202 protein-coding genes, 6 tRNA genes, 7 pseudogenes and 1 riboswitch (2 of these 216 cut by a window edge) are annotated in these 230,686 nt (G+C 38.9%); of the genes and pseudogenes, 121 read left to right on the top strand and 94 right to left on the bottom strand.

Going from position 1 to position 230,686, the window contains the following annotated elements:
* Together hflD and purB are read left to right on the top strand one after the other, a co-directional pair.
* On the top strand, positions 1-446 hold the 3' portion of the coding sequence (hflD, locus tag VSAL_RS11530; protein WP_012550712.1) for a high frequency lysogenization protein HflD. 172 nt of this gene lie to the left of the window's left edge; only the last 446 of its 618 coding nucleotides appear in the window; its start codon lies beyond the left edge, outside the window; the stop codon is at positions 444-446.
* A gap of 70 nt (positions 447-516) precedes the next feature.
* Positions 517-1,887 carry an adenylosuccinate lyase gene (gene purB, locus VSAL_RS11525; RefSeq protein ID WP_012550711.1) on the top strand — a complete coding sequence of 457 codons (1,371 nt, stop codon included), beginning with the start codon at positions 517-519 and terminating at the stop codon, positions 1,885-1,887.
* 115 nt (positions 1,888-2,002) lie between these two features.
* On the opposite strand, the gene VSAL_RS11520 is transcribed toward purB, so the two are convergent.
* Complete coding sequence (locus VSAL_RS11520; protein ID WP_012550710.1) at positions 2,003-2,431, bottom strand: hypothetical protein; 429 nt, start codon at positions 2,429-2,431, stop codon at positions 2,003-2,005.
* A 233-nt stretch (positions 2,432-2,664) separates the two neighbouring features.
* On the opposite strand from VSAL_RS11520, the gene VSAL_RS11515 reads away from it, so the two are divergent.
* From VSAL_RS11515 to VSAL_RS11495, 5 genes are all read left to right on the top strand, one after another.
* Complete coding sequence (locus VSAL_RS11515; RefSeq protein ID WP_012550709.1) at positions 2,665-4,758, top strand: methyl-accepting chemotaxis protein; 2,094 nt, start codon at positions 2,665-2,667, stop codon at positions 4,756-4,758.
* A 332-nt stretch (positions 4,759-5,090) separates the two neighbouring features.
* Positions 5,091-6,068 carry a tripartite tricarboxylate transporter substrate binding protein gene (locus tag VSAL_RS11510; RefSeq protein WP_044583303.1) on the top strand — a complete coding sequence of 326 codons (978 nt, stop codon included), beginning with the start codon at positions 5,091-5,093 and terminating at the stop codon, positions 6,066-6,068.
* Positions 6,069-6,203: 135 nt separating this feature from the next.
* Complete coding sequence (locus tag VSAL_RS11505; protein WP_012550707.1) at positions 6,204-6,704, top strand: tripartite tricarboxylate transporter TctB family protein; 501 nt, start codon at positions 6,204-6,206, stop codon at positions 6,702-6,704.
* A 16-nt stretch (positions 6,705-6,720) separates the two neighbouring features.
* Positions 6,721-8,247, top strand: a complete 1,527-nt coding sequence (locus VSAL_RS11500; protein ID WP_012550706.1) for a tripartite tricarboxylate transporter permease — start codon at positions 6,721-6,723, stop codon at positions 8,245-8,247.
* Positions 8,248-8,517: 270 nt separating this feature from the next.
* Positions 8,518-9,714, top strand: a complete 1,197-nt coding sequence (locus VSAL_RS11495) for a DEAD/DEAH box helicase (RefSeq protein WP_012550705.1) — start codon at positions 8,518-8,520, stop codon at positions 9,712-9,714.
* A 96-nt stretch (positions 9,715-9,810) separates the two neighbouring features.
* On the opposite strand, the gene VSAL_RS11490 is transcribed toward VSAL_RS11495, so the two are convergent.
* The 4 genes and pseudogenes from VSAL_RS11490 to VSAL_RS11475 all read right to left on the bottom strand — a co-directional run bounded on the left by VSAL_RS11490 (position 9,811) and on the right by VSAL_RS11475 (position 13,527).
* Positions 9,811-10,692, bottom strand: coding sequence for a patatin-like phospholipase family protein (locus VSAL_RS11490; protein ID WP_012550704.1), 882 nt, complete (start codon positions 10,690-10,692; stop codon positions 9,811-9,813).
* Positions 10,693-10,734: 42 nt separating this feature from the next.
* Positions 10,735-11,205, bottom strand: a complete 471-nt coding sequence (ybaK, locus tag VSAL_RS11485) for a Cys-tRNA(Pro) deacylase (protein WP_012550703.1) — start codon at positions 11,203-11,205, stop codon at positions 10,735-10,737.
* 10 nt (positions 11,206-11,215) lie between these two features.
* Positions 11,216-11,890 (bottom strand): response regulator, encoded by a 675-nt coding sequence (locus tag VSAL_RS11480; protein ID WP_012550702.1) that lies wholly within the window; start codon positions 11,888-11,890, stop codon positions 11,216-11,218.
* Positions 11,891-11,916: 26 nt separating this feature from the next.
* Positions 11,917-13,527 (bottom strand): annotated as a pseudogene (locus tag VSAL_RS11475) (ATP-binding protein).
* 219 nt (positions 13,528-13,746) lie between these two features.
* Between VSAL_RS11475 and VSAL_RS11470 the strand changes: the two are divergent.
* Positions 13,747-15,411 (top strand): formate--tetrahydrofolate ligase, encoded by a 1,665-nt coding sequence (locus VSAL_RS11470; RefSeq protein ID WP_012550701.1) that lies wholly within the window; start codon positions 13,747-13,749, stop codon positions 15,409-15,411.
* A 103-nt stretch (positions 15,412-15,514) separates the two neighbouring features.
* A complete protein-coding gene (locus VSAL_RS11465) occupies positions 15,515-16,015 on the top strand; it encodes a YfbU family protein (protein ID WP_012550700.1) in 501 nt (166 codons plus the stop codon).
* 196 nt (positions 16,016-16,211) lie between these two features.
* Here the strand turns inward: VSAL_RS11465 and VSAL_RS11460 are convergent, their stop codons facing one another.
* Positions 16,212-17,270: a porin gene (locus VSAL_RS11460; protein ID WP_012550699.1), complete on the bottom strand. Its 1,059-nt coding sequence runs from the start codon at positions 17,268-17,270 to the stop codon at positions 16,212-16,214.
* A gap of 498 nt (positions 17,271-17,768) precedes the next feature.
* Between VSAL_RS11460 and rlmA the strand changes: the two genes are divergently transcribed.
* The 6 genes from rlmA to VSAL_RS11430 all read left to right on the top strand — a co-directional run bounded on the left by rlmA (position 17,769) and on the right by VSAL_RS11430 (position 21,748).
* Positions 17,769-18,578 (top strand): 23S rRNA (guanine(745)-N(1))-methyltransferase, encoded by an 810-nt coding sequence (rlmA, locus tag VSAL_RS11455; protein WP_012550698.1) that lies wholly within the window; start codon positions 17,769-17,771, stop codon positions 18,576-18,578.
* A gap of 244 nt (positions 18,579-18,822) precedes the next feature.
* On the top strand, positions 18,823-19,140 hold the full coding sequence (locus VSAL_RS11450; RefSeq protein WP_197535565.1) for a hypothetical protein: 318 nt from the start codon (positions 18,823-18,825) through the stop codon (positions 19,138-19,140).
* A 48-nt stretch (positions 19,141-19,188) separates the two neighbouring features.
* Positions 19,189-19,503 (top strand): IS66 family insertion sequence element accessory protein TnpA, encoded by a 315-nt coding sequence (gene tnpA / locus VSAL_RS11445; protein ID WP_012548925.1) that lies wholly within the window; start codon positions 19,189-19,191, stop codon positions 19,501-19,503.
* Positions 19,500-19,847: an IS66 family insertion sequence element accessory protein TnpB gene (tnpB, locus tag VSAL_RS11440; RefSeq protein WP_012548924.1), complete on the top strand. Its 348-nt coding sequence runs from the start codon at positions 19,500-19,502 to the stop codon at positions 19,845-19,847. Before tnpA (VSAL_RS11445) ends, tnpB (VSAL_RS11440) begins: the two co-directional genes overlap by 4 nt.
* Before the next feature lie 71 nt (positions 19,848-19,918).
* Positions 19,919-21,406 carry an IS66-like element ISVsa2 family transposase gene (locus VSAL_RS11435; protein WP_012549088.1) on the top strand — a complete coding sequence of 496 codons (1,488 nt, stop codon included), beginning with the start codon at positions 19,919-19,921 and terminating at the stop codon, positions 21,404-21,406.
* 114 nt (positions 21,407-21,520) lie between these two features.
* Entirely contained in the window at positions 21,521-21,748 is a 228-nt protein-coding gene (locus VSAL_RS11430; protein ID WP_197535564.1) for a hypothetical protein, read from the top strand.
* Here the strand turns inward: VSAL_RS11430 and clcA are convergent.
* Entirely contained in the window at positions 21,745-23,145 is a 1,401-nt protein-coding gene (clcA, locus tag VSAL_RS11425; RefSeq protein ID WP_012550697.1) for a H(+)/Cl(-) exchange transporter ClcA, read from the bottom strand. The two genes, VSAL_RS11430 and clcA, sit on opposite strands and share 4 nt — an antisense overlap.
* Before the next feature lie 452 nt (positions 23,146-23,597).
* On the bottom strand, positions 23,598-24,539 hold the full coding sequence (gene lpxM, locus VSAL_RS11420) for a lauroyl-Kdo(2)-lipid IV(A) myristoyltransferase (RefSeq protein WP_012550696.1): 942 nt from the start codon (positions 24,537-24,539) through the stop codon (positions 23,598-23,600).
* A gap of 77 nt (positions 24,540-24,616) precedes the next feature.
* On the opposite strand from lpxM, the gene VSAL_RS11415 reads away from it, so the two are divergent.
* On the top strand, positions 24,617-25,042 hold the full coding sequence (locus VSAL_RS11415; RefSeq protein WP_012550695.1) for an HIT domain-containing protein: 426 nt from the start codon (positions 24,617-24,619) through the stop codon (positions 25,040-25,042).
* Positions 25,043-25,091: 49 nt separating this feature from the next.
* On the opposite strand, the gene VSAL_RS11410 is transcribed toward VSAL_RS11415, so the two are convergent.
* From VSAL_RS11410 to VSAL_RS11400, 3 genes are all read right to left on the bottom strand, one after another.
* Entirely contained in the window at positions 25,092-26,225 is a 1,134-nt protein-coding gene (locus tag VSAL_RS11410) for a GGDEF domain-containing protein (protein WP_012550694.1), read from the bottom strand.
* A gap of 106 nt (positions 26,226-26,331) precedes the next feature.
* The gene (locus tag VSAL_RS11405) at positions 26,332-26,589 is read right to left on the bottom strand and encodes a YfcL family protein (RefSeq protein WP_012550693.1); all 258 of its coding nucleotides are present in this window, start codon (positions 26,587-26,589) and stop codon (positions 26,332-26,334) included.
* Between the two features lie 7 nt (positions 26,590-26,596).
* Entirely contained in the window at positions 26,597-27,127 is a 531-nt protein-coding gene (locus tag VSAL_RS11400) for an elongation factor P hydroxylase (RefSeq protein WP_012550692.1), read from the bottom strand.
* 188 nt (positions 27,128-27,315) lie between these two features.
* Between VSAL_RS11400 and VSAL_RS11395 the strand changes: the two genes are divergently transcribed.
* A complete protein-coding gene (locus tag VSAL_RS11395) occupies positions 27,316-27,822 on the top strand; it encodes an MgtC/SapB family protein (RefSeq protein ID WP_012550691.1) in 507 nt (168 codons plus the stop codon).
* Between the two features lie 132 nt (positions 27,823-27,954).
* A complete protein-coding gene (locus VSAL_RS11390; protein WP_012550690.1) occupies positions 27,955-28,596 on the top strand; it encodes a trimeric intracellular cation channel family protein in 642 nt (213 codons plus the stop codon).
* A 187-nt stretch (positions 28,597-28,783) separates the two neighbouring features.
* Here the strand turns inward: VSAL_RS11390 and aroC are convergent, their stop codons facing one another.
* Positions 28,784-29,869 carry a chorismate synthase gene (aroC, locus tag VSAL_RS11385; RefSeq protein WP_012550689.1) on the bottom strand — a complete coding sequence of 362 codons (1,086 nt, stop codon included), beginning with the start codon at positions 29,867-29,869 and terminating at the stop codon, positions 28,784-28,786.
* A gap of 401 nt (positions 29,870-30,270) precedes the next feature.
* Positions 30,271-31,203: a 50S ribosomal protein L3 N(5)-glutamine methyltransferase gene (gene prmB, locus VSAL_RS11380; protein WP_044583302.1), complete on the bottom strand. Its 933-nt coding sequence runs from the start codon at positions 31,201-31,203 to the stop codon at positions 30,271-30,273.
* 51 nt (positions 31,204-31,254) lie between these two features.
* Here prmB and smrB point away from each other — a divergent pair, with 51 nt between their 5' ends.
* Positions 31,255-31,788 (top strand): endonuclease SmrB, encoded by a 534-nt coding sequence (gene smrB / locus VSAL_RS11375; protein ID WP_012550687.1) that lies wholly within the window; start codon positions 31,255-31,257, stop codon positions 31,786-31,788.
* 44 nt (positions 31,789-31,832) lie between these two features.
* Here the strand turns inward: smrB and sixA are convergent, their stop codons facing one another.
* Positions 31,833-32,303 (bottom strand): phosphohistidine phosphatase SixA, encoded by a 471-nt coding sequence (gene sixA, locus VSAL_RS11370; protein ID WP_012550686.1) that lies wholly within the window; start codon positions 32,301-32,303, stop codon positions 31,833-31,835.
* A 154-nt stretch (positions 32,304-32,457) separates the two neighbouring features.
* Here sixA and VSAL_RS11365 point away from each other — a divergent pair, with 154 nt between their 5' ends.
* Positions 32,458-35,190, top strand: a complete 2,733-nt coding sequence (locus VSAL_RS11365; protein ID WP_044583301.1) for an insulinase family protein — start codon at positions 32,458-32,460, stop codon at positions 35,188-35,190.
* A 12-nt stretch (positions 35,191-35,202) separates the two neighbouring features.
* On the opposite strand, the gene VSAL_RS11360 is transcribed toward VSAL_RS11365, so the two are convergent.
* The 4 genes and pseudogenes from VSAL_RS11360 to nhaC all read right to left on the bottom strand — a co-directional run bounded on the left by VSAL_RS11360 (position 35,203) and on the right by nhaC (position 38,893).
* Complete coding sequence (locus tag VSAL_RS11360) at positions 35,203-36,690, bottom strand: IS66-like element ISVsa2 family transposase (RefSeq protein ID WP_012549008.1); 1,488 nt, start codon at positions 36,688-36,690, stop codon at positions 35,203-35,205.
* A 71-nt stretch (positions 36,691-36,761) separates the two neighbouring features.
* Complete coding sequence (gene tnpB, locus VSAL_RS11355; protein ID WP_012548924.1) at positions 36,762-37,109, bottom strand: IS66 family insertion sequence element accessory protein TnpB; 348 nt, start codon at positions 37,107-37,109, stop codon at positions 36,762-36,764.
* Positions 37,106-37,420, bottom strand: a complete 315-nt coding sequence (gene tnpA, locus VSAL_RS11350) for an IS66 family insertion sequence element accessory protein TnpA (protein WP_012548925.1) — start codon at positions 37,418-37,420, stop codon at positions 37,106-37,108. The genes tnpB (VSAL_RS11355) and tnpA (VSAL_RS11350) overlap by 4 nt, the downstream gene beginning before the upstream one ends.
* A gap of 77 nt (positions 37,421-37,497) precedes the next feature.
* A pseudogene (gene nhaC, locus VSAL_RS11345) lies at positions 37,498-38,893 on the bottom strand (Na+/H+ antiporter NhaC).
* A 620-nt stretch (positions 38,894-39,513) separates the two neighbouring features.
* Between nhaC and asd the strand changes: the two are divergent.
* Positions 39,514-40,629, top strand: a complete 1,116-nt coding sequence (gene asd / locus VSAL_RS11340) for an aspartate-semialdehyde dehydrogenase (RefSeq protein ID WP_012550685.1) — start codon at positions 39,514-39,516, stop codon at positions 40,627-40,629.
* A gap of 82 nt (positions 40,630-40,711) precedes the next feature.
* On the opposite strand, the gene ansA is transcribed toward asd, so the two are convergent.
* Both ansA and sppA read right to left on the bottom strand, forming a co-directional pair.
* Positions 40,712-41,725, bottom strand: coding sequence for an asparaginase (gene ansA / locus VSAL_RS11335; protein ID WP_012550684.1), 1,014 nt, complete (start codon positions 41,723-41,725; stop codon positions 40,712-40,714).
* A 92-nt stretch (positions 41,726-41,817) separates the two neighbouring features.
* Positions 41,818-43,671, bottom strand: coding sequence for a signal peptide peptidase SppA (gene sppA / locus VSAL_RS11330; protein ID WP_012550683.1), 1,854 nt, complete (start codon positions 43,669-43,671; stop codon positions 41,818-41,820).
* Positions 43,672-43,899: 228 nt separating this feature from the next.
* Between sppA and VSAL_RS11325 the strand changes: the two genes are divergently transcribed.
* The 4 genes from VSAL_RS11325 (at position 43,900) to VSAL_RS11310 (ending at position 50,437) form a co-directional block, all read left to right on the top strand.
* A complete protein-coding gene (locus tag VSAL_RS11325) occupies positions 43,900-45,903 on the top strand; it encodes an NADPH-dependent 2,4-dienoyl-CoA reductase (protein WP_012550682.1) in 2,004 nt (667 codons plus the stop codon).
* A gap of 86 nt (positions 45,904-45,989) precedes the next feature.
* A complete protein-coding gene (locus tag VSAL_RS11320; protein ID WP_012550681.1) occupies positions 45,990-47,933 on the top strand; it encodes a DNA topoisomerase III in 1,944 nt (647 codons plus the stop codon).
* An 83-nt stretch (positions 47,934-48,016) separates the two neighbouring features.
* On the top strand, positions 48,017-48,844 hold the full coding sequence (locus tag VSAL_RS11315; protein ID WP_012550680.1) for a DUF5718 family protein: 828 nt from the start codon (positions 48,017-48,019) through the stop codon (positions 48,842-48,844).
* A gap of 120 nt (positions 48,845-48,964) precedes the next feature.
* On the top strand, positions 48,965-50,437 hold the full coding sequence (locus VSAL_RS11310) for a sensor domain-containing diguanylate cyclase (protein WP_012550679.1): 1,473 nt from the start codon (positions 48,965-48,967) through the stop codon (positions 50,435-50,437).
* A 19-nt stretch (positions 50,438-50,456) separates the two neighbouring features.
* On the opposite strand, the gene dusC is transcribed toward VSAL_RS11310, so the two are convergent.
* Both dusC and VSAL_RS11300 read right to left on the bottom strand, forming a co-directional pair.
* Positions 50,457-51,404 carry a tRNA dihydrouridine(16) synthase DusC gene (gene dusC, locus VSAL_RS11305; RefSeq protein ID WP_012550678.1) on the bottom strand — a complete coding sequence of 316 codons (948 nt, stop codon included), beginning with the start codon at positions 51,402-51,404 and terminating at the stop codon, positions 50,457-50,459.
* Between the two features lie 51 nt (positions 51,405-51,455).
* Complete coding sequence (locus tag VSAL_RS11300; RefSeq protein ID WP_012550677.1) at positions 51,456-52,016, bottom strand: type II secretion system protein; 561 nt, start codon at positions 52,014-52,016, stop codon at positions 51,456-51,458.
* Positions 52,017-52,117: 101 nt separating this feature from the next.
* Here VSAL_RS11300 and VSAL_RS11295 point away from each other — a divergent pair, with 101 nt between their 5' ends.
* Positions 52,118-52,732 (top strand): SEC-C metal-binding domain-containing protein, encoded by a 615-nt coding sequence (locus VSAL_RS11295; protein ID WP_012550676.1) that lies wholly within the window; start codon positions 52,118-52,120, stop codon positions 52,730-52,732.
* Between the two features lie 89 nt (positions 52,733-52,821).
* On the opposite strand, the gene dsbB is transcribed toward VSAL_RS11295, so the two are convergent.
* Both dsbB and nhaB read right to left on the bottom strand, forming a co-directional pair.
* Complete coding sequence (dsbB, locus tag VSAL_RS11290) at positions 52,822-53,337, bottom strand: disulfide bond formation protein DsbB (RefSeq protein WP_012550675.1); 516 nt, start codon at positions 53,335-53,337, stop codon at positions 52,822-52,824.
* A 74-nt stretch (positions 53,338-53,411) separates the two neighbouring features.
* Entirely contained in the window at positions 53,412-55,007 is a 1,596-nt protein-coding gene (gene nhaB, locus VSAL_RS11285) for a Na(+)/H(+) antiporter NhaB (protein WP_012550674.1), read from the bottom strand.
* A gap of 447 nt (positions 55,008-55,454) precedes the next feature.
* Between nhaB and fadR the strand changes: the two genes are divergently transcribed.
* A complete protein-coding gene (gene fadR, locus VSAL_RS11280; protein ID WP_012550673.1) occupies positions 55,455-56,297 on the top strand; it encodes a fatty acid metabolism transcriptional regulator FadR in 843 nt (280 codons plus the stop codon).
* Positions 56,298-56,570: 273 nt separating this feature from the next.
* Complete coding sequence (locus VSAL_RS11275) at positions 56,571-57,323, top strand: MipA/OmpV family protein (protein ID WP_012550672.1); 753 nt, start codon at positions 56,571-56,573, stop codon at positions 57,321-57,323.
* Between the two features lie 78 nt (positions 57,324-57,401).
* Here VSAL_RS11275 and VSAL_RS11270 read toward each other — a convergent pair whose 3' ends face one another.
* On the bottom strand, positions 57,402-57,815 hold the full coding sequence (locus VSAL_RS11270) for an H-NS family histone-like protein (RefSeq protein WP_012550671.1): 414 nt from the start codon (positions 57,813-57,815) through the stop codon (positions 57,402-57,404).
* 241 nt (positions 57,816-58,056) lie between these two features.
* Positions 58,057-58,240, top strand: a riboswitch (Lysine riboswitch).
* Between the two features lie 84 nt (positions 58,241-58,324).
* Between VSAL_RS11270 and VSAL_RS11265 the strand changes: the two genes are divergently transcribed.
* The 13 genes from VSAL_RS11265 to nspC all read left to right on the top strand — a co-directional run bounded on the left by VSAL_RS11265 (position 58,325) and on the right by nspC (position 73,198).
* The gene (locus VSAL_RS11265) at positions 58,325-59,911 is read left to right on the top strand and encodes a Na+/H+ antiporter NhaC family protein (protein WP_012550670.1); all 1,587 of its coding nucleotides are present in this window, start codon (positions 58,325-58,327) and stop codon (positions 59,909-59,911) included.
* 111 nt (positions 59,912-60,022) lie between these two features.
* Positions 60,023-60,799 (top strand): nucleotidyltransferase domain-containing protein, encoded by a 777-nt coding sequence (locus VSAL_RS11260; protein WP_012550669.1) that lies wholly within the window; start codon positions 60,023-60,025, stop codon positions 60,797-60,799.
* A gap of 3 nt (positions 60,800-60,802) precedes the next feature.
* Positions 60,803-63,172 carry a DNA polymerase II gene (locus VSAL_RS11255; protein WP_012550668.1) on the top strand — a complete coding sequence of 790 codons (2,370 nt, stop codon included), beginning with the start codon at positions 60,803-60,805 and terminating at the stop codon, positions 63,170-63,172.
* A 185-nt stretch (positions 63,173-63,357) separates the two neighbouring features.
* Positions 63,358-64,002, top strand: coding sequence for a UvrY/SirA/GacA family response regulator transcription factor (gene uvrY, locus VSAL_RS11250; protein ID WP_012550667.1), 645 nt, complete (start codon positions 63,358-63,360; stop codon positions 64,000-64,002).
* Complete coding sequence (uvrC, locus tag VSAL_RS11245) at positions 64,002-65,828, top strand: excinuclease ABC subunit UvrC (protein ID WP_012550666.1); 1,827 nt, start codon at positions 64,002-64,004, stop codon at positions 65,826-65,828. The genes uvrY and uvrC overlap by 1 nt, the downstream gene beginning before the upstream one ends.
* Positions 65,829-65,872: 44 nt before the next feature.
* Positions 65,873-66,427 (top strand): CDP-diacylglycerol--glycerol-3-phosphate 3-phosphatidyltransferase, encoded by a 555-nt coding sequence (gene pgsA / locus VSAL_RS11240; RefSeq protein WP_012550665.1) that lies wholly within the window; start codon positions 65,873-65,875, stop codon positions 66,425-66,427.
* A 317-nt stretch (positions 66,428-66,744) separates the two neighbouring features.
* A tRNA-Cys gene (locus VSAL_RS11235) sits at positions 66,745-66,818 on the top strand.
* Positions 66,819-66,821: 3 nt separating this feature from the next.
* A tRNA-Gly gene (locus VSAL_RS11230) sits at positions 66,822-66,897 on the top strand.
* Between the two features lie 108 nt (positions 66,898-67,005).
* Positions 67,006-67,092 (top strand) — tRNA-Leu (locus VSAL_RS11225).
* A gap of 34 nt (positions 67,093-67,126) precedes the next feature.
* Positions 67,127-67,202, top strand: a tRNA-Gly gene (locus tag VSAL_RS11220).
* 625 nt (positions 67,203-67,827) lie between these two features.
* Positions 67,828-70,731: a pyridoxal phosphate-dependent class III aminotransferase gene (locus VSAL_RS11215; RefSeq protein ID WP_012550664.1), complete on the top strand. Its 2,904-nt coding sequence runs from the start codon at positions 67,828-67,830 to the stop codon at positions 70,729-70,731.
* A gap of 2 nt (positions 70,732-70,733) precedes the next feature.
* Entirely contained in the window at positions 70,734-71,978 is a 1,245-nt protein-coding gene (locus tag VSAL_RS11210) for a carboxynorspermidine synthase (RefSeq protein ID WP_012550663.1), read from the top strand.
* 74 nt (positions 71,979-72,052) lie between these two features.
* Entirely contained in the window at positions 72,053-73,198 is a 1,146-nt protein-coding gene (nspC, locus tag VSAL_RS11205; protein WP_012550662.1) for a carboxynorspermidine decarboxylase, read from the top strand.
* Between the two features lie 66 nt (positions 73,199-73,264).
* On the opposite strand, the gene yccS is transcribed toward nspC, so the two are convergent.
* Positions 73,265-75,439, bottom strand: coding sequence for a YccS family putative transporter (gene yccS / locus VSAL_RS11200; protein WP_085941863.1), 2,175 nt, complete (start codon positions 75,437-75,439; stop codon positions 73,265-73,267).
* Positions 75,440-75,634: 195 nt separating this feature from the next.
* On the opposite strand from yccS, the gene helD reads away from it, so the two are divergent.
* Positions 75,635-77,698, top strand: a complete 2,064-nt coding sequence (gene helD, locus VSAL_RS11195; protein WP_012550660.1) for a DNA helicase IV — start codon at positions 75,635-75,637, stop codon at positions 77,696-77,698.
* Between the two features lie 91 nt (positions 77,699-77,789).
* Here helD and VSAL_RS11190 read toward each other — a convergent pair whose 3' ends face one another.
* Positions 77,790-78,245, bottom strand: a complete 456-nt coding sequence (locus VSAL_RS11190; protein ID WP_012550659.1) for a methylglyoxal synthase — start codon at positions 78,243-78,245, stop codon at positions 77,790-77,792.
* Between the two features lie 64 nt (positions 78,246-78,309).
* Positions 78,310-79,305 carry a TMAO reductase system periplasmic protein TorT gene (torT, locus tag VSAL_RS11185; protein ID WP_012550658.1) on the bottom strand — a complete coding sequence of 332 codons (996 nt, stop codon included), beginning with the start codon at positions 79,303-79,305 and terminating at the stop codon, positions 78,310-78,312.
* A 74-nt stretch (positions 79,306-79,379) separates the two neighbouring features.
* Here torT and torS point away from each other — a divergent pair, with 74 nt between their 5' ends.
* Both torS and VSAL_RS11175 read left to right on the top strand, forming a co-directional pair.
* Positions 79,380-82,256, top strand: a complete 2,877-nt coding sequence (gene torS, locus VSAL_RS11180) for a TMAO reductase system sensor histidine kinase/response regulator TorS (RefSeq protein ID WP_012550657.1) — start codon at positions 79,380-79,382, stop codon at positions 82,254-82,256.
* 127 nt (positions 82,257-82,383) lie between these two features.
* A complete protein-coding gene (locus VSAL_RS11175; protein ID WP_012550656.1) occupies positions 82,384-84,024 on the top strand; it encodes a methyl-accepting chemotaxis protein in 1,641 nt (546 codons plus the stop codon).
* Between the two features lie 101 nt (positions 84,025-84,125).
* On the opposite strand, the gene VSAL_RS11170 is transcribed toward VSAL_RS11175, so the two are convergent.
* Positions 84,126-84,752: a YccT family protein gene (locus VSAL_RS11170; RefSeq protein WP_012550655.1), complete on the bottom strand. Its 627-nt coding sequence runs from the start codon at positions 84,750-84,752 to the stop codon at positions 84,126-84,128.
* 76 nt (positions 84,753-84,828) lie between these two features.
* Complete coding sequence (locus VSAL_RS11165) at positions 84,829-85,419, bottom strand: porin family protein (RefSeq protein ID WP_012550654.1); 591 nt, start codon at positions 85,417-85,419, stop codon at positions 84,829-84,831.
* A gap of 569 nt (positions 85,420-85,988) precedes the next feature.
* Between VSAL_RS11165 and VSAL_RS11160 the strand changes: the two genes are divergently transcribed.
* The 4 genes from VSAL_RS11160 to VSAL_RS11145 all read left to right on the top strand — a co-directional run bounded on the left by VSAL_RS11160 (position 85,989) and on the right by VSAL_RS11145 (position 87,461).
* The gene (locus tag VSAL_RS11160; RefSeq protein ID WP_012550652.1) at positions 85,989-86,381 is read left to right on the top strand and encodes a M15 family metallopeptidase domain-containing protein; all 393 of its coding nucleotides are present in this window, start codon (positions 85,989-85,991) and stop codon (positions 86,379-86,381) included.
* A gap of 7 nt (positions 86,382-86,388) precedes the next feature.
* Positions 86,389-86,652 (top strand): hypothetical protein, encoded by a 264-nt coding sequence (locus tag VSAL_RS11155; protein ID WP_012550651.1) that lies wholly within the window; start codon positions 86,389-86,391, stop codon positions 86,650-86,652.
* A 132-nt stretch (positions 86,653-86,784) separates the two neighbouring features.
* Positions 86,785-87,135 (top strand): hypothetical protein, encoded by a 351-nt coding sequence (locus VSAL_RS11150; RefSeq protein WP_012550650.1) that lies wholly within the window; start codon positions 86,785-86,787, stop codon positions 87,133-87,135.
* Positions 87,136-87,266: 131 nt separating this feature from the next.
* Positions 87,267-87,461 (top strand): bacteriocin immunity protein, encoded by a 195-nt coding sequence (locus VSAL_RS11145; protein ID WP_044583299.1) that lies wholly within the window; start codon positions 87,267-87,269, stop codon positions 87,459-87,461.
* Between the two features lie 36 nt (positions 87,462-87,497).
* Here VSAL_RS11145 and VSAL_RS11140 read toward each other — a convergent pair whose 3' ends face one another.
* The 5 genes from VSAL_RS11140 to VSAL_RS11120 all read right to left on the bottom strand — a co-directional run bounded on the left by VSAL_RS11140 (position 87,498) and on the right by VSAL_RS11120 (position 91,486).
* Positions 87,498-87,815, bottom strand: coding sequence for a phage portal family protein (locus tag VSAL_RS11140; protein WP_044583298.1), 318 nt, complete (start codon positions 87,813-87,815; stop codon positions 87,498-87,500).
* Positions 87,816-87,978: 163 nt separating this feature from the next.
* Positions 87,979-88,728: a phosphate ABC transporter ATP-binding protein PstB gene (gene pstB, locus VSAL_RS11135; protein ID WP_012550649.1), complete on the bottom strand. Its 750-nt coding sequence runs from the start codon at positions 88,726-88,728 to the stop codon at positions 87,979-87,981.
* 74 nt (positions 88,729-88,802) lie between these two features.
* On the bottom strand, positions 88,803-89,657 hold the full coding sequence (gene pstA / locus VSAL_RS11130; protein ID WP_012550648.1) for a phosphate ABC transporter permease PstA: 855 nt from the start codon (positions 89,655-89,657) through the stop codon (positions 88,803-88,805).
* Between the two features lie 4 nt (positions 89,658-89,661).
* The gene (gene pstC, locus VSAL_RS11125; protein ID WP_012550647.1) at positions 89,662-90,588 is read right to left on the bottom strand and encodes a phosphate ABC transporter permease subunit PstC; all 927 of its coding nucleotides are present in this window, start codon (positions 90,586-90,588) and stop codon (positions 89,662-89,664) included.
* A gap of 76 nt (positions 90,589-90,664) precedes the next feature.
* Positions 90,665-91,486, bottom strand: a complete 822-nt coding sequence (locus tag VSAL_RS11120; RefSeq protein WP_012550646.1) for a phosphate ABC transporter substrate-binding protein — start codon at positions 91,484-91,486, stop codon at positions 90,665-90,667.
* Positions 91,487-91,828: 342 nt separating this feature from the next.
* Between VSAL_RS11120 and VSAL_RS11115 the strand changes: the two genes are divergently transcribed.
* The 4 genes from VSAL_RS11115 (at position 91,829) to VSAL_RS11100 (ending at position 95,724) form a co-directional block, all read left to right on the top strand.
* Positions 91,829-93,451: a methyl-accepting chemotaxis protein gene (locus tag VSAL_RS11115; RefSeq protein ID WP_044583297.1), complete on the top strand. Its 1,623-nt coding sequence runs from the start codon at positions 91,829-91,831 to the stop codon at positions 93,449-93,451.
* 55 nt (positions 93,452-93,506) lie between these two features.
* The gene (gene tnpA / locus VSAL_RS11110; protein WP_012548925.1) at positions 93,507-93,821 is read left to right on the top strand and encodes an IS66 family insertion sequence element accessory protein TnpA; all 315 of its coding nucleotides are present in this window, start codon (positions 93,507-93,509) and stop codon (positions 93,819-93,821) included.
* Entirely contained in the window at positions 93,818-94,165 is a 348-nt protein-coding gene (gene tnpB, locus VSAL_RS11105; RefSeq protein WP_012548924.1) for an IS66 family insertion sequence element accessory protein TnpB, read from the top strand. Before tnpA (VSAL_RS11110) ends, tnpB (VSAL_RS11105) begins: the two co-directional genes overlap by 4 nt.
* Before the next feature lie 71 nt (positions 94,166-94,236).
* Positions 94,237-95,724, top strand: coding sequence for an IS66-like element ISVsa2 family transposase (locus VSAL_RS11100; protein WP_012550645.1), 1,488 nt, complete (start codon positions 94,237-94,239; stop codon positions 95,722-95,724).
* Between the two features lie 142 nt (positions 95,725-95,866).
* On the opposite strand, the gene pta is transcribed toward VSAL_RS11100, so the two are convergent.
* Both pta and VSAL_RS11090 read right to left on the bottom strand, forming a co-directional pair.
* Positions 95,867-98,038 (bottom strand): phosphate acetyltransferase, encoded by a 2,172-nt coding sequence (pta, locus tag VSAL_RS11095; RefSeq protein ID WP_012550644.1) that lies wholly within the window; start codon positions 98,036-98,038, stop codon positions 95,867-95,869.
* A 99-nt stretch (positions 98,039-98,137) separates the two neighbouring features.
* The gene (locus VSAL_RS11090) at positions 98,138-99,334 is read right to left on the bottom strand and encodes an acetate kinase (RefSeq protein WP_012550643.1); all 1,197 of its coding nucleotides are present in this window, start codon (positions 99,332-99,334) and stop codon (positions 98,138-98,140) included.
* A gap of 315 nt (positions 99,335-99,649) precedes the next feature.
* Between VSAL_RS11090 and yfbV the strand changes: the two genes are divergently transcribed.
* A complete protein-coding gene (gene yfbV, locus VSAL_RS11085; protein ID WP_012550642.1) occupies positions 99,650-100,099 on the top strand; it encodes a terminus macrodomain insulation protein YfbV in 450 nt (149 codons plus the stop codon).
* Between the two features lie 78 nt (positions 100,100-100,177).
* On the opposite strand, the gene argS is transcribed toward yfbV, so the two are convergent.
* Positions 100,178-101,911 (bottom strand): arginine--tRNA ligase, encoded by a 1,734-nt coding sequence (gene argS / locus VSAL_RS11080; protein ID WP_012550641.1) that lies wholly within the window; start codon positions 101,909-101,911, stop codon positions 100,178-100,180.
* A 184-nt stretch (positions 101,912-102,095) separates the two neighbouring features.
* On the opposite strand from argS, the gene VSAL_RS11075 reads away from it, so the two are divergent.
* Positions 102,096-102,692, top strand: coding sequence for a VOC family protein (locus VSAL_RS11075; RefSeq protein WP_012550640.1), 597 nt, complete (start codon positions 102,096-102,098; stop codon positions 102,690-102,692).
* An 85-nt stretch (positions 102,693-102,777) separates the two neighbouring features.
* On the opposite strand, the gene VSAL_RS11070 is transcribed toward VSAL_RS11075, so the two are convergent.
* The 3 genes from VSAL_RS11070 to VSAL_RS11060 all read right to left on the bottom strand — a co-directional run bounded on the left by VSAL_RS11070 (position 102,778) and on the right by VSAL_RS11060 (position 105,847).
* Positions 102,778-104,019, bottom strand: a complete 1,242-nt coding sequence (locus tag VSAL_RS11070) for an NAD(P)/FAD-dependent oxidoreductase (RefSeq protein ID WP_012550639.1) — start codon at positions 104,017-104,019, stop codon at positions 102,778-102,780.
* An 80-nt stretch (positions 104,020-104,099) separates the two neighbouring features.
* Positions 104,100-105,179 carry a methyltransferase gene (locus VSAL_RS11065; RefSeq protein WP_407921288.1) on the bottom strand — a complete coding sequence of 360 codons (1,080 nt, stop codon included), beginning with the start codon at positions 105,177-105,179 and terminating at the stop codon, positions 104,100-104,102.
* Between the two features lie 92 nt (positions 105,180-105,271).
* Positions 105,272-105,847 (bottom strand): hypothetical protein, encoded by a 576-nt coding sequence (locus VSAL_RS11060; RefSeq protein ID WP_012550637.1) that lies wholly within the window; start codon positions 105,845-105,847, stop codon positions 105,272-105,274.
* Positions 105,848-105,976: 129 nt separating this feature from the next.
* On the opposite strand from VSAL_RS11060, the gene VSAL_RS11055 reads away from it, so the two are divergent.
* The 20 genes and pseudogenes from VSAL_RS11055 to tnpC all read left to right on the top strand — a co-directional run bounded on the left by VSAL_RS11055 (position 105,977) and on the right by tnpC (position 123,529).
* The gene (locus VSAL_RS11055; protein ID WP_012550636.1) at positions 105,977-106,708 is read left to right on the top strand and encodes a beta-ketoacyl synthase chain length factor; all 732 of its coding nucleotides are present in this window, start codon (positions 105,977-105,979) and stop codon (positions 106,706-106,708) included.
* Between the two features lies 1 nt (position 106,709).
* The gene (locus tag VSAL_RS11050; protein ID WP_012550635.1) at positions 106,710-107,507 is read left to right on the top strand and encodes a lysophospholipid acyltransferase family protein; all 798 of its coding nucleotides are present in this window, start codon (positions 106,710-106,712) and stop codon (positions 107,505-107,507) included.
* Positions 107,508-107,514: 7 nt separating this feature from the next.
* The gene (locus tag VSAL_RS11045) at positions 107,515-107,772 is read left to right on the top strand and encodes a phosphopantetheine-binding protein (RefSeq protein ID WP_012550634.1); all 258 of its coding nucleotides are present in this window, start codon (positions 107,515-107,517) and stop codon (positions 107,770-107,772) included.
* 8 nt (positions 107,773-107,780) lie between these two features.
* A complete protein-coding gene (locus VSAL_RS11040; RefSeq protein ID WP_012550633.1) occupies positions 107,781-108,032 on the top strand; it encodes an acyl carrier protein in 252 nt (83 codons plus the stop codon).
* Positions 108,032-108,592: a COG4648 family protein gene (locus VSAL_RS11035; RefSeq protein ID WP_012550632.1), complete on the top strand. Its 561-nt coding sequence runs from the start codon at positions 108,032-108,034 to the stop codon at positions 108,590-108,592. The genes VSAL_RS11040 and VSAL_RS11035 overlap by 1 nt, the downstream gene beginning before the upstream one ends.
* A complete protein-coding gene (locus VSAL_RS11030; protein ID WP_012550631.1) occupies positions 108,589-109,962 on the top strand; it encodes an AMP-binding protein in 1,374 nt (457 codons plus the stop codon). Before VSAL_RS11035 ends, VSAL_RS11030 begins: the two co-directional genes overlap by 4 nt.
* An 11-nt stretch (positions 109,963-109,973) precedes the next feature.
* A complete protein-coding gene (locus VSAL_RS11025) occupies positions 109,974-110,348 on the top strand; it encodes an ApeI family dehydratase (protein WP_012550630.1) in 375 nt (124 codons plus the stop codon).
* 2 nt (positions 110,349-110,350) lie between these two features.
* Positions 110,351-112,042, top strand: coding sequence for a glycosyltransferase family 2 protein (locus tag VSAL_RS11020; RefSeq protein WP_012550629.1), 1,692 nt, complete (start codon positions 110,351-110,353; stop codon positions 112,040-112,042).
* Positions 112,032-113,567, top strand: coding sequence for an HAL/PAL/TAL family ammonia-lyase (locus VSAL_RS11015; RefSeq protein WP_012550628.1), 1,536 nt, complete (start codon positions 112,032-112,034; stop codon positions 113,565-113,567). The genes VSAL_RS11020 and VSAL_RS11015 overlap by 11 nt, the downstream gene beginning before the upstream one ends.
* Positions 113,567-114,025, top strand: coding sequence for an acyl-CoA thioesterase (locus VSAL_RS11010; protein ID WP_012550627.1), 459 nt, complete (start codon positions 113,567-113,569; stop codon positions 114,023-114,025). Before VSAL_RS11015 ends, VSAL_RS11010 begins: the two co-directional genes overlap by 1 nt.
* A 4-nt stretch (positions 114,026-114,029) precedes the next feature.
* Positions 114,030-114,638 carry a LolA family protein gene (locus VSAL_RS11005; protein WP_231850845.1) on the top strand — a complete coding sequence of 203 codons (609 nt, stop codon included), beginning with the start codon at positions 114,030-114,032 and terminating at the stop codon, positions 114,636-114,638.
* A gap of 19 nt (positions 114,639-114,657) precedes the next feature.
* Positions 114,658-116,979: an MMPL family transporter gene (locus VSAL_RS11000; protein WP_231850844.1), complete on the top strand. Its 2,322-nt coding sequence runs from the start codon at positions 114,658-114,660 to the stop codon at positions 116,977-116,979.
* Between the two features lie 10 nt (positions 116,980-116,989).
* The gene (locus tag VSAL_RS10995; protein WP_012550624.1) at positions 116,990-117,619 is read left to right on the top strand and encodes a DUF3261 domain-containing protein; all 630 of its coding nucleotides are present in this window, start codon (positions 116,990-116,992) and stop codon (positions 117,617-117,619) included.
* Positions 117,612-118,817, top strand: a complete 1,206-nt coding sequence (locus VSAL_RS10990) for a beta-ketoacyl-[acyl-carrier-protein] synthase family protein (protein ID WP_012550623.1) — start codon at positions 117,612-117,614, stop codon at positions 118,815-118,817. The genes VSAL_RS10995 and VSAL_RS10990 overlap by 8 nt, the downstream gene beginning before the upstream one ends.
* Entirely contained in the window at positions 118,814-119,275 is a 462-nt protein-coding gene (locus tag VSAL_RS10985; protein ID WP_012550622.1) for a hotdog family protein, read from the top strand. Before VSAL_RS10990 ends, VSAL_RS10985 begins: the two co-directional genes overlap by 4 nt.
* Positions 119,276-119,286: 11 nt before the next feature.
* On the top strand, positions 119,287-120,012 hold the full coding sequence (locus VSAL_RS10980) for a 3-ketoacyl-ACP reductase FabG2 (protein WP_012550621.1): 726 nt from the start codon (positions 119,287-119,289) through the stop codon (positions 120,010-120,012).
* Positions 120,009-121,265, top strand: a complete 1,257-nt coding sequence (locus VSAL_RS10975; RefSeq protein WP_044583296.1) for a beta-ketoacyl-ACP synthase — start codon at positions 120,009-120,011, stop codon at positions 121,263-121,265. The genes VSAL_RS10980 and VSAL_RS10975 overlap by 4 nt, the downstream gene beginning before the upstream one ends.
* Before the next feature lie 55 nt (positions 121,266-121,320).
* Entirely contained in the window at positions 121,321-121,635 is a 315-nt protein-coding gene (tnpA, locus tag VSAL_RS10970) for an IS66 family insertion sequence element accessory protein TnpA (RefSeq protein WP_012548925.1), read from the top strand.
* A complete protein-coding gene (tnpB, locus tag VSAL_RS10965) occupies positions 121,632-121,979 on the top strand; it encodes an IS66 family insertion sequence element accessory protein TnpB (RefSeq protein ID WP_012548924.1) in 348 nt (115 codons plus the stop codon). The genes tnpA (VSAL_RS10970) and tnpB (VSAL_RS10965) overlap by 4 nt, the downstream gene beginning before the upstream one ends.
* A 71-nt stretch (positions 121,980-122,050) precedes the next feature.
* Positions 122,051-123,529, top strand: a pseudogene (tnpC, locus tag VSAL_RS10960) (IS66 family transposase).
* 161 nt (positions 123,530-123,690) lie between these two features.
* Here the strand turns inward: tnpC and VSAL_RS10955 are convergent.
* Both VSAL_RS10955 and rplY read right to left on the bottom strand, forming a co-directional pair.
* Positions 123,691-124,134: an META domain-containing protein gene (locus tag VSAL_RS10955; protein ID WP_012550620.1), complete on the bottom strand. Its 444-nt coding sequence runs from the start codon at positions 124,132-124,134 to the stop codon at positions 123,691-123,693.
* Positions 124,135-124,440: 306 nt separating this feature from the next.
* Complete coding sequence (rplY, locus tag VSAL_RS10950; RefSeq protein WP_012550619.1) at positions 124,441-124,719, bottom strand: 50S ribosomal protein L25; 279 nt, start codon at positions 124,717-124,719, stop codon at positions 124,441-124,443.
* 225 nt (positions 124,720-124,944) lie between these two features.
* Here rplY and VSAL_RS10945 point away from each other — a divergent pair, with 225 nt between their 5' ends.
* Positions 124,945-125,370, top strand: coding sequence for a cytochrome c (locus VSAL_RS10945; protein ID WP_231850843.1), 426 nt, complete (start codon positions 124,945-124,947; stop codon positions 125,368-125,370).
* Positions 125,371-125,388: 18 nt separating this feature from the next.
* On the opposite strand, the gene VSAL_RS10940 is transcribed toward VSAL_RS10945, so the two are convergent.
* A complete protein-coding gene (locus VSAL_RS10940; protein WP_012550617.1) occupies positions 125,389-127,113 on the bottom strand; it encodes a DEAD/DEAH box helicase in 1,725 nt (574 codons plus the stop codon).
* Between the two features lie 319 nt (positions 127,114-127,432).
* Between VSAL_RS10940 and VSAL_RS10935 the strand changes: the two genes are divergently transcribed.
* Positions 127,433-128,965: a phospholipase D family protein gene (locus tag VSAL_RS10935; RefSeq protein ID WP_012550616.1), complete on the top strand. Its 1,533-nt coding sequence runs from the start codon at positions 127,433-127,435 to the stop codon at positions 128,963-128,965.
* Positions 128,966-129,023: 58 nt separating this feature from the next.
* Here the strand turns inward: VSAL_RS10935 and VSAL_RS10930 are convergent, their stop codons facing one another.
* A complete protein-coding gene (locus tag VSAL_RS10930; RefSeq protein WP_012550615.1) occupies positions 129,024-129,830 on the bottom strand; it encodes an AraC family transcriptional regulator in 807 nt (268 codons plus the stop codon).
* Positions 129,831-129,970: 140 nt separating this feature from the next.
* Between VSAL_RS10930 and VSAL_RS10925 the strand changes: the two genes are divergently transcribed.
* From VSAL_RS10925 to VSAL_RS10910, 4 genes are read left to right on the top strand one after another with little or no spacing between them, the layout of a single operon-like run.
* Positions 129,971-130,711 (top strand): type 1 glutamine amidotransferase, encoded by a 741-nt coding sequence (locus VSAL_RS10925; protein WP_012550614.1) that lies wholly within the window; start codon positions 129,971-129,973, stop codon positions 130,709-130,711.
* Between the two features lie 4 nt (positions 130,712-130,715).
* The gene (gene serC, locus VSAL_RS10920; RefSeq protein ID WP_012550613.1) at positions 130,716-131,801 is read left to right on the top strand and encodes a 3-phosphoserine/phosphohydroxythreonine transaminase; all 1,086 of its coding nucleotides are present in this window, start codon (positions 130,716-130,718) and stop codon (positions 131,799-131,801) included.
* A gap of 12 nt (positions 131,802-131,813) precedes the next feature.
* Positions 131,814-132,056, top strand: coding sequence for a hypothetical protein (locus tag VSAL_RS10915; RefSeq protein ID WP_012550612.1), 243 nt, complete (start codon positions 131,814-131,816; stop codon positions 132,054-132,056).
* 59 nt (positions 132,057-132,115) lie between these two features.
* Positions 132,116-132,802 (top strand): MOSC domain-containing protein, encoded by a 687-nt coding sequence (locus VSAL_RS10910; RefSeq protein ID WP_012550611.1) that lies wholly within the window; start codon positions 132,116-132,118, stop codon positions 132,800-132,802.
* Between the two features lie 294 nt (positions 132,803-133,096).
* On the opposite strand, the gene VSAL_RS10905 is transcribed toward VSAL_RS10910, so the two are convergent.
* Positions 133,097-134,185 carry a methyl-accepting chemotaxis protein gene (locus VSAL_RS10905; protein WP_012550610.1) on the bottom strand — a complete coding sequence of 363 codons (1,089 nt, stop codon included), beginning with the start codon at positions 134,183-134,185 and terminating at the stop codon, positions 133,097-133,099.
* Positions 134,186-134,502: 317 nt separating this feature from the next.
* Positions 134,503-135,159 (bottom strand): CatA-like O-acetyltransferase, encoded by a 657-nt coding sequence (locus VSAL_RS10900; protein WP_012550609.1) that lies wholly within the window; start codon positions 135,157-135,159, stop codon positions 134,503-134,505.
* Between the two features lie 230 nt (positions 135,160-135,389).
* Here VSAL_RS10900 and VSAL_RS10895 point away from each other — a divergent pair, with 230 nt between their 5' ends.
* Both VSAL_RS10895 and VSAL_RS10890 read left to right on the top strand, forming a co-directional pair.
* Positions 135,390-135,884 carry a YcxB family protein gene (locus VSAL_RS10895; RefSeq protein WP_012550608.1) on the top strand — a complete coding sequence of 165 codons (495 nt, stop codon included), beginning with the start codon at positions 135,390-135,392 and terminating at the stop codon, positions 135,882-135,884.
* Positions 135,885-136,179: 295 nt separating this feature from the next.
* Entirely contained in the window at positions 136,180-136,485 is a 306-nt protein-coding gene (locus VSAL_RS10890) for a hypothetical protein (RefSeq protein ID WP_012550607.1), read from the top strand.
* Positions 136,486-136,629: 144 nt separating this feature from the next.
* Here VSAL_RS10890 and VSAL_RS10885 read toward each other — a convergent pair whose 3' ends face one another.
* Positions 136,630-136,968 carry a hypothetical protein gene (locus VSAL_RS10885; protein WP_012550606.1) on the bottom strand — a complete coding sequence of 113 codons (339 nt, stop codon included), beginning with the start codon at positions 136,966-136,968 and terminating at the stop codon, positions 136,630-136,632.
* Between the two features lie 323 nt (positions 136,969-137,291).
* Here VSAL_RS10885 and VSAL_RS10880 point away from each other — a divergent pair, with 323 nt between their 5' ends.
* Positions 137,292-138,173, top strand: a complete 882-nt coding sequence (locus tag VSAL_RS10880; RefSeq protein ID WP_012548944.1) for an IS982-like element ISVsa6 family transposase — start codon at positions 137,292-137,294, stop codon at positions 138,171-138,173.
* An 8-nt stretch (positions 138,174-138,181) separates the two neighbouring features.
* Here VSAL_RS10880 and VSAL_RS10875 read toward each other — a convergent pair whose 3' ends face one another.
* Positions 138,182-138,784 carry an ABC transporter transmembrane domain-containing protein gene (locus VSAL_RS10875; RefSeq protein ID WP_231850842.1) on the bottom strand — a complete coding sequence of 201 codons (603 nt, stop codon included), beginning with the start codon at positions 138,782-138,784 and terminating at the stop codon, positions 138,182-138,184.
* A 135-nt stretch (positions 138,785-138,919) separates the two neighbouring features.
* On the opposite strand from VSAL_RS10875, the gene VSAL_RS10870 reads away from it, so the two are divergent.
* Positions 138,920-141,442 (top strand): HD-GYP domain-containing protein, encoded by a 2,523-nt coding sequence (locus tag VSAL_RS10870; RefSeq protein WP_012550605.1) that lies wholly within the window; start codon positions 138,920-138,922, stop codon positions 141,440-141,442.
* A gap of 60 nt (positions 141,443-141,502) precedes the next feature.
* Here VSAL_RS10870 and VSAL_RS10865 read toward each other — a convergent pair whose 3' ends face one another.
* From VSAL_RS10865 to ydiJ, 5 genes are all read right to left on the bottom strand, one after another.
* Complete coding sequence (locus VSAL_RS10865) at positions 141,503-143,824, bottom strand: zinc/cadmium/mercury/lead-transporting ATPase (protein ID WP_012550604.1); 2,322 nt, start codon at positions 143,822-143,824, stop codon at positions 141,503-141,505.
* Between the two features lie 198 nt (positions 143,825-144,022).
* Positions 144,023-145,267, bottom strand: a complete 1,245-nt coding sequence (gene ltrA / locus VSAL_RS10860) for a group II intron reverse transcriptase/maturase (protein WP_044583295.1) — start codon at positions 145,265-145,267, stop codon at positions 144,023-144,025.
* 865 nt (positions 145,268-146,132) lie between these two features.
* The gene (locus VSAL_RS10855; RefSeq protein ID WP_023603473.1) at positions 146,133-146,549 is read right to left on the bottom strand and encodes a CBS domain-containing protein; all 417 of its coding nucleotides are present in this window, start codon (positions 146,547-146,549) and stop codon (positions 146,133-146,135) included.
* A gap of 131 nt (positions 146,550-146,680) precedes the next feature.
* Positions 146,681-148,273: a hypothetical protein gene (locus VSAL_RS10850; protein ID WP_012550600.1), complete on the bottom strand. Its 1,593-nt coding sequence runs from the start codon at positions 148,271-148,273 to the stop codon at positions 146,681-146,683.
* Positions 148,274-148,441: 168 nt separating this feature from the next.
* Positions 148,442-151,474, bottom strand: a complete 3,033-nt coding sequence (gene ydiJ, locus VSAL_RS10845; protein ID WP_012550599.1) for a D-2-hydroxyglutarate dehydrogenase YdiJ — start codon at positions 151,472-151,474, stop codon at positions 148,442-148,444.
* A 280-nt stretch (positions 151,475-151,754) separates the two neighbouring features.
* Here ydiJ and VSAL_RS10840 point away from each other — a divergent pair, with 280 nt between their 5' ends.
* Positions 151,755-152,450, top strand: coding sequence for a DUF3334 family protein (locus VSAL_RS10840; protein ID WP_012550598.1), 696 nt, complete (start codon positions 151,755-151,757; stop codon positions 152,448-152,450).
* A 230-nt stretch (positions 152,451-152,680) separates the two neighbouring features.
* Positions 152,681-153,370 (top strand): DUF2786 domain-containing protein, encoded by a 690-nt coding sequence (locus VSAL_RS10835; protein ID WP_012550597.1) that lies wholly within the window; start codon positions 152,681-152,683, stop codon positions 153,368-153,370.
* Between the two features lie 131 nt (positions 153,371-153,501).
* Here VSAL_RS10835 and VSAL_RS10830 read toward each other — a convergent pair whose 3' ends face one another.
* Together VSAL_RS10830 and VSAL_RS10825 are read right to left on the bottom strand one after the other, a co-directional pair.
* Positions 153,502-154,188, bottom strand: coding sequence for a UTRA domain-containing protein (locus VSAL_RS10830; RefSeq protein WP_012550596.1), 687 nt, complete (start codon positions 154,186-154,188; stop codon positions 153,502-153,504).
* A gap of 27 nt (positions 154,189-154,215) precedes the next feature.
* A complete protein-coding gene (locus VSAL_RS10825) occupies positions 154,216-155,157 on the bottom strand; it encodes a precorrin-2 dehydrogenase/sirohydrochlorin ferrochelatase family protein (protein ID WP_012550595.1) in 942 nt (313 codons plus the stop codon).
* A gap of 391 nt (positions 155,158-155,548) precedes the next feature.
* Here VSAL_RS10825 and VSAL_RS10820 point away from each other — a divergent pair, with 391 nt between their 5' ends.
* The 5 genes from VSAL_RS10820 to VSAL_RS10800 all read left to right on the top strand — a co-directional run bounded on the left by VSAL_RS10820 (position 155,549) and on the right by VSAL_RS10800 (position 160,564).
* Positions 155,549-156,577: an amino acid ABC transporter substrate-binding protein gene (locus tag VSAL_RS10820; protein ID WP_012550594.1), complete on the top strand. Its 1,029-nt coding sequence runs from the start codon at positions 155,549-155,551 to the stop codon at positions 156,575-156,577.
* 88 nt (positions 156,578-156,665) lie between these two features.
* Positions 156,666-157,787, top strand: a complete 1,122-nt coding sequence (locus tag VSAL_RS10815; RefSeq protein ID WP_012550593.1) for an amino acid ABC transporter permease — start codon at positions 156,666-156,668, stop codon at positions 157,785-157,787.
* 2 nt (positions 157,788-157,789) lie between these two features.
* Entirely contained in the window at positions 157,790-158,887 is a 1,098-nt protein-coding gene (locus tag VSAL_RS10810) for an amino acid ABC transporter permease (RefSeq protein WP_012550592.1), read from the top strand.
* Positions 158,888-158,911: 24 nt separating this feature from the next.
* On the top strand, positions 158,912-159,661 hold the full coding sequence (locus VSAL_RS10805; protein WP_012550591.1) for an amino acid ABC transporter ATP-binding protein: 750 nt from the start codon (positions 158,912-158,914) through the stop codon (positions 159,659-159,661).
* Between the two features lie 240 nt (positions 159,662-159,901).
* Entirely contained in the window at positions 159,902-160,564 is a 663-nt protein-coding gene (locus VSAL_RS10800) for a Bax inhibitor-1 family protein (RefSeq protein ID WP_012550590.1), read from the top strand.
* A gap of 275 nt (positions 160,565-160,839) precedes the next feature.
* Here VSAL_RS10800 and VSAL_RS10795 read toward each other — a convergent pair whose 3' ends face one another.
* Complete coding sequence (locus VSAL_RS10795) at positions 160,840-161,637, bottom strand: tetratricopeptide repeat protein (RefSeq protein WP_231850840.1); 798 nt, start codon at positions 161,635-161,637, stop codon at positions 160,840-160,842.
* A 157-nt stretch (positions 161,638-161,794) separates the two neighbouring features.
* Between VSAL_RS10795 and VSAL_RS10790 the strand changes: the two genes are divergently transcribed.
* From VSAL_RS10790 to VSAL_RS10775, 4 genes are all read left to right on the top strand, one after another.
* Positions 161,795-162,676, top strand: a complete 882-nt coding sequence (locus tag VSAL_RS10790; protein ID WP_012548944.1) for an IS982-like element ISVsa6 family transposase — start codon at positions 161,795-161,797, stop codon at positions 162,674-162,676.
* Positions 162,677-162,943: 267 nt separating this feature from the next.
* Positions 162,944-165,295, top strand: coding sequence for an ATP-binding protein (locus tag VSAL_RS10785; protein WP_044583294.1), 2,352 nt, complete (start codon positions 162,944-162,946; stop codon positions 165,293-165,295).
* A 1-nt stretch (position 165,296) separates the two neighbouring features.
* A complete protein-coding gene (locus VSAL_RS10780; RefSeq protein WP_012550588.1) occupies positions 165,297-166,172 on the top strand; it encodes a mechanosensitive ion channel family protein in 876 nt (291 codons plus the stop codon).
* Between the two features lie 149 nt (positions 166,173-166,321).
* A complete protein-coding gene (locus VSAL_RS10775; protein ID WP_012550587.1) occupies positions 166,322-167,011 on the top strand; it encodes a tetratricopeptide repeat protein in 690 nt (229 codons plus the stop codon).
* Positions 167,012-167,066: 55 nt separating this feature from the next.
* Here the strand turns inward: VSAL_RS10775 and VSAL_RS10770 are convergent, their stop codons facing one another.
* The 3 genes from VSAL_RS10770 to VSAL_RS10760 all read right to left on the bottom strand — a co-directional run bounded on the left by VSAL_RS10770 (position 167,067) and on the right by VSAL_RS10760 (position 169,770).
* Complete coding sequence (locus VSAL_RS10770; protein ID WP_012550586.1) at positions 167,067-168,524, bottom strand: bifunctional NUDIX hydrolase/phosphatase PAP2 family protein; 1,458 nt, start codon at positions 168,522-168,524, stop codon at positions 167,067-167,069.
* 8 nt (positions 168,525-168,532) lie between these two features.
* Positions 168,533-169,015 carry a GNAT family N-acetyltransferase gene (locus VSAL_RS10765; protein WP_023603484.1) on the bottom strand — a complete coding sequence of 161 codons (483 nt, stop codon included), beginning with the start codon at positions 169,013-169,015 and terminating at the stop codon, positions 168,533-168,535.
* 122 nt (positions 169,016-169,137) lie between these two features.
* Entirely contained in the window at positions 169,138-169,770 is a 633-nt protein-coding gene (locus VSAL_RS10760; protein WP_231850839.1) for an outer membrane protein transport protein, read from the bottom strand.
* Between the two features lie 128 nt (positions 169,771-169,898).
* Here VSAL_RS10760 and tnpA (VSAL_RS10755) point away from each other — a divergent pair, with 128 nt between their 5' ends.
* The 3 genes from tnpA (VSAL_RS10755) to VSAL_RS10745 all read left to right on the top strand — a co-directional run bounded on the left by tnpA (VSAL_RS10755) (position 169,899) and on the right by VSAL_RS10745 (position 172,116).
* Positions 169,899-170,213, top strand: coding sequence for an IS66 family insertion sequence element accessory protein TnpA (gene tnpA / locus VSAL_RS10755; RefSeq protein ID WP_012548925.1), 315 nt, complete (start codon positions 169,899-169,901; stop codon positions 170,211-170,213).
* Complete coding sequence (gene tnpB, locus VSAL_RS10750; protein WP_012548924.1) at positions 170,210-170,557, top strand: IS66 family insertion sequence element accessory protein TnpB; 348 nt, start codon at positions 170,210-170,212, stop codon at positions 170,555-170,557. The genes tnpA (VSAL_RS10755) and tnpB (VSAL_RS10750) overlap by 4 nt, the downstream gene beginning before the upstream one ends.
* A gap of 71 nt (positions 170,558-170,628) precedes the next feature.
* On the top strand, positions 170,629-172,116 hold the full coding sequence (locus VSAL_RS10745) for an IS66-like element ISVsa2 family transposase (RefSeq protein ID WP_012549008.1): 1,488 nt from the start codon (positions 170,629-170,631) through the stop codon (positions 172,114-172,116).
* A gap of 77 nt (positions 172,117-172,193) precedes the next feature.
* On the opposite strand, the gene serC (VSAL_RS10740) is transcribed toward VSAL_RS10745, so the two are convergent.
* Positions 172,194-173,276, bottom strand: a complete 1,083-nt coding sequence (gene serC / locus VSAL_RS10740) for a 3-phosphoserine/phosphohydroxythreonine transaminase (RefSeq protein WP_012550584.1) — start codon at positions 173,274-173,276, stop codon at positions 172,194-172,196.
* 189 nt (positions 173,277-173,465) lie between these two features.
* On the bottom strand, positions 173,466-174,767 hold the full coding sequence (locus tag VSAL_RS10735) for a DUF945 family protein (RefSeq protein ID WP_012550583.1): 1,302 nt from the start codon (positions 174,765-174,767) through the stop codon (positions 173,466-173,468).
* 305 nt (positions 174,768-175,072) lie between these two features.
* Here VSAL_RS10735 and VSAL_RS10730 point away from each other — a divergent pair, with 305 nt between their 5' ends.
* Together VSAL_RS10730 and VSAL_RS22850 are read left to right on the top strand one after the other, a co-directional pair.
* Positions 175,073-175,624 carry a hypothetical protein gene (locus tag VSAL_RS10730; protein WP_012550582.1) on the top strand — a complete coding sequence of 184 codons (552 nt, stop codon included), beginning with the start codon at positions 175,073-175,075 and terminating at the stop codon, positions 175,622-175,624.
* A gap of 233 nt (positions 175,625-175,857) precedes the next feature.
* Positions 175,858-176,864, top strand: a protein-coding gene (locus tag VSAL_RS22850) for an IS630-like element ISVsa8 family transposase (protein WP_085941784.1) whose coding sequence is annotated in 2 segments (ribosomal slippage) — positions 175,858-176,236 and positions 176,236-176,864 — 1,008 coding nt in all. Because the reading frame shifts where the segments join, the coding sequence is not laid out codon by codon here.
* Here the strand turns inward: VSAL_RS22850 and VSAL_RS10715 are convergent.
* A complete protein-coding gene (locus VSAL_RS10715; protein WP_269447607.1) occupies positions 176,831-177,181 on the bottom strand; it encodes a TfoX/Sxy family protein in 351 nt (116 codons plus the stop codon). The two genes, VSAL_RS22850 and VSAL_RS10715, sit on opposite strands and share 34 nt — an antisense overlap.
* Positions 177,182-177,619: 438 nt before the next feature.
* On the opposite strand from VSAL_RS10715, the gene VSAL_RS10710 reads away from it, so the two are divergent.
* The 7 genes and pseudogenes from VSAL_RS10710 to VSAL_RS10680 all read left to right on the top strand — a co-directional run bounded on the left by VSAL_RS10710 (position 177,620) and on the right by VSAL_RS10680 (position 185,524).
* Positions 177,620-178,546, top strand: coding sequence for an HDOD domain-containing protein (locus VSAL_RS10710; protein ID WP_012550581.1), 927 nt, complete (start codon positions 177,620-177,622; stop codon positions 178,544-178,546).
* Positions 178,547-178,635: 89 nt separating this feature from the next.
* A pseudogene (locus VSAL_RS10705) lies at positions 178,636-179,527 on the top strand (lysine exporter LysO family protein).
* Positions 179,528-179,640: 113 nt separating this feature from the next.
* Positions 179,641-180,153: a hypothetical protein gene (locus tag VSAL_RS10700; RefSeq protein ID WP_012550579.1), complete on the top strand. Its 513-nt coding sequence runs from the start codon at positions 179,641-179,643 to the stop codon at positions 180,151-180,153.
* Positions 180,154-180,331: 178 nt separating this feature from the next.
* Positions 180,332-181,975 carry a pyridoxal-dependent aspartate 1-decarboxylase PanP gene (gene panP, locus VSAL_RS10695; protein ID WP_012550578.1) on the top strand — a complete coding sequence of 548 codons (1,644 nt, stop codon included), beginning with the start codon at positions 180,332-180,334 and terminating at the stop codon, positions 181,973-181,975.
* A gap of 351 nt (positions 181,976-182,326) precedes the next feature.
* The gene (locus VSAL_RS10690; protein WP_012550577.1) at positions 182,327-183,181 is read left to right on the top strand and encodes a MurR/RpiR family transcriptional regulator; all 855 of its coding nucleotides are present in this window, start codon (positions 182,327-182,329) and stop codon (positions 183,179-183,181) included.
* A gap of 251 nt (positions 183,182-183,432) precedes the next feature.
* A complete protein-coding gene (locus tag VSAL_RS10685) occupies positions 183,433-183,696 on the top strand; it encodes a GrxA family glutaredoxin (RefSeq protein WP_012550576.1) in 264 nt (87 codons plus the stop codon).
* A gap of 145 nt (positions 183,697-183,841) precedes the next feature.
* Positions 183,842-185,524: an aspartate:alanine antiporter gene (locus VSAL_RS10680; RefSeq protein ID WP_012550575.1), complete on the top strand. Its 1,683-nt coding sequence runs from the start codon at positions 183,842-183,844 to the stop codon at positions 185,522-185,524.
* Positions 185,525-185,667: 143 nt separating this feature from the next.
* Here VSAL_RS10680 and fabV read toward each other — a convergent pair whose 3' ends face one another.
* On the bottom strand, positions 185,668-186,870 hold the full coding sequence (gene fabV, locus VSAL_RS10675) for an enoyl-ACP reductase FabV (RefSeq protein WP_012550574.1): 1,203 nt from the start codon (positions 186,868-186,870) through the stop codon (positions 185,668-185,670).
* 616 nt (positions 186,871-187,486) lie between these two features.
* Here fabV and VSAL_RS10670 point away from each other — a divergent pair.
* Positions 187,487-188,794 (top strand): IS4 family transposase, encoded by a 1,308-nt coding sequence (locus VSAL_RS10670; protein WP_012549425.1) that lies wholly within the window; start codon positions 187,487-187,489, stop codon positions 188,792-188,794.
* Positions 188,795-188,851: 57 nt separating this feature from the next.
* On the opposite strand, the gene nhaA is transcribed toward VSAL_RS10670, so the two are convergent.
* The 5 genes from nhaA to VSAL_RS10645 form a co-directional block, all read right to left on the bottom strand.
* Positions 188,852-190,000 (bottom strand): Na+/H+ antiporter NhaA, encoded by a 1,149-nt coding sequence (gene nhaA, locus VSAL_RS10665; RefSeq protein WP_012550573.1) that lies wholly within the window; start codon positions 189,998-190,000, stop codon positions 188,852-188,854.
* Between the two features lie 156 nt (positions 190,001-190,156).
* Positions 190,157-191,278, bottom strand: coding sequence for a lipocalin-like domain-containing protein (locus VSAL_RS10660; RefSeq protein ID WP_012550572.1), 1,122 nt, complete (start codon positions 191,276-191,278; stop codon positions 190,157-190,159).
* Complete coding sequence (locus VSAL_RS10655; RefSeq protein ID WP_012550571.1) at positions 191,278-193,731, bottom strand: ABC transporter permease; 2,454 nt, start codon at positions 193,729-193,731, stop codon at positions 191,278-191,280. The genes VSAL_RS10660 and VSAL_RS10655 overlap by 1 nt, the downstream gene beginning before the upstream one ends.
* Positions 193,712-194,383 (bottom strand): ABC transporter ATP-binding protein, encoded by a 672-nt coding sequence (locus VSAL_RS10650; RefSeq protein WP_012550570.1) that lies wholly within the window; start codon positions 194,381-194,383, stop codon positions 193,712-193,714. Before VSAL_RS10650 ends, VSAL_RS10655 begins: the two co-directional genes overlap by 20 nt.
* 114 nt (positions 194,384-194,497) lie before the next feature.
* Positions 194,498-195,877, bottom strand: a complete 1,380-nt coding sequence (locus VSAL_RS10645) for an MATE family efflux transporter (protein ID WP_012550569.1) — start codon at positions 195,875-195,877, stop codon at positions 194,498-194,500.
* 147 nt (positions 195,878-196,024) lie between these two features.
* Here VSAL_RS10645 and VSAL_RS10640 point away from each other — a divergent pair.
* Positions 196,025-197,438, top strand: a pseudogene (locus VSAL_RS10640) (DUF2867 domain-containing protein).
* 72 nt (positions 197,439-197,510) lie between these two features.
* On the opposite strand, the gene VSAL_RS10635 reads toward VSAL_RS10640, so the two are convergent.
* From VSAL_RS10635 to VSAL_RS10610, 6 genes and pseudogenes are all read right to left on the bottom strand, one after another.
* On the bottom strand, positions 197,511-198,200 hold the full coding sequence (locus VSAL_RS10635) for a DUF2913 family protein (protein ID WP_012550568.1): 690 nt from the start codon (positions 198,198-198,200) through the stop codon (positions 197,511-197,513).
* Positions 198,201-199,406 carry a Bcr/CflA family multidrug efflux MFS transporter gene (locus VSAL_RS10630; protein WP_012550567.1) on the bottom strand — a complete coding sequence of 402 codons (1,206 nt, stop codon included), beginning with the start codon at positions 199,404-199,406 and terminating at the stop codon, positions 198,201-198,203.
* Between the two features lie 166 nt (positions 199,407-199,572).
* Positions 199,573-200,277 (bottom strand): 16S rRNA pseudouridine(516) synthase RsuA, encoded by a 705-nt coding sequence (gene rsuA, locus VSAL_RS10625; protein ID WP_012550566.1) that lies wholly within the window; start codon positions 200,275-200,277, stop codon positions 199,573-199,575.
* A gap of 69 nt (positions 200,278-200,346) precedes the next feature.
* A complete protein-coding gene (locus tag VSAL_RS10620; protein WP_012550565.1) occupies positions 200,347-201,951 on the bottom strand; it encodes a DHA2 family efflux MFS transporter permease subunit in 1,605 nt (534 codons plus the stop codon).
* A gap of 2 nt (positions 201,952-201,953) precedes the next feature.
* Positions 201,954-202,703, bottom strand: a pseudogene (locus tag VSAL_RS10615) (HlyD family secretion protein); the annotation flags it as partial.
* Between the two features lie 27 nt (positions 202,704-202,730).
* Positions 202,731-203,612 (bottom strand): IS982-like element ISVsa6 family transposase, encoded by an 882-nt coding sequence (locus tag VSAL_RS10610; RefSeq protein ID WP_012548944.1) that lies wholly within the window; start codon positions 203,610-203,612, stop codon positions 202,731-202,733.
* Between the two features lie 111 nt (positions 203,613-203,723).
* Here VSAL_RS10610 and VSAL_RS10605 point away from each other — a divergent pair, with 111 nt between their 5' ends.
* The 7 genes and pseudogenes from VSAL_RS10605 to VSAL_RS10580 all read left to right on the top strand — a co-directional run bounded on the left by VSAL_RS10605 (position 203,724) and on the right by VSAL_RS10580 (position 209,956).
* Entirely contained in the window at positions 203,724-204,749 is a 1,026-nt protein-coding gene (locus VSAL_RS10605) for an ATP-binding cassette domain-containing protein (protein WP_231850838.1), read from the top strand.
* Positions 204,749-205,615, top strand: a complete 867-nt coding sequence (locus VSAL_RS23900) for an ABC transporter transmembrane domain-containing protein (RefSeq protein ID WP_231850837.1) — start codon at positions 204,749-204,751, stop codon at positions 205,613-205,615. Before VSAL_RS10605 ends, VSAL_RS23900 begins: the two co-directional genes overlap by 1 nt.
* A 23-nt stretch (positions 205,616-205,638) precedes the next feature.
* On the top strand, positions 205,639-206,811 hold the full coding sequence (locus VSAL_RS23895; RefSeq protein WP_231850919.1) for an ATP-binding cassette domain-containing protein: 1,173 nt from the start codon (positions 205,639-205,641) through the stop codon (positions 206,809-206,811).
* Positions 206,808-207,662 (top strand): putative HlyD family type I secretion protein, encoded by an 855-nt coding sequence (locus tag VSAL_RS10595; protein ID WP_044583470.1) that lies wholly within the window; start codon positions 206,808-206,810, stop codon positions 207,660-207,662. Before VSAL_RS23895 ends, VSAL_RS10595 begins: the two co-directional genes overlap by 4 nt.
* Before the next feature lie 77 nt (positions 207,663-207,739).
* Positions 207,740-208,054, top strand: coding sequence for an IS66 family insertion sequence element accessory protein TnpA (gene tnpA, locus VSAL_RS10590; protein WP_012548925.1), 315 nt, complete (start codon positions 207,740-207,742; stop codon positions 208,052-208,054).
* Positions 208,051-208,398, top strand: coding sequence for an IS66 family insertion sequence element accessory protein TnpB (gene tnpB, locus VSAL_RS10585; protein WP_012548924.1), 348 nt, complete (start codon positions 208,051-208,053; stop codon positions 208,396-208,398). The genes tnpA (VSAL_RS10590) and tnpB (VSAL_RS10585) overlap by 4 nt, the downstream gene beginning before the upstream one ends.
* Before the next feature lie 71 nt (positions 208,399-208,469).
* Positions 208,470-209,956 (top strand): annotated as a pseudogene (locus tag VSAL_RS10580) (IS66-like element ISVsa2 family transposase).
* On the opposite strand, the gene VSAL_RS10575 reads toward VSAL_RS10580, so the two are convergent.
* Positions 209,874-210,683, bottom strand: a complete 810-nt coding sequence (locus VSAL_RS10575) for an outer membrane protein transport protein (RefSeq protein WP_231850836.1) — start codon at positions 210,681-210,683, stop codon at positions 209,874-209,876. The pseudogene VSAL_RS10580 and the gene VSAL_RS10575 sit on opposite strands and share 83 nt — an antisense overlap.
* Before the next feature lie 310 nt (positions 210,684-210,993).
* Between VSAL_RS10575 and VSAL_RS10570 the strand changes: the two genes are divergently transcribed.
* On the top strand, positions 210,994-211,755 hold the full coding sequence (locus VSAL_RS10570) for a phosphatase PAP2 family protein (protein ID WP_012550564.1): 762 nt from the start codon (positions 210,994-210,996) through the stop codon (positions 211,753-211,755).
* On the opposite strand, the gene VSAL_RS10565 is transcribed toward VSAL_RS10570, so the two are convergent.
* On the bottom strand, positions 211,752-212,633 hold the full coding sequence (locus VSAL_RS10565; protein WP_012550563.1) for a LysR family transcriptional regulator: 882 nt from the start codon (positions 212,631-212,633) through the stop codon (positions 211,752-211,754). The two genes, VSAL_RS10570 and VSAL_RS10565, sit on opposite strands and share 4 nt — an antisense overlap.
* Before the next feature lie 327 nt (positions 212,634-212,960).
* Between VSAL_RS10565 and VSAL_RS10560 the strand changes: the two genes are divergently transcribed.
* Positions 212,961-214,262 (top strand): anaerobic C4-dicarboxylate transporter, encoded by a 1,302-nt coding sequence (locus VSAL_RS10560; RefSeq protein ID WP_012550562.1) that lies wholly within the window; start codon positions 212,961-212,963, stop codon positions 214,260-214,262.
* Positions 214,263-214,296: 34 nt separating this feature from the next.
* Positions 214,297-215,010 carry a cysteate racemase gene (gene cuyB / locus VSAL_RS10555; RefSeq protein WP_012550561.1) on the top strand — a complete coding sequence of 238 codons (714 nt, stop codon included), beginning with the start codon at positions 214,297-214,299 and terminating at the stop codon, positions 215,008-215,010.
* Between the two features lie 2 nt (positions 215,011-215,012).
* On the opposite strand, the gene nrfF is transcribed toward cuyB, so the two are convergent.
* The 6 genes from nrfF to nrfB form a co-directional block, all read right to left on the bottom strand.
* Positions 215,013-215,468 (bottom strand): heme lyase NrfEFG subunit NrfF, encoded by a 456-nt coding sequence (nrfF, locus tag VSAL_RS10550; RefSeq protein WP_012550560.1) that lies wholly within the window; start codon positions 215,466-215,468, stop codon positions 215,013-215,015.
* Positions 215,468-215,995 carry a DsbE family thiol:disulfide interchange protein gene (locus tag VSAL_RS10545; protein ID WP_012550559.1) on the bottom strand — a complete coding sequence of 176 codons (528 nt, stop codon included), beginning with the start codon at positions 215,993-215,995 and terminating at the stop codon, positions 215,468-215,470. Before VSAL_RS10545 ends, nrfF begins: the two co-directional genes overlap by 1 nt.
* Entirely contained in the window at positions 215,992-217,878 is a 1,887-nt protein-coding gene (locus VSAL_RS10540; RefSeq protein WP_012550558.1) for a heme lyase CcmF/NrfE family subunit, read from the bottom strand. The genes VSAL_RS10545 and VSAL_RS10540 overlap by 4 nt, the downstream gene beginning before the upstream one ends.
* A gap of 73 nt (positions 217,879-217,951) precedes the next feature.
* On the bottom strand, positions 217,952-218,908 hold the full coding sequence (gene nrfD, locus VSAL_RS10535) for a cytochrome c nitrite reductase subunit NrfD (protein ID WP_012550557.1): 957 nt from the start codon (positions 218,906-218,908) through the stop codon (positions 217,952-217,954).
* A gap of 1 nt (position 218,909) precedes the next feature.
* Complete coding sequence (gene nrfC / locus VSAL_RS10530; protein WP_012550556.1) at positions 218,910-219,596, bottom strand: cytochrome c nitrite reductase Fe-S protein; 687 nt, start codon at positions 219,594-219,596, stop codon at positions 218,910-218,912.
* Position 219,597: 1 nt separating this feature from the next.
* On the bottom strand, positions 219,598-220,191 hold the full coding sequence (nrfB, locus tag VSAL_RS10525; RefSeq protein WP_012550555.1) for a cytochrome c nitrite reductase pentaheme subunit: 594 nt from the start codon (positions 220,189-220,191) through the stop codon (positions 219,598-219,600).
* Positions 220,192-220,683: 492 nt separating this feature from the next.
* Between nrfB and nrfA the strand changes: the two genes are divergently transcribed.
* Entirely contained in the window at positions 220,684-222,120 is a 1,437-nt protein-coding gene (nrfA, locus tag VSAL_RS10520) for an ammonia-forming nitrite reductase cytochrome c552 subunit (RefSeq protein WP_012550554.1), read from the top strand.
* A 100-nt stretch (positions 222,121-222,220) separates the two neighbouring features.
* Here nrfA and VSAL_RS10515 read toward each other — a convergent pair whose 3' ends face one another.
* From VSAL_RS10515 to VSAL_RS10495, 5 genes are all read right to left on the bottom strand, one after another.
* Entirely contained in the window at positions 222,221-222,865 is a 645-nt protein-coding gene (locus VSAL_RS10515; RefSeq protein WP_012550553.1) for a formate-dependent nitrite reductase complex NrfG subunit, read from the bottom strand.
* 137 nt (positions 222,866-223,002) lie between these two features.
* Entirely contained in the window at positions 223,003-223,776 is a 774-nt protein-coding gene (locus VSAL_RS10510; protein ID WP_012550552.1) for a phospholipase A, read from the bottom strand.
* An 84-nt stretch (positions 223,777-223,860) separates the two neighbouring features.
* Entirely contained in the window at positions 223,861-224,682 is an 822-nt protein-coding gene (locus tag VSAL_RS10505) for a hypothetical protein (protein ID WP_049940388.1), read from the bottom strand.
* 3 nt (positions 224,683-224,685) lie between these two features.
* Positions 224,686-225,567, bottom strand: a complete 882-nt coding sequence (locus tag VSAL_RS10500) for an IS982-like element ISVsa6 family transposase (protein ID WP_012548944.1) — start codon at positions 225,565-225,567, stop codon at positions 224,686-224,688.
* 93 nt (positions 225,568-225,660) lie between these two features.
* A complete protein-coding gene (locus VSAL_RS10495) occupies positions 225,661-226,209 on the bottom strand; it encodes a MipA/OmpV family protein (RefSeq protein ID WP_231850834.1) in 549 nt (182 codons plus the stop codon).
* Between the two features lie 124 nt (positions 226,210-226,333).
* On the opposite strand from VSAL_RS10495, the gene VSAL_RS10490 reads away from it, so the two are divergent.
* Positions 226,334-226,687 (top strand): VC1380 family protein, encoded by a 354-nt coding sequence (locus tag VSAL_RS10490; protein WP_012550551.1) that lies wholly within the window; start codon positions 226,334-226,336, stop codon positions 226,685-226,687.
* A 74-nt stretch (positions 226,688-226,761) separates the two neighbouring features.
* Here VSAL_RS10490 and VSAL_RS10485 read toward each other — a convergent pair whose 3' ends face one another.
* The 6 genes from VSAL_RS10485 to rluF all read right to left on the bottom strand — a co-directional run.
* Positions 226,762-227,601, bottom strand: coding sequence for an energy-coupling factor transporter transmembrane component T family protein (locus VSAL_RS10485; RefSeq protein WP_012550550.1), 840 nt, complete (start codon positions 227,599-227,601; stop codon positions 226,762-226,764).
* A complete protein-coding gene (locus tag VSAL_RS10480; RefSeq protein ID WP_012550549.1) occupies positions 227,591-229,300 on the bottom strand; it encodes an ABC transporter ATP-binding protein in 1,710 nt (569 codons plus the stop codon). Before VSAL_RS10480 ends, VSAL_RS10485 begins: the two co-directional genes overlap by 11 nt.
* A 3-nt stretch (positions 229,301-229,303) precedes the next feature.
* A complete protein-coding gene (locus VSAL_RS10475; RefSeq protein ID WP_012550548.1) occupies positions 229,304-229,855 on the bottom strand; it encodes an ECF-type riboflavin transporter substrate-binding protein in 552 nt (183 codons plus the stop codon).
* A 185-nt stretch (positions 229,856-230,040) separates the two neighbouring features.
* Positions 230,041-230,127, bottom strand: a tRNA-Leu gene (locus tag VSAL_RS10470).
* 105 nt (positions 230,128-230,232) lie between these two features.
* Positions 230,233-230,306, bottom strand: a tRNA-Cys gene (locus tag VSAL_RS10465).
* 127 nt (positions 230,307-230,433) lie between these two features.
* A protein-coding gene (rluF, locus tag VSAL_RS10460) for a 23S rRNA pseudouridine(2604) synthase RluF (RefSeq protein WP_012550547.1) crosses the window boundary here: on the bottom strand, positions 230,434-230,686 show its 3' end. Its footprint extends 692 nt past the window's final position; 253 of the gene's 945 nt are visible here — the last part of the coding sequence; its start codon lies off the right edge, out of view; it ends in the stop codon at positions 230,434-230,436.

Genomic DNA, 230,686 nt, shown 5'->3' with positions numbered 1-230,686 from the left:
AAGCCAACTTACGTGTTGGCTTAGAATGCCTTGTACGAGATTTTGATAACACACCAACAGGCAGCGAATTAACTCGCTACCTGATCAGTTTAATGGCACTAGAGCGCAAACTTGCAGGTCATCGTGATGGCATGAGTAAGCTTGGTGAACGCATCAGTACCATTGAACGCCAATTAGACCATTTTGATATTCATAACGAACAAATGCTCAGTAACATTGCGAGTATTTATTTGGATGTTATCAGCCCTATGGGCCCTCGTATCCAAGTTACGGGCACACCATCTATCTTGCAACAATCAATGACTCAACATAAAGTTCGCGCATTACTGCTATCAGGTATTCGCTCTGCGGTACTTTGGCGTCAAGTAGGCGGAAAGCGTCGTCATTTGATTTTTGGTCGTAAAAAAATGGTCGAACAAGCAAAAATTATATTAGCTCGAATTTAAAAAATTAAAGCCTACTTGACTATCAGGTAGGCTTTATCCTTTAACCTTTATAGATATCTAGGAGATTCACATGGAATTGTCAGCATTAACTGCTGTTTCACCTGTAGACGGTCGCTACGGAAGTAAAACAATTTCTCTACGCAGCATCTTTAGTGAGTATGGCTTACTGAAATACCGTACTGTTGTTGAAGTTCGTTGGCTTCAAAAATTAGCAGCTACGCAATCGATTGCGGAAGTGGCTACATTAAGCGCAGAAGCGAATCAATTCTTAGATAACATCGCTGCAAACTTCAGCGAAGAAGACGCTATGCGTATCAAGGACATTGAACGCACAACAAACCACGATGTTAAAGCCGTTGAATATTTCCTAAAAGAGAAAGTCGCAGAGCTTCCAGAGCTTCACGCTATCAACGAATTTATTCACTTTGCTTGTACTTCAGAAGACATAAACAATACGTCTCACGCTCTTATGCTTAAAGAAGCACGTGACACGATCGTTCTTCCTGAAATCCGTAACGTTATCGATGCAATTAAAGCATTAGCGAACGAGTACCGTGATATTCCTCTTCTTTCTCGTACACACGGTCAGCCAGCTTCACCTTCTACAATGGGTAAAGAAATGGCGAATGTTGCGTACCGTATGGAACGTCAATACAAACAAATCGAAAACGTTGAGATCCTAGCGAAAATCAACGGTGCTGTTGGTAACTACAACGCTCACCTTTCAGCTTACCCAGATGTTGATTGGCACAAATTCAGTGAAGAATTCATCACTGAATCTCTAGGCGTTAACTGGAATCCGTACACAACTCAAATCGAACCGCATGACTACATTGCAGAGCTATTTGATGCGATTGCACGTTTCAACACAATCCTTCTTGATTTTGACCGTGACGTTTGGGGCTACATTGCTCTTGGTCACTTCAAACAAAAAACGATTGCAGGCGAAATCGGCTCTTCAACTATGCCGCATAAAGTTAACCCAATCGATTTTGAAAACTCTGAAGGTAACCTAGGTCTTGCTAACGCTATCTTTAATCACCTATCTCAAAAACTGCCTGTATCTCGCTGGCAGCGTGACCTAACTGACTCTACGGTTCTTCGTAATCTAGGTGTTGGTTGTGGTTACGCAATCATTGCATACACGTCGACTCTAAAAGGCATTAGCAAATTAGAAATCAATCGTGCAGCACTTGAAGCTGAGCTAGATAAAAACTGGGAAGTTCTTGCAGAACCGGTTCAAACAGTAATGCGTCGTTACGGCATCGAAAAGCCATACGAAAAACTAAAAGAGCTAACTCGCGGTAAACGCATTGATGGTGAAGGCATGCGTTCATTCATCGACAGCTTAGAAATCCCTGCAGACGAAAAAGTTCGTTTAAAAGAGATGACGCCAGCAAACTACATTGGTCAAGCTATCGAGCTAGCTGACAAGCTTTAATCTTTACGGTTATTTATTAACCTAACAGATTTATAAGCACTAAAGAGCCCCGTATCAAACGCCTTTAAAGAGCGATTGTTACAGGGCTTTTTTATTTAGTATTACTCATTCAAGATTACATTACGCACTCTGTCATATCTTGTGCACGTTCGACGCCTTTCTCAATTAAGCTTTCAGCATTTTCATTTGAAATTGTTGCCATTACTTTATCAACCACATTTTCTGCTGTTGATTCTGATGATGCCGCCACTAAACAGCTATACGCATTCGAAATGTGCGCTTTCACTTCAACCAATGCTTCTGGATTGCTGTAATCGGCATTCAACGCCTCATCAACCGATGTTGCAAATGCTTTTGCTGATATAGCTGCATCACCAAATTCATCAATATTAAGATCACTTAAATTAATTAATTCTAATTTTGTTTGAGCCATGTCTACTGCTTTATTTGCCGCATTTTGTGCTTTATCAATGGCTTCACTTGCGTCATTGCAACCCACTAAAACAACCGAAAATAATAAAGGTAACAATAGTTTTTTGTTCATTTTTTATCTCACTATAAAATTGCCAATATAACCAAAACAGAGTAACAGAAAATTAATTAAATGAGATGGTTAGCGTGTATCTAAGTATGAACCGCGGAGTATAAATGAATATCCGTGAACTCAATGTGAACACCGGTGTAAATTTTATTCATTCAATTCAGTTATTTTAGCTAATGAATATTCACTCCAAGTCGATAAGTAATTCTATAAAATCATTTTAGTTCTGAGGGATTATGTTTAAATCAATAAAAACACGTATCGCGGTAAGTGCCGGACTTGCCATCTTTATAACATTAAGCACCGCCATGTTTTTTACTACCGTATCTTATAACGGAGTAAATAAAGAAATAACAAAACATGTCTCTGACCAACTCGCTGAAAATATTGATTATAAATTACTGTCTATTGCGAATCAGCAAAGTGCGGAACTCAATGGTCAATTTTCCCCAGTGATCAGTAACTTAAAACAACTAAAATCATTGCTAGAACTGTCAAACCAACACCAAGCAGACGCAAGTCTTCTTATTGAGCAGTTCATCTCATCATTAAAAATACAAAATGACAGTGTATTTGCAGGTTACATGGTGTGGGAAGACGCTAATTTTACTAAAGATGAATCGGTTCTTACTCAAAAAGCATTAAATAAAGAAGGCGTTCTATCTCCATTCTTCTCTCCGACCAATTCAGGCTTTGAAGCCATTGGAATGGACCGCTTTAAAAACACCGCGTTAAACAACAATGGTGAACGTACTGATGAATGGCATTTAGCGCCTTTTGAAACGGGTAAAAGCTTTGTAATGGAACCTTACTATTACAACGTAAGAGGAAATGAAGAGCTTATTACGACGATCAGTTTGCCGTTACGACATAACAATAAGATTGTTGGTTCTCTTGGTTTTGACTGGTCAATAAAAAGCTTCCAAGCAATAAGTCAAAAATCAGCAAAAGCAACAGGAATGCCTGATGCGATTGTCTCTATCGCCTCATGGGACGGACGATTACTATCTTTCAGTAAAGATGGAAGTTTAGTCGGTCAAAAAGTAGCAGATGAATTTGCACGTAATTGGGGATCGATTCAGCAAGAAGCGAAAAATAATAAGTCATTCTTAAAAGACATCGGCCATTTGAAAATTGCTGTCTCTACCATTAATACAGGGGCAAAACCGTGGATAGTCATGGTGTCGATTCCTTCTGAAATTTTGAAAAAAGAAATTACCGATTTCAATGTGTTCAGCACTGAATTAGGAAGCGAAGCACTTTCTAATGGTTTATTAAGTGGCGTCATCTCTTCAATTGTTGGTATTTTTATTATTTTCCTTCTGGCAAAAAATATTGGTTCAACACTGTCTAATCTCACGACTCGCTTTGAAAACATAGCTCAAGGTGATGGCGATTTAACACAGCGCATTGAGATAGACTCTAAAGACGAAATTGGCCAGTTAGCTTTTTGGTTTAATACTTTTGTAGAGAAAATTCAACTCACTCTTCATAACGCCAAGAACACCGCTGAATTGGTGTCTCAATCATCAATGAACACCATGTCTGAAACTGAAAAATCACAAATTAAGCTGCAAAATCAAGTGAATGAAGTGACCCAATTAGCAACGGCGATTAATGAAATGAGTGCAACGGCTCAAGAAGTTGCGTCTTCTGCTTTGCAAGCGGCAACCGCTGCAAACCAAATTCAAACAAGCAGTGAAGATGGTCAAAAAATAATGAATAACGCCGCCTCTTCAGTAGAAGAGTTAGCCGCATTCATCAATGAAGCTCAATCACAAGTCGTTAGCTTAGCCGCATCAAGCAATGATATTCAAAAAATTCTAACGGAAATCGGCAGCATTGCTGAGCAAACAAATTTATTGGCTCTGAATGCCGCGATTGAAGCAGCTCGTGCTGGTGAGCAAGGCCGTGGATTTGCAGTCGTCGCTGATGAGGTGCGTAACCTTGCAAGTCGTACGCAAAGCTCAACTCAAGAAATCAACAGCATGCTTGTAATATTGCAGCAAAATACACAAGGCATTGTCACCGTAATGGACAGTAGCCAGAAACAAGCGCTAGCAACCAAAGAAGACACATTAATTGCACAACAAAACTTAATTGAAATAAGTAATGCAATCCTTGTGGCAAATGACATGAACAATCAAATTGCTTCTGCCGCTGAAGAGCAAAGCTCGGTTTCTGAAGAGATAAATCGCAATGTAACCAGCATTAATGAAGCCGCTGATGAGGTTCTTGCTGATATGCATACCTCACTCAATGATACGGCAGAACTAACAAGAGAAAGTCATGAATTAGCACAAAGGCTGAGTGAGTTTAAAACTCAATAAGCCCATCCAACAAAGCCACATGACTCTCCCTCGGTTGTGTGGCTTTCATCTCTTGACCTATTAATCCTCTTCCCCTCCTCTCTATCTCTATCTCTATCTCCCATGAACTTTATGAACAAAACGTCCTTTATGTCCTAAATAACCATTATTTTCTCTAACTGTTCATCTCGGAAAAAAAGAAATAACATTTTCGCAACAAACAAAGAAAAAGCAGTAAATATATAGAACGATGGCAACCCAAAGAGGTTGCAATACCAATCAGGATAAAAAGTTAAACAGAGAAAACGTTTATTTGGGTTGGTATCCATTACTATCATAAGGACATGCTATTCATGCTTACTTCATTTAAAAAACAGATCTCAGCTTCCATTATTGCCGCCACGTTTGCTCTTTCAGGATCTGCATTTGCAGCAGACCTTGAAAAAATACACTTTATTATTCCTGGTGGTGCCGGAGGCGGTTGGGATATGACCGCTCGTGGTACGGGTGATGTACTATTAAAATCAAACCTGATTGAGCAGGCCTCTTATCAAAACCTTTCTGGCGGTGGCGGTGGTAAAGCCATTGCTCACCTTATCGAGACGGCCAATCGTCAAACAGACACCTTAATGGTGAACTCAACGCCTATCGTGATCCGATCGTTAAGTGGTATTTTCCCACAATCATTCCGAGATCTCACGCCGATTGCCGCCACTATCGCCGATTACGGTGCTATCGTGGTAAATAAAGAGTCAAAATACACCAGTTGGGATCAAGTCGTTGCTGATTTTAAGACAGACCCTCGCTCAGTAAAAATTGCAGGCGGTTCAGCTCGCGGCAGTATGGATCATCTTGTCATAGCGGCCGCATTTAAAGGGGAAGGGTTTGATCCAAGAAAGGTACGCTACATCGCTTATGATGCCGGCGGAAAAGCCATGGCCGCTCTACTTTCTGGCGAAACGCCTCTTCTATCAACGGGTTTAGGTGAAGTTCTAGAAATGTCGAAAAGCGGTCAAGTCCGTATTCTTGCGATTACCGCCCCTAAACGTTTAGAAAGCGCACCAAACATTCCAACACTGACCGAATACGGTAATGATACGGTTTTTGCTAACTGGCGTGGCTTCTTTGCCGCACCCGGCACACCTCAAGCAAAAATTGATGAATATACCGAAGTCTTTAGCAAGATGTATGAAACAGAACAATGGGCCGTTGTTAGAGATCGTAATGGTTGGATTGATAACTTCAAAGCAGATAAAGAATTCTATGCCTTTCTTGAGAACCAAGAAAAGATCATGGGTGACCTAATGCCTGAACTTGGCTTTTTAAAATAACCTTTCAGTGGCCTTGGACAGTTAATGACTCCCCCGGATATGGCTCATTAATCCTGCTTGTAACCTAGGAGTTTTACCCTATAAGAGGTTCCTTGCTCTGTACTTTCAGGCCGCTTTTTTATTTCTTTTCACCGAATGAATTCATGGAGAGAGCTCATGTCGTACTCTAGATCTTCTCTATTATGCAGAGATCGCGTTGGCGCGATTATCTTCTTATTAGTTTGCCTTTGTTATGGTTACCAAACCAGTTTAATCGCTCTTTTCCCTGGCGATGAATACGAACCTTTCACAGCAAGAACCTTACCTTACATGCTCACATTCGCAGGTATTATCTTATCATTACTATTAATTATCTCCGCTCAACCCGATGAAAAAAGTGGCGCTGTTTTAGGATTTAATTGGAAGCTACTTTGTGGGTTTTTGATCCTGATGGTGCTGTATGGCATTGGTCTAACTTGGCTTGGATTTGTGCTAGCAACCAGCTTGTTCTTATTAGCCGGATTCTACTTATTAGGCGAACGACGTAAACCTATTTTATTTGGGGCTTCGTTTCCTTTTGTTACTGGATTCTGGCTACTTCTTACCAAAGGTTTAGATATCTATCTTGAACCTGGTTATCTTTTTCTTGCTTGGTAAACCCTAGGACTTAATTATGTTAGATGGAATTTTAGCAGGCTTATCCACCGCAATAATGCCAACCAATTTAATGATGGTAATGATCGGCTGTTTTGTCGGTACCTTTATTGGAATGTTACCGGGACTTGGGCCAATTTCAGCCATTGCACTCATGATCCCAATCAGCTACGGATTAGACCCTGCATCAGGCATGATCTTAATGGCTGGTGTCTATTATGGTGCGGTTTTTGGTGGCTCAACCTCCTCAATCCTTATCAATGCACCGGGTTGTTCATCAACTGTTGTCACCGCCTTTGATGGCTATCCGATGGCACAAAAAGGTCAAGCAGGTAAAGCCCTTGCGCTAGCCGCTTACTCCTCTTTTACGGGTGGCACTCTGTCAGCCATTATGCTGCTCATTGCAGCGCCTGCTTTAGCAAAAGTATCATTAAGCTTTCAATCCTCCGACTACTTTGCCTTAATGCTGGTTGGCCTTTCTGCTGTTGCTGCATTCGCAGGTAATGGGCAAGTAATAAAAGCATGGATGATGACAATATTAGGCTTGATGCTTTCGACCGTTGGGATTGATAAAGGCATTGGGGTTGAACGATTCACCTTTGGCTTAACGGATTTAATGGACGGGTTCAGTTTCCTATTACTTGCTATGGCAACCTTTGCTTTAGGTGAAACGTTAATGGGGATTTTGAAACCAGAACAAGACACTCGTGGCGATGAACAGCATAAAATGTCCGATCTTGGCAGCATGAAAATAACGAAAGAAGAATTCAAAGAAGTCGCCCCGGTTGCCATTCGATCGTCTATCTTAGGCTTCTTTACAGGCGTATTACCCGGTGCGGGTGCAACTATTGCTGCATTCTTAAGCTATGGCATGGAGCGAAATTTAGCACCAAAAGATAAACGAGATGAATTTGGTAAAGGCAGTATTCGCGGGTTGGTTGCTCCAGAATCAGCAAACAATGCGGCATCTAGCGGGTCATTTGTTCCACTATTAACCCTTGGCATTCCAGGTTCAGGCACAACGGCAATTATGCTTGGCGCCTTAATTGCCTATGGCATTCAACCCGGTCCAAGATTGTTTGTTGATCATCCTGATATCTTTTGGTCAGTCATCATTTCTATGTACTTCGGTAATATCGTATTAGTAATTCTAAATTTACCGCTCATTCCCTACATTTCGAAACTATTAGCCGTACCAAAAACCGTGCTCCTACCAATGGTATTATTCTTCTCTATTACTGGTGTTTATTTAGTTTCTTTTAATACCGTTGATGTTTTTATCATGATCTTTATTTCGATGGTTGCGATTGCACTTCGGCTTGCCAATTTTCCTCTCGCCCCCTTATTGCTCGGTTTTATATTAGGCGGGATGATGGAAGAGAATCTACGCCGATCTTTAATGCTCAGTGATGGAGAACTTAGCTTTCTATGGGAACGACCAATCACCTTTAGTTTCACCGTTATTGCTGTTTTGGTTGTGCTGTGTCCGATACTCATCAGTTTACTAAAAAAGATCCGTATCAAAAAAACATCTATTAGCAACTAATCACCCATAAAGTACTGGCTGCGATTATCAGTACTTTAGAGCATTTACGGTTCAATCTTATTTGGGTTGTTCTCAGCGGTATTGGCTCTCTGATCTTATTTCAGCATGTCTTTTGTATTTGCTAATGCATAACAACGTAATATAAAGCCATATCAAAAATAAGTATGGCTTTCTCTTCCTCTCTTCATGCTACAATCCTCTCCTAATTTGCTCTCTGTTTATCGCTTTTGCTTTAAACTGTTTTTATTCTTCATATACCTGAGATTTCACATGCCATTTTCTAACCTTGGATTAAGTAATCCAATTTTAAAAGCCATTAATGAACTAGGCTACAAAGCCCCAACGCCAATTCAAGAAAAGGCGATTCCTGTTGCTCTAACAGGAAAAAACCTGATCGCAGCGGCACAAACTGGTACAGGTAAAACCGCAAGTTTTGTATTACCAATCTTGCAAATGTTAAGTGAAGAACAAACGAAAGTTCGAGCAAAACGTATTCGTGCATTGATCTTAACGCCAACACGCGAACTTGCCGTTCAAGTTGAAGATAACATCAGTAAGTACAGCAAACATTTAGATCTTACGTCACTCGCTATGTATGGTGGTGTTGATTATAAAGAGCAGAAACAACGCTTAATTGAAGGGGTTGATATTCTGGTTGCAACGCCTGGTCGTTTGCTTGATATGTACACTCAACGTGCGGTACATTTTGACGAAATTGATATTCTCGTACTCGACGAAGCCGATAGAATGCTAGACATGGGCTTTATCGAAGACATCAATAAAATTATTGAACGTTTACCGTTAGAACGCCAAAACTTATTGTTCTCAGCAACCCTGTCAGAACAAGTTCGTGCATTGGCAAGAACAGCAATCAATAATCCAATTGAAATTACCATTGAGCGTAACAGTAACGCTGAGCCTAAAATTGACCAATGGTTAATTACGGTTGATAAAGACAAAAAATCGGCGCTAATCAGTCACCTAATTAAAGAAAACGATTGGGATCAAGCGTTGATCTTCATCGAAACAAAACACGGTGCAGCGAAACTGGTAGGTCAACTTGAAAAACGCGGCATTACCGCTGAAGCGTTCCACAGTGGTCGTAGCCAAGATGCTCGCTCAAAAGTATTGAATGACTTTAAAGAAGGTCGTTTGAAGTATTTAGTCGCGACAGGGATTGCGGCTCGTGGTATTGATATCGATGAATTGACTCGAGTCATTAACTACGACTTACCGTTCCCTGCTGAAGATTATGTTCACCGTATTGGCCGTACAGGCCGTGCTGGTTCATCTGGTGAAGCGATTTCATTTGTATCTCGAGATGATTTTAAGAACTTGTGTATGATTGAAAAACGTCTGGGTCACTTAATTGTCCGTAAAGAAATTGAAGGATTCGTCCCTAATAAAGACGTACCAATTTCAATTTTGAACTTTAAACCGACAAGAAAACCAGCACCAAAATTTTAAGTACTATTTCTGTGTAACTCATTTATTCACTTAATGAGCGACAAAAAAACGCCCATTTCTATCATAAAGAAATGGGCGTTTTTTTATTCAAATTACCTACAACAAATGCTTTAGTACTTCTTCTGTTTTTTGATAGCCTAAATCGATCATTTCCGCAGTACGTTCAAACTCAAAAGTACCACACGCATCACGTGCTATTTCCACCGTAATATCGGGCGGATAAGCGGCTAACTTCTGTCTCGCTATCGTACTTTGCATTGCATCAAACGCTTGATTTGCGATGTCATACATACCTAAATCAATTCTTGATGTTTTCGCTGTTAATGACCCAAAATAATCACTCACTTTACGATGAAAAGACATATCGTCTTCAGATTCCGCCTCAGATATATCTATTTGTTTATCGGCAAAGTCGTCAATTTGATGTGTCATTTCACCCGCAAGATTCACCGCTAATGTAATATCAGAATGATCACCAAACGTCGGGGCAATAGGGACAGGGTTTAATACCCCACCATCAATTAACGTTCTGCCATTGAGTTCAATTGGCATTAAATACAGAGGCAATGAAATTGAAGCCCGCATTGCTTGAAGAAGCGGCCCTTTTTGTAACCACACTTCTTTTTCATTACTGATGTCTGCCGCAACTGCCGTGTATGGGATAGACAAATCTTCAATATTTAAGTCCCCTAAAAGATGACCCAGACGATTCATCACTTTATCGCCTTTTATTAAGCCGCCCTTACCCCAATTAAAATCCATTAGAGAAACAATATCTAACTTTGTCACTGTTCGCATCCACGCTTCAAACTCATCGAGTTTTCCTGCAGCATAGAAGCCACCAATAACCGTACCAATCGAGCAACCAGAAACAGAAACAATAGTAAAATCATGTTCCTCTAACCAACGGATCACGCCAATATGAGCAAGACCTCTTGCACCACCACTGCCTAATACTAAAGAAACTGTTTTACCCATTACACTCTTCCTTTATGAGGTTAATTCTGTATCAGTAACGTCTTATTCTGACGTAATATCGGCAAATTGAGCGACCAATGTATGTTGTAAATCTTGTGGCGACAATCCAATATCAAGTCCTCTTTTTCCACCACTCACGTACATGGTTTTAAATTCTTCAGCACTGATATCAATCACCGTTTTCAAACGCTTCTTTTGACCAAGAGGACTCACTCCTCCCATCACATAACCACTGCTTTTTTGTACTAATGCTGGATCCGCCATTTTGGCTTTTTTGCCTTTAACGGCTTTAGCAATTAATTTCATGCTTAATTGCTTTGCCACTGGAATAATGCCAACAACCAGATCTTTTTCATCCACTTGTACAACCAGCGTTTTAAACACCTCTTCATGAGGTAAACCCAACTTTTCAGCCGCTTCAAGTCCATAAGCTTGCGCTTTAGAATCATGATGATACTCAAGCACCTGATGATCTATTTTTAATTTCTTTAATAATTTTGTTGCTGGGGTCATGTTGCCCTCTTTAATGCTTAAAGTAAGTTCTCTCTGGTCGCCCCACACTGCCATAAGACAGATCAGCACTCAACTCTCCAGAGCTAATCAAATATTCGAGATAACGACGCGCTGTTGTTCTGCTTGCGCCAAAGAGTTCCCCCGCCTGATCTGCGGTTAATTTAGTTTTACTCTCAAAAAGACGTCGTACCTTTTCTAAAGTTACTCCATCAATTCCTTTTGGTAAACGAGTAACTTGCGATGCGACCCCAGAATGTAGCATCGCATCCACCATTGATTGATCAATATCAAGCCGAGCAGTCAGTTGTTTCTTTTGGCTCAAATACTTATTTATGGACTCTTCTAATCGGCTAAAGATGACCGGTTTTAGCAAATAATCAATCACACCACCACGCATGGCTTCTTGTAATGTATTTACGTCTCTGTCTGCGGTAATTAAAATGACGTCTGGGGAGTTTTCTTTTTGGCGTAGCTCACGCAAAATATCCAACCCATTACCATCAGGTAAATAAATATCGAGTAACACCATATCTGGGTTCAACACATCAAACAAGGTATCGGCTTCTTCTTTACTTGCGGCAATACCGATCACCTCAACCGCGTCTATTTTATCTAAATTACGACGATGTATTTCCGCAATAGCAATGTCATCTTCGACAATAACGATGGTTACTTTACTGCTCACTCAATATCCTTATTTCATTCTTTTTATCATGACGACTTTTTAAGCCATTCTTTTGGTAAATAGATGGTCATCACTGTACCTACATCCGTTTCACTGTGTACCGTAAACTCACCTCGATAGTGATCAACAAGTTGCTGAATTAAATGCAGTCCAACACCTCTTCCCTGATCTGATTTGGTAGAAATACCTCTTTTAGTCAGTTGCTTTAACGTTAGCGATTCTGGTAACCCACAGCCTCTATCTTCCACCTCAATGATCAACTCTTGACCAAAATCAGTCACACTCACTACGATGGGATATGTGCTCTGCTTTGCCACACTTAACGTAGCATCAAAGGCATTATCGATAAGGTTACCAATAATCGTGACCAAATCTTCTGCACGAATATGCTCAGGTAATAAGCCTAACTGTGTCCCTTCTTCTATTTCGAGTTGTAAACCAAGCTCTCTTGCTCGTTCACTTTTTCCTAAAAGCACCCCCGCAATCATTGGCTCTGAAATACTCTCTCTTAAGAATTAAATTAACTTTTGATAGCGAAGGCTTTCTTGACCAATTATCTGTTGAACTTCTTCAATGCGACCAAGTTGAATTAACCCACTAATGGTATTTAATTTATTACGGTGTTCGTGCGTTTGTGAACGCAGTAAATCTGCGTATTGCTTCACTTGAGACAGCTGAATCGTTAACTCACTGATTTCGTCTTTACGCCTAAAACTCGATACCGCGCCAATGACTTCGCCATCCATTTGAATCAATTCACGGTTCGCTATTACCGCTTGTCCGTTCAACAATAATTCGATGTCATGCTCTGATTTATGTGTCACTAATAATTTGGTGAGGTCACTGTCTGGTAATACGTCGGAAAAAGGTCGATTCAGAGAGCGTTTAGGGTCAATACCTAAAATCTCACACGCACTGTTATTGATTGAACGTAATTTACCACTCGCATCAATACTTAATACGCCCTCTCGTAACGTAGAGAGGGTGACTTGTTGTTCTTTATACAAACGCCCAAACGCTTCTGGCTCAAAGCCAAAAATCGACTTTTGAAAGCGACATGCAATGTAATTGGCAATAATGGCATTCGCAAAAATAACAAGCACCGCCATCCCTAAGAAGAAAAATAAAAAATGAGATACTTTACTGTCTATGGTCGTCAATAAATAACCGACAGACACCACCCCAATAATCTCACCAGAGTCATCTAGGATCGGTGTTTTACCCCGAACTGATTTACCTAGCGATCCCTTAGCATAAGAAATATAAGAATGACCAAACAGCAAAGCTTGCTGATTGTCCCCCCCTTGCATTGCTTTACCTATGCGTTCCTTTATTGGATGAGCGATACGTATGCCTTTCTCATTACCAACAACAATAAATGCCGCACCAATGGATGAGCGAAGACGCTCTATTTTTTCTGCAATGATTTCAGGATCATTATTTTTAACGGCTAATATTACGTGAGGAGATTGAGATAGAAACGTCGCAATACCGAGCGCCTTTTCACCACTGTCTTGAGATTCCCAATGCTTTACATAAAAGAAGGCACACACAGATAAAATAAATAACTTCCCTATCCCTGAAATAGTCATTACTGATAGTAAACGACGTCGGAAACTTAAATCACGCCAAGACATTACTTCATCATTCCTTGATAATAAAACTGACAATAAATCGTATCACACGCTGTTAACCTATTCTTAAACCTTGTTCATACTCTTTGATCACAGCTTATAAATATTTCCATCAATTCCACATTATTTTTAGGTAATTCATTCTGTCTCCCCCTATTTATGTGGTATAAAACAGGCGCTTCTTTTCTGGTGTTTAACTCTTTCCTAAAGGTTCCCGTTATTATGAAAAGCGATATTGAGATCTGCCAAACTGCGACACTTATAAGAATGAAAACGATTGCGTCTAACTTAGGGCTGCATGATGATGACATTACGCCACAAGGTCGCTATAAAGCGAAAGTCAATATTGATGCCTTAAAACACCTTGAAGATAAACCAAGTGGAAAACTTATTTTGGTTACCGCAATCACTCCAACGCCTTTAGGGGAAGGAAAAACGGTAACAACCATAGGATTAGCACAAGGCTTAGCTAAATTAGGGGAATCCGTCAGTGCTTGTATTCGTCAACCCTCAATGGGTCCCGTTTTTGGGGTAAAAGGCGGTGCCGCGGGTGGTGGTTATAGCCAAGTCGCTCCTATGGAAGAATTAAACCTACATTTAACAGGTGATATCCATGCAATAACGGCCGCACATAACCTCGCTTCCGCCGCTATTGACGCACGTATTTATCACGAACAACGTTTGGGTTATAACATTTTTTCAGAAAAGAATGATCTCCCCGCATTACGTATTGATCCAACCCAAGTGGTTTGGAAACGAGTGATGGACCATAATGACCGTGCTCTACGCATGGTGACCATCGGAAAGAATGAAGACAATAAAACCATTAATGGTTATGAACGCGAAGATGGTTTCGATATAACTGCCGCTTCAGAATTAATGGCCATTCTCGCTTTAGCCACTGACCTTCAAGATCTTCGTCAACGTATCGGTCGCATTGTTGTTGCTTACAACCTTGATGGACTGCCTATCACCACAGAAGACTTGCAAGTGGCTGGCGCAATGACAGTCACAATGAAATTCGCAATCAATCCAACGTTAATGCAAACACTTGAAGGCGTTCCAACGTTCGTTCATTCTGGGCCATTCGCAAACATCGCTCATGGTAACTCGTCGATTATTGCTGATAACATCGCCTTAAAATTGACCGATTATACCGTGTTAGTGGCCACATTACGTGGAATAAAAGCAAATTCGGGATTGTTTCCTCTATCATCAGGTCAATCCTTACCTAAAGCACTCTTTGTACCAAATCAAGAGGCATTAATTGCAGGATTAGATAATTTACATTGGCACATCAAAAACTGTGCTAAATATGGGTTGCCTGTTGTTGTTGCCATAAATCGATTCCCTGAAGACACTCAAGAAGAGCTCGATTTTTTAGCTGATTGGGTTACGAGTCAGTCTTCTGAACTAAACCTTGATGTTGCCATTAGTGAAGCATTTGGAAAAGGAGGCGAAGGCACTCGCGAACTCGCCCAAAAAGTGCTAATCGCATGCGCACAAGAAACAGAGTTTACGCCACTTTATACTCCAGACATGAGTTTACTAGACAAATTAACCGCTGTAGCCATAAAAGGATATGGCGCTGAACGCCTTGAACTTTCAGAAAAAGCACAGCAACAACTCGCTATGTTTGAACAGTTAGGCTATCAACACTTATCAGTATGCATGGCAAAAACACCGGCATCGATATCGACTGATGGCAACATTAAAGGCGCTCCAACTGACTTTATTGTACCGATTCGTGAATTACGATTGTGTGCTGGTGCAGGCTTTGTGTATGCCTTATGTGGCAACGTAATGACAATGCCTGGCTTGCCTGAAAAACCCGCATTCATGAATTTAGATATTGATAGTAATGGAAACATCACAGGGCTAAGCTAAGATCACATTACTTAATGTAGATCATGTTCTATGTGTTACATTTACTGTTAATCTAGCTTCAACTTTTTATATAAATTTAAATAATAATTTTGAGGTTATCCTAATGGATATGACTAATGCTCAACGCTTGATCCTTTCAAACCAGTATTATCTGATGTCACAAATGGATCCAGAAAACGCGGAAAAATACCAACGCCAACAACTGATTGTTGAACGTGGTTATGAACTGCAAATTCGTGAATTAGACAAAGATTTTGGCAGTATCTCTGAAACAGAATGTCGTGAAATTATCGACTTCATGGAGATGTACCATGCAATGCAAGAATCTTACAATATGCTGATCCCTGAATGCCAAGCAAAAGTAGATGCACGTCGTTTACAGTTTTTAGGTTTTGATATTGCGACTGAAGCACAGCAAGTAAACTATGTGCGTTTCCTTACAAACTCTGAAGGTCTATACCCTCAGTTTGATAAAGCGGATCATCATTTTAATAGCCAAATGCCTATGATGGACAAGTACCGTCGTATGTTAACAACATGGCGTAACTGCCCACGTCAATACCATTTATGCTCTACTGAAATGGCGCAAATTTTTAACGCATAATCAGAACACAGTAACTCAATTCTAAATCCTCGCTCTTGCGGGGATTTTTTATATCCGATCTTCACTGAATATTATGCCCTTAAATAAAAAATCCTCGCTAACGAATTAGCGAGGATTTGAGTATTCTAACCTGATTGATAATTAACTAAGAATCCACCCTTATAGATAAACAGCAATATCAATATTATTGGTCAGATTAGAATTCATAGCGAAGACCTAAGTGGTAGTAATCTTCTTCAGCGTCGTTCCAGCTCATCACGTTAGTGCTCGCAGGTACTGCTTTGCCATTTTCACCGTTACGCATCACGTAACTTGTGTAGATAGAAGAACGAGCCGTTAAGTGGTATTGAACTTCAAAGGTAGTATCTTTGTATTCCGCTTCATCACCACCGCTGTTTTCTAATGAGCGGTAGCCCATGCGCGCTGTCCAATCATCATTGATGTTGTATACCGCTGTTAATTCATAGCTCTTATCTGTTGATTTATCAGAGTACACACCTTCGATTTCATCTTGGTTATACATTGCAGCAAGCGTTAATTCATTCAGTTTGTATTGAAGACCCGCACCCCAGAATGTGTAATCTGCATCTGGATTATCTGCGTTTTCACCGGTACTGTTTGCTTGGTATGCTATAACAGGTGCTAATGTACCCGCGTTACCTAAATCAAATGTGTAGCGACCTACTGCATTGTAAGAACCATCTTGGTCTGAATCTGAGTTACCTAAAATGTAAGCAACTGACATATCAAACGCACCAAAACTGTTTTGATATTGAATAGTGCCATCTTGGCGGAATGTTTGAGCTGCTGAATTATCAACTAACTCCATTTGACGACCTAAAACCACATCAGAAGCCGCAAATACATCGCCTAAATCAGAAAGCATAATGATGCCTGAAGCAACACGACCAAAAGTCACTTTACCCGCTTCAGAAGCGTCAATACCCGCCCATACGTAACGAGGTGACCAATCGCCATTGCCGCGAGCTTCAGCCGCATTTACTTGATATTCTGCCCAACCAATAACAGACACTTTATCATTAACGACTTGAGAGCCACCTAGACCGATACGTGCATCAAAATTACCAACTGAATCGCCCTCTTCACCCATGCCTGCACGGTCAGTAATGTTAAAACCTAAACGGCTATATACATCAATTGTCGAACCATCTTCTGCTGTGTATACCGTTGTTGCTGATGCAGAGCCAGCCATAAGTAGTGCTGGTACCGCTAATGCTAAAAGTGTCTTTTTCATGTTATATACCCTATATTTTTGAACTTATATTGGTTTGACGGTTCTATAAGTTGAACGCCTAACTCAAGAATTCTTGCAATCCATACATGTTTTGTCGAATCCGTTGACAGCAATCATGCAACATTAATTCGCTCTGCAAAATTAATAGAGTAAATAGTTTGAACGTGATCAAAAACAAGTGACGTAAAAAAACATAAATCAAGGATAAACAGCAAGATATGAAAGTCTAAACCTTTTTAAATTTAGACTTTTTTAACTTCATTTCGATCGAAATCACACATTAATGCGAGAGTCGAATAAAGTAGAGTGAGCCTGATCACTTAATTTTTATAACAAAAAAGGTCTTATTAGTTTCTATTAGCCGCTGTATTTGAAGTAAATCACATTATGAACGTTAAGATTCTAAGGTAATTATCGCTATAGAATATTTATCCGTGGCTCTTTTTATTCCGCCAATGAAGAAGTACACTTCGGCTAAACTAATTTCCAGGTGTTTCCATGTCTTATCAATGCCCTTTATGCCAGCACGAATTACACGTTACGCATAATCAATATCGCTGTGAAAATAATCATCAATTTGATAATGCAAAAGAAGGGTATGTGAATCTCATGCCTGCACATCATAAACGCTCGAAGAACCCGGGTGATAATAAAGAGATGATGCAAGCAAGACGTGCTTTTTTAGAAGCAGGACATTACCAACCTATGCAACAGCTGGTTGCTGATTTTTGTCAAACCTACCTTACTGATGAATCATCTACCTTATTAGATATCGGTTGTGGTGAAGGTTATTACACTGCCGAAATTCAGAACCGCCTTGTAGAAAGACGCGCTCAAGTATTTGGACTAGACATATCAAAAGTAGCGATTAAATTTGCCGCAAAACGTTATCCAAACTGTCAATTTAGCGTGGCATCGAGCCATCGTTTGCCTTTCTCTGATCAAAGTTTAAATGGCATTGTTCGCATTTATGCGCCATGCAAAGCCGAAGAGTTACAACGTACGATTAAAGACGAGGGTTATTTGTTTACTGTAACCCCTGCAAGTCATCACTTATTTGAGCTACGTGAAGAAGTTTATGGTGAAGTACGCTTACACGATGAAGCCGCTGAGGAAATTGAAGGCTTTGAATTGGTAAAAGAAGAAAAGCTTACTTACGATATGTCATTAACGGGCATTGAAGCATTACATTTACTGGATATGACGCCTTTTTCATGGAAAGCCACACCTGAATTTAAACATGATTTAGCAAATAAAACATCGTTCATCTGTAAAGCTGATTTCATGATAAGAGCTTATAAAAAATAAACCTACCAATCAATCTCAAAAATAAGAATACGAGATAACCCATTAATTTTAAATGGGTTATCTTTATAACGCACAATAAAAATAGCTCGCAATTTAACAATAACGCAACATCCAGAAAAACATAATCCCAAAAGGTCTAGACTAAAAGCATTAGATAATACGTCCATTTTAAAATAAAAAATAACTAAAACGACTTATGCCTAAAGCCAATACTTTTTGATGATTATCAATATGGATGGAGCCTATGAAATATGTATTTATATGCCTTATTTGTTTGTTTTCGACCAACAGCCTAGCAAAAATAGACAGTATCTATTTATCTTCAGGGTTACAAAAGTCATCGTTAACTTTAAATGGCGCAGAAATTGACTTAGAAGATAGCTTGTTCATTAAAGCAGGTTATCCGTTCATGTTAGCCCCAAATTATTTTCTAATTCTTGAATTTGAATATAATAAAATAGGTAACTTTGAACGAAATGTTTCTGACGGCCTTAATTATGAACGAACCAACGTCGATGCAAGCTCTTATGTAAGCGTGCGGGGAACTACACCTAACAAATAAAATTCATTATGCGTATCTTACGATCTTTCATTTAACGAGAACGTAATTATGCAAAAAGATAAAAAGAGAACACCAGAGCAATGGCACGCTCTATTTGAATCTCAGCAATCTAGCAAGCTTAGTGCCGCTGAATTTTGTCGTAACCATAATATTCTGCCAAAGACATTTAGTGCACGTAAAGCACGATGGAAACAAAAGATTAACGCTTCTACTTTCTTGAAAGTAGAAGCGTTAACATCAACTATCATCGCCACTCCACAATTACCAGATATTCAACTTTCTATCGGAAAATTGCGATTAACATTGCCAGCTAATACTGAACCTCACTGGATAGGACTCTTATTAAAAGGGTATCAATCATGAATGTATTTACTGATGTTTCCACCATTTATCTTCATCGTGATTTTGTCGATTTTCGCAAGGCCATTAATGGCCTTGTCGTGATTGTTGAGCAAGAAATGCAACTATCACCGTTTAGTGATGCTCTATTTATATTTTGCAATAAGCCTCGTGATAAACTCAAAATATTGTATTGGGATAAAACAGGATTCGCTTTATGGTACAAGCGATTAGATGAAGACCGCTTCAAATGGCCACGAAATATAAATAACGATACGTTAGCATTATCAGAGCAGCAACTGACACTGCTATTACAAGGTTTTGATATCTTAGGACATCAACCGGTACATTATCAAACAACCCTTTAAATAGTTGATTCTCAGTCAAGAATAGGAGGCAACCGATTGATTACCTGTATTATCGTTATATAGTCATCTACATGACTGATAAAATAAAACCACTTCCTGATACCATTGACGAGCTGAAAGCACTTGTGCTTCAGCTTGAAAATAAATATAACCGTCTTCTAGAGCAATTTCGACTGGCTCAACATCAGCGCTTTGGTAAAAGCAGTGAATCTGACTCGACTCAATTTGATTTATTCAATGAAACAGAAGAAGAAATCATCATTGAAAATGATGACACACAAACGATTACCTACACTCGTCAAAAGCCAAAACGCCAACGCTTACCTGAAGACTTACCGCGTACTGTTATTATCCACGACATAAAAGATAAAACTTGTAAGTGTTGCGGTCTAGAGATGCATGCGATGGGTAAAGACATCAGTGAAAAGTTGGAATTTGTACCAGCTAAAGTGGAAGTTATTCAACATGTTCGTCCTAAATATGCTTGCCGAAATTGTGAAAAAAACAATACTTCAGTAGACATTAAACAAGCCCCAATGCCAGCGTCACCAATCCCTAAAGGGATTGCGACCGCAAGTTTACTTGCTCAAATTATTACGGCTAAATTTCAATACAGTCTTCCACTTTATCGTCAAGAAACGTTATTTCAGCAATGGGGTATCATTATTGGACGGCGAACGATGGCGGATTGGTTAATAAAATGCTCGGTACTATTTACCCCTCTTAATAACGAGTTACATCGTATTTTGCTTGAACAACCCACTCTGCATTGTGATGAAACAACGGTAAATGTGTTGGATGTTGAAAAAGCAAAATGTTATATGTGGGTCTACTGCTCTGGCTATGATTCTCCAGGCTCTGGTGTTTTGCCTGGAATTGTACTTTATGATTATCAATCTAGCAGGCATGGCTACCATCCAGTTAACTTTTTAAAAGGTTATAACGGGTATTTACATACCGATGGTTACCAAGGTTATGAACAAACTGAAGCGATGTTAGTTGGCTGTTGGGCACACGCACGTCGACGATTTATTGAGGCTCAACGTGTTCAAGTAAAAGGGAAAACAGGGAGTGCAGATTGGGTATTGAGTAAAATCCAAAAGCTATACCGGATCGAATCGTTATTAAAAGAGGCTTCCCCTGAAGCCAAGTATGTTGCTAGGCAGACAGAAGCCCGCGATTTACTTAAAGAGCTCCGTGATTGGCTTGATAGCGCAGTTAGTCGAGTATCACCTAAAACAAAATTAGGTGAGGCGATTAGCTATACATTAAATCAATGGGATAAATTAGTTCGTTATATTGATGATGGATTGTTATCTATTGATAACAATCGAGCAGAGCGAGCGGTTAAACCGTTTGTTATCGGCCGGAAAAACTGGTTATTTTCGGGTTCAACGGCTGGTGCAGATTCAAGTGCAATGCTTTACAGCATTGTAGAAACAGCAAAGGCAAACGGATTAATCCCTTACGATTATATTAGGTATTGTCTAGATCGTTTATGTGTTGGATCGCCAGATATCGATTCACTTTTACCTTGGAATGTAAAAGACAAGGTGTAGTTCCCCGCACGCTTACGCTCTTATGGCATCAACTTAAAATACCTTTCTTATCTTTTTGATTCTGATTTTTACTTAGCAAGCCTATTAAGTGCAAATAAGTACTCTCTGGATCTCATGATTGACTCTTTATCTCAAGAAACCACGAATGGCACAACACTCCAAACTACCATCAAAGGTGCAAAAGAATTCGATGAGTTCGGTTTATCTTATGGTGTAGAAATTGGTTACTCACTGCCATATTCGATGAATATAGCAGCAAGTTACACGATGGGACGTATGGTTGCAGATGGTATTGCAGTGGACTTCATTTCGAGTCAATTAATACTGAGTTATCTATTTTAATTACTTGCTGGGCTATTTTTATCAACCCTCAACTCTTTATCCTCAAGTAACGATTGTTTGAGTAATGCTGAATACAACGGTTGACCGCCTAAAGCTTGCGCAATAAAGGTAGCCCCTAGGCACGTCACTAATAATGGTAAAATTAGTTGATAATTATTTGTCATTTCAACAACGAGTATTATCCCCGTTACCGGAGCTCGAACTGTGGCAGCAAACAGTGCCCCCATACCTGCAATCGCGTAAACTCCGGGTTCTGAAACCCATTCAGGAAACCAAGCCGCCATCACGATGCCATAAGACAAACCTAATAAGGTACCTAGAGTTAGCATTGGGGCAAAAATCCCCCCCGGAGCACCAGATGCAAAACAAGCGACGGTAACAATAATTCTCAGAACAAAAAATCCAACCATTACCATCCACATCATTGGACTATGAAACATTTCTGTAATGATCTCCATCCCACTGCCTGACAGTTTAGGAACCACCAATTGTAAAAAAGCAAAAGTACCACCAAACATCGCACCAACAAGCACTAATCGTGATAATTTATTTTGATGATATTCTTTAACTCGACTTGTCCCTTTCAAAATCCACTTATTAAAGTTAACCCCAATCACCCCAAATAAAATACCCAAAACAGCAAATAAGATAAGAGATCGTAATGGAGGGACATCAAAGTGAGGTATATCCAAGAACGCGGCTTGTCCATGCAAAGAACGCATAACAATAGTGGCGACTGCTGTCGCTAATGTAACGCATTTAATCGACGTAATACTGTAACGAAACTGCGGACGCATTTCTTCGACAACAAATAGGATACCAGCAAGAGGAGCATTAAATGCCGCAGCCAACCCCGCCGCCGCACCTGCTGCGGTTAAAATATGAGTTGTGTGACTAAAACGCTTACCTTTACTGGCAATCATTCGTCCAACGGCACCACCAATTTGAATAGATGGCCCTTCTCGACCCAGTACCATCCCGGATCCAATAGTTAATGTGCCAGCAATAAACTTAATCGGTAATACTCTATGCCACCGGATTTCATGCGTACCATCAAGTGCCCCTTCAATATGGGGAATACCACTGCCCGCCACTTCTGGTGCAAATTTAAACGTTAACCAAAAACCAACCGCAGCCATAGCCGCCCCGGCTAAAACAGCCGCAACCAGAGCAATATATTCAGCGTAAGGAAGCGTATGAACAAACGTTAAACGCTGCTCTGTGATCCAACGAATAGACTCTTCGAATAATGCAACTACAGAGCCGGTGATCCCCCCAACGAGTGCCGATAAAAAAAGCAATGAAAAATATTCAGTTTGAGTTGTTAAGAATTTCGGTGTGGTACGGTGTTTTAACAGACCGCCTTGAAAAAAGCGGAAATTGGGTGATTTAGGCATTTATTTGGTCAACTTAGCGCTAAACGGCATTTTTATTTGAACAGAGAACACGTGGAACTAAAGAGGTATAATGTAATAAGAAGTATACGCTTTGAGAAAAGATAGACCCTAGCCATTTGTTAAAACTTAGATTGATTAAATGATTAAGATCTCTTTTTTAACAAAAATATTGAATTTAACCAGATACAAGCTGACACCCTATCAAAGACTCATCTCTCACAGAATAAATTCAACTTAAAATCAAACACTTAGATAAAATTAAAACATGATAATCTATTTTTTATCTTGTGTTTTATTCTACACAACTATTGACTTTATAAACACACAAATAATTAACAATAAGAATGCGCTATCAATAAGAGCACTATTATTAACAATTTATAGCAATAAAAAGCCCGCTTAGTGTTTCCACTAAACGGGCTATAAACGATATCGACCTCATTCTCTATTATTTAATAGAGACGACTGCCATCTGGTCGAGAACGCAATAAATTAAGCACCCACATATATTGCTCAGGATGTCCCTCAAGTAATTGTTCGATCGCAATATTCATTGACCGAGCGTCTGTTTCTTCATCACCTGCTGGGAAATCGGCAATCGCAGGTAAGGTAATAATTTCAAATTGACCCGTTTCTGCATTATATGATGGCAACATTGGAACCACTTTCGCTTTAGACAAGCGCGCCAATTTACCAAAGCCTTTAAGCGTTGCTTTTTGCGTACCGAAAAAAGGAACAAAAACACTGTTTTGTGGCCCATGATCTTCATCTGGAAGGTAATACGCTAAGTACCCTTCTTTAATCGCTTTAATCAATGGTTTTATTCCAGCGCTACGTGCGTAAATCTTCCCACCATATTGCATACGCTGAACATGCATTAACCAATCAGTGATTGGGTTTTTCTGTGGTTTCATCATCGTAGTCACATGGTAACCACGCGATGCAAGTAAAATAGCAGGGAAATCGATAGCCCAAGCATGAGGGGCTAAAATAATAATATTCTCTTTTTGTTCAAGTAAAGGAAATAAATTTTCTCCACCAACAAAAATACCACGCGCTTCATTATGCTTACGACTACGAACAAGCAGCTCAGAAAGACCAAGCATAACTTGAGCTCCCGTAATGTATGTTTTTTCTAACAATTCTTGTTTTTCTTGCTCAGATTTTTCAGGAAAACACGTCGCAATATTCAACTTCGCTCGTTTAATACCACTGCTTGGTTTCTTTAAAACTAATTTAACGATTTTAGCGGCAAGTTTATCGCGCAATCGAAAAGGAACAAACGCTAAAATAATACCAAAACCAACAGCTAACCACGTAGGCCAATATCTAGGATGAAGGAATGCCCATTGAAAAGTTGGGTTATATACATTTTTATCGATTTTTTCGCTCATGAATCGCTTCACTTATTCTTTATTATGAACTGATTATGATATAACAAAGCATTACTGATAGAAACCAAGGAAATGGAATGGCTTTTCAATTACATCCACGTTTACAGCAAGATTGCGTCCTTTTAGGGGATCTTCCACTATGCCAAGTTTTATTAATAAAAGAAGACATTGGTCCTTGGCTTATTTTAGTTCCTCGTATAAATGATCTGAAAGAAATTCACCACATGACTCCAGAGCAACAAGGTCAGTTTATTCAAGAGTCGAGCGCTGTCGCACAACTTTTAGAAGATAATTTTTCTCCAGACAAAATTAACCTAGGCGCATTAGGTAATTTAGTTCCTCAATTGCATATTCACCATATTGCTCGTTTTACGACTGATGTTGCATGGCCTGGGCCTGTATGGGGGAATACAACGGGAACCATTAGAGAGCAATCATCTCAAACTAAGTTAGTGGATTTACTTAGAGATAAATTAATTTCTTTAGGTACATTTAAGCGCTAATGTAAAGAAAAGACCTAGCCAATCATTAATGCATTAACTAGGTCTTCAATTATTTATTATTTACCATTCGAGTGACATTCAACTCATCTCTTGGCATTAACTCAAAGTGATGCTGACGAGTTTCATGACAAATTTGTTTCGCTTGATACATTTTATTATCCGCAGCAATAATCAATTTATCCATACTCAATTTAGCCCCCGGATACAGCGATGCCCCGCCAATACTTAACGTAACAGGATGCTCTGAGCTTTTATCAAACAATTCAATTAAACGTAAGCATAAATTCTTTGCTTCTTCGATTTTAGTGTTAGGTAACACGATACAAAATTCATCGCCGCCATAACGGGATACAAAATCCATCTTTCGTATAATTTGCGTTGCCGATTGAGCAAAACCAACTAAGACCTCATCCCCCGCTTTATGTCCATGAGTATCATTCACTTCTTTAAAGAAATTGATATCAATATAAAGTAAAGTCAGGTGTTGTTGGCAACGCTCTGTAATATTGAAACTTTTCTCAAGTAATTCATAAAATGCACGTTGATTATATAATCCAGTCAATGCATCTTTCATCGATAAGTCCGTCAGCTCTGCCGTGCGTTTTGCCACCACGTTTTCTAAATTATGAGCGTACAATTCAAGCTGTTGATTTGCAGATTCAACTTCAATTTGCAAGCTGGCAATATAAGTATCAAACACCAGCTGATTATCAAAATAGAATAACTTTCTTAATGATAGTGTGATGTCTTGAGAGGATTGATTATAAAGGTGGGCTTGTTCTGCAATAACTTCTTCAATCAGTAACTGAAGTTGATTAATACCAGAAAGGTAAAGCTTTGGACTCACACCAATACGATGGTGAATTTTACCAATTCTTAACCGTTTATCGACATACGCTTGGTCATACAGGCCACTGAATAACTCTAACGTGTACTTAGCCATACTGACATGCAGACGAGATAATGTTTCTTTATCTCCGATCACTAAAGAAATTTCAGGCAATTGCGTTTGAGCCACATAAAATCGAGCAACAATAGCATCGACAAAAGGTTCTACCCATTTTAAACAATGCTTCAGCGTATCCGCATCTTCATCGATAAAATTAAGCAGTACCTTTCGTCGTTCAATTTCGTGGTCATTGATGCGCATCTGTTCAGACAACGTCTGTTGTAGTTGCTGCATTTATATCTCCAACGTATAAAATAGATAAAATTTAATTATGTAAATTATACGTTATTGATATAAATGTTTGTGTAGGGTACGTAAGATTAACCTTAATAAATTAAGGTTAATTGCGTAAAAGATCCCATAAATCAGCAACAATGATTCTGTCTGCTGGAGATAATTCAGATTTTGCGGCTTCTAAACTGTCATTAATATGCTGTTTTAATACATCAAGATCACTAACGCCCTGCTCTTCACATTTCGCTACTGACAGGGAAATATGCCCACGTAAATACCCACCAGCAAATAACTCATCATCTGATGCAGTTTCAATACGAGCATCAATTAATTCAAGCAGTTTTTCTTCAAATTCAATGATCATTTCTTTCCTATTGGACAATAAATTGTTCTTTAGTTAATGGGGCGGTTTGGTAAAAGTCACGTAACGCAGTAGATAACATCTCAACTCGCGGTGGTAAACCGTCATCTAAAACAGACATCACTTCATTATGCACTTTAGTCATGAATGCTAAACGATCTGGTTCAAAATCGCCATTTAAGTTGTCACAACTGACATTAAATTTTAACCCTGCACTCAATGATAAAATCCACTCATAAGCTTGAGGACGAATTTCTACTTTTTCAAATTCAGCTTGTACTTTTTCAGTACGCCCATCAGGCTCATACCAATAGCCAAAATCTTCAAGTAAACGTCGTTCATGGCCTGCAACACACCAATGAGCAATCTCATGCATACCAGAGGCATAAAACCCTCTTGCAAAGATAATACGATGAGAATCATGTTCCTCATCTGCTGGCAAATAAATAGGTTCATCCCCCCCCAATTCTAACTTAGTATTAAATGAATCTAGAAAGGTGGCGTTAAACACTGCAATCAAATCTTGGTATTGGTGAGACATAAAACAGACTTAGCAATAATAAATAGACGAGTATTTTACTCTATCAATCCCAAAAGAGACACGTAGATGAATAATTTTTATCTTCTCTTTAAAAATTATTCATTATCTGTTCAAAATACCAACTGCTATTCTCCGCTTTCTTTACTAACCTAACTATATTAGTGATACATACGGGAGCCTTTCTCTTGATGGAGAACACCATATTTAACCTAGAACACTTACTTGACCTAGGCCCATTTTCTTGGACGGCACTCATTGCCTGTGCTTTTAATGGTTTTCTTATCGGTACTGAACGCCAAACAAGAGGAAAGCCTGTAGGCATTAGAACCTCTATTTTAATCATTTCAGGAACCTATTTTTTCCTTGCGATGGCGATGTCCCTCTCAGAAAACTCACTTGATCACGCCAGAGTATTAGGTCAAATAATTACAGGCATTGGATTTCTTGGTGCAGGTGTCATGATGACATTGGATGGAAAGATACACGGCGTAACCTCTGCGGCAATCATTTGGGTACTCGCGGCATTAGGAATGATGATTGCTCTAGGCTACATTCAACAGTCCATCATTATTACGCTGCTTGCTCTCTTTGTACTATTGGGTATTGATAAACTTGAAAATACATTTAAAAGTCTTCGTAGAGGCGTACATCAAAAGATACTGAATATAAGAACCCATAGACCTAAAGATCATTAATACCCACATTTGGATTAAAAAAACTAATCTGAAAACCATCAGAATAGTTTTTTTCATTCGTCATGAGAGCTTAAATTTCATAAAATCCTTTTCTTATTATTTCGCCTACATGGCACGTTATGGTATTAGAAAATGTTATTAACAATTCTTTATATTATTGGAATAACCGCTGAAGCAATGACAGGTGCATTGGCAGCGGGTAAGAAAAAGATGGATTGGTTCGGAGTAATGTTAGTAGCGAGCGCAACCGCAATTGGTGGTGGAACGATTCGTGACATTTTACTTGGTCATTACCCTGTTGGTTGGGTTAAAAACCCACACTTTCTAGTCATTACTTGTATTGCAGGTGTACTCACTACGTGGGTCGGTCCATGGGTAGCGAAAAATCATCGTTTCTTTGTATTGCTTGATGCCATTGGATTAATTGTATTTAGTATCATCGGCTCTCAAGTGGCTTTAGATATGGGCTTGCACCCCCTTATTTGTGTGGTTGCTGCGATTGTCACTGGTGTATTTGGTGGGTTATTACGTGATTTATTTTGCCGCCAAATGCCAATGGTCTTACACAAAGAATTGTATGCTTCAATCTCTCTGCTATCGTCAGTGTTATACATTGGATTATTACGATTTGACGTAAGTGAACTAATTGCAACAATCGTCACTCTGACTGTCGGTTTCTCTGCACGCATGGCCGCCGTAAAATTTGGCTGGTGCTTACCTGTATTCCATTTGGATATCGCAGAAGATCAGCAAGAAACAATTGAAAAGAATTAAATGTTAAAGACACTAAATTTTAGGCCAAAGTAAGCACAACTTAACACCAAGAAATTTAGACCCTATAGAACAAAAAAGCCAGATTGATAATGGTATTCAATCTGGCTTTTTTATGTATCTCTATTTTATAATGCAGAATATCTTCCTGCTTTTACTCGTCTGTACCGTTGAGTTCTTAGGCTCTTCTTTAAATTTTTGGTGTTTCAGTTTGTACGCCAAAATTTTGGCCACGATGACGAACTAAATGATCCATAACCACAATGGCAAGCATTGCTTCAGCAATCGGTACTGCGCGAATGCCAACACATGGATCATGACGACCCTTAGTAATTAGCTCTGTTTTTTCACCACGACGAGTAATTGTTTCACCCGGAACCGTAATGCTTGAGGTTGGTTTTAATGCAATATGAGCAATGATATCTTGCCCAGATGAAATACCACCCAAAACACCGCCGGCATGGTTTGAACTGAAGCCTTCAGGCGTTAATGGGTCACGGTGTTCAGAACCACGTTGCTGAACAACCTCAAAACCATCACCAATCTCAACCCCTTTAACGGCGTTAATACCCATAAGTGCATGTGCAATATCAGCATCTAAACGATCAAACACTGGCTCACCTAAACCGACAGGCACACTTTTAGCCACAACCGTGATCTTAGCACCAATGGAATCACCTTCTTTTTTCAACTTACGGATAAGTTCATCAAAGGCATCAACTTTACTTGCATCTGGACAGAAAAAGGCATTATTTTCAATTTCATTCCAATCAACGGATTCAATAGCAACATCACCCATTTGTGATAAGTAAGCTCTGATCTCAATACCAAATTCTTGTTGTAGGTATTTCTTTGCTACTGCACCCGCAGCCACACGCATTGCGGTTTCACGAGCAGAAGAACGACCACCACCTCGGTAATCACGTTCTCCATACTTTTGGTAATAGGTGTAATCGGCATGTCCCGGACGGAACTTATCTTTAATCTCAGAATAATCTTTAGATCGTTGGTCGGTATTTTCAATCAATAAACCAATCGACGTACCCGTTGTTCTGCCCTCAAAAACACCAGATAAAATCTTAACTTCATCTGCTTCACGGCGTTGAGTGGTGTATTTTGATGTGCCAGGTTTACGACGATCTAAGTCAATCTGTAAGTCAGCTTCTGTCAGCGCTAATCCCGGAGGACAGCCATCCACAATACAGCCTAAAGCTAAACCGTGACTTTCACCAAACGTCGTTACTCGAAAATGTTGTCCTATAGAATTTCCAGCCATTACTTCCTCTGTAAATTTTGTATATGAATCGTTATAAAACCATATTCGCTTGAATCAGAGTAAGAGTAAACCCCCTATGTGGTGCGTTTCTCTGTTTATCGGAATAAAAAATAAATAAAATAAAAATAGAACCACCATTATTAATACAAAGAGTAAAGATTCATTGGATTCTGTCGATACATCTATCAATAATAAAACTATGTGGTAAGAAATTCATTATGAAATTATTTCGTTTAGTTCTAAAAGTATTAAGTCGTGATCAATCTGCTCAAAAGCAACAAAACCTACGTAATCGCTTAGATTTCGCGATGTCTCAGACTAAAGAACTATAAAAAAAGCCCGATGAAAACATCAGGCTTTAAGTATCAACGTATTTTAAGACAATAATAATTGTCTAATTTTTAATCTCGGTATAATGAGAACTCATCAGCACAGTCAAGAAGTTGTTGTTTAGTTAACATGAATACACCATGTCCACCGTCAGCAAATTCGATCCACGTGAATGGAATATCTGGGTATTGCTCCATCATATGTACCATTGAATTACCCACTTCACAAATCAAAAAACCTTCATCTGTCAGATAATCAGGTGCATTTGCTAAAATACGACGAACTAACTTCAATCCATCCGTACCCGCAGCCAAACCTAATTCAGGCTCATGCTCAAACTCTTCAGGTAAACTGTTCATGTCTTCTTCATCCACATATGGAGGATTAGACACAATAAAGTTGTATTGATCTTTTGGAATATCACGAAATAAATCAGAACGCATAGGGAACACTTGTTGTTCCATTCCATGGTCTTGAATATTTTGTTCAGCAACCATTAAGGCATCTGTAGAGATATCAATCGCATCGACTTCTGCTTCAGGGAAAGCATGAGCACACGCAATAGCAATACAGCCACTGCCAGTACACAAATCCATAATTCGTGTTGGAGTTTCAGTTAACCATGGTTCAAATTGTGCTTCAATTAACTCAGCAATTGGAGATCGAGGCACAAGAACGCGTTCATCAACAAAAAACTCTAATCCACAAAACCATGCTTTATTTGTTAAATAAGCCGTTGGAATACGTTCATTAATACGACGAACAACACGCTCAACAATACGTAAACGCTCACTTGTAGTAAGACGAGATTCACGCACATGCGCAGGCACATCGATAGGCAGATATAATGTTGGAAGTACAAGCTGAACCGCTTCATCCCACGCATTATCTGTTCCGTGACCATAAAAAAGGCCCGCAGCGTTAAAACGACTTACCGTCCAACGTAACATATCTTGTAACGTATGAAGCTCAGAAACTGCCTCTTCTACAAAAATCTTATCCAAAATTGCCCCCAAAACAAGTACAATACTGCTGTTAATTATTGGAATCTAAAAATGAGTAAAAACGACCACCTATCAGATGACGAACTTTCTCTGTTCCGTGAAGCAGTACAAGGCTCTAAAAAGTTGCGACAGGATACCATAATCCATCAACCGAGTAAGAACTTTAGCGAACAACAAAAGCAAAGAAAATCATTAAAAGAAGGGAAAAATGAAGAGTTTTTCTTTTCTGACGAATTTGTCCCACTTCTTAATGAAGACGGCCCAGTTCGCTACGCGCGTGATGGCGTATCAAAGTATGAAGTAAAGCGTCTACGACGTGGGGTTTATGTCCCTGATGTATTTTTAGATATGCATGGCATGAAGCAAGATGAAGCCAAACGAGAGTTAGGCTCAATGATTGCGTATTGCTTAAAAGAAAATATATCTTGTGCCAGTGTCATGCACGGTATCGGCAAGCACATATTGAAACAAAAAGTCCCTTTATGGCTAGCCCAACACCCAGACGTAATGGCATTCCATCAAGCACCTTTAGAATTTGGTGGCGCAGGCGCCATTTTAGTTTTACTTTCGATCCCAGACCGATAATATAATTTGAGGGAATAACGTACCCTCAAATTATCTCTCTTTATTTATGGCTGCTGTAACCACAATAAATCGCTTTTTCCTGTCTGATGAGAAAACTCAACACACGAAATAGCCGATGTAGGAAACATTGGCGGCATAATCCCCGGAACAAAATCAGCCGTTAAATACCCAACTAATGGCAAATGAGACACAATTAATACATTATTAATCGCTTCAACGCTGCCTAATGCTTTTACGTACTCTACAACATCATCAGAATCACCATAAGGTGTTATCTCATCTGATATTTCTACCTTAGCCTTTGCCACATTTAATATTGGCTTAATCACTTGCCATGTTTGTTGTGCTCGAACATAAGGGCTGACTAATACATAATCAAAAGCAACTTGATGTGTTTTCATTAACCAGTTGGCAATTACGGCTGATTGGCTTTCACCGTGCGATGTTAAATTACGCTCTTCATCAGAGGCTGCATACGCTTCAGCTTCACCATGACGCATTATGAATACTTTCATTGAATCATTCTCAAAATCATTACTAACCTCACAATAGTAGCAAGCAATTGAAAAAAGAGGAAAGAGAGAGTTTGCTACTCTGTGGTATCAGCGCCATAATTAAGTAATAAATATAATAATTAAGACGGTTTACGTCTTAAAACAGGAGATACCTGTGCATATCAGCCCTAATGATCAAAAGAAATATCGACTTATTGAGCTCGATAACAAACTTTCCGTTTTATTAATTCAAGATGACAGTGCCCCTCGTTCTTCTGCTGCCCTCTCTGTGAATGTTGGTCATTTTGATGATCCTGAACATCGCCCAGGTCTTGCTCATTTTTTAGAGCACATGCTGTTTCTTGGAACAGAAAAATACCCAAAAGTCGGTGAGTTTCATTCGTTTATAAACCAACACGGTGGATCTAATAATGCGTGGACTGGCACAGAAAACACCACATTTTTCTTTGAAACATCCCACACCGCTTTTGAAGAAGGTCTAGACCGTTTTAGTCAATTCTTTTACGCCTCTCTTTTTAATGCAGAAGCCGTAGATAAAGAAAGACTCGCTGTTGATTCTGAATATAAATTAAAATTAAAAGACGATGTTCGTCGTATCTATCAAGTCCATAAAGAAACCATTAATCAAGCGCATCCTTTTTCTAAATTCTCTGTAGGCAGCATTGATACGCTTGCGGATACTAAAAAATCAACAATCCGCGATGAAATGCTTGAGTTTTACCAACAATATTACTCTGCCGATCTCATGACCGCAGTCGTATTAGGTAATCGCCCTCTTTGCGAGTTGGAATTATTAGCCACGCAATCTTTCGCGTCTATCCCTAATCAAAATTTACGACAAAAAACCGTCGCGGTTCCATATGTCACCCCAAAAGAGCAATCGTGCTGGATAAATATCGAACCTCTAAAAGAAGTTCGCAAACTGAGCTTGGCGTTTCATTTACCAAACCAAGATCCAATGTACAAAACAAAACCATTAAATTACCTCGGTCATTTATTGGGTTATGAAGGTGATGGCAGCCTCATGCTACACCTAAAGAAATTGGGCTACATTAATTCATTAACGGCCGGCGGCGGTGTCAGTGGGAGTAATTTTAGAGAATTTACTCTGTCCTATAACCTCACAGAGAAAGGGGTTGAACATACCGACAAAATTATCAAAACCACATTTCAATACATTGAATTAATTAGGCAACAAGGACTTGATGAATGGCGTTACACAGAGAAAAAAGCAGTCTCTGAATCGGCTTTTCAATTCCAAGAAAAAAGCAAACCATTGGATCTTGTCAGCCACTTAGTCATGAACCTTCAACGCTATAATCCAGAAGACGCGATGTATGCTGATTACATGATGGACGGTTATCATGCACATCAAATTACCGAATTGCTTGATCTTCTAACACCTTCGCAAATGCGAGTGACTTTAGTTGCACAAGGGTTAACGTATGATCGTCAAGATAAGTGGTATCAAACCCCTTACTCTGTAACACCATTAACGGATCTGCAATTGGCCTCATGGAGTGAGCTTGAACTTCATACCGATCTCTGTCTACCAGAGAAAAATCCTTATATCTGTTATGACTTAGAGCCTAAAAAAATTGCAGAACATAAAGAAAATCCAACACTCATAGACGATCTTCCTGGCTTTCGTTTATGGCATAAACAAGAAGAAGAATTTCGAGTTCCTAAAGGCGTTGTTTATATCGCGATAGACAGCCCTCACTCGATTTCAGATCCTAGAAAAATAGTAAAGACACGTTTATGTGTTGAAATGCTGATGGACGCATTGAGTGAACAAACATATCAAGCCGAAATCGCAGGAATGGGATACAACCTGTATTGCCATCAAGGTGGAGTAACGCTCACATTATCAGGCTTTAGTCAAAAACAGCCCTTATTACTCGATTTAATTTTAAAACGTTTTGCGACGAGAGAATTCAGTGCAGAACGATTTGATATCATCAAAAACCAATTAATTCGTCATTGGAGTAACGCATCAAAAGAGCGTCCGATATCTCAACTTTTCAATGCGTTAAGTGGTATTTTGCAACCAAACAATCCACCTTACCCTGTATTATTAGAAGCCTTAGAAAGCATTGAAGTCGATGAACTGCCTAACTTTGTTCAAGCGATGCTCGCCGAACTTCATGTCGAAATGTTTGTTTATGGTGATTGGACAGAAAAAGAAGCCCAAGAGTTGGGGGATTCATTAAAAGACGCATTAAGAATGCAGAACCAAAGCTACGGTGAGTCCTTCCGTCCTTTAGTCATGCTCGGGGGCTCTGGTACTTTTCAGCGCGAATTATTCTGTGACCATTCCGATTCTGCACTGTTAGTTTATTACCAATCGGTAAAAAAAGATCCTCGCAGTTTTGCTATTTATACACTTGCAAACCATTTAATGTCTGCGTCTTTCTTCCATGAAATCCGTACAAAACAACAATTAGGTTATATGGTTGGTACCGGTAATTTACCTCTAAATAAATACCCGGGGTTGATTCTGTATGTTCAATCACCAATGGCTCCTCCTGCTTTATTACTCGATGCCATTGATGAGTTTTTGAATGCGCTTTATATGGTGCTATTAGAATTGAATGAAGCTCAATGGAACAGCAGTAAACAAGGGTTAATCGATCAAATCGCCGATCCAGACACCAATTTACGTGGTCGAGCACAGCGATTCTGGACATGCATTGGTAATAAAGATCTTAGTTTTGATCATAAAGAGCGAGTAACAGAAGAATTAGAAAGTGTGACTCGAACTGAAATGCTTCGCTTTGTCGTCGGTATACTAAAACCAAGAACGGCAAATCGATTAATCATGCACAGCCAAGGTACTGAACATCAACACTATGATCGTCTCGATGAAGGATTAGAAATTGAGTAAGCGTGCGGGGAACTACACCTTGTCTTTTACATTCCAAGGTAAAAGTGAATCGATATCTGGCGATCCAACACATAAACGATCTAGACAATACCTAATATAATCGTAAGGGATTAATCCGTTTGCCTTTGCTGTTTCTACAATGCTGTAAAGCATTGCACTTGAATCTGCACCAGCCGTTGAACCCGAAAATAACCAGTTTTTCCGGCCGATAACAAACGGTTTAACCGCTCGCTCTGCTCGATTGTTATCAATAGATAACAATCCATCATCAATATAACGAACTAATTTATCCCATTGATTTAATGTATAGCTAATCGCCTCACCTAATTTTGTTTTAGGTGATACTCGACTAACTGCGCTATCAAGCCAATCACGGAGCTCTTTAAGTAAATCGCGGGCTTCTGTCTGCCTAGCAACATACTTGGCTTCAGGGGAAGCCTCTTTTAATAACGATTCGATCCGGTATAGCTTTTGGATTTTACTCAATACCCAATCTGCACTCCCTGTTTTCCCTTTTACTTGAACACGTTGAGCCTCAATAAATCGTCGACGTGCGTGTGCCCAACAGCCAACTAAAATCGCTTCAGTTTGTTCATAACCTTGGTAACCATCGGTATGTAAATACCCGTTATAACCTTTTAAAAAGTTAACTGGATGGTAGCCATGCCTGCTAGATTGATAATCATAAAGTACAATTCCAGGCAAAACACCAGAGCCTGGAGAATCATAGCCAGAGCAGTAGACCCACATATAACATTTTGCTTTTTCAACATCCAACACATTTACCGTTGTTTCATCACAATGCAGAGTGGGTTGTTCAAGCAAAATACGATGTAACTCGTTATTAAGAGGGGTAAATAGTACCGAGCATTTTATTAACCAATCCGCCATCGTTCGCCGTCCAATAATGATACCCCATTGCTGAAATAACGTTTCTTGACGATAAAGTGGAAGACTGTATTGAAATTTAGCCGTAATAATTTGAGCAAGTAAACTTGCGGTCGCAATCCCTTTAGGGATTGGTGACGCTGGCATTGGGGCTTGTTTAATGTCTACTGAAGTATTGTTTTTTTCACAATTTCGGCAAGCATATTTAGGACGAACATGTTGAATAACTTCCACTTTAGCTGGTACAAATTCCAACTTTTCACTGATGTCTTTACCCATCGCATGCATCTCTAGACCGCAACACTTACAAGTTTTATCTTTTATGTCGTGGATAATAACAGTACGCGGTAAGTCTTCAGGTAAGCGTTGGCGTTTTGGCTTTTGACGAGTGTAGGTAATCGTTTGTGTGTCATCATTTTCAATGATGATTTCTTCTTCTGTTTCATTGAATAAATCAAATTGAGTCGAGTCAGATTCACTGCTTTTACCAAAGCGCTGATGTTGAGCCAGTCGAAATTGCTCTAGAAGACGGTTATATTTATTTTCAAGCTGAAGCACAAGTGCTTTCAGCTCGTCAATGGTATCAGGAAGTGGTTTTATTTTATCAGTCATGTAGATGACTATATAACGATAATACAGGTAATCAATCGGTTGCCTCCTATTCTTGACTGAGAATCAACTATTTAAAGGGTTGTTTGATAATGTACTGGTTGATGTCCTAAGATATCAAAACCTTGTAATAGCAGTGTCAGTTGCTGCTCTGATAATGCTAACGTATCGTTATTTATATTTCGTGGCCATTTGAAGCGGTCTTCATCTAATCGCTTGTACCATAAAGCGAATCCTGTTTTATCCCAATACAATATTTTGAGTTTATCACGAGGCTTATTGCAAAATATAAATAGAGCATCACTAAACGGTGATAGTTGCATTTCTTGCTCAACAATCACGACAAGGCCATTAATGGCCTTGCGAAAATCGACAAAATCACGATGAAGATAAATGGTGGAAACATCAGTAAATACATTCATGATTGATACCCTTTTAATAAGAGTCCTATCCAGTGAGGTTCAGTATTAGCTGGCAATGTTAATCGCAATTTTCCGATAGAAAGTTGAATATCTGGTAATTGTGGAGTGGCGATGATAGTTGATGTTAACGCTTCTACTTTCAAGAAAGTAGAAGCGTTAATCTTTTGTTTCCATCGTGCTTTACGTGCACTAAATGTCTTTGGCAGAATATTATGGTTACGACAAAATTCAGCGGCACTAAGCTTGCTAGATTGCTGAGATTCAAATAGAGCGTGCCATTGCTCTGGTGTTCTCTTTTTATCTTTTTGCATAATTACGTTCTCGTTAAATGAAAGATCGTAAGATACGCATAATGAATTTTATTTGTTAGGTGTAGTTCCCCGCACGCTTACTCTGTTTCTTCTGTGGTAATAATTGGGTCACATTTATCAACAAACCAGCCCATGTAAGACGTAACAATAGTCACGATAATACAAACAAAGCTTAACCACATGAATGGTGCGTAAGACAGTGTCGCTACGCCTAAAATACTCGCCATGTAGATACCGTTATCACTCCATGGCACCATACCTGACGTTAACGTACCACCAAATTCTGCGTTACGAGATAAGTTTTTACGCTTGTAACCTAAGCGGTCGTAGTTTTTCGCACAAATCTTTGGGGTAAGGATCAGTGATACATACATTGCTGAGCCGAAGATGTTACCAAAGAAGGCTGTCGCAATAGTACTTGTCGCAAGTGAGCCAGGACCTTGCACGCGTTTTTCGAATAGTTTAGCGACCGTTTCTAGTACACCCACTTTATCCAGTAGACCACCAAAGCCTAAACCAAAGATAATGACCGCTACCGAACCTAGCATTGAAGACATGCCACCACGATTTAGAATTGAATCGATAAAACCAACCCCTGATTCAATTGAATATGGAGCCCACGCTGTATTAAATGCGGTTAAGAAGTTGATGTCTTGAACCATTACAGCCCAGATAATTCCTAGTAATGAGCCAAAGCTGATCACAGGGAAAGAAGGCATACGCATTGCTAATAGGCCAAGAACAATAACAACAGGAACGAATGAAAATGGGGTAATAACGAATTGTTCTTCCATTGCTAAGATAACTGAATCCACTTGGCTCATATCAACGTTGCCTGCGAAATGGAAACCAAAGGCAGTAAACATAATACCAGTAATAATGTAGCTGATAAGGGCAACAGGAAGCATGCCTTTAATATGTTCTACGACTTCAACACCAGACATAGAAGAAGCAAGAATTACTGAATCAGACAGTGGTGACATTTTATCACCGAAGTAACAACCAGAAAGGATAGCACCGGCAGTAATTGGCAAGTCCTTGACCAATCCCCATCATTGCAATACCCGCAGTACCCGCGGCACCCCAAGAGGTTCCCGTTGCAAGTGCTGTTAATGAACAGATGATCATTGTGGCAAGTAGAAAGATTGATGGGTGAATGGCTTTTAAACCATAGTAAATAATTGTAGGAACAATACCACCAGAGATCCAAGTACCAACTAAGGCACCTACAGCCAAGAGAATTAACACCGCTCCTAGTCCATTAGATATTCCATTTAGAGCTGCTTTTTCTAAAGATTTATAATCATGGCCTAACTTAATACCTAACGTAATTATAATGAACCAGCCTATGTAAAGTGCTAGTTGAATTGGTAGGTCAAGTTGTGCCGTGAATGAAAAGGCAAGAAGTAGAAATAGCCCTAAAGAAATAATTACCTGCGTTAGCGAAGGTAATTTTGTCGTTGCTTGCTTCATGTATAAAGCCTCTTTTTTGTATGCATGAATAAAATTCATACGATAAGGGATTGTGTTTCCTAAACGGGGCTAACTGTACCTGATGATCAAGAAGAGATCGATTAAGTATGATTGAATTGTGATTATCATCTCTAGTCTTGTTAATTCACGCTCTTCTTGGTTGTGAAAGTGTTAATTTGACGTTTTAATATGTTTCATCTTGGTTTCTCTTGTGTTGGTTTGGTTTTATTTTCTTTTAAAGAATGTGGGTATTACTAGATTTAAATATCATTTAATTGGTTATATTTAAATTAATCGTTCGATTTTTTAGTTTAATTATTGATTTAATGAAGTGTAATTAAGTATGTATTTTGTTACTTATTTATTTTTCGTAGGTTAAATCTGAAATTTGCTTCTAATGTATAAAAGCCTTAGAAATCTATGGGGATAAAATCATAATTGATGAGGTAAATAAATTAAGTGATGATAAATTGCACAAATGAAATTCTTTAGTTGTCTGTTTTTCTTTTATTGATGGGTATAAAAAACATAATTCTTAGCCAAATAGTGCTTGAGATCTTTCTCTGTTCATCATATAGATGGGACAGAGAAAATTATTTTTTAAATACAGGGAGAGTACAATGAGAGTAGGTTTAGTTGGCTGGCGTGGCATGGTAGGTTCGGTATTAATGCAACGTATGGTTGAAGAGAGAGATTTTGATCTTATTGAACCTGTATTTTATACCACGTCACAAGTTGGTATTCCTGCGCCTAATTTAGGCAAGGGCGAAAGTCTATTGCAAGATGCGTTTGATATAGAATCATTGTCTAAACTTGATGCAATTATTACTTGTCAGGGTGGCAGTTATACAGAGAAAGTCTATCCTGCGTTACGTAAAGCAGGTTGGAAAGGGTATTGGATTGATGCCGCATCAACATTACGTATGAAAGACGATGCGATTATTAGTTTAGATCCTGTTAATTTCGATCAAATTCAACAAGGTATTCATTCTGGTACTACTACGTATGTAGGTGGTAACTGTACAGTAAGTTTAATGCTTATGGGACTGGGTGGTCTTTATAAAGCAGGGCTTGTTGAGTGGGTGAGCGCAATGACGTACCAAGCGGCGTCTGGCGCCGGTGCTAAAAATATGCGTGAGCTTATTTCTCAAATGGGTGTTATCAATGACAGTGTAACGTCTGAATTAGCGAACCCTTCAAGTTCAATTTTGGATATTGATAAAAAAGTCGCAGAAACGTTACGCTCAGATTCATTTCCTACTTCTGAATTCGGTGCGCCATTAGCGGGTTCATTGATCCCTTGGATTGATGTAAAGCGTGAGAACGGTCAAAGTAAAGAAGAGTGGAAAGCGACCGTTGAAACCAACAAGATCCTAGGTCTACAAGATTCTCCAATTGCGATTGATGGTACGTGTGTACGTATCGGAGCAATGCGTTGTCACTCACAAGCACTGACAATTAAACTGAAACAAGATGTGCCGATGGATGAGATTGAAGAGATCATCGCTACGCATAATGATTGGGTTAAAGTGATCCCGAATGATCGTGATATTACGGCACAAGAACTGACGCCTGCAAAAGTAACGGGTACGTTATCGGTTCCTGTTGGCCGTTTACGTAAGATGTCTATGGGCAATGATTTCCTAAATGCATTTACCGTTGGTGATCAATTATTGTGGGGTGCCGCAGAGCCACTTCGCCGTACATTACGTATTATCCTTAACGAAAAAAGATAATATATATTTCGGTTTTTAGAATTAAAAAAGGCTTCCCATGAGTGATCAGGGAAGCCTTTTTATTATTTAAAGACATCTGTAGTTAGTAAGTTAACTCACCACGTAGATTTTGCTGCATCATCGTACGCATGGTTTCATAAGGCAGGTTTTTGCTTAATAAGTAATGTAATTTAGCAAGAGCTGCTTCTGGTGTCATATCGTAGCCGCTGATCACGCCAGCTTCAGCAAGAGCACAACCCGTAGCATAGCCACCCATGTTTACTTTTCCCGATAAGCACTGAGTTAAATTGATGACGACAACGCCGCGCTCAGAAGCCTCTTTTAATTGTGCCAAAAGCTCAGGATTTTGAGGAGCATTACCAACACCAAAAGTCAGTAATATCATTGCATTTACAGGTTGACGTAATGTATTTTTAATCACTTCCGCAGAGATGCCTGGATACATGGTAACGACACCAATGGGCTGTGGTGTAATGTTGTTAACCGTAAATTCACCTTCAGGTTGCTTATTAATTTCAACACCGTTGATTTGGATATTAATACCAGCTTCCAATAATGGAGGTAAATTTGGTGAACTGAATGCGTTAAAGCCATCGGCATGAGATTTTGTACTGCGGTTACCGCGAATAAGTTTGTTATTGAAAAATAACGTCACTTCGTTAATTGGATAATTTGCGGCAATGTGCAGTGCATTTAATAAGTTACTTTGGCCATCAGAGCGAAGTTCTGCAAGAGGGATCTGTGAACCGGTAACAATAACTGGTTTACCGAGGTTCTCTAGCATAAATGAAAGTGCAGATGCTGTGTAGGCCATGGTATCCGTACCATGAAGAATTACAAATCCGTCGTATTTATCGTAGTTAGCACGAATATCATCTGCAATACGCTGCCAGTCTTCTGGAGTCATGTCAGATGAATCGATTAATGGCTCATATTCGTGAATGGTGAAAATTGGCATTTCAGCACGGTGAAACTCTGGCATTTGCTTTAATTGATGTTGCATAAAGCCTGATGCAGGGACATAGCCATGATCATCAGATTTTAACATGCCGATTGTGCCGCCTGTGTAGGCGATATAAATGTGTTTTCTTTCCATAATAACAACGGTACAGAGTTATGGGAGGTGGTGGGATTATACTGGTCATTCTGCATAAAGAAAGCCCGACATGTGTCGGGCTCGTCATGCTTTTACAGATTACTGCAATTGAGGCAGAACAGATATTGTCCTTTTGGGTCATTAAAGTTATTTAACATGTTGATATCTGTTGCAACTTTGCTTATGGCTGGTTGCAATGCTTCAGGCGCTAATGAAAATAATTCAGCTTTTACACTGACATTTAAGCTCATGCTTAACTCTTCAAGAAATTGTTCCATCGGTGTTAATGGTTCTTTTACCCAAAACAGATTATATGCGTCCATATTGGCGAGCTCAGCCGCAGCTTGAACAGCATCATCAAAATCCCCTAGCTGGTCAATCAAACCATGTTCAAGGGCATCTTTCCCTGTCCATACTCGACCTTGAGCGACATTATCAACGGCATCTAAAGACATATCACGATGATCACTGACTAATTTAATGAATCGGTAATAACCATGTTCAATACCTAATTGCATGACTTGAGCAACGTCTTTATCAAGCGGGCGAGTAAGGCCAATGCCATTGAAAGGTGATGTCGAAATGCCATCGCTGTGGATACCCATTTTTTCTAACCCTTTTTCAAAAGTGGTTAAAATACCAAAAATACCAATAGAGCCAGTAATCGTTGTTGGTTGAGCAATGATCTTATCAGCACTTGCGGAGATCCAATAACCACCAGAGGCAGCGACACTCGACATAGAAATAACAACAGGCTTACCTGCTTCTTGTAGAGCATCAACTTCGTTACGAATAATTTCAGAAGCAAAAGCACTGCCTCCTGGGCTATCTACTCTCAAAACGACAGCTTTCACATTATCATCATCACGAGCTTGGCGTAATAATGCGGCAGTTGAATCGCCTCCGACAGTACCTTGACGTTGAGTTCCATCCATAATTGCGCCACTAGCGACAACAACAGCAATGTCTTTTGCATCAGGGATAATCGAAGGGTGAACTTGAGGGAGATAATCGTAATAGCTTATTTGTTTAAAGCTATCATAACCATTTGACCCAAATTCAGTAATAAGGTCTTTACGAACTTCTTGACGAGTAGCGAGCTTGTCAACTAAACCAAGTTCCACCGTCATTTGTGATAAATCACCATTTAATGCCGTCAATTTTGCAATAAACTGATCCATTGGCATCGTTAATGTTTTTGCGTCAATTTGGCGATTGGTTGAGACATCACCTAAATACGCATCCCAAAGCTGAGTTAGCCATGCTGACGTGGATGCTTTAGCAGCATCAGACATGTCATTACGTAAGTAAGGTTCTACGGCTGATTTATAAGTACCTACGCGAAAAACGTGTGTCGATACATTGAGTTTTTCTAATAAATCTTTGTAGTACAGAGTGTAAGCTCCGTAGCCACGTAATAAGACTGCGCCGTCAGGAGCCATAAAAATTTTGTCAGCGTAACTTGCTAAATAGTATTGGCTTTGGTTGTAATAATCACCGATGGCATAGACGGGTTTACCAGACGCTTTAAATGTATTGATGGCTTTTGCGATATAACGCAATTTAGTTAGACTTGTTTCATTCATTTCTTTTAAATGAAGAACTAAACCTGACACATTATCATCTTTAGCGGCATAGCGAATTGTATCTACGATATCGAATAAGACGTTTTCTTGTGATCGTTGGCTACCGAGTAAATCGGCCGTAACGCGTTCTAGTGGCTCTCTGAATTTACTTTCTTCAACAATTGGGCCAGAGAGATCCAGAATGAGTGCTTTTTTCTCAACGGTTTGATCTTGTTGAATATCATCGGTGCTTAAAAAAGTAAAAGCAATGACACCGATAAAAGCCAAGAAAAACAAATTAAGTACTAGCTGACGAGTAAAGGAAAGTAACTTCCATATCGCCTGAAAACATTTACTTATGAAGTGGAATAACCCTTTCATATATGTCCTTATTATTTATTTCATTATGCTTTTATCCTACTCTAACTTAAGTAGAAAGTAACTATAGGCGTGAATGAGAATCAAAGTGATTTACTGATTTGCAACGTAAAATAAATGAGAAGCATGAAAATAATGATGGATGTTGCATATTTGTAAATTCATCATTGTGTGTCCAGTAAATAATTACTATTCTGGTCTGACCACAATAACAATAAGCGATGGATTGCCATGACGTACCCACACCTATTTCAACCATTAGACTTGGGTTTTACCCAATTAAAAAATCGAGTATTAATGGGCTCGATGCATACGGGTTTAGAAGAAAGTAACGATGGCTTTAAAAAACTATCCTCTTTTTATGCAGCACGAGCGAAAGGGGGCGTTGGTTTGATTGTTACTGGTGGGTTTGCACCAAACTTTAGAGGTAGATTAACCCCATTTAGCGCCCAATTTAGTTCTGCTAGAGCAGCAGAAAAACATAAAGCACTCACATCTGCTGTACATGACAACGGTGGGAAAATTGCTCTGCAATTACTTCATGCTGGGCGTTATGCAATGCATCCCCTCGCGTTAAGTGCTTCAGATATACGCTCTCCAATTGGTATGTTTACGCCCTCTCAAATGAGTGAGCGCCAAATTCATAAGACGATAGGTGATTTTGCAAACAGTGCCCATTACGCTAAACAAGCCAATTATGATGGTATTGAAGTGATGGGATCTGAAGGCTATCTCATTAATCAATTTATCTGTGCTCGTACAAATATGCGTTATGACGACTGGGGCGGAAATTATCACAATAGAATGCGTTTCCCCTTAGAAATAATTAAAGCGATACGAGAAAAAGTAGGAGCGGATTTTATTATTATTTTCCGTTTATCAATGCTTGATTTGGTAGAGCAAGGCAGCACATTTGAAGAGGTTGTTGAGTTAGCTCAAGCCTTAGAAAAAGCGGGCGTGACTATTTTAAATACTGGTATTGGGTGGCATGAAACTCGAATACCAACGATATCGACACAAGTGCCAAGAGCGGCGTTTAGTTGGGTGACTGAAAAACTAAAAAATAAAGTATCTATTCCGTTGATCACCTGCAATCGAATTAACACACCGGAAGTAGCCGAAAATATATTGGCTTCAGGTCAAGCCGACATGGTTTCTATGGCGCGTCCATTTCTGGCTGATGCAGAGTTCGTCAATAAAGCAGAACAAGATAAGGCCGACTTAATTAATACGTGCATTGGCTGTAATCAGGCATGTTTGGACCATGTGTTTAAAGCAAAACGAGCCACGTGCTTAGTGAATCCCCAAGCCTGCTATGAAACGGAATTAGTGTTAGATCCCATTACCTCAAAAAGAAATATTGCCATTATTGGGGCTGGCATGGCAGGGCTATCTTGTGCCACTTCAGCGGCTGAACGTGGTTATAACGTGACATTATTTGAACGAAATGACCGTATTGGTGGGCAGTTTAACTTAGCAATGGAAATCCCTGGCAAAGAAGAGTTTAAAGAAACAATTCGTTATTTCTCGAACAAGGTAAGCCATGAAAATATTACATTAAAATTGAATCATACCGTTACGATGGAAGAGTTGAGTAAATTTGATGATGTCGTGGTGGCGACAGGGGTTAAACCTAGAGCGCCGACTCTTGAAGGAAGTGATCACCCTAAAGTCATCGATTACCAAACTTACATTAAAACTAAGCCACACTTGGGACAGAAAGTTGCCGTAATTGGCGCTGGTGGTATTGGTATTGATGTCGCAACGATGATTACCGAGCCTGAAAATCAGACGCTAGACAGTTGGTTGCAAGAGTGGAATATTGATAAAAACATTGAATTTGAAGGCGGACTTAAACCTCAACAAACGGATAAAACAACGCGTGAAGTCTGGTTGATGCAACGTCGTAGTGGCAGTGTTGGTAAAGGGCCAGGGAAAACGACAGGTTGGATTCACAAACGCACGTTAGAGAAACGGGGTGTGAATATGTTGGCGGGCGTTGAATATCTGAAAGTGAATGATGAAGGTTTATATATTCGACATAATGATGAAGTGAAATTATTAGACGTTGACCAAGTATTAATGTGTGCAGGGCAAGTTTCGGTCAACGAATTGGTTGATACATTAATTAAAGCAAACATTACACATCATGTTATTGGTGGTGCAGAGCATGCCGGTGAGCTAGACGCTAAACGAGCTATTCGTCAAGGTGTTGAGTTGGCTGCAAATTTATAATAGCGATTAGATTGACTAGAAAACTTGATAACTGTCTATTCGTACAGGTATAGTGCTGATGTTATTCACAACATCAGCACTTTTTTATGTCACGATTATTTATTGCAGAAAAACCAAGTTTAGGGCGAGCGATTGCAGCTGGCTTAGCCAAGCCACAAAAAAATCACCAAGGCTATATTGAATGTGGTAATGGTGACATTGTGACTTGGTGTATCGGTCACTTATTAGAACAAGTAGAGCCAGATGCTTATGACGACAAGTATAAATCTTGGCGTATGGAGCATCTGCCAATTGTGCCTGAACAGTGGCAACTTCGACCTAGAAAGTCATCGAGTAAGCAATTGACGGTGATTCGAAAATTACTTAAAACGGCCTCTCAAGTTATTCACGCGGGAGATCCCGATCGAGAAGGTCAGTTATTAGTTGATGAAGTCCTTGATTACTTAAAGTTATCGAAGACAAAAAAAGCGGCGACTCAACGTTTGCTTATTAGTGATTTGAACTTACCCGCGGTAAAACGTGCCTTATCTGCTATGAGAAGTAATCAAGAATTTATTCCTCTTTCTATCTCTGCATTAGCTCGTTCTCGTGCTGATTGGCTATATGGCATGAACATGACTCGAGCTTATACTTTGCTAGGGCAACGAGGTGGATATCAAGGTGTTTTATCAGTAGGCCGAGTACAAACACCCGTTTTGGGACTTGTGACCCGTCGAGATGAAGAGATCGCACATTTTATTCCTAACGCGTATTTTACGTTGGACGCGCTTATCCCTTACCATAATCCAAACCTCAATGGTGGATTACCCTTTGATATTCGTGCTAAATGGAAACCAAGCGAGGCATGTCAGCAATGGCAAGATGAAGATGGGCGAGTTCTTAATCTCAAATTAGTCGAAAATGTTGCCCAACGAATTGCGAATCAACCTGCCACAGTGACTAAAGCTGAAAATAAAGAAACGAAGCAGAATGCGCCTTTGCCGTATTCATTATCTGCATTGCAAATTGATGCATCAAAACGATATAACTTAAGTGCTCAGCAAGTACTGGATTCTTGTCAGGCGCTTTATGAAAAGCATAAATTAATTACGTACCCGCGTTCGGACAGCCGTTATTTACCCAAAGATCACTATAAACAGCGTGAACAAGTGTGTGCTGCGATCGGGAATAATGACAAGCAGTTATCTAATGCCGTGAATAATGCCGATGTAAATTTGCGTTCTCGGGCTTGGAACGACAGTAAAGTAGATGCTCACCATGCGATTATTCCAACCCCTAAATCCAGTGGGGCTGCAGGGTTATCTGGCTATGAAGAAAAGGTGTATCACCTTATTGCACGTCAGTATTTAATGCAATTTTATCCGGCCGCTATTTATGCGGAAGCAGAACTTATTTTTGATATTGCGGGTGGTGTATTTTCTGCAAAAGGAAAACAAATGCTTTTTGCAGGGTGGCGTATATTATTAGGTAAAACACACACCCAAAATGCTGACGATGATGTAGCGAATAAAGTACCTCCATTAAAAAAAGGGGAAGTACATACGTGTCGTGAGGGAGAGATTAAACACAAAATGACAGAGCCGCCAAAATACTTTACCGAAGCCACCTTATTACAAGCAATGACAGGGATAGCACGCTTTGTTGAAGATAAAGAGTTGAAGAAAGTATTAAGGGATACCGATGGTCTAGGAACAGAAGCGACTCGTGCCGGTATTCTAGATACTCTTTTTAAACGTCAATTATTGATTCGTAATGGAAAAAATATTAATGCGAGTGACGCGGGAAAAGGCTTAATTCACGCATTGCCTAGAGAAGCAACTTATCCTGATATGACGGCTCATTGGGAGTTCCAGTTACAAGGCATGACAGAGAAAACGTATTCTTATCGTCCATTTATGCAGTCTCTGGAAACAAAAGTGACTAACTTTATGCAAGGGGTACAACAAGGTCCGGTTCCTGATTCGCTGAGATCATTAAAAAGTCCGACAAAACCGCAATTTAAACGACGAAAAAGCGCAAAGAAATCGTAGAGTTAGATCAGTATCATCGAACTTGAAAATATAATCAGTTAATCTTACTTCTCATTTCTAAGCGATTAATATAAGAAGTAAGTATGACATTTAAGCATGTTGTTGGTTTTGGTGTTGCAGGTAATTTTGCCGGTCATTTAGAGCAGGCCGGTGAAGCTTCTGATTTTTTGAGCGTTAAAGTTGAAAACTCAATTCAGCCGAAAGCGTTGTTTCCATTTTACATCCCTTCAGAGAAGGCGGGATTTTTATCTCAATATCCGTTGTCTTCAGATACGATTATTCCACCGAATGATGCTGATAATTTACAAATAGAGCCTGAAGTTGCCATCGTGTTTGATATTGAGTATGAAAATGGAAAGGTAGCTCAGTTAATACCTGTGAAATTTGCAGCTTATAATGATTGCTCTATTCGCAAGCCGAATGCAAAAAAAATCAGTGAAAAGAAAAATTGGGGAAATCACTCTAAGGGGATTTCTCAAGATTTTATAGAGCTGTCTTCTTTCTCTAAAGGATGTGAATTGGATGCGTATCGCATTGCCAGTTTTCATGTGCGAGATGGGAAAATTAATCGTTATGGTGAAGATAGCGCAGTTATTGACTATAGTTATTTTCATGAACAACTAAGTTCGTGGATCATTGATCGAATGAACCATCAAAAAGATGAAGGCCCTGCGGAAGATATTTCATTGCATTTGTCGAATGCAGAGTTCCCAAAGCAAACTATTATCAGCATTGGTGCAACCCGATATACCCCGTTTGGGGAGTCTAATTTCTTACAGAGTGGGGATAAAAGCATTGTTGTCGTTTATAATTCAGACAAATATAAACCCGCCAAAATAGAAGAAATGGTACATAATAATCAACTTGAAAAAGACGGAATATCCTCATTAACTCAATGGGTTAGTGAATGAAAATAGCTTAATGCTTATATTATTTGATTGTCATAAATGTGTTAGGATTTATGTATTTGAGAGATTTTGCACAAAAATATAGGTAGTATATTCGGTTCAATTTTTGTTATAGAAGCATTTATGCCCAAATCTAATTTAAAACACATCTTTCTAATCCCAACACTGTTCTTTGTGTTGATCGTGGGGTTTGTTTTAAATAATCACCTTGGTGCAGTCCAACGACAAGTGAATCGAGAATATGATCGTATTATCGATTCACTTCAACGAACAATAAAAGTCATTATTTCTTTAGATTACAACCTCTCTCAAATGTATAAACAAGAAACGGGTGAATTTTATAATCATAATTTTGAGATGGATGAGAAGGCCGGACTTTGTGTTATTCGTCCCAGTAACGATCTTGATGCTGTCATGGTTAACCAAGGTATCTCGGTGCCTGAAAGTCGCTTAGATTATAGTATTGCTGGCAGTGAAGATTTATGTGACGAGAATTCAGAATTATATAAAATAGCGTCTAAAAAAATCGCCTTGGCACCTGTAATTTCCTTCATTCATGACTACGAAAATTATCTTCATGGCATCTATTTTATTTCAAAATATAATTACATCATTTCAGCCCCTAAAGAAATAGCAGAAAATCTAACGAAACAAAGTTTAGAGACGATTTACACTAGACCATACTGGAAGAACAGTATGAAAAATGATAATGAAAGGCACATTACATTTACACCTCCCTATACTGATGCTTTTTTTGATGGGCTAGAGGTTCTTACTTTCTCAACGCCTATTTATTATAAAGATTTATTTAAAGGTGTTCTGGTTATTGATTTATCGGTGGATAAACTATTACGTTCTAGTAATGACATATCTCAGCATATTCAATTGTTAGATAGCGATGAATATGAACGCTTTGAACAATACCGATTTATGCAGCCAGTTATTCTCAATGACACTAATTTTACGTATTTTCTGTATTATAAAAGCTCAATAAAAGAAGAGATCAAAAGTTTCTTTGTTCATGATGCAAAAAGTCTCATTTTAATTTTTGTCACTTATATCTTAGCGCTTCTATCTATGTTTTATTACCAAACTCGATTGTCACAGAATTATTATCGTGATTTAGCAAAGCAAGATCCAATGACAGGGTTGTATAACCGTCGAGGGTTTGAAATGAGCTTACAAGATCGTGTGGTTAAAAAGTTTGTTGGTTTTGCTATTTATGACATCGATGACTTTAAGCAGATTAATGATGTGTTTGGTCATGATGTTGGAGATGAAGCGATTAAGTATGTAGCAAGAATGCTGACTAAGAGTGTGAGAGACAGTGATATAGTCTCTCGCTTTGGGGGTGAAGAGTTTGTTATCTGCATTAATGCAGATTCAAGAGAAACGCTTGAGAATGTATGTGAACGAGTGAGAAAATCAATTCAGGATTCATCAGGTAAAATAGTGAGCGGTGGTTTTACTGTGTCTGGAGGGGTTTCGATTATTGATTCTCATCAAGACTTTTCATTTGAACACATTATTAAAAAAGCCGATGATTTGTTGTATAAAGCCAAAGAAGATGGAAAGAATCGTGTTTACTTTGCATAAACACGATGAGTAATAGCGATTAACTAACGTTCTCTAATTCTTGATTTAAGCGCTCTACAATTAAAGGCGCTTTTTTATGGCTTCGAATATCCATGAAAATATCTTTAGCTTCAGTATATTCTTGTCGAAGATAAACTAGCCATTGTTTTACTCTGTTTGCATAATACTGGCCTTTATCACCAGCCATTTGTAATTTTGAATAATGAATTAATAATGCAATCACTTCTGGCCACGGCATTTTCGGGTGATTGTGTTTCACTACGTTCCCAAGGTTTGGCATATTAAATGCGCCTCGGCACACCATTAACGAATCAATTCCTGTGGCGGCAATACAACGTTGTCCATCGGCATAGTTCCAAATTTCACCATTAGCGATAATAGGAATATCTATTTTTTGGCGAACTTGGTTGATGTAATCCCATTTTATTTCTTCTGCACGATAGCCATCAGTTTTAGTGCGCGCATGGATGGTTAATTCGTTTGCGCCAGCTTGTTTTATCGCATCGGCAATAGCAAAACATTCTTCGGGATTCTCCCAACCTAAGCGAATTTTTGCAGTGACTTTTTTATCTTGTGGTACTGCTTCACGACACGCTTTAACGATTTGATAAATTAATTCAGGATCTTTTAAAAGCGCAGCTCCGCCCCGACTTTTGTTTACCGCTTTTGCTGGGCAACCAAAGTTTAAATCAAGACCATCAGAACCAAGATCAATTGCTCGTGCCGCGTTTTCTGCCATCCAATTAGGTTCTTGTCCTAATAATTGTAGACGAATAGGGGTACCTGATTTGGTTTTACTGTCGTTATGTAATTCCGGACAGATTCGGTGGAATACATGAGGAGGTAAAAGTTGATCAACGATGCGCACAAACTCAGTAACACAGAAATCATAGTCGTTAATTTCTGTTAATAGTTCACGCATTAAGTGATCGAGTACGCCCTCCATAGGGCCTAGTATTACTTGCATATCCCACCTCTTTTATTGGAGGTGGGATTGTAGGGGGAAAGGGGCTAGATGTCACTTAGTTCCTTTATTATAGCTTTTAGTTATCGTCTCCCCTGTAGAGGGGAAGTAATTTAGTTGGTAACCTTGTTGGCTTTTGTTTGTTATATCTGATGTATAGTAATACATACATGCTTGTGGTTTACCTGAAATAGGTGACCCATACCAATATTGGATATCAGCACTAGTGCTTACAAAACCATCACCTGCATATTTTTCAATAGTTAAATCTTGATTTAATAATGCATTCCAAAGTTGACCACAGCCTTCACCAGTAATCTGCCCAGGTGAGTTTTGTTCCGTTTTTAAAGGAAAACCTTCCTTTGATGGGTAAATGGTCTCGTCTGAAAAAATAACACCGACACCAGAACTTACAGACGGTTCACCTTGCAAAACCCATGCGCCGTGATACATATTGACAGCAGCAGTGAAAGCTGAGAACACGCCATTCGCCCTCGATTCATGTGCATCATCTTGTAAGTTCAAAAATTTAGGCGCAGCGGTGACCGCTAGAATACCTAAAATAACGATAACAACGATCAGTTCAATTAAGGTAAATCCTTGATTATTTTTCATAGATTTCTCAGCAGCAAAAAATTAATAATAACGGCACTTAGGCTCTAATAATTATTTGCGCTATACTACGCCGAAAACTTAATTTCGGAAGTGAATAAATAATGAAATATCAATTAATTGCGTTAGATGGCGTTGATTTGAACTGTTCTGGCCTTTTTCTTGAAGGTGCAGTGCTTGCCGCTAATATGGCAACGAAGCCATTAGCACCAGAAGCGTGGTTAGGTGATCTTATTGGTGCAGATAATGCACTTGAAATGGAAAAACAAATCTCTCAGCACATTGAACACCAATATACGTTACTTAAACGTAATGAATATGAAATTACCGAATTAGTTAATTTTGATGATTTAGATGCCGTCACTGATTTCGCAGAAGGCTTCATGACAGTATGGCCAATGGTTGAAGAGTTATGGTCAGATCTTAACGTCGCTGATGGTACGATGCGTATGCTGTCCGCGTTATTAACGACAATGATGCTGGCTGTTGATGAAGAAGAAACGCACCGCCAAATGGCTGAAGCGGGTATTGATACACCGCCAACATTAACTCAAATGCTTCCTCAGTTAGACATGATGATTTTAGAAGTGGCAATGGCTGCGGATGAATATCAAATCGGCTATAAAGGACAGAAAGTGAATCCGTACAAAAATGTGGGCCGTAATGATACTTGTCCATGTGAGAGCGGTAAGAAGTTCAAGAAATGCTGTGGTAAATAGGTAGATTTCTATTTTCTGATTTAAATAAAAAAGCCATCTGGTAATTATTACCCGATGGCTTTTTTGTTATTAGCAATATAAATAGTTAATTATGCGCTTTTCTTATTGAAGAACTGAGCGATAACAATAATAGCGAGAGCAACTAAATTACCTGCAAAGATAATAACTAACCATTGTGGCATGGTAAGTGTTAGAAATTGCCAAACGATTTTGCTGCAGTCACCATAAGCTTCAAACATCCAAGGTGCCCATTTATTTAATGGTGCCCATGATGGGAACGTGACAAATAAATCACACGTTGAGAATGGTGAAGGGTTTAATTGAAAATCAACATGTTGCATAGCAAGTTTTAAGCCCCAGCCAGCACTTATCCCCCAAGCAATAAGACCACACCATCTGAAAATAATGTTATTAGGGTTTAAGAGTCCAATAATGGCAGCACCAGCAATACCCATCATGGCCACTCGTTCGTAAATGCACATGACGCATGGTGGTAGTTTTATGATGTGTTGGAAGGTCAGTGCACAAGCTTCAAAAAAGAGAATGAAGATAAGCAAAATAAGCCAAGAGAGGCGAATGCGTGAAAAATGGTTAAGGGCTTGCATTATTATTCCTTAGTAAAAAGAAAGGCTCCGTATAAACAGAGCCTTTTAGTCAATCAAAAGTGGCTATGCCATTATTAATGACCACTAGAAACGGCATTAGTTGCAGCTTCTATCGTTCCGTGTGTGATCCAACCGAAATCGTAGAACATTGTTGTCATTGGTTCAAGTAAGAACGAGATACCAAATAAACCAACTAATGCCAAAACGATGGTATATGGCAGAGCCATCCAAACCATACGACCATAAGATAATTGAATTAATGGTGCGAGTGCTGAAGTTAATAAGAACAAGAAGGCTGCTTGACCGTTTGGTGTGGCAACAGAAGGTAAGTTAGTACCCGTATTGATTGCAACGGCTAATAAGTCAAATTGGTCTCGTGTAATAACACCATCAAGTAATGCGGTTTTAACTTCATTAATATAAACGGTACCAACAAATACGTTGTCAGAGACCATCGAAAGAATACCATTTGCCACATAGAATAGGGCAAGTTGAGAACTCTTATCTTCAACTGCTAATACCGCATCTATAATTGGTTTAAATAGTTCTTGATCTATAATCACTGCGACAATGGCAAAAAAGACCGCAAGTAATGCAGTGAAAGGCAATGCCTCTTCAAATGCCTTACCCATAGCATGCTCTTCAATGACACCAGTAAAAGCAGTTGCAAGAATGATGACAGATAAACCAATGAGGCCAACAGCTGCAAGGTGCATTGCTAAGGCAACAATTAACCATACGGCAATCACGCTTTGAATAATCAATTTTGCGTTGTCGATATTCGTACGATTTTTACGTTCTTCTGATTCGTACTCTTCTAGAATATTACGAACATTTTCAGGAAGTTTTGCACCGTAACCACAAATACCTAATTTTTCTACAACAACACACGTTAACAAACCGCAAATAAATACAGGGGCGGTCACTGGTAACATACGGATGATGAACTCACCAAACATCCAGTTTGCTTGATCCGCAATAATTAAATTTTGCGGTTCACCCACCATGGTCATTACGCCACCAAGCGCAGTACCAACACCAGCATGCATTAATAGGCTACGTAAAAATGCTCGGTAGTTTTCTAAATCGTCACGACTTAATTCATCCGTTACATTCGAATCACAAGTATGATCATGGCTAGGTGTACCACCTTGACCTGAGGCGACTCGATGGTAAATAGCATAAAAGCCAACAGCAACACTGATAACAACGGCAATAACGGTTAATGCATCAAGAAATGCAGATAAGAATGCCGCGGTAAAACAGAAAGCCACTGATAAGGCTGTTTTTGATTTTATGCCAATAAGTATTTTTGTAAAAATGAACAGCAGCAACTGTTTCATAAAGTAAATACCAGCAACCATAAACACAAGCAGTAAGAGAACTTCAATATTAGCTACTAATTCATGTTTTACTTGTTCGGCACTTGTCATACCTATAGCGATTGCTTGAATAGCAAGCAAACCACCAGGTTGAAGAGGGTAGCATTTTAAAGCCATTGCAAGAGTGAAAATGAATTCCACAACGAGCAACCAACCTGCAGCGAATGGGTCAACAAAAAAGAAAACCAGCGGGTTGATGATTAGAAACGAAATTATTGCGATTTTATACCAGTCGGGGGCTTTACCAAGAAAGTTTTTGATAAATGCATTCCCTAGCGAAATAGACATGTGATGCTCTCTACAATTGTTACTCTAATTCCATAAAAATAAGGTTAAGTAAGGAGTTGATAATAATCGCCTAACGTATTGTTTTTAGTAAAGATAAACAACTATTTAGTAAAGCAACAAGTAATAAATTACTGCCTTGCCAAATAACTACCTATAATTATCTTAACCTTATACCAAACGCCTGAACTCTACTCTTTATTGCTAATTAGTCAATATTATAGGGGGGGATAATGTACAAAATGTGCCTTTGCTCGGTTTTATAAAGAAAACTAAAGAAATGTATAAAAAAAAGTCATCTTCTACTTGATTCTTCTAGGGAGATATAGGCTTAAAAGTGAGAAGGTTAAGGCCTTAATTCGGTTTCAAATTAAGAAATAGTTAAGAATTTGTTTAAGTGGTGGTATGATGAGTTTAGTTATTTTAATAAAAAATGGATCGTAAACTTGTATGGTTATTAAGGCTAAAAGTCCTGCCGGATTTGCTGAAAAATACATTATAGAAAGCATTTGGAATGGTCGATTTCCTCCAGGTTCAATCTTACCAGCAGAACGTGAATTATCTGAATTAATCGGGGTTACAAGAACAACGCTTCGAGAAGTATTACAACGCCTTTCTCGTGATGGTTGGTTAACGATTCAACATGGTAAACCAACAAAAGTTAATGATTATATGGAGACGTCGGGTCTTCATATTTTAGATACATTAATGACATTAGTTGATGCAAATAATGCGACTTCAATTGTTGAAGACTTATTGGCAGCAAGAACTAATATTAGTTGTATCTTTATGAGACAAGCATTTAAGACCAATAAAGAAGGATCTCTTCGCACATTAGACCGAGTAATTGAGTCTTGTGAGCAGTTAATTGCAGCAGAAAGCTGGGATAAATTTATTGAAGAATCTCCATTTGGGACAAAACTTAAAGCTGAAATAAAAGAAGATAATGAAAAAGATCCAATAAAGCGCCAAGAGTTGTTAATTGCAAAAACCTTTAATTATTATGATTATATGTTATTTCAAGGTATTGCATTTAAATCAGGCAACCAAATATATGGACTGATCTTTAATGGTCTTAAAAAGCTTTATGCTCGTGTTGGTAGTTATTATTTCTCAAGCGATGAAGCAAGAGAATTAGCATTACAGTTTTATCGAGACCTAAAACAGATTTGTGAAGAAGAAAGAAAAGATGCTGTAATGCCGAGAATGCGTCAGTATGGTATTGAAGGCAATCTTATCTGGAATGAAATGAAAAAGAATTTACCAAGTAATTTTAGAGAAGATGATAGTTAATTTCATCTAAAAATACATAAAAGGCAGGCTAATATAGCCTGCCTTTTTTTTGTTCTAAATTTATAAAAGTAGTTATATTCTGTATTTTTTGTCATTTAATTGCGTTATCTAATGGTTGATAGTGTTGGTTCTATGTTTTTATTTGGAATTTAATTCTGTATACGTTAACAATATCTTAAAAACTCTCAAAGAGTATCCAGTGCTGTATAGTACGTAGGTATAAATAATAGAATTGATATAATCATCGATAATTAAACGTATAAAGGGTATGTAGTGAATAAATTAGTCAGTGGTTTCATCCTAGGAGCAGTATTGCTCGTAACCAATAGTGTAAATGCAAAAATATCTCAATGGTCTATTGGTGCTGCAGCAGCATATTCCCCCTCTTTTTATAAAGAAACACCATCAAATACAACGGTAATACCAATGATTGGTTATGAGGGAGAGCATATATTTTTGCGTGGATTCAATGGTGGTTATCGTTTATATCCTATTGGCTCACCTCAAAATATTATCTTTCGTTTTGTATATGATCCTCGAACATTTCAACCAGAAGATTCTAAAAATGCAGAGATGCAGCAATTAGATGAACGAAAAAGTACGGTGCTAGGTGGGGTTAGCTATCAAATAATTACTCATATAGGGATCATTGAGTTCACCGGAGGGACTGATATTGGTAGAGCGCATAATGGATTATATGCAGAAGCAGCATGGCGTTTACCGATTAGAGGGAAAGGATGGGCCGTAACCCCATCTTTTGGTTATTCATATAATAGCCAACGGTTAAACAATCACCTTTATGGGGTATCAGCTGAAGAAGCCCAGAGAAGCGGTATTGAAGAGTTTGATGCTGATTGGGATGGCCAATTTTTTATTGGATTATCGACTTATTTCCACGTAACCCCAAATATAAGAGTGACGGGGGGCTTACGATATGTGAACCTTGAAGGGAATTTAGAGCAAAGTCCGATGATAGAGCACACAACCAGCTCTACGGGTAATGTTGGTATAGCATACGTATTCTAAATAATAGATATTTAGAATAAAAAAAGCCATTCAAAAGAATGGCTTTTTATCGAAATCGCATTGTTCTATAAGAACAATTTAGATAGCGAACTCTTCTAATGATTTACCAGAATCAAGGTGTACTTGAAGTGCTGATGGAGTACGGCCTTGGCCTGTCCATGTTTTTTCTTCGCCAGCGTGGTCTAAGAATTTGTACTTAGCTGGACGTGGAGCACGTTTCTGCTTTGTTTTAACTGTAGTAGAAGACATTGTGTCTAGTAGATCTTCAGGAGCGATACCGCTCTCAATCATCATTTGACGGAATTCTTCAAGCTTCGCTTGTTTTTCAGCAAGTAGAGCGCGATCTTCAGCTTCTGTTTCTTGACGTTCAGCAACAACTGCTTGAAGCTTTTCAAGCGCTTCTTCTAGTTGCTCTAATGTCATTTCACGAGATAACGCGCGTAGGCTACGTAGGCTACGTAGGTTTAGTAATGTTTTAATAGTATCAGACATGTTTGATTCCATATTAATTTGATAATGTAATTTTTATATAACCATTAAATAATATATCAAACTATGGGATAAGGAAATAATTAATTATTAATGATAATAATATTAAAAGTGATATGTCTCTATTGTGAGATAATTAAATGTTAGTTTTAAAGTATCTCATTCTACCTATGCGTGGTTTTTAATGTTAAAATTCTCAGAATAGTATTGCAAAGTTGTATTCAATCCGTACAATAACTCCACCTAAACGGGTAGAGGCGCATTGCCTAAAAGTAAATTGTTCGAGGTTGATAACCGATGACTGCAATTGAAAGGAGTCAATGCCGAAGTTAGTGCTGTTATCAAACAGGTTAGCTGGGGTTATTTCGAAAAGGAATAACACTGCCATAGTCAATTTTATTTTTTAACTATGGAGCGCTACTGTGGGGGAATGGTTTTATTACATTCACTTCCTTATAACGGTATATACCGTATCTACAGTAGATCTCCAACCAAACTGGTTGTTGTAGATCATGAATTTAGCCGATTTTTCCAATTCTCCAATTTCAATATTGCCCCCATTAGTTGCACTGGGTTTAGCTATCATTACGCGTCGAGTTTTATTATCTCTCGGTGTGGGTATCGTTTTAGGTGCTATCTTATTATCAAGTTATTCTATTTCTGGCACAAGCACGTATGTCTTTAATTCAGTTAAAGGTGTATTTATTGCTGACGGAGCAATAAATAGCTGGAATATGAGTATTGTTGCTTTTTTAATCTTATTAGGAATGACAACAGCACTTTTAACCCTATCAGGCGGAACACGCGCTTTTGCTGAATGGGCACAAACACGTATTAAAAGTAAACGTGGAGCAAAATTATTGGCAGCCTGCTTAGGTGTGTTTATTTTTGTTGATGATTATTTTAATAGCTTAGCCGTTGGTTCAATATCCCGCCCTGTAACTGACCGTTTTTATGTATCACGTGCTAAGTTAGCTTATATTTTAGATTCAACAGCCGCTCCTATGTGTGTACTAATGCCTGCGTCTAGCTGGGGTGTATACATTATTACTATTATTGGTGGTATTTTAGTTTCTCATGGAGTGACTGAATATTCAGCACTGGGCGCTTATGTTCGTCTCATTCCTATGAACTTCTATGCGGTATTTGCATTATTAATGGTATTTGCTGTCGTTTGGTTCCAATTAGATATTGGTCCGATGCGAGATCATGAAAATGAAGCTAATCGTGGTAATGGCTTTGATGATCAAGCGGTTGATAAAGAATCGAAAGACTTAAATGAAGAGCTAAACATCACAGAAAGTGATACTGGTAAAGTTTCTGATTTAATCTTTCCAATTATCGTACTAATTGTCGCGACTATTTTCTTCATGGTTTATACCGGTGCTCAAGCGTTAATCGCTGATGGTAAAGAGTTCAATATTCTGGGTACCTTTGAGAATACCGATGTTGGAACCTCATTATGTTACGGTGCTTTACTTGGTTTAGCGTCTGCATTAATTACGGTTTTCCGCCAAAATATAGAAATGAAAGACATTGCAATCACAATGTGGATTGGTGCTAAGTCAATGTTTGGCGCAATACTAATTCTATTCTTTGCGTGGACAATTGGTTCTGTTATCGGTGATATGCAAACCGGTTCATATTTGTCTAGCTTAGCTCAAGGCAGTATTGGTATTCATTGGATCCCAGTTATTTTGTTCTTATTGTCAGGTTTGATGGCATTTAGTACAGGTACGTCATGGGGTACATTTGGTATTATGCTTCCTATCGCAGGAGACATGGCTGGTGCAACAGATATCGCACTCATTTTACCAATGCTAGGTGCTGTGTTAGCTGGATCTGTGTTTGGTGATCACTGTTCTCCTATCTCTGATACAACAATCTTGTCTTCAACAGGGGCTCGTTGTTGCCATATAGACCATGTATCGACACAATTACCTTATGCGTTATCTATTGCCGGTGTTTCAGCGGTTGGTTATATAGCACTTGGCTTTACTAACTCTGTATGGATGTCATTTTTAGCATCAACCGTTGCCTTTGTTCTTGTTTGTGGCGCAATGATGGTAATTTCAAAGAAGGGTCGCGTAACCGCTTAATCCTCTCTTTTTTTAACTCTTAAAAAACCGGCTTTTATTGCCGGTTTTTTATTGCTATTTTTCTGTTTAATCGCGATCATGGCGCTTCATATATGCTTTTAGGAGTTCTTTGTGTCTCGTTATAGTTTGCCTCTCATCGATAAAAACTCCCCATTTCAAGCTGTATTTGAACCGGCAATTAAAGACTTGATGGTGCATGTTCGTTCTGCTGCTCCTAAGTCAATCCACAGTATTTATTTATATGGTAGCGTGGCAAGACGAGAGGCGATTCCGGGCCGTTCAAATTTAGATGTTACTTTAATTACCACCGTTCCTTTAACAAACAAAGAACAAACATTAATCAATACAATTAAGGTTCGTTTTCAGTCTAAATATCCACAAATTACCGGGGTTACTTTCAACATCGGTACTGCATCAGAAGTTCTGCAATTAGAATCTATATTCAGTTGGGGATTTTGGTTACGTCACTGTTGTGTTTGTATTTTTGGTGATGATCTTTCTACTCGTTTTGGTGATTTTGAACCGAGCTGGGAAATTGCTAAAAACATGAATATGGACATTGAAGAATGGTTACAAGTGTACATAAAAAAAATCACCGCTAGCCAAGATATTAATACTCAAGTTCAATTACAGAAAACCATAGCAAAGAAATTATTAAGAAGTTGTTACTCTCTTATTATGCATAAAGATAAGGGCTGGTATGATCATCCTATTTTATGTGCACGCAAATTTCTAGAATATTATCCTGAAAAGCAGACAGAAATAGAACGCGTTGTTTTATTATTAAAAGGGCGAAAAGTACCTAAGCGCTCAGTTCTTGTTTTATTAAAAGAATTTGGAGATTGGGTTGTGAGCGAATTTAATAACATAGAAAGAAGAATAGGTTAACGATTGAACTCTCCTCACTGCGGCTTTTTATTAACTCGTCAGAATAAAGACATCAGAGACCATTCCCTCGTCGATTTATGGGTTAAATGTGATGACCATATAGCACATTTATTAATTGAAAATGAATTGGCTGTTATTTTCTTTTTGAAAGAACGACAAGCTGAATATGAGTCAATATTAACGAACGCACATATTCATTATTCAATTAAATCGACCTCTTTACATACTTTTCAGCATCAGCCTGTTTTTGGTTTGTATTTTTCGAGTACTCAGCAAAAACGAGTAGCAACAGCCCTATTTGAAGATCATCAACTGCCGACTTTTGAAGGTGATATTCGTTTAGCCGATCGTTATTTAATGGAACGTTTTATTTGTGGAGGAATGGCTTTTGTTGGTACTCCGCGACAAAGAAAAGGATACGTTGAATATCGAGATGTAAAAATTAAATCCGCAGAAATGACACCTGAATTCAGTGTGGTTTCATTAGATGTAGAGTGTTCAGAAAAAGGTATTTTATATTCTGTAGCGCTGCACTGTGAGCGTGATACTCGTATCATTATGGTAGGGCCAGAAGAGACGAGTGACTTACCGATAGAATGGGTTGAGAATGAAAAAGCATTGCTTCTTGCTCTAGAGTCTTGGTTTCAAACGTTTGACCCCGATATTATTATTGGATGGAATGTCATTAACTTTGATTTTAATTTACTAATTAAAAGAGCCAAATGGCACAACCTTGCCTTTCGGTTAGGTCGAGGGAATTCCTCTCTTTATTTTCGAGAATCAAATAAAAATAGGCAACAAGGTTTTTTATCTTTTCCCGGTCGGGTGGTTTTGGATGGCATTGATGCGTTAAAAACGGCGACATATCATTTTTCGAGTTGGTCTTTAGAGTCGGTATCTCAAGAATTATTAAATGAAGGGAAATCGATACATGATCCGAGTGATCGGATGGGTGAGATAAACCGTATGTACCGTGAAGATAAATGCGCATTAGCAAAATATAATCTTCAAGATTGTGTGCTAGTTACTCGTATTTTTGAACTAACACATTTACTAGAGTTTGTTATTGAAAGAACGAAATTGACCGGTATCGAACTCGATCGTGTTGGTGGTTCGGTTGCCGCTTTCACTAATTTATATTTACCTCGATTGCATAGAGCAGGGTACATTGCTCCGAATTTAGAAAGTGAGAATTGGATTGCAAGCCCTGGTGGTTATGTCATGAGCTCTAAACCGGGTCTATATGAATCGGTATTGGTCCTTGATTTTAAGTCGCTTTATCCTTCTATTATTAAAACCTTTCGTATTGACCCGTTGGGGCTAGTTGAAGGCTTAAAATTAGAATCGGGGATAGATGATGGGCAAGCTATCGAAGGATTTAGAGGTGGTCGTTTTCATAGAACAAAACATTTTTTACCTAATTTGATCGAAACCTTATGGTCAGCGAGAGATGTCGCGAAGAAAAATAATGAAAAAGCGTTTTCTCAAGCAATTAAAATCATAATGAATTCTTTTTATGGGGTGTTAGGATCATCTGGATGCCGATTTTTTGACCATCGTTTAGCGTCGTCAATTACGATGCGTGGGCATGAAATAATGAAAACAACCAGAGAGCTTATCGAATCTCAAGGGTATGAAGTGATCTATGGCGATACCGATTCCACCTTTGTTACCTTGGGGGAATCTATGCCATCTGATGAAGCGGATAAAATAGGCAAACAGTTAGTTGATCATATTAATCAATGGTGGACCGCGCATTTAGAGTCTGAATACGCAATAGACTCTGCTTTAGAAATTGAATATGAAACGCATTATCGTATCTTTTTAATGCCGACTATTCGCGGTTCTGAAATGGGATCGAAAAAACGCTACGCAGGGTTGATTAGAAAAGGCGATAAAGAAGAGATCATTTTTAAAGGATTAGAAACGGTGAGAACCGATTGGACCCCTCTCTCTCAAGAGTTTCAAAAGGTACTTTTTGATAAAGTATTTCATCAACAAGCTGTGGAAGAGTACGTACGTGAATATGTTGATAAAACAAAATCGGGTGAATTTGATAATAAGTTAATTTATCGTAAGCGTTTACGTAGACAGTTAGATGAATATCAAAAGAATGTTCCACCGCATGTGAAGGCGGCAAGAATAGCCGATACACAAAACCAAAAATTAGGAAAACCACTCATGTATCAACAAGGGGGGTGGATTGAATACATAATAACGACAGCGGGTCCTGAACCCATTGAATATCGCCAAAATCCGATTGATTATGATCACTATGTTGAGAAACAATTAAAGCCAATTGCTGAGGGCATACTTCCTTTTGTTAATTTAAGTTTTACTGAATTATCGGCTTCTCAATTAGGTCTATTCTAACGATTAGTTTTGTTATATATTGAGTAATACATCTAAAAAACTTAGTAAAGTCAATAGGCTTTTAATAGCAAAAATTTGCGTCCTAACGCATAATCAATGCGCGCATTACTTTTTATTTAAGGTAAAATAGGACATTGAGATAAGCCTCAGCCGAGGTGGCTGTAGATTAATTCGGAGTGTCAGTTGTGATTAAAGTATTCCTTGTAGATGATCATGAGCTGGTTCGCACAGGGATTCGACGTATTCTTGAAGACGTCCGTGGAATTAAAGTAGTAGGGGAAGCTGACAGCGGTGAAGATGCCGTTAAATGGTGTCGAACAGAGCAGGCTGATATTGTTCTGATGGATATGAACATGCCTGGTATTGGTGGCTTAGAAGCCACGAAAAAGATTTTACGATTTAACCCAGATATGAAAGTTATAGTATTAACTATTCATACTGAGAATCCATTCCCAACGAAGGTGATGCAAGCGGGAGCTGCAGGCTATCTAACCAAAGGTGCGGGACCGGATGAAATGGTGAATGCTATTCGTATGGTACAAAGTGGCCAGCGTTACTTATCACCAGAAATTGCTCAACAAATGGCGTTAAGTCAATTTACGCCTGATTCTGAAAATCCTTTTAAAGAACTTTCAGAGCGTGAGTTACAGATAATGATCATGATTACTAAAGGCGAAAAAGTGACGGATATTTCCGAACAACTTAATTTAAGCCCTAAAACTGTGAACAGTTATCGTTATCGATTATTCAGTAAATTAGACATTAGTGGAGATGTTGAATTAACGCATTTAGCTATTCGTCATGGCATATTAGATGCTGAGACGCTGTAGTGCCTCCTTTTGATTCAAAAGCTTTTCTACTATCAGTTACCCATCAGCCCGGCGTTTATCGAATGTATAACGCCGAAGCTGAGGTTATTTACGTCGGTAAAGCAAAGGATTTAAAAAAGCGATTATCGAGCTATTTTCGCAGTAATATCCCTTCAGAAAAAACCAAAGCCTTGGTCACTCATATTGCACAAATTGATGTTACGGTCACTCATACAGAAACTGAAGCATTAATTCTTGAGCATAATTATATTAAGCAATATTTACCTAAATATAATGTGCTGCTGCGTGATGATAAATCTTATCCTTACATTTTTATTTCGAATCATAAGCATCCAAGGATCTCCATTCATCGTGGTACGAAACGAAAAAAAGGAGAATATTTTGGACCTTATCCTGATTCAGGAGCGGTTAGAGATTCCCTTCATCTAATTCAAAAACTATTCCCTATTCGTCAATGTGAAGATTCAGTGTATGCAAATCGTCATAGACCTTGTTTAATGCATCAAATTGGTCGCTGTTTAGCACCATGCGTAAAAGGCATTATTAGTGATGAAGATTATGCCGAGCAAACTGAATTTATTCGATTGTTTTTGCAAGGGAAAGATCGACAAGTTATTCAATCTCTAGTTGAACAAATGGAAGGGGCGAGTCAGGCTCTTAATTTTGAAAAAGCAGCGACAATTCGTGATCAAATTCAATCAATGAGACGCGTACAAGAACAACAATATGTTTCGGATGAAAGTAGTGACGATCTTGATGTATTAGGTTTTACAATTGAAAATGGACTCGCTTGTATTCACTTGTTAATGATTCGGCATGGAAAGATTTTAGGCAGCCGTAGCTTTTTTCCTAAAATTCCAGCTAAAACTGAGAAAGAGGAAGTGTTTTCTAGTTTTCTCACTCAATATTATTTAAACCATAGTCAAGGGCGCACTATTCCCAATCGAGTGATTACCAGTTTTGAATTTGAGAGTGAAGGGCTAGAGCAGGCATTAACGGAGCTGTCTGGCCGTAAAGTGTTATTTCAATTAAACCCTAAAGGAATGAAAGGTCGCTATTTAAAACTCGCGGATACGAATGCATTGTCGGCCTTAACGAGTAAGGCTAACCATAAGCTTACGGTTTATCAGCGATTTAAACAGTTAGAAGAAGCGCTTTCTTTAGCATCTATCCAACGTATGGAATGTTTTGATATCAGTCATACGATGGGAGAGAAAACCGTTGCGTCATGCGTTGTATTTAATCAAGAAGGGCCAGTAAAATCGGAATATCGTCGATACAATATTACCGGTATTACTGGAGGGGATGATTACGCCGCGATGGCTCAAGTTTTAGAGCGTCGTTATAGTAAGCAATTGGATATTGATAAAATCCCTGATATTGTGTTTATTGACGGAGGAAAAGGGCAATTGAACAGAGCTTACGACGTTATTCGTCAGCATTGGGGAGATTGGCCTAAAAGACCGTTATTACTTGGGATTGCAAAAGGAGTGACAAGAAAGCATGGGCTAGAGACTCTGGTGAAAATTACAGGAGAAGAGTTTTCGATGCCAAGTGATTCGCCTGCATTGCATTTAATACAACATATTCGTGATGAGAGTCATAATCATGCGATTAGCGGGCACCGTGCTCAGCGCGCTAAAGTAAGAAAAACCAGTACATTGCAACACATTGAAGGTGTCGGTCCTAAGCGGAGACAAGCATTATTACAATATTTAGGTGGTCTACAAGAATTAAAAAAGGCAAGTGTTGAAGAAATAAGCAAAGTGCCAGGTATTAGCCGCTCTTTAGCAGAAAAAATACAGGATGCGTTGAAACAAGGGTAAAAAAAGCGCACCATAGACCCGCGTACCAAAACTAAAGAATTATTATGCGATTAACGATACCAAATATACTCACGTTTATCCGACTTGCACTTATTCCAGTGTTTGTTGTTGTTTTCTATTTACCTTATGAATGGTCTGCAGTTGCTGCTGCGATGGTTTTTTGGGTAGCAGGCTTTACTGATTGGTTGGATGGGTTACTAGCAAGAAAGCTAGGACAAACCTCTCGATTTGGTGCCTTTTTAGATCCTGTAGCAGATAAAGTAATAGTTGCTGCGGCCTTAATTTTAATTACCGAACATTATCATAGTATTTGGATCACAATTCCTGCGATTACCATGATAGGGCGTGAACTGATTATTTCTGCTTTAAGAGAATGGATGGCAGAAATAGGTAAACGTGCAAGTGTTGCTGTTTCTTGGGTTGGAAAAGTTAAAACCGTTTCTCAAATGTTCGCATTGTGGGTTTTAATTTGGCGTTATGATGATTGGATGGTGTGGGTTGGTTATGTTGCACTTTATGTAGCCACCATACTAACGTACTGGTCAATGATGCAATATCTTGCTGCAGCGAAAGATGATCTACTTAATGCTGATGATTAGTCAGTGATTGAGATGAAGAAGCGAACTTAGGTTCGCTTTTTTTGTATTTATAACAAAATAAAGTATAGAGTTTTGATATTGCTGCTTTTTATTCTTAGTTTTTAGTTTGTTTTATTCTTATTTTCTACAGTTATCTTATCTTAATTTGTTTGAATACTGCATTTTTAGTGTGTTTTATATTCATTTTGATCGCATTTTATTCAAACGGAACAAAAATAGAAAAATAGTGTTGACTACAGATGCTGAATCAGTAGAATGCATCCCGTACCCAAGAGGAAGGCAACTAAGTAATTGGTTAAGTCTTTGAGGGCTGGAATGGCGTGTTGGCAGAGTGGCTATGCAGCGGATTGCAAATCCGTGGAGCTCGGTTCGACTCCGGGACGCGCCTCCATTTGCGACACTAGCTCAGCTGGTAGAGCGCAACCTTGCCAAGGTTGAGGTCACGAGTTCGAGCCTCGTGTGTCGCTCCAAATTTTGTACAAGCAGTCAAGTAACATTGGCAGACTGTTTAAGATGGTGTCTAACCCGCTTTATTTATAAAGCACATTGGTTGGGTGCATCGCAATAAAGAATTGCGTGCCCTGGTGGTGGAATTGGTAGACACAAGGGATTTAAAATCCCTCGGCGTTCGCGCTGTGCCGGTTCAAGTCCGGCCCGGGGCACCATCTATTTAAATGTCTATATCGAAAGATATAGCATGCGACACTAGCTCAGCTGGTAGAGCGCAACCTTGCCAAGGTTGAGGTCACGAGTTCGAGCCTCGTGTGTCGCTCCAAAATTAATAAGCCCGATCAGAAATGGTCGGGCTTTTTAACGTCTGCAGTATATGAATATGAAATTCACTATCAACAACAATACATACTGTTTGGTGGAGGTGAGTGTTAGATTATTTATCAGCTTGTTCTTAACGTAATGGTAAATAAGCGGTTATTTCACATTAATGATAATAATGTTATAAAAAAGAATTGTCATGTTATGAATGGATATGGTATTTTTCTTCACAATCTCGGGGTAAGTTCTGGGGGAAACGCGTAATGACCATTAAAGCTGGTGACATTACGTAAGGTAGGTATCAGTAAAACTTTACTGATAGAAGGGATACTAGTGGCAACGGTGCCATATAAACGGGAAACCCAACATGTACACATTCAAATTATATACTCCAATCAGCTCAATTCTTCCAACATGCCCTGTTGTTGAAAACGGTAGCATTACTGAACCTTGATTTAGCTTAAAGCATTTAATCACTCCTGTGATATTAAGATCCCGACTTATTAGTAAGTCATTGGGATACTTTGCTGTGCCACTTTTATTTTTCGCTCTCTATATCCTGTTTTTCGGGGTGTTTTGTTATGCGTTAAAAACAAAGAGGTTTGAAAACATATTTCAAGGTAACAACAATGAGTTCTGTATTTAATGTCGATAACTCGATACTTACGTCTGCATTTTCACTTCAGGTTCCGATTTTAGATAAGCTCTATGATCTAACACCAGATAAAGCTCTAATCGAACAAACTGAACATGAATCAGAGGTTCGCTCTTATCCTAGACGTTTACCAATAGCGATAAAAAAAGCGTTTGGTGTGTTAGTTGAAGACACGCGCGGACAACTTTATTTAGATTGCTTGGCAGGAGCTGGAACACTGGCGCTAGGCTACAACCATCCTGAAATCAATCAAGCATTAAAAGATCAATTAGATTCAGGTTTGCCTTATCAAACTTTGGATATTACAACGGAAGTTAAAAATACCTTTATTCAAAAAGTGAAACGTTTTTTACCGTCTTATTTTTCTGAAAACGCCGTAATTCAGTTCTGTGGTCCATCAGGTGCTGACGCTGTTGAAGCGGCCATAAAACTGGCTAAGCAAACAACGGGACGAAATACGATGTTTGCATTTCGTGGGGCGTATCACGGTATGACAAATGGCACGATGGGGATGATGGGTAATCTTGAAACGAAATCTAGACGCACTGGATTGATGTCTGATGTTCATTTCATGCCCTTTCCTTATGATTTACGCTGTCCCTTTGGGCTTGGTGGCGATGATGGTGCGAAAGCCAGTATCCAATATATTGAACGGTTATTAAGTGATGATGAAGCTGGGATTATGAAACCGGCGGCGATGATTGTCGAACCCATTCAAGGTGAAGGTGGTGTGGTTCCTGCCCCAGTTTTTTGGTTGAAAGAGTTACGACGCTTGTGTGATGAACATGAGATCTTACTCATATTAGATGAAATTCAATGTGGTGTTGGTAAATCTGGTTATAACTTTGCTTTTGAAGAATCCAATGTTTCTCCTGATATTTTATGTTTATCAAAAGCCATTGGCGGCGGTTTACCAATGTCCCTGTTGGTGTTTAATAAGAGCATCGATACATGGAAAGCGGGTGAGCATACAGGAACATTTCGTGGTAATCAGTTAGCAATGGTATCAGGGACAAAAGCGTTAGATATTATTGAGCGAGATAATTTGGTAGAACATGCCACTGTGGCGGGTAAATATTTTCGTTTAGGTTTAGAGGCGTTACAACAACGCGTTAATTGCATTGCAGAGGTCCGTGGTAAAGGGTTGATGCTAGGTATTGAGATTCAAAAACCAGACGGCAGTAAAAATAAATTTAATGAACCTCAATCTGATGGTGCTCTTACTTTAGCGATTCAAAGGGCATCATTGGAGCGTGGTTTGCTGATTGAAAAAGGGGGACGTGATGGTTCTGTTATTCGTTTTCTTCCCCCTCTTATTATCAGTTTTGAACAAATTGATTTTGCTCTACGTGTACTTGAAGATGCGATGATTGCTTGTGGTGGTGTGAGTGACACGATTGAGAGTGATGAAGTGCGTGAAGAATGGAGGTCTCACTTTCTTCATACTGGGAAATGTGGAAGTGACACTTTTTCTCAAGTGATGAATCACACAACAAAAGCAATGAAAGCTGTTTTTGAGCAAACGACAGCCCCGTATTCAGGTTTAGATCCAAAAGAACTAGAGAAAGCCATTTATGCGGTGAATTTAGATACAAATAACGCACCCATTAATGATGTTATTGATGATATGGCGGATCTTGTTGCTAAGCACTCAATTATTGTTCAACACCCAAGCTGTATTGCCCATCTGCATACACCGCCATTGATGTCCGCGATTGCCGCTGAAGTAATGATTGCAACGCTAAATCAATCAATGGATTCATGGGATCAAGCTTCTTCAGCGACGTATGTTGAACAGAAAGTCATTGATTGGGTTTGTACTAAATATCAATTAGGTGCTGACTCAGATGGCGTTTTCACCAGTGGTGGAACACAAAGTAATCTCATGGGGCTACTGTTAGCTCGGGACTGGATTGCGGATATGATCAGCCAGCACTCAATCCAAAAACAAGGCCTTCCAGAATATGCACATAAGCTGCGTATTATATGCTCTAACAAATCACACTTTACGGTACAGAAATCAGCGTCTCTATTAGGGCTTGGTGAAAAAGCGGTGTGCAGTGTTGAGACAAATGATAATGGCACCATAAAAATTGCAGATCTTAATAAGACAATCTTCGATTTAAAAGCCAATGGATTGATCCCATTTGTACTTGTTGGCACCGCTGGGACGACCGACCATGGTGCTATCGATGATTTATCTGCATTAGCGGATACCGCCCAAGAACATGATCTTTGGTTTCATGTAGATGGTGCTTATGGAGGGGCATTAATACTCAGTAGCCATAAAAAGCGTTTAAATGGAATCGATCGTGCTGATTCTTTAAGTGTTGATTTTCATAAACTATTTTATCAAACCATTAGCTGTGGGGCTTTGCTGTTAAAGAATCAATCGGCTTTTAAATATTTACTTCATCATGCGGATTATTTAAATAGAGAGCATGATGAACTTCCTAATTTAGTCGATAAATCCATAGCAACGACTCGTCGATTTGATGCATTAAAAATATTCATGACGATGCAGAATGTGGGGCCTAACGTATTAGGTGATATGTATGACCATTTGCTGGATCAAACACAAAGAGTAGCAAGCTTAATCAAACAAAATGAATGCTTTGAATTACTTGCTCAACCTGCATTATCAACCGTCCTATTTCGTGTCGTTAATCATGACATTGAACGTCTTAATTGTCTTAATCAGAACGTAAGGATTGAAGCGTTAACTCGAGGTGTTGCCATTCTCGGGGAAACGATTGTGGGTGATAAAACCGCATTGAAATTAACCATACTTAATCCATGTTTAAAGATGTCTGATTTTGAATCTTTGCTGGAAAAAATTAATACGTTGGCCGTAGAACTATCAAATAAGGGTAAATAATTATGTCTATTTTACAAATTGGCGCAGGTGGTGTTGGGTGGGTTATTGCCCATAAAGCGGCGCAAAATAATGACACGCTGGGTGATATCACGATTGCTTCTCGTACCATTGAAAAGTGCGAAAAAATCATCGAGTCAATTAAGGGAAAAAATAACCTAAAAGATCCGACAAAAAAGTTAGAAGCAAAATCAGTGAACGCCGATGACGTTGAGGCTCTAATTACCCTTATTAATGACGTTCAACCTGATCTGGTTATTAATGCAGGTCCTCCATGGGTTAATATCGCGATTATGGAAGCGTGTTATCAAGCGAAAGTCTCTTATTTAGATACCTCAGTTGCTGTGGATTTATGTTCAAAAGGGCAGCAAGTACCAGAAGCGTATGACTGGCAATGGGGTTACCGTGAAAAATTTAAAGAAGCGGGCATTACGGGTATTTTAGGTGCCGGTTTTGATCCGGGTGTAGTGAGTGTATTTGCGGCTTACGCGGTTAAGCATCTGTTTGATGAGATCGACACGATTGATGTCATGGATATTAACAATGGCGATCATGGTAAAAAGTTTGCGACTAACTTCGATCCAGAAACGAATATGCTAGAAATCCAAGGGGATTCTTTCTATTGGGAAAACGAAGAGTGGAGACAAGTGCCTTGCCATACCCGTATGTTAGAGTTTGATTTTCCACATTGTGGCACCCATAAAGTGTATTCAATGGCGCATGATGAAGTACGTTCAATGAAAGAGTTTATTCCTGCTAAACGAATTGAATTCTGGATGGGTTTTGGTGATACCTACTTGAACTACTTTAATTGTATGCGCGATATTGGTCTATTAAGCCCAGAGCCACTGACATTGCATGATGGAACTGTCGTTCAGCCTTTGCATGTCCTAAAAGCATTGTTACCTGATCCAACCTCTCTTGCCCCGGGTTACACGGGACTAACGTGCATAGGAACGTGGGTACAAGGTAAGAAAGACAGTAAAGAGCGTAGTGTGTTCATTTATAACAACGCCGATCATGAAGTGGCGTACAAAGACGTAGAGCATCAGGCTATTTCATACACAACAGGGGTTCCCGCTATCACCGCCGCTTTACAGTATTTCCGTGGTGAGTGGGCTGCGGCTGGTGTGTTTAATATGGAGCAGTTAAATCCGGATCCATTCCTAGAAACAATGCCTCAAATTGGTTTAGATTGGCATGTTCAAGAACTCACACCAAAACAGCCAACGATTAATATTTTAAAATAATAGAAATACGATAATAATCGGTGTGATTCTTTGAAAAATTGCATCGGTTTATTCGATGTGCAGAGATGAGTATCATGACAGATCAATTAAAAAAAAGTGAATTGAAAACGCCTTATTTTATGATTGATGAAGCGAAGTTAATCGCGAATCTTGAAGTGGCAAAACGATTAAAAGAACAATCAGGCGTTAAGCTTGTGTTGGCACTTAAATGTTTTTCAACATGGGGTGTTTTTGATCTGATTAAACCGTATTTAGACGGTACAACAAGCAGTGGACCTTATGAAGTGAGACTGGGGCACGAAACGTTTGGTGGTGAGACACACGCTTACAGTGTGGGTTACAGTGAAGACGATGTGAAAGAAGTCATCGAAATTTGTAATAAATTGATCTTTAATTCGCAATCTCAGTTGACTGCTTATCGACATTTAGTTGAAGGCAAAGTGTCTGTCGGTCTTAGGTTAAATCCTGGTGTTAGCTATGCAGGACAAGATCTGGCCAATCCAGCCCGTGAGTTTTCTCGCTTAGGTGTTCAAGCGGATCGCCTTGATACCAATGTATTTGAGTATATCAATGGTGTGATGTTTCACATGAATTGTGAGAATAAAAGTGTAGACGCATTTTCGTCACTCCTTGATGCCATCTCAGTTCGATTTGGTACTTATTTAGATACTCTTGAATGGGTAAGTCTGGGGGGAGGCGTTTTCTTTACATGGCCAGATTATGATGTTGATAAGCTCGCAACAGTATTAAAAGCTTTTTCTGATAAACACAAAGTGCAGCTGTATTTAGAGCCGGGTGAGGCCATTATTACAAAAACGGCCGATTTGGTTGTTAGTGTGGTGGATATTGTTGAAAATGGTAAAAAAACAGCCATTGTTGATTCAGCAACAGAAGCGCATCGCTTAGATACATTAATTTATAATGAACCCGCCTCGATACTAGAAGCCTCAGAGCAAGGTCAATATGAATACATTATCGGTTCATGTTCTTGTTTAGCGGGGGATCAATTTTGTGAAACTCAATTTGAACAACCATTACAGATAGGACAAAAATTGCACTTATTAGACAGTGCAGGTTATACCATGGTGAAATTAAACTGGTTTAATCGTTTAAAAATGCCATCGGTTTATTGTGAAAGACGCTCTGGAAAAATAGATAAACTGAACGAGTTTGATTATTCTGATTTTAAACGTTCGTTATCTCAGTGGACGATAAGTTAAAGAATAACAGACAGATAAGATGGCAATAAGACCGTACGCTTATTGCCATTTTTACTTTAGAACCATTTATTTTGACTCAGGTTTACTTGGGGTGCTTAATATTTCTGACAAAGAATGCATTTCAGGTAATATTTGGTGGATTAAATGAAGCTGCTGTAAGACCATTCTGACTGAGTTTTCATCTTCATCACGCCATTCTGAAAGACGTTTTTCAATCCCTTCCTCGTTACGAATATTATTCTCAACGTTAAATTCTTTATTGTTTAATTGGCATTGAATTTGGTTCAAATGAGAATGAATAATACGGTGAGACTCTGCAACTAATTGATGTGTTTCTTCATCCTTTAAACGAGTTCGGTGAGCACCTAAAGCCGAAATATAGCTGAGCATCGCATGACATAAACAAAGAAATCGGAATGATTCATCCACCGCGGTTTGGTATTTTCCGGGTTCAATGAGCATGTTACTGATAGCAGAGCTTAAAGCGGCCTCATTATTGTGTGCTTGGCGGCGAGAAAGACGATATTGAAGTGAGTCTTTCTTCCCTGCGCGGTATTGGGCAATGATATTTGAGAGGTAATCTTGATGTGCTGTTACCGTGTCTGCCATGACTTTATGCAAGCGTTTTGACTGCCAATCTGGAAGTATGTAAGTAACCGCAACTACTGCTAATGCACACCCTACGATCGTATCACCAAGACGCGGAAGTATCACCGCATAGCCTTCACCTAATTGGTTAAAGCAGAATAAGACTAAGATCGTGATAAAGGCAGTGGCAAACCCGTAATTCGCTAATCTAAATGCAAAGAAAAGCACGCCCGCAATAACCATCAAGACTAATTGGCTGTCGATTGAAGGAAAGAGAACCAGTAGTAACGTACCGACAACTAAACCAATTAGCGTACCAGCAATACGAGCGACCAGTTTTTCTTTTGTTGCGCTGTAGTTTGGTTGGCAGACAAACAATGTGGTTAATAAAATCCAATACCCATGATTTAAATTGAATGCTTGAATAATGCCATAACCCGCAGTTAGGGCAATCGCCATACGTATCGCGTGACGAAAAAGCATGGAGTCGGGTGTAAGATTCGCCCTCAGTCGTTGCCACATTGCTTTTGGAGTATGAGCGCCTTGGTCTGACAGAACTGTGTCATCTTCATTTTCTAAACATGCACGTTCAGGGTTACTGATATTGGCAAATTGACGTTCAACGGTTGCAAGGTTATTAAATAAATAATCCAATTGAATTAACGACAATCGCCACTCCGGTCGATGTTGTTCTTTTAATGCAAGCAGCGATTGTTGTAACTCATCCAAGGCGAAAATAGAAGTTTGTGCGTGTTGATAAGGCAAACCTAACGATAAGCAACGAGCCACTTCCTCACAGGCTAAAGATTGGTTGTGAAGAAGATGCTTAAAGCGAAAAAGAATGTCACTGCGATTAAATGTATTTGCTAAGTCTTGGTAACGATAATGACTTGAGCTAACTCGCTCATGAATGTCTTGTGCAATGAAATAAATTTTTAAGAATCGATCGCTTGCCCCAACAACATGACCACGTTTAGCTCGGGTTAATAATGACGTTTTGCTGTTGTTTAATGCCGTTACCATTTGCGCATTATTTTTGGCTTCTTGGAGGCGATAAGGTTGAGGTGTTAAATTAGTGACAGGGTGAAAGAGTTCACTTTTATTGTTTAAATACGTAGCCATGGTTTCAAAGACGGTCGCTAAATTTTGTTGAACTGGTTGCAACGGCCAGAATATTTGCCACGTCAAAGAGATGGAATAATACCAAGCGGCACCACCGAGCAATAGGGTCGGTTGATACCATAAATTAGGGCTTTGATCGGCACCTAACATGGTGTAAATAGCGATGAGTAATGATCCAAAAGCGATACTGGCGTAACGTGGACCTAAAGCCCCAAGCATAATAAAGCTGATGGTGGATAAGAATAAACCAATCGCAAAAAGTATCGGAGTATCAAATAAAAGTTCAATAGAGAACGCTGCAATAGCAAAGCAAATAAACGTAAAGAAAAGTGCTTTTAATCGTCCCGATAATTTGTCTTCGGTTTCAGCAAGTGCAGCAGCAATAATCCCTAAAATTAATGGGGTGATCGCGGTATTTTCACCAAGATACCAGCAAGGGATCACTGCACCGATTAAGGCAAGTAATACACGAACACTGTAATTAATGGTTTTATTGGCCCAGTACTGACGAAAAAGCTGACGACTATTCACAAAATGACTTTTTATAAGAGAAAAACCCATCATAACAAAGTCATATAGAGAAGACAGCGTTTGCTCATCAATCAATGTCTTAATACTGATCTGGGACAACAAAAAAATAACCTGATATCCTATGCGGTCTTCGGTTGACGTCGAGTTGCCGAAAATACGTTCATCAGTGTAATTTTTATTAGGTAGTATCGAATCATGCAGATTAAAGCAACCACCTTCGCTCAATGGTTAGTTCAGGGTGACTTTTATCAACTTGAATTAGAGCCAGAGCAGCTGTTGTTTACCTCCCACAAATATCAAGTTTCTGTGCCGTTTGATAAATGGAACGGGCAAGTTACTTTCGAACGAGGATTAGTGTGGGGAGCGCTTTGTTTCTATAATCGAAATGAACAAATAGCGTGGCGAGTTTCTGGGTTGCCTTGGCAAGAGTGCGACGCGGTAATTAATGCCGTATTAAACGCGTACGCAGAATGGAAAGAATCGAAAGTCGTTATGTTGAATCAGTTACAACCCCAGATGTTAGAACTGGTGAGGACGTTCAGTGCACAGCGTCGTTATTTGAAGCAAACCGAAGCGCTGTTGATGGTTGAGAAATTATACGATTTATTTGAGCAAACCAAGATATCGATCCCTTTAGCTCAACAACTTCAGCCTGAATGTATTGCGCCTGTATTAGAGTGGTTAATGGAACCTGAACAACAACTTATCACGTTAAACGAAACGTGGTTAGAAGAGCAAAAAGTGGAGTGGAAATCTTTTTTCTCAGAATGTGAATCACAACCATTAAACGAATCACAGCAAAGTGCGCTGTTATTAAATGAAGACCATACATTAGTATTAGCGGGAGCTGGCTCAGGTAAAACAAGTGTACTTGTTGCTCGTGTTAATTATTTGATTAAAAGCCAAGTGGCTCAACCTGAAGAGATTTTATTATTGGCTTTTGGTCGTCAGGCCGCTCAAGAAATGTCAGCTCGGATCATTGAGAAGCTAGGAACTGATATTGGACAAAAAGTAAAAGTGGCCACGTTTCACCAATTAGGGTTGGATATTATTCGTCATGTCGAATACCAACAACCCAAATTGTCATGCTTGGTGACGGATTCAAAAGCAAGAAAAGAGTGGTTTAGCCATGTGTTAGATTCGGAGTGGAAAAATGCGACAGCAACGAATCGTTGGAAAAAACACTTAAAAAAATGGCCTATCGCTTACTTACGTGGTGATGTTGATTTAAAAGAAGAATCGCATAACGAAAAATTACAAGAATGGCTGCACAAACAAGTATGTCAGTTAAACAGCTTACAGCTAGATAAAAAAACAGTTACCGCCCGTATTGAAAACCATGCTGATGCGGCGCGTTTAAAAAGCGAGCTCAACATTGTATGGCCATTTTTTAAAGCGTATGAAAGAACCCTTAAACAAGAAGACGCAATTGATTATGATTTAATGATAACCAAAGCGACAGCCTATATAAATGAGGGGAAATACGCCTTACCGTGGTCATTTGTTATGGTTGATGAATATCAAGATATCTCTCCGCAGCGTTTAGATTTAATTGAAGCTATTTGCCATAAAGAGAATGATAAAAAAGAAAGAGCCACATTATTTGCGGTCGGTGATGACTGGCAAGCGATTTATCGTTTTGCTGGTGCAGATGTATCTCTAACTACTGGGTTCGAACAACGTTTTCAATCTTGTCAAATTGCAAATTTATCAATGACGTATCGTTTTAATGATCAAATTGGTGCCGTTGCTAACCGTTTTGTACAAGAAAACCCGATGCAGCTTAAAAAAGAGCTGAACAGTTTCACAAAACAAAAACGTAAAGCAGTGAAAGTGATTGAGCACCAATCGATAGAAAAAGAATTACTCTCTTTGTCTAAAAATATTCGTGATGGTGAGAAGGTTCTGATGTTAGGACGTAATTATAATCACTGTCCTGATGCTTTTGATGAGTGGGTGAAATTTTACCCAGGGTTAAACCTTGAATACAAAACGTGTCATGCAAGTAAAGGAACTGAAGCTGATTATGTCTTTATTGTTGAAATGACGGATGGTCAATTCCCAATGAAAGAGAGAGCGGAATCTTTAGATGGCGCATTGCTGCCACACCTTGAAGATTTTGCTTATGCTGAAGAGCGTCGATTGTTTTATGTTGCGTTAACGCGAGCGAAGAAGAAAGTGTGGATAGTATATCATGGAAAGGCATCCCCATTTGTTCAAGAGATTGTCGATAAAGATTACCCCGTGATCCTTGAGTGATGATGGATAGACACTGATAAATAAAAAGCCCTTATTATATTGTTAATAAGGGCTTTTTAAATGAATCGCACTTCTTAATTTATTGTATCTATTAGATGCGTTCAGCTAAATACGCTGGATAATCAGGGATTTCTATTTCTATTTCTTGAGTCATTCGAGGAGACGAAATCATAAACTTAGCGCTTGAACGATTCATTGCGACAGGCACATTCCATACCGTTGCAATACGCAATAATGCTTTTACATCTGGGTCATGAGGAACCGCATTGAGTGGATCCCAAAAGAAAATCATCATATCAATTTTCCCTTCAGAAATAAGCGCACCAAGTTGTTGGTCACCGCCCATAGGACCACTAAGTAAGCTTTTTATTGCTAATCCTGTTTCTTTGCTTAGAAGGTGTCCGGTGGTCCCTGTCGCATATAAAAAATGCCCTTGTAGAGCTTCTTTATTTTCTTTTACCCAACGTAACAACTCTGCTTTGTAATTATCGTGTGCGACTAAGGCAATGTGTTTATGTGCCGGTACGATACGCGTTGTTTTCTTCATCAATGTTCCTTATTTTTATTATTAGTGCCGTATTTTTTCATCTTATAAATGATGACAATAGCCTTTATTTTTTTGCGCCCACAAAAAAAGTTGGACGATATTCTGCTGGCGAAAGAGAATCTAATAGTACTCGTTTTGGTAAATGATTTGGGGTTAGTGCTTCAATTTTGGGTGATAGAGCAAACGGCAACGGTTGGTTTTCTAAGTATCCAATCGCCTGTTGAACACTAAGTCGGCCTTGTAATACCATTTTATCTGTCGGAGAAAAGAGAACTTTATTACGAAGTAGCCCACGATAAACTGCATGACTTAAATACGTCGATATTAAACCAACGTCGTCTTGCATTTTTCGACTAGCAAGCTCGCTAATAGCGACTTCAATAGCAACGGCACCACCGACAAGGTAATCCAATTTTTCGTTTTCAAGCGCATCTTGTATTAAATTACGTTGTAATTCTTTGCTGTTATCGCCCCAATAAGTCGCACTGACAATGACATCACTGTTTTTAATTGCATCATAAAACCCTTTTGTTACCGGCTTTGTACCGCCTCGGGTTTTAGGCCCAGGTAGCCAACCAATATGAACAATACCTGAATCTCTAGGATGCAGCTTGGCTAAGAAAGCCCCGGCTTGATAACCCATGTCATACCAATCAACACCGACTTCACCAAAATGAAGAGGGGGTAATTTACCTGTTGAGCTTTTCAGTTGGTTTACTGTTGCAAATGTTGGGATACCTTGAGTCAATTGTCTGAAATTATCTTGATAGGCGATAGGATCAACCGTACCTAATAAAATGGCGTTAGAGCCTATTTCAATACATTGTTTAATTTGTTCTTTTTGGCGATCAATATTGGGATAACCACCAGATTCATAAACGGTTAATTCGACATTATTGCGTTTTGCCTCTTCAACCATGCCATAGTTGATAGACAACCAATAAGAATCTTTTAAATGCGGATAGATGGCACAAATCTTCCAAGGCGCTTTAGCGTAAGATAGAGGGGATAACAGTATTGAAATCAAGGTAATAAATAGGGAGATTGCTTTGATCTTCATGGTATCTTCGCACTGGCTTTAGGTTGGTGATATGATACCTGCATTACTCCTTTTTCCAAAGTGTATTCCAGATTATGTTATTTTCTTCTACAGGCATAGGCCAAAAACTGTTCATTACTTTCACGGTGATGATTGCGTTAATGGCGTTTGGTTCTGTTGTTGGCGTACTTGGTTTTTCATACGTAGAAAAAACAGAAAGAACGGTGATTGACTCTGCGATTCCTGCAGTGATTGAAGCTCGATATATTTCTGATTTAAGTACAAAAATCATTTCAACATCTCAATTACTTTCGCAAGTAAATGTAGAAGATGACCGCAATAAATACGGAAAAGAATTATTTAGCGCTATCGAAAGTTTATACGTTCGATTAAAAGGCCTAGGTGTATACCCATTTGATAAAGCATTGTTGTCACGTCTTGATCAGCAAGTTCAAGATATTGTCGATAACTTAGCAACAATGGGGGATACCGTTGGTGAAAAAGTGGTATTACACCGTATTATCCAAGAAAAAAGCAAAAATCTAACGCAAACAGCACTGCAATTAGAAGAACTTGCTCGTTCACAAGTACTTAATTCAAATACGATAACCATTGCTAATGTCGTTAAAATTTACGATCTTGTTGAAAATGGGAATAAAAATGACGTTTATGAGGCGCTTGATACGTTAGTTGAAATTGATCTCGATCTTGCGGAACGTTTGCATGAACTTCGTTTATTAACGTTTAAAGTGGTTAATACTATTGATGATGCAAGAAACAGTCATTTAATTAGCCAAGTTGAAAAACTGCGTCAAGATTTTACTCGAGACATGACGATTATCACTCGTCGAATACAAGCGGTTGAAGATCCTAGTCGCACAAAACAAATGTTAGATTTAGCCAGTAATTTAACCCATAACCAACGTTTGTTCAGTGAACTGATTAAATTAATTAACTTAAATAATGAATTGAAAGCATTAAGTGATGAGAATATTCATCAATTCCAAAGACTGAATTTGACGATAGAACAACTGCTTAATCAAGCGAATGAAGTGACACAGCAAGCGGTGGCTGATGTGAATTTTGTACTTAAAATTGTACAGCAGTTATTAATATCCATAACTTTACTTGGCCTCTGCTTGGTTATTTATATTATGTGGCGATACGTCTACGCTCGTGTATTAACACGTTTAAATCAATACGAGAGAGCATTGATGGATGTGGCCAATGGCAAACTGGATATTGAACTGGATACATCCGGTGATGATGAGTTGGCTCAAATGGGACGATCTATTCTGGTGGCTCGTGATACGGCTCAAGAACTGCAAGAACATAAAGACAGTCTTGAGTTACAAGTCGCTCAACGAACTCAAGAATTAAAATCCAGTAATGAACGGTTAAATGTTGAAATTATTAATCATGATAAAGCAAGAGACTTGGCTGAACAGGCTAACCGAGCAAAATCCGCGTTTTTAGCCACGATGAGCCATGAGATCCGAACGCCACTTAATGGGGTATTGGGTACCGGTGAACTATTACGAGGCAGTCGTTTAACTGCTCAGCAAAAGCAATACGTCGATATTATTAATCGAAGTGGTGAGAACCTGCTCGATTTATTGAACGATATTCTTGATTATTCGAAAATCGAGGCTGGGCATTTATCGATCAGAAAAAGTAACTTTAATGTCCATTCTATTGTTACTGATGTCCATCATCTATTTAGTTCTAGAGCTCAACAAAAAGGGATCACCCTTGATTTCAATATTCCGCCAGAGACACCGTTGTGGTGGATTGGCGATTGTAGTCGTATTCGTCAGGTACTCAATAATTTTGTGGGTAATGCGATTAAATTTACGCATACAGGCAGTGTGTCTATTCAGCTTCACGTGATATTAGAAACGACCTTATTGTTTGAAGTGATTGATGCTGGTGCCGGTATTGCTGAGCATGAGATAGACAGTTTATTCGATGCCTTTACTCAAGCGGAAGAAGGCCAAAAAGTCACGGGGGGGACGGGGCTTGGTTTGGCTATTAGTCAACGATTAATTGAAGCAATGGAGGGTGAAATTGGTGTGGATTCTAAAGAAGGGATCGGAAGTGCTTTTTGGTTCTCATTGGAATTAGAAAAAGGACATCGCGTTGAAGTATCAAACGAAATATGTGCGATTTCTGATTTAGCACCAGCTCATCTTCTTTTAGTTGAAGATAATCCTGTGAATCAAATGGTGGCCACTGGGTTCTTAGAAAGATTAGGCCATAAAGTTACCGCTGTTGATACTGGGCAGTTAGCGGAAGAGCAAGTAAAAGAACATCAATTTGATATGTTGTTGTTGGATATTAACTTACCTGATACTGATGGTGTGACATTACAAAAACGCTTAAGAGCGATTGAAAATGAATATCACGGAGAAGAGTGCTATACACCAACGTTAGCGGTATCGGCTCATGTATTTACGGAAGATGTCGAAAGTTATTTAGCGGCAGGCTTTGATGGTTTTTTGGGGAAACCGTTGGTTGAAAATCAATTGGTTAAAATGCTAAATCGTTTTTTAAGCAAGGTTCCTTTAATACAGGAAATAGAGATGCTTCAAGAGGCATTAGCTCTTATTACTGATAATAATAGCATTGAGGAAGCAGATGTGATTTTAAATGAGAAGGTTCTTCAACGTGATCTGGCTGTGTTAGGAGAGGTTAGAATGGCCAAGATCATCGATCTATTTAGAGTGTCCTCTAAAGATAATTTAGTTCAATTACAACATGCGATTATCAATAGAGACGTGTATCAAGTGAACCAGCTTGCACATAAATTAAAAGGATCTGCGGGTAGTCTTGGTTTAATGAAATTACACGCACTTTGTCATTCTTATGAAGAAAAAGGGAAAAGTGGTGATGTATCTGGTTGTAGTGATATCGAAATTTCTCAGGTTTATGGACAATCAATAGAGGCATTAAATACATTTTTTGATAAATGAAATTAACCTCACAAATATCAATAATGTTAGCGAAACTTATTTGCATGAGTTATGGGTTTGGTCAATTTATATTTAGCGTTATTTGGTATAGTTCTGTTGAATAATTTTTATTTCATATGGATAGGTTATGAAGTTAGCAGGACGTTTATCAGTAAAAACAAAAATAGCATTGCCAATTGTCGCGATTGTTTCTTTATTCAGTGTTATCTCAACTCTTAATGTGATGAAGCTAAATGAACAAGCGGAGGTTAATTACAAATTAATTGAGCTTGTTCAGCCAGTAAATGAATCCTTAGAAGATGCATACCGAGATCTTTATCAAGTTACTGCAGCAGCGCAAGGTTTAATGCTTTCAACAACCAATGCAGAAAGAGAGCATCATACGTTTGAATTTCAAGATAACGCCTACAAAGCCATTCCTCGTTTAAAAAAGGTTGAAGTGTTATATCAAGAAAATATTTTGCCTTTAAATACTCAAGTTGAATTAACAACGTTAATTAATGCGGCCGAAAAATGGATTGAACTTTATGAGCCTCTGTTCTCGGACCCTAATAATGCTCAAGCTTATTATCAGAAAAATAATAATCAGTTAGACGAACAATTCAAGATCATGCGTAAGCAACTTAAATCAATCAGTAAGTTGATTGTGAGTGAGCAAGTAAAGTTAGGTGAACAAAGTCATTATGGGATTAATTCGGGGAAAATTATTTCAGGAATTGGTGCCATTAGTGCTGTGATTTTTGGCTTATTTGCTGTTTGGTTATCAATTAACTGGATTGTAAAACCAATTCAATCATTAGAATTGGCTATGTCAGAAGTCGCTTCTGGAGACGGAGATTTAACAAAGCGCATCGCCGTTACCTCAAATGATGAAATTGGCAAACTTGCACAAGCCTTTAATTTGTTTGTATCAAAGATACATACCACGGTTTCAGATGTTATTGCATCGTCTAATACCGTTCGTTCTGAAATGGACAATATCCAAGTATTAACAAAAAATATAGCTAAATTCTCTTCAAGCCAACAACAAGAGAGTGAAGTTGTTGCTGCTGCTGTGCATGAAATGCAAGTAACAAGTAATACGGTGAATGAAAATGCCAATGAAGCAGCCCAAGCAAGCTTAGGCGCCACAGCAGAAGCTGATACGACAGAAGCTATTTTACAGCAGACCGTAATATCGATTCAAGGATTGGCCAATGAGATAACATTGGCGGGTACTGTAATTCATACTCTAGATAGTGATGTTTCAAATATAGCATCGATTTTAGGTGTAATTAAAGGGATAGCTGACCAAACAAATTTATTAGCATTAAATGCGGCAATAGAAGCTGCGCGAGCTGGTGAGCAAGGACGTGGTTTTGCGGTTGTTGCTGATGAAGTAAGGGCGTTAGCAAGTAAAACGCAATACAGTACTGGTGAGATCGAAAAGATGATTGAGCGTTTACAATCGGGAGCAAAAGAAGCTGTTCTCGCAATGGAATCAAGTACCAAAAGTGGTAAAGAAACGATTGATCTAGCAAGTGAGGCATCAAAGTCGTTACAACATATCACAAGAGCGATTGTAGTTATGAACGATATGAATACGCATATAGCCACAGCCGCTAATGAGCAGAGCCATGTTAGTGATGACGTCAACTCGAATGTACAACGTATTGCAGATAATAGTTCAGAAATGGTGCTGATGGTAAGTCGCTCAGAAAGTGCTTGTATTTCACTATCAGAACAGTGCGAGAGACTTGATGGTTTGGTCTCTCAATTTAAAGTGTAATCATAAAATAGAGATTGAGTGTTCGTCGAATAATTAGCAAAAATGGCTTACTGGTGTAAGCCATTTTTATTTATCATCAGTATTCAGTATTGCATTTATTACTAATTAGAGATCGATGTTTTAAATCTTTCTTGTGTTTCTTTATCTGCTTTTTCATACCAGTAATTCAACATTTGCTCTGCTGTATTTTCACCTTTCTCATTTTTTATTTCTTTATGAGTGACGGTGATCATATCTTGTTTAAAAGCGGCAACATGCTCAGTCGTATTAAATTTCGCTAATTCAAATTGAATATTATGACCAATTTGCACACCGTCATAGACTAATTTTGCTTGTGCGAACGGTATATTTTTATCGTTTTGATCTTTTAATTCCCAATTAAGGTCGGTATTAAATGCTTTGGCTTTTTCAGGAGAATTATAAGACGGGAATACAAAGCTAATGTCTTGGTTGGTTGCGGTAAACTTTGAAACAATAATATCACTCGAGACTATAATGTTGTCTTTACCTTGCTTAAATACTGGATTGTATCTGAACACAATTTGATGTTCGCCATCGTCCAGCTTAAGTGTTGATGTCGTTGAGAAGAAAGAGCTATCAAGTTTGACTTCTTGGCTATCAACTAAAAGGAGTTCTACTTCACTTGGAACGGTTAACTGAATTGAGGCAGAGGCACTTAATGAGGTTAGAAGACATAAGCCAGCAGCAAGAAAAGAGTGAAATTTCATGTGAGTACACCAGTAATTAAAATAATTAGACTAAGTGTACTCATCTTTAGTTAAGAATGGAATATTTAGGGTCGTGCTAAAAATTGTAGGTCAGCCCTACGTAGGTCGTTCCAAAATCGTAACCAATCCCATCCATAATGGCTCGTGCAATATTGTGTCCTGCGGTTAGCGTAATGTACTTACTTAAGTCGTACCCTGCTTCAAAGCCGTATGAAAGGCCTAAAGCACTCTCACTTTGAGATCCTTTACCGATATAACCCAGTTGTCCGTCTTCTAAATAGAAATCAACATCCATATCTAAGTAATAGTAACCATAGCCAAACATGCTGGTGATAAAGAAATCTGATTCAAACATATACGCACGATATTTTAAATTGGCTCCAAAAAAATGAGCATCAACATGACTTGTCGCGTATTGATTTTTATTTCGCCAATCAAAATCAAAGCTGCCCATATTGTTATATTCAAGCTCTATAGACATATAGAAGGTGTCTGAAATTGGGAAGTCATAACCGCCTTTTATATTATATCCTCCATCAAGATCGGTTTGTGAGCCTAAAAAGGTAACGGAAGAGTTTTCAATATTGGTTGTAATGTAATAGCCAGACTTATCGGCGTGCGCTGAAATTGAAAATAATATCATCAATAACGAATAGACCAGTCTCATGTATGTATTTCCTTTACGTATTCATAATTAGAATATCATTCACTATTTACATAAATTTTTACAATAGCATTACATTATTACTTATATGTTAAAGCGAAAGATTGATTTTTAAGAGCGGTTATTTGGGGTGAAGTTAAGTGCTTATCAAACACGATTAATCAGGAGTGATGGGAAGGTGAAGTGAACTTGAAAAGGTGTAATTTCGTTATACGGCCATTGATGTGCAAGCCCAACCTTTGTGTTGGGTTTTCCACATCAGGGATATAGGAATGACATCAATATAAACCTCCGCGATCACGCGATTCACAGAGCCTAATACATAATCTGAGTAAAGCATGCCAGAGAAAGAGATAGCACGTATTGATGCGGTGGTGAGCAACCTTGCTAACTTGATGTGAGAGCAAACCAGTACACTGAATAAAGTGCTTACACGTTAACGAAAACTCAAACCATTCAAGTCTCAAACTCTAAACGAATAGATAAGATCGAATCAGACAAAATAGGGTTGGTTCGATTAATTTTTGGCCCAGTGATCGCCGTTGCGGTTGCTGCTTTAAAGGTAATGTAAAATGAATAAATTCAGTAAAATAAGTGCAACCCGATTGGCTTCTTGTCACCCTAAATTACAGAGCGTATTTACCGCCGTTCTTGAGGTGTGTGATTGCTCTATTCTTTGTGGCCATCGAACCAAAGAAGAGCAAAACGCCCTGCCAAGTACAAATACCCAAGTTCGATACCCAAACAGCAAACACAATTCATTACCAAGCAAGGCCGTCGATGCAACCCCGTACCCATACGATGAAGATGATCGTGAACGCTTCAGTTACTTTGCAGGCATTGTGATTGGTGTCGGTGCTTCAATGGGCGTGGCCATTCGTTGGGGCGGGGATTGGGACAAAGACAATGAGCTAAAAGACAATGGCTTTGATGACTTAATGCATTTTGAATTGATTGATGAGTAGGGAGTGAATGATGGGATTATTCAGTAAGATATTTGGTACCGATTCAGCCATCAAAGCAGGCATTGATTTAATCGCCAGTACAGGGGATGCGCTTGTGTTCACCGATGAGGAGAAGTCGAAACAACACATTATGTTACTCAAAGCGTATGAGCCTTTTAAGCTCATTCAACGCTTTATTGTCATGGTCTTCTGTGTGCCTTACATTGGACTGCATACCATAGTGATCATAGGGTGTATTTTTGGTGCGGATTGGGGATCGATTAGTACCTAGGCGGAGGGGCAATTCCAAAACGTAAAAGCTGATTTTTTGCGCACAATACACCATATTTTTATACCGACAGTAGTTAATCTTAGTTTTGACGTCTATTGTTAATTGATAAGTGTAATAATAAGGAAGGTATGAGTGACTGTAGATATTAACATCATCTATTCAATATTGGTGTCGTGGAATAAACCGAAAACGTACTCGGATTTAACTCAAGATTATAAATGCAGAACAGGTGAGTGGTATTCTCCTCAATCTTGGAATGAGGTATTAAGTCAGTTAAACAAGATATTGGCAGAGGCCGATGCGCCACCGTTAAGTGCACTTGTTGTATCGCAAAGTACAAATGAGCCGGGAGCGCTTTTTTGGGCTAGTGCGTCAAATGTCCCACCGAAACACAATAATCCACTTAAACGTACGTTAATGTGGCAAGGTATTCTTAATCAGGTAGTGACGTATCAATGGCCAAACAAGTTACCAATAAATTGAAGTCAGTTTATTTTTTAAAACGCCACTTTTTACAGTGGCTTTTTTATGCGACTTTTCTAGAGGATAAGAAAAGGGGCGCATTCATTTAGTTATTTCACCTATTATTTCAGTAAAAGTGCGTCTTATTTTTAATTTACTCTGATGACTACGAAACAGAGCAGGAACATATTGATGCTGTATTGTTTTTTGAAAAATTAACACAGCATCCTGATGGTTCAGATTTAATTTTTTATCCTGAAAATCTAGGTGATGATTCTCCTGAACGAATTACAGAAATAGTTAAAGAGTGGCGAGAGTCTCAAGGTCTCTCAAGTTTTAAAGATTAATTAATGCGAAATAAAACCGAGTCCGAAAACTCGGTTTTATTTTATTGCGGCCACCGTATCCAAACTCTCATAGTCTTTAATGCTCACCACCTCCATGCCTGCAAAATCATTCAATTCACGCACTGCTTCTAAAATAGGGATAAGTTCATTCTTGTAAAAGATGCGATCGACTTTATTCAAGTCACTGCTTGAGTTAAATCCCTCACGAACCACGCTCATTAAATCCAATGGAATACGATGACTCGATAACACATCATTGGTCGTCATGTTCTTAATGTCTTTGAATACTTTTTTGCTTCCATTATTACCAATAGGGGCTGCTCTGGTGACGGCCAGTGGCGCAGCGGTTATCATTATTACTTATTTTATTGATAAATTGTCGAAATAAATACCTGTGGTCGTAATGTGGGCGTAGTAGATTTAATTTTCATATAAAACAGGTTGTTAAATGACAAAAAAGCCCCTAACTAGAGGGGCAAAGAGTTTCCATCGCTTTCTTATAATTTAGAAAATAAGGTTAACCAAAGTCACCATTTACATAGCCTTGAGTACGGTCATCTTTAGGATTTGAGAAAATAACATGAGTGTCATCATGCTCGACCAATTCACCCATTAAGAAGAACGCGGTTTTATCTGAAATACGGCGAGCTTGTTGCATTGAGTGAGTCACGATAACGATCGTGTAATCTTGTTTTAGTGTTTCCATTAACTCTTCAATTTTGTGTGTTGCAATTGGATCCAATGCTGATGTCGGTTCATCCATTAAGATGACATCAGGTTCCATTGCGATAGTACGAGCAATACACAAACGTTGTTGTTGTCCACCAGATAGGCCAAATGCGTGAGATTTTAAGCGATCTTTTACTTCATCCCAAAGGGCTGCACTGCGAAGTGATTTCTCAACAACGGCATCTAATACTTTTTTATCTTTTACGCCTTGTGCTTTCAATCCATACGCGACGTTTTCATAAATGTTCATCGGAAATGGGTTGGCTTTTTGGAAAACCATCCCAACTTTGATTCGTAAATCGGCAACATCGATATTACCGTAAATGTCATGGTCATCTAAACTAACAAAACCCGTAATTTTTACGCCAGGAATTAAATCATTCATGCGGTTCAAACAACGTAATAATGTTGATTTTCCACAACCAGAAGGACCGATCAAGGCGGTTACTTGTTTTGCAGGGATCGGTAAGTTAATGCCTTTTAATGCTTGGTTTTGTCCGTAAAAAAGATCTAGGTTTTCAATATTAAATTTGTTCATTGTGTTTTCCTTACTGATCGCATCTTATGCCGTGCAATCAGTCAATAATTAGTGATAGATAATAAATCGATTAATTAAGACGCTTTATTGATTTTTCGAGCCAATAGCTTCGTTAGCGTGTTAATTATTAATACAAGAACAATCAATACTGTCGCTGTTGCGTAAGCTTGATTCCATTCTTCGATGGTAAATAATTCAGTGGTTAATTTGTACAGGTGAACGGTTAATGTTCTGCCTGAATCAAGCAATGAATCAGGAATACGTGCCACCATACCAGCGGTTAAGAATACAGGTGCGGATTCACCAATAACACGACCAATACTTAAAATAACAGAGGTTAAAATACCTGGCATTGCGCTTGGTAATATTAAGCGCCAAATGGTATAGATTTTTGATGCTCCTAAACCATAAGAGCCTTCTCTAAAGGTTTGAGGTACAGCCATTAATGCTTCTTCTGTTGTACGGATAATCACGGGTAAGATTAAAATACTCAGCGTAAGTGCGCCGGATAAAATTGAGAAACCTAAGCCTAAAATACCCACAAAGAAAGTCATACCAAATAGACCAAAGATTATCGATGGAATACCCGCTAATGACTCGGTACAGAAGCGAATGACTTTAACGAGTTTACTGCCTACTTTTGCGTATTCGGTTAAATAGATGGCCGTCATTATCCCAAGTGGTGCTGCAACTGCAATTGAAGCTAATACCATGTAGAGGGTGGCCACGATCATTGGGAAGATACCGTGTTCTTCACCAGTACGAGTGTAATTATCAGTAATGAATGACCAGCTTACGTGCTGTAGGCCATTTGATAAGATGTACCACATTATCCAAAAAAGAAAACCGACGGTAATAGATGCAGATAACCAAATTAATCCTGCGGCAATCTGGTCTTTAATATGACGTTGTTTTTTTAATTTATTCATTGTCTTATCTCGCTGTTTCACGATTTAGATAAAGAAGAATGCCATTCAGAGACATGATAAAGACGAGTAATACTACGCCTGTTGCATATAGAGCACTGGCATGGATGCCACTTGCGTATGACATTTCAATCGCAATGTTTGCGGTTAATGTACGCGCAGAATCTAAGATACCTTCTGGCATGGCAGGGGCGTTCCCCATAACCATAATGATAGCCATTGTTTCTCCAAGTGCGCGAGCAATACCTAAAATGACACCCGTCATAATGCCTGAACGAGCAGCAGGGAGAAGAATACGGAAAATGGTGAATATTTTAGAAGCGCCAAGGGCCAATGAACCTTCTTTATAGGTCGCTGGGACGGCTCTGATTGAGGTTTCTGATACCGTGATTACGGTAGGTAAGATCATAACACCTAAAACGATAATACCCGCAAGGATAGTGTTACCTGCAGGGACTTGAAATACGTCTTGAATCAATGGAACAATAATAACAAGGCCAAAGAAACCATAAACAACCGATGGGATGCCAGCCAGTAATTCAACCGCTGGGCGGATAATATCGGCAAGGCGTTTAGGGGCGATTTCAGCGATAAAAATAGCCGTAAGGATACCGATTGGAACACCGACGAGAACGGCACCAAAGGTAGAAACAACGGATGCAACGATCATGGTGAAAACACCATAAAGAGCCGGTGGTAGCCAATCTTGACCTAAAACGATGCCACTAACACCAACTTGTTGAAATGCAGGAATACTTTCTTTAACGATAAAATACGCAATGGTGGCTAAAGATAACGTACCGATGATGGCACAGCTGAGAAATAATACGTGGAAAATACGCTCTCTCCAATCCACACGTTTTTTCTGTCGTAACGGATTAAGAGAAGGCTTGTCTTGATTGACAGTATCTTGATTATTCATGGCGATGGTCATAATAAATACTCACATGTCGAAAAATTCGAAATGGAAAAGCCTGGCCTTTGCAGGCCAGGAAAATTAAGGTAATAAATTAGTTCACTGAAATGTAGCCGTTCTTTTCAACTAGACTTTGTGCTGTTTCGTCTGTCATCCAGTCTAGGAATTTTTGAGTTTCTACTGATGGCTTACCTTCACGGTACAGCACAAGGAAAGGACGAGAGACTTTGTATGTGCCATTTTTAATATCAGCAACGCTTGGTACTACGTTATCGATAGAAAGGGCATGAACTGAGTTATCTACAGTACCTAAAGAGATATAACCAATAGCGTATGGGTTGCTTGCTACCATTGTTTTTAGCGCGCCGTTGCCATTTGCTACTTGAGCTCGTTGAGAGATAGCCGATACTTTCATGCCTGAGATTTTTTTCTTAAGGCTCATGATGTCTTCGAATGCGCCACGAGTACCTGATGCCGTGTCGCGTGTAATTGCAACGATTGGTTTATCTTCGCCACCTACTTCTTTCCAGTTCTTCACTTCACCTTTGTAGATAGCGGTAACTTGTTCTGACGTTAGGCCTTTAAGTGTATTGCTTGGGTTAACCACAACAGCGATACCATCGTGTGCAACTACTAATTCTTTTAATGTCGCTTCTTTTTCTGATGCTTTTAGATTACGTGATGACATACCTAAATCCGCAGAACCATTTTTTGCTGCTTTTATACCAGCAGAAGAACCAGGACCTTGAACTTCAATATAAACGTTAGAGTGGTCTTTCATGTAGGTTTCAGAAAAAACTTCCATAAGAGGGGTCACGCTGCTTGAACCAACTGCAGAAATTGTTTCTTTCGCTGATGCTGGTAATGCTACTACTGAACTCAGAATTGCTAGTGCGCCGATAACTGACTTTTTCATTTTCATTTCCTTTGAGGCATACGTGCCGTAATTAAGTTGACGAGGCCACTTTAGGAAACTTATGTGACAGTAATATTTCAGTTTTCTTAAAAGTGTATGACATTCTGGTTTTTTTATTAAAAAGGCGTATTCATTAGAAATGAATGTTATTTAATCTTATTGTTCAAATTCATAGCGTTATGTGTTTTTTATTGACGTAAATGTAAAATTTGACGGTTTTTTTGTATTGATTATTGAACGGTTTGTAAAAATAGATCTACGTCACAGTGTACTATTTGAAAATAAAACCAGAGATAATGACATTATTAACAATTATTTTTGAGAGTGTTATGAGGGTAAATAATGCGTAAGTTGATCAATGGTTTTTCTATTAAAGTTCAGGTTTTAATTCCTGTATTACTTATTTCTATCATTATGACTGGGGGCGTGTTGCTCGCTCGTGATGATTTTGAAGCATCAATGACGAACATGGCGTCTGCTGCGAATGAGTTAAGTGAAAGCAAAGATGAGCTAGCAACCATTATCAACACAACGTATGCAATGCGAATCAGTGCCGTTTATAGTTTGTATGATTCTGAAGAGTTAAAGAAATTAGTGGCTAATCTAGATTCAGGATTTAGAAAAAACATTATATCAATGGATAAATTAAGGAAGATGAATGGGCTTTCTCAAGAGATTGATACGTTAAAATCAGCAATGAATTACTACGTTCAATACAGTAAGTCACCGATGATGCCTCTATTGAAAGAAAAGCATACTGGTGAATACAATACGACAGAGTATGATCTGGCTCGTACTGAGTACAGGCGTGCAGGTGCTGCCATGGTTAACGCCATTGATGAGTTATCAGCAAAATTGAATCAAGTGGTTGAAACGGAAGTTTCCAAAGCAAAAATGGCGCATGATGCAACATTAACACAAGTGACTATTGCCATTTTTGTATCGCTTATTTGCGCTTGGTGGTTAGCAAGTATTATTGTTGCACCAATTGGTACAATACAACAAATTATGCAGCGCATTGCGAAAGGTGATTTGAATGTAACGGTTAATGAAGAAGGGGATAATGAAATTACCGCCCTTAGCCGTGATATTAATACAACGGTACATCAACTGCGTACGACTATTGATTCGATGGTTCGTATCTCTGAAGATGTGGCTTCAGCGTCAACGGAACTGGCTACGGTGATGACACAAGCTCAAGTAAATTCAGATCAAGAAAAGCAAGAAATTGAGCAAGTTGCTTCTGCCGTAAATCAATTATCAAGTACCGCTGATAATGTAAATAGCAGCGCATTAAACGCAGATACTGCAGCGCATCAAGCGAGTGAAATGGCCTCTCATGGCTTAAAACTATACCAAGAAAGCACGGACGCAAGTTTGAAAATGGTCGATCAAATTACATCAGCTGCGAATGTGGTGACTGGCTTAAAAGAACAATCTGAAAAGATCGGTAATGTGATTGAAGTGATTCAAAGTATTTCAGAGCAAACAAATCTATTGGCATTAAACGCTGCGATTGAAGCCGCTCGTGCGGGAGAAAGTGGACGAGGCTTTGCTGTGGTGGCGGATGAGGTTCGTATGCTTGCTGCTCGTACTCGAGAATCAACTCAAGAAATTCAGGTGATTATTGAAGAGTTGCAAGTGCAGTCGACAAAAGCCAATGATGGAATGCAATCAAGCCTTGATGTATTGGCGAATGATCAAGCATTAGCGAGCCAAGTCAATGAGGCTTTGATGAGCATAATGGGATCGGTTAATGGTATTACTGCGATTAATACACAAGTAGCGACAGCGGCAGAAGAGCAAAGCCAAGTTACGAATGACATTAATCGTAACATCACAAATATTCATGAAATTGTAAATCAAAACGTAACGGGTATTACACAGAGTGCGGCTGCAAGCCATGAGTTGTCACAGTTGGCAGAGCAACAGAAACAACGTAAGCGTGCGGGGAACTACACCTAACAAATAAAATTCATTATGCGTATCTTACGATCTTTCATTTAACGAGAACGTAATTATGCAAAAAGATAAAAAGAGAACACCAGAGCAATGGCACGCTCTATTTGAATCTCAGCAATCTAGCAAGCTTAGTGCCGCTGAATTTTGTCGTAACCATAATATTCTGCCAAAGACATTTAGTGCACGTAAAGCACGATGGAAACAAAAGATTAACGCTTCTACTTTCTTGAAAGTAGAAGCGTTAACATCAACTATCATCGCCACTCCACAATTACCAGATATTCAACTTTCTATCGGAAAATTGCGATTAACATTGCCAGCTAATACTGAACCTCACTGGATAGGACTCTTATTAAAAGGGTATCAATCATGAATGTATTTACTGATGTTTCCACCATTTATCTTCATCGTGATTTTGTCGATTTTCGCAAGGCCATTAATGGCCTTGTCGTGATTGTTGAGCAAGAAATGCAACTATCACCGTTTAGTGATGCTCTATTTATATTTTGCAATAAGCCTCGTGATAAACTCAAAATATTGTATTGGGATAAAACAGGATTCGCTTTATGGTACAAGCGATTAGATGAAGACCGCTTCAAATGGCCACGAAATATAAATAACGATACGTTAGCATTATCAGAGCAGCAACTGACACTGCTATTACAAGGTTTTGATATCTTAGGACATCAACCGGTACATTATCAAACAACCCTTTAAATAGTTGATTCTCAGTCAAGAATAGGAGGCAACCGATTGATTACCTGTATTATCGTTATATAGTCATCTACATGATTGATAAAATAAAACCACTTCCTGATACCATTGACGAGCTGAAAGCACTTGTGCTTCAGCTTGAAAATAAATATAACCGTCTTCTAGAGCAATTTCGACTGGCTCAACATCAGCGCTTTGGTAAAAGCAGTGAATCTGACTCGACTCAATTTGATTTATTCAATGAAACAGAAGAAGAAATCATCATTGAAAATGATGACACACAAACGATTACCTACACTCGTCAAAAGCCAAAACGCCAACGCTTACCTGAAGACTTACCGCGTACTGTTATTATCCACGACATAAAAGATAAAACTTGTAAGTGTTGCGGTCTAGAGATGCATGCGATGGGTAAAGACATCAGTGAAAAGTTGGAATTTGTACCAGCTAAAGTGGAAGTTATTCAACATGTTCGTCCTAAATATGCTTGCCGAAATTGTGAAAAACACAATACTTCAGTAGACATTAAACAAGCCCCAATGCCAGCGTCACCAATCCCTAAAGGGATTGCGACCGCAAGTTTACTTGCTCAAATTATTACGGCTAAATTTCAATACAGTCTTCCACTTTATCGTCAAGAAACGTTATTTCAGCAATGGGGTATCATTATTGGACGGCGAACGATGGCGGATTGGTTAATAAAATGCTCGGTACTATTTACCCCTCTTAATAACGAGTTACATCGTATTTTGCTTGAACAACCCACTCTGCATTGTGATGAAACAACGGTAAATGTGTTGGATGTTGAAAAAGCAAAATGTTATATGTGGGTCTACTGCTCTGGCTATGATTCTCCAGGCTCTGGTGTTTTGCCTGGAATTGTACTTTATGATTATCAATCTAGCAGGCATGGCTACCATCCAGTTAACTTTTTAAAAGGTTATAACGGGTATTTACATACCGATGGTTACCAAGGTTATGAACAAACTGAAGCGATTTTAGTTGGCTGTTGGGCACACGCACGTCGACGATTTATTGAGGCTCAACGTGTTCAAGTAAAAGGGAAAACAGGGAGTGCAGATTGGGTATTGAGTAAAATCCAAAAGCTATACCGGATCGAATCGTTATTAAAAGAGGCTTCCCCTGAAGCCAAGTATGTTGCTAGGCAGACAGAAGCCCGCGATTTACTTAAAGAGCTCCGTGATTGGCTTGATAGCGCAGTTAGTCGAGTATCACCTAAAACAAAATTAGGTGAGGCGATTAGCTATACATTAAATCAATGGGATAAATTAGTTCGTTATATTGATGATGGATTGTTATCTATTGATAACAATCGAGCAGAGCGAGCGGTTAAACCGTTTGTTATCGGCCGGAAAAACTGGTTATTTTCGGGTTCAACGGCTGGTGCAGATTCAAGTGCAATGCTTTACAGCATTGTAGAAACAGCAAAGGCAAACGGATTAATCCCTTACGATTATATTAGGTATTGTCTAGATCGTTTATGTGTTGGATCGCCAGATATCGATTCACTTTTACCTTGGAATGTAAAAGACAAGGTGTAGTTCCCCGCACGCTTACGGCGAAAGGGAAAGAGGGACGAGACATTAGGGACTCGTCCCTGTTATAAGCATAAAAAAAGACACGCAATTTTCATCGCGTGTCTTTCTATTTTCGTTAACTAGACTCTATGACTAGAGCATTAAATTAGTTAATTACTTTTTCAGCTTTCTCTGCTTCTTCAGCTTGAGATGCTTGGATAGCCGTTAGTGCTACTGTGTAAACGATATCGTCTACTAGAGCGCCACGAGACAAGTCATTTACAGGCTTGCGCATACCTTGAAGCATTGGACCGATAGATACTAGGTCAGCAGAACGTTGAACCGCTTTGTACGTTGTATTACCAGTATTTAGGTCTGGGAATACAAATACAGTTGCTTTACCAGCAACAGGAGAATTAGGCGCTTTAGAAGCGGCTACATTTTCCATGATAGCAGCATCGTACTGAAGAGGACCATCGATGATCAAATCAGGACGTTTTGCTTGAGCAAGTTTGGTTGCTTCTCGTACTTTATCAACGTCTGCACCCTTACCAGATTCACCAGTAGAGTAAGAGATCATTGCAACGCGAGGGTCGATACCAAATGCCGCTGCAGAGTCAGCAGATTGGATTGCGATTTCAGCAAGTTGCTCAGCGGTTGGATCAGGGTTGATCGCACAGTCACCGTATACAAGTACTTGATCAGGCAGAAGCATGAAGAAGATAGAAGATACGATAGAAGCATCAGGGGCTGTTTTGATGATTTGGAATGGAGGAACAATCGTGTTTGCTGTGGTATGAACCGCACCAGAAACAAGACCGTCAACTTCACCCGCTTCAAGCATCATAGTACCAAGGAATACCGAATCTTTTAGTTTCTCACGAGCCACAACTTCAGTCATGCCTTTCGCGCCACGTAACTCAACTAAACGAGCAACGTATTTTTCACGTACAGATTCAGAATCGATGATCTCAACGCCTGCGCCAAGTTCGACACCTTGTTGTGCTGCAACACGACGGATCTCTTCAGGATTACCAAGAAGAACACAAGTCGCGATACCACGCTCAGAACAGATAGCCGCAGCTTTAACTGTACGAGGTTCATCACCTTCAGGAAGGACGATACGCTTAGCGGCTTTACGAGCAAATTCAGTTAACTGGTAACGGAACGCTGGTGGGCTCAGACGACGGATGCCTTCAGTACCTTCAGATAGTGAATCAATCCAAGGGCCATCAATGTGGCTAGCAACGTGTTCGTTAACAAACTCAATACGCTCTTTATCATCTGCAGGAACTTCAAGGCTGAAGCTTTGTAGATTTAGAGAAGTCTGCCAAGTATTACCTTGAGCCGTGAAGATTGGAAGACCAGCATCAAGTGCAGGCTTACAAAGATCAGCGATTGATTGTGGGATTTCGTAACCACCAGTTAGTAAGATCGCACCGATTTCAACGCCGTTCATTGCAGCAAGACATGCAGCAACAATAACGTCAGGACGGTCAGCAGAAGTTACTAGAAGAGAACCTGGTTTGAAGTGCTCAATCATGTGCGGTAGAGAACGTGCACAGAAAGTGATGCTCTTAATGCGACGAGTCGCGATTTCACCTTCGTTGATGATTTCAGCATTAAGGTGCTTAGCCATATCGATAGCACGCGTAGCGATTAGATCGATTTTCCAAGGCACACAACCAAGAACACGAATAGGACTAGAGTTGAAGATTTGCATTACTTCAAGATTAGTCTTAGTCGTTGCATCTGCATCATCAAAGATTTCAGATAGGTCTGGGCGAGTACGACCGGCTTCATCAACAGGCGCATTAAGCTTGTTGATGATAACACCAGCGATTTGTTTGTTTTTAGTGCCGCCGAAGTTAGAACATGCTACTTCGATACGCTCTTTAAGTTGAGAAGGGTTGTCTGTACCAGGAGTCGCTACAAATACAATCTCAGCGCCCAGAGTTTTTGCAATTTCACCATTTAATTGGTTAGCAAATGGGTGCTTACGAGTAGGAACAAGACCTTCGATAAGCGTCACATCAGTGTCTTCACTGATAGACTTATAACGAGCAACGATTTCTTCTAAAAGAACATCAGTTTGATCGTTACGTAGAAGTTCTTCTGCACGAGAAACGGTTGTAGGTTCTGCTGCTTTAATATCGCTGCTGCTAGTCACAATTGACGTAGTTAGATCAGGTTGATCACCACCGTGACGAGGTTGAGAGATAGGTTTGTAAAAAGAAACGCTTACGCCTTTACGTTCCATAGAACGTAAAACACCCAAACTTGCGCTAGTTAGACCAACACCAGCACTGATTGGAACAAGCATAATAGTACGAGACATGGAAAATTCCTCTAAACTATTGGGGCAAGAGACTTTATTTAAAGAATAAAGCCATAGAAAGAAAAAAGGCTAACCTAGTGGCTAGCCTTTTAGGAGAGATTATAGACCAGTTAGTTTAGCTGTGTCTTCTGCGATTACTAGCTCTTCGTTAGTCGAGATAACCATAGCAGGAACGCGGCTGTTTGCTGTAGTGATAGTACCTTCACCACCAAAACGTGCTTTAAGGTTTGCTTCGTTATCAACTTCGATACCGAAAATACCTAAACGGTTAAGAACCATTTCACGGATTGGAGCAGAGTTTTCACCGATGCCGCCAGTGAAAGTGATTGCGTCTAGACGACCTTCTAGTGTTGCTGTGTAGCCTGCAACGTATTTAGCTAGACGGTGACAGAATACATCCATCGCACGAGTTGCTTCTTCTTTCTCACCGTAGTTGTCTTCAACGAAACGACAGTCAGAAGTCACTTGAGTTAGACCTTGTAGGCCAGACTCTTTAGTTAGCATCGTGTTGATTTGTTCAACAGAGTAACCTAGTGCGTCATGTAGGTGGAAAATGATCGCAGGATCGATATCACCACAACGAGTACCCATTACTAGACCTTCAAGAGGAGTAAGACCCATAGAAGTATCTACAGATTGACCGTTCTTGATTGCACATACAGATGCGCCGTTACCTAGGTGACAGTTGATGATGTTTACTTCTTCAACTGGTTTGTTTAATAGGCCAGCAACTTCACGAGTGATGAACAGGTGAGAAGTACCGTGCATACCGTAACGACGAATACCGTGATCTGTGTATAGGTTGTATGGTAGAGCGTATAGGTAAGACTCTTCAGGCATTGTTTGGTGGAATGCAGTATCAAACACAGCAACGTTTTGAAGTTCAGGGAAGTTGTGTTTAGCCGCTTCGATACCAATGATGTGAGCAGGGTTATGAAGAGGTGCAAAAGTTGCAGCGTCTTGAATACCTTTAAGCACTTCGTCAGTGATAAGAGCAGATGAAGTGAATTGCTCACCACCGTGTACGATACGGTGACCGATTGCGCCTAGGTTAGCTTTAAGCTCTGGCTTAGAAGCAAGAATAGATTCAACCATAAACGATAGAGCTTCTTCGTGAGCAGCACCTTCACCTAGTTGAGCTTCGTGCTTGCCATCAAGTTTCCACTTAATACGCGCTTCAGGAAGACCAAGACACTCAGCAAGACCAGTTAAGTGCTCTGCACCAGATTCTGCGTCAATAACCGCAAATTTAAGAGAAGAACTACCGCAGTTTAAAACTAAAACCAGCTTAGACATGTATAAATACCTATTTATTCATCAGTAATTAAGCTATATCGCAACGATATAGCATGACAAATGTAGTGAGTTAACGAAAAATCCCACATTTGTACAAAAAAATTAGCTATCCTTAGAAAGAGCATTACAGCAGTCCTTGCCGATTTATCCTTTTTTAGCTTATAGTAGAACTACAGCAAAAGATAAATCAGTGCATAGGATAACGATTGTGCGCTAAGATAACAAAAATATTTTAAGATAATATTAATTCTAATCAAGTTTATTCTGTATTTTTTTGAATGATTAAACTTTTGTTTAGTTATCGGAGGGGGCAAAATGAGTGATAACGGCTTTTTATTCCGATTCAAAGATGGTCAGACGTATATGGATACGTGGCCTGAACGTAAAGAGTTAGCACCGATGTTCCCTGAACAGCGAGTGATTAAGGCAACTAAATTTGCTGTTAAAGTGATGCCAGCAGTCGCTGTGATCAGCGTATTGACTCAAATGGTGTTTAATAATTCAGCGGCGTTACCACAATCCATCATTATTGCACTCTTTGCTATTAGTATGCCTTTGCAAGGATTTTGGTGGTTAGGTAATCGAGCGAATACTAAATTGCCACCAGCATTAGTAAATTGGTACAGAGAGCTTTATCAAAAAATTATCGAATCCGGGGCGGCATTAGAGCCACTTAAACAGAGACCTCGATATAAAGATCTTGCGAATATTTTGAATAAAGCGTTTAAACAACTAGATAAAACAGCATTAGAACGTTGGTTTTAATACTTTATTACAATAAATCTAGAAATAAAAAAAGGAGCTAATTAGCTCCTTTTTTTGATCTTATGGTTTAGATAGAGATTACATACGCTCTAGCGTTTCAATACCTAATAAATCTAAACCTTGTTTGATTGTTTTTGCTGTTAATGCAGCCAATTTTAGACGACTTTGTTTAATTGATTCATCGTCGTTGTTTAGAATTGGACAGGCTTCATAGAAGCTAGAGAACTGGCCAGCAAGTTCAAATAAGTACGCACACATTAAGTGAGGTTGACCTTCACTTGCTACTGCTTGTACTGCTTCTTCAAACTGCATTAATTTAGTAATTAATGCTTTCTCTTTCTCATCAGTGATCTTAACTTCGCCCGCTAGATTATCCATAGATAGGTCTGCTTTGCTGAAGATAGATGCTACACGAGTGTAAGCATATTGCATATAAGGGGCAGTATTACCTTCAAAGGCAAGTATGTTGTCCCAATCAAAGATGTAATCGGTTGTACGGTGCTTAGAAAGATCTGAGTACTTCACGGCAGCCATTGCGACGGTCGTTGCAATTTTTGCTTTTTCTTCAGTTGATAGATCTTTGTTTTTCTCTTCGATCAGTGCAATTGCGCGTTGCTCTGCTTCATCAAGAAGATCAGCAAGACGAACGGTGCCACCGGCACGAGTTTTGAATGGACGACCATCTTTACCTAGCATCATGCCAAACGCGTGGTGTTCTAAAGATACGCTCTCAGGAACATAACCTGCTTTACGAACGATAGTCCATGCTTGCATTAGGTGTTGGTGTTGACGTGAATCGATGAAGTAAAGTACGCGATCTGCGTTCAGTTCTTCGAAACGGTATTTAGCACAAGCAATATCTGTTGTTGTGTAAAGGAAGCCACCATCACGTTTTTGAACGATAACACCCATTGGATCGCCATCTTTGTTCTTGTATTCGTCAAGGTAAACAACTTGAGCGCCATCACTTTCTACTGCTAGGCCTTTTTCTTGAAGATCAGCAACAATAGGTGCAAGCATGCTGTTATACATACTTTCGCCCATCACGTTATCACGAGTTAATGATACGTTTAGACGGTCATAATTACGTTGGTTTTGAACCATTGTAACGTCGACTAATTTTTTCCACATGTCTGCACAGAAAGCGTCGCCACCTTGAAGTTTTACAACGTAACCACGGGCCGTTACGGCAAACTCTTCATCTTCGTCGTACAGTTTTTTAGATTCACGGTAGAAACCTTCAAGATCAGACAGTTCCATAGAAACTTCGCCTTTCTCTTTTTGGATGCGCTCAAGGTTTGCGATAAGCATACCAAACTGAGTACCCCAGTCACCGATGTGGTTAGCACGAGTCACGTTGTGGCCTAAAAACTCAAGAGTACGAACAACAGCATCACCAATGATGGTTGAACGAAGGTGACCTACGTGCATTTCTTTAGCAACGTTTGGTGCTGAGTAATCGGCTACGATATTTTGTTTGGTTTCTAGTGCTACGCCTAGACGTTCGTCAGCTAAAGCTGCTTCTGCTTGCTTAGCTAGAAATTCTTCAGACAAGAAAATGTTAATGAAGCCAGGGCCTGCAATTTCAGTTTTGCTAGCGATGCCATCAAGATCTAAAACATCCAGTACTTTCTGAGCAAATTCTCGCGGGTTTGTACCTAGTCGCTTAGCTACGCCCATTACGCCGTTAGCTTGGTAGTCACCAAATTGAGCTTTTGCAGATTGACGAACGGCGGCAGGGCTGCCCGCTGGCGCGCCGGCTGCTTCTAACGCTTGAGAAACTTTGTCGTTAATAAGTGATTGAATATTCAAAGAGTTATCCTTCATATCGCTGTTAAACAGGAATGCTGTTGCATGGAAAGCAAAATAGTCGCTAATAATAGCAATAAAATAGGGGATATTTAATAGTTTCTGCTATTTTTTCTTAAGAGTCTAAACATCAAGTAAAGAGGTTGCTACAATTCGGTTTCTCTTCTTCAATCGTTAGGTTGCCCTCATGTCATCACTATTATTAAAAGAACAACAATTAGAGCCTCAGCAGTTAATTTGTGTGTTACCTGCTTTTATGGATAAAATTCAAGTCTTGTTGAATGTACTGGGTTTGGATTTAACCGAATATCAAGCGGATCATATTGCTTTGCGAATTAATGATCGCGGCGTTGCTCAAGCGGCGCATCAAATGTGGCTGCAACAGGCAACAGAATGGTCAAATAACGAGATTAATGGTCGTCCAATTATCGCTTTAGGTTTTAATCAACCTTTAGAGAGTCGTGGATGGTCTATTGAATGTTTAGAATTACCTTATCCTGGAGAGAAAACTTACCCTCAACAAGGGTGGGAGCATATTGAATGGGTAATACCGTGTGAGGTTAATTCTCAAGAAGAATTTCTGACTTACTTATTTTCTATATTTCCTATACTTAAAGAAAAGTGGTCAGAATTGGCGTCTTTGGGTGTAAAAGTAAAGCAGAGTTGTCCATCTGGTGAAGCAGAACGAATTGCAAATTATACCGTGGCTTTTAAGTATCAAGGGGTATGTATTAAATTGCATCCACACAGTTTGAAAGCAGTGATAGAGAGCGAACAAGCCTAATCATTACTTATTAAATCAAAACAAAAAAGGCAGCCTATTTTTAGACTGCCTTTTTGTTTCCACGACTTTTAAGCTTGTGTTGAAGTTATTTAGTTACAGGTTTACATAGTTCAGCAATAACTTTCAAACGACGTTCTGGTTCTGCGACAAACGGGTTTTCTTCATCCCATGCATAGCCTGCTAAAATGGCACAGATCATTTGTTTAATCTTAGGGTTTGGATCGTCGTGAAAAATAACGTCCTGAAATGAGCCTTCATACCATCCTTCAACATAACAACGAAATGTATTTACGCCCTTCATTAGCTTGTCTGAATAATCAACTTGCCAATCAACCTCTTCTTGGTTGAATTGCTTAATTAATAAATCAGCGGCTAACTCTGCTGATTTCATCGCGATGGTTACGCCAGATGAAAAGACAGGGTCTAAAAACTCACCAGCATTCCCCAATAGCGCAAAATTTCGGTCAAATAATTTGGTCACATTAGCAGAATAACCCATGATTTCTCCACAAGGGTTAGGGTATTGAGCATTGACTAATAAGGTTCTTAAATTGTCTTCTTCCAACGCCAGTTGTTTCAGTGCCTCTGTATTGTCTTGTGAATAGCCTTCAAAAAACTCAGGTTCACCAACGACACCAAAAGAGCAGGTTCCATTGCTGAATGGGATCAACCAATACCAGACTTGAGTATTTGTTGGGTGGACTGAGATTAATATTTTATCGCGGTCATAACTCTCAGTCGAAATATTATCAATAATATGGGTAAAAATGGCTTTTCGTGGCGGGAGACAAGAAGGTTCTTCTAATTCTAACAACCTTGGTAACACACGACCAAATCCACTGGCATCCAATATGAAATCGGCTTCAATGTAATAAGGGTGACCATCGGCATCAAGGACAGAAAGTAATGCTTTGGGTTGCGAGACATCAACGTGTGTAATTTCATGTTGATAGCGGATCTCAACCCCTTGCTCTTGAGCGCTATCAGCTAACACTTTATCAAAATTACCGCGTTGAACTTGAAAGGTTGTTCCAGCACCGTCTGAAAATTTTTCAGTAAAATCAAAAGAAGTAAACGTGCCGTTAAAATGAAATGCTGCGCCATTTTTGTATTGAAAAGAAGCATTTTTTACTGCATCAAGCATGCCTGCTTTTTTGATTGATTCCATGCAAGCAGGAAGTAAACTCTCGCCAATAGAAAAACGAGGAAAAGTGGATTTTTCTAGTACGATACAATCGATATTGTGCTTTTTAAGCAACGCAGCAGCAATAGACCCTGATGGGCCTGCACCAATAATGGCAACGTGGGTTGATTGTGGTGTAGACACAGAAATTCCTCATTCATGCAGGTGTATTACCACCTGCCATTGTTTTATTTTTTAATAGGGATGTTGCTATGGTTTAAGCGTTATTTAGCTTTAAGTTCAAGTAGAGTATGATCTAATCCAATATTATTCGTTTGTTCCGCAACAATGAATCCAGCTTCGCTAATGATCTCTAAGAAATCACCGCAACGATAAAAACGACTGTTTCCGTTTGCTAAACAAGTAAAGTATAGCGATGTTGCATTTAAACTGTATGACGCAGCATCGTACTTTTGAGCATCCCAAAACAGCTCAAGAATATAGACTTTAGCATCGATGGACATAGCCGCACGAACACGCTTAAGAATGCTTAATATTTCCATTGGAGAGAAGCAATCTAGAAATTGGCTCATCCACCAGACATCAGCACCTTGAGGCAATGGCAGTGTTTTATCTAACATATTGGTAGGATGGCCGTTAATACGGTCGGCAAAGCCTTGCTGTTCTGCGTTTTTTAACGCCATTTCAATTTGCTGTGGTAAATCGATAATCGTAACGTTAACGTCAGAATCGTATTTACAACACTCTAAAGCCCATTTCCCTGTATTGCCGCCAATATCAAACAAACGTTGAGGCTTTTGGCTCAATACTTTTTCTAATAATATTGGGAATGAACGATCAGAATAGAAGTGATCAAACTTAAACCAGCTTTCTTTTGCTTTCTCAGGTAAACGAGACAATCCTTCATAGATTGTAGGCCAATCACCAAGCTCTTTTAAGCCTGCTGGCGTTCCTTCTTTTATTGATTCGGTTAAATGCATCATCGCGGCATAGCATACATCTGCCGTGAAATCTAAATTGGCGTTTGTCATGCCATCATGCAATAAAAAGTGACCTAAATTGGCTTGAATATAATTAGGTTCATTCCACGTGACAATATGAGCACTTAACGCCATATCCAATAGTACTTTGACACCATACTCAGAGATATCAGTGCTTTCTGACAATTGTTGTGCGTTTAATCCTAGGTTTCCTGCCTTGTCTAATGCGGCAAGAATACCTAAATCTCTCAATGTACGAGCTGTATGAAAAACGATAGGAGCAAAAGAGAGTTTTTGAGCTTCAGTTTTTGCTTCTAAGGCATTAAAAGGGTCATTAGTATATTGGGTCACAAAATTGGCCATATTATTAGAAAGTAAATGGATCATATCAGCTGTATCGGTGTAAACCTTGTTCAAAAGCAAGAAATGACAGATATGAATTAGGTATCAATAGATTAGTCGATAATTTTTGAAACGACATTATCTTTAAATTGCACTTTAAATGTATTAAATCGGCTTTTCCAATATAACCATTCGTTGCCGTCTAAACTCGGTGTTCTATGCTCTGGTGGAAAGCCTATCGCGTATTCTACCGCTTCTTTTGTCATGCCTTCTTTAACAATACCGTCTTTGATACCTTGTTGGTCTAAAGTGCTTAATGCATTTACTTTTGAGGTATTACATTCAGTACCAAAATAATGGCTTAAGTATGCTGTGAAGTCAGGAGAGGATTTGTGTTTATCTAAGGTATATTGTTGGTCGGATGATTTGACTTTGAAGATCAATCGCTTGCTATTTAGGCTAATGATATCGACTTGAGAGCAAAGTGGAATTAAGCCATCTTGTTGGTAATTAACAGAATAAAGTTTAAGGCGATTTGAATCAGGGTGTAGATTGACTAATGTATAAACTGGTTTTGTCGTGTGAGATAAATCTTCACCTGTTGTTTTGTCAGTTAGTGGGATAACGCTAGCACAACTACTTAATAATAATGCACTTATTGTCAGTAATATTGATTTCTTAAATGACATATATACCCTTATTTATGCATCTATTTATATATTTACCGTATGCTTTGCCGCTTTTGTATTTGCGCCAAGTCACTGAATTCATATATCCTATACGACTATAGTCACAAATTGTAATGTTTTTACTATTAGATGGGCATCATGGCATACGCAAATTTTAATATAATCGATTGGCACGCAATTTCGACTGGATTAGGAAATCGAAGTGATTGGCTTCTATGGTCAGAAAGTGATTTTACTTGGCCAGAAGACGGTAAAATACCGGTTGATAAAATTCCTGCGATGGCTCGACGTCGAATGAGTTCATTGAGTAAATTAGCGGTTCAAACTGCCTTAACGTTCTCTGAACATAATTCGATAGATTATTTGGTTTTTGCAAGCCGCCATGGTGAATTAACCAGAACCACGACATTACTTGAAGACATTTTAAAAGGAGAAGATGCCTCTCCAATGGCGTTCTCTCAATCGGTTCATAATACGGCCTCTGGTTTATTTACGATCAGTGCCAAAAAACCAATTCCGGTGACCTCTATTGCCGCCGGAGAAAATACCTTTCACTCTGCATTAGTTGAAGCCGCTGCCTATCTTTATGAAAATCCAGACCATAATGTATTAGTGGTGGATTTTGATGAACCGACGTCTTCCCATTATAAAGAATTTGAAACTGACACTTATCAAGGCTACGCATTAGGATTGATATTAAGCAGTGGACAAGATATTTCGATTGCATGGAGCAATAAACCATCAATCAGTTCTTCATCCTTGCCTCATGGGTTGCAATGTATTGCTAACTTAGTAGGATCAAAGGATAAATGGAATGTTGATAGCAAATCAACTCAATGGACATGGACTCGTATTAAGTAGAATGACAGTACTCTCACGAATAGATAAATATTGGCGAATTATAGCGACGGGAATTTGTTTTTCGTTGTTTGGTATTGGCGCTCTTTGTTTAACTTTTGTGATATTTCCGACGTTGACGTTTACGGCTAAAAATGCCAAACAACGTGAAATACGTGTGCAGTTGATCATTCAGCGCAGTTTTCTTCTTTTTTGTAAAACGATGCATTATAGCCGAGCCATTAAATACCAATTTGATGGCGCTGAATTGTTACGAGAAGACCGTAATTGTTTAATTGTCGCAAATCATCCTAGCTTAATTGATTATGTTTTAATTGCTTCACAATTACCGCAGTGTGACTGTATTGTTAAAGCCGTTTTATGGCATAATCCCTTTATACGTGGGATTGTTAGGGCCGCTGGCTACATTCCAAATCGTGAACCCGAAGTGTTTTTAGATGATTGTTCAGAAAAACTCAATTCAGGAAATATTTTACTCGTCTTTCCTGAAGGGACAAGAACAACGCCTGGCGTTCAATCAAAATTACAGCGAGGTGCTGCTCAAATAGCAGTACGTAGTGAAAGTGATGTTCGAATTATACATATTAGTGTGGCACCAAGCTTTTTGACGAAAGAAGCAAAATGGTATGAAGTCCCTGATGTGCGTCCATTCTTTCATGTCCAAGTAAAAGAGAAGGTTACGATCGCCTCTTTTATTGAAGAAGCTGATTCATTGCCATCAGCCGCTCGAAATTTTAATCGATTTTTAGATACAGCTTTGTATCCAATAAATGAATTTAACTCATCAAACGAAAAAAAGTAGGTCATTGATGGAAGCATTACACAACGAACTTAAATTATTAATCATTGAAGCATTAAATCTAGAAGATATTTCAGTGGATGATATTGAAACAGAAGCCCCTTTGTTTGGCGATGGCTTAGGTCTAGATTCAATTGATGCGTTAGAATTGGGTTTAGCGATTAAGAAAAAATACAACTTAGTGTTAGATGCTGATGATACCAATACACGTGAACATTTTGCATCAGTGGCTAATTTAGCGGCTTACATTACTGAAAATAAGGCGTAGAAACTAAAATGACTGATGTGAATAAAGAACAAGTATTAGAGCAAGTGACGTCTGCGCTGGTTGAGTTATTTGAAATTGATGCTGCTGACATTACGTTGGATGCTAAATTATATACCGATCTGGACTTAGACAGCATTGATGCGGTTGATTTGGTTGTCCACTTGCAAAAAGTGACAGGCAAAAAGATTAAACCAGAAGAATTTAAAGAAGTTCGCACTGTCGAAGACGTTGTTAATTCAGTCGCTGCACTTTTAAAATAATGCGTTGGCTGACGGTATTGTCAGCCATTGCACTGCTTGCCTATCCGCTAGCGGTTTACTACGGTCTTCACTTTGGTGGAATTACGACAGTAGCAGGCGTGCTAGCGGTGTTGTTTTTAGTGCGAATGGTTGGTGGAAAACAAGTTCCGATTAAAGAGCTAAAATACATAGCGATGATCAGTGGGGCTGCAGGGATAATACTTACGGGTTTAGGTTGGATATTTCGATCTGAAGGGTGGTTCACTTTTTATCCTGTGATCGTCAATGTCGTCATGTTTTGTGTCTTCTTTTGGACTTTATTTCAACCTCAAAGCATGATTGAACGTTTTGCTCGTCTTCAAGAGCCTGAATTACCACAAAGCGGTATCAAATACACAAGAACAGTGACGAAAGTTTGGTGTGTTTTTTTTGTTATTAACGGCTCTATTTCTCTCACAACTTGTTTTTTAGAGATGAAAGTGTGGATGCTGTATAACGGCTTTATTAGTTATTTGCTTATTGGAACATTATTTGTGAGTGAGTGGTTAATTCGCCAATGGATAAAGAGAAAAGAAGCATGACCTACACATCACTTTCTCATCTGACATTACAATCTAATGCCTCTCATTCCGTGTGTTTCGATGAACAACATAACGTTACTGGTTATGAAAAGTTTCAACAAGACGTTCAAATTTTCAGTGCGTATTTAAGTGATAAACCTCAGAGAAAATGGGCGCTGTGTTTTGAAAATAGCTATGCTTTTTCTGTGGCGTTTATGGCATTGGCTCATGCGGGTAAGCATCTTATTTTACCAGGAAATCATCAACCCGCAGCCTTGACTGAATTGGCTCAACATTTTGATGCATTATTGCATGATGACATTATTGAAACGATGCCTTGTGAGATCCATATTAACTACAATGCGGTAGATTTATCGATTCAACATACGGAAAAACTATCTCCTCTTTCTTTGTGTGATATCCCGTTAACGCTGTTTACATCGGGCTCAACCGATACCCCTAAACCCATTAATAAGACCCTGCAATTATTGGATAACGAAATACAACAATTAGAATTGTTGTGGGGTGAAAAAGTCAAAGACTCAGAATGTTATAGCACCGTTTCTCATCAACATATTTATGGCTTGTTGTTCCGAGTACTGTGGCCATTGTGTTCAGGACGCGCGTTTAGCCAAACAAATTTCATTTATCCTGAGCAAATTTTATCTCATCACTCATCACATCCAAAGACCTTGGTTTGTAGTCCCGCATTATTAAAACGTCTTATTGACCATGAAGGCTATAATGAGTATCAGGTGGTATTTTCTTCGGGTGGCCCATTAGCGATTGAAGGCGCGGATCAAAGTGAGGCTAAATTATCATCACGACCATTTGAAGTATATGGCAGTACAGAAACGGGTGGGGTGGGTTATCGCCAGCAAACCGAACCCTGTTCATTGTGGACGTTTTTTCCGTCTCATCAAGCGCGCTTGAATATTGAGCATTGTTTGGAATTATTGTCTCCGTTCATTGATGACGCACTATGGTACCCAACGAGCGATTATTGTGATTTGCTTGAAAATGGTCAATTTATGTTGAAAGGCCGAGTTGATCGAGTCATTAAAATTGAAGAAAAGCGTCTTTCATTAACGGAAGTTGAGAAACGTTTAACACAATTAATATGGATAGATGACGCCGCCGTTATTTCGATGGAAGAAGAAAAGCGCACTGTTTTAGGTGCTGTTATTGTGCTTTCTGACGCTGGGAACGAATTAATGCAACAGGGGTCAAAAGGGAAGTTTTGGCTCAAATTACGCTCTGAACTGAGAGAATGGTTAGAACCAGTAGGGATCCCTAGACGATTCAGAGCGGTAGATGAAGTTCCATTAAATAGTCAAGGTAAGCGCCAAATGCGTGATTTACAGCAGCTGTTTAATGACATTAATGATTAAAAGAAGTACTCATGACAAAACGTAAGCCGACAATTCTGTCCACCGAAGTCGTCATTCAAGATGATGCGCATTCAAGTGTCGTTATTACGATGAAAATAGACGCTGATATTTTGGATTTTACTGGGCACTTCCCTGGTCATCCCTTATTACCAGGGGTGACTCAGGTTGATTGGGCCGTTTATTATGGTCAAGTGTATTTGAACGCGAATTCCGTGTTTAAAGGGATGGAAGTACTCAAATTTCAAGAACCAATTTTACCCAATACAGAAGTAATATTGGATCTAAAGTGGGTGAAAGAAACAGAAAAACTGTATTTTTCATTTACATCACATCAGAGTGATAGCATCCATAAACATTCTTCTGGCCGAATTCTATTAGGGCAATAAAAATGACTACTTTCCGTCCTTGTTTTTTAATTCCGTGTTACAACCATGGTGAAACGGTCCCAAAGGTTGTTGATGCACTGAGTTCATTCAATTATCCAATTTTAATTATTGATGATGGAAGCGAAAGCGAAACCAAGAAAATTTTAATGAAAGTAGCAGAAGACAATGCTTCTGTAACCTTGATTACATTAGGTAAAAATCAAGGAAAAGGCGGAGCCGTTATCGCGGGTATTGAAGCTGCTTATCAACAAAGCTTCAGTCATACCATTCAAATTGATGCCGATGGTCAGCATGACTTGGCCGCATTACCTCAATTGATTACAGAATCTCAGCGGCACCCAACGGCATTGATTTCAGGGCAACCTGTTTATGATGAGTCCGTTCCTAAATCTCGTTTATATGGCCGTTATGTCACTCATGTTTGGGTATGGATAGAAACGCTGTCTTTCTCTATCAAAGACAGTATGTGCGGCTTTCGTTCGTATCCAGTAGGTCCAACCATTAATGTTCTCGAACGAACGGTTATCGGTCGTCGCATGGATTTTGATACTGAAATCATGGTACGAATGTACTGGAATGATACTGATATTCGTTTCATTAATACTCGGGTTATTTATCCTGAAAATGGGATTTCTCACTTTGATGCACTGTGGGATAACGTAAACATTAGCTGGATGCATACCAAACTGTTTTTTGGCATGTTGCCACGTATCCCTTCATTACTAAAACGTAAACCGGTTCAAAGCGACCATTGGTCTGCTCATGCAGAGCGTGGCACCATTCTCGGAATGCAGTTGTTGTTGTGGGTTTATTCTACTTTTGGTCGCGGTGTTTTCTCATTATTTCTAAAACCGGTTATGGCGTATTACTACTTGCGTGGTGGTCCTGTAAAACAAGCCTCTGATGATTATATTCAGCAAATTGAAGCGTATGCAAGAGTGAAGGGGATCGTGTTACCTGAAAAATTATCTCCTTATCGTCATCTTGTTTCCTTCGGTGAGACGATGTTAGATAAGCTGGCGGCGTGGCGCGGAGATTTTTCAGATAAAAATTTAACGGTTCATGGAGTAGAGCATTACGAAGAATTATTTAACAGAGAAAAAGGCATTGTTATGCTTGGATCTCATTTAGGTAATTTAGAATTATGTCGTGCACTCAGTCGTCGACACAAGGATCTTAAAATTAATGCGTTGGTTTTCACTGAACATGCCGAACGTTTTAATGCCGTAATGAAAGCTGTTAACCCTCAATCTGAAGTCAACGTGATTCAAGTGGGTAAAATGGGGCCAGACACCGCTATTTTACTGCAACAAAAAATTGATGCCGGTGAATGGATAGTGATTGTGGGTGACAGAACGTCGGTCACAAAAGAAGATCGTGTTATTTGGGCGGATTTCTTAGGCAAACCAGCCCCCTTTCCTCAAGGGCCATTTATGTTGGCCTCTATTTTAAAACAACCCGTTTATTTAATGTTTGGATTACGTGACGATACTCAAAAAGAACCTCGCTTTGATGTGTATTTTGAACCGTTTTCAGAACAAATTATATTACCTCGTGGACAGCGAGAAGAGGCTTTACAAGAAGTCGTGCAAAACTATGCTCAACGCTTAGAGCATTTCACACTGAAAGCACCATCACAATGGTATAACTTTTTTAATTTTTGGCAGTTAACTGGAAAGAAAGATGACAACTAATTCAATTACATTTGGTAAAGGACGTCTGACGATTGAAGACGTTGTTGAGATCGCAAATGGTGCTGATGCACAACTTAATAATTCCGATGCATTCACTGCCAAAATTGATCGAGGTGTAGAATTTTTAGAACGTCTTTTACGAGAAGAAGGCGTTATTTATGGCGTAACAACAGGGTATGGGGATTCTTGTACTGTTGCTATTCCAATGGATTTAGTAGATGAACTGCCACTGCATTTAACTCGTTTTCATGGTTGTGGCTTGGGCGAGAACCTTGACGAACAACAATCCCGTGCAGTATTAGCGACACGTTTGTGTTCATTATCTCAGGGTGTATCCGGCGTAACTCACGATCTATTAAACCAAATTGTGACGCTAATTAATCACGGTATTTCACCTCGTATCCCTCAAGAAGGATCGGTGGGTGCAAGCGGTGACTTAACGCCATTATCTTATCTTGCGGCTACTTTAATCGGTGAACGTGAAGTTATTTATAAAGGCGAAATCCGTCCAACGGCAGACGTGTTTAAAGCGTTGAATATTACGCCAATTAAGCTAAAGCCAAAAGAAGGTTTAGCATTAATGAATGGTACGTCAGTAATGACAGCACTTGCTTGTTTAGCTTACAAACGTGCTGAATATTTAGCGCAAATGGCGACTAAAATTACCGCCATGGTGTCTGTGGGTATGCAAGGTAATGACTTCCATTTTGATGAAGCGTTATTTGCGGTTAAACCGCATCCAGGTCAGCAACAAATTGCGGCATGGTTACGTTCTGATTTGCATAATGAAACACCACCAAGAAACAGTGATCGTCTGCAAGATCGCTATTCACTGCGTTGTGCTCCTCATGTTATTGGTGTACTTCAAGATAGCCTGCCTTTCTTACGTCAAATGATTGAGAATGAGTTAAACAGTGCCAATGATAATCCAATTATCGATGGTGATAATGAACGCGTTCTGCATGGTGGACACTTTTACGGCGGTCATATCGCAATGGCGATGGACATGCTAAAAACAGCGGTGGCAAACATTGCTGATCTACTGGATCGCCAAATGGCGCAGTTAATGGACTATAAGTTCAATAACGGCTTACCATTTAACTTAACGGGTGCAACAGGCGCGCGTAAACCGATTAACCACGGGTTTAAAGCCGTACAAATCGGCATTTCAGCGTGGACAGCAGAAGCGCTTAAGGGCACGATGCCTGCGAGTGTATTCTCACGTTCAACTGAATGTCATAACCAAGATAAAGTAAGCATGGGCACCATTGCATCACGCGATTGTTTACGTGTTCTACAGCTGACAGAACAAGTGACCTCAGCGTCATTACTTGCCGCAACTCAAGCATTAGTCTTACGTGAAAGACAAGGTGAATTGAGTGATAAAGAACTGAGCGTTGAGTTAAAAACCATGCGTGATGCGGTATTGTCTGAGTTTGAATTTGTGAATGAAGATCGACCGTTAGAGCATGACTTACGTAACTTTATCGAAAAAATTCAACAACAACATTGGACACTTTATTAATGTCAAACCCTGTGATTAACACGGATGGATCACCAACGTTGAACGTATTGAGTTCAGAGGTGTTGATCACAACGGCTTTTCAAGATGCAGACCCGATGGGCATCATCTACCATGGAAACTATTTTCGATTTTTTGAGACGGCAGGTCATGAACTGTTGAAAAAAATTGGTTATAGCTACAATGATATGGTTGAGTCAGGTTATGTCTGGCCAATCATTGATGTCGGTGTTCGTTATGTAAAATCAATTCGTTATGATCATACCATTCGAGTTGTTGCCACATTAACGGAATGGGAAAATCGAATGCGTGTGAATTATGTTATTTACGATGCCGAATCAGGGGTGCGTATGACAAAAGGACACACGATGCAAGTAGCTGTCAGTATTGAAAGCGATGAGATGTGTTTTGTTTCACCTCATGTATTTACCGATAAAGTAGAGGCTTACCATAATGGGTAACAGAGTGAATAGAAAAACAGCTTGGATAGCGGCATTTTTTTTATTATTTAGTGTGAATAGCTTTGCATTTAGTGTCGATGATTTACAGCAACAATTATCCCAATCAACACTGGTTCGTGGTGAGTTTAGTCAAGTCAGAACCATGCAGATGTTTAACCACCCTTTAAGTACGTCTGGCACTTTTTTGCTAGAACATGATAAAGGGTTACTCTGGCAACAAAACACACCATTTCCAATTTATTTAACGCTAACAAAGAATAAGTTACGCCAATCGATTAATGGGGAATCTCAGGTTATGAATGATTCTGAAAACCCAATGGCGTTTTATTTTACTCGTTTATTTCTGTCCTTATTCAAAGGTGACACTAAAGCGATTCAAGAAAATTTCACCATGACATTAACAGGCTCAAAAGAAGGGTGGATTTTATTGTTAACCCCGAAATCTGCACCGATTAACAGTGTGTTTGAAACGATTAAAATTGAAGGCGGTGTGTATTTGAATCGTGTTGTTTTAAGAGAAGTCCGTGGTGACGTTACTGAGATGATATTTTCAAACCAATCATCAACACCTAGTGTATTAACAGAAGAAGAGTTACGTGCCTTTACTTTCTAATTGTATGAAATCGGCCTTAATGAAACCACGACAACTTGCTGTCGGTTGGTTATTGGTATTGAGTGTGATTACAGGGTTGTTTGGTTATCAATGGTACTCAAAAGGTGCCTTTCCTATTGAAACTAATATCCTGGCGCTTCTGCCTGATAATCAACAAGATAAGGTGGCTCAGCAGGCTTTTGATAGCATTGCAGACACCATGAGCGACAAAGTGGTGTTTGTTGTTAACCAAACCAAGAATAATTATAAACAACTGTTTGACGCAGTGGATCAGTTTTCTCATCAACTTTCAGACTTACCTTTGTTTGATTCTGTTACGGCTACCATCAGTGAAAATCAACAACAAGCGTGGGGGATATATTACTTTCCTGCTCGTGCTCAGTTGTTAACGGAAAAGCAAAAAGAGCAGTTAACAACGGCACCAGATCAACAAGTCCAAAAGGTATTACAAGCACTGTACAATCCATTTTCTGGAGTCACGGGTGCCGAGCTAGAAAATGATCCTTTTTTATTATTTCGAGATTTCTTATCAGGGTTAACTCAGAGTTCGGGTCATTTTCAAATCGAAAATGGGTATTTGACGGTTAAATCCGATCAAGCAAAGTACGTGGTGATCACCGCTGATCTTGCTGGATCTTCTTACCAGTTGTCATTACAACAACAATTGCCGCAGCTTGTCGAGTTAGAGCAAACTATTCAACAGGCTTTTTCAGTAGAGATACAACATACTGGTGTTATTTTTTATGCTGCTCATGGCACTGAAAGTGCTAAAAGCGAAATAAGTACCATTGGTCTTGGCTCTTTGATTGGTATTCTTGTTTTAATTCTATTGGTTTATCGCAGTACGTTACCACTCACTTTGGCTTTATTGTCTATCTCGACAGGTCTGTTTTGTGCGTATGTTTTGACGATTTGGCTCTTTGGTTCCATTCATTTATTCAGTTTAGTGTTTGGTGCAAGTCTGATTGGAGTATCCATTGATTATGCTTTTCATTTTTTAACGGATCGCTTAAATGCGGGTAATAAATGGAATTCAACGAAAGGAATACAGCAACTTTTTCCTGCAATAACGCTTGGCTTGATTACGAGCTTAGTGGGTTATTTGGGGATGCTTGTTGCACCATTTCCCGGTTTACAACAGTTATCACTATTTTCTGCGATTGGATTAACTGCGGCGTATTTCACCGTCGTGTGTTGGTATCCGTTATTGGCCACGAAGCCAAATAAATACCAAGTTATTCCTGCTCAACGCGCATTGGGTCAATGGTTATTGGTATGGCGTCAGCCGTTAATCAGAATCGTTCTTCCTTTGAGTTTGTTGGTGGCTTCTGGCTTTGGTGTATATAAAGCACAATACGACGATGATATTCGACAACTGCAAGCATTGCCTCAAGTGCTTCAGCAGCAAGAAAGAGAGATAAAAGCCATCACGGGTGTTGGTGGATCTCAACAATTACTCTTGGTTCGAGCGGATACAGAAGAAGAGTTATTACAGAAGTTAGAATCGGTTTCTAACCAACTTGAACAGAAAGAAAATTTTGGTGGTTTTCAAACGATAAGCCGTTATGTTCCATCAGAAAAAACACAGCGTGAGAATTATCAGCGAGTAAAAGCATTATATGCACAGCAAGCGGATAACTATCACACTGTGATACAGCAAAAAGTGCCCTTGTTATTTTCTCAACCATTTACACCATTAACGATTGACGGTTTTCTCGCATCGCCTATTTCTGATACGGTGGGTTTTTTATGGCTTGGTAAGATAGACGATGTGGTGGCCTCGGTGATCACGTTTAATAAAGCGGTCGATAGCCAAGAGTTACACGCGTTTGCTGAGAAGCAAAATATAACGTACTTGAATAAAGCGGAAGAAATTTCGACGTTGTTTGGGCAATATCGTGAACGCATTACTGAATTGTTATTGATAGCCTACGGAGCCATTTTTTTATTACTGTTGCCTCGATATGGTTTAAAGCAAGGGTTCTTAATTGTGTTACCCCCCTTTATCGCTGGGTGTGCAGGGCTCGCTGTGACGGTATTTACGGGAGTGGCATTGAATTTATTTAACTTACTCGCGTTAATGTTGATCTTAGGGATAGGTATAGACTACACCTTATTTTTTGCTGAGCAGAATAAACAAGAAGACGACTCACATACCGAAAGTACTCTGTTGGCAATTTCGTTATCGGCGTTAACCACCATCCTTTCTTTTGGGTTATTAGCGTTAAGTGAAACTCAAGCGATACACAGTTTTGGTATTACGGTACTGACGGGTATCATCGTGGCTTGGTTATTGGCCCCCTTGAGTCAAAATATGAACCCACACAATAAAGTTCGATAGGACAGAGTGAATGAAAAGAATATCGCTACGATTAATACACTCTATTATTTTTATAGTGTCATTAAGCTTACTGGGTTGTGCCTCTGCACCGATCAAAAAAGCCAATCAAGTTGAAGTATCTCCAGAGCAATTTGTGACTTTACCGCAACCAAATCAATATGGGTCGGATATATCGTTAAGCCAGTTAATTTCAGTAAATTGGCATGGTGGTAAGCAACAATTACCTGTACAGCTGCAATTAACAGGTAATAAACTTGTGTTAGCTGGATTTGCCTCGTGGGGCTCTCGTATCCTTAGTTTGGATTACGATGGACAGACATTGAATACTTACGTTATGGCCGGGTTGTCAGAGACACTGCCACCGCCAGAGCAAGTTTTATTTAATGTCATGATCACATTGTGGCCGGCAGAGGCTTGGAAAGCATCGTTAGATTCTATTGGTTGGAGTCTGCAAGACATCGGAAACCAACGCGTATTATCAAACGATTTTGGTAAGACGATTCTTATTATTGATTACTCTTCTATTGAAGATAAATTAAGTGGCGATATTATTTTAACGAGCCCGCATCTGGGGTATGTTATTACAATCAAAACGTTTGCAAACGCTCAGTCTGTCATGACTAAAAAGAAGAATGGATAAAAGTAAGATGAGTGATTTTCCTGTATATATTCATGCTTGTGGTTCGCATTCAGCATTAGGCAAAGAGAGCAATGATATTCATCAGGCTCTCAATGGTAATCAAGGGTCTTCGATGATGCTTGAAGATGGATGGCTTAATGATGGCAAGAAAACCGTGGTGGGGAAGGCTGAAGGTGAACTCCCTAGCATTCCCGCTCATTTGTCCTTATTTGATACTCGAAATAACCAGTTAGTTTTATCCGCATTGCAGCAAATAGAACCTCAAATTAAAGAAGCGAAAGCCAAGTACGGATCGGATCGAATTGCCGTTATTGTTGGGACAAGTACATCGGGTATTTCTGATGGCGAAGCTGCATTAAGTGAAAAGCTAAATTCCGGTATTTTTCCTGATGATTACCATTATCGTAAACAAGAGTTAGGAAACCCGGCTGAATTTGTGGCGACGTATTTAGAGTTGTCAGGACCGACGTATGCTATTTCAACGGCATGCTCTTCAAGTGGTCGAGTTTTCTTATCAGCAAAGCGATTATTGAAATCAGGGTTTGTTGATGCGGTTATTGTGGGCGGAACGGATTCTCTGTGTAAATTAACATTGAATGGTTTTAATAGCCTAGAAGCCTTATCTAATGAACACTGCTTGCCATTTAGCCCTAATCGAAAAGGCATTAATATTGGCGAAGCGAGTGCTTACATGTTGTTAAGCGCAGAGCAAAAAGACTCCAATGATCCTATTGCCTTACTTGGCGCAGGAGACAGCTCAGATGCACATCATATTTCAGCGCCGCACCCTGAAGGGAAAGGGGCGATTGAATCGATGCAAAAAGCATTACATGATGCCGGTCTTCACGCATCAGATATTGGGTATATCAACGCGCATGGTACGGCAACACCATTGAATGATGCCATGGAATCGAAAGCCGTAAATGCGGTGTTTGGTTCTCATACGCCGATAAGCTCAACCAAACCATTTACTGGGCATACATTAGGGGCGGCAGGTATTATAGAGGCTGCGATTTGTTGGCACATCTTAAAATACGACTTACCGTTACCAAGACAAATCAATGATAATCAAAAAGATGAAACGTTAGCGGATATAAAGTTAGTGACTGACCAACGATTAGAAAAACCAGCGATTATCAGTAATTCATTTGCATTTGGTGGCAACAACATCAGCTTAATTTTTGGGTACCAGTCATGAGACATATTCCAGCGTTAATCGATCTTCTTCCTCATGAAACGCCGTTAGCGTTAGTGGATGAATTGATCGAAGTCAGTGAGTTATCGATTCATTGCCAAGTCACCATTAATGAAAATAATGTCTTTTTTAACCATGAGACTCACACGATTCCAGCTTGGGTTGGGATTGAGTTTATGGCCCAAAGTGTGGCTGGTTGGTCTGGATACCACGCTTGGAAAAAAGGCAATAAGTCCCCGATAGGATTTTTACTTGGTAGCCGTAAGTATCAAGCAGAATGCAGTGAATTTAAGCAAGGCGACACACTCGACATTTTTGCGGAACAAATATTAGAGAATAATGGCATGGCCGTGTTCAGTTGTTATATTAAACATAACGGTCAGCAATTGGCATCAAGCCAATTAAATGTATTTGTACCGACAGAAGATAAATTAGAAGAGCTCTTAGCGCCAAAGCAGTAGTAGAGGAAATCATGATAAGACAAGTATTAGTGACCGGAGCAAGTAAAGGTATTGGTCGCGCAATTTCAGAGCAGTTAGCAAAAGATGGTTTTCATGTGGTGGTTCACTATATGAGTGACAAAGCAGGCGCAGAGAAAACAATCGAGACGATTGAAGCGAATGGCGGTTCAGGCCGTTTAATTCAGTTTGATATTAGTGATCGTGTTCAGTGTCGACTCATGCTTGAACACGATATCGAAGTGAATGGTGCGTATTACGGTGTCGTAAGTAATGCGGGCATTACTCGCGATACGGCTTTTCCTGCAATGACAGAGGGAGAGTGGGACAGCGTTATTCACACTAACTTAGACAGCTTTTATAATGTACTTCACCCTTGTGTTATGCCAATGGTGAGAACACGTAAAGGCGGTCGTATCGTTACGTTAGCGTCAGTCTCAGGCATTGTTGGTAATCGTGGGCAAACCAATTACAGTGCGGCTAAAGCGGGTGTGATTGGTGCAACCAAATCATTAGCACTTGAGTTAGCAAAACGAAAAATCACGGTAAATTGTGTGGCTCCAGGGCTTATCGATACAGGAATGGTCGATGAACATGTAAAAGAACACGCCTTACCACAAGTTCCATTACGTCGTATGGGTGAACCTGAAGAGGTTGCCGGTCTAGTGAGTTATTTGATGTCGGATGTCGCGGGTTATGTTACTCGCCAAGTCATTTCAATTAATGGTGGTTTAGTATGAGTCGTCGTGTTGTTGTAACCGGAATGTCAGGGGTAACTGCACTTGGCAGTGATTGGAATACGGTAGGCGAAAATCTTCGTAAGTGTGAAAATGCGACCCAATATATGCCGAGTTTTGAAATCTATGATGGTTTGAATACAAAGCTTGCAGCCCCAATTGATAACTTTACACTGCCAGCACATTATACTCGCAAAAAAATCCGTTCAATGGGTCGAGTGTCTTTGTTGTCGACGGTGGCATCAGAGCAAGCACTAGAACAAAGTGGATTGATTGGTAATGATGTATTAACGAATGGTCAAACGGGTATTGCGTTTGGTTCATCAACGGGATCCACGGATGCGGTGGGTGCTTTCGGTATTATGTTGAGTGAGAAAAGTACCAAAGCAATTACCGCGACAACTTACGTAAAAATGATGTCACATACCGCAGCGGTAAATGTGGGGTTATTTTTTGGATTACGTGGTCGTGTTATTCCAACCAGTAGTGCATGTACTTCTGGAAGCCAAGCGATTGGTTACGCTTACGAATCAATAAAACACGGATATCAAACGGCGATGGTTGCTGGTGGTGCAGAAGAGCTTTGTCCTACAGAGTCAGCAGTGTTTGATACTTTATTTGCGACCAGTTTAAAAAATGATGCCCCTAAGACTTCGCCAAGTCCATACGATAAAGATCGTGATGGGTTGGTTATTGGTGAAGGTGCAGGGTCATTAGTGCTTGAAGAGTATGAGCATGCAAAAGCACGTGGCGCGACCATTTATGCTGAGCTGGTTGGTTTTGCAAGTAATTGTGATGCGGCACATGTAACACAGCCTCAAATGGAAACCATGCAGCTGTGTATGGAGATGTCTTTAAAGGACGCAAATCTATCACCTGATAGTATTGGCTATGTGTCAGCTCACGGTACGGCCACAGAACGCGGTGATATCGCGGAAAGTCTGGCAACAGAGAATGTGTTTGGCTCATCAATGCCGATTAGTTCATTGAAGTCTTATTTTGGTCATACACTAGGGGCTTGTGGGGCAATTGAAGCGTGGTTATCTATTGAGATGATGCGAAACAATTGGTTTAGCCCAACGTTAAATTTACATAATATTGATGAGCGTTGCGGTAAGCTGGATTATATTACCGGAACCGGGCGAGAGATTGATTGTCAGTACATCATGAGTAATAACTTTGCTTTTGGTGGCATTAATACGTCATTAATATTTAAACGTTGGAATGAAGGTAAGCGTGCGGGGAACTACACCTAACAAATAAAATTCATTATGCGTATCTTACGATCTTTCATTTAACGAGAACGTAATTATGCAAAAAGATAAAAAGAGAACACCAGAGCAATGGCACGCTCTATTTGAATCTCAGCAATCTAGCAAGCTTAGTGCCGCTGAATTTTGTCGTAACCATAATATTCTGCCAAAGACATTTAGTGCACGTAAAGCACGATGGAAACAAAAGATTAACGCTTCTACTTTCTTGAAAGTAGAAGCGTTAACATCAACTATCATCGCCACTCCACAATTACCAGATATTCAACTTTCTATCGGAAAATTGCGATTAACATTGCCAGCTAATACTGAACCTCACTGGATAGGACTCTTATTAAAAGGGTATCAATCATGAATGTATTTACTGATGTTTCCACCATTTATCTTCATCGTGATTTTGTCGATTTTCGCAAGGCCATTAATGGCCTTGTCGTGATTGTTGAGCAAGAAATGCAACTATCACCGTTTAGTGATGCTCTATTTATATTTTGCAATAAGCCTCGTGATAAACTCAAAATATTGTATTGGGATAAAACAGGATTCGCTTTATGGTACAAGCGATTAGATGAAGACCGCTTCAAATGGCCACGAAATATAAATAACGATACGTTAGCATTATCAGAGCAGCAACTGACACTGCTATTACAAGGTTTTGATATCTTAGGACATCAACCGGTACATTATCAAACAACCCTTTAAATAGTTGATTCTCAGTCAAGAATAGGAGGCAACCGATTGATTACCTGTATTATCGTTATATAGTCATCTACATGATTGATAAAATAAAACCACTTCCTGATACCATTGACGAGCTGAAAGCACTTGTGCTTCAGCTTGAAAATAAATATAACCGTCTTCTAGAGCAATTTCGACTGGCTCAACATCAGCGCTTTGGTAAAAGCAGTGAATCTGACTCGACTCAATTTGATTTATTCAATGAAACAGAAGAAGAAATCATCATTGAAAATGATGACACACAAACGATTACCTACACTCGTCAAAAGCCAAAACGCCAACGCTTACCTGAAGACTTACCGCGTACTGTTATTATCCACGACATAAAAGATAAAACTTGTAAGTGTTGCGGTCTAGAGATGCATGCGATGGGTAAAGACATCAGTGAAAAGTTGGAATTTGTACCAGCTAAAGTGGAAGTTATTCAACATGTTCGTCCTAAATATGCTTGCCGAAATTGTGAAAAAACAATACTTCAGTAGACATTAACAAGCCCAATGCCAGCGTCCCATCCCTAAGGGATTGCGACCGCAGTTACTTGCTCAATTATTACGGCTAAATTTCAATACAGTCTTCCACTTTATCGTCAAGAAACGTTATTTCAGCAATGGGGTATCATTATTGGACGGCGAACGATGGCGGATTGGTTAATAAAATGCTCGGTACTATTTACCCCTCTTAATAACGAGTTACATCGTATTTTGCTTGAACAACCCACTCTGCATTGTGATGAAACAACGGTAAATGTGTTGGATGTTGAAAAAGCAAAATGTTATATGTGGGTCTACTGCTCTGGCTATGATTCTCCAGGCTCTGGTGTTTTGCCTGGAATTGTATTTTATGATTATCAATCTAGCAGGCATGGCTACCATCCAGTTAACTTTTTAAAAGGTTATAACGGGTATTTACATACCGATGGTTACCAAGGTTATGAACAAACTGAAGCGATTTTAGTTGGCTGTTGGGCACACGCACGTCGACGATTTATTGAGGCTCAACGTGTTCAAGTAAAAGGGAAAACAGGGAGTGCAGATTGGGTATTGAGTAAAATCCAAAAGCTATACCGGATCGAATCGTTATTAAAAGAGGCTTCCCCTGAAGCCAAGTATGTTGCTAGGCAGACAGAAGCCCGCGATTTACTTAAAGAGCTCCGTGATTGGCTTGATAGCGCAGTTAGTCGAGTATCACCTAAAACAAAATTAGGTGAGGCGATTAGCTATACATTAAATCAATGGGATAAATTAGTTCGTTATATTGATGATGGATTGTTATCTATTGATAACAATCGAGCAGAGCGAGCGGTTAAACCGTTTGTTATCGGCCGGAAAAACTGGTTATTTTCGGGTTCAACGGCTGGTGCAGATTCAAGTGCAATGCTTTACAGCATTGTAGAAACAGCAAAGGCAAACGGATTAATCCCTTACGATTATATTAGGTATTGTCTAGATCGTTTATGTGTTGGATCGCCAGATATCGATTCACTTTTACCTTGGAATGTAAAAGACAAGGTGTAGTTCCCCGCACGCTTACGAATGAAGAATAACCTTATTCTGAACGTATAAATGATAAAAAACCGGTGAGGGGGAATTCACCGGTTTTTTTGTGCCTTAATGTCGCCGACACATTTATTCAGAGCATTTCTGTTTTATAACAAATAGTCTGTTGCTAATCGGGTTTAGTTAACCCAATCACGCAATGTGAACGTTAGTTCGTGATCTTGGCCTTTAAGGATCAAGTTCTCTTTTGTTAGTGTAATGTCGCTCCAAGAAGACAGAGTGCTAGACATTGCTTGTTCTGTTGTCATGGCATCACCCATGCACATTTTCATTGTCATTCCCATTTTTTCAATGCGGAATTGACCTTCTTTGTTTAGCTCAGCTTGGCCAAAAAAGTTATTACAGCCAGCATTACCATTCGCTGTCATTTTTTCGCCGATTTCTAGACGAGGCGCTTCCATTTTTTTAGGTGTTGCGACTGCGTTGCCATCAACTTCTGTTAATTGCCAGTTGTGATGTTGCAGCATATCTGCAGAAACCGTTGCGTCAGTCATCATATCGCCATTGCTTGAGCATGCAGCCATCAATACAGGTAGAGATATAGCCACTAATAATTTTTTCATTTTAACTCCTAGCTTATTTATGAAGTTTAGCCTTATTTTTGTTAAACGGAGTATAGAAGATAATGGACGGTTATTGTCAGTGAAACGTAAAAAACAGTGTTCAATTGTGAGTGTCTTAAGAATTAGAATCAAAAAGTGGGAAGTAAGTCTGAATTTTATGGGGATAGAGCGTGGAATTTATTCGAATGGGGAAGTGCTAGATAGATTAAAGCCCTGATACTGGTAATATCAGGGCCTTAAAGGGTTTGTTATTTCAATTGGTAAGAAAGAAATAACAATAATGCAAAAAAGTAAAACAGACTCGAATTAGATGCGGATGAAGTCCATGTGCTCAACTTTAGGCTTAAACGCGTGACGTTGAACGTCTTGCGGTTTAACCTTAACAGTAGCGCCATCGATTACTAGCTCAATTGCTTCGTAAAACTCAGGCTTATCCATTTGGTTGATAACATCAAAGTGGATTAGTTCGATTGATACTGGAGCTTCTGTGCCACCGTAAACGATTGCAGGGAATTTACCAGCGTGACGAAGGCGGCGGCTCGCACCCTTACCTTGTTCAGTACGTACTACTGCTTCAAATTTCATAGTCTTTACTCTCAAAAATAGTAAAATAAATAAATGCCATTAAGCTTAGCGACCTAACTTAACAGACTTTTCGTTTCGAAAAACGAGCGCGAATAATACCACCCCATTATTTATCTAACAACCTATTTTCGTGTGTTTTTAAGAGTATTTTGCTAATGTTAATAAGTTCTCGTTAAATCGAAATCACCGCGATTTAACTGCATAAAGAAACGAATGGAGGCAAGTATGAAAAAAATAGGGATTGTTGCGTTATTCTCGTTTTCAGTGATGGCAACGGACTACTCTACAGAGATTGAATCTCGACAAGATAACTTTCAACACCTCGATGCAACGGTTGATTTACTCGATGACGCGTTTGATAAAGAGACGTTAGATTGGGATCGAATTATGCCGTTGGCGCAAAGTGCGCACTTAACAGTAGAAGAGCAAAAAACATTATTTCCAGAAGGCAGTGCAGATAATAGTAGAGCACGAACTAAAATTTGGACTCAAAAATCCGAGTTTGAAGGAAAGTTTGATACCTTATCTCAGCAATTTATTTTGATCAGTGAAGCCGCTGTAGATCAAGATGAAGTGGCAGCACGAGCCGCGCTTGATAAAGCGTACGCTCAATGCCGTTCATGCCACATGAATTATCGTTCGTTGTGGTAATGGCATAATACCGTAAGATTACTCTTCAAAAATCTTATCGCGAATAGACCAAAACTTGCCTTGCTTACGAGCGATAACAAAGCTTGGTGGACGGAATCGGTGTTGGCTATTCGCTATTTTTATTGCTGTTGTTTCTTCAAATGGGCGATGCCTGTCGACTAAATGAGGGCGGACAAAATTGTTTAAAAATAATTGCTTCTGTTTCTTAGTACCCAGTTGCCACACTTCATGCAATTCAGAGTCATCATCACCAGAATACGTGACTTTAATTTGTGGCTTATCAAACTGATTCTTTCCTGCGGTCAGTGTTAAATCAATGCAGTTGAGAATACGGGCTTCTTTTAGTTTAAGGGCTTCTTTTAGTTTTTTATCTGGATCGACTAAAATAGCATCACATTCATGGCAGATACGTGCAGCAATGTCGTTATCGGCACCGCACTCGTTACAGTATTTAGCTCTAAAGCGATAGCCACACTCTTCACGTGTGCCTTCATCGTCTTCAAAATAGCCTTGGCAACGACGACCAAAATGTTCCAGTAAAAACCCATTACTGTCTAATTTACCCCAGAAATTATTGTTAAAACCGCAAGCAGGGCAGGGAATCGTGATTATTTCGCTGTTACTGTCAGGTTTAGGATCACCGACCTCTGGTTGGTAGAGATCATAGCAATTCCCCGCGTAATCCAAAATAGTACATTCTGTTTTCCCTTCAGCTAAACGTAACCCTCGCCCGACAATTTGTTGGTACAAACTGACGGATTCGGTTGGACGTAAAATAGCAATGAGATCGACATGAGGCGCATCAAATCCGGTTGTTAATACCGACACATTAACCAAAAACTTGGTTTGTTGTTGTTTGAAGCGTTGGATAATGGCATCACGTTCAATCACTTTGGTATCGCCAATCACCAATTCGGATTGCTCTGGTGGCAGTAATGATAATATTTCTTGAGCATGACGAACTGTTGCCGCAAAAATCATCACGCCTTTTCTGTCTTTGGCATATTCAATGATTTGTTGAACAATTTGAGGTGTTGCGCGTTTCGATTCTTCAATCACCAGATCCAATTCTGATTCTTTATAACGACCCGTTGAGGCGGGTTTTAACTGAGAAAAGTCGTAGCTTAAAATTGGGGCATCCAATAATTTTGCAGGGGTTAAAAAGCCCTCATCCAATAGATATTGAATTGGTAACTCAAAAATACAATCACGGAAAAAACGAGGCGTGTCGGTTTTGACTTGTCCACGAGTGTGATATTGATAAATCCAACCAATGCCTAAACGATAAGGGGTGGCAGTTAAGCCAAGCACTTTAATGCCAGAATTTTGGGTTTGCAGATGTTCGATAACTTTACGGTAACTGGTGTCTTTGTTGTCAGGCACTCGGTGGCATTCATCAATGACGAGCAGAGAAAACTGATCTTTGAACGAGTTAAGATTACGAACCACTGATTGTACCGAGGCAAAAACCACTTTTTTATCGGTTTCTTTACGCCCTAATCCTGCTGAAAATATAGAGGCTTCTTCGCCGTACCCTTCGTATTTTTCATGGTTTTGCTCAACCAATTCTTTTACGTGAGCCATGACCAATACACGACCTTTAGCAATGCGTGCCAACTCAGCAATCACCAAACTTTTACCGGCACCCGTCGGCAACACTAATACCGCAGGGCTGGTGTGTTTTCGGAAATAATGAATAACGGCTTTGACTGAATCTTGTTGATAAGGACGTAACGTATACATGGATATAAACACAGTGGTAAAAGACAAGGCGTCATCATATCAGAATAAAAAATATTCCTCTTTGTTTTCTTGTTAAGATTAAAGGGGGGTTGATTAAAAGGAAAATAGAACAAATGGGTAAGTGTTTCTTTATTCTCGTGTCCGCATTATTGTTAACCAGTTGCAGTAATTTTATAAATTTATCGCAAGAGATAGATGAGTTTGATGATTTGTCTAATTTTTGGATAAGAACCGAGCAGTAGAGCGTTAAGATATAAAAATAATATATAATAGACAGAATCAGGGTTGGTTATTTAGGTTTAATAAGGAAGTTTAATAAATGTCTGTGCTTCAACGTATTCATATAACACTATTTTTTGTCGCTATTCTTTCTGGGTGTGGTTCACTTCCTGATGAGGTTGAGCACACTAATGAACCCGTCGCAAACTCAGTCATCAGCCCATTATCGGAATTAAGAGACGCTTATCAACCGTCGACATCGACTCAAGAGACGAGTGCGGTTTTACCGCAAGATGCAGGCTGGGATGCTCTTGCTCAACGCTTAGCATTAATCGAAACCGCAGAACACACGATTGATATTCAATATTACATCTGGAATTCAGACACTTCAGGTCATTACCTAGCGAGCCGTTTATTAGCGGCGGCTGATCGCGGTGTTAAAGTACGTGTAATGTTGGATGATATCAACCTTAATGAACGAGAAGATCTCCTCATTGCGCTTAATTCACACCCTCAAGTTGATATCCGTATATTCAATCCAATCCCAACTCGCCGTGGTGTTACCAAGTGGGTCAATTTCTTAGGAGACTTTTCTCGTCTAAACCGTCGTATGCACAATAAATCATTTACCGTTGATGGGGCTTTCTCTGTTGTTGGTGGACGTAATATTGGCGATGAGTATTTTGATCTGTCTGATGACATCAATTTTCGTGACCGTGATGTATTAGTCACAGGCGATGTGGTGGGGGAGATTCAAACGAGTTTTACAGAATATTGGGACAGTCGGTGGTCTTACCCTGTTGATTTATTAGGTGGAAAAACGTCACCAGATCAACCAGTGTTAGACGAAATTTCGGCACCGATTTACACAAACTACCCAGCCTTGCCAGAAGGCAGTAAAACTGCCCATCAATTCTTAACTAAGTTAATGGGGAGCATGACGTGGGTTCAAGCCCGCTTTGTTTCTGATAGACCAGTTCCAGTTGATAAAAATAACACGAGTGAACCAAAAGAAACGGCCAAAGTATTGGCTCAATTAGCTCGTGAATCGGATCAAGAGATCTTATTGGAATCGGCTTATTTGATATTTGATGATAGCCAACTAGAAGAATGGCAAGAATTAAGTAACAAGGGTGTAAAGATAAAAGCATTAACCAATTCAATGGCATCGAATGATTTAACAACGAATCACTCTGGTTATGCAGGCCGACGCCAAGACATGCTTGAGCACGGTATACAATTGTTTGAATTAAAACCAGAAACAGGGTTGTGTGAAGATTCAACCCGAGATGTTTCTAAGTGTGCCCCGACATTAGCGTATGGGCTTCATGCAAAGTCTGCTGTTTTTGATAGAAAAATCGCGAGTATCGGCTCTTTTAACTTCAATTTACGATCCACTTACCTTAATACTGAATCGATTCTAATCATTGAAAATCAAAAAATAGCAGAGCGTCTGGCTGATGACATAGAGCAAGCAATGGATGAAGAAAACAGTTGGCATTTGAAATTACAAGACGGTGACATTCGTTGGTATTCTGGCGATAAAAGTTGGGAAAGTGAACCAGAAACAGGCCGATGGGAACGATTTGAATCCCGATTTTTGCAGTTATTGCCAATAGAGAAGTACTTGTAGTGAAGGCTTCTTATTGAGATGAATTGCATGCTGAGTTCTCATGCGGTATTACCATAAGTTATAATTCATAGTATTTTCGATTAGAATTGCCTCTAAATTGTTGTGGTGTCATGTCGAAGTACGATTTAAACGCTTTAATATATGATGAGTCGTTGTGATATCCGATTTCGTCAGCGATTGCTTGTATTGTTATTTCCTCATCCAATAGTGACAATGAATATATTAAGCGCAATTGCTGACGCCAGAGTGGAAATGAGGTTTTAAACTCTTTAACAAAAAGTCTAGATAGCGTTCGTTCTGATGCTCCCACTTCGTTTCCCCATATCTTTAAAGGCCAATCTAAGGCTGGTGTCTCAGTTAACTTGTCAAATATTTGCTTTAAACGTCTATCTTTAGGGAGTAGTAGCTGAAAAGTTATTACGTCGTTATGCATCATTTGGTCATGCAGTACTTGTAATAAGCCTAATAACGCCGTTTGACTTTCTACTTGCAAACATTTTCTTCTGATTTCTTGTATTAACTCCTTGATAAATGGAGTTAAAGATATGGTTCGAACCTGTTCTTCAGACTTAAAACAATACGCAGGGTTAATATATATACCAATGAAAGTGGTGTTTGTTAAAGCGATTGATTCATGTGCTAACGTTGCTGGAACAAATAGCGCAGAGGTATGAGGAAGTAAATATTGATAAGATCCAACTTGAGTTTGGAGTAACCCTTTGATCGGAAATATTACTTGATGCCATGTGTGATGATGTAGCGAGTCAACGTAGCCTTTAGGCATTTCTATTACTTTAGCCAACGCAGGAAATAGTGGGTCGTTCTTCATCATTTCATTAGCAGGTAGCTGCTGGTTACTTATCATTATTATTCATCCTTGTGTTCTTGTTCCTATTTCAACGCTTATAATAATTGGCGGCTTGAGATGGTTTGTTGTCAATGTGTCATTATCCTGCCGAGTTGAAATTACCATATTATAGTGTCTTCGCAAAGTCAGGAGGCGTTATGAATATACATATAATTATTCATGAAGAATTTGAAGGGCCTAATTTTATTGATTCTTGGATTAATAATCGTGGTTATCAGGTTTCTTATTCACGAGTTTATCTTGGGGATATGCTGCCTCTCAATATGAATGATTTTGATGGGTTAATCGTGTTAGGTGGCCCACAAAGTCCAGATACAACTAAAGAAGAGTGCGCATACTTTCATTCAAAAGAAGAGCAAAGTCTTATTTTACACGGGATCAATGGTAATAAAATGGTTATGGGAGTTTGCCTTGGTGCTCAGCTTATTGGTGAAGCACTAGGGGCAAAATATGAGAGAAGCCCAGAGAAGGAAATAGGCTACTTCCCCATCCAATTAAGTAAAGATGGAATTCACGACTCATCACTTGATCATTTTAATTTGTCAGAGCTCGTTGGGCATTGGCATGATGATATGCCGGGTTTAACCGAATCAGCAAAGGTATTAGCTTCTAGTAAAGGATGTCCGAGACAAATCATTAGATATTCAAATTTGGTCTATGGATTTCAATGCCATCTTGAGTTTATCGCCTCCGAGCTGCCTTCTTTGATCGAGCATAGTATTCGTGACTTTACCGTGCAAAATGAGCATATTTTTATTCAATCAGAGCTTGAGATATTAAATACATCTACAAGTCGAATGAATCAATTACTAGGTGATTTTTTAGATAATTTAGTTGCAAAATATCGATACGATGATTGCAAAGAGATCGCGAGATAATCTTATGCACACTAAATATAATTTTTCTGCAGGGCCTGCTGTTATTCCTACGAGTGTTTTACAACAAGTTCAACATGATATTCTTGATTGGAAAGGAACTGGATTATCAATCATGGGATTTAGCCATCGTAGTTCTGAGTTTATGCAATTAGCAGAAGAGTCTGAAATGATATTACGAGAACTAATGGAGGTCCCTGATAATTATCATGTCCTGTTTTGTCATGGTGGTGGAAGTGGTCAATTTTCAGCGGTTCCATTGAATTTGGTGGATAAGTCACAAACAGCGGATTATGTTGTTAGCGGTCATTGGTCAAAGTATGCAGCGATAGAGGCGAGTAAATTTTGTAAGGTTAATACCATCAATATTGTTCAGAGAAATAATCAAAAGCAATCACTCTTATCTCCCGTTGATTGGCAATTATCACAGGATGCTCAGTATGTTTTCTTCTGTCCAAATGAAACGGTTGATGGGTTAGAGATTAATGAATTGCCTATTACAGATAAACCAATAATTGCAGATATGTCTTCATTCATATTGTCACGCCCAATTGATGTTTCTAAATATGGAATTATTTATGCGGGAGCTCAAAAAAATATTGGTCCAGCAGGATTAACGTTAGTTATCATTCGTGATGATTTATTGGGAAAAGTGAGTCGTGAAATACCCACTATTTTTGATTATAAGGTATTGGCTGAAAATTATTCGATGCCAAATACACCGCCAACCTATCCATGGTACGTTGCTAATGAAGTCTTTAAATGGCTTAAGGAGATTGGCGGTGTATCGGCTATTTACAAGATAAATATAGAAAAAGCAGCGTTATTGTATGATGCAATTGATAACTCAAGTTTATATATTAATCATATAGATTCTGCCGCTCGTTCAATCATGAATGTTCCATTTTATTTAAAGTCAGAAGCATTAACAGAAAAGTTTGTATCTCTTGCTCATACTGCGGGACTTACCTCCCTTAAGGGCCATAGCTCTGTCGGTGGTATTCGAGCATCAATCTATAATGCGATGCCGATAGAGGGAGTAAAGACATTAGTAACTTTCATGAAGCAATTCGAAGAACAATTCTATAACTAATTAAGAAATGAAATGAAATACAAAGTAGAGATATCAAAAGACGAAAAAGTACTATTTGAAGTGTTGATTGATGACATTAATCGAAATATCTTAGAAGAGAACTTAACCATATTATTAGATCAATTCCCTAATGAAAATAGATTCAAAAGACATGTTTTTTATTCAGATACTGAAAATAGAATATTAAAAAGTACAGAAAGAAGCATGGAAGTGATCGCAATTCAACCAATATTCAAAGACGTTGGTTATAGATAATATTAATTTAATTCACGTTTATTATTTTGATTAATTAATAGTAGGTTAGGTGGTTGAATATGAAAAAAATTGGTGTTGTAAACTCTGTACTTGTTGGTAAAAGTGTTCCCTATGCGAAAGGTTCACAAAGTGCAATTAATAAGAAACCAAAATCTGAACGACAAGTAACATTACAATTAGGTTTTATTGATGATGAGCAAGGTGATTTACGAGTTCATGGAGGTATTGAAAAAGCGATTCATATATACCCAAGTGAGCATTACGTTGAATGGCAAAAAGAGCTAGAAGGTAATACAGCATTACAAATGATAGGGGCTTTTGGTGAGAATATCAGTTCAACAGGGGTGAGTGAAGACACTATTTGTTTGAATGATAAAATTAGAATTGGTTCGACATTGCTTGAAGTATCTCAAGGTCGAATGCCATGTTGGAAGTTAAATGTTAAGTTTAAACAAGATGATATGGCGTTAAGATTGCAGGATTCATTAAGAACCGGGTGGTACTTTAGAGTATTAGAAAACGGTGATATTGGTAGTGGTGATGAGATATTCCTTTGTGATCGTCCTTACCCTAAATGGCCTTTATCGAAAATAATGAAGTTAGTTTTTGAAGGGTGTTTAGATGAACAAGAGCTAAGCTCTTTATTGGATTTACCGCTTGTAGAATCATGGCATAGATTAGTGGCTAGACGCTTAGAGAATCAAAGCCTAGAAGATTGGTCTCCTCGATTAGATGGACCTAAATAAGAGGGTGTTAATCGCGTTTTGGTAAAACTAAAATGTTCCCTCAATAATCAGCCGCATTTATGCGGTTTTTTACTATCAAATTGAACCCCTTAATCTTTACTGTTATACGAATAAAAAAGTACTTGTGATGCAAATAATCGCTCTAATCTAGTCACCATTTGATTCGAATCGTTTTTACGACGTTAAATCAATCGGTATTTGAGCAACCAAACATTACCCTGAACATATTATAAACATTCAGGGTTGTTTGGAGGCTTGAAAGTTTACTTAAACTTGTTATTGAAACAAACCGTTCTATTTGGTTACGACAATTTCGTCCATCAGATGATCAATTTGAATCACGACCTGTTCACTGGCATTTTCCATCGCATTAATTGATGTGATCATACCCGGCATATTGCCCGTTTTGGCTTTGCTCATCGCTTCGCGACCACTGTCATGTACCTCCTTGTGAGGCCCTTCAAGCTGCGCATAACTTTTCAGATGAACGTAGGCTTTACCATCTCCTTTGTAGTACCACTGACCCAATCGACATTCTGAATGAGTATTCACGGATTCACCGAACGAACCGCTTTGTAGCAAGCGATAGATATTGTTTTTCCAAATTGCATGGTCAAGTTTGACAGTATCAAGAAAGGCTCTGGTTGAAGCGATATAAATAACCCCTTTCATATGCTCTGATTTCACAACAACCTCATTTACGATAACCCCAATTTGTGCAGAAGAAGCGGAGACCTCTTCGGCACAAATTTGGTTCTCATCGATAGAGGTTTTAATCGCAACCACTTGAGTCAGAACTTGGTTCACTAACGAATCAATTTGCTCGCTGGCTTCACTGGCTTTGCTTGCGAGCTTTCTTACTTCATCAGCAACGACAGCAAACCCTCGGCCTGCTTCTCCTGCACGAGCGGCTTCAATTGCAGCGTTAAGCGCCAGTAAGTTTGTTTGGTCAGAAATCTCTTGAATAGTAGATACAAGGTGGGAGATAGAATTGGCGGTTTTATCTAATATTGGAACAGATTTAATGCTTTGAGTGGTTTGGGATCTTATCTTAATCGCTCTATCGTCAAGGCGAGAAAGTGCTTGATGTGTTTGTTTAAAAACCTCACCGAGTTGTTGTAGATTTTCATTTTCTTGAGCCATCGACTGAGCGCTTTCGACCATCGCAGTTCGAATGGTTTGCAGCATGTCCCCGCCTTTTAAACTGCTCGAAATCAACCCATCGCTACTTTGATAACGTTGTTGTGCCGAGCTAACTTGCTGTTTAGCGTCTTGGAGTTGACTTTCTAATGCGACAATATCAGCTTGGTATTTTTGTTGAAGGTTTGACAGCTCTTTTTTTAGAGCCTCATTTTCTGCTTTGACTCGTTTTAATCCAAACATAAGCTCAAAAAAATTAATTAAGTAATCTTTTGAGTGTACCTAGGTTTGTTTGGTTTTGTCATATGAAAAGTCATGTATATTTGTGAATTGTGTGACGTTTCTGGCGTATTTATAGTTAATGATAAGCTAGATTTTGTAGTCAACTAATGAAGCATATGTAACTTATATGATACGCGTAAGTAGGGATCTATTTTAAGTTCTCTAACATTAAGAGTGAAACGGGTAAGTAGAATTGGAGATAATGAGTTAGATATCCTTTATAGGGCATGTTGACGAGCGTAATATTGCTCGTCTCAGTATAAATATGAAGCCTATTTCTATTGTTCAAGCTGTGATGGGTCATCAAACATCGCTTGTAATATCTGTATAAATTGCCCCACGTGTAAACCATCCATTAAGCCATGATGTACTTCAATGGATAGCGGCATACGCCATTGTTCATTTTGTTGAACCAGTTTTCCAAATGCCATTTTCGGCACGCTATCTGGAAAGTTAACGTCTCTAGCATGAGTCATACTAGTGAAATCTACCCATGGTAATACGGTTAAATGAATCGTGTTCTGCTTCATTTCTTGGCCAATGAACTGCTCTACGATAAAAGGTGTGTTCTTAATCAGTGTCTCGGCTTTGGATGCACTTAGTGTAAAGTTAGAAAATGTAGGCTCATGGTCTAAATCACAAAAACGCACCGTATTATCATCGGCAAGCAGTGCGACACTGATACACATAGGTGAGTAAATGCGGACTTCTTCCCCAACAAGGCGATAGCTCATCGGTTCACATTGATTTAGCGCTTGCTGAGTTAGATAAAGATAAGCGTGGAAGAAACGATGATTGTGCTGCTTACAATATTGGTACAGCGCGGTTACGTCGATATTGGAACAGATATTATACCAAGGGTGACTAAAGCCTTGATAAAATCTCAAGTGCTGAGCTCGCGCCCACTGGTTGACATCTAGCACGTTATACGCCATTTGAATTCCCTATAAAGTCCAATCATTTTGAACGGTTTGATTCTATTTATATATTTAAGCGACTTCAAGATACATTTGAATCTTGTCGTTCTTACTAATAGAAAAATACTTGTGATGTGAATAATAGGCTTAAAATAGCTAAAGAAAAGTACCGAAAAGCGGTACAATAAATGAGTTGCGAGATTGCAGCATGGGATACTCATTCACATAAAACCGTAAAGTAGCCACATATGCCTAAAGATTTTAGTTTTACTACAGAATACACTCTCGACAAGACCTTCTTTGCTGAATGTTATGATCAAACTAGCCGCTCTGTTAAATTTCCAAAAGCCTATTTAAAAGGAATACTTTTTTTTCTTTTTGGTGTGGTTTTATTAAAACTTGAACTATTACCTAATGGTTATGTTGGTTGGTTCTTTATTGTTTTGAGTATTATTGAGGGGCTCAATATCTATTTTAAGAGAACTTGGTGGTTATGGAGACAAAAAATCAGCTCGATCTTTGGCAGTAAAGTGGTATTCCAGGTTGACTCTAACGGTGTGAGTTATAAAAACGGTACAAACACCCGTAATATCGCCTGGAGTGAAATCGAACAACTTCAACAAAGCGATTTAGGGTTTATCTTTCACATGGGTAAACAGCGCCAATATGTCAGTAAATCTTGCTTAAATGATGAAGAGATCGCATTCATTGCAGAGCAGCACGCAATATCAAAAATAAACTAACGTCATTGCGTGAAAAATAACATTTTATCCAATATCAAGCCGCATTCCCTGCGGCTTTTTATTGTCTATCTACCCCTCGACGCCAATCTCAAACCCTGTTGTTTGACTTACTTTTCCTAATATTTATAACTCTAACCATATGGCGATATTTACTCATCCACTACAGTCCCACACAGTGAGATTTTCAAGTGTTACTATAAATACTTTGCATTTGAAACAGCCACAGTGCTCAATATCGTTTAAGACAATGTTGACCGAAAACTTTTTTAAAGGTGTTAAATAGGAAGTTTGCTTTATGCGTAAATCAGATAAGAAGATCGAAAATCAAATTAGAGAGGTGTTAACCGAAGTTTGTGAAGATACGTTAAAAGGCTACGAGGGTTTCCTTTGGGTGACTCATACGGTCAAATACTCTTCTTTTCCACAGAGCTTAAAAATCGTCTGCGTATTTGAAACGGATCAAGATAGAACAAACTTTTTAATGGGAGAAGACCCGCTTCATGTATCAACAACTATCCAAAAGGCGTTTAATAAGGTTGGGGTTGAACTAAAGAACGTAGATAAGCACATCAGTTACGATACGCAGAAAGATCGCAAGTAACGGTCATCAAAGTAAAGTGAATCGAGTTTGTGGCGGGGAGCTAAGGCTTTATATGACGAGTTTGATATAAAGCCTGAAGGCTAATGTCAGCCCTCTGTGTCAGGGCTGACATTAGCTTACTTAAGTCTAAGAATACCGCTATTTTCAGTCCATTCGGGTAATAAAGGTTTGCTCGTCATCCACAAAAGCGACAAAGCCGCCGTGATAGATAAATATTCGACCACGTCCCTCAACTAGACAGGCAAGCTGTGGGTTCAAATCTTCTTCATTATTTTGGCTTTGAAAAGTGCCAGTATCGGTGATTACGCCGCTGAGTGTGGGCAAATATCCATAAGTACGCTTGGCTTGATCAATCAGGCTCAATTCGCTGGCGGTAGAGAAGCAAGAAGGGATCGCACCCGCTTCTTCGATAAACATCGTTTTCAGTTCTTCAAAAGCGGTAATCACCAGCCAGTCGATGTCGTTAACATGATGAATAAACATAGAGTTTCTCGGTAATTCAGATGCGGAGATTGTATCACTATCAAGGGAGTGCGTAGTAGAGATTTAGTTGATAAAGGCAGTAATTCTATGCCATTTTTGTACTCTCACTAGGTCAACTTGAAATGCGTTTTTGTCCAATAACGAGCCAAGAACCAAAAGACAAATACAATAACCACAATATCTCACCGACATAACATCAGCCGCATTCCCTGCGGTTTTTTACTATCTAACCTGAATTCTGGATAAGGCTGAACTAATTGCCCACCTAACGATCAGATCTTTCGACCAAGAATTATTTGAACGTATTTTAAAAGGTGGGCAAGATGAATAAATTAGTTGATATATTTTGTGATGTCGATGATTTTTGTTATCAATTCTTATCTCAATGGGAAAAATACCTTGTTGAGGCTAGTGAGAGAAAAAGAAAACGTCAGTCAGTAATGTCTACTAGTGAATGTATGACTATTGTCATCGCTTTTCATCAATCAAATCATAGAGATTTCAAGAACTTCTATATCGGGTTAGTTCATCAATATTGGAAAGGATACTTTCCAAATTTACTTAGCTACACTCGATTTGTGAGCAAAATGCCTAGCCTAATCGCCCCAATGTGTGCCTATTTTCAATCTATCAAAGGTAAGCCGACTGGCATTGCTTTTGTTGACTCCACGAGTCTTAAAGTATGCCATAACATTCGAATTCCTCGCCATAAAGTCTTTGATGGTGTTGCGAAAAGAGGAAAAGGTACCATGGGATGGTTTTTCGGCTTCAAACTTCATTTATTGATTAACCATCTTGGAGAAATTATTTCGCTGAAAATCACAGCTGGCAATGTAAATGATAGGACTCCTGTACCTGATTTATGCAAAGAACTCTCGGGGAAATTGTACGCTGATAAAGGGTACATAGGTAAAAAGTTGAGTGAGAGCTTAAAGAACTCTGATGTCGATTTAGTGACTACCTCGCGAAAAAACATGAAAGCAAAAGAGATAAGTGCTTTTGATAAGGCTATGTTATCAAAGAGATACATTATCGAAACGATAAATGACCAATTGAAGAATATCTCTCAAATTGAACATAGCCGTCATCGTAGCGTGACTGGTTTCATGCTAAATGTAATTTCAGGCGTTGTGGCTTATTGTTTAAAAAAACAAAAGCCACGAATTAAGCTATCAGAATGTGAATTTGAACTAATCCTCGCTTAAAGCATGTTTTATCCAGAATTCAGGTTAACTAAAAAATTCATCCGACTGATTTCACTTCCTGCTGCAGTCTTAGCATGCTGATATGATTTATTCGAAAACAAACAAACAAACACCGCCGCAATAATCCAAACAATAATCGGAATAAGAACAAGCTCCCCTCCCACATAAGCAACTAATGAAAGGAAAATAAGCACAAAGGGCACATCAATGAGCCCACTCAACAAACCACCAGAATAGAACTCTTTAATTGAAGAGATCCCTTTCAGCCCCTCTTGAAGATGGCCAGGCTTTAAACTCAATAATTGTTTAGCAGGCAGTTCAGTCAGTTGATGTAAAATATAAGAATACATCTTCGTTTCGGTATTTATTGAGGCGGCGGCTAGTATCCAAGAACGAACAAAACGAAGAAAAGCATCGATTAAAATAGCAATACTAGCACCACTAAGAAGCAGTACCGCAGTACCATAACTTTGATTTGGTAAGATTCGATCGTAAATTTGTAGTACAACGAGAGGGATTGATAACGATAAGATATTAATAAGCAACGATGAAGGTAAAACCCGCAGCATTGTTCTTTTTTGATTGGAGCGGTAAGAAGACAACAAATCCATTTATAGTCACCTAATAATAATTATGCATAGATCAAGTCTTGGACAAGAATCATTAATTATCAAGTAAATAATTGGTTTTATTGTTTTTATGCACTAGGTTAAAGGTTAGATATCACATATTTTCACGAGGGTGCAATGAAACGGATTTCATTAAAAACGTACTTATTCATTATTTTTGCGACTATTTTCATCCTGTTTTCAGCACATTTATATACAAATATAAAAAGCGCTGTCACAAAGCTATCAAGTGAACATATCGCTGATGTTGCCGAGCTTCACCAGCAAATCATCAGTAATAATGTAAACTTCACCATATACCAAATAGACGCATTAGCAGAAGAAATCTCTGATATAAGCTCATTGGATATTAATAATATCCCACCATCACTAATCAACTTTATGTCTTCTGCTTTTTCTCACTCTCCTGCATTAACTAATGTATATATCTATGACATTGAAAATAATGGTATTAATTTAAAAAACATTAACGGAACCATCGAAGCAGAATATGCAACTAGATTATCATTGGAGGAGATGTGGAAAACAAATAAAACATATACCTTTAATAATGAATATCTATATTTAAGTCGCTCTAAAAATACGAATCTCAAAATTATTTTACAAATTTCAACCGCCATTTTTTTTGAAACCACAGACCACGAACTTGTAAATAAAAGAAATGTCGGATTTTATCTTTATGATTACCAGTTAAGAGAAATAATTTACTCTGACCATGTCCCTACGCCTTTATCTTATTCGCAACTGCAAGGTGTACTACATGATGAGCATGAGACCGTGTCTCTAGATGGCTCTACCTACACAGCTTTTGTCCACAAATTAAATCGTAGCTCTCTGTATTTTGTGTCTCTCATCCCTGAAAGTGTTATTAATCATAACTTTAATACTATATCTAATGATTTGTTTTTGAATGTCATCGCCTACATATTTCTCGCGATATTGATTATATTTCTATCCTCTTCTTACATATCAAATCGATTAGTTACACTGCTTAAAAACGCGCAAAAAATAAATCACTTCCAATTTAATCAACAGAAAAAGCAAGATTCAATTGTTAAAGAAATTCATAACCTCAGCAGCACGCTTGAAACGATGGTTCAAACTATTGATGATATTTTAAAAATAGTTTTTATCATTGCAAAAAGCGGTAATTTATTTCAATTAGGTGCGATTGTTGATAAAAAAATCCATAAGATTACGACAGGACACAGTTATCTTTATATCACTGATAACGAAAATACATTAAGCAGTATCGAAGGTAAGAAAAAGCTCCCTATCAAGAATGAAGATCAATCTTATTACTGTGAAGCCTCTGTACATTACTTCAATTTACATAATGATAAGAAAAAGCTCATTGGCTGCCTAGTCATTGAAGTTCCACTTAATCATACTGTCCCTAAATACCGACTATTATTTATTGAACGTTTAGTGCAAATAATCGCAGTATCCATTGATAAACATAAACTTCTAGAACAGCAAAAAGCCCTTTTACTTTCTTTTACTAAATCGATTGCCTCCGCCATTGATGCAAAATCTCCTCATACCGCAGGCCATTGTCAACGAGTGCCTGAATTAACATTAATGCTAGCAAGTGCCGCACAAAAAAATCAAACTCAATGGAAAGCATTTTCACTAAGTGAACCTGAATGGGAAGAGTTGTACCTTGCTTCTTGGCTACACGATTGTGGGAAACTAACCACCGCAGATCATGTTATAGATAAGGCAACCAAACTCGACATGTTTACTAACCGTATTCATGAAATCCGCACTCGATTTGAAATACTAAAACGAGACGCCGAAATCCTTTATTTAAAAACAATTATTGAACATAAAGAGAATACGCCAGAATTAGAGCGGAACTACCATGATACGATCGCTCAATTAGACAATGAGTTTTCTTTTATTGCGGAGTCCAATCTTGGTAATGAATTCTTCAGTGAAGAAAATCAACATAGACTACAACAAATAGCACAAAGAAATTTTGTGAGAACCTTAGACAAACAACTTGGACTATCGTGGGAAGAAACTCAACGTCTTTCTGATGATGAGAAAGTAACCCCCTCTGTCGAACTCATTTTACAGGATAACCACAGCCAACAAATACCGTGGGATATAAACAAAGCAACCGATACGCGATTTGCACTCCAGCCATTTGAGTTTAAATTTAATTTCGGAGAAGTTTATAATCTATCAGCACCGCGCGGCACCCTTACGAACGAAGAACGCTTCTTAATAAATGATCATATTATTCAAACCATCACCATGCTTGAAGCCCTTCCTTATCCTGAGCACTTAAAAAACATCCCTATAATTGCAGGTGGGCACCATGAACAAATGTCAGGCAAAGGCTATCCTTATGCGGTTCCGGCATCAGAGCTCCCCGTCACCGCAAGGATGATGGCTATTGCTGATATTTTTGAAGCGCTTACCGCCAGTGATCGCCCTTATAAAACGCCAAAAACACTGTCTGAATCATTAAAAATATTGGCTTTCATGGCAAAAAATCAACATATAGATAAAGAGATATTCCAACTATTTTTAGAAGATGACGTTTACCTTGAGTACGCCAACAGATTTTTAAAACCAGAGCAAATTGATGAGATTGATGTGTCGACTTATCTTACTCTTGCAAATTCATAAACAAAAAATCGCCATCTTAAAAAAATAAAATGGCGGTTTTATTTTTACGGTATCCTACCTTTATTTTTCTTTAAAGCGTAATAGACGCAGTGCATTTAATGTAACTAATGCCGTTGCTCCACTATCAGCAAGAACTGCAACCCATAGGCCAGTAATACCAAACAAGCTTGTCACTAAGAATATGGATTTTAATCCTAGCGCTAGCGTAATGTTCTGGCGAATATTACTTAGCGTTGCTTTTGACAGCGCAACCATTGGTGCAAGTTCTTCTAATCGATTATGAGTTAATGCCGCATCAGCAGTTTCTAGAGCAACATCCGTTCCCCCGCCCATCGCGATACCAATAGAGGCCGTTTTCATTGCTGGCGCATCATTAATACCATCACCGACCATTGCCGTTTTTGCTTTTGCTGTTAGCTGCTCAACGTATTTCACTTTGTCTGACGGTAATAAACCCGCTTTATAGTCAATATTCAGCTCTGCAGCAATCGCTTTGGCAGCACGTTCATTATCACCCGTTAACATGATGGGTGTAATGCCGAGTGCAACTAACTTCTGAACTGCAATTTTCGCATCAGGACGTAATTCATCTCTCCACGCTAATAAACCAGATATTTGATCATTTACTAGCACTAAAACAACCGTTTTTCCTTGCTCTTCTAGAAACGCGATTTGGCTCTCGGCTTCAGAAGTAACTTCTCCATCAAATTGTTGAGGCGCATAAAGTGCGATTCGTTTTTCATCAACGATCCCTTTTATCCCTTTACCTACAACCGTTTCACGATCATCCGCTTCAATAACCATCAGGCCTTGTTCTTGTGCTTTTATTACCACAGCTTTTGCTAATGGATGTGACGACCCCATCTCTACCGCGGCTGATTGCAATAATATACTGTCTTCAGTTTCTGTCTCAACAAGTACTCGAATATCAGTGAGAACTGGCTTACCTTGCGTTAAGGTACCTGTCTTATCAAACGCGATATTTTTAATATGGCCTAGCTCTTCTAATGCTGCGCCACCTTTAATTAACGCCCCTCTTTTAGCTGCCGTTGCCAAACCAGAAGTTATAGCTGCGGGTGTTGATATCACTAACGCACACGGACAAGCGATAAGTAGCATTGCTAAACCACGGTAAATCCACGTATCCCATGATTGACCAAACATCAGTGGTGGAATAATAATAACGAGTAGTGATAACAGCATCATTGCTGGTGTGTACCAACGGCTGAATTTATCAAGAAAACGCTCTAACGGTGCTTTACGGGATTCCGCTTCTTCAATCAAATGTAAGATACGATCAATCGCGTTTTCACCTTGAGCTGACGTTATCTCGATTTCAATCACACGGTCATTAACAATCGACCCTGCCATTAATACATCACCCGTCTTTTTATCAACAGGAACAGACTCTCCCGTTAAGGCGCTTTCATCAAAAGAAGCAAACTCTGACGCTAATATTGCATCGGCAGCTAAACGATCACCTGGGGAAACTTGAACTCTGTCTCCTACTTTCAGATCGGAAGCCGAAACCTCTTCTTTAGTGCCATCTTTATTGATGCGTAGCGCTGTATCTGGCACTAAGTCCATTAACGCTTTTACGCCACTACGAGCTTTCGCTGACGCATAGCCTTCTAATTGTTCACCTAACATAAACAATAAGATAACCATGGCGGCTTCAACCGTTTCACCTAAATACACAGCACCAATAGCAGCAACTGTCATTAACGTTTCTATCGAAAATGGAGAGCCATTGATCGCTAAACGAATCGCTTTTTTACCAATTGGAATAAGGCCAAATAAACCAGCAACCGTGAATGCAATGGTCCCGAGTTCTTTGTTAACTAAATTAATACCTGTCGCAATGACTAAAAAGGCAACAAGGATGATCAATAAAATATTCTTACGCCAAAATGGTTGTGCATCACTTTCTGATGCGTTTTTTGACCCCATGTCAGATAATGGAAAACCCGTGGTTTTCGCGACACTAATCACTCGCTCAAACGCCGCTTCGTTATTCGTTCTTACCGTCAGTTTCTCTGTTGCAAAGATAACGTTAGCGTCCGTCACTTCTGGAATGGCAAGAATCGCTTTTTTTAATTTAGCAGCACAACTTGGGCAATCCATGTCAGCAATCAGCCAACTGCGAGAAAAAGTACTTATTGCAGGAATGACAACTAAGGGGTCTGATTCTCCAGAATCCGAACCACAACAAGAATCACTGTCACTTGACTTATCAACTGAGCTACAGCAATCAGACACTGCCGATTCCGCTTTAATGCTTGTGATTTTTGGTGCGGCACAACATGAGCTTGAAGGGTTATGTTTGTGATCGTGATTGTGTTGCTTGGTGTTGAGATCGAGTGTTTTATGAGATGTACACATGAGAATATCCTTTCTTACTGTTAGGTATTATTAACTATTACAGTCACTATAAACCTTAGAGTTAACTCTAAGGTCAAGCGATAACATTAATTAATACAAAAAGAATAAGATCATCGAGTAGGGTGAGGCTTTTGCCTCATCCCTCTCACAGAACCGTACGTACGGACCTCGTATACGGCTCCTGCAATTTACTATTTCTTAATAAAAAGAAGCGAGTACACCTGTTTTAACTTCATCTATTGAATACAAGCCTAGACTTTTGAAACACTGATTAGGCATCGCATAGCTTGCTAACGGACTCGCACTGTTTCGCCATGAGTTCATTTTTATGGACTTAAATGGCGGTTTGTACTTTAGTTGCTTAAGACGACGATGCAATCTGCACGGCTTCTTCCACAAACTCATTTGTACCGCTCGCAATCTGCGCCTTATCCAAGCCGCAAGGCTTTTCAGTGTGCTCGTAATATTGGCTATTTTGAAGTAGTTTACAAACCCTCTGAGCACTGGATTCAGTTGCTTTAGCACTCTCGCTAAATTCACTCCTCCATTACGCTTGGTGAGTTGTCTTACTTTCGCTTTTAAGGTTTTAAGCTTCTTTTCTTGAATTGCCGTGTAATTTGTGAAAATTTCCACTCCCAAGAATTTAATACCTGTATCGCTATGTGCTATATGGGTTTTCCGCTCATTCACTTTAAGTTTTAGCGTTACTTCTAAAATATGGCTAGCTACTTTTAATGCATTCTCTGCTCCCTTTTTCGAGGTGCAGAATATCAAAATGTCATCCGCGTATCGCACTATTCGATGCTTACGCCTCATCATTTCTTGATCGAATTCATCTAAGTAGATATTAGCAAGTAGTGGACTGCCTATTACACTATTCTGCCAATTTTCACCAATCATGACTCCACTTTTTAGAAATTGACGGATCAAGCCTAAGATACTGCCGTCCACGATGCGTTTTCGCACGAACTTGATGATCAGATCGTGGTCAAGCATGTCAAAGCATTTAGACAGATCCATGTCAACAACATGCTGCTTATTATATTTACGTATAAAGAGCGTAGCTTTGCTGATGGCTTGATGACAGCTTCGCCCAACCCGATATCCATAACTGGATGGATGAAAGTTTGGGTCAAATATGGGAGTCATTATATTCGTTAAACATTGTTGAACAATTCGGTCTCGAACTGTAGGGATCCCCAATAACCTGATACCGCCATCGTCTTTGGCGATCTCAACTCGTTTTACGGGGCGCGCTTGATAGCGCTTTTCTTGTAGTTCAAGTAATAATTTTCTGAGCTCTACTTCCAAATTTTGTGTGAAATCATCGATACGCTGCCCGTCAATACCAGCTGCACCTCCATTCTTTCTCACTTGTTTGTATGCCACGTAAAGCGCTTGCAGTAACAGCATGCGCCCGTAAAGGCTATAGTGTACTCTCAAGTTATTATCTCACATCACCTGCTGCTGACTTTGTTTATATTGGTTAGGTTTATTTCGTTGTCGCGTTAAGTTTTCTAGCAAGGCTACGCCTTTTTATTCGCAATATGCTTAACCGCCTCTATGCCTCTAGTAAAGAGAAACACTTACTCCCCGTGCCCAGTTCTATTCACAGCTTTAGTATCACCCTTAGCCATTAAAATAGAGACTTTACCTTATTTGGTAATTCGTGAACCCATCATAAATTACGTCATTTTTAGGTGATTTATAAATCACTTCCCCCCTTCGCAATCAATAAGTGCTTTTGGCTCAAATTGACTCTATCAGACATATTGCTGATAGTCGGCTTGGTTTTGTCCTCCACACCATCAATGGCTTTCACAGGCCTAGCCTTACTCACTACTACGGGTTCATCTGCCACCTCACATCGACATTAGATCTTGAGTTTCTTCTTGAATCTAAGCCACTTACTAACAATTAAGTTTAGATGCCAGGCTTCCCCAGTTATTACACTGACTCCCTGTTAGATATGCCACCCTCAAGCACAGAATTGGTCTAACTAAGTATTGGGCTTCACGCTATTTTGGACGCTTACCCACCAATCCCGCCGAAACAGGTTACGGTTAGTTGTGTACATCTAACTTCTTATGGCTTCCTTCAGACCCCACCATTGGCCAGTGGCGCCCTTGCCATTCAGATTGTCTTCCCCTTAGTCAGGGTGACTCCACTATCTTTCAAGTGGACGGGTTTGCCAGCTTTGCTGGGCAAACAAAAAAAGGCACCGAGGTGCCTTTCATTAATTACCAATGTCTAACCGTACAATAACTGACAAATTTGTAATCGGGAGATGGTGAATGCTAATAAATGATTAAACTGGATGTTTAAAACAATGACCAATCGATTCACTGATCGCTTGAAGAACATTACGTCGAGTAATAATGCCGACCAATTTACCACCATCCACAACAGGGTAAATTTTAGGCTTATCCGCTGTCATACTTTGTGCGAGCTCGATAATATTATCTTCTGGCGTTACCGTTAAGACATCTTGTCTCATTACATCACCAACAACGTGCGTATCTTGACAATGGTAACTCACACCCAAAAGTGACTTAATCAAATCTTGTTCTGAAATAAATCCAATCACTTCTCTTTGTTCATTAACAACTGGGCCGCCAATATGTTGTGAAGTAATAAATTGGTCTAACGCTGCTGATAATGACATATCCGCTGTCAAAGAAAGTGGGCGTGCGCTCATGTATTGTTTTACTTTTTTATTTTCCATCATGTATACCCCTAGCAATCGCTATCTTTTATTTTGATAACTTAAGTGTGGACTATTTTTAGAAAAAAGCTAAATCACTCTTTCCTATCTCTGTGATGGATGAAACCTATTAAGAAAAAAAACAGATAAAATTATGAGCTACCTAACAATACATCAATAAGAATTTTTTTATTTTGCTCAACTGATGACATTACATTCTCGTAACCTGCGGTGTTATTGGTCTTTTCCATTCGATGAATAATCGCCAAACATTGTTTAATGTTTTTAGGATCTTTCATCAAATTTTTCCCTCTTAATGTTAGCGTTAATAGCATGTAATTAAGATCCGAAGAATAAGGGTACGTTTGACCGATTTTTACCAATTGTAGATTGTTTTCATCCGCAGACTTTTGAGCTCTTAGCCATTGGTATACTTTATTCAACTTTTGAAAATGGGCCATCGATTGCTGTAATAACTGAGGGGCCGTTTTTTTAAGTCCAGTTTGATCAAACATTTTATACAGTGTGACACACAGCTTTATTTCGCCCGCCATTGCTAGCACACCAAAAGTGGCAACACGAAATTCATCAGAAGCAACTTTTCGATTAGAAAGAAAACGATGATAATTTAATACCGCAATCGCTTTTGCTTTATAACGCTTACCTTGCTTATACAACTGACGAGCAACAAGTACATTAATGAATCCTTGCAGTTCATCGCGTTTATCCATAGAGATACGTTTCTTTAATGTCATAATTAATTGACCAAAGAAGCGTTTATAATCATCTTTATTAAAAACGACGTTCGTTTTATAAACAGCATTAGCAAGATCTATTACCATTCTGTTTAATGTCGAAGGAGTAATCCCTATATGATAAAAACGTTTCATTACCATATTATGCAATAATAATGATTCATTGTTCTCGATGATAAAATCAAGAAACGCATAAAATACATCGTCATTTTTAGGATTATTTTCATACGCTTTTGTAAGTGCAATCTGAACCTTACTCGTATGCTTTGCTTCTGCATAAATAGCAGAAAGCATAAAATTTGCTTGGAACTGATAACGCTTTGAGCGTAATAATAATTCAAGAACAGGAATCGCTTTTGGTTTCTCAACCATTTCACAATAAGCCATTAAGTTCTGAGGCATGATCTCGCTTTTATCATGGCGCTGGTATACTTTTTTAAATGTGACAGAATCTTTCGCTTTATTTAACTCTTCTAATGTCATGTTTAAAAGCATACGGTTCTTATACGTGCCAGTATAAGTTTGAGCTCGCTTAATAAAAGCCGCTTGGGAGTTATTGACTTCAGCAATCAATTTCTCAATTAATAAGGTTAAATTGAATGATTTCCGAATTAACTCATCAATATAACCAAAATTAATTGGACTATTTACAACAAAATCAGGGAAGAGTTCTCTCGCATTGATTTCATCGACTTGAGACTCTTCATTTTCAATATCAATAATAAAGATTGGTCGCTTACCAAATTTAGCTTTCGCTCGTGCACTCTTAACGATGTCCGATATTACTTCATGTTCAGAATAACGATATTCAATGAAGTAATATTCATACACGGGCAAATCAGACGCCTTCATGCTTACATTAAAGTTATCTGCACTCTTAAAGCCCGCCTTTTGAAAAAATTGGCGGATCTGGGTACTACGTTCTCGTTTTTCAGTGAAAACAAGAACATTCATGTGCGGAATGCGTTTAATTAATTCAGCGGTGCTCATCTATATTATTAACTCTAATTAAAAACATTGATTACAATATAACAACCCGTAAACAACAAAGTGGTAGTAATACCACCGCTTTATCATTCGTTTTATAAAAAATAGTTTTACAACTATGTGTAAAATCCGCGCTACTTTACCATAAAGTAACGCAGAGTCATTCCAATATTAAATATTTGTCAGTAGCGCTTGTAAGGGGTGCTTTAATTGCTCTCCTTCAAATCGTTTAACCTGACTACGACATGAATATCCAGTGACTAAACATCGATCTTTATCTAACACTCTAAGATTAGCTTTCCAGCTGAGATCATAGACGGCTTTAGACGTTTCAACTTTATCGGCTTCATGACCATACGTCCCAGCCATTCCACAACAACCAACAGGCACGGTATGCAATGTTAATCCAAAGTGGTTAAATATTTCTCCCCACTCTTTCTCCGCATTTGGCATTTTTGTTTTCTCTGTACAGTGAGCAAACAATTTCCATGGTCTAACATCAATAATGTTCGATTTGTTAAACTCAACTAATCGCGGCATTAACCATTCATGAACCGTGAGAACTTCAAAATCACCACGTTGGTCTTTAAGCATTTCTGCGTATTCATCTCTATAACAAAGAACCAATGCAGGATCCACGCCAACCATTGGAATATCCAGTGTCGCAATTTGATTTAGAAACTCACTCGTATTCTTTGCTGTTGAGGTAAATTGTTTTAAGAAACCTTTTACGTGTTGAGCTTTTCCATTTGGTTTAAATGGCAGCAGTATTGGTTTTAAACCTAAACGCTGTATTAACTCAATAAAATCACTAATAACACTCGCATCATAGTAGCTAGTGAAAGGGTCTTGAACAATCAACACATAACTCTGCTTCTCTTTATCAGACAACCCTTTCAAGGTTTCTAAATTAAATGTCTCAATATCTCGTTCTCGACATTTTTCTTTTAAGGTAGGAACAGATAACAATGGCATATCAACATACCCAATCGCACGCTTCGTCATGCTTTGTGTAATACTTTGCTTTAAAACACCATTAATTACGGTTGGCATCGTTGCCATTATAGGTAACATCGTTTCAATATTTGCCACCAAGTAATCTTTTACTGGGCGCTGGTAACGACTGTGATACATATTTAAAAAGCGTGAACGAAAGCTCGGTACATCAACTTTTATTGGGCATTGGCTTGCACATGCTTTGCATGCTAAACACCCCATCATCGCCTCATGTACTTCATGAGAGTAATCGTATTCTTTCTCTTTATTTATACGATTACGAATACGGTCGATGATTTGTTTTATCGATGGACGCTTTGTTAATAAATCGTGCTCTAACTTGACGGGATCAACACCTTTCTCAGCCAATTGACGTAGCCATTCACGTACAAGGCCGGCTCGCCCTTTTGGTGAATGACGGCGATCAGAGGTCACTTTCATTGATGGGCACATTGGCGAACTGGTTTCGTAATTAAAACATAAACCATTGCCATTACATTCCATCGCTTGATTAAAGCTATCTCTGACTTCAACAGGAATTTGGCGATCATAAAACCCACGTTTAGTGTCACTCACTTTGACAAGCTCATCAGTACTGTCTAGTGGTGTACAAATTTTGCCTGGGTTCATTTTATTGTAAGGGTCAAACGCGGCTTTTACTCTTCTCAACTCAGTAAAAATCTCATCACCAAAAAATTCAGGACCATATTCTGAACGGAAACCTTTACCATGCTCTCCCCACATTAAGCCGCCGTATTTAGAAACCAAAGCCACCACTTGATCAGAAATCGTATGCATTAACGCTTCTTGTTCCGGATCGCACATATCCAATGCAGGACGAACATGAAGTACGCCAGCATCAACATGACCAAACATACCGTAGTTAAGTTTGTGCCCATCAAGTAGGGTTCTAAATTCTTGAATGAAATCGGCTAAATTTTCAGGAGGTACACAAGTATCTTCAGCAAAAGCAACGGGCTTAGCCGCGCCTTTTGTAGCACCGAGCAACCCAACGGCTTTTTTACGCATGGTGTAAATACGGCCAATACTTGCCACATCTTGTGTCACTTGATAGCCGATTAACCCTGATTTACCGCTTTCTATCAACACATCAAGTTTTTCGATTAGCGCAGACACTTGCTGATCGACTTCTTGTTGATCTGCGCCTGCAAACTCAACCATATTTAGGCCAAGCATATCTTTGTTCGGTACGTCAGTAATGAGATCACTCACGCTATGCCAAACAATGTCTTGTTTCGCAAAGTTTAAAACTCGAGAATCAATTGTTTCAACAGATAATGCGTTTGCATCAACCATGAATGCCGCATTTCTTAATGCCGCATCAAAACTGTCATATTTCACGTTGATTAAGGTTCTTGCCTTTGGAATAGGCGTAATATTTACAATGGCTTCAGTGAGAAAAGCCAAAGACCCTTCTGCGCCACACAGCACTCGAGTAATATCAAAATTGTCCGTTTCAATATTCAACGCATTTTTTAGGTCATACCCCGTCAAGAAACGGTTTAACGGAGGGAATTTATCCGTAATTTGTTGACGTTTAGTTCGGCATACTGATTCCGTCACTTCAAGAGCCGTTAATGCCGCTTTCGGTTGATTCTCTTTGGTTAAAGCCGTATCTAACACAGTACCATTAGCTAAAATAGCAGTGACACTTAATACATGATCGGATGTTTTACCGTATTTGAGTGATCCCTGACCGGAAGCATCGGTATTAATCATGCCCCCAAGTGTTGCTCGGTTACTGGTTGATAAATCAGGAGAAAAGAAAAAACCATGCGGACGAAGTGCATCATTAAGTTGGTCTTTAATAAGCCCAGTTTGAACTTTGGCCCAGCCTTCCAGCGGATTAATCTCGATCACTTTATTCATATGACGAGAGAGATCAACCACGATACCTTTTGTTAAAGATTGTCCATTAGTTCCCGTACCGCCTCCTCTAGGAGAAAAGGTAATCCCTCTAAATTCAGGTTTGTCTGCCAGTACAGCAAGACACTGAACATCCTCAGTGGAACGGGGCAATAACACCGCTTGTGGTAGTTGCTGGTAGACGCTGTTATCGGTAGATACCGCTAAGCGACTGGCGTAAGTGGTTTCTATATCGCCTTTAAAATCAGTATGTTTTAAGGCTTCTAGATAAGTTAATACAACAGAATCGATAGTCGATTGAAATTTTAACGCTGGTAACATTGCTTCCATGCTCCTTCACTTGCTGATCCCTCAGCACCATATTGTTGTTCTAAACACACTTTACAACATCTCGCGTGGATAAAACATCAAACCTATGCTATATCAACCAAATATTTTATGTCTTGAATTAATACTCACACACAAACCTAATGCCCTCCTATTCCTTTTAGCTGTGGCACTGTTCTTGCTTTAGTATATGGCCCATATTAAGAAAGTCGTCGATTCAATGATCACGCGATATGGCATCAGCTCCTCTTAACTCATTTTGATAGAGAACGTTATGAAACCTGCGATAAGAAAAAATAAAACAATTACAACTGATGATATTTTATTAACGTTGTGCCGCTCGATGTCAGGCGTATTAACGAAGGCAACTCAAAGTTCAGTTAATTACTCAGCCATGGTTCAAAAAATATCGAAAACAAGCTTAAAACCAGACTTTGGTTGCTTTGTTTTATTTGATGGTGGTTTCTCTGGATTGGTTATCACTAACTTCACAAAAGATGCTGCTCTTGAGCTGTATACTCGATACATGCAAACAATGGGCATGCCTGCTGAAGAACTTGCTATCTTGCATACCTCAGACGAAGTTGGTGACGTATTGGGTGAGTTAATGAACCAAATCGTAGGTGATTTTACGGGTCAAATCCGCAAACAGCTGCAAACCACGATTTCGCAAAACCAACCAAAAATGTTGGCCTTAAATAAGCAAGTCATCCTGTCTGTAGATACAAACCTTGATCGCCCTCAAGCACGTCGTGTTACGTTTACGACTCAAAATAATAATATTTTCTATCTTGAACTAGCGATGGATAAAACCGAATTTATTCAACTTGAAGAATTCGAACAAGAAGACGAATTCGATGCTGATGATTTGTTCGAACAGCATAAAGTTGGAAACAATCAGAAAACGGAACAAAAAATAGAGAATACTCAGGATCTTAACGACTCATTATTTGATGAACTAGGCATTTAACGCCCTCTCCTTTTTTAGCCACGATTCATTTTATGGTGTTTTTATTTACTTTGATTTTATAAAAACACCCTTATCTCTCTTCTTCTTTTATCATTTACTTAATAAACCACACCAACCCTTCTTTTATCTCCATTTATTTCATTAAGAACACAAAGTAAGCGCATCTTCTATCTTCCAAATTTTGAAAGAGAAAGGTAGAATATACGCCCCAAAAAAAGAAAGGATAGATAATGTCATCAGCAAAGCAAAAGGCTCTAAAAAAGATCGCTAAATGTCTTGAACTTGGTAATTCAGCAAATGTGAATGAAGCCGCTCAAGCCATTAGAATGGCGCATCGCCTTATGCTTAAGTATGGTCTTGAGAAAGATGACATTGAGTTTATCAAAATGGGGAAAACGCAAAGTACCCATCTTCTTCCTGCCAATGTAGGCAGTAATATTCTAAAAATCATTCGTGGTATCAATACACGATTTGGGGTTGAAGCGGTTCTGCTGAACCATAAAGGGCTAAAAAAAGTAGAATTTATTGGTTCTGCTGATCGCGCTATTTTTGCGGCATTTGCCTTTGATATTGTTTATCGAGAAATGAATGAACAAACAGGCCAATTCAAAAATAGCTTTGCTGGCTCAGGGACTGGGCAACTTGAAGTCACTCGACGTGTTAATTCATTTTTAGCGGGTTGGATTGAAGGCGCACTTGAAAAACTGCCTGTCATTGCCCCTGATGATGATTCTGCAAACAAAATTAATGATTACATTGATAAAGAATTTCAAAATATTGATAGAGAAACATTCAAACAGCAGTTAAGAGAAGCAATGGCAAACATTACTGCTGATTATGAAAAAGGATTAAAGAAAGGCAGAACAATTTCGGTAAGCCGTCCTGTTGGCGGAACTCAAGCCAAGAAATTATTACGCTAATACCGCCGTAATCTATTTCCTCTATAAATAAAAATACCACGATTTATTCGTGGTATTTTTTCATTCAGAACCGGCTTCTGTTTTACACCAGTGTCATTAATTCTGAAAAGATAATTACTGGCATTAGCATATTAACCTTCTATATTTACCGCATCATGACACCAATTAGTCACTTGGTACAAAAAGGCCTTACCTTGAGAATCATGAACCGTTTGTTTCACAGAAAAAAGCATGCTTCCACTACTAATATTCAATGCCGTTGACTCAATCAGTTCCGCAGGTTGAACGCCTATTTTCATTGTTATCAAATCAGCCTGACACAAATAGTGATCTTTCAAATAAGTCATTATAGAGGGTTCATTTTCAGGTTGTTGCAACTTAGGAAAACGCTCTACTGGGATATATTGATATTGAATAGCCACTTTTCTGCTATCAATAGAGATAACAGATGACAACGCAAGAACATAAGAAAAAGGCGTCAATTGCAGCGCATTTGCAATAGCTTTAGGTGCTAATACTTTATGTGCATTGAGGGTGGTTTTTATATAACGTCGTTTTTGATTCGAACATAATACAGCCAGATCTAAATCGACCATCGGATTTAACACGATCCCTTTCGAAGAAACAAACCATCCACGACGTTCTTCTCGGTATATTTTACCCGATAACTCTAAGTGATAAAGTGCTTCACGAAGCGTAATTCGAGTCGTTGAAAACGCTTCTGCTAGTGTTCTTTCTGATGGTAATTTATGCCCAATTTCTAGCATTCCACTTTCTATTTGCTCTTCAATCGCGTCTTTTATAGCAAGGTATTGCATTCATTATCCTAGGTTTAACGATCAATATTACAACGTCGGTACGTAGACATCATTACTCATATAGCCTTGTAACTCATTGTTGCTGAGTAAGCGTCCTTTCTTCACTAGTACAGTTACTCTTATCTTTTCTTTCTCTGCTTTTTGTAAGCGCTCTAATAAAGCCGCTTCAGTATCAATGTAAATTCGCTCAGCATCACGACGACAAAGCTCTATAAACTCATCAGGGCAATCAGAGAAGCACAATACCCATTCGGCTTGTTGCATTAAACGCAGGGACTTTAATGACAACATCTCGGTCTCTTTGTGGTACTCAATCCAATTACGCTCTGCCTGTACGTTTACCGATGACGATAAATAGAATCTGAATAAATCTTCCAATTCATTTCTAGTGCTTAATTTTTCTATTTCAGGGGATCGTAAAAAGGCTTCCCAAAATTTACGTCGTTCATCCACCGTTGAAAATGCATCTTTAACAACACTGCGTTTGTCTGCACCAAAATCCGCTAACATTGCGATTTTTGTTGATAATTGAGTCTCTAATTGCTCTCTAATTATTCGTATCAAAACAGGTGAAGCGCCACCACTAGAAATCGCAACTTGAACTCTTCCTCTGTTCACTATTGACGGGGTAATGAAATCACAATGAGCAGTATCATCAACCACATTAACGAGGATCCCCACGTTGTGGGCATCTTTATAAACTTGATGATTTAAGTCAGCATTATCGGTTGTTGCCCATACCTGTACGTATTTATTGTCTAATAGATCGCGGTGATAAAATCCTTTCTGGTAATGGATTTTTTCTTGTTCCACATAATCAGCTAAATAAGATTTAATTGAAGGAGCAACTACCGTGATATCAGCATCCGCCTGCAATAACATATCAATTTTACGGCAAGCAACTTCCCCACCACCAACGACGAGTACTGGTCGCTTTCGTATATCCATAAAAATGGGAAAATATCTCATCCAATCTCTCACTTATCCTTTTATTTAATATCAATAATATACCTTGCTTCTCGGCATTAAGGTAGAGCAGTGACTTACCAAACTAAAAATCGCGACTTAACACATTCAACAAATAAATGAATTAACAATTTATTAACACATTTAAATGTCAGACCACTTCATTACCTCTACCTTTTAAAAATAAAGCAGCATAAATCACTAGTTATGTTGGATATGCCTGATCTTATTACCTATATTTTATTCAGTGGACGATTTCACAAATCATTCACTATTGTATATCGTTTAAATACAGTTGCTTATAAATAAGCAATTGAACTCCATCTAATGGCTAACGCAACACACTAGATTGTGATACGCCAGTTCAATAACGGACTATTAAGGAAGAACACAGATGAATTTTAAATCAAACACTCTATTCGCAGCGATTGCAACCTCAGCGGCTCTATTGTCAACACAAGCTACTGCCGCTGATGGAACCCTAGAAAAAGTAGTTAAGAATGGTTATCTACAATGTGGGGTTAGTACTGGTCTACCTGGATTCTCAAACCCTAACTCAAAAGGAGAATGGGAAGGTATTGATGTTGAATACTGCCAAGCCGTTGCTGCTGCCGTATTAGGCGATAAAACAAAAGTTAAATACGTGCCATTAACCGCAAAAGAGCGTTTTACTGCATTACAATCAGGTGAAATTGATGTGCTGTCACGTAATACAACATGGACACTGCATCGTGATACTTCCCTTGGCTTAAATTTTGTTGGCGTTAACTATTACGATGGTCAAGGCTTTATGGTCAAAAAAGAACTTGGTCTCACCAGTGCGAAAGAGCTTGATGGTGCGTCTGTTTGTGTTCAATCAGGTACCACTACCGAACTAAACCTTGCTGATTACTTCCGTAATAACAGTATGGAATATAAGCCTGTCGTATTTGATACGGCGGCACAAACCTCGAAAGGATTTGATGCTGGTCGATGTGATGTACTAACCACTGACCAATCAGGTCTTTATGCTCTTCGCCTAAATCTAAAAGACCCAAAAACAGCACAAATTTTACCTGAAATCATTTCAAAAGAGCCGCTAGGCCCTGTGGTTCGTCAAGGCGACGATAAATGGTTTAACATCAACAAATGGGTGTTGAGCGCCATGATAAACGCTGAAGAGTATGGCATTACATCTGCAAATGCAGATCAAATGCTTAAATCTAAAGATCCAAACATCAAACGTATCCTTGGTGTTGATGGTCCTAAAGGAAAAGGCTTAGGAATTCGTGATGATTGGGGTTACCAAGTAATTAAACAAGTGGGTAACTACGGAGAGAGCTTTGAGCGTACCGTTGGTACTGGTTCTCCACTTCAAATATCTCGTGGCGTAAATGCCCTTTGGAATGCGGGGGGCTTCATGTACGCCGCACCAATCCGTTAATAATCCCACAATAAAAACAATAAATAGACGTCATATTATGGGGTGAGTTTTCACCCCTTTTAATAAATGGATTTAAGGTTGTAGCCGTATGTCATCTAAAAATAAAAATATTTTATACAACCCAACATTTCGTGCGATTTTATTTCAGGTGCTTGCAATTACTGCACTTGGCTTTTTCTTTTACACCATAGTCAACAATGCATTGTCCAATTTAGAATCTCGAGGTATCGGTCTTTCTTTAGTGGAATACGATGAAACATATTCTTATGGTCGCACCTTTATTGTTGGATTGCTGAACACCGCCCTAGTCTCCGTCCTAGGCGTTTTATTGGCCACTATTTTAGGCTTTACTGTCGGAATAGCTCGTCTATCAAGTAACTGGCTAGTTAGCCGCTGTGCTGCTGTCTATATCGAAACGTTCCGAAATATCCCTCTTTTGCTACAAATCTTTTTTTGGTATTTTGCCGTTTTACCTGCCCTCCCTTCACCTCGACAAAGTTTAAGCTTAGGTGAAAGTATTTTCCTCAATGTTCGAGGCTTATTTTTTCCGAGCCCCATTTTTGAAGAAGGTTCTAATCTAATAGGAATGGCCGTCGTCCTTGCTATTGTGTTTATTATTTTCTTATCACGTTGGGCACATAACAAACAAACCCTAACCGGACAACAAACTCCCGTTGTGCGCTACTCCATTTTGTTGTTAATCGCGTTACCTACTCTCGCTTATTTCATTTCTGGTATGCCCGTTTCGATTGAATACCCAGAGCTCAAAGGATTTAACTTTCGTGGTGGCATCAGTATCATTCCTGAATTAGCGGCACTGGTGGTGGCACTGAGTGTTTATACCGCCTCATTTATCGCAGAGATTGTTCGTTCAGGCATTAATGCGGTAAGTTACGGCCAAACAGAGGCTGCGATGGCACTTGGTTTACCAAGAAATAAAACACTAAAACTTGTCGTTATTCCACAAGCAATGCGGATCATCATTCCCCCTCTAACCAGTCAATATTTAAACTTAACCAAAAACTCGTCATTAGCGATGGCTATCGGTTATCCAGATTTAGTTTCTGTATTTGCAGGAACGACACTGAACCAAACAGGACAAGCTATCGAAATCATAACAATGACAATGGGCGTGTACCTTACATTAAGCCTGCTAACCTCATTCGTTATGAACATTTATAACAACAAAGTCGCATTGGTTGAGAGGTAATTATGAATACACATCAGTTTCAGCCAGATCTGCCGCCACCACCCAATACGGTAGGTGCTGTCACGTGGCTTAAAAGACATTTATTCAATGGTCCAATTAACTCAATTCTAACCCTTATTATCGGTTATCTTGCGTTTAGTGGGTTATGGAACGCTGTCAGTTGGGCATTGATTAATGCCGATTGGATAGGAACAACGCGTGATGCCTGCTCTAGTGGAGGCGCGTGTTGGGTAATGATCAACGTTCGTTGGGACCAATTTATGTATGGTTTCTATCCAACGGCTGAGCTATGGCGACCTCAATTATTTTACGCATTACTCGCTATTTTTGTTGCTTTGCTCGCTTATGAGCATACCCCTAAGAAAGTGGCTATTTGGTTAGTTTTTGTAAATATTTTCCCATTCTTTGCTGCCTTTTTATTGTATGGCGGCGTATTTGGGTTACCCGTTGTTGATACTCACCTTTGGGGAGGATTATTAATTACCTTAGTCATTGCGATTGTGGGTATTGTTGTGTCCTTGCCGATTGGGGTTGCTTTAGCCTTGGGTCGCCGTTCTGAAATGCCCATTATTCGTAGTATGTGTACTATCTACATTGAAATTTGGCGTGGTGTTCCTTTAATTACCGTTCTTTTCATGGCTTCGGTCATGCTTCCCTTATTTTTATCGGAAGGAATGGAGTTAGATAAGCTATTTAGAGCCTTAATAGGGGTCGTCCTATTCAGTGCTGCTTATATGGCAGAAGTTATTCGTGGTGGCTTACAAGCCATACCTAAAGGTCAATATGAAGCGGCAGATGCACTTGGCTTAGGGTACTGGAAAAAGATGCGTTTAATTATTCTTCCTCAAGCCTTAAAAATCACTATCCCTTCCATAGTAAATACCTTTATTGGTTTATTTAAAGACACAAGCCTTGTACTCATTATTGGGATGTTTGATGTACTTGGTATTGGTCAAGCTGCAAATACCGATCCTGAGTGGTTAGGATTTTCAACGGAAAGTTATGTCTTTGTCGCTTTGGTTTTCTGGGTGTTCTGTTTCTCTATGTCGAGATACTCCATCTATTTAGAAAACAAACTTCATACAGGCCACAAGCGATAATTAACAGAATTCAAGGATGTAGTTATGACGACTCAACAAGATTATATGATCCAATTAGAAGACATGAACAAATGGTATGGTCAATTTCATGTCCTTAAAAACATTAACTTACAAGTTAAAAAAGGCGAGAAGATAGTTATTTGTGGCCCATCAGGCTCAGGCAAGTCAACGATGATCCGCTGTATTAATCGTTTAGAAGAACATCAAAAAGGTCATATTTTTGTCTCTGGTACCGAACTAACTGAAGACTTAAAAAATATTGAGGCAGTACGCAGAGAAGTTGGTATGTGTTTTCAGCACTTTAATCTGTTCCCTCATTTAACCGTATTAGAAAATTGCACACTCGCGCCAATTTGGGTGAAAAAAATGCCAAAATCAGAAGCTAACGCCTTAGCGATGCAGTTTCTGGAACGTGTAAAAATTCCAGACCAAGCCGATAAATACCCAGGGCAATTATCTGGAGGACAACAACAACGAGTCGCCATTGCGCGTTCACTGTGTATGAATCCACAAATCATGCTGTTTGATGAGCCAACATCAGCGCTCGACCCTGAGATGGTACGTGAAGTACTCGATGTAATGGTTGAATTAGCAGATGAAGGCATGACAATGCTGTGTGTAACTCATGAAATGGGGTTTGCAAAAGAAGTTGCAGATCGCGTCATTTTTATGGATGCAGGTGAAATTATTGAAGAAAATAATCCTATCGATTTCTTTGAACACCCACAGTCGGATCGTACTCAATTGTTTTTAAGTCAGATTCTGCATCACTAAATAATGAACAATTAACATACAGCAATCAATATTACTGATAAACTTAACAAACAGCGATCTTAGGATCGCTGTTTGTTGTTACAGATACTTACAAACTTCATCAGCTAAGTTAATGTACTGATGTAAAATGGTTTCCAGCTCAACTAATTCAGTTCAAAAAACAGAACTACCTTGATTTTTTGAACTATAGGCATCATAACTGTCTATATATTTATGTCTGTCCATTCCAAGGGGAATACGATGAATAATCAAATGTTCGGCCAAACTCGCACACAAGAGTCGGCTCTACAAACGAATAAAGTATTACGTAATACTTACTTCTTACTGTCTATGACATTACTATGGTCAGCATTGGTTGCTGGCGTATCAATGGCTCTGAACTTACCTCGTCCAGGTATTATCATTATGCTAGTTGGTTTCTACGGTCTATTGTACTTAACAGAAAAGAACCGTAACAACAGCATGGGTCTTCTATTTACATTCCTATTTACTGGCTTCTTAGGCTACACCATTGGTCCAATTCTAAACATGTACATTGGTGCAGGAATGGGCGATGTTATCCTAACGGCTCTTGGCGGTACTGCACTGTCATTCATGGCAGCATCAGCGTATGCCTTAACAACTAAACGTGATTTATCATTCCTTAACGGTGTAATGATGGCTGGTTTTGTTGTTCTACTCATTGGTATGGTTGCGAATATCTTCCTACAAATGCCTCTGTTGCATCTTGTAATGAGTGGTATGTTCATCTTGTTTTCTACTGGTGCAATTCTGTTAACAACACAATCAATCATCCGTGGTGGCGAAACAAGCTACATCTCAGCAACGATTACATTATATGTATCAATCTACAATATCTTCATCAGCCTACTAAGTATTCTTGGTATCATGCGTGACGATTAATCGATAACATTTGAAACATTAGCTAATTCGATACAATAAATTAGATGATTTTTTCACTACTGTATTGGCATTATCAGAACACTCTAAGCACTAATCGGTGTACATGTTACATTCTTCATTAATGTCTTCTGGTGGTAGATAATGTTCCCTCACATAAAATTTATTAAGAAGACGAATTACCGAATGTTTCTTTACCGGTTTTTCATCCATCAATCCATGAAGCTTTCTTGCTACATTCTGAATCGTTAATAAATTCTCTAAAGGTAGAATCTGTTCTAATTCATTACGAAAACTGTGTGCTTCTTCATAACCATTTGCGACGGCAAGATAAGCCCAAATGTAAGCAACTGCATTATGAGAAGACGATATATTTTGATTGTATTGCGATGAACGTAACTGCGCTTCAGGGCTTCAGGGCTTTTAAGTTCCCCCCCACGTTCTGACCAATATATTGCTTTGTAAATATTTTGCTGTGTTCCAATACCATGATAATAACAAGAGCTGACTGTCACCATCGCTTTAGGATCATCTTGGTAAGCGGCTCTCAACATCCAATAAAAACCTTCAGGATGTCCATTTTCAAGTTTTTGATACCATTGAGCTAAAAACCATTGAGCTGAAAGCTCGTTATTCAAAGCCAGTGTTGTTATTATTTTCGTACCCGTTTCAATATTTTTCTCGCATCCTTTTCCTTCTAGACACATCTTCCCTAATGACAATGAAGAAACAACGTCTCCTTTGCTATCACCTAATACGGCATCCCAATAATCTGATTTCTCTTTTGCATCATGATCATCGTAATTATTATCATATAAACGAACTAAGGCATAATAGGCTTGTTGACTACGCTGCTCTGCGGCTTTTAAGTACCACTTAATCGACCCATTTTGATCGACTAATTCTAAATCAGCACCTAAAGCCAATTGTGCGGTTAAATTGCCCTTTATCGCTCGCTCGATTTTATCTTTACGATCAGTATCTGAATCAAATTCAACCATCGTTGATTGATTATCAAAACGCTTACGTTTGTTAGCTGTTAACACCCTTTTCTTTTCGACGGCTTGAAAATGCATAATAAAAACAATTAAGCATATAACACTACCACCAAGAAATAAGAACCAATACATATGTAATTAACCTGAATTCTGGATAAGGCTGAACTAATTGCCCACCTAACGATCAGATCTTTCGACCAAGAATTATTTGAACGTATTTTAAAAGGTGGGCAAGATGAATAAATTAGTTGATATATTTTGTGATGTCGATGATTTTTGTTATCAATTCTTATCTCAATGGGAAAAATACCTTGTTGAGGCTAGTGAGAGAAAAAGAAAACGTCAGTCAGTAATGTCTACTAGTGAATGTATGACTATTGTCATCGCTTTTCATCAATCAAATCATAGAGATTTCAAGAACTTCTATATCGGGTTAGTTCATCAATATTGGAAAGGATACTTTCCAAATTTACTTAGCTACACTCGATTTGTGAGCAAAATGCCTAGCCTAATCGCCCCAATGTGTGCCTATTTTCAATCTATCAAAGGTAAGCCGACTGGCATTGCTTTTGTTGACTCCACGAGTCTTAAAGTATGCCATAACATTCGAATTCCTCGCCATAAAGTCTTTGATGGTGTTGCGAAAAGAGGAAAAGGTACCATGGGATGGTTTTTCGGCTTCAAACTTCATTTATTGATTAACCATCTTGGAGAAATTATTTCGCTGAAAATCACAGCTGGCAATGTAAATGATAGGACTCCTGTACCTGATTTATGCAAAGAACTCTCGGGGAAATTGTACGCTGATAAAGGGTACATAGGTAAAAAGTTGAGTGAGAGCTTAAAGAACTCTGATGTCGATTTAGTGACTACCTCGCGAAAAAACATGAAAGCAAAAGAGATAAGTGCTTTTGATAAGGCTATGTTATCAAAGAGATACATTATCGAAACGATAAATGACCAATTGAAGAATATCTCTCAAATTGAACATAGCCGTCATCGTAGCGTGACTGGTTTCATGCTAAATGTAATTTCAGGCGTTGTGGCTTATTGTTTAAAAAAACAAAAGCCACGAATTAAGCTATCAGAATGTGAATTTGAACTAATCCTCGCTTAAAGCATGTTTTATCCAGAATTCAGGTTAATTATCATCGATAAAATTGAACACGGTTTAATGCTCTATTCTAATGAGTTTCTTTCTTAATTTGAATGAATACCTTTCTTAAACCGTTTTTAAGTCGATAAATCTTCTCAAAACTCTAAAAAAGAACAGTATTCATGACCATACCTCACTTTTATTGCTCATTCCTACCTTTGTTACTGGTTTTTTCTATTAATTTAGCTAATGTAATAAGTAATTAAATCATTATATTTTATGGTAATTATGAAACGATTCTCTCATTTCTTATTTCTTGCTTTCACTTTACTGCTCTCTCCGGTTAGCTACGCGAGTTGGGGCCTAACAAATGATCAACCGATTGAGATCAGTAAACCCGCTCAAGAAATTGATACCGAGGTTCAAGCTCTTCCTGAACAGCATTTTTTCTCAAACAACAATTACGCTCAGGTTAAGCGACTTTTATCTAACACCATGCTTCAACAAAGTAAGCATACTGAAAAACTAAGAGAAGCACTGACTGCGTATAAAAATGACTCTACAGAAAACAATTGGTTAACCGTAGAAGAAAATCATCAATCATTAAATTCATTAAACTTAAGTAAACAACAGTTACTTCAATTAACGGACAATACAACGCGAGAGCAACTGACCGGATTCGGTCCTTACGGTGTAACTCAGTTTTATTCAGAGCTCAGCATAACTCGGCTCAACATTGAATATTACTTACACTACCAAATTCGTAGTTTCAAAAATTTACTTCGTGATTTAACGATTTCGCCAGTACCCGCGATTAGCGTCATATTTAAAGTATTGTGTGTATTTTTTGTTTTTAATTGGTGGATGCGAAATAACGCTCGCTTAATTAGTGACTTTAAAAAATTAAAATTAGAAGGCGCGACAAAACCAAACCTTCTTATCCGTACTATTTGGTATTTTAGCCGAGCACAGAAAGCGATTGCTTGGTTATTACTTATCACGGTCACTCTTCGAATTATTTCGACCTTACCAAGCTTACAACACCTTATATTCTTAGAGATCTTTACATGGTGGATCTTAGGCGGTTCTATTGCGGTAAGTTTGATTCTTGAATTTGCGTATCGAAACAGCAAACACAATAAAAAAGAAACTATCGCACTTCGTTTATCTACCATCCGTCGCTATATTTGGGGTGCCATTTTTGCTGGCGTAATTCTCCAAATTTCATCGCGAACGTTAGGAGAAGGAACGATTTATGCGTGGATTAATTCTGCGGTGTATTTATTCTTTATCTTGTTAACAATCATTACTCTAAGGCAGTGGAAAGCAACGATTTTTGAACGCATTCATAATTTAGACCCATTACCTTTATCCATTCATTGGGCTGTCAGAAATAAAAATACATTCTTAATCTCAATTATCGCGACGGCTTGTGGTTCTGCATGGTTAGTTTGGCGATCGATTCAGCACGTCATCGTATCGACGTTATCTCAATACACAGCGTTCAGCCATGCACTCGCCTATTTGTTCCGAATTGAAGTTGCAAAACAAACGGAAGTCTCACGCGAACAATCAAATCTAGTAAGGATCAAGGGCGGACTCGCTTTTGATTTTATTTCTCCGGGCTCTGAAGACTCTGAACTTATCGAAGATTACGCTAAAGAAGAAATGACGGCACTTTCTCGTTATTTACTCACAGAAAGCCCTGCGGTGTGTGTTCTATCTGGTGAGCGTGGCGTGGGCACAACAGCCCTACTCAACCGTATTTTAAATAAAGTAAAAAACGCCCAACCACTTTACCTAAATTGCCCTTATGACGGTTATTCAGCTCTACTTCCTGAATTAGCAAGACAACTTGGACTATCAGAAGAATCGAGTGAAAGAGACATTCTTCAACACCTGAGAAACAGTGACACATGCTATTTGCTTGCTTTTGATAATGCTCAACGTTTGGTGAAACCTAAAGTCAATGGGTTAGCTGATTTAATGAAGCTCACAAATCTATTAAGACGAGCAAGAAAAAGCCATCGTGTTGTATTGGCTATTGAGAAATCAAGTTGGCGTTTTATTGACCGAGCTCGTGGAGAAAGATTGTTATTTGATTTGGTCACTTTTATGCCTAAGTGGACTGAGAAACAAATTGGCAGCTTATTAGAAAGCCGAATTGTAAAAACAAATGAGCAACAACTCTCTTTTGATGGCTTAGTTTTACCTAGACAATGGGATGAAGAGACCTTAACAGAAGAAGAACGAGCTAAGAATGGCTTTTACCGCATTCTATGGGATTATTCTGATGGTAACCCAACGGTTGCTTTGCGTTTCTTTAGATTGTCTCTGCACCGTGATAAAGATACTGATGCCATTTTGGTTCGTTTATTTAGAGCCCCGCACTCTGATGACCTAGAAACCATGCCAAAACCCATGCTGGCCGTATTGCGATCCATCGTACAATTGGAAATCGCATCTCCAGCGGATGTATGTGAATGCAGTCGGTTAAGTATGGCTGAAGTGATCAGTACACTCCGCTACTTCCAAAGTCGTGGGTACATTGAATGGAGTGATGATAAAGCTCGAATTTCAGATCATTGGTTCCGACACATTACTAACGTACTTCATCGTCAACATTTATTGGTGAAATAATATGCTTCGTTTATTTATTCTCGTACTTACATTAAGCTTTGGATCGAGTGCTTTTGCTGAAGATCCTCAATCTATCGGCAACCTGCATCAATTCGCGAGCCTTATTCGTTGGAGTGGTGTTGCTTTCTCATTCCTTATTGTTATCGCCGCTTGGTTATTTCTTCGTTTTATCCAATCGATTGTGGATGGAATAAGTAACCAGTTTGCTCAACGACGTATGTTGATGCAAAAGCTGCAATCCTTCTTCCAATTTTTTATCTATATGTCGACAGGTATGACGGTGTTCATGCTCAGTTTCCGTGTTGATGAAAGAGTGTTAGCCTTAATCGGTGGTACTCTCGCCGTTTCTGTTGGTTTCGCATTAAAAGATCTCACGGCCTCTTTTATTGCAGGCTTAACCATTATGATTGATCGACCTTTTCAAGTGGGCGACCGTGTCACGTTCGAAGGACACTATGGTGATATTATTGCTATCGGATTACGCTCCGTACGCATGCAAACACTTAATGATGACATCATCACCATCCCAAACAATAAATTCTTAAATGAAGTCGCTATTAGTGGTAATTATGGTGCTTTGGATATGCAAGTCGTCATCCCTTTCTATATCGGAATGGATCAAGACATTAATGCGGCCCGCGATATTATTCAAGAAGCAGCTTCATCAAGTCGTTATATCCACTTACCAAAGCCTGTTGTTGTACTAGTAAAACAAACCATTACTGAAAATTATTTGGGCATTCAACTAACTTGTAAGGCTTATGTGGTTGATATTAAGTTTGAGAAATTATTTGAAACCGATATTACATTACGCGTAATGCAAGAATTTAGAAAAACAGATATCTACCCGCCAACAATATCTATCCAAAACAAATAATCGTGGTCACTTTCTATTGGTAGTTTCTCTGTAATCTACCAATAGATATACGATTCATCCTACCGAACTCTTCCAATATAACACTCGCTGTACTGTACATTTATTGATAAAATAACGTTCTATTCTTTGACTAACTTATTGGTTATATAATGAAATTAACGTTAAGAACGCTATTGTTATCTGCATCTCTTTTATCCCCAATGGCATTCGCGAATGCCGATGCACATAATGATTACTTAAAAGGGACGGCTTATTTCAACCAAGATAATTACAAAGACGCAATTACTTGGCTAACAAGTGCTGCGAATAATGGTTCAGTTGAAGCACAAAACAAAATAGGTACAATTTATGCGAAAGGTATTGGTACTGATATTAACTCAACGCTAGCGATTCAATTTTTCATGAAGGCTGCCGTAAATGACAGCACAACGGCCTATTATAATCTTGGTAAAATGTATGAAGATTCAGGGCAATACGATCTTGCTGTTGAGTGGTATAACAAAGCAATTGAGCAAGACTACCCGAATGCAATGAACAATCTTGCTGATTTGTATTTAAAAGGTAAGGGATTAGTTCAAAATACACATCAAGCTGAATTACTCTATATTAGAGCCGCAGAACTTGGGAACCCAACGTCAATGCGTAATCTCGGGTTCTTGTATTATCAAGGTGAAGAAGTAAACCAAGAGATGGAGAAAGCCTATTTCTGGTTTAATTTAGCGGCTTCAAAAGGCTACCCAGAAGCTGATAAATATCGTGACTTTTCAGCTAAGAAATTGAATAAAAAGGTACGTATTCAAGTACAAAATGAAGCTCTTGAATGGCTAGATAATCACTAACCATTATTAATACGCTACTCCCCTATTTATAGAAAAATAGAGGAGTAAGCGTCTGTTACTTAATTTTATTTAACCATTTAGGCAAATACGTTGCAGCCATAATAAGTAAGAAAATAAGTGTAAAGTTCGCACTTGCTTTAATGATTAATACACTTTCGCTGCCTCCATCTACTGCATTAAGTAAATGTTCAGTCATCGACCTTGCTGCAACAACCGCCATGATTAAGCTAATTAGTACAATTAATCGATTTCTTACTGTCGTTACTTTTTGGTAATCCGATAACGAAATAGCTAAAGTTACTCCCCAACAAACCGCCGCCATATAAAGGTAGTTCATGTAAAGCATAACAAAAGCAATCCCACTGATAAGCACACTCATGATCAACCAAAAATACATAGAGCTAATCACGTTATAAATTAAGTTCCCGTGTCTTTTTTCCATTAAGCTAAAGTGCACAACCACCATTGCACCAAGCGCAATACCCACAGTAGCATCAGTAATGAAATTAACACCAAGCCAGACTCGTGCCGTTGCTTGAGCGAAAACAAAACAAATAAAAACTATTCCCCACGTTTTAACTACTTTCGATGACAAATTTTCTCGTTTCAATGCCAAATAGAAAATGCCATACATCACAACCGATAACATAGAGCTCATGCTTGGCATCCCAAAACCATACGCAGGCGTCAACTGTAACTGTGGGATATACACAAACGGGCGTGGCAATCCTAATCCTTGTTTAGCAATACCAGCAAATACAATGGTAATCACTATCCCAAACAATAATGCTAATGCAGTCCGTCGATCAAAATAAACCAATGCCACAATAAATAAAAAATAAAAGAAAGCTTCTTGGCCTGTTTCATTAATGATGATAAATATCAGTTTTATACTGACATTAGCGACATTCGGAAGTCCATCAATCGAGCTTCTTAATGAAGATAGAATCGACAATTCGGTTTGATGAATTTCTGGAGCTTGCTCTACGAGGTTCTTAACCCATGCAACCTTGTTATAACTGGTTTTAGGTTTAATAATCCATTGTTGTAATAACTTAAGCTGATATGGATACCGGTAATACTCGCTCCCTAACTTATAAGGTTCAGTTAAATACACCGCATCCGTTTCAATACCATAATGAGGCGCAAACCAAGAAGGAACGCGATAGAAACCGTTTGATGTTTCTAAATCAAAAACAACAATATCCGATTCACTTTTACAACGGTAAAAAAAAGCGTTGTCGTCTTTGTACAATAAGTCTTTTGCCGTGACGATTAATCCAGCTTCTTCCCACGCTTCTCTTTCAGCGGCTTGTTGAGGCGTCTCTCCCTCATCTATCAAGCCTCCTGGTAATGAGTATTTACCCGTGATCAATTCTTTAATTAATACAACTCGATGTCCATCATCAATAACACACACGGCCCCTTTAGGTTCCATGCCTTCTCCTGCAAAAATATGCGTAGAAAACAATGCACAAAGTAATATGATGTATCGGAATACTATTTTTATCATTGTCTCTATTACTCGTTATCGACTAGAGGTTTACGTAAATAATGGATATGCTCTTTTAAGCCTTGCTGATAATAGAAGTCCAATGCTGATTGGTTAAATCCCCATACTTCAACAAAAATTTCTTTTACGCCGTAATCTCGTAATTCTTGTTCAATACGCGTCATCAATTTATCCGCTATTTTATCTCTACGGCATGCTTTTTCAACATACAGCTCATCGATCGTAGCCATCATTACGGGTTTACTTACTGTAGAGACTAACTCACAAAAATGCCCAGTGACAAAGCCCACAATATCATCGTCTTTTTCAGCAACATAAACCATGCACTCAGGATCATCTAAATACCGAGAGATGCTTTTCTCTTCTTCTATTTCAGACGCGGTTTTAAATAGTTCAGGGCATTGCTGATGATGTTCATCGTGTAGCTGATACATCATTGAGTTTAAGCGAAAGAGATCAATTTCTTTTGCTCGGCGAATAACTGGATCCATGTTGATACCAAACGAGGAATTAGGAATGAGGCGCAATTAGACCATTATTTATAAACAAAAAAAAGACTCCGATGCATCAGAGTCTATATTCATTAAGCAACCTATCAGTTTTATGAATTAAATTAGAAAGTATGGCTCAATTGGATGGCTGCGAGTACAGCATCAGAATGAGTCGTTGCCGTTAATGACGGAATAGGAAGATCTTCTTCCATATGTTCGTTAACTTGAACATCCTTACCAATTAAATAGGTAAAACCAAAATCAAGAGTCGTGCTAGTACTCCAATTATACGTAAAACCGGCAGAGAACCATTGACGATCAGAATCAGGAATTGAAATAGACGTTAATTCATCGACTGGCGTTTGGTCATACATATAACCGGTACGTAATATCCATTTATTATTTAAATAATGGGTTGCACCAATGGCATAATGATATGAATTTTTCCAATGATATTCTTTAATTGTGTCGTACTCAGTATCAATAGTGTCAAATGCAGACCAACCGACCCATTGAATACTGTAATGAATTGCAGTTTTCTCAGTAATCATATGAAAACCAGAAAACTCTGCAATATCCGGTAAAGGTAAGTAAATTTTGTCACTTTGCTGAGATGCCGCTAAATACTTAACATCACCTTTGGCTTCAATCTCTGGGCTGTATTTGTAGCTAAAACCAAATCGACTCCCTTCATTCACCTCATAAACCATACCAATATTTCCACCGAGACCAACACCAGTGGCATGAACATCCAAGGCATTAATTTTTAACGATGCTCCCCATAAATCTATATGAGATGTACGTAAGCGTGCGGGGAACTACACCTAACAAATAAAATTCATTATGCGTATCTTACGATCTTTCATTTAACGAGAACGTAATTATGCAAAAAGATAAAAAGAGAACACCAGAGCAATGGCACGCTCTATTTGAATCTCAGCAATCTAGCAAGCTTAGTGCCGCTGAATTTTGTCGTAACCATAATATTCTGCCAAAGACATTTAGTGCACGTAAAGCACGATGGAAACAAAAGATTAACGCTTCTACTTTCTTGAAAGTAGAAGCGTTAACATCAACTATCATCGCCACTCCACAATTACCAGATATTCAACTTTCTATCGGAAAATTGCGATTAACATTGCCAGCTAATACTGAACCTCACTGGATAGGACTCTTATTAAAAGGGTATCAATCATGAATGTATTTACTGATGTTTCCACCATTTATCTTCATCGTGATTTTGTCGATTTTCGCAAGGCCATTAATGGCCTTGTCGTGATTGTTGAGCAAGAAATGCAACTATCACCGTTTAGTGATGCTCTATTTATATTTTGCAATAAGCCTCGTGATAAACTCAAAATATTGTATTGGGATAAAACAGGATTCGCTTTATGGTACAAGCGATTAGATGAAGACCGCTTCAAATGGCCACGAAATATAAATAACGATACGTTAGCATTATCAGAGCAGCAACTGACACTGCTATTACAAGGTTTTGATATCTTAGGACATCAACCAGTACATTATCAAACAACCCTTTAAATAGTTGATTCTCAGTCAAGAATAGGAGGCAACCGATTGATTACCTGTATTATCGTTATATAGTCATCTACATGACTGATAAAATAAAACCACTTCCTGATACCATTGACGAGCTGAAAGCACTTGTGCTTCAGCTTGAAAATAAATATAACCGTCTTCTAGAGCAATTTCGGCTGGCTCAACATCAGCGCTTTGGTAAAAGCAGTGAATCTGACTCGACTCAATTTGATTTATTCAATGAAACAGAAGAAGAAATCATCATTGAAAATGATGACACACAAACGATTACCTACACTCGTCAAAAGCCAAAACGCCAACGCTTACCTGAAGACTTACCGCGTACTGTTATTATCCACGACATAAAAGATAAAACTTGTAAGTGTTGCGGTCTAGAGATGCATGCGATGGGTAAAGACATCAGTGAAAAGTTGGAATTTGTACCAGCTAAAGTGGAAGTTATTCAACATGTTCGTCCTAAATATGCTTGCCGAAATTGTGAAAAAAACAATACTTCAGTAGACATTAAACAAGCCCCAATGCCAGCGTCACCAATCCCTAAAGGGATTGCGACCGCAAGTTTACTTGCTCAAATTATTACGGCTAAATTTCAATACAGTCTTCCACTTTATCGTCAAGAAACGTTATTTCAGCAATGGGGTATCATTATTGGACGGCGAACGATGGCGGATTGGTTAATAAAATGCTCGGTACTATTTACCCCTCTTAATAACGAGTTACATCGTATTTTGCTTGAACAACCCACTCTGCATTGTGATGAAACAACGGTAAATGTGTTGGATGTTGAAAAAGCAAAATGTTATATGTGGGTCTACTGCTCTGGCTATGATTCTCCAGGCTCTGGTGTTTTGCCTGGAATTGTACTTTATGATTATCAATCTAGCAGGCATGGCTACCATCCAGTTAACTTTTTAAAAGGTTATAACGGGTATTTACATACCGATGGTTACCAAGGTTATGAACAAACTGAAGCGATTTTAGTTGGCTGTTGGGCACACGCACGTCGACGATTTATTGAGGCTCAACGTGTTCAAGTAAAAGGGAAAACAGGGAGTGCAGATTGGGTATTGAGTAAAATCCAAAAGCTATACCGGATCGAATCGTTATTAAAAGAGGCTTCCCCTGAAGCCAAGTATGTTGCTAGGCAGACAGAAGCCCGCGATTTACTTAAAGAGCTCCGTGATTGGCTTGATAGCGCAGTTAGTCGAGTATCACCTAAAACAAAATTAGGTGAGGCGATTAGCTATACATTAAATCAATGGGATAAATTAGTTCGTTATATTGATGATGGATTGTTATCTATTGATAACAATCGAGCAGAGCGAGCGGTTAAACCGTTTGTTATCGGCCGGAAAAACTGGTTATTTTCGGGTTCAACGGCTGGTGCAGATTCAAGTGCAATGCTTTACAGCATTGTAGAAACAGCAAAGGCAAACGGATTAATCCCTTACGATTATATTAGGTATTGTCTAGATCGTTTATGTGTTGGATCGCCAGATATCGATTCACTTTTACCTTGGAATGTAAAAGACAAGGTGTAGTTCCCCGCACGCTTACAAAACACCAATAAAAAAGCCGATACTATAAATACAGTATCGGCTTTTTTATTTATCAGTAATTACGCGTATTTTGCTTCAAATGCTTTCATAAAATCAACAAGTGCCTGAACACCTTCTAATGGCATTGCATTATAAATAGAAGCGCGCATACCACCGACGACTCGATGGCCTTTTAATGCTTTTAACCCAGCGTCATCTGCTAATGCCAAAAATTGAGCATCCAAGTCTGAGTTTGCTAATTGAAAGGGTACATTCATTAACGAACGATTATTTGTATGTACGTCATTGCGATAAAAATCAGATTCGTCGATATACTCATACAATGCAGCCGCTTTCTTACGATTGTGCGCTTCCATCGCTTCAATGCCGCCATTCGATTTTAACCATTTAAAAACTAAACCAGCTAAATACCAAGCATATGTTGGTGGCGTATTAAACATTGATTCTTGGGTTGCTAAAACACCATAATTTAATACGCTTGGTAATGACTGTGCCGCTAAATCTAAAAGATCATCGCGAACAATCACAATCGTTAATCCGGCAGGGCCAATATTTTTTTGAGCTCCCGCATAAATAACACCGTATTTAGAAATATCAATTTGACGAGATAAAATAGTCGACGACATATCAGCAACAATTGGCTTATCTGTTATTGGTAAATCATTAATCTCAATACCATCAATGGTTTCATTTGGGCAAAAATGAACATAAGCAGCATCATCACTTAACGGCCACTGCGATGCAGGGATAACAGCGCGTTTACCATCACAATCGGTAATTGCTTCAATGACATTAGGCTCACAATACTTATTCGCTTCCGCGACAGCACTTTGTGCCCAATAGCCAGCATCGACATAATCGGCTTTTGTTTTATCACCTAATAGATTAAGTGGTACTGCTGCAAATTGAGCACGCGCACCACCTTGGCAAAAAAGGACTTTATAATTATCAGGAATAGCCAACAAATCACGTAAGTCTTGCTCAGACTCTTCCGCAACTTTAATGAACTCTTTGCTACGGTGGCTGATCTCCATAACAGAAGTCCCTAAACCGTTCCAATTCACCAATTCCTTTTGAGCTTGGGCTAGAACGTCTACTGGCAGCATTGCTGGACCAGCACAAAAGTTAAATACTTTTTCCATGTTTCTCAAAGGCTCCTGCTATTTAATATTAAATAAGATTTGTTAAATCACTCTATAGAAATTAATAACACCTTTTCTCTTACAAATAAATCAGAAAGTGATCTAATTCACTAAATAACCGCCATAATTAAATAGCGATAAAAAAATAGCCCACCGAAGTGAGCTATTGTGTCTTTCAATTAATGACGATTAACGTAAATAACTTAACAAACCAAGAAGCATAAACAATGGCATTTTTTGACCATTTAATAGCTCAATTTGACCATCTGCAATGGTTGCCGCCAGACGGTAATTATCACCCTCTTCAACTGCAAATTCGTTAATCAACAATTCATCCATTTGCATACGCAGTTCAGGTGTATCATCAACCAATTTCTTAGCGATAACTAACTCTGCATTGCCTTTTAGTGTTTGAACCAATTGATCCGCATTTTGCGATGCTCTTGCTGTACCAGCAGGTAAATTTAGTAATACCTTACTTTCAACCTTACTGCCTAACACATCAGCACTAAATTCATTAATATTGATGCTGAAGCCTTTTGCAGCAAGTAAATCAAACGAAAGCATCAATTGTTGAATTTTTTCAGGTGTGAGTTCTTGATCTTGTAATAATGGAACTAATTTAATCAGTGCATCGTAATTCAAGTCATCAAAACTAATATTAAATACGCCATTTTTTAGCGTTCCAGCATCAGTCGTTACTTCACCTAATTTTAGAATATTGGTAGAACTTAATGAATTATCAGCAGGAAGATCTTTTACTTCAGCTAATTCATTTGAACTACTATAAGTCACATTATTCACGACATTATGAATATTACTTTCAATATCATTGATCGTCATTTTATCGATAGCCACATTAGCATCACCAATAAAAATATCATCTAGATATTTACCTTCACTTTTACCAGAAACATTATCTATCAGCATATCTGATTGATTTTCTAAACGTAATTCAGTTTTAGGTAGACTATATTGCAGTGAAAATTCACCTTCTGGATGAATGGTCGCTGAAATTTTACTTGCCGCTAAATACAGTTTCTCAACGCCTTGAGCTTTTAAATCTGCATTAACAAAATTAGTATCTTGGCTTATTAATTCTAGATCTGTCTTCCCAGTCAACTGGCTGTTTGTTGTCAGCGTCAGTCCTTTTATAAATTCAGAAGACGCCGCTTCTCCAGTCACCGTTGACGTTGATGAAATAGAGAATAAACCGTGGTCTATTTCATGATTAACAATAATTTCACTTGGATAACCCGCGTGCTCTAATTCAGCAATTAAGCCTTTATCGGTCACATACACTCGGCTTTGAGCTTGTGAACTTAAATAACCACGGTCATAAGAAATATTTTCTATTTTAATAACAGAATTGTCATAAGAGGCAATGCCATCTTTAAATATAGCTTCACCAATTTTTCCTGTCGCAAACGGCCAACAAGCAACAATCGCAATAGCACCACCAATGGCAGCATACTTTCTTAGTTCATTCATTTAATTATCCATTTTTTAACGATTTCAACCAGTTTACCTAACTCATCGAACGCAATACAGTCATATTTAATCCAATTTCTTACTGCATTAAAAATTATTATTCTCCACTAATCATAATTAACCAATTAATTTAAACACCTTGGCTCAAATTTTGCTTGTATTTATCCCTATAAATATACGTAAATTTTTTGGCGCTGTGCTGTTATTCCAATTTTATACATTCTATCTGGCAAAAATACCTATTTCTGTTAGTATTTAAACCATATTTTTGTTAATAGCACTCAATTTGATAGGTTTCAAATATCATGATTCGTAAGACACTTTTAGCATCAAGCCTTATGTTTGTTTCTGCAACATCTATGGCTGCAGATAATGACCCAAACAATGCCATTATGAGCAACTTCAGTTATGACTATGTTGAAGCTCGCATTGGTTTTAGCCCATCAACATTTGGTGCAGGCTTTAGTAAATCAATTCACCCAAATGCTCACGCAATTGCAACTATCGATTCTGAATTAGATGGCGATTACGACTTAGCGGCAGGCCTTGGCTTTCATGCTCCAGTAAATAACTGGGCTGACATTACAGGTGAAATGCTTTTACGTGTTGTTGATGATAATCACAACTACAAAAACGATACAGGTATGGAACTAAACCTTGGCGTTCGTCAATGGTTAGGTCCACAGGTAGAAGTCGGCGGAAAAGTAGGTTACCTATCAATTGATGATAAAGATGACACTTTATTCTCAGTTTACGGTCGTTTCCACTCTACCGAGCTATTCTCTATTGGTGCAGAAGGTCGATTCAATGGCTTATATGGCGATCAATTGATGCTTACAGCACGCTTTAAATACTAAATTTTAGTCTCTTGAATAAACAGGCCTAGCTCATTTATTCAAGCATAAAAAAACCTCGTTATTCTTTCTATTTAAAAATAAAGAATAGCGAGGTTTTTTTTATCTCGTTTTTATCAAACCTGTTGTAAGTAGTTAATGATAAGTTTTCGAGAATGAAGATTTCGCCTTTACCATATATCCATATATCCATATGGTATTAAAATGAGTATTTTAACGTCAGTGTCTATATCATAATGAAAGCAGTTAATCCTTTAACAGACAATGAAAAAATAACCCTAAAAGAAGCGATCGCTAATCATCCAAAAAATAGAGTAAGAATACGAGCACATGCGATTATTCTCAGTGATAAAGGCTACTCTATTTTAGCGTTAACTGATATTTTAGACGCTAAATTTGAGACCATATCGTCATGGATAGACCATTGGGAAGCCTGTGGAATGCTCGGATTGTATGACGCTGTTCGTATAGGTAGAAAACCTATTTACACAGAAGCAGAAGTATATCGTTTGAAGTCATTGGTTGATGAAGAGCCACATCAACTTAAACGAGCACAAGCAATACTTGAAGAAGAAACAGGTAAAAAATCCAGCTTAGACACTATTAAACGAAATATAAAAAAAGTGATTACAGTTACAAAAGAGCCCGACACTCATTAAAGTTAAAGCGTGACGATATGAAATTCAATAATTTCAGTAATATATTGAATTCATTGATTGAAATGGAACGTACGAATAAATGTGAACTCTTTTATTTTGATGAGTCAGGCTTTAGTCAGAAATCTAATCTTCCTTATTGTTGGGGACCTATCGGTGTTCAATCGCTAAGGCCTGCTCATTCACACAGCAAACGGCTCAATGTTCTTGGCTTCTTAAGTAGACAAGGTAAATTGAGTTTTCAAACAACGGAAGGAAGAGTAACTACCGATACAGTAATTGATGCATTTGAGCACTTTATCAACGCACGAAAAAACGATAAGCCATGCTTTATTATCTTAGATAATGCCTCTTTTCATAGGTCAGCAAAATTTAAACAAAAATTGCATGAGTGGTTGATGAATGATGTATTAGTTTGTTATCTACCACCGTACTCTCCAGAGCTCAATATCATTGAGATATTGTGGAAGAAAGTAAAATATGAATGGTTACCATGTGAAGCGTTCAAAACGTTTGAAGACCTCAGTATTAACATCAAAAACATATTAAATTATTACGGCGAAAAATTCACAATAACTTTTGCGTGACTACTTAACAACGATTTTTTCATTGGCTCTTCAATAATAGAAAGAAGTAATGCCGGTTGGTTTTCAAACAATTCACTAACTTCAAAATAGTTAACCGTTGCGATGGTCGTTTTCTTCACATGTTTAAAGCGCTCACAGCCTAAAGCTGTAAATCGGGCATCAACATTCCCACCACCGCGAACATATAAACGCCCATCAGTAACAAGTGAAAACATTGCATCTTCTGTAAACAAGCCTACGCCGCCAAACATAGAACGTTTATTGAATTTACCCAGTTTTTTTACAAAGTTAAAAAAGCGCTCTTCCAAATGATTCATTTCAGATCTCCTTGATCTTGAATTACTAACCCCGTCCAGTCAAAAAGTTGACACCAAGCAAGTGCATAATAAACGTACAATCATTGTTGTTCTATAATATTTATAATAAGTTCTGAATTTATAACGTGTTTTCTAATAGTGATCACAAGACTTTCTGTTAGTTTATGAAACGAAACAAGTTATTTTTCAGATTAATGTCACAGTATATTCTCATAATTTTACAAGTTATTACGTTGATGAATGTCACAAGTTACATAACTAGCGTCAATAATCCGTGTCTTATTTCTGATCTCGTAATAACTTTTATAGTCTAAATGTGAGTAAATGCTCTTTTATTCTGTCATTTGTTAGGAAACGATCTCACTTTTTCCTCCTTCATCTTTAGATAACATCAAAATACTGTATGATTTATCTATTATTTAATTATATGAATTAAGAATGAACCATCTATCGTTTTTCTGGCTTTCTCACAATAAAGAAAAGGCGCTGGCCTCTCTAAGAACTGAGTTTAGTCAGTTAGCTGCTGATACTATCGCTTCGGGGAACATCCAACTTCCTCCAATCCCTGATGTCGTACTAAAAATACAAAAGCTATGTACGCTAGAAGGTACCGTAATAAAAGAAGTCTCTGACACACTATTAGAAGACCCAAGCCTTACCGCCATTGTCATTAGAATGGCCAATTCTGTTGTTTTTAATCGACGAAATATCACTTGCACCGATGTACTAACCGCCGTGTCTCGTTTAGGCATTTTCCGAGTACGTGATATTGTTACCGCTCAAGCGATAGAACAACTCAAACACTCCACCGATTTAAGCAAAGAATGTAATTCACTATTAAGAAAAAGTGCGGCTCAATCTCGTGAATTTGCGGCAGTAATGACGATGGTCTGCCAAGAAATCATTAATGAGAGCCAAGATGGAAATTTTTCTTATTTAGAACCAGAAAAAGCATTATTGACGGGATTACTTGCCGATATAGGCCTATTTTGTCTAGTAAACGAATATTACGATTATCTTGAAAAAGGCAATTACCTTGATCTCGATATTGCCATGTACATTTTTAACAAAGAATGTAATGACACTAGCTACCATATTTTAAATCACTGGCAATTTGATGTGGATTTTTTATCGGTAGCAACGAATATAAAGAAAGGAACTAAAACAAATTACTCCATCAATTATTTGGACATTGCCCGTATTGCAAACCATCTATTATTGTTTAGAAATAACGATGACGCGATTAATGAACACGATGTGGAAATTACACTTGAAGGTGCAGAAGCCCTTTATACGTTAAGTAATCTTACAAATATGCAGTTCAAAGACAGAATCAAAGAGACATTAAGAAGCAGTGGCTTGTAATAAATTTACACAATCGATAACATTTGATTGCTCAACTATTTAAGCCTTGATATTCTCAAGGCCTCTTCATGGACTGAGTAAAATTTATTATGCTTTCTGGAATGTTATTTGTATTTTTACCACTATTATTTGGGTATTTAATCCCTTTTCATAAAAAAAAGCCACTTGAGCATATAAATACGGCAACAAGTCACTTAGTTACCATTATTCTTGCTTTAATGGGGCTAAGCTTAGCCGCGTTAGATAATCTCGCTCAGAACCTTAATCAAATTATGATTATCGCCACCACCTTCTTCATTGCTATCAGTGCATGCAATTTGGCGATATTACCGGTAATGGATAAGCTTTTCCCACTAAATTCCGAAGGCAATAAAAACTCACTTCCTCTTTTCAAAATGATTTTAGAATCGGCTAAGTTACTGCTTGCTGTCGCTGGCGGACTTATCGTAGGCCTACTTAGTGGTATCGACTTATCTTGGGTTGAAAATGCCAGTGAACTCATTTTGTTGCTCTTACTTTTTCTGATTGGTATCCAACTGCGTAATAGTGGTTTATCTCTACGCCAAATCTTATTAAATAAACACGGAATGATTATTGCGGCTGTCATTATGGCAACCTCATTAGTTGGCGGAATTATTGCGGCCTTGTTTCTAGATATTCCACTTCAGCATGGGTTAGCAATGGCATCAGGATTTGGTTGGTATTCTCTTGCTGGTATCCTAATGGGGGATGCACTTGGTCCTGTTTATGGTGGTGCTTCTTTTCTTAATGAATTGATGCGCGAACTCGTCGCTTTAATCATGATACCTATATTGATTCATCGTTACCCCTATCGGCTATGCAGGGGCAACCGCAATGGACTTTACTCTACCCGTAATACAAAATTGCGGTGGTATTCGGTGCGTACCAATTGCCATTGTTAGTGGCTTTATTCTTAGCTTATCCGTTCCTTTTCTAATGCTATTTTTTGTTTCTTTATAAGAGTTCAGTGGGAAACATCACACTGTGAGTCGTTTACATTGCAATTCATTACGTGATGCCTACAATCGGCAAAGAATAACTAACCAATAACGATTCATTTTGAAGGATTTATAATGAAAATCGCAGCCCTGATTTTACCGTTAACGTTACTAGCCACCTCTGTACAAGCAGCTGATACGCAATGTTTAAGTGATAAATACAGCCAGTATGTTGATGCTTCATTATCTTGGTACAAAGAACTGATTACGATCACAGTAAAAAAAGATCCTAATTTAGAAAGCGTCGGTAATTGGTTTTTAGAAGGGCGTCAGCATCACTTTGAATTAAATAGAGCTGCGGTTGATTATTACTTGAAAAATGATCCTTCAAAAGTGAAAACAAATCAGTCGATAGAATCATGGCTGCAACTTAATCAAAATGACGTGAAAGTGCTTGCAAGTAGTGATGATGCATTAGGAAAAATAGCGAAAGTAACCTTCGATGATCGCCAAGCTCAGCCTCATAAACAAAATTATGAATTACGTTCTGCATTTGCGGATATTTTAAGTCATCCAAAAGCGATTCAAACACCGCTTAATGAATACAATCAAAAGATCACTAATATCGGTGCGATTACGTGCGAATAAAGTTGTTCAATTTATCAGCCACTATTGTTAATGAACTCATTTTTCGCACAACAATCTAGAAACTGGCACAATTTAAACAAGACATTTTTGTCATTTTGTTCTAAATTGTGCCTTTTAGTCTCCAGCAAAGAGTGTATTTTCTTTGCCTTTCAATCACCAACAGAATAGAACAGATACCATGGTAACAGACAACAAAACGGCAGATGCCAACCTAGAAAGTATGCTGCGAATTTTTACTGTTCCGGAAGCGCCCGATTCGACACTTGGTAAAATAGAACAAGAACTCTCTCAAAATCTAAATCAGTTTTTAAGAGAGCATATTGTTGCCGAAGAAAAGCCATTAACGGAAATTGAAAAAGACTTTACTGACTCGTCAATGCCAGAATATCCAACCTATGTTTCTGAGCATACCGAGCATTTATTAGAGACCGTTGTTTCACAGTCCGTTCATACTTCAGCGCCAAGCTTCATTGGTCACATGACATCCGCATTGCCTTATTTCTTAATGCCACTGTCAAAGATCATGATTGCGTTAAACCAAAACTTGGTGAAAATTGAAACCTCTAAAGCCTTCACTCCATTAGAGCGCCAAGTTTTAGGTATGTTACATCGATTGATCTACGGTCAAGAAAGCGCATTTTATGAACGTTGGATGCACAGTGCTGACCACTCATTAGGCGCTTTTTGTTCTGGCGGGACAATTGCAAACATTACGGCGTTATGGGTAGCACGAAATCGCTTATTACAACCAGAAGGCAATTTTAAAGGAATTGCTCAAGAAGGGTTATTTGCGGCTTTAACGCATTACAAATACAGTGGTTTAGCTATTTTTGTTTCAGAACGTGGTCATTACTCTGTAAAAAAAGCCGCTGATGTACTTGGTATCGGTCAGGATAGCGTTATTCCAGTCAAGACTGATAACAATAATCGCATTTGTCTGCATGATCTTAAGCTAAAGATGGCTCAAGCCAAAGAGAAAAACATTAAGCCATTAGCTATCATCGGCGTTGCAGGTACAACAGAAACTGGCACTATCGATCCATTACGAGCTTTAGCTGAAGTAGCAAAACAAGTAAATTGCCATTTCCACGTTGATGCCGCTTGGGGCGGAGCGACCTTAATGTCGAACCAATACCGTTATTTACTTGATGGCATCGATTTAGCGGATTCAGTCACCATTGATGCACATAAGCAACTTTATGTTCCTATGGGTGCAGGCATGGTCATATTTAAAGACCCAGAATTGATGTCTTCTATTCAACATCATGCCGAGTATATTTTACGAAAAGGTTCAAAAGATTTAGGCAGACACACATTAGAAGGCTCTCGAAGTGGTATGGCAATGCTGCTTTATTCTTGTTTTAATGTAATCAGTCGACCTGGCTATGAATTATTGATCAATCAAAGCATTGAGAAAGCAAAATATTTTGCTGAGATTATTGATCAACAAGACGATTTTGAAGTTATTACTCAGCCTGAGCTTTGTTTATTAACCTATCGATATATTCCAAAGAATGTAACGTTAGCACTTACAAAAGCAAATCCTGAGCAAACCATTGAGATTTATGACCACCTAGATGAACTGACTAAGTTTATTCAAAAAACTCAACGAGAAACCGGGAAATCATTTGTATCTCGAACTCGACTAACACCTGAAGCGTATCAAAATATGCCGACCATCGTATTTCGAGTCGTTTTAGCCAATCCGTTAACCACCAAAGAGATCCTTCACTCTGTATTAATTGAGCAGAGAGAAATCGCACAAAAAAGCGAAATATCACTCCCACAATTGACGAAATTGGCTGATTCTATTTTAAAATAAAGACATTATTGGGTTATATAAGTTGTTTTAATTTTGTAAAACAACTTATGTAACCTGTAATTCATTTCCTTAAACTCTGAAAATAAACCACATAATCAAACTTAATTCCTGCCCTTTCTCCACTTTTAAACAAAATCACTTCCCAAAATGAAAGTTTTTTTAGAGATCTGTCAAACTATTGTTATAAAAAAACAAACTAGCTGACCAATAATTAGAGGCTCTCTCTACAAACGTATATACTTAGGCTATAAAAATAATACTTATATTTTATAATCTTAACCAGAGCATATCGCTTGAGTCTATTCTTGTTAAGGTTATACCCTATTACGCACTGAACGTAGAAGAATACATATGAATACCATTGAAAAAATACAAAATAATCTAGATAACTTTAGTAAATCAGAACGTAAAGTTGCTGAAGTTATAATGGCATCACCACAAACTGCAATTCATTCAAGTATCGCAACCTTAGCTAAAATGGCCGATGTTAGTGAGCCTACGGTTAACCGTTTTTGTCGCCGTCTTGATACTAAAGGGTTTCCTGATTTTAAACTTCACCTTGCTCAAAGTCTGGCAAACGGCACACCTTATGTAAATCGCAATGTTGAAGAACATGATGGACCAGATGCGTATACTCATAAGATTTTTGAATCGACAATGGCATGCCTTGATGTTGCTAAAAACAGTCTTGATCCAATGCAAATTAACCGTGCTGTAGATTTGTTAACTCAAGCAAAGAAAATTTCATTCTTTGGCTTAGGCGCTTCAGCATCCGTTGCTCATGATGCCATGAATAAATTCTTCCGTTTTAACATTCCAATCACTTGCTTTGATGACATTGTAATGCAACGCATGAGCTGTATTAATAGTACAGAAAATGATGTCGTTGTTCTTATTTCTCATACTGGTCGTACAAAGAGCTTGGTAGAAATCGCAGAGCTGGCAAGATCAAATGGTGCAACCGTTATCGCCATTACTGCGAAAGAATCGCCATTAGAAAAAATGTCTTCTCTAGCGATTTGTTTAGACGTTCCTGAAGACACTGACGTTTATATGCCAATGGCCAGCCGTGTAGTGCAAATGACGGTCATTGATGTTCTAGCTACTGGCTTTACACTCCGCCGCGGTGCAGGATTTAGAGATAATTTAAAACGCGTTAAAGAAGCACTTAAAGACTCACGCTTTGAAAAAGAAAACCACTATTAAGTCTTTTTGAATTTACTTCATCTCAATAAAACAAAGCTAATGTAATGATACATTGGCTTTATTATTTCTATAAAATCAATATCCTACTACTTCCCCCCTGCTTAAACCTTACTTTAACGAACCAAACAATTCAATAGGTTTTACCTATTAACCAAAGAGGTAAAACCATCTTTACTTTGTTCATATCAACAGGCATAGTATAGATATTGAGTGCAAGTATTACGCATCTTATTATTAATTTGGAGAAAGCTATGTTTGTTGTTATTTTTGGTCGCCCTGGTTGTCCATTCTGTGTTCGCGCTAAAGAACATGCAGAAACACTAAAAGCAAAACGCGAAGACTTTAACTATCGCTACGTTGATATTCACGCAGAAGGTATTTCAAAAGCAGACCTAGAAAAAACAGTGGGTAAGCCAGTTGATACTGTTCCACAAATTTTTATCGACCAAGATCACATTGGCGGTTGCACAGAATTTGAAGCGTATGCTAAAGAAAACTTAGGTCTTTTTGATTAATCTATAGCCTGTGCCGATGTATTTAAAATCACTGCTCTTTAGCAGTGATTTTTTTTCATTTTATTTATAAATATGGTTATACATTCGCCATTTTTAAGTTAGACTTGCATCACACTTTCCCCTTCCATATTTCAGGCAAAATACAGTGAACATTGATGTTGCGACCTTGTTATCGCAAAACGATATCTTACTTTTATTCGTTGTTCTCGCTCTAGGCTTATTTATAGCTAAAGTTAAAATCGGTAGCTTCCAATTAGGCAGTTCTATCGGTGTTCTTATCACTGCCCTCTTTATGGGTAGTCTCGGATATACCTTCACCGCAGATTCACTCAATATTGGCTTTATGCTATTTATTTTTTGTGTTGGTATTGAGGCTGGTCCAAACTTCTTCGGTATTTTCCTTCGTGATGGTAAGCACTACTTATTACTTGTATTAGTCGTGTTAATTTCAGCAATTTCCCTTAGTTTCTTGACTGGTTATTACTTTAATCTCGATTATGGCCTATCGACAGGAATGATGGCTGGAGCATTAACAGCAACGCCGGTATTGGTTGGTGCAAAAGATGCCTTAAATTCTGGTTTAGCCGTACTCCCTGAAGGTGTTGATTTCAGTAAAGTAATGGATAATCTCAGTGTCGGTTATGCCTTCTCGTATTTGATTGGCTTAACCAGCTTAATTTTATTGGCTCGATTACTACCACAATTGCAGAAGCAAAACCTACAAGACAGTGCGATGCAAATAGCTCAAGAACGTGGGATCGGTAGCGCAGGACAAAGAAAAGTCTATTTACCAATCATTCGAGCATATCGTGTAGGCCAAGAGCTTATTGACTGGACTGATGGAAAAAACTTACGTGAACTTGGCATCCACCGTCAAACTGGTTGTCATATCGAGCGTATTCGTCGTAACGGTATTCTGGCGAATCCAGATGGTGATTATATCCTACAACAAGGAGATGAAATTGCGCTTGTGGGTTACCCTGATAGCCATGCTCGTCTTGATTCAAGCTTTAGAAACGGTAAAGAAGTATTTGACCGTAACTTGCTTGATTTACGTATTGCCGAGGAAGAGATTGTTGTAAAAAATGACAACATCGCAGGCAAACGTTTATCCGAATTAAACTTATCTGAATATGGCTGCTTCTTGAACCGTGTAGTACGAGCTCAAATTGAAATGCCAATTGAACACGATATTGTTTTAGCGAAAGGAGACATCCTTCAAGTCAGTGGCGAGAAAAGCAAGGTTCACCATATTGCGGATAAAATTGGTTTCATCTCAATCCACAGTCAGGTATCCGATTTATTAGCTTTCTGTAGCTTCTTTATTCTTGGCATTATGTTTGGCATGATCACGATGAGCTTTGGCCAAGTAACCTTTGGACTAGGCAACGCAGTCGGCTTATTGATCTCAGGCATCACCTTAGGCTTTTTAAGAGCCAACCACCCAACCTTTGGTTACGTGCCTCAAGGCGCACTTAATATGACCAAAAACCTAGGGCTTTTAGTCTTTATGGTAGGAATTGGACTGAGTGCCGGTGGCAACATTATTGAATATTTCTCGGAAGATGGTCTTAAAGTATTAGCCGCTGCACTTATTGTAAGTGTGATTCCGGTGATCCTTGCTTATCTTGTTGGTGCTTATATTTTAAAAATGAACCGTGCACTATTAATCGGAGCGATTATTGGCGCTCGAACTTGTGGTCCTGCGATGGATGTAGTGAATGAACATGCCCGCAGTACGATTCCTGCACTTGGTTATGCTGGTACTTATGCTATTGCCAATATCTTAATGACCGTTGCTGGTACTATTATGATTTTGTTAGCCTAAATTAGCTTATCTTTCATTTGCTTCTGCTTTAAATGAGAAGTAATAAAAAACCCCAGAATGATAATTCACTCTGGGGTTTTATTTTGTCTTCTATTTACTAATGGTAACAAGCAAGAATGATAAAATGCTTATTGGCGTTAGTATTAGATATCAGCTACATCAAACTCAACAAGAGGGTTTACGTCAACGTCGTAATCAACACCATCAACGCCAAAACCAAACAGTTTTAAGAACTCTTCTTTGTACTCAACATAATCGGTTAAGTCCTTTAGGTTCTCAGTTGTCACTTGAGGCCATAACTCACGGCAATGCTTCTGGATATCTTCACGAAGTTCCCAGTCATCTAAACGCAGACGGTTTTGATCATCCACTTCAGGTGCTGAACCATCTTCTCTGTATAAACGTTGGCTGAACATACGTAGGATTTGCTCTTGGCATCCTTCATGAACACCCTCTTCACGCATCTTCTTAAATACCATAGCGATATAAAGAGGCATAACAGGAATCGCAGAACTTGCTTGAGTTACTACCGACTTAAGGACTGCTACGTTTGCAGTACCGCCAGTTGCAGATAGTTTCTCGTTTAGCGTTGTCGCTGCACGATCTAAATCCATCTTAGCTTTACCTAACGCGCCATCCCAATAGATAGGCCATGTTAGCTCAGTACCGATGTAGCTGTAAGCAACGGTCTTACAACCATCAGCCAGAACGCCCGCATCAGATAATGCGCTCATCCATAATTCCCAATCTTCACCGCCCATGACGGTAATAGTGTCTTGGATCTCTTGCTCTGTTGCTGGTTCTACAGACGCTTCAATAATTGCATCTTTATTTGTATCAACCGCTGTTGCTGTATACGTATTACCAATTGGCTTGAGTGAAGAACGAATCACCTCACCTGTTTCTGGCATTTTACGTACAGGTGATGCAAGAGAGTAAACCACCATATCAATCTGACCTAAGTCTTCTTTGATTAGATCGATGGTTTTTTGTTTTGCTTCATCAGAGAAAGCATCACCATTCAGACTTTTAGAATAAAGGCCTTCTTCTTTTGCAAACTTATCGAACGCAGCTGAGTTATACCAGCCTGCAGTGCCTGTTTTTTTCTCTGTCGCTGCTTTTTCAAAGAAAACACCGATAGTTGACGCACCGCCACCAAATGCTGCAGTGATGCGAGAAGAAAGACCATAGCCACTTGAAGAACCAACAACCAATACACGTTTTGGTGCATTAGCAATTGGGCCTTGTGCTTTAGTCAGGGCAATTTGTTCTTTCACGTTGTGCTCACAACCAACAGGGTGAGTGGTTGTACAAATGAATCCACGAATTCTAGGTTTGATGATCATGTTCAACTTTCCTTTTAATAATTACCTTCTAGGATAAAAGGTTCTTATCCAGTTCGCATCCCATTTATGACAATTTTTGTCAAAATAGTGAGTGGTTGGATGTGTGAGATTACTTTTAAAGTAAAAAAATGGAATTATCTTCACTTTTTATGAACTATCTAAAAAAAGTGAAGTCTGATGTTATGTTCATAATTCCACTGCTTTTTCTTGATATATTCAAGTAACCCGTTATCTCGCTAATTCTTTAGCATGTAGGTAGCGGGTTTTTCTTTATATGCTAAAAAATATCGATAAAAAAATTATATTTAAATTAAATTGAACTAACAGGTTAATGCCCAGTCTGAATATATACCCGTTGATGATACGTTAAGAAATTTAGCAGGCCGCCAGATTTAATATCATCAGCTACATAGCTTTTTCATAATTCCTTATATTCCCTTTGCCCAATCTATTTGTTTGGGCTTTTTTTTGCCTGTTATTTAGGAAAAGCGAATTTTCATTTAAAAAAATACCCCGCCTAAGCGATAATGCCGATCATTTAAGGTAAATATGATCGGTTGACCGATCCTTTTTAGATGTCAAAATCCAAGTGTATTTTATGCACTTGGATTTTTTTATGGATGTTTCTCAAGCTCTAAACATAATCAATGACTGGAAACCTAGCAACGTAGAGACTCTCGCTGATTTACTTCCAATCCATCTGATTGATGAGGCTTATTCTCTCACTGATACGGTGACGATGAGGAAGCGAAAGCTTACTCTTGAATCAATGGTATGGTTACTTGTTGGTATGGCTATCTATAACAATAAATCCATGAAGGATTTAGTTAATCAGCTTGATATTGTAGACCGTACAGGTAAAGCTTTTGTCGCTCCTAGTGCCCTTACTCAGCGCCGAAAAAATCTAGGTGAAGCAGCAATGAAAGCAGTCTTTGAGCGAATGACAAGTTCCTGGCTTAAGAGTGCTAATCTTCCTAAATGGAATGGACTAACTCTCTTAGGCGTTGATGGTGTTGTATGGAGAGCACCTGATAACCAGAAAAATGAAGAGGCTTTTTCTCGCCAAAAAGGAACTCAATATCCACAGGTAAGAATGGTTTGCCAAATGGAGCTAAGCAGTCATCTTATTACAGCGAGCGCTTTCGATAATTACAATACAAATGAAATGATATTGGCAGAGAAGTTAATAGATAGTACACCTGACCATAGCGTAACTATGTTCGATAAGGGGTTCTATTCATTAGGATTACTACATAAATGGCAGATGACAGGCTCAGAGCGTCACTGGCTTATTCCCCTTAAAAAAAATACTCAATATGAAATAATTCGATCGCTAGGTCGTAATGACAAACTTGTTATTCTTCGGAGTAACCCAAGAGCAAGAAAACTGTTTTCTAATTTACCTGAAACGATGACTGCTCGTCTCGTGACTCGAAAAATTAAAGGAAAAGATTATCAAGTTCTGACGTCAATGATTGACCCATTACGTTACCCATTGAAAGATATAGTCGGTCTTTATGAGCATCGTTGGGAAATAGAATTGGGTTACCGAGAGCAGAAACAATACATGTTAGGAAATCGCTTAACACTACGAAGCCGTCTGCCTGAATTAGTGAAACAAGAACTATGGGGTATCTTGTTGACTTATAATTTAATTCGCTACCAAATGGTAGAGCTTTGCTTTAATTTAAAAGGAAATTATCTCCCTTATCAATTGAGTTTTAATGGGACACTTGCTCATGTATCTGCATTATTAGTTGGTTTACCATACTCAACGCCAGGAGCGATCCCTCGACAATTAAAAGGCTTCCACCAGATGGCTGAAAGCTTAATACTTGATAGGCGAAGGGAAAGAACATTCCCTCGAATGGTAAAACCAAGACCTCAACGATATGCCAGAAACAAGAATGCCATTCACCCTTAAGTGAACGGCATTACCGCCTAAGCGAGGTATTTTATGCATTCATTTAAACTAAATTTCTTATGCTGCTTTTTTAGGTAGGCTAATGTGCAGTAAAATATAACCAACAACTGCCGCTAGGGTTGATCCCATTAAGATGCCTAATCGAGCTAATTTATCAAATTCAGGGTTCGCACCACCAAATGCCAGTGATGAGATAAAGATCGACATTGTAAAACCGATACCACAAAGAACTGAAACCGCGAATATGTGCTTCATGTTAACTCCAGCAGGCAACTTAGCAATACCTGATTTCACAGCAACATAACTAAAGCTAAAGATACCTAATGGCTTACCTAAGAACAGACCTAACGCGACACCCAGTGGCAGTGTTGTCGTCAAGCTATCTAATGACACACCATCTAATGAAATACCTGCGTTCGCGAATGCAAACAACGGTAAAATACCAAAAGCAACATATGGATGAAGTGCATGTTCCATGTGTTTTAGAGGTGAACGCTCGCCTTTTTTACCTTTTAAAGGAATAGCAAAGCCTAATACCACACCCGCTAACGTCGCATGAACTCCAGATTGTAAAACACTAACCCACAGAATAAAGCCAACTAATAAATACCAACGTATTTTAGATACATGCTTTGAATTTAGTAGGAATAAAATCCCCGTCATTACAAAGCCAATCACAAGTGCTAATACTGATAAATCACTGGTATAGAAGAAAGCAATAATTACAACAACACCGAGGTCATCGATGATTGCAAGTGCCAGTAAAAAGACTTTTAAGCTTACAGGTACTCGGTTACCAAGTAATGCCATGATACCTAAAGCAAAAGCAATATCAGTGGCAGCAGGAATAGCCCAACCAGATAACGCTTCTGGATCACCCATATTAAACGCAACATAAACCAATGCAGGAGCAAGCATGCCACCAACAGCAGCAATTGCAGGGAAGATAGCCGTTTCTTTTGATTTAAGAGCGCCTTCAAGAAGTTCTCTTTTAACTTCAAGACCTATCAATAAGAAGAAAACAGCCATTAGACCATCATTGATCCAATGTGACACCGACATGCCACCAAGATAAGTATGTAAAAATGTATCGTACATTGGCGCAAAAGAAGAGTTTGCAATAATCATCGCAATTGCAGCTGCAATCACTAAAAGAATCCCACCTGCAGATTCTAATTTGAAAAAATTCTTAATAACATCACTCATGAGATGCCCTTTTTATAATTATAGTTTATTGAAAAACGAATAGTGAAAGTCTACCCGTTGCTTAATATCAATAATAATCGCTTGTTCAGAGCATAAACATCGGAAAAACCGAAGTATTCACGCTTATACAAAGTATTAGCCGTATTATTTATTCAATTAATAACCGGTTAATTGCATAAATCCGGTCACTTCGTGAGAACCGGATGTCGTAATCGGTCCTTGCCAATAAGGTATTAACGTATTTAACCATTGTTCATCCCTGACTACTTGAGTCGTTAAATTTATATCGTATTTAGGAATATTAATTATCCATTGTAAAGGTAACTTACGTCCATCCTTCAATTGTCTTGCAGGTAACGTTTGGAAGCTAATCTCATTAGACGTTAAAGGAACATGGCTACCATTTTTGTATAATAACGAACCATAACGGTAAGGTTCTTGGCCTTGATGACGGTATTGAATAACCAGTAACTTACTGTCTTTATTTAAATTAATAATAAACCAATCCCAACCTTGTTGGTTTTCATCCAATAAACCACTTCCCCATTCATGCTCAAGTATGCCTTTTCCAACAAATGAATAGACTTTATTATCAAGCGTTACATTACCTCGCACCGCAAGAAATGGGGCCATATATTCATAAGACGCAATCGGCATTAAATCGTGTTTTTTAGAATACCCTTGTTCGCCAAGCGGAATAACAGGTCCTTCCTGATTAATCGATAATTTAATTGAAAAATCTTTAGCGCCCGCAGTGACAACAGCGGGAAATGGCGTTCGACCTAAGCTTCGCCACTGCCAATCATCAATCCACACTCGATAAGGCCGCTGACTGATGCCTGCTTGCCCTATTCCACCTCTTGCGACTCTCTCTCCTACCCATTTACCATCTTCAGTCGTCACTACGACTTTAGCGATATACAGTTTAGGATCTAACCAGCCTTTCGTCTCTCTATCATCGCTTGATATACGAAAAATCGTCCATTGAATTCCGATGGTATCACCCGTGCTGCTAATACCATTGACTGTCATCATCCATTGTTCATGCTGAAAATTAGGGTGCTCTCGGTAATCTTTTGGGAAAGCTAAAGGATACCCAGGCAAAACAGGGTTAAAATACGCATTATTTGACTCGGCAAAAATCGTATTAATTTCATTCTTACCTCCTTCATCCACTTCATGCCAATTTATGTAATAAGCAGCAGAAAAAGAAAATACAACGATAAGAATAAACAGTGACACCTTTAGGCTGGTTTTTTTCTCTTTATTCATCGCCATTATAAAGACTCTCTTAAAGACGTAATCGCTTGTCGTCTAGTCACTCGCCATACCGTTGCCGAACCTGCAACCGTTAGAGCAAGCAAAGCCCATCCAAAAGTAGCTAAATATTCCATAGGGAAATAATTAATTTCCATCGTCCAACCAAATGCATATTTCATTACGATATCAATGAGTAATTGAGATAAGAGAATGCCAAGAGGCAACGCAATTAAAATCGTCAACAATCCAATAGCCAATAATTGCAATCCACCGAGCATAATGAGTTCTTTGCCTGAAAGGCCCAAGCAACGTAACAACGCCGTTTGCCGCTGACGAGAGGTTTCCCCGACTAAAGTAGCAAAAAACAGACCAAACACAGCAATAACTAACGTTAAATTACCTAAGGTTCCCGTTACGATAAAAGTCCGATCAAACACCTTCATCGCTTGTGTTTGAATATTGTTATTATCAACGACTTGTTCGACTGGTAATCTGTATTTTTTAAGCACTCGGCCAATCAATTGAGTTCGTTTGCTTTCATCAGTAAGCACAACACCAATACCGGTGGTTCCTTGCCCACCAAAGGCCTTTAGCCAAGCATTGTGCGTAAGCATTAACTGGTTGTACTGATTTCCATAATCATAATAAACCCCAGATATTTGCCAATTGTCACCAACCGGAGCCGGTAGATCCAAGTAATCTCCCGGTTTTAAATCCCATTTCAGAGCCATTGATTCACTAATCAGCAAACTGCGAGAGTGGTGTAATGAATCCCAATATTCAGGAATGGCCACTTTCATGGTTAATGCATTTTTCTCACCAGGCGATGAACCTGTACTTAAAATCTCTAAATTGCCATACTCGGTCTGATAATCAATTTTCCATTGACGCCATACTTCTTCAACTTCTGGTTGTTTCTCTAGCCAATAAGTAATTCGACTCGCAGAAGCCTTACTCGGTTGTATATAAATATCGGCAGCTAAGCGTTGTTCAAGCCAATCGTTAGTCGTTGCCCTAAAGCTACCCACCATCGTTTCAACACCAATATTAGACGCAAGGGCTAACATAAATGCCATCGCAGCGACGCCTCGATAACTTAAACTTGCAGACGAATCGGCAAAAAACCATCGCGCTTTAGGCGACGGTAATTTGTAAGAAAGCCAATCAAATAATTTTAAAATAATAAATGGAGTCAATAATCCAACCCCCACCATTAAGAAACCAATAAGAATAAATCCATACTCATGGCTATGAGGCAATAAATGAATTAAATACGCTGCAACACAAAATACGCAGGCAATAATGGCCTGAACTTCAAATTCTTTCCCTGCAAAACGAACCAATGATAAACGAGCAGTTAATCGAATAGGTTCGATACTAAGCAAGCGGTATAACGGCCAACCACACGCTAAAATACAGCCAAGAATCGCCATCCATAAGCTTTGATAACTCCAGCTCCAACTCCACGTAATTAGCAAATCAACATCCGCGTTGTAGAGTGAATATAAGCTATTAGAAACCGTAGGCATTAACTCATTAGCAAGCAATACCCCAAAGAAATTACCGCTTAACCAACCAATAAGTACCCACAACATCACCTCGGCACTCATCGCAAATATCAACTCTTTTGTTGATACGCCAATTTGTCTTAATGTTCCAACTAAAGGCTGACGTTGAATAAAAGAAAGCGACATTGCTTGGTAAAAAATAAATAAACCAACAACAAAAGAAAGCATACCCATCGCAAATAGGTTGGTATGAAATGCTTTTGTTAATGCGGTTAAACCAGATTCTTTATGTGTATCGAGCTGCAACCCTCTTGGTAGCATTCGTTCTAATCTATCGGCTTCTTTTTCGGACATTTCACCGCACAGTAAAACATCAAAACCTGCCTTATGACCCAGCATTCGAGTTAATGAAATATCAGAAAAAAGTCGAGATCCAGAAAGTCGATTAAATTTATCAACGATGACAGGACCAAGATTAGCTTGATTTTCAAGTTCAATATAATCGCCATCACTTAAGCTAAAATAAGACGCTAAAGGTTGGCTAATAAGAACAGGAAACGGCGGACGCATTAACGACAACAAATTCTCATTGCTTGCTACGCTATTTTTTGAAATCTGCATTAATGCGACAGGATCAATACCAACCAACGAGATATCAATATCATTGGTTGTTTCTAAATGCTGAGTTTGAACCGGCATACAGGAGGTGTAGCCCGCTCGACGTAAATTAATATAGAACGCTTGAGGAATCGTGATGTTTTCTTGAATAGAGCGAATACGATTAGGAAAAGGATTAGAAAAGAGTTTCTCGCCTTCGCTATAGCTTATCTTTGCATGGTGATTAATGGCTAATACACCCACAAGAAGCGATACGCCAAGTGTTAAACCAAGCCATACTAAAAATATTTGTAATGGGTGGCGACGGTAGTGCCCTAAAAGTGCCCTAACTACCGGAAATGACATCTAATTTTCCTCCTTGCAGTTTAATAAGCCCATCCATATGATTCGCTACTTTTTCACTGTGAGTAACCAATAATAAAGTGCAATGAAGATCACGAGAAAGACGAGTAAGCAATCGCATTACTGCTTCGGCATTTTTTTCATCTAAACTGCCCGTAGGTTCATCGGCAAGTAATAACTTTGGTTCCATATACAATGCACGAGCGATCGCGGCTCGCTGTTGCTGTCCACCAGAGACTTCTTCAGGGTATCGACCTAAAAGCGGCATTAAATCTAACGCTGAGATAATTTGACGCCACAAAGCATCATCATCACGCAGCCCTTTTAATTGACGACAAAAACGAATATTATCCGCAACGCTTAAGGTAGGAAGAAGATTAAATTGCTGAAAAATAAGCCCTATATTATTGCGTCGATAAGACGTTCTAGCGCTTTGTTTTGGAGAGTGCATTGAAAAGCCAGCAATATCGATCTCGCCACTGTCAGCGCTATCAAGTCCGGCAATCAAATTTAGAAGGGTACTTTTGCCCGAGCCACTTTCGCCCATTAAAGCAATTTGAGCGCCTTGCTCGATTGTTAACTCTGCTCCTTGAAGAATTGGATGAAATTCACCACCATCCACATACCCTTTATTCAGGTTTGTCAGCTTTAACATGTACCCTCTCAGAAGATTATTTGTGATATCCGTAACAGAATTTACAGCAAAACCCTTCTTTCATAAAGCCTTTTGTATATCTACTTCATATATAAAGAAAAAATCTATATTTCATTACGCATCCACCAAATTTCTAATCCATTTTTTCGATCTCATTCGATGGATAGATCCAAACCATTTTACAATTTCTTCAACCACAAATAACGCATAAACGTATTCAGGGGCTAATCCTAAGAATAATGCACCAATAGTCGCAACGGGGATCCCTATCAACCACTGAGAAACAATGTCTTGGTAAAGGCAAAACTTAACATCACCACCCGCACGTAAAATGCCAACAATAGCTGTTAATGGCACACTGCGGATCACAATAATCACAGCTAAAATCGCCATGAACTTTTCAGCAATCATTCTTGTTTCGTCACTTAACGCAGGAAACATATCCAAAATCTGATGTTGAAATAGCATCACAAATAAAGCAATAACAACACTGGTGGCCACACTTAATGCAAGCACTCCCCACCCTTGGTAATACACGGCTTCATATTTCTTAGCACCCAGTTGATTACCAATAAGCACAGAGGCAGCACCTGCTGCACCAATAAGAAAACTCAACGCAATAGATTCAATTGGAGAAATCACAGACAATGCCGCTAAGCCCTGAACACCAGATTGCCCCATAATCGCGTGGTAAGTAAAAATACCCGCCGCCCAAACTAAAAAATTAAACGTAGTCGGTAAGGAAAGTGATAAAAACTTAGCTATCTTAGGCCAATTAATCACCGCTTTAATGTCATCAAAACCAAAACTTAATAAATGCGATTTACGGTAAAGGTAACCATACAAAAATACGATTTCAATAACACCACTGATCAATGTTGCCCAAGCCGCACCTTTAATGCCCATTGCTGGAGCACCTAAATGACCAAAAATAAGTACCCAGTTAAAAAAGACATTAGCAACAATACCAATACCACTAAAAAAAGTACTCACACCCGGTTGATGGATCGATCGTAAACCTACCGCCATACTGCTGCCGCATGACACTACGTACATCGTCAGTGCCGTGATCAATAAGTAATCCGCACCTAAATCAATCACCTCTTGAGAATCGGTCGCTAATGACATGATTTGATGAGGCATAAATAAAAACAAAGCGACGGCAATAGTAGCCATTGCCATGCTCACCATCCAAGTCAGAGCCGTACTTTGTCGAACGCCTTCTCTATTTTGTGCCCCCCAATACTGAGCCGTTAACAACGCGCCCCCCGTGGTCACGCCAACCAACATTATCGTTGTTACAAACGTAGCACGGCTGGCTACGCCAACGGCAGCAATCTCAGCTTCACCTAATTGACCCAGCATCAATACGTCCACTAAGCCTCGACTAGAGAACATAATATTTTGCAGAGCAATAGGTATTGCAATAAGAATTAAACGCTTAAGGAAATCACCGCGAGTATGTGCGATAACATTAGAAAGGAAGACAGACATACAGAACCTCAGATAAACAACAAATTAACTATTTGCACTGCATAAGATCCATTAGGTATATGCCTACAAATTGTACTAGAATCAGAAAGTAAATAATATTTATATTCATTAGGTTAAGGAGTAATCTTGAATAAAGAAAACACCATCATGATCGTCGGTGCTTCAGGCTATATAGGATCACAATTGATCCCATTATTATTGCAGCAAGGTCATAGCCTGTGCTCGTAATATTGATTACTTGACTGACAGAGTATCTGAACACCCTAATTTGCATTGCCATTATCTTGATCTAGAAGACACCAACGCAATTCAACCACTCATCGATCAATGTGATATCGCTTACTTCTTAGTTCATGGCATGTCACACGGCCATGACTTTATTGATTACGAAGTGTCTCTTGCTGAAAACTTTAAAACGGCAGCCGAAAAATCAACACTCTCTCGTATTATTTATCTTAGTGCATTACAGCCAGAAGGTTATCAATCTCAGCATTTACTCGCTCGAAAAAAAACGGGGGAATTACTACGTTCAACAGGCATTCCTACCATCGAAATAAATTCAGGGATCATTATTGGTACAGGTTCAGCCGCCTTCGAAATAATGACGGATTTTGTTAACCACTTCCCGTTATTAATTTGCCCTATTTGGATTAACTCTCAAGCAAACCCTATCGCGATTGATAATCTCAATTACTACCTTATTCAGTGTATTGATTTTCCATTAACTCACTCAATTACCTTAGAAGCTGGTGGACCTGAAACCGTTAGCTATCACGATTTATTTCATCTCATTGCTAAACGTAATCATCGTTCAATTAAAATAATTCCGACTCGCTTTATTAGCCCTGGCTTTGCTGGACTATGGCTAGGTATGGTGACTTCTGTGCCTTCGGATTTAGGAAGAGCATTGCTTGATGGTATTGATCACGATCTCATTGCCGACAATACCGCGATACAGAAAATCTTCCCTCAACCTTTATTGTCTTTATCTGATGCCGTAAACAAGGCTCAAGAGACAAATGATGAAACCATTCAAACCGAAATATGGGGGTTTGATCCTAGTGCATTAAAACGCTGGAAGTCTGATTATGGTTTTTACCCAAAACAAGCCGGGGCAAGTTTTACGACCACCGCAACAGCAAAACAGCTTTGGCGTGTTATCGCTCGTCTTGGTAGTAAAGAAGGGTATTTCTTTGCTAATGCATTATGGCGAACCAGAGAATGGTTAGACCCATTACTTGGTGGCTCTTTCCCTGTGAGAAGAAGACCCGAATCAGGGAGCGTACAATTAGGTGATTATATTGATTCATGGAAAGTCATCCGCTGCGAAGAAAACAAGTTTCTTTCACTGCTTTTTGGTATGACGGCACCAGGACTTGGCCGCCTAGAGTTTTCAATCAAAGACATTGATGAACACCATCGTCAACTTGACGTCCGTGCATGGTGGCACCCAAAAGGGTTTTGGGGATTAATGTACTGGTTCGCTATGTTCCCAGCTCATCTATTTATTTTTAAAGGAATGGTAAAAGCCATTTGTAAAAAAGCAGAAAAAGAAGAGTAAACAAACAACCACAAAATAAAAAAGCGCAGAATATCTGCGCTTTTTATCGAACAATGAAAGTAACCGATTCTGTTATTTTTTCACATTAAATGAAAATGGCGTTTCACCTAATTGAATACCGTGGTTATTTGGATAAATTAAATATTCACCATGGTATTTTACTTTTGATTTATAGTCAGAACGCTTATGTACTATCAAACCGTGCTCAAAAGCCGATTCAACAAACTCATGATGATTACCACGAACATAACACGTCAACGGCTTCACAAGCAGTTGATTTTCAGCATCATCCCCTTCAAAACACGATGCTAATTGCGTCGCACAGATAATCAACGAATGATCACCATCTGAAAACAAAGACGCTTTTTCTAAAATTTCAAAATCTGTCGTTACACACCATTCTTTTTCTTCTAATGACTCACACCACCCCATTACTACTGATTTAGTAATTGGAGTCACGGTGTCAATAGGCGCTAATGCTTGATACAAGCGAGAATAATGTTCAAAACGAACAGGAAGCTCAGTTCCAGTCCCTTTCGTACGGCCTTCTTTTTGCCAAGTCTGCAAATCTTTGACGACACAACGAGAAAAACGCTGTGATTTAATCGCAGTGGTCACCCATCGGATCAAAAAGTGATTTGCACTTACCGGATTTTTCGGTAAGCGTCCACTGTCCTTACTTTCTTGTAAGTCAGTAAGAGCTTCATTAATTACTTTTTGAATTTCTTGATAATAGTGCACTGTGTTTGTCTCATTACTCATTTACGCTTTACGTCCAAAAACAAAATAACAACCAAAAGATAAGATAGAACATGCTGCCATGGAACTCACCATAGGCCAAGCAGAATCAGCAGGAAACATTGCAATACAAGCGCCAACAAGTGACCCCGTACCAAATCTCAATGTGCCCGCTAATGATGATGCGGTTCCCGCCATTTTAGGGTAGTGGCTTAACAATAAGCCCATCGTATTACTGCCAATCGTCGAGATACAACCCACAAACAATACAACAGGAATAACCGTTCCCCATAGACCCCAGTTTAATAGTTGCCCGACCATCATCAGAATGCCAGCAAACAGTTGAATAGAAAGGCCGAACTTAATCATATTATGGGAACCCATTTTTTTAACCATACGACCGTTAATCGCGGTCATAACAATTAAGAAAACAACGTTTAAACCAAATAAATAACCAAAATTAGACACGCTCACACCATAAATATCGATGTAAACAAATGAGCCTGCCGTTAAAAATGAAAACATCCCAGCAAAAGAAAAAGCACCAGAGAAAATCAAACCAAGTGACACTGGGTTTTTAAATAATGAACGGTAATTTCTAAACGACGTCATTAATCTAAAAGGAGAGCGATTCTCTTCTGCCAACGTTTCAGGGATCCGCCAAAGAATTGCAAAAATAGTTAACACGGCAAAAATAGCCAGTAACCAAAAAATTGAACGCCAACCGAACCATACCGCCATGTGTCCACCAATCATCGGCGCGACCAGTGGGGCAATTGTCATGACCAACGTGATGAAAGACATCATGCGGGCAAAATCTTCTTTATTAAACATGTCACGAACAATAGCTTGAATAACCACCGCTGATGCCGCTCCTGCAATCCCTTGTAAAACACGGATATACATTAATGATTCAATACCATCAACCTGTGCACCAATCACCGCACAAATGGCAAAGAGCACCGTACCAATAATTAATACCGGACGGCGACCATAACTGTCAGCCAGTGGCCCATGAATCAGTTGTGCAATCGCAAAGCCGGCCGTATAAGCTGTTAATGTCATCTGAACTGAACCCGCAGATACACCAAGATCCGCCGCAATGCTCGGCATTGCAGGAACATACATATCAATAGCAAGTGGTGTTAGCGCTGAAATAGCACCCAAAATGATGACTAATAAAAGACTTAACTTAGGGGCTTCAGAAAGATCGCTAGCTGAGGATGACATAGGGTTTAGACCAACTAAAAAATAGGGAACAAGAAAGGATTTTTCATGTTATCACGCCCGATTACAACATGCTTTTTATATTCGTTCTCTTTGCAAGAATTTACAAAAAAAGCGGCATGACATTTCTGTCACACCGCTTTTTATACCCACAGATAACTGGGGTGAATTACTTGCTCAAAACCGCTTTTACTTCTTCTGCGGTTAAGTAACGATATTCGCCAGGCTCTAATGAATAATCTAAACCTAAACCGCCAATTTGAGAACGGTGTAAGCCTTCAACTTTATTACCCAACGCAGCAAACATACGTTTAACTTGATGATACTTGCCTTCTTGGATCGTTAATAAAAGCTCGTGCTCTTCTTCATTAACCACTTCCATTGTTGCAGGCATTATTAAACCAGTTTCACTCTTAAGCTGAATGCCTTCCGTTAATTGCTCAGCGTAATAAGCACCAATTGGCTCATCAAGCCATACTCGGTATGTTTTAGGACACTTACGCTTTGGTGATGTGATTTTATGTGACCATTGGCCATCATCAGTAATCAGTACCAACCCTGTCGTATCAACATCAAGGCGACCAGCAAAGTGTAACTTCTCTAGATTCACTTCATCTAAAAGAGTTAATGCCGATGGGTGCGTACTGTCTTCATGTGAACACACGTAACCATCTGGCTTAAATAGCATAATATAACGAGGACCATGGAATTTAAGCTCACGACCATCCCACTCAACGGTCGAATCGTCAGTTACTTTTACTGAAGTCACTTTTGTTTTTACGCCATTAACAGTGACAGTACCACTTTTAACGATTCGAGTAGCTTCGCTACGGGTAGCACCTGTTGTTTCGCACAAAAATTTATCTAAACGCATGAGAACCTCATTTCAATATTCTGCCGCATTATACCCAAACCACTTAAAGATGCGAGCAACCATAAAAAATTAATGCCCTCCAGCCTCGATTGACCCTGGATTCGAATTCGATTTAACAAAAAACATCATAAATGCAGCAAAACCTAAGAAACATGTCATCATGAAAAACACATCGTTGTACGCCATAATTGCCGCGTCTCTTTGCATTGTCAGACTCAATGACGCTTTAGCTTGCAGCATCGCCGTTGCCGGATCACTCCCCTTTGAGACAAACATCGCCGCACTCTGTTGCAAGTGATACCACCCATCTGTACTTACCGTAGTTAAGGTTTCTTTGATATGACCCAAATGTTCGCGGGTTTTGTTATCCAACAGCGTCGCAATAAACGCAATACTAAACGCACCACCCAAGTTACGCAGTACATTGGTAATCGTTGAGGCATCGGCCACTTGATGTTTTTGAATCTCTTCCATCGCAACTAAAGACAGCGGCACCATAATAAATGGGCTACCAATAGCACGCAGCAGCATAGAGAAAATCAATTGATCGCCACCAAAATCATAACTCATGTGTGTGTTTACAAAGCAGCTAATACCGAACATTGCAAAACCAAAAAACACGAGATATTTAGCTTTAATAATCTGAGTTAATTTAGGGACCAATGGGAAAATTAATAACTGAGGAAACCCCATCCACATTAATACTTCACCAATTTCTAACGAGTTATAACCCTGAATTTGGATCATATACATAGGCAACACGTAAATAGACCCCAATAACGCCATCCCTAAAATTAAATAGGCGACACACGACATCGCAAACTGACTTTGTTTAAGTAGCCGCAAATTTACTAACGGGTTTTTATGCTGTAACTCGTTAATCACAAAATAAATTAAGCTAATGGCAGAGATAATCGACAACGTAATAATGAAACTAGAACTGAACCACTCTTCTCTATTCCCTTCTTCTAAAACCACTTCTAAACAACCCAACCCTATCGCCATGGTCGCGATGCCAAACCAATCGGCTTTCAGCAAACTGTCTAATCGTAGCGGTTCATCATCAAGACCATAATTCACCATAAAAATAAGTGCTATCGCAGGGGGAATATTAATATAGAAAATATAATGCCAAGAAAAGTTTTCCGTTAACCAGCCACCCAATGTTGGCCCGATTGATGGTGCAAATGTTGCTGTCACACCAAAGAGAGCCATACCAACCGCTCGTTTATTCAATGGTAATAATTGAACAACAAGAGAAAACGCCAAAGGAATTAATGCGCCACCACTGAAGCCTTGGATCGCACGAAAGACGATCATCGATCCCATGCTCCAAGAGAGTGAGCATAAGACTGACGCCACAGCAAAAATAATGGTGGTCCACGTTAAATAACGACGCTTACCAATCGCGACCGATAGCCAACCACTTAATGGGATAGCGATCATTTCAGCCACAAGGTATGAGGTAGAGATCCATGAACTTTCATCCATGGTGGCCGATAACGCCCCTTGAATGTCTTTTAGTGAAGAGTTGGTGATCTGAATATCCAGAATCGCCATAAACGCACCAAGCAAGCCACCGAACAGAGCTATCCAATGACGTCTTGGGATTTCAGGCTCTATCGGTGTATCCGCTACGTCATTTTGATTTGTGGCTGTTAATTCTTGAGTCATGATTAACCTCGAGTATCAACCGTAGCAACAACAGAAAGCCCAGGAATTAACTGACCATCTAATAAATCAGCATTCAAAATAGTAATTTTAACCGGCACTCGTTGCACAATTTTAGTGAAGTTACCCGTTGCGTTTTCTGGTGGTAATAACGCGAACTTTGCGCCCGTTGCAGGAGAAAAGCTGTCCACAATGCCTTTTAGATGTAGATCCGGGTACGCATCAAGATCCACAAATACTTTCTGTCCTTTATGAATATCGCCTAACTGAGTTTCTTTAAAATTGGCTTCAATCCATACATCAGAAGTAGGAACCAAACTTAGCAACGGCATACCCGCTTGAACAAGCAATCCAACACGTAAGCTACGCTTACCAACAACCCCATCAATCGGTGCGTAAATATTGGTATAAGACAAATTAAGTTCCGTTTGTTTTAACGCTGTTTTGGCTTGATTTAATGCGGCTTCTGCTTGAGCTATTTCACTCTCGATGACGTTGATTTGTTCTTTTGATGCTTGATAATTTGCTTTTGCTGCGTCCACATTCGCTAGCGCCACTTTAAGATGAGACACGTTATTGTCCAATTCATCTTGTGACGAGTAATTCTTTTTGATTAACGCCTTCGTGCGTTTTACTTGTTGTTGAGTACGTTCATATTCTGCTTTAGCTGATTCAATTTCACTGGCGGCTTGGCGAATACGAATGTCCTGTAATTTACGCTCTGCGACTAAGTTTTTAATCGATGCCGCATTAACTAACCTGAATTCTGGATAAAACATGCTTTAAGCGAGGATTAGTTCAAATTCACATTCTGATAGCTTAATTCGTGGCTTTTGTTTTTTTAAACAATAAGCCACAACGCCTGAAATTACATTTAGCATGAAACCAGTCACGCTACGATGACGGCTATGTTCAATTTGAGAGATATTCTTCAATTGGTCATTTATCGTTTCGATAATGTATCTCTTTGATAACATAGCCTTATCAAAAGCACTTATCTCTTTTGCTTTCATGTTTTTTCGCGAGGTAGTCACTAAATCGACATCAGAGTTCTTTAAGCTCTCACTCAACTTTTTACCTATGTACCCTTTATCAGCGTACAATTTCCCCGAGAGTTCTTTGCATAAATCAGGTACAGGAGTCCTATCATTTACATTGCCAGCTGTGATTTTCAGCGAAATAATTTCTCCAAGATGGTTAATCAATAAATGAAGTTTGAAGCCGAAAAACCATCCCATGGTACCTTTTCCTCTTTTCGCAACACCATCAAAGACTTTATGGCGAGGAATTCGAATGTTATGGCATACTTTAAGACTCGTGGAGTCAACAAAAGCAATGCCAGTCGGCTTACCTTTGATAGATTGAAAATAGGCACACATTGGGGCGATTAGGCTAGGCATTTTGCTCACAAATCGAGTGTAGCTAAGTAAATTTGGAAAGTATCCTTTCCAATATTGATGAACTAACCCGATATAGAAGTTCTTGAAATCTCTATGATTTGATTGATGAAAAGCGATGACAATAGTCATACATTCACTAGTAGACATTACTGACTGACGTTTTCTTTTTCTCTCACTAGCCTCAACAAGGTATTTTTCCCATTGAGATAAGAATTGATAACAAAAATCATCGACATCACAAAATATATCAACTAATTTATTCATCTTGCCCACCTTTTAAAATACGTTCAAATAATTCTTGGTCGAAAGATCTGATCGTTAGGTGGGCAATTAGTTCAGCCTTATCCAGAATTCAGGTTAGTTATTGTTTTTACCATGCTTGAAGGGGTAAAAAAACAAGCAGCAGAATCGCGCACGTTTCAATACTTTAAGGAACTAAACCAAAGCAGATGGCTATCTGTTGCAGAATCAGAGCGTAATACAGCTATCGCACAAGAATGTATTCAAATTGCCGCGCTGGGAACCTCTGTTGTTATGGTTATTATTGGTAGTTTGTCGGTATTATCTGGTGAACTAACCACGGGAGGCTTAGCCGCGTGTTCTATTTTATCTGGTCGAGCGGTTGCCCCTATGAGTGCATTAGTGGGGTTACGTTTGAAATACAGCTCGTTTCAAGTGGCTAATAATTCAGTAAAAGATTTATTTAAGAATATAAGCTCAAAAGAAACGGTAACATCGGAAAAACTTCCTGCATTTGAATCTTTAACAGCCAAAAATTATCACATTGAACGTTTTGGTTTTTGTCATCAATTAAGTCTTTCTGTAAATAAAGGCGACATTGTTACTTTCTATGGAGGCGATACTGATCTGTGTAGTCAATTAATGAGTAATTTATCTGGGTTAGAAGCTAAAACAGAGGGGGAATTGCTTTGGAATAATCAAGTATCCACTAGTGATTATTATGACTATAGAAATCAAACGGCGTTTGTGACAAGCCGTCCGATACTTATTTCTGGATCACTCTTAGATAACCTGACGGGGTTTAACGTTAATCAGGTAAAAGAGGTATTGCCATTAATTAAGGCGCTGGGTTTGGATAATGTTATTTCTGAATTACCTAACGGTTTAGAAACCAAAGTTGGTTTTCAGCTAGGTGAGCAGTTAAGTCAAGGCGGTGTGAAATTGGTATCCTTAGTCTGTCAATTAGCAAAGCCGGTGCCGCTGTTATTTTTAGATAAACCAGAGATTGCATTAGATATTGAATCAGTAACTCGATTAGCAAAAGTTCTTTCAATTTTATCAAGTAATGGAAAGACCATTATTTTAAATACTGACCATCCGCTCTTGGTTGAGCTATCGAAAACGCAAGCAGAACTTATACCATTACAAGGAGAAGGTTAATGGATAAGAATTATCAATCGCAGGTCATTAATTTATTGATGGCGATGGATGTAAATACCAATGTTCATGCTTTTAGCCAAGAATGGATCGCATCAAATCGACTTGAAAGTATGGATGATGTTTTTACATTATTGGACAGGTTAGGTATTGCATATACAGTGCACCCTTATACTAAAAAACTCGCTTCAAAATCGCATTTAGCGGCATTGTATATTACGGATGATGACATTGAAGTTTGTCGATTTTTATTAAATGACTTTCAAATCTACCAACAAGGAGAATTTGAAAGTAACTCATTACCTCGTCACGCTATCTCATCTGTTGTCGTTCTTATTCATGAACAACCTAGAGAGAGAAATTCCACCGATTGGGTTGGCGAACGGATAGATAAATTTAAATCATTATTACCGATGCTGCTGTGTATTAGTTTTTTTGCTAATGTGTTTGCGTTGGCCATCCCTTTTATTACGATGTCTATTTATGATCATGTCATTGGTGGGGATGCTGGCCATGAACTTGTCGGTATTGCAATTGGGGCTGCATTGTTATTTACGATGATGCTGTTATTAAAAGTGATACGAAGCCAATTGTTAACCACCATCTCAAACCGCATTAGCCGAGAAATCTCAGAAAAGGTGCTATACCGAATATTTAGTTCTTCATTATTAGTGAACCGTTCGGTGTCATCGTCAGCATTAATGTCACGGTTAACGACGGCAGAGAGTTTTAAGGGATTGCTTCAAGGCCCTCTTGGAGGAGCATTGTTTGACCTTCCTTTTGTTTTCCTTTTTATTATTGCGATTGGTTTTTTAGGCGGATGGCTAGTTCTTGTGCCTGTTTTTCACTTTTTTGCTATTACGGGTTAGCTCATCATAGTCAAAAAAAATTGATGAGATCATCCCATCAAACAACGATATCTGGAACGAATCGTTATTCTTTATTATTTGAATTAAACAGTAAATTGGCTTTTTTACGTAGTGCAAATATGAGTGAGTTTTGGATAAAACGATTTGAAAAAGCCAATGTATTAGCGGCCAAAAATAGTTTTTTTCACAGCAGTCATCAAGCCAAATATACCTCTATTTATTATGCGTTAGGTTTGCTTAGTACATTGGCGGTAATCGCTCTTGGTATTGGTCTTATCTTTAATCAAGCGATGACGGCAGGGGGATTGATTGCAACCATGATGCTGATCTCTCGCGTGACAGGACCAGCCCAAATGCTTGCGAATAGTGGATCTCGTTTTACGCAAATAAAGCAAGCTAGGTTGCAAATTAATCAGTCAATTAGTCAAAAAATAGAAGGTGATTTTTCATTTCAGCATCACTCTTTATCGTCGGAGAAGCCGACTATTGAGTTAGAACAAATTACGCTGCGTTTTCCTCAACAAATGAAACCTGCGCTCTCTGGTATTTCATTGAAAATAGAACCAGGGCAAGTTGTCGTCATTACTGGACTAATGGCTAGTGGAAAAACGGCGTTGCTAGAATTGCTTGCGGGGTTAAACCAACCACAGAGTGGGGTAATTAAGGTGAATGGGCATAATTTATCGCAATACGATCCTCAAATATACCGTCAGTGGTTGGGATACTATTCGGCAAAGCCTGAGCTTTTACTGTTAACTATTCGCGAGTTTGTTAGTGATAATCGAAACCTTGCTGATAATTTTATTATTGATGCGATTGAGCAGGTTGGCGGGAAAGCATGGTTTAATTCGTTATCTCATGGTTTAGATACTCAATTGAATGAGTCGATTGTGGCGAGTATTTCTCATGCTTTATCTGGGTATGAAGCCAAAGTATTGTCGCAAGCAAAATTGTATATTCATGAGTACCCGTTTTATTTATTGGATAATCCGGTCATGGATGTCGCCTCGCGTGACTTGTTTCAACAGTGGTTATCTCAACGCAAAGGAAGATCGACCATTGTGTTTTCATCACATGATCCTGAATTAATTAAATTAGCAGACCAAGTGATTATTCTTGATGGAGGGTCACTCGTATACGCAGGACCGTTACCGGATAATTCAAAGACAGAGATAGCAATGGAGGCCTCTCTATGAACAAGCAAAATGTGGATGTTGTTGAATCAAAAGTGACGGCTCGTTTATTGTCATTGAGTACTTATTTTATTGCCGTTTGTTTAGTTCTATTTATAGCATGGTCGGTATTCACTAAAGTGGATGAAATTGCTAAAGCTAAAGGTGCAGTTATTCCTGAAGGAGAGCGCCAAATCATTCAAAGTGAAACGGGAGGTCGACTTAAATCAATTTTGGTTTCTGAAGGGGAGTTGGTTGAAAAAGGTCAGACATTAGTTGAGTTTGATTCTAAATTTCAGAATACCGCATTAGATGAATTGAATGCACAAAGAGCAGCGTTAGAATTAACGATTGAGCGTTTAAATTCATTGGTAGAAATTCGTGACCCTGATTTCTCACAATACGCTGATTTTTACCCTCGACAGGTTTCACAGCAGTTAAAACAACTTGCCGCAGAGAAGGAGTTATTTTTTCAAAAACGCAGTGCTGTGATTAAAGAGCAAGCTCAGGTCGCTGCGGAATTGGAGGGGTTACAAACAGAGTTACCTGCTTATCAACGTCAATTAAATGCGACTAGTCAAGAATTAGATATATTGATGAAGGGACAAAAAGCAGGGAATATTTCTAAATTGCGCGTCTTAGAAATGAAGCAAAAGTTGGCTTCGATCGAAAAAGAGATCCAACAAGCAAAGAGTCAAGAGAATGTGTTAAAGCGTAAAGCGGAAACCGTGGGCGCTCAGTTAAAACAGATAGGGGCAGAAGCGAGAGTTCAAGCCAATATTGAACGCTCTAAAGCAGAAGCGGATTTAAGTGGATTAAGAGCTCGTATTCGTTCTGGTAAAGAAAAAGTATTAGATACTGTAGTTAAATCGTAAGCGTGCGGGGAACTACACCTAACAAATAAAATTCATTATGCGTATCTTACGATCTTTCATTTAACGAGAACGTAATTATGCAAAAAGATAAAAAGAGAACACCAGAGCAATGGCACGCTCTATTTGAATCTCAGCAATCTAGCAAGCTTAGTGCCGCTGAATTTTGTCGTAACCATAATATTCTGCCAAAGACATTTAGTGCACGTAAAGCACGATGGAAACAAAAGATTAACGCTTCTACTTTCTTGAAAGTAGAAGCGTTAACATCAACTATCATCGCCACTCCACAATTACCAGATATTCAACTTTCTATCGGAAAATTGCGATTAACATTGCCAGCTAATACTGAACCTCACTGGATAGGACTCTTATTAAAAGGGTATCAATCATGAATGTATTTACTGATGTTTCCACCATTTATCTTCATCGTGATTTTGTCGATTTTCGCAAGGCCATTAATGGCCTTGTCGTGATTGTTGAGCAAGAAATGCAACTATCACCGTTTAGTGATGCTCTATTTATATTTTGCAATAAGCCTCGTGATAAACTCAAAATATTGTATTGGGATAAAACAGGATTCGCTTTATGGTACAAGCGATTAGATGAAGACCGCTTCAAATGGCCACGAAATATAAATAACGATACGTTAGCATTATCAGAGCAGCAACTGACACTGCTATTACAAGGTTTTGATATCTTAGGACATCAACCAGTACATTATCAAACAACCCTTTAAATAGTTGATTCTCAGTCAAGAATAGGAGGCAACCGATTGATTACCTGTATTATCGTTATATAGTCATCTACATGACTGATAAAATAAAACCACTTCCTGATACCATTGACGAGCTGAAAGCACTTGTGCTTCAGCTTGAAAATAAATATAACCGTCTTCTAGAGCAATTTCGACTGGCTCAACATCAGCGCTTTGGTAAAAGCAGTGAATCTGACTCGACTCAATTTGATTTATTCAATGAAACAGAAGAAGAAATCATCATTGAAAATGATGACACACAAACGATTACCTACACTCGTCAAAAGCCAAAACGCCAACGCTTACCTGAAGACTTACCGCGTACTGTTATTATCACGACATAAAAGATAAAACTTGTAAGTGTTGCGGTCTAGAGATGCATGCGATGGGTAAAGACATCAGTGAAAAGTTGGAATTTGTACCAGCTAAAGTGGAAGTTATTCAACATGTTCGTCCTAAATATGCTTGCCGAAATTGTGAAAAAAACAATACTTCAGTAGACATTAAACAAGCCCCAATGCCAGCGTCACCAATCCCTAAAGGGATTGCGACCGCAAGTTTACTTGCTCAAATTATTACGGCTAAATTTCAATACAGTCTTCCACTTTATCGTCAAGAAACGTTATTTCAGCAATGGGGTATCATTATTGGACGGCGAACGATGGCGGATTGGTTAATAAAATGCTCGGTACTATTTACCCCTCTTAATAACGAGTTACATCGTATTTTGCTTGAACAACCCACTCTGCATTGTGATGAAACAACGGTAAATGTGTTGGATGTTGAAAAAGCAAAATGTTATATGTGGGTCTACTGCTCTGGCTATGATTCTCCAGGCTCTGGTGTTTTGCCTGGAATTGTACTTTATGATTATCAATCTAGCAGGCATGGCTACCATCCAGTTAACTTTTTAAAAGGTTATAACGGGTATTTACATACCGATGGTTACCAAGGTTATGAACAAACTGAAGCGATTTTAGTTGGCTGTTGGGCACACGCACGTCGACGATTTATTGAGGCTCAACGTGTTCAAGTAAAAGGGAAAACAGGGAGTGCAGATTGGGTATTGAGTAAAATCCAAAAGCTATACCGGATCGAATCGTTATTAAAAGAGGCTTCCCCTGAAGCCAAGTATGTTGCTAGGCAGACAGAAGCCCGCGATTTACTTAAAGAGCTCCGTGATTGGCTTGATAGCGCAGTTAGTCGAGTATCACCTAAAACAAAATTAGGTGAGGCGATTAGCTATACATTAAATCAATGGGATAAATTAGTTCGTTATATTGATGATGGATTGTTATCTATTGATAACAATCGAGCAGAGCGAGCGGTTAAACCGTTTGTTATCGGCCGGAAAAACTGGTTATTTTCGGGTTCAACGGCTGGTGCAGATTCAAGTGCAATGCTTTACAGCATTGTAGAAACAGCAAAGGCAAACGGATTAATCCCTTACGATTATATTAGGTATTGTCTAGATCGTTTATGTGTTGGATCGCCAGATATCGATTCACTTTTACCTTGGAATGTAAAAGACAAGGTGTAGTTCCCCGCACGCTTACAGATGTACTACCATCCTTATTATTAATAAAATTCACAGAACCAGTTAAATCAGCATTTATATCTCGGTATAAATCCCCAACGCCATAAATTACATCCAGGCCACCACCAAAGCTTAAATGTTCGTTGATACGATAAGCGATACTAAATCCTAAATTCATACTTTTTACGCTAGTCTTACCACCAAAAATAGCTGCTCCATAGTTATCATCAAATTCAGTACCGGTACCAAAGTTAGAATATGCAGCCACACCAACAGCAAACTTTTCATTAATGGGGTGGATATAATAAAAATTCGGCACTATCGCTGTTTCTGCAATACCATCTACATCAGTTAAAGAGGTAGATGTCTGTGAGAAATTTGAATTTTTTAACGTATACCCTGTGGGTATATTCATACCAAGAACATGCTTATAATTTATATCTGCTTGAACATTCCCTGACATACTATGATACTTCGCATTCTTAACACTCACATCCGGCTTAACCATGGTCATACCCATAGAAAACGCGTCTTTATCAAACATCATCATTGCCGCGGCGTTTCGACTTAATACTGATGCGTTATCAGCAATAACCGCTTCACCTGCGAATGCTCGACCTAAGCCGGTTGCTGAATGTTCGTTAATTTGGAAGCCACCAGCAACAGATGTGGTGCTCGAGAGAAGAAAACTTGCTACTAACAGTATGCGAGAAAAGGTTGTGTTCATCATTTACTTCATATCCACGAGTAATGGCTAAAATATTCGAACTCTTTTAATAAAAGAATGTCTTAGCATTTCGGCTCTCTTTTTTGTAGTGCGCCGAGTGTATGGATATGGATCAATGCCAGAAATCTGACCAGTGATTTTTTGACGTTTATTTAAACTCCCTCTGACAATGGTTAATTCTATTTGAAGATTTTGTAACCATAAGAAAGCGCCTAATTGTAATCTTTTGTTACATTATGGAGTAATAACTCTACTCATTATCCGTTTTTTCTACATTTATTGTGCCCATAGAGCGTGCAAGCAAGGTACACTAATGACACTTAATTTTATGAAACAATTTACTATGTTATTTTCATTTTCACCTAAAAACCGTATTTACGAACTCGTTGCTTTCTTTCTGTTTATTGCAGCGATGCTGTTGGTTATTTTGATTATTCCAACACCCAATTTATTTGACCCAATGTCAGAGATAGCAAATAGTCTTCTTAGCTTGTTAAGTCGTTCTGCCGGTCATCCTCTTTTTATCGTCACTTCGGCAATACTTTGTTGCTTACCTATTATTAAGCGCATGCCTTTCAAGAAGATATTGTCCCTCTATCTTCAATTTGCCATCTTATTAGTACTTAGCTTAATACTTAAAACCAGTGTTAAAGCCATCACTGAGATCCCTCGTCCTTTTACTCAAGCATTAACACAAGTCAGTGTCGTTGAAAGCCCTGATGCGTTTTACTTATTAAAAGAACAAGATAAACAAGATATGATCTCAATGGTTGAAACGCTTGTTAGCCCAGCTCGTATTGATCAATGGCGTCAAGGTACGAATTATTCATTCCCATCGGGTCATACTATTTTTGCCGCTATCTGTGTTTTATTCTGGGGTGGCTTTTTACTTCGTCATAAGCACTATGTACTAACTGCGGCAGTGATCAGCTGGGGAGTTGGTGTCGGTTTAAGTCGCTTATGGCTTGGAATGCATTGGCCAACAGATCTCATGGCGTCCATCATCAGCGCATCGATTTTGATTCTTTGTGTGCCAACAATAAATTTAGAAAAAGAACCCATCGACAAAAACTAAGATTCTATTTCGCAAAGAATGTTCCACACTTTCTCTCCTGCGGGATGCAATCTCGCTTGATAGCGATAAGCATAGTATTCAATTGGAAGTCGTAATGATTGCTCGCCAATGATTGCAACTTTTTTTTGTTTCAATTCCTTCTCAATACTATAAGCAGGAAGCCAAGCAATGCCTTGTTTATCAAGTACTAGCATCTTCAACATATCTGTCATTGACGATGAAAATACGGGTTTCAATAAAACCTCATCTTTTACAGTTTCAACTTGTCTTCCCATATATGAAGTAGAACTATAAGCAAGCCATGGAACTACATTTTTATTATCAAATTGATAAATAGGAGCCCCATTATCGTCACATGCGCTCACAGGTAAAAGCTCTGTTTTTGCAATTAGTAATGATTGGTATGGCGGTAACCTTAAAATATCATCATCAAACGCCAGTAGAATGTCGCACGCTCCATCTCTTAGCTCTTTAGTCGCTTGGTCAACATCAATAGCTTCAATACTTAATATAGGTTTGTAATTACCTTCGGGTAATATTTTTTGAATCTTAGGAATTAGATGGGTTGCTAATGAATGCGCCGCTGCAACTTGAACAACATTCCCTCCAAGTTGAGATAAGTCTGAAATTTGGTCAATACCTGTCACAATTTGATTCACCAATGTCCTAGCGGTCACTCGAAATAACTTACCGCTAGGAGTTAGGCCAATAGGCTTACTTTTTCGATTTATTAATTCAGCACCTATTGTCTCTTCTAATAAACGGATCCTACGGCTAAATGCCGGCTGGGTTACATTTCTAAGTATGGCTGCTTGTGAAAAATTTCTAACTTTAGCCAATACTAAAAAATCTTCTAACCATTTACTTTCTATGTTCATGTCATTTTCTCATCGCAAACTTATAAGGGCAAATATCACTATTCCTAAAGTGTATTATTGCTATTTATTGAATCTTTATATGCTAGATAACGCTAATAAATTGCGATTAATTAAAATAATTAGCACTTAAAAGTATATAAAACAAACAAAAAGCAGACTTACTGAGAGATATTTCTGATTTTCATCATTTTAACTATGCCTATTTGACATACAAGTACAACTCTTAGCATTTAACAACCTTCAGCCTAACTGACATGATTTATTCAGCTTATTCATCATTGATGATGAATAAAAAATTTAATTATTTAGTCTGAAATAGGATGTTGTATGTCGATAATTATCGAAATATCTGTTGTTTTAATCTGTATATACTGGGGCTTAAAAATGGGAGGCCTTGGTGTTGGTTTAGCGGGTGGACTTGGGCTCGCGATACTCACTCTTGGATTAGGTCTTGAACCTAGTGCTCCTGCTATCGATGTTATTTTGATCATCATGTCAGTAGTAACAGCAGCATCAACAATGCAAGCGGCCGGAGGTATGGATTGGTTGGTGCATCATGCCGGAAACTTAATGCGCCGCCACCCAAAATATATCAACGTATTAGCGCCTATGATCACTTGGTGTATGACGATTATGGCTGGTACTGGTTACACTGTTTTTTCTACACTTCCTGTTATAGCAGAGGTTGCAAAAGAGATAGGGGAACGTCCATCAAGACCACTGTCAGCTGCAGTTGTTGCATCCCAAGTTGCTATTTCTGGCTCACCAATTTCAGCAGCAATGGCCGCTATGATTTCAATAATGGAACCTGCTGGCGTTAGTTTTTTACAAATAATGGCGATTTGTTTACCTGCCTCTTTTATTGCCGCAATGGTTGCTGCTTTTGTTGCTTCTCGCCAAGGCTGTGAGTTAAAAGATGATGTGATATATCAACAAATTCAAAAAAATAACAAGCAACAAACAACGAAAAAATCAGAAGCTATCGATCCAAAAGCAAAATATTCGGTCATCTTCTTTGCATTAGCAACGTGTGCCATTGTTATTTATGCGGCGATTCCATCACTTCGCCCCGCCTTTCCAAGTGGTAATATTATGTCAACACGAGACATCATTATTGTCAGTATGTTTGCAGCGGCCTGTTTGATGGTACCAATGTGTAACATTCACCCTGACCGCATTATCCGTACCACCACATTCCGTTCAGGCATGAGCTCTGTTGCCGTGATATTAGGTATTGTGACTATGGGATCAACCGTTGTTAATGCACACCTTCCTGAAATAAAAGAATTTGCAGGGTCTCTTCTTCATTCTTATCCAATGCTGTTATCTCTTGTTCTTTTTGGTACTTGTACGCTTCTAATGTCACAAGGAGCAACCACTCCATTAATTGTTCCGTTAGCACTGAGTTTAAACGTTCCTCATTGGGCAATCTTGGCATCATTTGTTGCCGTTACGGGTGTTTTTGTTCTGCCTACTTATCCTACATCTCTTGCTGCCATTGAGTTTGACTCAACAGGATCTACACACATGGGAAAAAACATTTTCGACCATCCATTCATGCTACCCGGCTTAACAGGGGTGGTTGTCGCCATTGGATTCGGATTCTTACTTGCTCCTATCGTTCTTTAAGTCTCATAAATACATATATTAAAGGAATCATATTATGAATAAAAAATTAGGTATTTTAGGTGGCATGGGGCCATTGGCAACGGTTGAATTTATGATGAAAATTATCACTCAAACGCCAGCACATAATGACCAAGAACACATCCCAATGGTTGTGAGTAGTGTTCCACAGATCCCAGATAGAACGGCATTTATCATGGGTCACGGCACTGACCCTTACCCAGAGCTAAAACACAGTTTTGATCAATTAGAGCAATCTGGTGCAGAGTGTATTGTTATTCCATGCAATACCGCGCATTACTGGTATCCGCAATTGAGTGCAACAAGCCATGTTCATACCATTAGTATTATTGATAGCGTTGTACAAGAAACTCAATTACGTAAGCATAAAATCGTAGGCTTATTAGCAACAACGGCAACAATGAAAACCAAGATGTACCAACAAAAACTCAACCAATATAATATTGATGTGATTGAAACTGACGATTTACAACAACAAGCAGTAATGGCAGGAATTTACGAAGTAAAAGCAGGTAATGTAGAGAAAGGGAAAGCGATGATGTTACCTGTTTTTGAAGATATGCTAGCCCAAGGCGCAGAAGCGGTTATTTTTGGTTGTACTGAAATTCCAGTCGCATTGGCTGAACAAAATATGAATTCACCCAAGCAGTGCTTAGACTCACTAGAAATATTAGCAAAATATTGTGTTGAATGGTCTTATGAAGCAGAGCACACCGCACTAACAAGCTAAACTTACTCTTTACGATTCTTCTTCACTGATTTAACCGCCATAATGCCAAAGCCAATAAGTAACAATAACGGCAATAGCCAAAGTACATAGGTTTTAGCATTTAATGGCGGTTCATATAAAACAAAATCGCCAAAACGATGCGTCATGAAACTCACGACCTCTTCATCAGTCTTTCCCGCTTTAATTTGCTGATACACTTCTAAACGCAGATCTTTCGCTATCGGTGAATTTGACTCAATTAAGTTTTGATTTTGACATTGTGGACAACGTAAGCTTTTTGCCAAGGCGATCGCTTGCTGTTGTTGCTCTAAAGAATCAAACTTAAACAGTTCTACGCTTTCTATTGTCGCTTTGTCAGCGGCAACAAATAAACTATTATTGCTATCCAATGATGCATTAACGGAAAAGACGGAACATAAACAGAGTAATGACACCAATAGATTAAAAAAACGCTTCATTATTTCTCCCCAAAAAAATCCACAAACTCACGTTGCCATTTTTTCGCATCTAAAGCGCCAGTAAAGCGATGCAATATCACTCCTTTCTGATCAATTAAGAAAGTGGTCGGCGTACCAAAAACACCTAAATCCATTGCGAGCGATCCTCTTGGATCAAAAATCACCGCTTGATAAGGACTGCCTGTTTGTTCTAATACTTGTTTAGCTGCAATGCGATCATCTCTATAATCCAAACCGATAATATTCACACCCTGCTCTTTTAATTGATGTAAAAACTGATGTTCTGTTTTACAAATACCACACCAAGAGGCCCACACATTAAGTAATGTTAACGGCGATTTTTCAAAAAGAGACTCTGTTAATACGATTGATGTATCAGTTAATTCAGGTAATTCAAACGCAGGAATAGGTTGCCCTACCATTGCGGTTGATGTTGTCGATTCTTTTGTTTCTAATCCTGTCAGTAACAAGATAAAGACAATCGCACATACACCAACGGCGATCCCTATTTTTATTGTTGATTTCATGAATAATTACTCTTTCTTTTTACCATAGCTAATACACCACCAAGCGCCATCAAAATAGACCCAAACCAAATCCATCGTACATACGCTTTATATTGTAAACGTAATGCGAAACTGCCGTCTTTTAATTTTTCGCCTAACGTCACGTATATGTCACCATGCCAAAACCAATACATTGCAGGCTCACTCATGTTCATTACACGAACTTGATAATGACGACGCTGCGGCTGGACCATGGCTATTTCTTTGCCATTTTCACGTATCAATAGATTTGCCTGTTCTGCGGTGTAATTTGAAGCAACCAACAGCTCGGTTTCTTTATAAGTGATCTCATAATCGGCTAATTTAGCGGTTATGCTCGGTTCCATTTTCGCACTGCTTTCAAAAGAGTGTTCACTATTCATCGCTGCACCAATCATCACTATCGCAATACCAATATGAGCGATAACCATTCCTATCGCTTTGCCTTTGGACTGTATCAGCGACCAAATAGACCCCATTACTACAGCGAAAGCTAACACCCAAACCAAGCTAGGAATTACTGCGATATTTTCATATTGAACACGATATATTCCTAGCCCTAGCACAATAGAAATCAAGCTTGAAATAACGATCTTCTTGGTATTTGCATTTGTCGCTTTTCCTTCCCAACGAACAAAGACCGACACGGCGATCATGAACAAAGCAACAATCGCCATTGGCACAAATAACAGATTAAAATAAGGCGCTCCAACGGAGATATTTCCTAATCCGAAAATTTGGAAAATCATAGGATAAAATGTGCCAAGTAATACCGTGATTGTTGCGATTGAAAATAAACCTGCGAGCAATAAAAATAGAAAATCACGACTGATAAAATGACGAATAGGTTGGCTATTTAACTGTCTACTTTTGAATGCATACAGAGACAAAGAGGCCAGCATAACCACAAACAAGATCAGAAGAAGAATGATCCCACGAGTTGGGTCCACCGCAAAGGCATGAACCGAAGTTAATACCCCAGAGCGAACAACAAACGTCCCTAAAATACTCAAACAAAATGTCACTAACGACAGAATCATCGACGTTTTTAAAAGTTGGTTTTTCTTATCACTCGCGATTAAGGTATGCAGTAAACCCGTTGCGGTTAACCAAGGCAACAAAGAGGCGTTTTCAACCGGATCCCAAAACCACCAACCGCCCCAACCGAGCTCATAATATGCCCACCACGATCCTAAACTGATCCCTGCGGTCAACAATGACCACGCTAATAGTGTCCAATGCCTTGCGTGTTTAACCCAATATTGCGGTACGTCTTTCATCATCAACGCAGCAAGTGCAAATGAAAATGTCGCGGCAAATCCGACGTAGCCTAAATACAATAATGGTGGGTGAAATATCAATCCAATATCTTGCAACATTGGATTCAAATCTCGACCTTCTAATGGTGTGTTAACGTAAATAATGAAAGGATTTGAAGCAAATAAAGTAAAGGCTGAAAAAATAGCAATTAACGCATTAAGCACCAACAAAACTCGAATAACGTATTCTGTTTGTATGGTTTTTCGATTAAGAGTTATGACACCTGCCCATAACGTTAAGGTTAATACCCAGAACAATAATGACCCTTCATGCCCTCCCCAAATCGCGGCCACTTTAAAAAAGACAGGTAAATCAGAATTAGAATGCTCGGCAATATATCGAATAGAAAAATCATCGATGTAAAACCCATAACCTAATGCAGAAATAGACAACAAACAAAAAATACAACTGAGCAGAGAAAGTGGCAATATCGACATTTGCCACAAGATATTCCCTTTCACGATTCCGTAGCTGGTAGAAATAACACCCACAACAGACAGCACCATCGTTGCTATTAACCAGAACTGACCTATTTCAGCAACCATAATGCTCCACGCATGTATTTTTATTCGTTAATAGTCACGATGCTGCTTATAAAAACAGCATCGCGACACTTCATTATACGACGGTCATTTGTCCAGCATAGAGAACAAAAGTACGTAGCATTAATACCCCAAGCAAACTTAATGAAGTCACAACAAAGATAAACCCTTTACCATGTGTGACTTCTTTAGGTGCAAACGCATTGAGCGCCAATGGAGCTATCATTCCTAAGCCAATCACACCAACCCAGAACCATATCCCCCAAAAACCACCACCAATTGCTGCCCAAGCCGCTACTTCACCTTGGCCTCCACTGAAGATCAATCCAGTAAAGAACGTGATAATAACAAACAATTCAAACAACACGACTGGTCGTTCAAAGTTATGTATCCATGACACTGAAGGACTCTTACTCGGCTCATTAAACCCTAAAATACCAAACAGCAAACACGCCGCGGCACCAGAAGATAAACTAGAGAACAAGAATAGAATCGGCAATACCGGATTATTCAACATTGGGTAGGTTTGTAATGCGGACAATAAAAACCCAGTATAGGCAGCAAGCATTATTGCAAGAATACCTAAAAACAATTCTAACGCATTTTCAAACTTCTCTATTTTCAACAAAATAGCATCAATAAAAGTGAACTTCCCTTTTAAAAATCCCATGATATCTTTGCGAAAAACAATCCCAATCCAAGCAAACAATACGACCATGTAGACTTGGAATAAAACCACCCCCATCGACATTACCGAGGTTGGGTTAAAGTAGATCATGATTTTCCAAAATGCTAACGGTTTTGTTAGGTGGAATACCAAAATCAGCAAGCCGACAATAATGCCAAAAGGCGCTAAAATCGCCATGGCTTTTATAATGCCGTTATGCGCAGGATCTCCTTCAATGACGTTACGCTTCAAATACAGTGAAATCATCACCGCACCAGCAGACATACCCGCTAAGAAAAGATAGATCGCAATGATCCAATCCCAAACTAAGGAGTCAAAATTAAACGCAGCTTCCCATGCACTCATCTTAAATCTCCCCTCTTTGGTTTGGGATCTTAAATAACTTAGGCTTAGTGCCTAGATCCACTTTGTCTCGATAAAATACGCTATTGCTTAATACCGCATTAATCTCACTGTTTTTATCGTTCAAGTCACCAAAGATCAGTGCTTTTGTTGGACACGATTCAACACACGCAGGCTGTTTACCTTGAGCTAAATTCGTCTCTCGACAAAAATCACATTTATCTGCAGATTTAGTAACAGGGTTAAAGAAACGTACTTGATAAGGACACGCCGCTAAACAGTAGCCACACCCTACACATTTCTCGTTATGGACATCGACAATACCAGTTGCTTCGTCTTTATAAGCAGCGCCTGTTGGACACACCATTACACAAGGTGCATTTTCACAGTGTTGGCATGACTTACGCGTAAAGCGATAATCGACATCAGGGAACTCTCCGCGCGGTTCGCTACGGATAATCTCTAATCGAGAAACGCCTTCAGGCACACTGTTCACTTCACGGCACGCTTCGGTACAGGCAGTACAACCAATACAAGCCGTCTCATCATGGACCATACCATAACGTTTTGCACCATCTTCCATCGAATAAGCCAGCGTTTTTTTACTGCTGATTAATGACGTAGTTGCGACTCCGGTAGTAAAGATAACCGCACCCGAGCCCGCTAAAAAATTTCGTCTAGAACAACTCATACTATTCTCCTAGCTTATTTTCTTTCTGATTAAAATCAGCGTGGCAGTCAACACACATCTTTATCTTTGAGGAATGATCAAAAGAAAGTACCGCTTCTTTTTCTCCATGTACAATATGACAAGATGAACAGGTTAGATTTTTAGCGTGAACGTCATGCGTCCAGCTATCATCACGTAAATCTTCTGAAGTGTGGCAATCAATACACTGGCTATTAGCTTGTAAAATTTCATCAAACGAAAGGATCACTTTTTCCGTGCCTGTTTTTGATTGTGCTGCAGAATATTTGGTTACTTGAGGTGCGCCTTCTCGGTGATCAGGCCCAATTGATTTATGACACTCAACACAGTTCACATCACGTTTAAGAATGGCAAATGCATCTTCTCCGTGTGATCCTTTGAGTGTTTCTTTTTCGTCTTTATGACATTGAGTACATGCGTAGTCGCGGTCACGAATTAACGTCACTTCATATGGCGTCGATGAATTAGCCTCAATTTGGGGCGATTCATCTGCTGCAACATTAAGAGACAAACCACAGAGACAAAATGCGAAGAGTAGCTTCAACATTGTGGCCATGGCTAAATTAACTTTGCCCATGTTATATCCTTCCCTTTCCGATTTTATTTTTGCCTGATTTATCGAAAAATCATGGAGCATAAAATAAAATGGATGAGTTATTGTATTGATGAAGAAATAAACTCTTCATTGAAATCAATTCTCATTGGATAGTTAGCCACAACGCTTAACAAGGGTATCTTATAGATAAATGTATCAAAATAATACAAATTGTATCTTATAAAACCACTCTTCTACCACTTTTGTGATATGCCGCAAATTTACTTATCTCACTGTTATTTAAGACAAATAAGAACCATTATTAATAAGATGCATTTAATTTAATACTTTAGTGGTACATGTATTTATTGGTGATATAGATCACTTATGTAACTTGATGTAAATCAATACATCCTCCGATGGGAAAATCACCATTCCTTATCTACGATATACTTCTTCTGTTTCCAATTCTGATTGATAGTCGCTCTCACAACGCTTGGCTAATTCATAATAAGAATATTGGAGATACCAACAGTGAAAAAGCAATGGACCCGTCGTTCAGCCGCTGCAATTGCCATGGTGACTACGTTATTACTAAGTAGCCACAGCTTTGCCGCTTCTGAAAAAACAGAGCGAGTTGACCCTCGCAACGAAGCATATGCAAAACAACACGCCGATCAATATGAATCTTGGCGTCCCACATCAGACAGCGTACAAATTGAAGATGCTTTAGCAGAAGATCCAAACATGGTCATTTTATGGGCCGGTTATGGGTTTGCTAAAGACTATAATAAAGCCCGTGGCCATTTCTATGCCATTGACGATGTACGTGAAACTTTACGTACTGCAGGCCCCACCGATGAAAACTCAGGTCCCATGCCGATGGCATGTTGGAGTTGTAAAAGCCCCGACGTTGGTCGTGTTATTGAAGAGCAAGGCGAAGATGGCTATTTCTCAGGTAAATGGGCACGTCTAGGCAGTGAAATTCAAAACCCAATTGGGTGTGCCGATTGTCATGACACTCGCAGTGAAGAGTTCAAAAATGGTGGCCCTGCTTTAGCCATCACAAAACCTCATGTTGAACGTGCAATGAATGCGATTGGCAAGCCTTTCGATGACCAATCTCGTTTAGATAAACAAGCCTCTGTTTGCGGTCAATGTCATGTTGAATACTATTTCACAGGTAAGACTAAAGCCGTTAAGTTCCCTTGGGATAAAGGGACAACCGTTGATGAAATGGAAGAATACTACGACGAAATTGGGTTTAGTGATTGGACACACAAAGTATCTAAAGCCCCTATGCTAAAAGCACAACATCCAGGCTATGAAACATGGCGAGAAGGCATTCACGGTAAAAACAAAGTGGTTTGTGTTGATTGTCATATGCCAAAAGTGACAAGAGAAGACGGTACGGTTTACACCGATCATAAAGTGGGCAACCCATTCGATCGTTTTGAAGATACTTGTGCAAATTGTCACACGCAATCAAAAGACATGCTTCGTGAAATCGTTTCTAGTCGTAAAGCTCAAGTTTTAAAAATGAAACTAACCGCTGAACGCCAAATTGTCGCGGCACATTTTGAGGCAGGTGCAGCATGGGATGCAGGCGCAACTAAAGAAGAAATGGCACCTATCCTACAAGATATTCGCCACGCACAATGGCGTTGGGATTATGCAATCGCTTCACATGGCATACACATGCATGCACCTGAAGTAGCATTAGAAGTATTAGGTTCGGCGGTTGATCGTGCCGCAGATGCTCGAACTAAATTGGTTCGACTGCTTGCGAAAAAAGGCATTACTGATCCAATCGAGATTCCTGATATTTCAACCAAAGCTGCTGCTCAAAAAGCACTAGGTATGGATATGGAAGGCATGGAAGCGGAGAAAAAACACTTCTTAGAAACCGTTGTTCCTAAATGGGATCAACAAGCAAAAGAACGTGAAGCCGCAGATTACCACCCCCTATAAATAAGGCGAAATAACTCACGCTTTATGCAATAACAAAAAAGCCGACAATTCATAAGAATGTCGGCTTTTTATTTGTCTCTTTTCTTGTTAAATACGACGATTAACGACGTGCTTGCATTAATTGCTTAGCTTGGTTAATCGAATTAATAATTGTCACTCTGTCTACATCAACACGTTCAGAATCTAAAATCTTTTGCCATGCATTGATTGCTTTTTGATAACGGAAAGTTACAAAATGATCAGAAGCAATTAACGTTAAAGCCGCTTGATTGTATTCATCTAACGCTAACGCTTTATCGAGTAATGTTTCAATTTCTTCATCAAGTAATTGAGAATGTAAATAATATTGAGTCGTTGCCTTTGCTGCGTATTGGTTTGCAGTTGGCTCCTCAGTTAATCGAATCGCATAATCAAAACAAATATTGGCTGGTTTCAATTCACCATTAAGTAAATAACCTTGCCCGATTTCAAACCATAAGTCCGCATTATTTGGTGATTCTTTAAGCTGGTCTTCTAAATGTCTCATTTTGTCGCTATACGACAATGGACCTAGAGGTTCAGTAATTAAGGTATTATCAACCGCGTACTTTTCTGGTTTTAAGCCTGATGAAAAAACAACTATCATACTCACTACAACCACAAAAATCATCCATGCCGGATTTAAAGACGTCGCATTACCACGGCTAAAAAACCACCACAATACGGCGGCGATAAGAACAAAACTACACAACATCATAATTATCATATTTTTGTACTCAAAACTAAAAACGAGACGATCGTAAAGTAAATGAAGAGTGATAGCAATGATCACCATCATTACCTTAATCACAAAAAAAGCCTCAGACCTGCTGAAGCTTTTTTATCGTGTGATTAAACGGTCAATTAATTTGGTGGAAGTAATCTCATACCAATACCAATGCGACTGTGATCATAATTATAATCAATCAGCGTCTCACCATACCCCGTCCAACCTTGTACATAGAGACCGACAAACTGGTTTACATAAAGTGTATACGCCGCCTCTACGCCACCTTTATCGGTAGCAAAGTTGTAATGGAATCGTGTAGAAAATTCACCAATATCATTACCGACTTTTAGCCACACATCATAAGGAGCCATAAAATCATTAATGTCTTCATTGTTTTCTTCGTCGCTGAACACATACCATGCACGAACACCGTATTGCACTGGGCCATCAAGACGCTCTAATCCAGTATAAATACGATCCCAACTGCGTGATAAACTCGATGTTTGACCATTTGATTCATGCATATAACCAAATTCTGCACTATTAAAAATCAGCATGTTTGATTGATGCATAACAAAAAACTGAGGCTTATAGTTCGTTTCTCTAAAAGGCGATGAAATCTCGCTATTCCCTAGTTGCCATAGCGACTTTTGCGTATAAGAGAACATGAATGAAGTGCTGTTATTAATTTGAACGATCGGCACCGCTAAAGAAAACTGAAATTTCACTTCCACATTTTGAAGGCCATCAGCGTCTTCAAAGCCTCCTGAAATGTATTCATCTTTGTTGATACTATCGGTGTAACTTCCTAATAAATAGCTGTCTTCATAACCAGATATACGATTAAGCGCTTTTGCAGATGTCATAAAGGGTAGAGCCCATGCAATTAATAGCATCCATTTTTTCATAATTAACCTTTTGTCAGTAACTTGCCTTTAATCACTAGTAAAGCAAAAATCATACCTATAATGACACAAGCGTTCCATTATTAATTATTTAATATCAATGACTCGGCTCGCTTTCTTATATTGAATTTTCCACCCCGTCCAACTAGGTAATTCCCACCGCTTTAACTCCCCTTTTCGTCCTCCCGTTTTGTAATGAAGGACTAATCGCTTACTAAAAGGAACATATTCTACCGTTAAAGCGAGTTCAGGCAGCAGCACCTGTTGCGGGTACTTCGTCATAAACTCATCCCACTCCCATTCAGGTATCCCGTTAAAGATAAAATCACTCTCATCAAATAATTCCATTTCATCCAAGGAAGTAATGCCGAGCTCGCCTAATTGTGCAGTAAACCAAGATTCAAACGTCAATTCATTTGCTTTTTTGTTGCCATTTAATTGGCAATACAGTGTCCAAGCGGCAAGTTTTGTCTCAATATCATGTCTAAATCCTGGAAATAATTGCCCTTTTTTCACTTGACCGACGATAGCCGGAATACTCGCTTCATTTTCAGGTTCGCAATAATCGGTATGTATTAAACGATTGGCATAATAATGATGGCGCTCTACTTGTAAAATATCACCATGAGAAACAAGTTCACCCATCTGAATTTCTGCCAGTCCAGCGTCAATAAGTAATGCCATATCAATCGGAGTAAGCACCGTTGCAATCGTCATCACTTGTTTACTTCCTCGGCCTGGAAGTGAAAATTGATCGAAGACGATCGCAGCTTCTTCCGTTTGAGAAAAGACACTCTCGCGACCAAGAACCACTTCTTGATATCCATTACCAAAGGCTTCTCTGCGTTTCTTTCTACGCACATAAACAAGCTCTGGCAGCTTATGTAACCTGAATTCTGGATAAAACATGCTTTAAGCGAGGATTAGTTCAAATTCACATTCTGATAGCTTAATTCGTGGCTTTTGTTTTTTTAAACAATAAGCCACAACGCCTGAAATTACATTTAGCATGAAACCAGTCACGCTACGATGACGGCTATGTTCAATTTGAGAGATATTCTTCAATTGGTCATTTATCGTTTCGATAATGTATCTCTTTGATAACATAGCCTTATCAAAAGCACTTATCTCTTTTGCTTTCATGTTTTTTCGCGAGGTAGTCACTAAATCGACATCAGAGTTCTTTAAGCTCTCACTCAACTTTTTACCTATGTACCCTTTATCAGCGTACAATTTCCCCGAGAGTTCTTTGCATAAATCAGGTACAGGAGTCCTATCATTTACATTGCCAGCTGTGATTTTCAGCGAAATAATTTCTCCAAGATGGTTAATCAATAAATGAAGTTTGAAGCCGAAAAACCATCCCATGGTACCTTTTCCTCTTTTCGCAACACCATCAAAGACTTTATGGCGAGGAATTCGAATGTTATGGCATACTTTAAGACTCGTGGAGTCAACAAAAGCAATGCCAGTCGGCTTACCTTTGATAGATTGAAAATAGGCACACATTGGGGCGATTAGGCTAGGCATTTTGCTCACAAATCGAGTGTAGCTAAGTAAATTTGGAAAGTATCCTTTCCAATATTGATGAACTAACCCGATATAGAAGTTCTTGAAATCTCTATGATTTGATTGATGAAAAGCGATGACAATAGTCATACATTCACTAGTAGACATTACTGACTGACGTTTTCTTTTTCTCTCACTAGCCTCAACAAGGTATTTTTCCCATTGAGATAAGAATTGATAACAAAAATCATCGACATCACAAAATATATCAACTAATTTATTCATCTTGCCCACCTTTTAAAATACGTTCAAATAATTCTTGGTCGAAAGATCTGATCGTTAGGTGGGCAATTAGTTCAGCCTTATCCAGAATTCAGGTTAACTATTAAAATCAGCACCTTTCCATCGAGTTTCAATCGTAGGATTAAACCACCAATCACCAGATTCAACCTCTGCACCTATTTTAAATGTTAAGTACGATCGGAACTCAGGGTCAACCATTACGCCAGAATCAATATACCATTCATCATTAAAATGATAACGAGCTTGAATACCAGTATCTACAACATCCCCACCCACTTGATTCTGCAGTTCTTTAGGCAAATCAAAATAACGTAAGCGCATCAACGCACTTAGTTGCCAATCACGGTACTGATATAAATAAATTCCACCTTCCATACCATTAATAAAGACATAATCATTCTCAAAAAACATCATTGGAATAAAAGTGGATACCGTCTCAATATCGGTAGCATAAGGAATACTGGCTGTTCGGATTACCGCGGCAATACCCCACTGTTTTTCTTTTTCTGATATAATATCTGTATTCTCTGTATTTTGATGGCCCGAAGCATATACACTAGGTATATTCATTATTTGAAGAAATAATAAACCAATGAATGGTAAGGTGAAAATGCGTTTGAACAAAAGCGATAATCTCTAAATTAGGGGGGGATAAGATAACCAATTGATATAATATTATTTCAATCAACTGTAGATTTTCAGTATAGTGTCGATAACGTTTATAGTAATCAAAGTCTTGAGAAAAAATGTGAAAATATCAGAACTTATACAAGTTTTACAAACAATCCAAGAAACAACAAGTGATGACTTAGAAGTTGTGACTGGCGAAGAATGGTTTCCAGAACAATTACTTGAATCTAATGTAAATCACAACATGGCTTTTTTAAAGTTTGACCGTATGCCAAATGATATTCCGAGCGAAATTGATGCCAGAGGTTTTTTTGAGCATGAAGAATTACTTATTAAAAATATAATCAATAAAGTAATTTTCAGTGAATTAGAACCCGAAGAGATGGTAGAAAAACTAGCTACGATGCTTTTTTTCAGCCACGAAAATATCAGCTCTGATGTCATTGAAGCCTTTAGCCAAGAAATAAAATAATTATCATCGGCCAAATTCAATAATAAAAAAGTAGGTACTGAGCCTACTTTTTTATTATCTACGCTACATAGTGACTAGAATGGATACCAGAATAACGACGTTTCCATCACTCTTTTAGTAATCGCCATCACGACAATGAATAGTAAACCGCTAATGACCCATACATCGATGTTCGTCATCGCTTTTTCACTAAACCACGTTCGACTTTTTCCTCGACCAAATCCGCGTAACACCATTGCGTTTGATATTTCATCCGCACGATCTAAACTTGAGAAAATCAATGGCCCTAATATTTTTGCGATATTACTAATGCGAGTAAACACCGGAACATTTTTAGATAGATCGACACCACGAGCTTGCTGGGCGTGCATTATATTAACAAAATCACTTTTTACTTCAGGTAAATAACGCAATGTTAAACTCACGGCATAAGCAATTTTATACGGTAATCCAAGTCGATTTAAACTTGCAGCAAACTCCGTTGGATGCGTTGTAAATACAAATACCAACGCAATTGGGAACATACTAAAATATTTCAGTGTCACCGTAATAAGATAAAATAACGTTTCTTGTGTTACCACATAGCTCCCAAAAATAGGAAATAATACGGTTGTAGAACCCAATAATTCATTACCCTGATTTGGAGCCAATAGAAACATAAAAATAGCATTCATACTAAGTACAGATGCCGTTCCTATTAGTAACGGTTTATACGTAGTTAAAGGCACCTTTGTTTCTTTTAATAACCATAAACCAAACAAAATCAGTGGGATAATAATACGGAGATCAAACGTAGTTAATACCACCGTAATCCAAGCAATAAACAATAAGAATTTAGTCACCCCGTTTAAACGGTGCAGCCATGTATCTAAATCCACGAAATTAATACCGAAACTTTGTTTTTTAGTGGACATTCTTATCGCTCTCACGCTCAGTGCTAATAAACTGATTCATAAAGCCCGTTATATTCTTTATGCCTGCTTTATTAACCAGCTCATACAAACTGGTCACCGTCAAATTGGCTTTATCTAATAATTCTGGTTGGCTAAATATAGAAATAACGCGGTCATCCGCAACACAATGGCTATCTGCAATCACAATGGCACGAGTGGTATGCTCAAGCACTAAATGCATATCATGAGAAATGATAATCACTGTTAAACCCAACGTTTGGTTCAGCTCGTTAATGAAGTGAAGCATTGATGTATAATTTCGATAATCTTGACCTGCCGTTGGTTCATCAAGGATCAATAATTCAGGTTCAAGAACAAGAATTGACGCGATGGTCACTCGTTTTTTCTGCCCGTAACTCAATGCATCAATAGGCCAATGACGGAAACGACGTAATCCACACAAATCTAATGCTTTTGTTACTTTACTCTCAATCTCTGCCTCAGAGAGGCCGCTATTAACTAAGCCAAATGCGATTTCATCAAAAATCATGTGATGCGAGATCATATGATTTGGGTTTTGTAAAACAACGCCCACTTTTTGGGAGCGTTCAGAAATGGATAATTGACTTAAATCTTGTCCATTCAAACTGATCGAACCCAGATCCGGTTGTAAAACACCCATGATCAATTTTGTAATGGTTGACTTACCTGAACCATTTTTACCTAAAATTGAAACAAATTCGCCTTTGTTTACATTAAAAGAAATATTATCTAATGCGTTAACGTCGCCATCATAAGAATAAGTTAAGTTATCAATACAAAGTAATGCTTCTGTTTTACTTTCAACAAGAGCATCACTGTCGGTATTTACAAACCATTGGTTCATACTTAACGCTATTTTTTGACTATCTAATGATGAAAGCTGACTGATGTGCGGCTCTTGAGATATATCAAACCCACTGGATTTTAATGCAGAGATATAAAGTGGTTCACGGATACCATGCTCAACAAGCAGTGATGTTTGCAGCAGTTTATCAGGGGTTGTATCTGCAACAATCTCGCCTTGATCCATTAAGATCACTCGATCGATAGAACGATGTAAAACATCCTCTAAGCGGTGCTCAATAATAATAACCGTTTTGCCACGATTTTTATGAAGCTCATCAATGATCTCAATCGTTGCCTTACCTGTTTTAGGATCTAGGCTTGCCAAAGGTTCATCAAATAATAGAATATCGACATTATCGACCAGAATACCACCCAATGACACACGTTGCTTTTGACCACCACTCAAATCATAAGGTGACTTTTTAAGTAGTGCGGTCAAATCTACCATTTTGGCAACATCGCGAACAACTGGGTACATTTCAGCTTTTGAGATCATTTGATTCTCAAGTGCAAAGGCAATATCTTCCCCAACCGTTAATCCAACAAATTGACTGTCTGTATCTTGTAAAACAGTACCCACATTCTCAGTGTATTGTTCGATTTTCCAATCAGCAACATCGCATTCATTAATGAACAGTTGTCCTTCTACCTCACCTTTAATTGTGTGAGGGATTAAGCCATTTAAACATTGACCTAATGTTGATTTACCGCTGCCACTTGGCCCGATAATCACAATCTTTTCGCCTTGTTCTATCCTTAGATTGATATTTTTAAGCGTCGGTTTATCCTGTGACGCATATCGAAAAGAGAAATTAGAAAAGGTTACGCTCATTAATTATTGAGCCTCTGTTAAATGAGTACTTTGTTTCTTACGTTTGGCTAAATTTGTCAAAATAAAGTAACCAACAACAGCAATAAGCACGGTATTACCTGCAGCAATAATACAAAGTTGAGCGAATACTTTTGTAAATGGTTCTGCATAAAGAACGGTGTCTAAAAATGCAGACGTCCCATAACCAATCACGTTACCAACAAAGGCCAGAACAACAAAAATAAAGAAGTCTTTTTTATCAAATAAACCTACTTCAATTCGTCTCTTAGTCAAGATAGGAAATAAGCCAATAATCATACCAACAATGCCAGAGCCTAATATCCATGTTAGCCACACTCCCCACCCTGCAAATAAGTCCGTAACCCAGTGGCCAATAAAACCAACTAAGAACCCTACAATTGGCCCATACAATACAGAGAACAACGCTAGAACAGCCATTGCTGGTTTTAAGGTTGTATTAGCAAATACAGGAATACCAAACATAGGTAGACCACCGATGCCATAAAGAGCAGCACCGATAGCGATAACGACGACAGTTTTAGCAGAAAGGTTCATAATGTTCGCCTTGAAGCAAAAATGAGATTAATAATGAGGCGCGAATTATACAGTAACTCAAGCGGTTTGGAAATATTTACATCTAGACGGCTGTAATACTAAACCACGGATATATTGAATAAAATCAATGTGGAATTACAGGCAAGAAAAAAGGCTTATCATTTCTGATAAGCCTTCTTAAAAGATGGTGCCCCGGGCCGGACTTGAACCGGCACAGCGCGAACGCCGAGGGATTTTAAATCCCTTGTGTCTACCAATTCCACCACCAGGGCACGCAATTTAATGCGATGCTTCTAACCATGTTCTCTATAAATAGAGAGGCTGACACCATCTGTAATTATCGCCTAAGCAATAACTTTTAATTCTGTATTAATAAATGGAGGCGCCTCCCGGAATCGAACCGAGGTACACGGATTTGCAATCCGCTGCATAACCACTCTGCCAAGGCGCCATCTCTCTTACGGGGCTTAATGTAACCGATTTAAAAAAAGAGTCAAACAAAAATTGTGTTTTTTATTTCGTTTGAATACTTTGCCATCAATCCGTACATTATTCACCCTAAGATGATGAAAGCAAACTTATTTTGCTCGCCATACTTTAATAGTCGACTGCGGTTTATCTTGATCTTTACCCTCATCTCTTCGTTGAGAGTACGATTTACCAAAACCACGATCTTTCGATTCTTCACGGCGTTTTTGACTAAATGTATTATTCGAATGATGATTACGTCCAGAACTTGCCTTTTTGATGGTCCTAATTTTCCCATCAACTTCTTTCACTTTACGTGACGCTTCTTCTGTCTTACTTGATGTACCAATCATATTATTGATT

This window comes from Aliivibrio salmonicida LFI1238, from assembly GCF_000196495.1.
Lineage (GTDB): Bacteria > Pseudomonadota > Gammaproteobacteria > Enterobacterales > Vibrionaceae > Aliivibrio > Aliivibrio salmonicida.
Note: the sequence above shows the minus strand (reverse complement) of the source record. Positions and strands in the feature narration are given on the sequence as shown.

Excerpts from the sequence above, each read along its gene's own strand:
- purB (WP_012550711.1), top strand. The coding sequence starts at position 517 with ATGGAATTGTCAGCATTAACTGCTGTTTCACCTGTAGACGGTCGCTAC.
- VSAL_RS11520 (WP_012550710.1), bottom strand. The coding sequence starts at position 2,431 with ATGAACAAAAAACTATTGTTACCTTTATTATTTTCGGTTGTTTTAGTG.
- VSAL_RS11515 (WP_012550709.1), top strand. The coding sequence starts at position 2,665 with ATGTTTAAATCAATAAAAACACGTATCGCGGTAAGTGCCGGACTTGCC.
- VSAL_RS11510 (WP_044583303.1), top strand. The coding sequence starts at position 5,091 with ATGCTTACTTCATTTAAAAAACAGATCTCAGCTTCCATTATTGCCGCC.
- VSAL_RS11505 (WP_012550707.1), top strand. The coding sequence starts at position 6,204 with ATGAATTCATGGAGAGAGCTCATGTCGTACTCTAGATCTTCTCTATTA.
- VSAL_RS11500 (WP_012550706.1), top strand. The coding sequence starts at position 6,721 with ATGTTAGATGGAATTTTAGCAGGCTTATCCACCGCAATAATGCCAACC.
- VSAL_RS11495 (WP_012550705.1), top strand. The coding sequence starts at position 8,518 with ATGCCATTTTCTAACCTTGGATTAAGTAATCCAATTTTAAAAGCCATT.
- VSAL_RS11490 (WP_012550704.1), bottom strand. The coding sequence starts at position 10,692 with ATGGGTAAAACAGTTTCTTTAGTATTAGGCAGTGGTGGTGCAAGAGGT.
- ybaK (WP_012550703.1), bottom strand. The coding sequence starts at position 11,205 with ATGACCCCAGCAACAAAATTATTAAAGAAATTAAAAATAGATCATCAG.
- VSAL_RS11470 (WP_012550701.1), top strand. The coding sequence starts at position 13,747 with ATGAAAAGCGATATTGAGATCTGCCAAACTGCGACACTTATAAGAATG.
- VSAL_RS11465 (WP_012550700.1), top strand. The coding sequence starts at position 15,515 with ATGGATATGACTAATGCTCAACGCTTGATCCTTTCAAACCAGTATTAT.
- VSAL_RS11460 (WP_012550699.1), bottom strand. The coding sequence starts at position 17,270 with ATGAAAAAGACACTTTTAGCATTAGCGGTACCAGCACTACTTATGGCT.
- rlmA (WP_012550698.1), top strand. The coding sequence starts at position 17,769 with ATGTCTTATCAATGCCCTTTATGCCAGCACGAATTACACGTTACGCAT.
- VSAL_RS11450 (WP_197535565.1), top strand. The coding sequence starts at position 18,823 with ATGAAATATGTATTTATATGCCTTATTTGTTTGTTTTCGACCAACAGC.
- tnpA (WP_012548925.1), top strand. The coding sequence starts at position 19,189 with ATGCAAAAAGATAAAAAGAGAACACCAGAGCAATGGCACGCTCTATTT.
- tnpB (WP_012548924.1), top strand. The coding sequence starts at position 19,500 with ATGAATGTATTTACTGATGTTTCCACCATTTATCTTCATCGTGATTTT.
- VSAL_RS11435 (WP_012549088.1), top strand. The coding sequence starts at position 19,919 with ATGACTGATAAAATAAAACCACTTCCTGATACCATTGACGAGCTGAAA.
- VSAL_RS11430 (WP_197535564.1), top strand. The coding sequence starts at position 21,521 with ATGATTGACTCTTTATCTCAAGAAACCACGAATGGCACAACACTCCAA.
- clcA (WP_012550697.1), bottom strand. The coding sequence starts at position 23,145 with ATGCCTAAATCACCCAATTTCCGCTTTTTTCAAGGCGGTCTGTTAAAA.
- lpxM (WP_012550696.1), bottom strand. The coding sequence starts at position 24,539 with ATGAGCGAAAAAATCGATAAAAATGTATATAACCCAACTTTTCAATGG.
- VSAL_RS11415 (WP_012550695.1), top strand. The coding sequence starts at position 24,617 with ATGGCTTTTCAATTACATCCACGTTTACAGCAAGATTGCGTCCTTTTA.
- VSAL_RS11410 (WP_012550694.1), bottom strand. The coding sequence starts at position 26,225 with ATGCAGCAACTACAACAGACGTTGTCTGAACAGATGCGCATCAATGAC.
- VSAL_RS11405 (WP_012550693.1), bottom strand. The coding sequence starts at position 26,589 with ATGATCATTGAATTTGAAGAAAAACTGCTTGAATTAATTGATGCTCGT.
- VSAL_RS11400 (WP_012550692.1), bottom strand. The coding sequence starts at position 27,127 with ATGTCTCACCAATACCAAGATTTGATTGCAGTGTTTAACGCCACCTTT.
- VSAL_RS11395 (WP_012550691.1), top strand. The coding sequence starts at position 27,316 with ATGGAGAACACCATATTTAACCTAGAACACTTACTTGACCTAGGCCCA.
- VSAL_RS11390 (WP_012550690.1), top strand. The coding sequence starts at position 27,955 with ATGTTATTAACAATTCTTTATATTATTGGAATAACCGCTGAAGCAATG.
- aroC (WP_012550689.1), bottom strand. The coding sequence starts at position 29,869 with ATGGCTGGAAATTCTATAGGACAACATTTTCGAGTAACGACGTTTGGT.
- smrB (WP_012550687.1), top strand. The coding sequence starts at position 31,255 with ATGAGTAAAAACGACCACCTATCAGATGACGAACTTTCTCTGTTCCGT.
- sixA (WP_012550686.1), bottom strand. The coding sequence starts at position 32,303 with ATGAAAGTATTCATAATGCGTCATGGTGAAGCTGAAGCGTATGCAGCC.
- VSAL_RS11360 (WP_012549008.1), bottom strand. The coding sequence starts at position 36,690 with ATGACTGATAAAATAAAACCACTTCCTGATACCATTGACGAGCTGAAA.
- tnpB (WP_012548924.1), bottom strand. The coding sequence starts at position 37,109 with ATGAATGTATTTACTGATGTTTCCACCATTTATCTTCATCGTGATTTT.
- tnpA (WP_012548925.1), bottom strand. The coding sequence starts at position 37,420 with ATGCAAAAAGATAAAAAGAGAACACCAGAGCAATGGCACGCTCTATTT.
- asd (WP_012550685.1), top strand. The coding sequence starts at position 39,514 with ATGAGAGTAGGTTTAGTTGGCTGGCGTGGCATGGTAGGTTCGGTATTA.
- ansA (WP_012550684.1), bottom strand. The coding sequence starts at position 41,725 with ATGGAAAGAAAACACATTTATATCGCCTACACAGGCGGCACAATCGGC.
- sppA (WP_012550683.1), bottom strand. The coding sequence starts at position 43,671 with ATGAAAGGGTTATTCCACTTCATAAGTAAATGTTTTCAGGCGATATGG.
- VSAL_RS11325 (WP_012550682.1), top strand. The coding sequence starts at position 43,900 with ATGACGTACCCACACCTATTTCAACCATTAGACTTGGGTTTTACCCAA.
- VSAL_RS11320 (WP_012550681.1), top strand. The coding sequence starts at position 45,990 with ATGTCACGATTATTTATTGCAGAAAAACCAAGTTTAGGGCGAGCGATT.
- VSAL_RS11315 (WP_012550680.1), top strand. The coding sequence starts at position 48,017 with ATGACATTTAAGCATGTTGTTGGTTTTGGTGTTGCAGGTAATTTTGCC.
- VSAL_RS11310 (WP_012550679.1), top strand. The coding sequence starts at position 48,965 with ATGCCCAAATCTAATTTAAAACACATCTTTCTAATCCCAACACTGTTC.
- dusC (WP_012550678.1), bottom strand. The coding sequence starts at position 51,404 with ATGCAAGTAATACTAGGCCCTATGGAGGGCGTACTCGATCACTTAATG.
- VSAL_RS11300 (WP_012550677.1), bottom strand. The coding sequence starts at position 52,016 with ATGAAAAATAATCAAGGATTTACCTTAATTGAACTGATCGTTGTTATC.
- VSAL_RS11295 (WP_012550676.1), top strand. The coding sequence starts at position 52,118 with ATGAAATATCAATTAATTGCGTTAGATGGCGTTGATTTGAACTGTTCT.
- dsbB (WP_012550675.1), bottom strand. The coding sequence starts at position 53,337 with ATGCAAGCCCTTAACCATTTTTCACGCATTCGCCTCTCTTGGCTTATT.
- nhaB (WP_012550674.1), bottom strand. The coding sequence starts at position 55,007 with ATGTCTATTTCGCTAGGGAATGCATTTATCAAAAACTTTCTTGGTAAA.
- fadR (WP_012550673.1), top strand. The coding sequence starts at position 55,455 with ATGGTTATTAAGGCTAAAAGTCCTGCCGGATTTGCTGAAAAATACATT.
- VSAL_RS11270 (WP_012550671.1), bottom strand. The coding sequence starts at position 57,815 with ATGTCTGATACTATTAAAACATTACTAAACCTACGTAGCCTACGTAGC.
- VSAL_RS11265 (WP_012550670.1), top strand. The coding sequence starts at position 58,325 with ATGAATTTAGCCGATTTTTCCAATTCTCCAATTTCAATATTGCCCCCA.
- pgsA (WP_012550665.1), top strand. The coding sequence starts at position 65,873 with ATGCGATTAACGATACCAAATATACTCACGTTTATCCGACTTGCACTT.
- VSAL_RS11215 (WP_012550664.1), top strand. The coding sequence starts at position 67,828 with ATGAGTTCTGTATTTAATGTCGATAACTCGATACTTACGTCTGCATTT.
- VSAL_RS11210 (WP_012550663.1), top strand. The coding sequence starts at position 70,734 with ATGTCTATTTTACAAATTGGCGCAGGTGGTGTTGGGTGGGTTATTGCC.
- nspC (WP_012550662.1), top strand. The coding sequence starts at position 72,053 with ATGACAGATCAATTAAAAAAAAGTGAATTGAAAACGCCTTATTTTATG.
- helD (WP_012550660.1), top strand. The coding sequence starts at position 75,635 with ATGCAGATTAAAGCAACCACCTTCGCTCAATGGTTAGTTCAGGGTGAC.
- VSAL_RS11190 (WP_012550659.1), bottom strand. The coding sequence starts at position 78,245 with ATGAAGAAAACAACGCGTATCGTACCGGCACATAAACACATTGCCTTA.
- torT (WP_012550658.1), bottom strand. The coding sequence starts at position 79,305 with ATGAAGATCAAAGCAATCTCCCTATTTATTACCTTGATTTCAATACTG.
- torS (WP_012550657.1), top strand. The coding sequence starts at position 79,380 with ATGTTATTTTCTTCTACAGGCATAGGCCAAAAACTGTTCATTACTTTC.
- VSAL_RS11175 (WP_012550656.1), top strand. The coding sequence starts at position 82,384 with ATGAAGTTAGCAGGACGTTTATCAGTAAAAACAAAAATAGCATTGCCA.
- VSAL_RS11170 (WP_012550655.1), bottom strand. The coding sequence starts at position 84,752 with ATGAAATTTCACTCTTTTCTTGCTGCTGGCTTATGTCTTCTAACCTCA.
- VSAL_RS11165 (WP_012550654.1), bottom strand. The coding sequence starts at position 85,419 with ATGAGACTGGTCTATTCGTTATTGATGATATTATTTTCAATTTCAGCG.
- VSAL_RS11160 (WP_012550652.1), top strand. The coding sequence starts at position 85,989 with ATGAATAAATTCAGTAAAATAAGTGCAACCCGATTGGCTTCTTGTCAC.
- VSAL_RS11155 (WP_012550651.1), top strand. The coding sequence starts at position 86,389 with ATGATGGGATTATTCAGTAAGATATTTGGTACCGATTCAGCCATCAAA.
- VSAL_RS11140 (WP_044583298.1), bottom strand. The coding sequence starts at position 87,815 with ATGATAACCGCTGCGCCACTGGCCGTCACCAGAGCAGCCCCTATTGGT.
- pstB (WP_012550649.1), bottom strand. The coding sequence starts at position 88,728 with ATGAACAAATTTAATATTGAAAACCTAGATCTTTTTTACGGACAAAAC.
- pstA (WP_012550648.1), bottom strand. The coding sequence starts at position 89,657 with ATGAATAAATTAAAAAAACAACGTCATATTAAAGACCAGATTGCCGCA.
- pstC (WP_012550647.1), bottom strand. The coding sequence starts at position 90,588 with ATGACCATCGCCATGAATAATCAAGATACTGTCAATCAAGACAAGCCT.
- VSAL_RS11120 (WP_012550646.1), bottom strand. The coding sequence starts at position 91,486 with ATGAAAAAGTCAGTTATCGGCGCACTAGCAATTCTGAGTTCAGTAGTA.
- VSAL_RS11115 (WP_044583297.1), top strand. The coding sequence starts at position 91,829 with ATGCGTAAGTTGATCAATGGTTTTTCTATTAAAGTTCAGGTTTTAATT.
- tnpA (WP_012548925.1), top strand. The coding sequence starts at position 93,507 with ATGCAAAAAGATAAAAAGAGAACACCAGAGCAATGGCACGCTCTATTT.
- tnpB (WP_012548924.1), top strand. The coding sequence starts at position 93,818 with ATGAATGTATTTACTGATGTTTCCACCATTTATCTTCATCGTGATTTT.
- VSAL_RS11100 (WP_012550645.1), top strand. The coding sequence starts at position 94,237 with ATGATTGATAAAATAAAACCACTTCCTGATACCATTGACGAGCTGAAA.
- pta (WP_012550644.1), bottom strand. The coding sequence starts at position 98,038 with ATGTCTCGTACTATTATGCTTGTTCCAATCAGTGCTGGTGTTGGTCTA.
- VSAL_RS11090 (WP_012550643.1), bottom strand. The coding sequence starts at position 99,334 with ATGTCTAAGCTGGTTTTAGTTTTAAACTGCGGTAGTTCTTCTCTTAAA.
- yfbV (WP_012550642.1), top strand. The coding sequence starts at position 99,650 with ATGAGTGATAACGGCTTTTTATTCCGATTCAAAGATGGTCAGACGTAT.
- VSAL_RS11075 (WP_012550640.1), top strand. The coding sequence starts at position 102,096 with ATGTCATCACTATTATTAAAAGAACAACAATTAGAGCCTCAGCAGTTA.
- VSAL_RS11065 (WP_407921288.1), bottom strand. The coding sequence starts at position 105,179 with ATGGCCAATTTTGTGACCCAATATACTAATGACCCTTTTAATGCCTTA.
- VSAL_RS11060 (WP_012550637.1), bottom strand. The coding sequence starts at position 105,847 with ATGTCATTTAAGAAATCAATATTACTGACAATAAGTGCATTATTATTA.
- VSAL_RS11055 (WP_012550636.1), top strand. The coding sequence starts at position 105,977 with ATGGGCATCATGGCATACGCAAATTTTAATATAATCGATTGGCACGCA.
- VSAL_RS11050 (WP_012550635.1), top strand. The coding sequence starts at position 106,710 with ATGACAGTACTCTCACGAATAGATAAATATTGGCGAATTATAGCGACG.
- VSAL_RS11045 (WP_012550634.1), top strand. The coding sequence starts at position 107,515 with ATGGAAGCATTACACAACGAACTTAAATTATTAATCATTGAAGCATTA.
- VSAL_RS11040 (WP_012550633.1), top strand. The coding sequence starts at position 107,781 with ATGACTGATGTGAATAAAGAACAAGTATTAGAGCAAGTGACGTCTGCG.
- VSAL_RS11035 (WP_012550632.1), top strand. The coding sequence starts at position 108,032 with ATGCGTTGGCTGACGGTATTGTCAGCCATTGCACTGCTTGCCTATCCG.
- VSAL_RS11030 (WP_012550631.1), top strand. The coding sequence starts at position 108,589 with ATGACCTACACATCACTTTCTCATCTGACATTACAATCTAATGCCTCT.
- VSAL_RS11025 (WP_012550630.1), top strand. The coding sequence starts at position 109,974 with ATGACAAAACGTAAGCCGACAATTCTGTCCACCGAAGTCGTCATTCAA.
- VSAL_RS11020 (WP_012550629.1), top strand. The coding sequence starts at position 110,351 with ATGACTACTTTCCGTCCTTGTTTTTTAATTCCGTGTTACAACCATGGT.
- VSAL_RS11015 (WP_012550628.1), top strand. The coding sequence starts at position 112,032 with ATGACAACTAATTCAATTACATTTGGTAAAGGACGTCTGACGATTGAA.
- VSAL_RS11010 (WP_012550627.1), top strand. The coding sequence starts at position 113,567 with ATGTCAAACCCTGTGATTAACACGGATGGATCACCAACGTTGAACGTA.
- VSAL_RS11000 (WP_231850844.1), top strand. The coding sequence starts at position 114,658 with ATGAAACCACGACAACTTGCTGTCGGTTGGTTATTGGTATTGAGTGTG.
- VSAL_RS10995 (WP_012550624.1), top strand. The coding sequence starts at position 116,990 with ATGAAAAGAATATCGCTACGATTAATACACTCTATTATTTTTATAGTG.
- VSAL_RS10990 (WP_012550623.1), top strand. The coding sequence starts at position 117,612 with ATGGATAAAAGTAAGATGAGTGATTTTCCTGTATATATTCATGCTTGT.
- VSAL_RS10985 (WP_012550622.1), top strand. The coding sequence starts at position 118,814 with ATGAGACATATTCCAGCGTTAATCGATCTTCTTCCTCATGAAACGCCG.
- VSAL_RS10980 (WP_012550621.1), top strand. The coding sequence starts at position 119,287 with ATGATAAGACAAGTATTAGTGACCGGAGCAAGTAAAGGTATTGGTCGC.
- VSAL_RS10975 (WP_044583296.1), top strand. The coding sequence starts at position 120,009 with ATGAGTCGTCGTGTTGTTGTAACCGGAATGTCAGGGGTAACTGCACTT.
- tnpA (WP_012548925.1), top strand. The coding sequence starts at position 121,321 with ATGCAAAAAGATAAAAAGAGAACACCAGAGCAATGGCACGCTCTATTT.
- tnpB (WP_012548924.1), top strand. The coding sequence starts at position 121,632 with ATGAATGTATTTACTGATGTTTCCACCATTTATCTTCATCGTGATTTT.
- VSAL_RS10955 (WP_012550620.1), bottom strand. The coding sequence starts at position 124,134 with ATGAAAAAATTATTAGTGGCTATATCTCTACCTGTATTGATGGCTGCA.
- rplY (WP_012550619.1), bottom strand. The coding sequence starts at position 124,719 with ATGAAATTTGAAGCAGTAGTACGTACTGAACAAGGTAAGGGTGCGAGC.
- VSAL_RS10945 (WP_231850843.1), top strand. The coding sequence starts at position 124,945 with ATGAAAAAAATAGGGATTGTTGCGTTATTCTCGTTTTCAGTGATGGCA.
- VSAL_RS10940 (WP_012550617.1), bottom strand. The coding sequence starts at position 127,113 with ATGTATACGTTACGTCCTTATCAACAAGATTCAGTCAAAGCCGTTATT.
- VSAL_RS10935 (WP_012550616.1), top strand. The coding sequence starts at position 127,433 with ATGTCTGTGCTTCAACGTATTCATATAACACTATTTTTTGTCGCTATT.
- VSAL_RS10930 (WP_012550615.1), bottom strand. The coding sequence starts at position 129,830 with ATGATAAGTAACCAGCAGCTACCTGCTAATGAAATGATGAAGAACGAC.
- VSAL_RS10925 (WP_012550614.1), top strand. The coding sequence starts at position 129,971 with ATGAATATACATATAATTATTCATGAAGAATTTGAAGGGCCTAATTTT.
- serC (WP_012550613.1), top strand. The coding sequence starts at position 130,716 with ATGCACACTAAATATAATTTTTCTGCAGGGCCTGCTGTTATTCCTACG.
- VSAL_RS10915 (WP_012550612.1), top strand. The coding sequence starts at position 131,814 with ATGAAATACAAAGTAGAGATATCAAAAGACGAAAAAGTACTATTTGAA.
- VSAL_RS10910 (WP_012550611.1), top strand. The coding sequence starts at position 132,116 with ATGAAAAAAATTGGTGTTGTAAACTCTGTACTTGTTGGTAAAAGTGTT.
- VSAL_RS10905 (WP_012550610.1), bottom strand. The coding sequence starts at position 134,185 with ATGTTTGGATTAAAACGAGTCAAAGCAGAAAATGAGGCTCTAAAAAAA.
- VSAL_RS10900 (WP_012550609.1), bottom strand. The coding sequence starts at position 135,159 with ATGGCGTATAACGTGCTAGATGTCAACCAGTGGGCGCGAGCTCAGCAC.
- VSAL_RS10895 (WP_012550608.1), top strand. The coding sequence starts at position 135,390 with ATGCCTAAAGATTTTAGTTTTACTACAGAATACACTCTCGACAAGACC.
- VSAL_RS10890 (WP_012550607.1), top strand. The coding sequence starts at position 136,180 with ATGCGTAAATCAGATAAGAAGATCGAAAATCAAATTAGAGAGGTGTTA.
- VSAL_RS10885 (WP_012550606.1), bottom strand. The coding sequence starts at position 136,968 with ATGTTTATTCATCATGTTAACGACATCGACTGGCTGGTGATTACCGCT.
- VSAL_RS10880 (WP_012548944.1), top strand. The coding sequence starts at position 137,292 with ATGAATAAATTAGTTGATATATTTTGTGATGTCGATGATTTTTGTTAT.
- VSAL_RS10875 (WP_231850842.1), bottom strand. The coding sequence starts at position 138,784 with ATGGATTTGTTGTCTTCTTACCGCTCCAATCAAAAAAGAACAATGCTG.
- VSAL_RS10870 (WP_012550605.1), top strand. The coding sequence starts at position 138,920 with ATGAAACGGATTTCATTAAAAACGTACTTATTCATTATTTTTGCGACT.
- VSAL_RS10865 (WP_012550604.1), bottom strand. The coding sequence starts at position 143,824 with ATGTGTACATCTCATAAAACACTCGATCTCAACACCAAGCAACACAAT.
- VSAL_RS10855 (WP_023603473.1), bottom strand. The coding sequence starts at position 146,549 with ATGGAAAATAAAAAAGTAAAACAATACATGAGCGCACGCCCACTTTCT.
- VSAL_RS10850 (WP_012550600.1), bottom strand. The coding sequence starts at position 148,273 with ATGAGCACCGCTGAATTAATTAAACGCATTCCGCACATGAATGTTCTT.
- ydiJ (WP_012550599.1), bottom strand. The coding sequence starts at position 151,474 with ATGTTACCAGCGTTAAAATTTCAATCGACTATCGATTCTGTTGTATTA.
- VSAL_RS10840 (WP_012550598.1), top strand. The coding sequence starts at position 151,755 with ATGAAACCTGCGATAAGAAAAAATAAAACAATTACAACTGATGATATT.
- VSAL_RS10835 (WP_012550597.1), top strand. The coding sequence starts at position 152,681 with ATGTCATCAGCAAAGCAAAAGGCTCTAAAAAAGATCGCTAAATGTCTT.
- VSAL_RS10830 (WP_012550596.1), bottom strand. The coding sequence starts at position 154,188 with ATGCAATACCTTGCTATAAAAGACGCGATTGAAGAGCAAATAGAAAGT.
- VSAL_RS10825 (WP_012550595.1), bottom strand. The coding sequence starts at position 155,157 with ATGAGATATTTTCCCATTTTTATGGATATACGAAAGCGACCAGTACTC.
- VSAL_RS10820 (WP_012550594.1), top strand. The coding sequence starts at position 155,549 with ATGAATTTTAAATCAAACACTCTATTCGCAGCGATTGCAACCTCAGCG.
- VSAL_RS10815 (WP_012550593.1), top strand. The coding sequence starts at position 156,666 with ATGTCATCTAAAAATAAAAATATTTTATACAACCCAACATTTCGTGCG.
- VSAL_RS10810 (WP_012550592.1), top strand. The coding sequence starts at position 157,790 with ATGAATACACATCAGTTTCAGCCAGATCTGCCGCCACCACCCAATACG.
- VSAL_RS10805 (WP_012550591.1), top strand. The coding sequence starts at position 158,912 with ATGACGACTCAACAAGATTATATGATCCAATTAGAAGACATGAACAAA.
- VSAL_RS10800 (WP_012550590.1), top strand. The coding sequence starts at position 159,902 with ATGAATAATCAAATGTTCGGCCAAACTCGCACACAAGAGTCGGCTCTA.
- VSAL_RS10795 (WP_231850840.1), bottom strand. The coding sequence starts at position 161,637 with ATGCATTTTCAAGCCGTCGAAAAGAAAAGGGTGTTAACAGCTAACAAA.
- VSAL_RS10790 (WP_012548944.1), top strand. The coding sequence starts at position 161,795 with ATGAATAAATTAGTTGATATATTTTGTGATGTCGATGATTTTTGTTAT.
- VSAL_RS10785 (WP_044583294.1), top strand. The coding sequence starts at position 162,944 with ATGAAACGATTCTCTCATTTCTTATTTCTTGCTTTCACTTTACTGCTC.
- VSAL_RS10780 (WP_012550588.1), top strand. The coding sequence starts at position 165,297 with ATGCTTCGTTTATTTATTCTCGTACTTACATTAAGCTTTGGATCGAGT.
- VSAL_RS10775 (WP_012550587.1), top strand. The coding sequence starts at position 166,322 with ATGAAATTAACGTTAAGAACGCTATTGTTATCTGCATCTCTTTTATCC.
- VSAL_RS10770 (WP_012550586.1), bottom strand. The coding sequence starts at position 168,524 with ATGATAAAAATAGTATTCCGATACATCATATTACTTTGTGCATTGTTT.
- VSAL_RS10765 (WP_023603484.1), bottom strand. The coding sequence starts at position 169,015 with ATGGATCCAGTTATTCGCCGAGCAAAAGAAATTGATCTCTTTCGCTTA.
- tnpA (WP_012548925.1), top strand. The coding sequence starts at position 169,899 with ATGCAAAAAGATAAAAAGAGAACACCAGAGCAATGGCACGCTCTATTT.
- tnpB (WP_012548924.1), top strand. The coding sequence starts at position 170,210 with ATGAATGTATTTACTGATGTTTCCACCATTTATCTTCATCGTGATTTT.
- VSAL_RS10745 (WP_012549008.1), top strand. The coding sequence starts at position 170,629 with ATGACTGATAAAATAAAACCACTTCCTGATACCATTGACGAGCTGAAA.
- serC (WP_012550584.1), bottom strand. The coding sequence starts at position 173,276 with ATGGAAAAAGTATTTAACTTTTGTGCTGGTCCAGCAATGCTGCCAGTA.
- VSAL_RS10735 (WP_012550583.1), bottom strand. The coding sequence starts at position 174,767 with ATGAATGAACTAAGAAAGTATGCTGCCATTGGTGGTGCTATTGCGATT.
- VSAL_RS10730 (WP_012550582.1), top strand. The coding sequence starts at position 175,073 with ATGATTCGTAAGACACTTTTAGCATCAAGCCTTATGTTTGTTTCTGCA.
- VSAL_RS10715 (WP_269447607.1), bottom strand. The coding sequence starts at position 177,181 with ATGAATCATTTGGAAGAGCGCTTTTTTAACTTTGTAAAAAAACTGGGT.
- VSAL_RS10710 (WP_012550581.1), top strand. The coding sequence starts at position 177,620 with ATGAACCATCTATCGTTTTTCTGGCTTTCTCACAATAAAGAAAAGGCG.
- VSAL_RS10700 (WP_012550579.1), top strand. The coding sequence starts at position 179,641 with ATGAAAATCGCAGCCCTGATTTTACCGTTAACGTTACTAGCCACCTCT.
- panP (WP_012550578.1), top strand. The coding sequence starts at position 180,332 with ATGGTAACAGACAACAAAACGGCAGATGCCAACCTAGAAAGTATGCTG.
- VSAL_RS10690 (WP_012550577.1), top strand. The coding sequence starts at position 182,327 with ATGAATACCATTGAAAAAATACAAAATAATCTAGATAACTTTAGTAAA.
- VSAL_RS10685 (WP_012550576.1), top strand. The coding sequence starts at position 183,433 with ATGTTTGTTGTTATTTTTGGTCGCCCTGGTTGTCCATTCTGTGTTCGC.
- fabV (WP_012550574.1), bottom strand. The coding sequence starts at position 186,870 with ATGATCATCAAACCTAGAATTCGTGGATTCATTTGTACAACCACTCAC.
- VSAL_RS10670 (WP_012549425.1), top strand. The coding sequence starts at position 187,487 with ATGGATGTTTCTCAAGCTCTAAACATAATCAATGACTGGAAACCTAGC.
- nhaA (WP_012550573.1), bottom strand. The coding sequence starts at position 190,000 with ATGAGTGATGTTATTAAGAATTTTTTCAAATTAGAATCTGCAGGTGGG.
- VSAL_RS10660 (WP_012550572.1), bottom strand. The coding sequence starts at position 191,278 with ATGGCGATGAATAAAGAGAAAAAAACCAGCCTAAAGGTGTCACTGTTT.
- VSAL_RS10655 (WP_012550571.1), bottom strand. The coding sequence starts at position 193,731 with ATGTCATTTCCGGTAGTTAGGGCACTTTTAGGGCACTACCGTCGCCAC.
- VSAL_RS10650 (WP_012550570.1), bottom strand. The coding sequence starts at position 194,383 with ATGTTAAAGCTGACAAACCTGAATAAAGGGTATGTGGATGGTGGTGAA.
- VSAL_RS10645 (WP_012550569.1), bottom strand. The coding sequence starts at position 195,877 with ATGTCTGTCTTCCTTTCTAATGTTATCGCACATACTCGCGGTGATTTC.
- VSAL_RS10635 (WP_012550568.1), bottom strand. The coding sequence starts at position 198,200 with ATGAGTAATGAGACAAACACAGTGCACTATTATCAAGAAATTCAAAAA.
- VSAL_RS10630 (WP_012550567.1), bottom strand. The coding sequence starts at position 199,406 with ATGTCATCCTCAGCTAGCGATCTTTCTGAAGCCCCTAAGTTAAGTCTT.
- rsuA (WP_012550566.1), bottom strand. The coding sequence starts at position 200,277 with ATGCGTTTAGATAAATTTTTGTGCGAAACAACAGGTGCTACCCGTAGC.
- VSAL_RS10620 (WP_012550565.1), bottom strand. The coding sequence starts at position 201,951 with ATGACTCAAGAATTAACAGCCACAAATCAAAATGACGTAGCGGATACA.
- VSAL_RS10610 (WP_012548944.1), bottom strand. The coding sequence starts at position 203,612 with ATGAATAAATTAGTTGATATATTTTGTGATGTCGATGATTTTTGTTAT.
- VSAL_RS10605 (WP_231850838.1), top strand. The coding sequence starts at position 203,724 with ATGCTTGAAGGGGTAAAAAAACAAGCAGCAGAATCGCGCACGTTTCAA.
- VSAL_RS23900 (WP_231850837.1), top strand. The coding sequence starts at position 204,749 with ATGGATAAGAATTATCAATCGCAGGTCATTAATTTATTGATGGCGATG.
- VSAL_RS23895 (WP_231850919.1), top strand. The coding sequence starts at position 205,639 with ATGAGATCATCCCATCAAACAACGATATCTGGAACGAATCGTTATTCT.
- VSAL_RS10595 (WP_044583470.1), top strand. The coding sequence starts at position 206,808 with ATGAACAAGCAAAATGTGGATGTTGTTGAATCAAAAGTGACGGCTCGT.
- tnpA (WP_012548925.1), top strand. The coding sequence starts at position 207,740 with ATGCAAAAAGATAAAAAGAGAACACCAGAGCAATGGCACGCTCTATTT.
- tnpB (WP_012548924.1), top strand. The coding sequence starts at position 208,051 with ATGAATGTATTTACTGATGTTTCCACCATTTATCTTCATCGTGATTTT.
- VSAL_RS10575 (WP_231850836.1), bottom strand. The coding sequence starts at position 210,683 with ATGATGAACACAACCTTTTCTCGCATACTGTTAGTAGCAAGTTTTCTT.
- VSAL_RS10570 (WP_012550564.1), top strand. The coding sequence starts at position 210,994 with ATGACACTTAATTTTATGAAACAATTTACTATGTTATTTTCATTTTCA.
- VSAL_RS10565 (WP_012550563.1), bottom strand. The coding sequence starts at position 212,633 with ATGAACATAGAAAGTAAATGGTTAGAAGATTTTTTAGTATTGGCTAAA.
- VSAL_RS10560 (WP_012550562.1), top strand. The coding sequence starts at position 212,961 with ATGTCGATAATTATCGAAATATCTGTTGTTTTAATCTGTATATACTGG.
- cuyB (WP_012550561.1), top strand. The coding sequence starts at position 214,297 with ATGAATAAAAAATTAGGTATTTTAGGTGGCATGGGGCCATTGGCAACG.
- nrfF (WP_012550560.1), bottom strand. The coding sequence starts at position 215,468 with ATGAAGCGTTTTTTTAATCTATTGGTGTCATTACTCTGTTTATGTTCC.
- VSAL_RS10545 (WP_012550559.1), bottom strand. The coding sequence starts at position 215,995 with ATGAAATCAACAATAAAAATAGGGATCGCCGTTGGTGTATGTGCGATT.
- VSAL_RS10540 (WP_012550558.1), bottom strand. The coding sequence starts at position 217,878 with ATGGTTGCTGAAATAGGTCAGTTCTGGTTAATAGCAACGATGGTGCTG.
- nrfD (WP_012550557.1), bottom strand. The coding sequence starts at position 218,908 with ATGAGTGCATGGGAAGCTGCGTTTAATTTTGACTCCTTAGTTTGGGAT.
- nrfC (WP_012550556.1), bottom strand. The coding sequence starts at position 219,596 with ATGAGTTGTTCTAGACGAAATTTTTTAGCGGGCTCGGGTGCGGTTATC.
- nrfB (WP_012550555.1), bottom strand. The coding sequence starts at position 220,191 with ATGGGCAAAGTTAATTTAGCCATGGCCACAATGTTGAAGCTACTCTTC.
- VSAL_RS10515 (WP_012550553.1), bottom strand. The coding sequence starts at position 222,865 with ATGATAATTATGATGTTGTGTAGTTTTGTTCTTATCGCCGCCGTATTG.
- VSAL_RS10510 (WP_012550552.1), bottom strand. The coding sequence starts at position 223,776 with ATGAAAAAATGGATGCTATTAATTGCATGGGCTCTACCCTTTATGACA.
- VSAL_RS10505 (WP_049940388.1), bottom strand. The coding sequence starts at position 224,682 with ATGTTTTATCCAGAATTCAGGTTACATAAGCTGCCAGAGCTTGTTTAT.
- VSAL_RS10500 (WP_012548944.1), bottom strand. The coding sequence starts at position 225,567 with ATGAATAAATTAGTTGATATATTTTGTGATGTCGATGATTTTTGTTAT.
- VSAL_RS10485 (WP_012550550.1), bottom strand. The coding sequence starts at position 227,601 with ATGTCCACTAAAAAACAAAGTTTCGGTATTAATTTCGTGGATTTAGAT.
- VSAL_RS10480 (WP_012550549.1), bottom strand. The coding sequence starts at position 229,300 with ATGAGCGTAACCTTTTCTAATTTCTCTTTTCGATATGCGTCACAGGAT.
- VSAL_RS10475 (WP_012550548.1), bottom strand. The coding sequence starts at position 229,855 with ATGAACCTTTCTGCTAAAACTGTCGTCGTTATCGCTATCGGTGCTGCT.